The 226,158-nt window shown below is 71.1% G+C and carries 224 protein-coding genes and 1 pseudogene (2 of these 225 only partly in view); 120 read left to right on the forward strand and 105 right to left on the reverse strand.

Annotated elements, in window-relative coordinates; genetic code table 11:
• Positions 1-495 carry the 3' portion of a tryptophan--tRNA ligase gene (trpS, locus tag F4559_RS01985; protein WP_184665872.1) on the forward strand. 531 nt of this gene lie to the left of the window's left edge, so only the last 495 of its 1,026 coding nucleotides appear in the window; the start codon falls outside the window, past its left edge; the stop codon is at positions 493-495.
• A gap of 25 nt (positions 496-520) precedes the next feature.
• Complete coding sequence (yhjD, locus tag F4559_RS01990) at positions 521-1,534, forward strand: inner membrane protein YhjD (RefSeq protein WP_184665873.1); 1,014 nt, start codon at positions 521-523, stop codon at positions 1,532-1,534.
• 12 nt (positions 1,535-1,546) lie between these two features.
• On the opposite strand, the gene F4559_RS01995 is transcribed toward yhjD, so the two are convergent.
• Positions 1,547-1,891: a hypothetical protein gene (locus F4559_RS01995; protein ID WP_184665874.1), complete on the reverse strand. Its 345-nt coding sequence runs from the start codon at positions 1,889-1,891 to the stop codon at positions 1,547-1,549.
• A gap of 23 nt (positions 1,892-1,914) precedes the next feature.
• Positions 1,915-2,139 carry an SCO4848 family membrane protein gene (locus tag F4559_RS02000; protein WP_184665875.1) on the reverse strand — a complete coding sequence of 75 codons (225 nt, stop codon included), beginning with the start codon at positions 2,137-2,139 and terminating at the stop codon, positions 1,915-1,917.
• Positions 2,140-2,200: 61 nt separating this feature from the next.
• Between F4559_RS02000 and F4559_RS02005 the strand changes: the two genes are divergently transcribed.
• Positions 2,201-3,493 carry a D-alanyl-D-alanine carboxypeptidase family protein gene (locus F4559_RS02005; RefSeq protein WP_312865438.1) on the forward strand — a complete coding sequence of 431 codons (1,293 nt, stop codon included), beginning with the start codon at positions 2,201-2,203 and terminating at the stop codon, positions 3,491-3,493.
• A gap of 16 nt (positions 3,494-3,509) precedes the next feature.
• Here F4559_RS02005 and F4559_RS02010 read toward each other — a convergent pair whose 3' ends face one another.
• The 8 genes from F4559_RS02010 to F4559_RS02045 form a co-directional block, all read right to left on the reverse strand.
• Positions 3,510-4,964, reverse strand: a complete 1,455-nt coding sequence (locus F4559_RS02010) for a hypothetical protein (RefSeq protein WP_221447118.1) — start codon at positions 4,962-4,964, stop codon at positions 3,510-3,512.
• Entirely contained in the window at positions 4,964-6,262 is a 1,299-nt protein-coding gene (locus F4559_RS02015; protein WP_184665877.1) for a KGGVGR-motif variant AAA ATPase, read from the reverse strand. The genes F4559_RS02010 and F4559_RS02015 overlap by 1 nt, the downstream gene beginning before the upstream one ends.
• The gene (locus tag F4559_RS02020; protein WP_184665878.1) at positions 6,259-6,645 is read right to left on the reverse strand and encodes a hypothetical protein; all 387 of its coding nucleotides are present in this window, start codon (positions 6,643-6,645) and stop codon (positions 6,259-6,261) included. The genes F4559_RS02015 and F4559_RS02020 overlap by 4 nt, the downstream gene beginning before the upstream one ends.
• A 181-nt stretch (positions 6,646-6,826) precedes the next feature.
• Complete coding sequence (locus tag F4559_RS02025) at positions 6,827-7,609, reverse strand: succinate dehydrogenase iron-sulfur subunit (RefSeq protein ID WP_184665879.1); 783 nt, start codon at positions 7,607-7,609, stop codon at positions 6,827-6,829.
• Positions 7,609-9,360 (reverse strand): succinate dehydrogenase flavoprotein subunit, encoded by a 1,752-nt coding sequence (sdhA, locus tag F4559_RS02030; protein ID WP_184665880.1) that lies wholly within the window; start codon positions 9,358-9,360, stop codon positions 7,609-7,611. The genes F4559_RS02025 and sdhA overlap by 1 nt, the downstream gene beginning before the upstream one ends.
• Positions 9,361-9,382: 22 nt before the next feature.
• A complete protein-coding gene (locus tag F4559_RS02035) occupies positions 9,383-9,790 on the reverse strand; it encodes a succinate dehydrogenase hydrophobic membrane anchor subunit (protein WP_184665881.1) in 408 nt (135 codons plus the stop codon).
• Positions 9,791-9,792: 2 nt separating this feature from the next.
• Positions 9,793-10,215, reverse strand: coding sequence for a succinate dehydrogenase, cytochrome b556 subunit (gene sdhC / locus F4559_RS02040; RefSeq protein ID WP_184665882.1), 423 nt, complete (start codon positions 10,213-10,215; stop codon positions 9,793-9,795).
• A gap of 222 nt (positions 10,216-10,437) precedes the next feature.
• On the reverse strand, positions 10,438-21,939 hold the full coding sequence (locus F4559_RS02045) for a hypothetical protein (RefSeq protein WP_184665883.1): 11,502 nt from the start codon (positions 21,937-21,939) through the stop codon (positions 10,438-10,440).
• On the opposite strand from F4559_RS02045, the gene F4559_RS02050 reads away from it, so the two are divergent.
• Positions 21,923-22,111 carry a hypothetical protein gene (locus tag F4559_RS02050; RefSeq protein ID WP_184665884.1) on the forward strand — a complete coding sequence of 63 codons (189 nt, stop codon included), beginning with the start codon at positions 21,923-21,925 and terminating at the stop codon, positions 22,109-22,111. The genes F4559_RS02045 and F4559_RS02050 overlap by 17 nt on opposite strands.
• On the opposite strand, the gene F4559_RS02055 is transcribed toward F4559_RS02050, so the two are convergent.
• Complete coding sequence (locus F4559_RS02055; RefSeq protein WP_184665885.1) at positions 22,108-23,763, reverse strand: hypothetical protein; 1,656 nt, start codon at positions 23,761-23,763, stop codon at positions 22,108-22,110. The genes F4559_RS02050 and F4559_RS02055 overlap by 4 nt on opposite strands.
• Positions 23,764-23,778: 15 nt before the next feature.
• A complete protein-coding gene (locus F4559_RS02060) occupies positions 23,779-24,270 on the reverse strand; it encodes a YbaB/EbfC family nucleoid-associated protein (protein ID WP_184665886.1) in 492 nt (163 codons plus the stop codon).
• 386 nt (positions 24,271-24,656) lie between these two features.
• On the opposite strand from F4559_RS02060, the gene F4559_RS02065 reads away from it, so the two are divergent.
• The 7 genes from F4559_RS02065 to F4559_RS02095 all read left to right on the forward strand — a co-directional run bounded on the left by F4559_RS02065 (position 24,657) and on the right by F4559_RS02095 (position 33,011).
• Positions 24,657-25,796, forward strand: coding sequence for a BMP family lipoprotein (locus tag F4559_RS02065; RefSeq protein ID WP_184675369.1), 1,140 nt, complete (start codon positions 24,657-24,659; stop codon positions 25,794-25,796).
• A gap of 68 nt (positions 25,797-25,864) precedes the next feature.
• Complete coding sequence (locus tag F4559_RS02070) at positions 25,865-27,622, forward strand: ABC transporter ATP-binding protein (RefSeq protein WP_184665887.1); 1,758 nt, start codon at positions 25,865-25,867, stop codon at positions 27,620-27,622.
• On the forward strand, positions 27,622-28,692 hold the full coding sequence (locus F4559_RS02075; protein ID WP_184665888.1) for an ABC transporter permease: 1,071 nt from the start codon (positions 27,622-27,624) through the stop codon (positions 28,690-28,692). The genes F4559_RS02070 and F4559_RS02075 overlap by 1 nt, the downstream gene beginning before the upstream one ends.
• Positions 28,689-29,954, forward strand: coding sequence for an ABC transporter permease (locus F4559_RS02080; RefSeq protein ID WP_184665889.1), 1,266 nt, complete (start codon positions 28,689-28,691; stop codon positions 29,952-29,954). Before F4559_RS02075 ends, F4559_RS02080 begins: the two co-directional genes overlap by 4 nt.
• Entirely contained in the window at positions 29,947-30,330 is a 384-nt protein-coding gene (locus F4559_RS02085; protein WP_184665890.1) for a cytidine deaminase, read from the forward strand. The genes F4559_RS02080 and F4559_RS02085 overlap by 8 nt, the downstream gene beginning before the upstream one ends.
• Positions 30,327-31,601, forward strand: coding sequence for a thymidine phosphorylase (locus F4559_RS02090; RefSeq protein ID WP_184665891.1), 1,275 nt, complete (start codon positions 30,327-30,329; stop codon positions 31,599-31,601). The genes F4559_RS02085 and F4559_RS02090 overlap by 4 nt, the downstream gene beginning before the upstream one ends.
• 66 nt (positions 31,602-31,667) lie before the next feature.
• Positions 31,668-33,011 carry an alpha/beta hydrolase family protein gene (locus F4559_RS02095; RefSeq protein ID WP_184665892.1) on the forward strand — a complete coding sequence of 448 codons (1,344 nt, stop codon included), beginning with the start codon at positions 31,668-31,670 and terminating at the stop codon, positions 33,009-33,011.
• Between the two features lie 140 nt (positions 33,012-33,151).
• Here the strand turns inward: F4559_RS02095 and F4559_RS02100 are convergent, their stop codons facing one another.
• Positions 33,152-34,327, reverse strand: a complete 1,176-nt coding sequence (locus F4559_RS02100) for an apolipoprotein A1/A4/E family protein (protein WP_246445044.1) — start codon at positions 34,325-34,327, stop codon at positions 33,152-33,154.
• Positions 34,328-34,691: 364 nt separating this feature from the next.
• On the opposite strand from F4559_RS02100, the gene F4559_RS02105 reads away from it, so the two are divergent.
• Complete coding sequence (locus tag F4559_RS02105; protein ID WP_184665894.1) at positions 34,692-35,753, forward strand: adenosine deaminase; 1,062 nt, start codon at positions 34,692-34,694, stop codon at positions 35,751-35,753.
• Positions 35,754-35,802: 49 nt separating this feature from the next.
• Here the strand turns inward: F4559_RS02105 and F4559_RS02110 are convergent, their stop codons facing one another.
• The 5 genes from F4559_RS02110 to F4559_RS02130 form a co-directional block, all read right to left on the reverse strand.
• A complete protein-coding gene (locus tag F4559_RS02110; RefSeq protein ID WP_184665895.1) occupies positions 35,803-37,017 on the reverse strand; it encodes a SatS C-terminal domain-containing protein in 1,215 nt (404 codons plus the stop codon).
• Between the two features lie 62 nt (positions 37,018-37,079).
• Positions 37,080-37,565, reverse strand: coding sequence for a YbaB/EbfC family nucleoid-associated protein (locus tag F4559_RS02115; protein ID WP_184665896.1), 486 nt, complete (start codon positions 37,563-37,565; stop codon positions 37,080-37,082).
• The gene (locus tag F4559_RS02120; RefSeq protein ID WP_184665897.1) at positions 37,562-37,936 is read right to left on the reverse strand and encodes a hypothetical protein; all 375 of its coding nucleotides are present in this window, start codon (positions 37,934-37,936) and stop codon (positions 37,562-37,564) included. Before F4559_RS02120 ends, F4559_RS02115 begins: the two co-directional genes overlap by 4 nt.
• A 4-nt stretch (positions 37,937-37,940) precedes the next feature.
• Positions 37,941-39,119: a bifunctional WXG100 family type VII secretion target/C40 family peptidase gene (locus F4559_RS02125; RefSeq protein ID WP_184665898.1), complete on the reverse strand. Its 1,179-nt coding sequence runs from the start codon at positions 39,117-39,119 to the stop codon at positions 37,941-37,943.
• A complete protein-coding gene (locus F4559_RS02130) occupies positions 39,119-39,442 on the reverse strand; it encodes a type VII secretion target (RefSeq protein ID WP_184665899.1) in 324 nt (107 codons plus the stop codon). Before F4559_RS02130 ends, F4559_RS02125 begins: the two co-directional genes overlap by 1 nt.
• 121 nt (positions 39,443-39,563) lie before the next feature.
• Here F4559_RS02130 and F4559_RS02135 point away from each other — a divergent pair, with 121 nt between their 5' ends.
• Both F4559_RS02135 and F4559_RS02140 read left to right on the forward strand, forming a co-directional pair.
• Positions 39,564-40,154 (forward strand): type II toxin-antitoxin system antitoxin SocA domain-containing protein, encoded by a 591-nt coding sequence (locus tag F4559_RS02135; protein WP_184665900.1) that lies wholly within the window; start codon positions 39,564-39,566, stop codon positions 40,152-40,154.
• The gene (locus tag F4559_RS02140) at positions 40,151-40,729 is read left to right on the forward strand and encodes a Fic/DOC family protein (RefSeq protein WP_184665901.1); all 579 of its coding nucleotides are present in this window, start codon (positions 40,151-40,153) and stop codon (positions 40,727-40,729) included. The genes F4559_RS02135 and F4559_RS02140 overlap by 4 nt, the downstream gene beginning before the upstream one ends.
• Here the strand turns inward: F4559_RS02140 and F4559_RS02145 are convergent.
• The 9 genes from F4559_RS02145 to F4559_RS02185 all read right to left on the reverse strand — a co-directional run bounded on the left by F4559_RS02145 (position 40,682) and on the right by F4559_RS02185 (position 50,610).
• On the reverse strand, positions 40,682-41,683 hold the full coding sequence (locus F4559_RS02145) for a DUF6461 domain-containing protein (protein WP_184665902.1): 1,002 nt from the start codon (positions 41,681-41,683) through the stop codon (positions 40,682-40,684). The genes F4559_RS02140 and F4559_RS02145 overlap by 48 nt on opposite strands.
• A 353-nt stretch (positions 41,684-42,036) precedes the next feature.
• Positions 42,037-42,969: a DUF6461 domain-containing protein gene (locus tag F4559_RS02150; RefSeq protein WP_184665903.1), complete on the reverse strand. Its 933-nt coding sequence runs from the start codon at positions 42,967-42,969 to the stop codon at positions 42,037-42,039.
• 57 nt (positions 42,970-43,026) lie between these two features.
• Positions 43,027-43,986: a DUF6461 domain-containing protein gene (locus F4559_RS02155; RefSeq protein ID WP_184665904.1), complete on the reverse strand. Its 960-nt coding sequence runs from the start codon at positions 43,984-43,986 to the stop codon at positions 43,027-43,029.
• 29 nt (positions 43,987-44,015) lie between these two features.
• Positions 44,016-44,876: an aldehyde dehydrogenase family protein gene (locus tag F4559_RS02160; RefSeq protein WP_184665905.1), complete on the reverse strand. Its 861-nt coding sequence runs from the start codon at positions 44,874-44,876 to the stop codon at positions 44,016-44,018.
• Positions 44,869-46,296, reverse strand: a complete 1,428-nt coding sequence (locus F4559_RS02165) for an aldehyde dehydrogenase family protein (protein ID WP_184665906.1) — start codon at positions 46,294-46,296, stop codon at positions 44,869-44,871. The genes F4559_RS02160 and F4559_RS02165 overlap by 8 nt, the downstream gene beginning before the upstream one ends.
• A 3-nt stretch (positions 46,297-46,299) precedes the next feature.
• Positions 46,300-47,253 (reverse strand): deoxyribose-phosphate aldolase, encoded by a 954-nt coding sequence (deoC, locus tag F4559_RS02170; protein ID WP_184665907.1) that lies wholly within the window; start codon positions 47,251-47,253, stop codon positions 46,300-46,302.
• Positions 47,254-47,287: 34 nt separating this feature from the next.
• The gene (locus F4559_RS02175; RefSeq protein WP_221447119.1) at positions 47,288-48,037 is read right to left on the reverse strand and encodes a hypothetical protein; all 750 of its coding nucleotides are present in this window, start codon (positions 48,035-48,037) and stop codon (positions 47,288-47,290) included.
• Positions 48,038-48,221: 184 nt separating this feature from the next.
• Entirely contained in the window at positions 48,222-48,863 is a 642-nt protein-coding gene (locus tag F4559_RS02180) for a DUF1707 SHOCT-like domain-containing protein (protein ID WP_312865439.1), read from the reverse strand.
• Between the two features lie 10 nt (positions 48,864-48,873).
• Positions 48,874-50,610, reverse strand: a complete 1,737-nt coding sequence (locus F4559_RS02185; protein WP_184665908.1) for a caspase family protein — start codon at positions 50,608-50,610, stop codon at positions 48,874-48,876.
• Between the two features lie 20 nt (positions 50,611-50,630).
• On the opposite strand from F4559_RS02185, the gene F4559_RS02190 reads away from it, so the two are divergent.
• A complete protein-coding gene (locus F4559_RS02190; RefSeq protein WP_184665909.1) occupies positions 50,631-50,981 on the forward strand; it encodes a hypothetical protein in 351 nt (116 codons plus the stop codon).
• On the opposite strand, the gene F4559_RS02195 is transcribed toward F4559_RS02190, so the two are convergent.
• Together F4559_RS02195 and F4559_RS02200 are read right to left on the reverse strand one after the other, a co-directional pair.
• Entirely contained in the window at positions 50,962-51,219 is a 258-nt protein-coding gene (locus F4559_RS02195; RefSeq protein ID WP_184665910.1) for a DUF397 domain-containing protein, read from the reverse strand. The two genes, F4559_RS02190 and F4559_RS02195, sit on opposite strands and share 20 nt — an antisense overlap.
• Positions 51,220-51,227: 8 nt before the next feature.
• Positions 51,228-52,070: a helix-turn-helix domain-containing protein gene (locus F4559_RS02200; protein ID WP_184665911.1), complete on the reverse strand. Its 843-nt coding sequence runs from the start codon at positions 52,068-52,070 to the stop codon at positions 51,228-51,230.
• Between the two features lie 97 nt (positions 52,071-52,167).
• On the opposite strand from F4559_RS02200, the gene F4559_RS02205 reads away from it, so the two are divergent.
• The 3 genes from F4559_RS02205 to upp are packed head-to-tail and all read left to right on the forward strand — an operon-like array spanning position 52,168 to position 53,460.
• Complete coding sequence (locus F4559_RS02205; protein WP_184665912.1) at positions 52,168-52,359, forward strand: hypothetical protein; 192 nt, start codon at positions 52,168-52,170, stop codon at positions 52,357-52,359.
• Between the two features lie 13 nt (positions 52,360-52,372).
• The gene (locus F4559_RS02210; protein WP_184665913.1) at positions 52,373-52,786 is read left to right on the forward strand and encodes an Imm1 family immunity protein; all 414 of its coding nucleotides are present in this window, start codon (positions 52,373-52,375) and stop codon (positions 52,784-52,786) included.
• Positions 52,787-52,836: 50 nt separating this feature from the next.
• Positions 52,837-53,460, forward strand: a complete 624-nt coding sequence (gene upp, locus F4559_RS02215) for a uracil phosphoribosyltransferase (protein ID WP_184665914.1) — start codon at positions 52,837-52,839, stop codon at positions 53,458-53,460.
• On the opposite strand, the gene F4559_RS02220 is transcribed toward upp, so the two are convergent.
• Positions 53,445-54,287, reverse strand: coding sequence for an SDR family oxidoreductase (locus tag F4559_RS02220; protein ID WP_184665915.1), 843 nt, complete (start codon positions 54,285-54,287; stop codon positions 53,445-53,447). The two genes, upp and F4559_RS02220, sit on opposite strands and share 16 nt — an antisense overlap.
• 270 nt (positions 54,288-54,557) lie before the next feature.
• Between F4559_RS02220 and F4559_RS02225 the strand changes: the two genes are divergently transcribed.
• Complete coding sequence (locus tag F4559_RS02225; protein WP_246445049.1) at positions 54,558-55,796, forward strand: glycoside hydrolase family 18 protein; 1,239 nt, start codon at positions 54,558-54,560, stop codon at positions 55,794-55,796.
• A 146-nt stretch (positions 55,797-55,942) separates the two neighbouring features.
• Here F4559_RS02225 and F4559_RS02230 read toward each other — a convergent pair whose 3' ends face one another.
• Positions 55,943-56,533 (reverse strand): TetR/AcrR family transcriptional regulator, encoded by a 591-nt coding sequence (locus F4559_RS02230; RefSeq protein ID WP_184665917.1) that lies wholly within the window; start codon positions 56,531-56,533, stop codon positions 55,943-55,945.
• Between the two features lie 75 nt (positions 56,534-56,608).
• On the opposite strand from F4559_RS02230, the gene F4559_RS02235 reads away from it, so the two are divergent.
• The 4 genes from F4559_RS02235 to F4559_RS02250 all read left to right on the forward strand — a co-directional run bounded on the left by F4559_RS02235 (position 56,609) and on the right by F4559_RS02250 (position 59,452).
• On the forward strand, positions 56,609-56,815 hold the full coding sequence (locus F4559_RS02235) for a type II toxin-antitoxin system VapB family antitoxin (protein WP_184665918.1): 207 nt from the start codon (positions 56,609-56,611) through the stop codon (positions 56,813-56,815).
• 298 nt (positions 56,816-57,113) lie between these two features.
• Positions 57,114-57,497 carry a type II toxin-antitoxin system death-on-curing family toxin gene (locus F4559_RS02240; RefSeq protein ID WP_184665919.1) on the forward strand — a complete coding sequence of 128 codons (384 nt, stop codon included), beginning with the start codon at positions 57,114-57,116 and terminating at the stop codon, positions 57,495-57,497.
• Positions 57,498-58,112: 615 nt separating this feature from the next.
• On the forward strand, positions 58,113-58,499 hold the full coding sequence (locus F4559_RS02245; RefSeq protein ID WP_184665920.1) for a MerR family transcriptional regulator: 387 nt from the start codon (positions 58,113-58,115) through the stop codon (positions 58,497-58,499).
• 44 nt (positions 58,500-58,543) lie between these two features.
• Complete coding sequence (locus tag F4559_RS02250; RefSeq protein ID WP_184675375.1) at positions 58,544-59,452, forward strand: aldo/keto reductase; 909 nt, start codon at positions 58,544-58,546, stop codon at positions 59,450-59,452.
• Positions 59,453-59,489: 37 nt separating this feature from the next.
• Here the strand turns inward: F4559_RS02250 and F4559_RS02255 are convergent, their stop codons facing one another.
• Entirely contained in the window at positions 59,490-59,927 is a 438-nt protein-coding gene (locus tag F4559_RS02255) for a hypothetical protein (RefSeq protein WP_184665921.1), read from the reverse strand.
• 200 nt (positions 59,928-60,127) lie between these two features.
• Between F4559_RS02255 and F4559_RS02260 the strand changes: the two genes are divergently transcribed.
• A complete protein-coding gene (locus F4559_RS02260; RefSeq protein WP_184665922.1) occupies positions 60,128-60,451 on the forward strand; it encodes a hypothetical protein in 324 nt (107 codons plus the stop codon).
• Here F4559_RS02260 and F4559_RS02265 read toward each other — a convergent pair.
• The 3 genes from F4559_RS02265 to F4559_RS02275 all read right to left on the reverse strand — a co-directional run bounded on the left by F4559_RS02265 (position 60,435) and on the right by F4559_RS02275 (position 64,658).
• Positions 60,435-62,048: a phospho-sugar mutase gene (locus tag F4559_RS02265; RefSeq protein ID WP_184665923.1), complete on the reverse strand. Its 1,614-nt coding sequence runs from the start codon at positions 62,046-62,048 to the stop codon at positions 60,435-60,437. The genes F4559_RS02260 and F4559_RS02265 overlap by 17 nt on opposite strands.
• A complete protein-coding gene (locus tag F4559_RS02270; RefSeq protein WP_312865440.1) occupies positions 62,045-62,842 on the reverse strand; it encodes a purine-nucleoside phosphorylase in 798 nt (265 codons plus the stop codon). The genes F4559_RS02265 and F4559_RS02270 overlap by 4 nt, the downstream gene beginning before the upstream one ends.
• Positions 62,843-63,026: 184 nt before the next feature.
• Positions 63,027-64,658, reverse strand: a complete 1,632-nt coding sequence (locus tag F4559_RS02275) for a serine/threonine-protein kinase (RefSeq protein ID WP_184665924.1) — start codon at positions 64,656-64,658, stop codon at positions 63,027-63,029.
• Between the two features lie 95 nt (positions 64,659-64,753).
• Between F4559_RS02275 and F4559_RS02280 the strand changes: the two genes are divergently transcribed.
• The 6 genes from F4559_RS02280 (at position 64,754) to F4559_RS02305 (ending at position 72,576) form a co-directional block, all read left to right on the forward strand.
• Entirely contained in the window at positions 64,754-66,505 is a 1,752-nt protein-coding gene (locus F4559_RS02280; RefSeq protein WP_184675379.1) for a methylmalonyl-CoA mutase subunit beta, read from the forward strand.
• The gene (scpA, locus tag F4559_RS02285; RefSeq protein ID WP_184665925.1) at positions 66,502-68,637 is read left to right on the forward strand and encodes a methylmalonyl-CoA mutase; all 2,136 of its coding nucleotides are present in this window, start codon (positions 66,502-66,504) and stop codon (positions 68,635-68,637) included. The genes F4559_RS02280 and scpA overlap by 4 nt, the downstream gene beginning before the upstream one ends.
• On the forward strand, positions 68,630-69,625 hold the full coding sequence (gene meaB / locus F4559_RS02290) for a methylmalonyl Co-A mutase-associated GTPase MeaB (protein WP_184665926.1): 996 nt from the start codon (positions 68,630-68,632) through the stop codon (positions 69,623-69,625). Before scpA ends, meaB begins: the two co-directional genes overlap by 8 nt.
• A 70-nt stretch (positions 69,626-69,695) precedes the next feature.
• Positions 69,696-69,959, forward strand: a complete 264-nt coding sequence (locus F4559_RS02295) for a hypothetical protein (RefSeq protein WP_184665927.1) — start codon at positions 69,696-69,698, stop codon at positions 69,957-69,959.
• A 179-nt stretch (positions 69,960-70,138) separates the two neighbouring features.
• The gene (locus F4559_RS02300) at positions 70,139-71,305 is read left to right on the forward strand and encodes a M20 family metallopeptidase (RefSeq protein ID WP_184665928.1); all 1,167 of its coding nucleotides are present in this window, start codon (positions 70,139-70,141) and stop codon (positions 71,303-71,305) included.
• Positions 71,302-72,576: an amidohydrolase gene (locus tag F4559_RS02305; protein WP_184665929.1), complete on the forward strand. Its 1,275-nt coding sequence runs from the start codon at positions 71,302-71,304 to the stop codon at positions 72,574-72,576. The genes F4559_RS02300 and F4559_RS02305 overlap by 4 nt, the downstream gene beginning before the upstream one ends.
• Before the next feature lie 120 nt (positions 72,577-72,696).
• On the opposite strand, the gene F4559_RS02310 is transcribed toward F4559_RS02305, so the two are convergent.
• Positions 72,697-74,427 (reverse strand): glycerol-3-phosphate dehydrogenase/oxidase, encoded by a 1,731-nt coding sequence (locus F4559_RS02310; protein WP_184665930.1) that lies wholly within the window; start codon positions 74,425-74,427, stop codon positions 72,697-72,699.
• 105 nt (positions 74,428-74,532) lie between these two features.
• Between F4559_RS02310 and glpK the strand changes: the two genes are divergently transcribed.
• Positions 74,533-75,996, forward strand: a complete 1,464-nt coding sequence (gene glpK, locus F4559_RS02315) for a glycerol kinase GlpK (protein WP_184665931.1) — start codon at positions 74,533-74,535, stop codon at positions 75,994-75,996.
• Here glpK and F4559_RS02320 read toward each other — a convergent pair.
• Positions 75,993-77,396 carry an NAD(P)H-quinone dehydrogenase gene (locus F4559_RS02320; RefSeq protein WP_184665932.1) on the reverse strand — a complete coding sequence of 468 codons (1,404 nt, stop codon included), beginning with the start codon at positions 77,394-77,396 and terminating at the stop codon, positions 75,993-75,995. The two genes, glpK and F4559_RS02320, sit on opposite strands and share 4 nt — an antisense overlap.
• Positions 77,397-77,512: 116 nt before the next feature.
• On the opposite strand from F4559_RS02320, the gene F4559_RS02325 reads away from it, so the two are divergent.
• Positions 77,513-77,962 (forward strand): gamma-glutamylcyclotransferase family protein, encoded by a 450-nt coding sequence (locus tag F4559_RS02325; protein WP_184665933.1) that lies wholly within the window; start codon positions 77,513-77,515, stop codon positions 77,960-77,962.
• 99 nt (positions 77,963-78,061) lie between these two features.
• Positions 78,062-78,970, forward strand: coding sequence for an endonuclease domain-containing protein (locus F4559_RS02330; protein ID WP_184665934.1), 909 nt, complete (start codon positions 78,062-78,064; stop codon positions 78,968-78,970).
• 17 nt (positions 78,971-78,987) lie between these two features.
• Here F4559_RS02330 and F4559_RS02335 read toward each other — a convergent pair whose 3' ends face one another.
• From F4559_RS02335 to F4559_RS02375, 9 genes are all read right to left on the reverse strand, one after another.
• A complete protein-coding gene (locus F4559_RS02335; protein WP_184665935.1) occupies positions 78,988-79,779 on the reverse strand; it encodes an ESX secretion-associated protein EspG in 792 nt (263 codons plus the stop codon).
• Entirely contained in the window at positions 79,776-81,125 is a 1,350-nt protein-coding gene (locus tag F4559_RS02340) for a PPE domain-containing protein (RefSeq protein ID WP_184665936.1), read from the reverse strand. The genes F4559_RS02335 and F4559_RS02340 overlap by 4 nt, the downstream gene beginning before the upstream one ends.
• Positions 81,126-81,156: 31 nt before the next feature.
• Entirely contained in the window at positions 81,157-81,516 is a 360-nt protein-coding gene (locus F4559_RS02345; RefSeq protein WP_184665937.1) for a transcriptional regulator, read from the reverse strand.
• Positions 81,517-81,615: 99 nt separating this feature from the next.
• Complete coding sequence (locus F4559_RS02350; protein WP_246445052.1) at positions 81,616-82,200, reverse strand: DUF3558 domain-containing protein; 585 nt, start codon at positions 82,198-82,200, stop codon at positions 81,616-81,618.
• A gap of 6 nt (positions 82,201-82,206) precedes the next feature.
• A complete protein-coding gene (locus tag F4559_RS02355; RefSeq protein ID WP_184665938.1) occupies positions 82,207-82,647 on the reverse strand; it encodes a GNAT family N-acetyltransferase in 441 nt (146 codons plus the stop codon).
• A gap of 11 nt (positions 82,648-82,658) precedes the next feature.
• Positions 82,659-83,189: a GNAT family N-acetyltransferase gene (locus F4559_RS02360; protein WP_184665939.1), complete on the reverse strand. Its 531-nt coding sequence runs from the start codon at positions 83,187-83,189 to the stop codon at positions 82,659-82,661.
• Entirely contained in the window at positions 83,189-84,016 is an 828-nt protein-coding gene (locus F4559_RS34710; protein ID WP_184665940.1) for an HAD-IA family hydrolase, read from the reverse strand. The genes F4559_RS02360 and F4559_RS34710 overlap by 1 nt, the downstream gene beginning before the upstream one ends.
• A complete protein-coding gene (locus tag F4559_RS02370) occupies positions 84,013-84,402 on the reverse strand; it encodes a DUF1707 SHOCT-like domain-containing protein (RefSeq protein WP_184665941.1) in 390 nt (129 codons plus the stop codon). Before F4559_RS02370 ends, F4559_RS34710 begins: the two co-directional genes overlap by 4 nt.
• 9 nt (positions 84,403-84,411) lie before the next feature.
• Positions 84,412-86,169 carry an acetyl/propionyl/methylcrotonyl-CoA carboxylase subunit alpha gene (locus F4559_RS02375; RefSeq protein ID WP_184665942.1) on the reverse strand — a complete coding sequence of 586 codons (1,758 nt, stop codon included), beginning with the start codon at positions 86,167-86,169 and terminating at the stop codon, positions 84,412-84,414.
• A 112-nt stretch (positions 86,170-86,281) separates the two neighbouring features.
• Here F4559_RS02375 and F4559_RS02380 point away from each other — a divergent pair, with 112 nt between their 5' ends.
• Positions 86,282-86,965, forward strand: a complete 684-nt coding sequence (locus tag F4559_RS02380; RefSeq protein WP_184665943.1) for a hypothetical protein — start codon at positions 86,282-86,284, stop codon at positions 86,963-86,965.
• A gap of 33 nt (positions 86,966-86,998) precedes the next feature.
• Here the strand turns inward: F4559_RS02380 and F4559_RS02385 are convergent, their stop codons facing one another.
• Positions 86,999-88,303 carry a dicarboxylate/amino acid:cation symporter gene (locus tag F4559_RS02385; RefSeq protein WP_184665944.1) on the reverse strand — a complete coding sequence of 435 codons (1,305 nt, stop codon included), beginning with the start codon at positions 88,301-88,303 and terminating at the stop codon, positions 86,999-87,001.
• A 174-nt stretch (positions 88,304-88,477) separates the two neighbouring features.
• Complete coding sequence (locus tag F4559_RS02390; RefSeq protein ID WP_184665945.1) at positions 88,478-89,074, reverse strand: Maf family protein; 597 nt, start codon at positions 89,072-89,074, stop codon at positions 88,478-88,480.
• A gap of 69 nt (positions 89,075-89,143) precedes the next feature.
• Between F4559_RS02390 and F4559_RS02395 the strand changes: the two genes are divergently transcribed.
• Entirely contained in the window at positions 89,144-89,554 is a 411-nt protein-coding gene (locus tag F4559_RS02395; protein WP_184665946.1) for a hypothetical protein, read from the forward strand.
• A gap of 83 nt (positions 89,555-89,637) precedes the next feature.
• Here the strand turns inward: F4559_RS02395 and F4559_RS02400 are convergent, their stop codons facing one another.
• Positions 89,638-89,838, reverse strand: a complete 201-nt coding sequence (locus F4559_RS02400; RefSeq protein ID WP_184665947.1) for an acyl-CoA carboxylase subunit epsilon — start codon at positions 89,836-89,838, stop codon at positions 89,638-89,640.
• Entirely contained in the window at positions 89,835-91,436 is a 1,602-nt protein-coding gene (locus F4559_RS02405; protein WP_184665948.1) for an acyl-CoA carboxylase subunit beta, read from the reverse strand. The genes F4559_RS02400 and F4559_RS02405 overlap by 4 nt, the downstream gene beginning before the upstream one ends.
• Positions 91,437-91,560: 124 nt before the next feature.
• Between F4559_RS02405 and F4559_RS02410 the strand changes: the two genes are divergently transcribed.
• From F4559_RS02410 to F4559_RS02435, 6 genes are all read left to right on the forward strand, one after another.
• Positions 91,561-92,322 (forward strand): biotin--[acetyl-CoA-carboxylase] ligase, encoded by a 762-nt coding sequence (locus F4559_RS02410; RefSeq protein WP_312865441.1) that lies wholly within the window; start codon positions 91,561-91,563, stop codon positions 92,320-92,322.
• A 165-nt stretch (positions 92,323-92,487) separates the two neighbouring features.
• The gene (locus tag F4559_RS02415; protein WP_184665950.1) at positions 92,488-93,417 is read left to right on the forward strand and encodes a hydroxymethylglutaryl-CoA lyase; all 930 of its coding nucleotides are present in this window, start codon (positions 92,488-92,490) and stop codon (positions 93,415-93,417) included.
• Positions 93,418-93,597: 180 nt separating this feature from the next.
• Entirely contained in the window at positions 93,598-94,059 is a 462-nt protein-coding gene (locus F4559_RS02420) for a YbaB/EbfC family nucleoid-associated protein (protein ID WP_184665951.1), read from the forward strand.
• Positions 94,056-94,364, forward strand: coding sequence for a WXG100 family type VII secretion target (locus F4559_RS02425; protein WP_184665952.1), 309 nt, complete (start codon positions 94,056-94,058; stop codon positions 94,362-94,364). The genes F4559_RS02420 and F4559_RS02425 overlap by 4 nt, the downstream gene beginning before the upstream one ends.
• Positions 94,365-94,375: 11 nt before the next feature.
• Positions 94,376-96,883: a TNT domain-containing protein gene (locus tag F4559_RS02430; RefSeq protein WP_184665953.1), complete on the forward strand. Its 2,508-nt coding sequence runs from the start codon at positions 94,376-94,378 to the stop codon at positions 96,881-96,883.
• The gene (locus F4559_RS02435; RefSeq protein ID WP_184665954.1) at positions 96,880-97,149 is read left to right on the forward strand and encodes a hypothetical protein; all 270 of its coding nucleotides are present in this window, start codon (positions 96,880-96,882) and stop codon (positions 97,147-97,149) included. Before F4559_RS02430 ends, F4559_RS02435 begins: the two co-directional genes overlap by 4 nt.
• Positions 97,150-97,238: 89 nt before the next feature.
• Here the strand turns inward: F4559_RS02435 and F4559_RS02440 are convergent, their stop codons facing one another.
• Both F4559_RS02440 and F4559_RS02445 read right to left on the reverse strand, forming a co-directional pair.
• Positions 97,239-98,507: an ATP-binding protein gene (locus tag F4559_RS02440; protein ID WP_184665955.1), complete on the reverse strand. Its 1,269-nt coding sequence runs from the start codon at positions 98,505-98,507 to the stop codon at positions 97,239-97,241.
• Positions 98,507-99,172, reverse strand: coding sequence for a response regulator transcription factor (locus F4559_RS02445; protein WP_184675383.1), 666 nt, complete (start codon positions 99,170-99,172; stop codon positions 98,507-98,509). Before F4559_RS02445 ends, F4559_RS02440 begins: the two co-directional genes overlap by 1 nt.
• A 189-nt stretch (positions 99,173-99,361) precedes the next feature.
• Here F4559_RS02445 and hisN point away from each other — a divergent pair, with 189 nt between their 5' ends.
• Positions 99,362-100,132, forward strand: coding sequence for a histidinol-phosphatase (hisN, locus tag F4559_RS02450; protein ID WP_184665956.1), 771 nt, complete (start codon positions 99,362-99,364; stop codon positions 100,130-100,132).
• Positions 100,133-100,161: 29 nt separating this feature from the next.
• Positions 100,162-100,860 (forward strand): hypothetical protein, encoded by a 699-nt coding sequence (locus tag F4559_RS02455; protein ID WP_184665957.1) that lies wholly within the window; start codon positions 100,162-100,164, stop codon positions 100,858-100,860.
• On the opposite strand, the gene F4559_RS02460 is transcribed toward F4559_RS02455, so the two are convergent.
• From F4559_RS02460 to F4559_RS35745, 3 genes are read right to left on the reverse strand one after another with little or no spacing between them, the layout of a single operon-like run.
• Positions 100,830-101,381 carry a GtrA family protein gene (locus tag F4559_RS02460; protein ID WP_184665958.1) on the reverse strand — a complete coding sequence of 184 codons (552 nt, stop codon included), beginning with the start codon at positions 101,379-101,381 and terminating at the stop codon, positions 100,830-100,832. The two genes, F4559_RS02455 and F4559_RS02460, sit on opposite strands and share 31 nt — an antisense overlap.
• Positions 101,382-101,416: 35 nt before the next feature.
• Positions 101,417-101,938, reverse strand: a complete 522-nt coding sequence (locus F4559_RS02465; protein WP_184675385.1) for a GtrA family protein — start codon at positions 101,936-101,938, stop codon at positions 101,417-101,419.
• Positions 101,939-101,963: 25 nt separating this feature from the next.
• Positions 101,964-104,762 carry a sigma-70 family RNA polymerase sigma factor gene (locus F4559_RS35745; RefSeq protein ID WP_312865442.1) on the reverse strand — a complete coding sequence of 933 codons (2,799 nt, stop codon included), beginning with the start codon at positions 104,760-104,762 and terminating at the stop codon, positions 101,964-101,966.
• 150 nt (positions 104,763-104,912) lie between these two features.
• Here F4559_RS35745 and F4559_RS02475 point away from each other — a divergent pair, with 150 nt between their 5' ends.
• The 9 genes from F4559_RS02475 (at position 104,913) to F4559_RS02515 (ending at position 113,295) form a co-directional block, all read left to right on the forward strand.
• Positions 104,913-105,698, forward strand: coding sequence for a GGDEF domain-containing protein (locus F4559_RS02475; RefSeq protein WP_184665959.1), 786 nt, complete (start codon positions 104,913-104,915; stop codon positions 105,696-105,698).
• Between the two features lie 63 nt (positions 105,699-105,761).
• Complete coding sequence (locus tag F4559_RS02480) at positions 105,762-106,145, forward strand: GntR family transcriptional regulator (RefSeq protein WP_184665960.1); 384 nt, start codon at positions 105,762-105,764, stop codon at positions 106,143-106,145.
• Positions 106,145-107,002 carry an ABC transporter ATP-binding protein gene (locus F4559_RS02485; protein WP_184675387.1) on the forward strand — a complete coding sequence of 286 codons (858 nt, stop codon included), beginning with the start codon at positions 106,145-106,147 and terminating at the stop codon, positions 107,000-107,002. The genes F4559_RS02480 and F4559_RS02485 overlap by 1 nt, the downstream gene beginning before the upstream one ends.
• A complete protein-coding gene (locus F4559_RS02490) occupies positions 106,999-107,988 on the forward strand; it encodes an ABC-2 membrane transporter-related protein (protein ID WP_184665961.1) in 990 nt (329 codons plus the stop codon). Before F4559_RS02485 ends, F4559_RS02490 begins: the two co-directional genes overlap by 4 nt.
• A gap of 79 nt (positions 107,989-108,067) precedes the next feature.
• Positions 108,068-109,255: a 5-(carboxyamino)imidazole ribonucleotide synthase gene (locus F4559_RS02495; protein WP_184665962.1), complete on the forward strand. Its 1,188-nt coding sequence runs from the start codon at positions 108,068-108,070 to the stop codon at positions 109,253-109,255.
• Complete coding sequence (purE, locus tag F4559_RS02500; RefSeq protein WP_312865443.1) at positions 109,252-109,746, forward strand: 5-(carboxyamino)imidazole ribonucleotide mutase; 495 nt, start codon at positions 109,252-109,254, stop codon at positions 109,744-109,746. The genes F4559_RS02495 and purE overlap by 4 nt, the downstream gene beginning before the upstream one ends.
• A gap of 47 nt (positions 109,747-109,793) precedes the next feature.
• A complete protein-coding gene (locus tag F4559_RS02505) occupies positions 109,794-110,957 on the forward strand; it encodes an acyl-CoA dehydrogenase (RefSeq protein ID WP_184665963.1) in 1,164 nt (387 codons plus the stop codon).
• 140 nt (positions 110,958-111,097) lie between these two features.
• Complete coding sequence (locus F4559_RS02510; RefSeq protein WP_184665964.1) at positions 111,098-112,828, forward strand: ATP-binding protein; 1,731 nt, start codon at positions 111,098-111,100, stop codon at positions 112,826-112,828.
• A gap of 41 nt (positions 112,829-112,869) precedes the next feature.
• The gene (locus F4559_RS02515; protein WP_184665965.1) at positions 112,870-113,295 is read left to right on the forward strand and encodes a hypothetical protein; all 426 of its coding nucleotides are present in this window, start codon (positions 112,870-112,872) and stop codon (positions 113,293-113,295) included.
• On the opposite strand, the gene F4559_RS02520 is transcribed toward F4559_RS02515, so the two are convergent.
• A complete protein-coding gene (locus F4559_RS02520; RefSeq protein ID WP_184665966.1) occupies positions 113,292-113,756 on the reverse strand; it encodes an SRPBCC domain-containing protein in 465 nt (154 codons plus the stop codon). The two genes, F4559_RS02515 and F4559_RS02520, sit on opposite strands and share 4 nt — an antisense overlap.
• Before the next feature lie 167 nt (positions 113,757-113,923).
• On the opposite strand from F4559_RS02520, the gene F4559_RS02525 reads away from it, so the two are divergent.
• On the forward strand, positions 113,924-114,337 hold the full coding sequence (locus F4559_RS02525; RefSeq protein ID WP_184665967.1) for a DoxX family protein: 414 nt from the start codon (positions 113,924-113,926) through the stop codon (positions 114,335-114,337).
• Here the strand turns inward: F4559_RS02525 and F4559_RS02530 are convergent, their stop codons facing one another.
• The 3 genes from F4559_RS02530 to F4559_RS02540 are packed head-to-tail and all read right to left on the reverse strand — an operon-like array spanning position 114,338 to position 117,667.
• Positions 114,338-115,030, reverse strand: a complete 693-nt coding sequence (locus F4559_RS02530; RefSeq protein WP_184665968.1) for a TIGR03089 family protein — start codon at positions 115,028-115,030, stop codon at positions 114,338-114,340.
• 21 nt (positions 115,031-115,051) lie between these two features.
• A complete protein-coding gene (locus F4559_RS02535) occupies positions 115,052-116,200 on the reverse strand; it encodes an LCP family protein (RefSeq protein WP_184665969.1) in 1,149 nt (382 codons plus the stop codon).
• A gap of 33 nt (positions 116,201-116,233) precedes the next feature.
• Positions 116,234-117,667: an LCP family protein gene (locus F4559_RS02540; protein ID WP_312865444.1), complete on the reverse strand. Its 1,434-nt coding sequence runs from the start codon at positions 117,665-117,667 to the stop codon at positions 116,234-116,236.
• A gap of 244 nt (positions 117,668-117,911) precedes the next feature.
• On the opposite strand from F4559_RS02540, the gene rfbB reads away from it, so the two are divergent.
• On the forward strand, positions 117,912-118,898 hold the full coding sequence (rfbB, locus tag F4559_RS02545) for a dTDP-glucose 4,6-dehydratase (protein ID WP_184665971.1): 987 nt from the start codon (positions 117,912-117,914) through the stop codon (positions 118,896-118,898).
• On the forward strand, positions 118,895-119,788 hold the full coding sequence (rfbD, locus tag F4559_RS02550; protein ID WP_184665972.1) for a dTDP-4-dehydrorhamnose reductase: 894 nt from the start codon (positions 118,895-118,897) through the stop codon (positions 119,786-119,788). The genes rfbB and rfbD overlap by 4 nt, the downstream gene beginning before the upstream one ends.
• Here the strand turns inward: rfbD and F4559_RS02555 are convergent, their stop codons facing one another.
• Positions 119,789-120,229 carry an Imm1 family immunity protein gene (locus tag F4559_RS02555; protein ID WP_184665973.1) on the reverse strand — a complete coding sequence of 147 codons (441 nt, stop codon included), beginning with the start codon at positions 120,227-120,229 and terminating at the stop codon, positions 119,789-119,791.
• A 120-nt stretch (positions 120,230-120,349) separates the two neighbouring features.
• On the opposite strand from F4559_RS02555, the gene F4559_RS02560 reads away from it, so the two are divergent.
• Complete coding sequence (locus F4559_RS02560) at positions 120,350-120,505, forward strand: hypothetical protein (RefSeq protein WP_184665974.1); 156 nt, start codon at positions 120,350-120,352, stop codon at positions 120,503-120,505.
• A gap of 97 nt (positions 120,506-120,602) precedes the next feature.
• On the opposite strand, the gene F4559_RS02565 is transcribed toward F4559_RS02560, so the two are convergent.
• From F4559_RS02565 to F4559_RS02630, 14 genes are all read right to left on the reverse strand, one after another.
• Positions 120,603-120,716 carry an Imm1 family immunity protein gene (locus F4559_RS02565; protein ID WP_184665975.1) on the reverse strand — a complete coding sequence of 38 codons (114 nt, stop codon included), beginning with the start codon at positions 120,714-120,716 and terminating at the stop codon, positions 120,603-120,605.
• A gap of 69 nt (positions 120,717-120,785) precedes the next feature.
• A complete protein-coding gene (locus tag F4559_RS02570; RefSeq protein ID WP_184665976.1) occupies positions 120,786-121,028 on the reverse strand; it encodes a hypothetical protein in 243 nt (80 codons plus the stop codon).
• Positions 121,025-121,657 (reverse strand): DddA-like double-stranded DNA deaminase toxin, encoded by a 633-nt coding sequence (locus F4559_RS02575; protein ID WP_312865975.1) that lies wholly within the window; start codon positions 121,655-121,657, stop codon positions 121,025-121,027. Before F4559_RS02575 ends, F4559_RS02570 begins: the two co-directional genes overlap by 4 nt.
• A 135-nt stretch (positions 121,658-121,792) precedes the next feature.
• Complete coding sequence (locus F4559_RS02580; protein ID WP_184665977.1) at positions 121,793-122,224, reverse strand: Imm1 family immunity protein; 432 nt, start codon at positions 122,222-122,224, stop codon at positions 121,793-121,795.
• 47 nt (positions 122,225-122,271) lie between these two features.
• Positions 122,272-122,697, reverse strand: coding sequence for an Imm1 family immunity protein (locus tag F4559_RS02585; RefSeq protein ID WP_184665978.1), 426 nt, complete (start codon positions 122,695-122,697; stop codon positions 122,272-122,274).
• The gene (locus F4559_RS02590) at positions 122,694-123,398 is read right to left on the reverse strand and encodes a DddA-like double-stranded DNA deaminase toxin (RefSeq protein WP_184665979.1); all 705 of its coding nucleotides are present in this window, start codon (positions 123,396-123,398) and stop codon (positions 122,694-122,696) included. Before F4559_RS02590 ends, F4559_RS02585 begins: the two co-directional genes overlap by 4 nt.
• Positions 123,399-123,477: 79 nt before the next feature.
• Positions 123,478-123,903 (reverse strand): Imm1 family immunity protein, encoded by a 426-nt coding sequence (locus F4559_RS35750; RefSeq protein WP_184665980.1) that lies wholly within the window; start codon positions 123,901-123,903, stop codon positions 123,478-123,480.
• Positions 123,900-124,541 carry a DddA-like double-stranded DNA deaminase toxin gene (locus F4559_RS02600; protein ID WP_184665981.1) on the reverse strand — a complete coding sequence of 214 codons (642 nt, stop codon included), beginning with the start codon at positions 124,539-124,541 and terminating at the stop codon, positions 123,900-123,902. Before F4559_RS02600 ends, F4559_RS35750 begins: the two co-directional genes overlap by 4 nt.
• A gap of 79 nt (positions 124,542-124,620) precedes the next feature.
• Complete coding sequence (locus F4559_RS02605; RefSeq protein WP_184665982.1) at positions 124,621-125,052, reverse strand: Imm1 family immunity protein; 432 nt, start codon at positions 125,050-125,052, stop codon at positions 124,621-124,623.
• The gene (locus F4559_RS02610) at positions 125,049-125,732 is read right to left on the reverse strand and encodes a DddA-like double-stranded DNA deaminase toxin (RefSeq protein WP_184665983.1); all 684 of its coding nucleotides are present in this window, start codon (positions 125,730-125,732) and stop codon (positions 125,049-125,051) included. Before F4559_RS02610 ends, F4559_RS02605 begins: the two co-directional genes overlap by 4 nt.
• Before the next feature lie 16 nt (positions 125,733-125,748).
• The gene (locus tag F4559_RS02615) at positions 125,749-126,831 is read right to left on the reverse strand and encodes a glycosyltransferase family 4 protein (protein WP_312865445.1); all 1,083 of its coding nucleotides are present in this window, start codon (positions 126,829-126,831) and stop codon (positions 125,749-125,751) included.
• The gene (locus F4559_RS02620; RefSeq protein WP_312865446.1) at positions 126,824-129,313 is read right to left on the reverse strand and encodes a glycosyltransferase; all 2,490 of its coding nucleotides are present in this window, start codon (positions 129,311-129,313) and stop codon (positions 126,824-126,826) included. Before F4559_RS02620 ends, F4559_RS02615 begins: the two co-directional genes overlap by 8 nt.
• Positions 129,314-129,416: 103 nt before the next feature.
• Positions 129,417-131,327, reverse strand: a complete 1,911-nt coding sequence (locus F4559_RS02625; RefSeq protein ID WP_184665984.1) for a WD40 repeat domain-containing protein — start codon at positions 131,325-131,327, stop codon at positions 129,417-129,419.
• The gene (locus F4559_RS02630) at positions 131,324-132,232 is read right to left on the reverse strand and encodes a glycosyltransferase family 2 protein (protein WP_312865447.1); all 909 of its coding nucleotides are present in this window, start codon (positions 132,230-132,232) and stop codon (positions 131,324-131,326) included. The genes F4559_RS02625 and F4559_RS02630 overlap by 4 nt, the downstream gene beginning before the upstream one ends.
• Before the next feature lie 20 nt (positions 132,233-132,252).
• Between F4559_RS02630 and F4559_RS02635 the strand changes: the two genes are divergently transcribed.
• The 4 genes from F4559_RS02635 (at position 132,253) to F4559_RS02650 (ending at position 135,990) form a co-directional block, all read left to right on the forward strand.
• Entirely contained in the window at positions 132,253-133,287 is a 1,035-nt protein-coding gene (locus F4559_RS02635) for a glycosyltransferase family 4 protein (RefSeq protein WP_184665985.1), read from the forward strand.
• Positions 133,288-133,366: 79 nt separating this feature from the next.
• Positions 133,367-134,482, forward strand: a complete 1,116-nt coding sequence (locus F4559_RS02640; RefSeq protein ID WP_184675399.1) for a glycosyltransferase family 4 protein — start codon at positions 133,367-133,369, stop codon at positions 134,480-134,482.
• Between the two features lie 199 nt (positions 134,483-134,681).
• Complete coding sequence (locus F4559_RS02645) at positions 134,682-135,125, forward strand: DUF4396 domain-containing protein (protein ID WP_184665986.1); 444 nt, start codon at positions 134,682-134,684, stop codon at positions 135,123-135,125.
• Positions 135,126-135,135: 10 nt separating this feature from the next.
• Positions 135,136-135,990 (forward strand): glycosyltransferase family 2 protein, encoded by an 855-nt coding sequence (locus F4559_RS02650; RefSeq protein WP_184665987.1) that lies wholly within the window; start codon positions 135,136-135,138, stop codon positions 135,988-135,990.
• Between the two features lie 4 nt (positions 135,991-135,994).
• Here the strand turns inward: F4559_RS02650 and F4559_RS02655 are convergent, their stop codons facing one another.
• The gene (locus F4559_RS02655) at positions 135,995-136,372 is read right to left on the reverse strand and encodes a hypothetical protein (RefSeq protein ID WP_184665988.1); all 378 of its coding nucleotides are present in this window, start codon (positions 136,370-136,372) and stop codon (positions 135,995-135,997) included.
• A gap of 149 nt (positions 136,373-136,521) precedes the next feature.
• Here F4559_RS02655 and manB point away from each other — a divergent pair, with 149 nt between their 5' ends.
• Positions 136,522-137,598, forward strand: a complete 1,077-nt coding sequence (manB, locus tag F4559_RS02660; RefSeq protein WP_184665989.1) for a mannose-1-phosphate guanylyltransferase — start codon at positions 136,522-136,524, stop codon at positions 137,596-137,598.
• On the forward strand, positions 137,591-138,478 hold the full coding sequence (locus F4559_RS02665) for a DNA-3-methyladenine glycosylase family protein (protein WP_184665990.1): 888 nt from the start codon (positions 137,591-137,593) through the stop codon (positions 138,476-138,478). The genes manB and F4559_RS02665 overlap by 8 nt, the downstream gene beginning before the upstream one ends.
• Before the next feature lie 160 nt (positions 138,479-138,638).
• On the opposite strand, the gene F4559_RS02670 is transcribed toward F4559_RS02665, so the two are convergent.
• Genes F4559_RS02670 through F4559_RS02685 form a run of 4 tightly spaced genes read right to left on the reverse strand, consistent with a single transcriptional unit; the run spans position 138,639 to position 142,261 of the window.
• Positions 138,639-139,187, reverse strand: coding sequence for an NUDIX hydrolase (locus F4559_RS02670; RefSeq protein WP_184665991.1), 549 nt, complete (start codon positions 139,185-139,187; stop codon positions 138,639-138,641).
• Positions 139,184-140,587, reverse strand: coding sequence for a coenzyme F420-0:L-glutamate ligase (locus tag F4559_RS02675; RefSeq protein WP_184665992.1), 1,404 nt, complete (start codon positions 140,585-140,587; stop codon positions 139,184-139,186). The genes F4559_RS02670 and F4559_RS02675 overlap by 4 nt, the downstream gene beginning before the upstream one ends.
• On the reverse strand, positions 140,523-141,488 hold the full coding sequence (gene cofD, locus F4559_RS02680) for a 2-phospho-L-lactate transferase (RefSeq protein ID WP_184665993.1): 966 nt from the start codon (positions 141,486-141,488) through the stop codon (positions 140,523-140,525). The genes F4559_RS02675 and cofD overlap by 65 nt, the downstream gene beginning before the upstream one ends.
• Before the next feature lie 23 nt (positions 141,489-141,511).
• Positions 141,512-142,261 (reverse strand): site-2 protease family protein, encoded by a 750-nt coding sequence (locus F4559_RS02685; protein WP_184665994.1) that lies wholly within the window; start codon positions 142,259-142,261, stop codon positions 141,512-141,514.
• 319 nt (positions 142,262-142,580) lie between these two features.
• Here F4559_RS02685 and F4559_RS35755 point away from each other — a divergent pair, with 319 nt between their 5' ends.
• Together F4559_RS35755 and F4559_RS02695 are read left to right on the forward strand one after the other, a co-directional pair.
• On the forward strand, positions 142,581-142,832 hold the full coding sequence (locus F4559_RS35755) for a WhiB family transcriptional regulator (RefSeq protein ID WP_376774701.1): 252 nt from the start codon (positions 142,581-142,583) through the stop codon (positions 142,830-142,832).
• A 40-nt stretch (positions 142,833-142,872) separates the two neighbouring features.
• The gene (locus tag F4559_RS02695; RefSeq protein ID WP_312865448.1) at positions 142,873-145,932 is read left to right on the forward strand and encodes a glycosyltransferase; all 3,060 of its coding nucleotides are present in this window, start codon (positions 142,873-142,875) and stop codon (positions 145,930-145,932) included.
• A 191-nt stretch (positions 145,933-146,123) separates the two neighbouring features.
• Here F4559_RS02695 and F4559_RS02700 read toward each other — a convergent pair whose 3' ends face one another.
• Positions 146,124-146,564 (reverse strand): metallopeptidase family protein, encoded by a 441-nt coding sequence (locus F4559_RS02700; RefSeq protein ID WP_184675405.1) that lies wholly within the window; start codon positions 146,562-146,564, stop codon positions 146,124-146,126.
• Positions 146,565-146,737: 173 nt separating this feature from the next.
• On the opposite strand from F4559_RS02700, the gene F4559_RS02705 reads away from it, so the two are divergent.
• From F4559_RS02705 to F4559_RS02730, 6 genes are all read left to right on the forward strand, one after another.
• On the forward strand, positions 146,738-147,097 hold the full coding sequence (locus tag F4559_RS02705; protein ID WP_184665995.1) for a DUF3499 domain-containing protein: 360 nt from the start codon (positions 146,738-146,740) through the stop codon (positions 147,095-147,097).
• A 77-nt stretch (positions 147,098-147,174) separates the two neighbouring features.
• Complete coding sequence (locus tag F4559_RS02710) at positions 147,175-148,530, forward strand: phosphomannomutase/phosphoglucomutase (protein WP_184675406.1); 1,356 nt, start codon at positions 147,175-147,177, stop codon at positions 148,528-148,530.
• A 3-nt stretch (positions 148,531-148,533) separates the two neighbouring features.
• Positions 148,534-148,731, forward strand: a complete 198-nt coding sequence (locus tag F4559_RS02715) for a Trm112 family protein (protein ID WP_184665996.1) — start codon at positions 148,534-148,536, stop codon at positions 148,729-148,731.
• Positions 148,732-148,737: 6 nt separating this feature from the next.
• Positions 148,738-149,814, forward strand: coding sequence for an SIS domain-containing protein (locus tag F4559_RS02720; RefSeq protein ID WP_184665997.1), 1,077 nt, complete (start codon positions 148,738-148,740; stop codon positions 149,812-149,814).
• 16 nt (positions 149,815-149,830) lie between these two features.
• Complete coding sequence (manA, locus tag F4559_RS02725) at positions 149,831-151,045, forward strand: mannose-6-phosphate isomerase, class I (protein WP_184675408.1); 1,215 nt, start codon at positions 149,831-149,833, stop codon at positions 151,043-151,045.
• 49 nt (positions 151,046-151,094) lie between these two features.
• The gene (locus tag F4559_RS02730) at positions 151,095-152,036 is read left to right on the forward strand and encodes a cation diffusion facilitator family transporter (RefSeq protein WP_184665998.1); all 942 of its coding nucleotides are present in this window, start codon (positions 151,095-151,097) and stop codon (positions 152,034-152,036) included.
• A 44-nt stretch (positions 152,037-152,080) separates the two neighbouring features.
• Here the strand turns inward: F4559_RS02730 and F4559_RS02735 are convergent, their stop codons facing one another.
• Positions 152,081-153,571: an amino acid permease gene (locus F4559_RS02735; protein ID WP_184665999.1), complete on the reverse strand. Its 1,491-nt coding sequence runs from the start codon at positions 153,569-153,571 to the stop codon at positions 152,081-152,083.
• A 54-nt stretch (positions 153,572-153,625) separates the two neighbouring features.
• Here F4559_RS02735 and F4559_RS02740 point away from each other — a divergent pair, with 54 nt between their 5' ends.
• On the forward strand, positions 153,626-154,870 hold the full coding sequence (locus tag F4559_RS02740) for a glutamate mutase L (RefSeq protein ID WP_184666000.1): 1,245 nt from the start codon (positions 153,626-153,628) through the stop codon (positions 154,868-154,870).
• A gap of 309 nt (positions 154,871-155,179) precedes the next feature.
• Here F4559_RS02740 and F4559_RS02745 read toward each other — a convergent pair whose 3' ends face one another.
• Complete coding sequence (locus tag F4559_RS02745; protein ID WP_184666001.1) at positions 155,180-157,555, reverse strand: hypothetical protein; 2,376 nt, start codon at positions 157,553-157,555, stop codon at positions 155,180-155,182.
• Positions 157,556-157,694: 139 nt separating this feature from the next.
• Here F4559_RS02745 and ahcY point away from each other — a divergent pair, with 139 nt between their 5' ends.
• Positions 157,695-159,158: an adenosylhomocysteinase gene (ahcY, locus tag F4559_RS02750; protein WP_184666002.1), complete on the forward strand. Its 1,464-nt coding sequence runs from the start codon at positions 157,695-157,697 to the stop codon at positions 159,156-159,158.
• Positions 159,159-159,195: 37 nt separating this feature from the next.
• Here ahcY and F4559_RS02755 read toward each other — a convergent pair whose 3' ends face one another.
• Positions 159,196-160,134 carry a hypothetical protein gene (locus F4559_RS02755; protein ID WP_184666003.1) on the reverse strand — a complete coding sequence of 313 codons (939 nt, stop codon included), beginning with the start codon at positions 160,132-160,134 and terminating at the stop codon, positions 159,196-159,198.
• A gap of 136 nt (positions 160,135-160,270) precedes the next feature.
• On the opposite strand from F4559_RS02755, the gene F4559_RS02760 reads away from it, so the two are divergent.
• The 7 genes from F4559_RS02760 (at position 160,271) to secA (ending at position 171,336) form a co-directional block, all read left to right on the forward strand.
• On the forward strand, positions 160,271-160,912 hold the full coding sequence (locus tag F4559_RS02760) for a dTMP kinase (RefSeq protein WP_184666004.1): 642 nt from the start codon (positions 160,271-160,273) through the stop codon (positions 160,910-160,912).
• Between the two features lie 186 nt (positions 160,913-161,098).
• Positions 161,099-161,776, forward strand: a complete 678-nt coding sequence (gene mtrA, locus F4559_RS02765) for an MtrAB system response regulator MtrA (RefSeq protein ID WP_121009184.1) — start codon at positions 161,099-161,101, stop codon at positions 161,774-161,776.
• Between the two features lie 16 nt (positions 161,777-161,792).
• Positions 161,793-163,511: an MtrAB system histidine kinase MtrB gene (gene mtrB, locus F4559_RS02770; RefSeq protein WP_184666005.1), complete on the forward strand. Its 1,719-nt coding sequence runs from the start codon at positions 161,793-161,795 to the stop codon at positions 163,509-163,511.
• Positions 163,469-165,238, forward strand: a complete 1,770-nt coding sequence (locus tag F4559_RS02775; RefSeq protein ID WP_312865449.1) for an LpqB family beta-propeller domain-containing protein — start codon at positions 163,469-163,471, stop codon at positions 165,236-165,238. The genes mtrB and F4559_RS02775 overlap by 43 nt, the downstream gene beginning before the upstream one ends.
• Positions 165,239-165,381: 143 nt before the next feature.
• Positions 165,382-166,014, forward strand: coding sequence for a ComF family protein (locus tag F4559_RS02780; RefSeq protein ID WP_184666006.1), 633 nt, complete (start codon positions 165,382-165,384; stop codon positions 166,012-166,014).
• A 433-nt stretch (positions 166,015-166,447) separates the two neighbouring features.
• Positions 166,448-167,137, forward strand: a complete 690-nt coding sequence (gene hpf, locus F4559_RS02785) for a ribosome hibernation-promoting factor, HPF/YfiA family (protein ID WP_184666007.1) — start codon at positions 166,448-166,450, stop codon at positions 167,135-167,137.
• A gap of 1,331 nt (positions 167,138-168,468) precedes the next feature.
• The gene (gene secA, locus F4559_RS02790) at positions 168,469-171,336 is read left to right on the forward strand and encodes a preprotein translocase subunit SecA (RefSeq protein ID WP_184666008.1); all 2,868 of its coding nucleotides are present in this window, start codon (positions 168,469-168,471) and stop codon (positions 171,334-171,336) included.
• Between the two features lie 249 nt (positions 171,337-171,585).
• On the opposite strand, the gene F4559_RS02795 is transcribed toward secA, so the two are convergent.
• A complete protein-coding gene (locus F4559_RS02795; RefSeq protein WP_184666009.1) occupies positions 171,586-171,930 on the reverse strand; it encodes an Rv3235 family protein in 345 nt (114 codons plus the stop codon).
• 57 nt (positions 171,931-171,987) lie between these two features.
• Between F4559_RS02795 and F4559_RS02800 the strand changes: the two genes are divergently transcribed.
• Positions 171,988-172,392, forward strand: coding sequence for an HAD-IA family hydrolase (locus tag F4559_RS02800; RefSeq protein WP_184666010.1), 405 nt, complete (start codon positions 171,988-171,990; stop codon positions 172,390-172,392).
• Here F4559_RS02800 and F4559_RS02805 read toward each other — a convergent pair.
• Positions 172,389-173,132: a TrmH family RNA methyltransferase gene (locus tag F4559_RS02805; RefSeq protein WP_312865450.1), complete on the reverse strand. Its 744-nt coding sequence runs from the start codon at positions 173,130-173,132 to the stop codon at positions 172,389-172,391. The two genes, F4559_RS02800 and F4559_RS02805, sit on opposite strands and share 4 nt — an antisense overlap.
• A gap of 84 nt (positions 173,133-173,216) precedes the next feature.
• Here F4559_RS02805 and F4559_RS02810 point away from each other — a divergent pair, with 84 nt between their 5' ends.
• From F4559_RS02810 to F4559_RS02820, 3 genes are read left to right on the forward strand one after another with little or no spacing between them, the layout of a single operon-like run.
• On the forward strand, positions 173,217-173,870 hold the full coding sequence (locus tag F4559_RS02810) for a phosphotransferase (protein ID WP_184666012.1): 654 nt from the start codon (positions 173,217-173,219) through the stop codon (positions 173,868-173,870).
• Between the two features lie 10 nt (positions 173,871-173,880).
• Positions 173,881-175,251 (forward strand): WS/DGAT/MGAT family O-acyltransferase, encoded by a 1,371-nt coding sequence (locus F4559_RS02815; protein WP_184666013.1) that lies wholly within the window; start codon positions 173,881-173,883, stop codon positions 175,249-175,251.
• Positions 175,248-175,736 carry a DUF6912 family protein gene (locus F4559_RS02820; RefSeq protein WP_184666014.1) on the forward strand — a complete coding sequence of 163 codons (489 nt, stop codon included), beginning with the start codon at positions 175,248-175,250 and terminating at the stop codon, positions 175,734-175,736. Before F4559_RS02815 ends, F4559_RS02820 begins: the two co-directional genes overlap by 4 nt.
• Positions 175,737-175,807: 71 nt before the next feature.
• Here the strand turns inward: F4559_RS02820 and F4559_RS02825 are convergent, their stop codons facing one another.
• From F4559_RS02825 to aroA, 3 genes are all read right to left on the reverse strand, one after another.
• Positions 175,808-176,176: a VOC family protein gene (locus tag F4559_RS02825; protein WP_184666015.1), complete on the reverse strand. Its 369-nt coding sequence runs from the start codon at positions 176,174-176,176 to the stop codon at positions 175,808-175,810.
• Positions 176,177-176,252: 76 nt separating this feature from the next.
• Positions 176,253-177,263, reverse strand: a complete 1,011-nt coding sequence (gene rsgA / locus F4559_RS02830; protein ID WP_184666016.1) for a ribosome small subunit-dependent GTPase A — start codon at positions 177,261-177,263, stop codon at positions 176,253-176,255.
• Position 177,264: 1 nt separating this feature from the next.
• Positions 177,265-178,527 (reverse strand): 3-phosphoshikimate 1-carboxyvinyltransferase, encoded by a 1,263-nt coding sequence (gene aroA, locus F4559_RS02835; protein WP_184666017.1) that lies wholly within the window; start codon positions 178,525-178,527, stop codon positions 177,265-177,267.
• 86 nt (positions 178,528-178,613) lie between these two features.
• On the opposite strand from aroA, the gene F4559_RS02840 reads away from it, so the two are divergent.
• Complete coding sequence (locus F4559_RS02840) at positions 178,614-179,372, forward strand: SOS response-associated peptidase (RefSeq protein WP_184666018.1); 759 nt, start codon at positions 178,614-178,616, stop codon at positions 179,370-179,372.
• Positions 179,369-179,980 (forward strand): alpha/beta hydrolase family protein, encoded by a 612-nt coding sequence (locus F4559_RS02845; RefSeq protein ID WP_184666019.1) that lies wholly within the window; start codon positions 179,369-179,371, stop codon positions 179,978-179,980. Before F4559_RS02840 ends, F4559_RS02845 begins: the two co-directional genes overlap by 4 nt.
• Before the next feature lie 5 nt (positions 179,981-179,985).
• Here F4559_RS02845 and ybaK read toward each other — a convergent pair whose 3' ends face one another.
• Complete coding sequence (gene ybaK, locus F4559_RS02850) at positions 179,986-180,462, reverse strand: Cys-tRNA(Pro) deacylase (RefSeq protein ID WP_184666020.1); 477 nt, start codon at positions 180,460-180,462, stop codon at positions 179,986-179,988.
• A 237-nt stretch (positions 180,463-180,699) separates the two neighbouring features.
• On the opposite strand from ybaK, the gene F4559_RS02855 reads away from it, so the two are divergent.
• Both F4559_RS02855 and rsrA read left to right on the forward strand, forming a co-directional pair.
• A complete protein-coding gene (locus tag F4559_RS02855; protein ID WP_184666021.1) occupies positions 180,700-181,326 on the forward strand; it encodes a sigma-70 family RNA polymerase sigma factor in 627 nt (208 codons plus the stop codon).
• Entirely contained in the window at positions 181,323-181,598 is a 276-nt protein-coding gene (gene rsrA / locus F4559_RS02860; protein WP_184666022.1) for a mycothiol system anti-sigma-R factor, read from the forward strand. The genes F4559_RS02855 and rsrA overlap by 4 nt, the downstream gene beginning before the upstream one ends.
• Positions 181,599-181,797: 199 nt before the next feature.
• On the opposite strand, the gene F4559_RS36655 is transcribed toward rsrA, so the two are convergent.
• Complete coding sequence (locus F4559_RS36655) at positions 181,798-181,872, reverse strand: 50S ribosomal protein bL37 (protein ID WP_096498094.1); 75 nt, start codon at positions 181,870-181,872, stop codon at positions 181,798-181,800.
• Positions 181,873-181,992: 120 nt separating this feature from the next.
• On the opposite strand from F4559_RS36655, the gene F4559_RS02865 reads away from it, so the two are divergent.
• Complete coding sequence (locus tag F4559_RS02865; RefSeq protein ID WP_184675413.1) at positions 181,993-183,471, forward strand: sensor histidine kinase; 1,479 nt, start codon at positions 181,993-181,995, stop codon at positions 183,469-183,471.
• 129 nt (positions 183,472-183,600) lie between these two features.
• On the opposite strand, the gene F4559_RS02870 is transcribed toward F4559_RS02865, so the two are convergent.
• Complete coding sequence (locus F4559_RS02870; RefSeq protein ID WP_053719541.1) at positions 183,601-183,855, reverse strand: WhiB family transcriptional regulator; 255 nt, start codon at positions 183,853-183,855, stop codon at positions 183,601-183,603.
• 224 nt (positions 183,856-184,079) lie between these two features.
• The gene (locus F4559_RS02875) at positions 184,080-185,024 is read right to left on the reverse strand and encodes a diacylglycerol/lipid kinase family protein (RefSeq protein WP_184666023.1); all 945 of its coding nucleotides are present in this window, start codon (positions 185,022-185,024) and stop codon (positions 184,080-184,082) included.
• A 267-nt stretch (positions 185,025-185,291) separates the two neighbouring features.
• Here F4559_RS02875 and F4559_RS02880 point away from each other — a divergent pair, with 267 nt between their 5' ends.
• From F4559_RS02880 to F4559_RS02890, 3 genes are all read left to right on the forward strand, one after another.
• On the forward strand, positions 185,292-185,690 hold the full coding sequence (locus tag F4559_RS02880) for a hypothetical protein (protein ID WP_221447125.1): 399 nt from the start codon (positions 185,292-185,294) through the stop codon (positions 185,688-185,690).
• 129 nt (positions 185,691-185,819) lie between these two features.
• A complete protein-coding gene (locus tag F4559_RS02885) occupies positions 185,820-186,548 on the forward strand; it encodes a S1 family peptidase (RefSeq protein ID WP_184666025.1) in 729 nt (242 codons plus the stop codon).
• A 205-nt stretch (positions 186,549-186,753) separates the two neighbouring features.
• A complete protein-coding gene (locus F4559_RS02890) occupies positions 186,754-187,551 on the forward strand; it encodes an SAM-dependent methyltransferase (protein WP_312865452.1) in 798 nt (265 codons plus the stop codon).
• On the opposite strand, the gene F4559_RS02895 is transcribed toward F4559_RS02890, so the two are convergent.
• Positions 187,548-188,141, reverse strand: a complete 594-nt coding sequence (locus F4559_RS02895; RefSeq protein ID WP_184666027.1) for a histidine phosphatase family protein — start codon at positions 188,139-188,141, stop codon at positions 187,548-187,550. The two genes, F4559_RS02890 and F4559_RS02895, sit on opposite strands and share 4 nt — an antisense overlap.
• A gap of 389 nt (positions 188,142-188,530) precedes the next feature.
• Between F4559_RS02895 and F4559_RS02900 the strand changes: the two genes are divergently transcribed.
• Positions 188,531-188,776 (forward strand): three-helix bundle dimerization domain-containing protein, encoded by a 246-nt coding sequence (locus F4559_RS02900; protein ID WP_184666028.1) that lies wholly within the window; start codon positions 188,531-188,533, stop codon positions 188,774-188,776.
• Positions 188,777-188,881: 105 nt separating this feature from the next.
• Here F4559_RS02900 and F4559_RS02905 read toward each other — a convergent pair whose 3' ends face one another.
• The 3 genes from F4559_RS02905 to F4559_RS34725 all read right to left on the reverse strand — a co-directional run bounded on the left by F4559_RS02905 (position 188,882) and on the right by F4559_RS34725 (position 190,665).
• Positions 188,882-189,157 carry a hypothetical protein gene (locus F4559_RS02905; protein ID WP_184666029.1) on the reverse strand — a complete coding sequence of 92 codons (276 nt, stop codon included), beginning with the start codon at positions 189,155-189,157 and terminating at the stop codon, positions 188,882-188,884.
• Positions 189,158-189,286: 129 nt separating this feature from the next.
• Positions 189,287-190,309: a hypothetical protein gene (locus F4559_RS36175; protein WP_312865453.1), complete on the reverse strand. Its 1,023-nt coding sequence runs from the start codon at positions 190,307-190,309 to the stop codon at positions 189,287-189,289.
• Positions 190,300-190,665: a hypothetical protein gene (locus F4559_RS34725; RefSeq protein ID WP_246445060.1), complete on the reverse strand. Its 366-nt coding sequence runs from the start codon at positions 190,663-190,665 to the stop codon at positions 190,300-190,302. Before F4559_RS34725 ends, F4559_RS36175 begins: the two co-directional genes overlap by 10 nt.
• Positions 190,666-190,921: 256 nt before the next feature.
• On the opposite strand from F4559_RS34725, the pseudogene F4559_RS34730 reads away from it, so the two are divergent.
• A pseudogene (locus F4559_RS34730) lies at positions 190,922-191,056 on the forward strand (helix-turn-helix transcriptional regulator); the annotation flags it as partial.
• Between the two features lie 57 nt (positions 191,057-191,113).
• Here the strand turns inward: F4559_RS34730 and F4559_RS34735 are convergent.
• Positions 191,114-191,278, reverse strand: coding sequence for a hypothetical protein (locus tag F4559_RS34735; RefSeq protein WP_246446774.1), 165 nt, complete (start codon positions 191,276-191,278; stop codon positions 191,114-191,116).
• Between the two features lie 59 nt (positions 191,279-191,337).
• On the opposite strand from F4559_RS34735, the gene F4559_RS34740 reads away from it, so the two are divergent.
• The 3 genes from F4559_RS34740 (at position 191,338) to F4559_RS02930 (ending at position 194,188) form a co-directional block, all read left to right on the forward strand.
• On the forward strand, positions 191,338-192,075 hold the full coding sequence (locus F4559_RS34740) for an NsdA family TPR-like regulatory protein (RefSeq protein WP_486374936.1): 738 nt from the start codon (positions 191,338-191,340) through the stop codon (positions 192,073-192,075).
• A gap of 18 nt (positions 192,076-192,093) precedes the next feature.
• A complete protein-coding gene (locus F4559_RS02925) occupies positions 192,094-192,816 on the forward strand; it encodes a 5-formyltetrahydrofolate cyclo-ligase (protein ID WP_184666030.1) in 723 nt (240 codons plus the stop codon).
• A gap of 67 nt (positions 192,817-192,883) precedes the next feature.
• Entirely contained in the window at positions 192,884-194,188 is a 1,305-nt protein-coding gene (locus F4559_RS02930; protein WP_184666031.1) for a helix-turn-helix domain-containing protein, read from the forward strand.
• 6 nt (positions 194,189-194,194) lie between these two features.
• On the opposite strand, the gene F4559_RS02935 is transcribed toward F4559_RS02930, so the two are convergent.
• Complete coding sequence (locus F4559_RS02935; protein WP_184666032.1) at positions 194,195-194,839, reverse strand: HAD family hydrolase; 645 nt, start codon at positions 194,837-194,839, stop codon at positions 194,195-194,197.
• A 314-nt stretch (positions 194,840-195,153) separates the two neighbouring features.
• Entirely contained in the window at positions 195,154-195,573 is a 420-nt protein-coding gene (gene sodN / locus F4559_RS02940; RefSeq protein ID WP_184666033.1) for a superoxide dismutase, Ni, read from the reverse strand.
• Between the two features lie 79 nt (positions 195,574-195,652).
• Here sodN and F4559_RS02945 point away from each other — a divergent pair, with 79 nt between their 5' ends.
• The gene (locus F4559_RS02945) at positions 195,653-195,970 is read left to right on the forward strand and encodes a S24/S26 family peptidase (RefSeq protein ID WP_281386263.1); all 318 of its coding nucleotides are present in this window, start codon (positions 195,653-195,655) and stop codon (positions 195,968-195,970) included.
• Here the strand turns inward: F4559_RS02945 and F4559_RS02950 are convergent.
• Positions 195,950-196,549 (reverse strand): dTDP-4-dehydrorhamnose 3,5-epimerase family protein, encoded by a 600-nt coding sequence (locus F4559_RS02950; protein WP_184666034.1) that lies wholly within the window; start codon positions 196,547-196,549, stop codon positions 195,950-195,952. The genes F4559_RS02945 and F4559_RS02950 overlap by 21 nt on opposite strands.
• Before the next feature lie 324 nt (positions 196,550-196,873).
• Here F4559_RS02950 and F4559_RS02955 point away from each other — a divergent pair, with 324 nt between their 5' ends.
• The 8 genes from F4559_RS02955 to F4559_RS02990 all read left to right on the forward strand — a co-directional run bounded on the left by F4559_RS02955 (position 196,874) and on the right by F4559_RS02990 (position 205,237).
• Positions 196,874-198,034 carry an NAD(P)-dependent malic enzyme gene (locus F4559_RS02955; protein WP_184675417.1) on the forward strand — a complete coding sequence of 387 codons (1,161 nt, stop codon included), beginning with the start codon at positions 196,874-196,876 and terminating at the stop codon, positions 198,032-198,034.
• A gap of 222 nt (positions 198,035-198,256) precedes the next feature.
• Positions 198,257-201,460: a bifunctional diguanylate cyclase/phosphodiesterase gene (locus F4559_RS02960; protein WP_184666035.1), complete on the forward strand. Its 3,204-nt coding sequence runs from the start codon at positions 198,257-198,259 to the stop codon at positions 201,458-201,460.
• 53 nt (positions 201,461-201,513) lie between these two features.
• Entirely contained in the window at positions 201,514-202,011 is a 498-nt protein-coding gene (locus F4559_RS02965) for a YbaB/EbfC family nucleoid-associated protein (RefSeq protein WP_184666036.1), read from the forward strand.
• Entirely contained in the window at positions 202,008-202,310 is a 303-nt protein-coding gene (locus F4559_RS02970) for a type VII secretion target (protein ID WP_184666037.1), read from the forward strand. The genes F4559_RS02965 and F4559_RS02970 overlap by 4 nt, the downstream gene beginning before the upstream one ends.
• Entirely contained in the window at positions 202,310-203,545 is a 1,236-nt protein-coding gene (locus F4559_RS02975; protein ID WP_184666038.1) for a hypothetical protein, read from the forward strand. Before F4559_RS02970 ends, F4559_RS02975 begins: the two co-directional genes overlap by 1 nt.
• Positions 203,542-204,102: a hypothetical protein gene (locus tag F4559_RS02980; protein WP_184666039.1), complete on the forward strand. Its 561-nt coding sequence runs from the start codon at positions 203,542-203,544 to the stop codon at positions 204,100-204,102. The genes F4559_RS02975 and F4559_RS02980 overlap by 4 nt, the downstream gene beginning before the upstream one ends.
• The gene (locus F4559_RS02985) at positions 204,099-204,665 is read left to right on the forward strand and encodes a hypothetical protein (protein ID WP_184666040.1); all 567 of its coding nucleotides are present in this window, start codon (positions 204,099-204,101) and stop codon (positions 204,663-204,665) included. Before F4559_RS02980 ends, F4559_RS02985 begins: the two co-directional genes overlap by 4 nt.
• Positions 204,662-205,237 carry a hypothetical protein gene (locus tag F4559_RS02990; protein ID WP_184666041.1) on the forward strand — a complete coding sequence of 192 codons (576 nt, stop codon included), beginning with the start codon at positions 204,662-204,664 and terminating at the stop codon, positions 205,235-205,237. Before F4559_RS02985 ends, F4559_RS02990 begins: the two co-directional genes overlap by 4 nt.
• Here the strand turns inward: F4559_RS02990 and F4559_RS02995 are convergent.
• The gene (locus tag F4559_RS02995) at positions 205,188-206,723 is read right to left on the reverse strand and encodes a bis-aminopropyl spermidine synthase family protein (protein ID WP_312865455.1); all 1,536 of its coding nucleotides are present in this window, start codon (positions 206,721-206,723) and stop codon (positions 205,188-205,190) included. The genes F4559_RS02990 and F4559_RS02995 overlap by 50 nt on opposite strands.
• Before the next feature lie 104 nt (positions 206,724-206,827).
• Here F4559_RS02995 and F4559_RS03000 point away from each other — a divergent pair, with 104 nt between their 5' ends.
• Genes F4559_RS03000 through F4559_RS03020 form a run of 5 tightly spaced genes read left to right on the forward strand, consistent with a single transcriptional unit; the run spans position 206,828 to position 211,284 of the window.
• Entirely contained in the window at positions 206,828-207,850 is a 1,023-nt protein-coding gene (locus F4559_RS03000) for an ABC transporter ATP-binding protein (protein WP_184666042.1), read from the forward strand.
• Complete coding sequence (locus tag F4559_RS03005; RefSeq protein ID WP_312865456.1) at positions 207,843-208,502, forward strand: ABC transporter permease; 660 nt, start codon at positions 207,843-207,845, stop codon at positions 208,500-208,502. The genes F4559_RS03000 and F4559_RS03005 overlap by 8 nt, the downstream gene beginning before the upstream one ends.
• On the forward strand, positions 208,502-209,218 hold the full coding sequence (locus tag F4559_RS03010) for an ABC transporter permease (protein WP_376774702.1): 717 nt from the start codon (positions 208,502-208,504) through the stop codon (positions 209,216-209,218). Before F4559_RS03005 ends, F4559_RS03010 begins: the two co-directional genes overlap by 1 nt.
• Positions 209,215-210,099: an ABC transporter substrate-binding protein gene (locus F4559_RS03015; RefSeq protein WP_184666044.1), complete on the forward strand. Its 885-nt coding sequence runs from the start codon at positions 209,215-209,217 to the stop codon at positions 210,097-210,099. The genes F4559_RS03010 and F4559_RS03015 overlap by 4 nt, the downstream gene beginning before the upstream one ends.
• Before the next feature lie 60 nt (positions 210,100-210,159).
• Complete coding sequence (locus F4559_RS03020; protein WP_184666045.1) at positions 210,160-211,284, forward strand: ArsB/NhaD family transporter; 1,125 nt, start codon at positions 210,160-210,162, stop codon at positions 211,282-211,284.
• 55 nt (positions 211,285-211,339) lie between these two features.
• Here the strand turns inward: F4559_RS03020 and F4559_RS03025 are convergent, their stop codons facing one another.
• Entirely contained in the window at positions 211,340-212,119 is a 780-nt protein-coding gene (locus tag F4559_RS03025; RefSeq protein ID WP_184666046.1) for an IclR family transcriptional regulator, read from the reverse strand.
• Positions 212,120-212,163: 44 nt separating this feature from the next.
• Here F4559_RS03025 and F4559_RS03030 point away from each other — a divergent pair, with 44 nt between their 5' ends.
• The 9 genes from F4559_RS03030 to F4559_RS03070 all read left to right on the forward strand — a co-directional run bounded on the left by F4559_RS03030 (position 212,164) and on the right by F4559_RS03070 (position 222,243).
• The gene (locus F4559_RS03030) at positions 212,164-212,634 is read left to right on the forward strand and encodes a SigE family RNA polymerase sigma factor (RefSeq protein WP_184666047.1); all 471 of its coding nucleotides are present in this window, start codon (positions 212,164-212,166) and stop codon (positions 212,632-212,634) included.
• Entirely contained in the window at positions 212,631-213,485 is an 855-nt protein-coding gene (locus tag F4559_RS03035) for a hypothetical protein (RefSeq protein WP_184666048.1), read from the forward strand. Before F4559_RS03030 ends, F4559_RS03035 begins: the two co-directional genes overlap by 4 nt.
• Positions 213,486-213,783: 298 nt before the next feature.
• Entirely contained in the window at positions 213,784-215,289 is a 1,506-nt protein-coding gene (gene hutH, locus F4559_RS03040) for a histidine ammonia-lyase (RefSeq protein ID WP_184666049.1), read from the forward strand.
• Positions 215,289-216,929, forward strand: a complete 1,641-nt coding sequence (gene hutU, locus F4559_RS03045) for a urocanate hydratase (RefSeq protein WP_184666050.1) — start codon at positions 215,289-215,291, stop codon at positions 216,927-216,929. The genes hutH and hutU overlap by 1 nt, the downstream gene beginning before the upstream one ends.
• Entirely contained in the window at positions 216,926-218,101 is a 1,176-nt protein-coding gene (locus tag F4559_RS03050) for an allantoate amidohydrolase (RefSeq protein ID WP_184666051.1), read from the forward strand. Before hutU ends, F4559_RS03050 begins: the two co-directional genes overlap by 4 nt.
• The gene (locus F4559_RS03055; protein ID WP_184666052.1) at positions 218,098-219,372 is read left to right on the forward strand and encodes a formimidoylglutamate deiminase; all 1,275 of its coding nucleotides are present in this window, start codon (positions 218,098-218,100) and stop codon (positions 219,370-219,372) included. The genes F4559_RS03050 and F4559_RS03055 overlap by 4 nt, the downstream gene beginning before the upstream one ends.
• The gene (gene hutI, locus F4559_RS03060) at positions 219,369-220,529 is read left to right on the forward strand and encodes an imidazolonepropionase (RefSeq protein ID WP_184666053.1); all 1,161 of its coding nucleotides are present in this window, start codon (positions 219,369-219,371) and stop codon (positions 220,527-220,529) included. The genes F4559_RS03055 and hutI overlap by 4 nt, the downstream gene beginning before the upstream one ends.
• 69 nt (positions 220,530-220,598) lie before the next feature.
• The gene (locus F4559_RS03065; RefSeq protein ID WP_184666054.1) at positions 220,599-221,300 is read left to right on the forward strand and encodes a hypothetical protein; all 702 of its coding nucleotides are present in this window, start codon (positions 220,599-220,601) and stop codon (positions 221,298-221,300) included.
• Positions 221,293-222,243: a helix-turn-helix domain-containing protein gene (locus tag F4559_RS03070; RefSeq protein WP_184666055.1), complete on the forward strand. Its 951-nt coding sequence runs from the start codon at positions 221,293-221,295 to the stop codon at positions 222,241-222,243. The genes F4559_RS03065 and F4559_RS03070 overlap by 8 nt, the downstream gene beginning before the upstream one ends.
• Here F4559_RS03070 and F4559_RS03075 read toward each other — a convergent pair.
• Complete coding sequence (locus F4559_RS03075; RefSeq protein WP_184666056.1) at positions 222,240-223,046, reverse strand: helix-turn-helix domain-containing protein; 807 nt, start codon at positions 223,044-223,046, stop codon at positions 222,240-222,242. The genes F4559_RS03070 and F4559_RS03075 overlap by 4 nt on opposite strands.
• Positions 223,047-223,183: 137 nt before the next feature.
• Here F4559_RS03075 and F4559_RS03080 point away from each other — a divergent pair, with 137 nt between their 5' ends.
• Positions 223,184-223,378: a hypothetical protein gene (locus tag F4559_RS03080; protein ID WP_184666057.1), complete on the forward strand. Its 195-nt coding sequence runs from the start codon at positions 223,184-223,186 to the stop codon at positions 223,376-223,378.
• Positions 223,379-223,418: 40 nt separating this feature from the next.
• Here the strand turns inward: F4559_RS03080 and F4559_RS03085 are convergent, their stop codons facing one another.
• Both F4559_RS03085 and F4559_RS03090 read right to left on the reverse strand, forming a co-directional pair.
• Positions 223,419-223,598 carry a DUF6104 family protein gene (locus tag F4559_RS03085; protein WP_184666058.1) on the reverse strand — a complete coding sequence of 60 codons (180 nt, stop codon included), beginning with the start codon at positions 223,596-223,598 and terminating at the stop codon, positions 223,419-223,421.
• Between the two features lie 3 nt (positions 223,599-223,601).
• Positions 223,602-226,158, reverse strand: the 3' portion of a protein-coding gene (locus F4559_RS03090; protein WP_184666059.1) for a multifunctional oxoglutarate decarboxylase/oxoglutarate dehydrogenase thiamine pyrophosphate-binding subunit/dihydrolipoyllysine-residue succinyltransferase subunit. It continues 1,127 nt past the right edge of the window; 2,557 of the gene's 3,684 nt are visible here — the last part of the coding sequence; its start codon lies off the right edge, out of view — the gene reads right to left on this strand; its stop codon occupies positions 223,602-223,604.

Genomic DNA, 226,158 nt, shown 5'->3' on the forward strand with positions numbered 1-226,158 from the left:
TACGGCAAGACCTTCCGGCTGCCCGAGCCGTACATCGTCAAGGACACGGCCAAGATCTTCGACCTCCAGGACCCGACGTCGAAGATGTCGAAGTCCGTCCCGGCGGGTGTCGTCGAACTGCTCGAGGACCCGAAGCGTTCGGCCAAGAAGATCCGGTCGGCGGTCACGGACACCGGCCGCGAGATCGTCTACGACCCGGCGGACAAGGCCGGCGTCAGCAACCTGCTGGTCATCTACTCGGCGCTCACCGGCCGCACGGTGGACGCGCTGGTCGAGGACTACGCCGGCAAGGGCTACGGCGACCTGAAGAAGGACCTCGGCGAGGTGTTCACCGAGTTCGTCACGCCCGTCCAGGAGTCCGTCGCGGCCTACCTCGCCGACCCGGCCGAGCTGGACAAGATCCTCGCCCGGTCGGCGGAACGGGCACGCGAGGTCGCCGGGAAGACGCTCGCCCGCGCCTACGACAAGATGGGCTTCCTGCCGACTGGCGGTTGATCACCGCGCGCCTTAGCGTAATCGCGTGGCGGAGTCGAAGCCCGAGTCGAAGATCGACAGGTTGCGTCGGGAACGGCCGTGGCTCGACCACCTGGTCCGCGCGGCGCAGCGGTTCAGCGAGCGCTACGGCACGCACTACGCGGCGGCCGTGACGTACTTCAGCGTCCTGTCGCTCGTGCCCATGCTCATGATCGCGTTCGCCGTCGCCGGCATCGTGCTGTCCAACCAGCCCGGCCTGCTCCGGGAACTCCAGTCGAGCATCACCGAGGCGGTGCCCGGCGCGCTCGGCGACACGATCAACGACATCGTCGGCGAGGCCATCGAGTCCAAGGGCACGGTCGGCGTCTTCGGCCTGCTCGGCGCCGCCTACTCGGGCCTGGGCTGGATGAGCAACCTGCGGGACGCGCTCACCGCGCAGTGGGGGCACGCCAAGGAGGACCTGCCGCTGCTGAAGACGGCGCTGAAGGACTTCGTCGCGCTGCTCAGCCTGGCCCTGGCCCTGGTCGTCTCGTTCGGGCTCACGGCCGCCGGCACGGGGTTCGCCGAGCTGGTCCTGGAGAAGGTCGGTCTGACCGGCGTCGGCTGGGCCGAGGCCGGGCTGAAGGCCGGCTCGATCGTGCTGTCCCTGTTGGCGAACTGGCTGGTGTTCGTCTGGGTGCTGGCCAAGCTGCCGCGCCGCCCGGTCGGTTGGCGGTCGGCGGTGAAGGGCGCGTTGGCCGCGTCGTTCGGGTTCGAACTGCTCAAGCAGGCGGGCACGATCTACCTGACGATCGTCACGTCGTCGCCCGCCGGTGCCGCGTTCGGCCCGGTCATCGGCGTCCTGGTGTTCGCCAACCTCGTGGCCCAGTACCTGCTGTTCATCACGGCGTGGACGGCGACGGCCCGGGAGAACCTGCTCCGCGACCCGCCCAAGCCGCCACCGCCCGCCGTGATCCGGCCGGTCGTCGAGGTCCGGTCGAAGCCGAACGCGCGCACTGCCGCCGGGCTGGTCGGCGTCGGCTTCGTGCTCGGCGCGTTGCTGCTGCGCCGCCGGAAGTGACTCCGGAAGTGACTACTGCCAGAACACCGCCACGCCCACGTTGACGACGACCAGACCGGCCAGTGCCGGGGTCAGCCACGAGGCGGGCTTCTTGTTCAGGTTCGTCGCGACGAGTCCGGCGATCACGACCAGGACCAGGAGCTTCACGCCGATCTTGAAGTGGTCGTAGTCCTTGTCGGTCAACGGCGCGAGCCCGACCAGCGCCACGCCGGTCAGCAGCTGGAGCGCGGCGCCGTGCAGCCAGCCCTTGTTCAGCGGGGCGTCCGCGCCCGCGCGCTTTTGGACGAAGAACATCGCGACCAGCATGCCCATGCCGAGCAGGTGCAGGAACACCAGCAACAGGCGCACGAACTCCACGGCGGAACCTCCAGTGTGGTGGGTTACTTGCGTAGCGCACGCAGGCCGCGTACGCCCAGCACGCCGATGACCGTGCCGAACGTCAACGAGGCGACCACGAGCGCCAGGTGCACGGTGAAGAACGCGGTCGGTCCGGCGTCCCACGAACGCGGGTCCTTCCAGATGTTGCGCAGGAAGGTCGGCCAGATCACCCACGACCACACCCCGAAGGCGACGAGGAACAGCGCCATGCCACGGGAGAGCTTCACGGCGACCAGTATCCGACGTGGCGGGTGCGCGTCACTCGACCGGGGTGGATAGCCTGGGGTCGTGCGTTCCTCCGCGTCCCGCCGGCCCCTGGCCGCCCTGGTGTCGGCCGCCTGCGCGCTGATGGCGTCCATCGTGTTGGTGGCGCCGCCGGCGGGCGCCCAGCCCTCGTGCGAGAACAAGGTGTCGCCGCCGCCCGCGGTGGACACGTCGGAGCAGGTCCCGCCCGGTCAGTCGCCGCCGCGCGCGCTGCCCGTGCCGGAGAACCCGGTCGGCGGCGAGCGGATGGGCGAGTGCGGCCTCGTGCTGCCCGCGAACGCCCCGAAGCTGCCGGACAACATCAGCGCGAAGAGCTGGCTGGTGGCGGACATGGACAGTGGTGCCGTGCTGGCCACGTTCGACCCGCACGGCCGGCAGCGGCCCGCGTCGGTGATCAAGGTGCTGCTGGCGACCGTGGTGGCCAAGGAGCTGCCGATGGACGCCACCGTGACGGCGACCGCCGAGGACCTGGCGCAGGAGTGCACGTGCGTCGGCCTGCGCGAAGGCGGCGAGTACACCGTCGAGCAGCTGCTGAACGCGCTGGTCATGGCGTCGGGCAACGACGTGGCGCACCTGCTGGCCCGGCGGCTGGGCGGCCTGCCCAGCGCCATCCGCAAGATGAACGCGATGGCCGCCGAGCTGGGCGCGCTGGACACGCGGGCCATCACGCCGTCCGGTTTGGACGCTCCGGGGACGAGCACGTCCGCCTACGACGTGGCGTTGATCTTCCGCAAGGCGATGGAGTACCCGGACTTCCGCAAGGCCGTGCTGACCGAGCGGATCGACTTCCCGGCCGCGAACGGCAACGGGACCGCGGTCGTGGTGAACGACAACCGGCTGCTCGGCGCGTACGCGGGTGCGTTGGGCGGCAAGTCCGGGTTCACCGACGACGCGCAGCACACGTACGTGGGCGGGGCCGAGCGCAACGGGCGGCGGCTCGTGGTCGTGTTGCTGCGCGGGCAGCAGCAGCCCGTGCGGATGACCGACCAGGCGGCCAAGCTGCTGGACTACGGCTTCGCGATGCCGCAGGCGGCGGTGGACGAGCCGGTCGGCAAGCTGGTGAAGGGCGCGCCGCAGGCGGAGAAGAAGACCACGACCGTGAAGCCGACGGAGGCGGGGACGCCGGAGGGCGGGTCGACGCAGGCGCCGGTCGTGGACAACAGCGCCATGCACAAGGCTTTCGGCACCGTGGGTGGTCCGGTGACCGCGGTGGCCGGGTTGGGGTTGGTGCTCGCGTTCGTCATGTTCCTGCGGAACAAGCGAGCGAAGGCGGCACGGGCGGCTCGCGCGCGTGCGCAGGCCCAGCAGCAGTCCTGAGTAGAGCCGTCGTCGACTACTGGCGCACCCGGGGCACGCCACCCTTGCGTCCGAGGTCGAACGCGATCCGGTACACGTCCGGCAGGTCGAGTTTTCCGTTGGCGCGTCGACTCATCACACCCAGTTCGACGAGTTCCCCGATGAGCTTCGGGTAATCGGTCGTGAGTGGACCGGTCGGTGCGGGAGCGCCGCCGTCGGCGGACGGGGTGGCTTCGGAGAGTCTGATCAGTTCGCCCTTGAGATCACGTTCCTCCCAACGCTGGATCACGTCCTGCGTCTCGATGGGAACCTGGAGTCCGCCGAGCGGGACGATCGCGGTGCTGACCCACGGAATGTCTTCGCGTACCTCCACGACCCGGATTCCCGACGCGGTCTGCACCCCCTGTCGGATGCCGTCCCAATGCAGCGCGTACTCGTGACCGAAAAACCTTTCGCCGGTCACGTCGGTCGCTTTGCGCAGGGCACTCAGGAAGCTGCGCGGGCTGACCTGGCCCAAGCCGTCGGTCAAGTGGTTGGGCAGCCAGGTGTAGACGATGCCCTTGCGGTGGTCCCTGCCCATGTAGGGCCCGGCCATCCGTTCGAATACCTTCCGCTGCTGCTCGTGATCGCTCGTCAGCCAGTGCGGCGGTGCCTTGCGGAATTCGGTGGAATTCCACCCGCCGGTCTCGGCGATGAAGTCGTCGGACAACGCGTGGTCCGCGTTTCCCATCTGGTGGAAGAGCAGGCCGTAGAGGCTCGGTGGTGACCAGGTGAGGTCGGCGGCATTCGCGGTCAGCTTGGACGCGTCCGGGAAGGTGAGGCGGATGCCGTCGAACATGTCGTGGCGGATGAACACCTTGGCCCGCAGGTTCCGGGTCCGGGTACGCAGGTCCAATGCGACGCGCAGGATGCCTTCGACCAGCCGGTCGGTGATATCGCGGCGGCTGTGCAGTCGGTCGAGCGCGTCGAACAGGAAGAGCGGTGTGGTACCGGTCGAGGCGGCCTCCTGGTCGGCATGGGCCAACGCCCGTTCGGCTGCCTCGGGGTGGGCGAGCAGCCACCGCACCCGGTCCGCCCAGTTGTCGATCGCGTTGATGTCCGGCGCTCCCACGGCGTGCAGCACGACGGTCAGCCAGATGTCAGCCGCGTCGGCGAACTCGGTCGTCAGCGCGTCGAGCGTCCGTTGGCTCGGGTAGCGGTCGGGCAGCAGTGCCGTGCCGTAGCCTGGTAGTGCGCGGATCGTGGTCAGCCTCGGCAGGCGGTACTCCGCGGCTGCGAGCCGACGGAGCTCCTCATCCTGGAGCGATTTGAACCATACCGTCTTGCCGACGCCTCTCCCGCCTTTGACCACGGTCGCGTCCGGGTCGAGCGCGCGACGGTGGCTGTCGGGTGTGAAAAGGGTGCGCACGTGCGGCTCGAACGTGTCGGCGTCGAAGGCGGACGGCAGGGTGGCCGACAGGAGTTCGCGGTACTGGTGGGGGTCCAGCGGCATCATCGGCTCCCGACGAGCAGTGTCGCGGCTTCTTCGAGGAAAGGCCGGTAGGCGGCGGCGATCAACGGCTGGGTGTGCCAGCCGTCCCGACGTACGGGGTCGAAGCTGATCAGGTCCGAATTGAACAGGATCGGCAGCGGGGAATGTGGAGCCGTCCGGTCGTCGGACGCGAAGTTGAAAGCTTCGAAATCATCAGGGTGTGCGTCGTCGTAGAGTGTCTCCGCGAAACATTGCTGTGCATGGTCGCGGAAGAGATCGAGGTAGTTCGACGCATTATTGGGTGGAACCATCGATGCGACCATGCGCAAGCGCCTGCGGATGTGGTCGAGCGCCTCTGGTGGGAGATGTCTCTGCCACTGCTTGAAGAGGATTCCGTAGCCGTTCCAGGTCTGCGGGTTGTCGGCCGCGAAAAGCAGGCTTGTATCGCTCAGCTGCGTGATCGCGGCGGCCGCGATGTCGTGGATTCCGGCCCGGCTGTCGAGCAGTACCACGCTGGGGCGGCGGCTTTGCTTCGTGACCTGTTCCTCGCACGCGACGATTGCGGCTTCCAAACGGTCTCCGAAGCGGCGTGGTGTCCCGTCGTCCGTCGGAGGGAGATCGGTGTACACCCGGTTGAGCTTTCCCAGGTAGTCGTCGTCCGGTGACACCCGTCCGGCCGCCGGGGCGATCCACACCTCGCCGTTGCCGTGATTGCCCAGCAGGGTGCTCCGGGAAACCAGGTCGAGATCGGCTTCGTTGTCGACCGCCGCCTCGACGAGATGGTCGATCACGCCGTGTTCGGGCAGGCCGTCCTCGTTCTGGAGGAGTGCGCCGACGCCAGGTGATTCCAGGTCCAGATCCACCACCAGGACGCACTCGCCGAGGTTCGCGAGGTGGTCGGCGAGCATGGCGGTCGCGGTGGAGCGACCCACACCGCCCTTGAACCCGTAGAGCGTCGTTCGGTTGCGTCCGGGAGTGTCGGTATGCGGTCGTGACCAGTCGGCGCCGACGAGGCTGCGATCCAGGGTCGCGAGTCGGCCGACTCCGTCGGACCGCTCCGCGCGGACGTGGAGGTCGGGCGAATCGAGTACCACGCCAGGTTCGAAAAGATCCGCCATGTACAGGACGGGATTCGGAGACGAAAAAGCGCCTACTCGTCCGGTGAAGGCAGCCGGCAGGTCTTCGTCCGGTTCACCGCCCACGATCAGGGACAGCCGTCCGACGACATCGCGAACCAGAATGACGTCCCGGTCGGCACGCCTGACCTCGTCGGCGAATTCGTACGCGACAGACCAAGCCTCGCTGAACCGGACAGTCATGACAGCACTCCATCAATCTTGGCTCGCTCGTAGAGCGCGATGATATTTCGAGCGGCGGCCAGGTGTTCGGCCGACCGCTGGTCGCTTATGTGCGTACCGTCGCTGTACCGCTCGGCGACGTCCCAACTTGCGAATGGATTGGGCGCTGAGATGAGTTCGGCGAACTGTGCCGCGTTCCTGCCCGTGGCCACTGCCGAGAGTTGGCTCCACAGGCCGGGAAGGTGTCCGGCTTCTTTCTTGCCGGACATCTGTGGGTGCTCCAGCAGGCCGCGCTGATTCGGTGTCGCGCCGAGGAATTCGTGTAGGATTCCTTTGAGTGCGCACTCTGCGGCGATTCCGGCGAAGTGGTCGGCGTTGGCATGTCGACCGGCGGTGTCGAGCATTGTCGCGTCGGCGTGGTGCCGCTTCGCGGCTGTCCCGAATGCTGTCCACGATCCACCTGGCACCGCGACAGCGTACTTCAGTTTGTAGCCGTCGGTAGGCAGACGGTAGGCGGGTCCGAACGCCGAACGGGGTGCGCGCCGACCCGTGATCGGCGCGCACCCCGTTCGGGCAAGTCGGTTGTCAGACGCGCTTGAAGAGCAGGGCGCGCTTGACTTCCTGGATGGCCTTCGTGACCTGGATGCCGCGGGGGCACGCGTCGGTGCAGTTGAAGGTCGTCCGGCAACGCCAGACGCCGTCCACGTCGTTCAGGATGTCCAGCCGCTCCTCGGCGCCCTCGTCGCGGCTGTCGAAGATGAAGCGGTGGGCGTTGACGATCGCGGCCGGGCCGAAGTAGCTGCCCTCGGTCCAGTACACGGGGCACGAGGTCGTGCAGCACGCGCACAGGATGCACTTCGTCGTGTCGTCGAAGCGCTCGCGGTCGGCGACCGACTGGACCCGCTCACGGGTCGGCTCGTTGCCGTAGGTGATCAGGTACGGCTTGACCGCGCGGAACGCCTCGAAGAACGGCTCCATGTTCACCAGCAGGTCCTTGTTGACCGGCAGGCCCTTGATGGGCTCGATGGTGATCGTGGTGGGCTTGCCGTTCGCGGCCAGCAGGTCCTTGAGCAGCACCTTGCACGCCAGGCGGTTGACGCCGTTGATGCGCATCGCGTCCGAGCCGCAGATGCCGTGCGCGCACGACCGGCGGAACGTCAGCGTGCCGTCGAGGTACCACTTCACGTAGTGCAGCAGGTTCAGCACGCGGTCCGAGGCCAGCGCGGGGATCTCGAACGAGTCCCAGCGGGGCTCGTCGTCGAACTCCGGGTTGAACCGGCGGATCTTCAGCGTGACGGTGATCGCGCCGTCCGGCACCGGAGGCTGGGAGCCGCGCGAACCGGCGGGTGCTTCAGCGGTAGCGGTCATCAGTACTTGCGCTCCATCGGCTGGTACCGGGTGAACGTCACGGGCTTGTAGTCCATGCGGATGTCCGCGGACAGGCCGTCACCCTGCTTGTAGTACATGCTGTGGCGCATGAAGTTCGTGTCGTCGCGGTTGGGGTAGTCCTCGCGGGCGTGGCCGCCGCGCGACTCCTTGCGCGCCAGCGCGCCGTGCACGAGCACCTCGGCGAGTTCGAGCAGGAAGCCCAGCTCGATCGCCTCCAGCAGGTCGGTGTTGAACCGCTTGCCCTTGTCCTGCACGGTGATCCGCTGGTAGCGCTCCTTCAGCGCCTGCACGTCGTGCAGCGCCTGCTTGAGCGTGTCCTCGGTGCGGTACACCGACGCGTTCGCGTCCATCGTGGCCTGGAGTTCGGTGCGGATGTCCGCGACGCGCTCGTGGCCGTGCTCGGACAGGACCAGCGCCACCTGGGCCTCGACCTGGGTCGCCGGGTTCTCCGGCAGGTCGACGTGCTCGTGGGCGTTCGCGTACTCGGCGGCGGCGATGCCCGCGCGCCGGCCGAAGACGTTGATGTCCAGCAACGAGTTCGTGCCCAGCCGGTTCGCGCCGTGCACGGACACGCACGCGCACTCGCCCGCCGCGTAGAGGCCCGGGACGATGTTGTCGTTGTCCCGCAACACCTCGCCGTGGACGTTGGTCGGGATGCCGCCCATCGCGTAGTGCGCGGTCGGGTACACCGGGACCGGCTCGGTCACCGGGTCGACCGCGAGGTAGGTGCGGGCGAACTCGGTGATGTCGGGCAGCTTGGTCTCCAGGACCTCGGCGCCCAGGTGCGTGCAGTCCAGCAGCACGTAGTCCTTGTTCGGACCGGCGCCACGACCCTCGATGACCTCCAGGGCCATGGAGCGCGCGACGATGTCACGCGGCGCCAGGTCCTTGATGGTCGGCGCGTAGCGCTCCATGAAGCGCTCGCCGGACGCGTTGCGCAGGATCGCGCCTTCGCCGCGCGCGCCCTCCGTGAGCAGGATGCCCAGGCCCGCGAGACCGGTCGGGTGGAACTGGTAGAACTCCATGTCCTCCAGGGGCAGGCCCTTGCGGAAGACGATGCCCATGCCGTCGCCGGTGAGCGTGTGGGCGTTCGACGTGGTCTTGAAGACCTTGCCGAAACCGCCGGTCGCGAACACCACGGACTTGGCGTGGAAGACGTGGATCTCGCCCGTCGCCAGCTCGTACGCCACGGCGCCGGTGCAGACCGGGCCGTCCTCGGTCTCGGTGAGGCAGATGTCGAGGACGTAGAACTCGTTGAAGAACTCGATGCCGTGCTTGACGCAGTTCTGGTACAGCGTCTGGAGGATCATGTGGCCGGTGCGGTCGGCCGCGTAGCACGCGCGCCGCACGGCGGCTTCACCGTGGTTGCGGGTGTGACCGCCGAACCGGCGCTGGTCGATGCGACCCTCGGGCGTCCGGTTGAACGGCAGGCCCATCTTCTCCAGGTCGAGGACCGCGTCGATGGCCTCCTTCGCCATGATCTCGGCGGCGTCCTGGTCGACCAGGTAGTCGCCGCCCTTGATCGTGTCGAAGGTGTGCCACTCCCAGTTGTCCTCCTCCACGTTCGCCAGCGCGGCGCACATGCCGCCTTGCGCGGCGCCCGTGTGGGAACGCGTGGGGTAGAGCTTCGTGAGCACGGCGGTGCGGGCCCGCTGGCCCGACTCGATCGCCGCGCGCATCCCGGCGCCACCCGCGCCGATGATCACGACGTCGTACTTGTGGAACTGCATGTCGAAGGCTCCCCGCGGCGGGTCAGGAGGTGATGTCCGGGTCGAAGGTGAAGATCACGTACGAGCCGAGGGCGATGATCAGCACCATCGACACGTAGAGCAGCACCTTGAGCCAGAACCGGGTGGCGTCCTTGCGGGCGTAGTCGTTGATGACCGTGCGCAGCCCGTTGCCGCCGTGGATCTGGGCCAGCCACAGCATGGACAGGTCCCAGAACTGCCAGAACGGCGAGGCCCAGCGGCCGGCGACGAAACCGAAGTTGATGCGGTGCACGCCGCCGTCGAGGATGTTCATGATGAACAGGTGGCCGAGCACCAGCACGAGCAGCGCCACGCCGGAGATCCGCATGAACAGCCAGCTGTAGAGCTCCAGGTTGGAGCGGCGGGCGGCCGGGCGGCGGGGGGACCGGGGCTTGTCGAGGGTCAGGCTCATCGTCAGCTACCCCCGAACAGGTCGGTCACGGTGCGCACCATCATGAAGTACGTGCCCGGGATCATGACCGCGACCCAGATCGCGAGGATCACCCAGAGCATCGGACGCTGGTACTTCGGGCCCTTCGACCAGAAGTCGACGAGCATCACGCGGATGCCGTTGAGCGCGTGGTAGAGCACGGCGCCGACGAGGCCGACCTCGAACAGGTTGACGACCGGGTTCTTGTAGGTCTCGATGACCTTGTCGTACGCGTCCGGGCTGACCCGCACGAGCGCGGTGTCCAGGACGTGTGCGAACAGGAAGAAGAACGTCAACACACCGGTGATGCGGTGGGCGACCCAGGACCACATGCCCAGGTCGCCGCGGTAGAGCGTTCCGCCTCCTCGGGAGGTGCCCGCCCGCTCAGTAGCGGTGGTGCCGGCCATGCGCAACGGCCTCCAGCGTCAGTGGTGGACTGGTACCCGCGTCTGCGCGGGACCTTGACCCCCGGATGCTAGACCCGCCCGCCGTGGCCGACCCAATGGCCGGGACCCGTCTGTGAGCGACGAGACAGGGCGTGCCACCTTGACCGTTCCACATCGGGTGACGGTCCGCGACGTGGGTCACTCGGGCGAGTGGCCCACGCCGTCCCGGCCGGATCGTCGGCGTCAGCGGGGGACGACCATCTCGGCGACGACCCGCCGGCGGTCTGCCCCGGGGTCCGTCGAGTCGGGCGGTACCGCCCGACCGTGGGACAGCGTCACGACGGTGATGTCCGCGGGGGTGAGCGGGCGTTCGCCGTCCGGGAGGTCCTTCTGGAGTTCTTCCAGCAGGCGGGCGATTTCCACGTCGACCCACGCCTTGGCGACGTCCGCCCGTGCCTGCCCGGTCTTCGTGGCGTGCAGGTGCGAGTTGCCGTAGGCGTGCACGTGGATCTCCGGCAGCGGCATGCCGTTGCGGTGTCGCCAGAGCGCGGCCTTCACGGTGGACCACGCCACGTCGGTCAGCGCACTGTTGCCGTACTCCGGCAGCTGCCGGCCACCGGCCGCCACCTCCGCCGGGTCGAGCCGCTTGGCGTCGTCGGCGAGCGTGACCTTGGCGACGTACTTCTCCAGGTGCGAGCTGGTGACGGCCACCAGCGGGTTCGCCGAGGTGTGCCGGTCCAGCGGCTCGTCCAGGTGGGCCCAGCGGTCGAAGAACGACTCGCCCTCGGCTTTGCTGTACATGCCGAGGAACCACATCTGGCCGGGGGCCGGCAGCCGATCCGGCCCGGCGAGGACTGTGATCATCTGGCGTGCCCGCAGCTGCGCGTTCTGGAGTTCGACCTCCGCGCTCTGCCGGTCGCTGCCCCGCACCGCCGGGTCGCGGAGCAGGTCGCGCAGGGACTGGATCCGCACCAGGTCCTCGGCCAGCCGGCGCTGGTCGGGCGTGCTGTACACGTCGGCGACCACCTGGTCCCGGATCGCCGGCAGGTGGCGTCCGTACGCGGTCAGGTTGGCTTCGATCGCCTCGTCCAACGCGTACTTGCGTACTCCGCCCTGGCGCACGGACTCGACGGTCAGCTGGGTCGCGTCGTCCATGCTGGTCACCGCGACCGACCCGAGGTGGTAACCCCACACGGCGCCGAGTTGGGCGCCGTCGTGCGCGGTGAAGTCCTGGCCGAAGTCCGGTGCCTTGGGATCGTTCGCGTCGGGGACGGCGATCGACTGCAACAGGTACGCCTCACCGGGCCGGGCCCAGGCGAACTGGTTGACGCCCAGCCTCTCCGCCGCGTGGTTCAGCCGGGCGTGCGCGAGTGTCCCGGGTCGCAGCGCCGTGCCGTACTCCCGGCCCGGCCGGGGCGGCGCGATGGACTTGCGCTCCAGGTGCTCGGCGATCGACCGCGCCGAGATGTCGCCCGGTGCGTCGGTCGACCACGCGTGCCTGGCCAGGGCGTCGGCCAGTTCGTGGGTGCCCAGGAACTCGTGCGAGCCGCCGGGCGCGATCGAGCCGAGCACCGGTGTGGTCCCGTCGTCGGTGCGCATCACGACCTGCCGGTGCGTGCCGCCGATGACGGCCTGGGAGAACTCGCTGCACACGCTCGGCGGCGTCTTGTCGAACTTCGGGGTGACCATGACCAGGGAACGGGCGCCCGATCCGTTGTCGACGGTCACGGTGTTCCCGGGCGCGACGACCAGGGTGACCTTGCTCCCGACCTCCCGCAGCCGCGCGTTGGCGGACTCGACCAGGTCGGGCGTGGCGTAGAACTCCTTGAACCGCGTGCCCGGAGGCGCCTGCGGGAGGCCGAGCGTGGCGTCGTGCGAGAAGACGATCGGGGGGTTGGTCGCCGCCTGCCCCCGATCGACCACGGGGATCGTGGCGGGGAAGCGCCTCGGGTCGGTGTCGAGGGTGACGTTCTCGTTGTGCAGCACGAACTGCGGTTCCACGCCGTCGCTCGCGAAGGTGTAGTCGAGGACGGTCGACCGGCCCGGCCGCGCGTAGTCGTCCACGACCGAGGCGAGGTGTTCCGCGTTGGCCGCGCGGGCCGCGTCCGCCCGCTGTCGGTCGAACTCCTGTCGCTTCCGGTCCTGCTGCGCCGCGTAGCGCGCCGGGCCGCTGTCCGGGATCGGGTCGGCCGCGGGACGCGGTGCCGGCCGGGGTGCGGTCGTCGGCGCCGCGGTGCCGATCAGGGCCCGTGCCAGCGCGCTCGCGGTACCCCGATCGCTGGTGTGCAGGGTCAGGGCGATCTGGGCCAGGTCGTCGTCGCGCACGCGGCCGACGGGGTCGGCCGCGTGCGCGATCGACAGGGCGTCGGTCAGCAGGGCGTCCAGCTCGCGTTGCGGCAGGCGCAGCGACAGCAGGGCGTTGCCGGTGGCCGTCGCGGCGAGGCGCGGGTCGGGTGGCGTGCGGCCGATGTCCCCGGCGCGGTGCTGCGCGGCGGCCATGCCGCGGTGGTGGAGTTCCCAGGCCACGGCGGCGATGGCCGGGCCGTCGATCGCGTGCGGGTTGGCGGCGAACTGCAGGCTGATGCGGTCGGCGTGGTTCAACAGCGGGTCCAGCCCGCCGACCGGGAGGTTGAGGTTCGCCAGTGCCACGCCGGCCGGCCCGCCGTGGCCGCGGAGCCAGTCGATCGCCGCCGCGTGGCGTTGTGCCTGGGTCTGCGGCCGCGTGGGGGCGTGCGGTGCCTGGACGGTGTGGTCCGGGGCTGCCTCGACCGTCGGTTCCACCGACGATTCCAGTGCCCGCATGCGGTTTTCGATGAGCCAGGCGTTGCGGGGTTTGAGGCTCGTGTCGGTGGCGTCGATGCCCTGGGTCATGGGTGCGTTGTCGGCCATGACCCGGCCCTTGCCGTCCTGGTGCTGGAAGATCGGCTTGACGTCGGAGGTCTCGTGGTACTCGTCCTGGAGGCCGATGAAGTGGCCGACCTCGTGGGCGAGGCGTCGGGGGTCGGTGTCGACGGGCCAGTTGAGCTGGTTGGCGCGGCCGTCGGGGTCGGTGAGGGTGACGGTGCTGTGGGCGTCGGCGGGGTTGTCGACGAACTCGACGGTGACGTGGAGTTGTTCGCCGGAGGGGAGGCGGTGGCCCTGGTTGAACAGTTCGTCGACGCCGGCCCTGGTGCGGGCTTCGACGTCAGCGCGGGCGTCGGTGTTCCCGTCGAGGTGGATCTTGACGGTGAGGTCCTTGACCTTGGCGCCGCCGATGTCCAACGTCCGCACGTCGTAGGCGATCGGACCGCGCCACGCCCGTAGGTCGATCCCGTTCGGGCCGACGGTCGAGGTGTTCAGGACGCCGCCGTCCTCGCCGCGCACCCACGAGGTGGGCGGGGTGTTCGCGCGGGCGTGGGCGATGTCGTTCGCGGAGACGGGCGCCGGGTTGGCGAACCACTCGGCGGTGGACGCGGTGCTGTGCCGCCAGGTCCCGTCGTCCAGGACCGACCGCGACGGCAGCTCGGTGGACGTGATGACGACCGGCTGTGCCATCGGCGTCGACTTGGGCGCGACGGGCGGGACGTAGCCCTCCGGCCGCTTGAGGTCCCAGTCGACGTGCACGTCCGCGCCGTCCGGACGGCCACCCGGCCGCACCACCGCGTCGATGCCCCTGGCGAGCAGTTCCGCGCGCATCGACTGCGCGTGCGCGCCGGAGACCTCGACCACGGGCGGCAGGTAGCCGAGGCGGTCGCGCTTGGCGTTGGCCTCGACCAGATCGGTGGCGAGTTCGTCGAGCTGCGCGGTCTGCGTGTCGGACAGGGCGGTGTCGTTCGGCGCGAAGGCGAACGACCGTTCGGGCCGGGCGGTGCGCGGGGTGGCGTCCGGGCTCCCGACGGGGTGGACCGGCGTGACGGTGCGGGGGGTGCTCGTGTTCGTCGAGGTCGGTGGCGCGGGAGGGGTGATGGTGATGGCGGGGATCGAGGTGTTGCCGGTGGTGTTCGTCGAAGTGGAGCCGACCGCGGGGGCGTTGTTCTGCTGCGTGCTCGAACCGGCCGGCGGGGTGACCGGGGTGGCGTTGAAGGTGTCGATGCCGGCGTCGAGGGTGGTCTTGGCGTCCCACCACGCCTGCTGCTTGACGTCCGACCGGGCCCGGCGGTCGGCCAGCTCGACCAGGGTGGCGGCGTGGTCGGACTGGACCGTGTCCAGGGCCGCCTGCCGCCGGGCGCGTTCGTCGATCGCCGCGTCGAGGGCGTCCCGCGTGGGCTTGCCCTGGGCGATCGCGTCGGTCAGGTCGGTGTTCGCCTTGTCGAGCGACTGCTCCAGGGTGGACAGCTCGGCCTGTGCGTCGGCGAGGTTCTTGCGCGCGGTGGGGATCTCGGTCCCCGCCTGATCGAGCATCTGCCTGGCGTAGGACACCCGGGCCTTCGCCCCGGCCTGCGCCTCCGTCGCGTTGACGAGCGCGGCGTCCAACTTTGCCGTCGGCCTGCCGTCCAGCTTCGCCTGGTCGATGGCCGCCGTCAGGTCGGTGACCCGGGTGTCGAACGCGTGCGAGATCGTCCGCGCGTCCCGCAGCATCTCCACGCGGTCGTCGTAGCTCGGAGTCAGCCGCTCGCCGCGGGCCTGTGCCTCGGCCAGCTCGCCGGACAGACGGTCGACCTCGGTCCGCTTCGCGGCGGTCCGGGCGTCGAGGTCCGCGACGGCCTGGTCCAGCCCGTCGATCTTCGTGGCGTGCGGCGCGTGGTCGCCGGTCCTGGTGACGATGTCCGCGTCGGCGTCGGCGAGGTTCCCGGCGGCCTTGGCGATGTCGGCGTCCAGGCCGTCGGCCCGGTGCAGGCTCGCCTCGACCTCGACCTCGGCGGTGCGCCACTCGGCGGCGGTGTCCTTGACCCTCTTCTGGGCGCCGTCCAACGGCGCCAACGGCTTGTTCCCCAGCAACTTCTCGACCTCGGGTGCCGGCATGCGCAGCTGCGCCGAGCCCGGGATCGTCAGGTCGACCACCCGGATGTTGCCGTTGCCGAGATCGGCGACGATCCGGTACTCCATGTCCACGTCGACCAGGCCGGACCGCCCGCCCGCCTTGGGGTTCTGGCCCCTGTTGGCGGTCTGGCCGGCCGGGGTCGTGTCGATGGCGTCGGAGCCGTGCTTGGTGTCGACGCCGGGCGTGGTGAAGGCGAGGTCCGGCGACTGCTTCGAGGTCACGTTGGTCGCGCCGATGCCGAACGTGAGGTCGCCGCTCTCGCCGTGCCTGGCGTCGCTCGCCGTGGACGACGTCGTCGACGTCGGGTTCTCCAGGTTGATCGTGTCACTGAGACCGGCCAGCCGGGGGTTCACCATCCGGCCGTGGATCTCCAACTTCACGTGCTGCCCCGGGCCGAGCGTCTTCTGGTGCTGGCCCGGCACGACCAGCGGCGACGAGGTCATCCCGAGCAGCACCGACTGGAGGGTCTCGGAGCTGAGCGTGGACTCCAGCGCGTTGCGCGAACCCGTGCCCTTCGCCGTGAGGCCGTCGGACGCGCCCGCGAGCGTCATCGTGCGGACCGACGTCGCCCGCAGGTCGGCCGCGCCGCGGAAGCTCTCGACCGAGGTGTTGGTGGTCGGCACGACCACCGCCCGGGGGTCCTGCCGCCAGGCGGCGATGCGGTTCGGCCGGCCCTCCGCGGCGGGTCGGACGACGGAGGTCTTGGTGAACGGCTGCGCCGCGGGCCGGTTCGCGTTCTCGACCTTGAGGTTGTCCGCGAGCAGTCGGACCGTCATGTCCTGCGCCGACTTCGTGTCGACCCGGCCGACCTCGACCGAGCCGCGTTCCACGACCAGTTCGAACTTGACCTTCACGGTGAAGTGCGCCTGCGGCCCACCCGCCTGCCTGAGGTTGCCCGCCTGTCGGGTGGACGTGGTCGAGGTGGAGTTCGAGTGCGTCTGGCCGATCGAGCCGGTGCCGACCGCGCCGACCGCCACCGACAGGTTGGAGTTGCCGGTCTGGGGCAGGCCGCTGCCCTGCAGGCGGATGCCGGTGTTCCAGGACTTGCCCTTGCCCTGCAGATCGGTGTCCTTCGTCGAACCGGTGGCCGCGTGCTCCATGTCCGAGCCGTCGTGCGTCGCCTTGAGGAACACTGGCGGGCCCTCGACCTTGGCCCGGAGCGTGACCTGGTAGCTGTTGTTGCCGAACGTGCCCGGCTTGTGGACCAGCAGCGGTACGCCGCCGTCCAGCGCGCTGTCCACCAGCGCTTTCACGCTGGACTCGGACGTGAGGTCCACCATGCGCTGGAAGTTGTTCATCGAGTCGTCGAGCACCGACGGCGGCATGAGTTCGGTGCCCAGCCGACCGAGTTCGGCGCGCAGCTCCGGCACGAGCGGGGACAGGTCGGGGACCGTCTCGATGTGGCTCAGACCGAGGTTGACCGGTGCGACGGCGTTCGGGGCGGTGTTCGTGGCCGGGGCCGGGCTGAACAGCTTCGGCGGCTGCATCCTCGCCGTGACGGCGGACGTGTGCGGCGGCACGGCCGGGATCAGGCCCATCTGGCGCGCGGTCGCCTCGTCGACCCGGACGAACACGCTGCCCGGCAGGTCCACAGTGGACCCGGCGCGGTTCGGCGTGCCCTTGACCAGCACGTTGCCCGTCCGCGACTCCGCGACCAGGTTGACCTTCGCGTCGAGCTGCACGTAGTAGGTCCGCTGCGCCTGACTGCGCTTGTTGCGGAACACCTCGCCGCCGACCTCGTGGCTCTTGCCGCCGAACTTCGCCCACGGCGTCCACTTGGCGTTCGGTCCGATGCCGACCGCCGCGGTCGCGTCCTTCTCGGGCTTGATCGGCACGTTCACGGCCGCGGTCAGGTCGACGGACTGGTTCTTCGTCGTGCTGTCACCGGTCTTGAAACCGCCGGTGAGCGCGTTCTCGGTGGGGGTGCCGTCGGACATCGACAGCAGCTTCGGGTTGCTCAGCTCGAAGTTGCTGCCGAACGCGCCGGTGCGGTTGGAGATCCGGCGGCTGTACAGCATGCCGCCCTCCTGGACACCGGTCTTGGACGAGATCGGCAGTTGCGCCTTGATGTTCTCGGCGCTGAACATCTTGTCGATCTGGTTGCGCGCCTGGGTGCCCAGACTGGTCAGCGACCCGTCGGCCCGCGCGGCCCGGTTGAGCACGTTGAGCGCCTCGGCGTGGATCGCGCCCGTGTTGGCGACCGCGTCGACGTGCAGCAGGTTGTACTTGTTCCGGGTGTTCGGCTGGGGCTGTGCGGTGGTGTTCGGAGCCGTGTTCGGGGCCGCGCTCGGGGCGGGGGAGTTCCACTTGCCGCTGACCAGGTCGGCGATCGTCGGCGGGGCGGTCATCGGCCGCGCGGTCGGCGTGCCGATCGGGTTCGCGTTCGGCGGGCTGGTGAACGTGGCGCCGTCGGGCACCCAGAGGTTGACCTTGCCGTTGATCGGCGGGATCGCCTTGGCGTCGGCCGCGACCGGGACGCCGTTCGCCGACGACGCCGGGTTCGGGGTGGTGGCGTCGGCCTTGGTCATCGCCACGACCTGGGGCGCGGGGATCTTCATCTTCGGTGCGCCCGGCGTCAGCCGCTTCACCCACGCCCGGTGCGCGCTGAACTTCGTCACCTCGACGGTGATGTCCACGTCGTGCTGGAAGACCTGTGCCCTGGAACCGCCGGTGCTGAGCGTCGTCGTGGTCGCGGTGGCGCCCGACGAGGTCTTGTACGCGGTGGAACTGTTGTACTTGGCGCCGATGTTCGGCGCCGGGGACACCGAGTTGCCGCCGGTCACCGTCGGGATCACCACGCGGCCTTCGAGGCCCGCGTTCCACCCCTTCTGCACGGTCGTCGAGGCGTCCAGCCTGGGTGCCACCGACGCGGAGCCGCGCACCGCGTGGCCCTCGACCTGGCCGAGGTGCGTGGGATTGCGCAGCGTGGCCTTGACCGTCACGTTCACGTAGTCGTTGGACCACAGGCCGCGCCGCTTGAGCTGGACGGTCACGCCGGGGCCGAGCAGGGTGTCCATCTTCGCGGTCAGCGCGGCCCGGCTCAGCTCGGTGTCGAGCTTGCGCTGGTTGGCCGTCGCGTCGACGACGTCGGCGAAGTTGCGGCCGGACTGGCGCGGGTCCGCGGTGGTGTTCCACTTCGGCAGGAAGCCGTCGAAGCCGGGGATGCCCTTGATCGCGGTCTCGACCTTGCCCTTGACCTCGTTGCCCGGTGCGAACTCGCCCACCTTCGCGCCGCCGCTCGCGACCTGGGAGGCGAGGTAGGGCGGCGCGTGGCGGGTGTTCGGCGTGCCGGCGGTGAAACCGGTCGCGGTGTTGACGGGCAGGCCGTGCGCGTTGGCCTCGAAGGTGCCCAGGCGCAGGTAGACGGTCGTCGGGACGACGACGTTCTGCCCGGTCGTCGTCTTGATCTCCAGGTCCGCGGTCACCTTGTACAGGCCCGTCTCGGACTTGATCTCGATGCCGGACTTGTTGCCCGCGACCGTGCCGGACGACGAGGTCTCGGTGTTCTTCGACGAGAAACCGCCCACGAGGCCCACCGTGCCGCCGACGGTCTTGGGCACCATCGCACCGCCGCCGACCGCCAGGTTGACGTCGAAGCCGCTCTTGGTCGACGACGACACCGCGCTGCCGCTGGTCGCGGACTCGTGGATGCGCAGTTGGGTGTCGTTGGTGACGCCGACCAGCTCCGCGGTCCGCGGCGTCAATCGCATCTGCACCACGCTCGCGTGCGCACTGTTGCGGCTCACCAGGTCGGGCGAGGTGATCCAGTCGTTCATCATCGCGCCCGCGTTGTCGCGGATGTTGGTCGCGCTGAGGAAGTCGCGCAGCTCGGTGCGGCCCGGCGCGCCCATCTGCGTGACCGACGGCGGCAGTTTGGCCGCGACCCGGTCGAACGCCTGGTCGGGCGTGACGTTGCCGTCGAACGTGACCGCCTCGGGCGCCGGGTGCTCGATCTTCCCGCCCCACCCGTCGGCGGGCGTCGCGATCCGGCCCGGGGTGACCGGCGGGGTGAGGGTGGTGATCTCGTCCGGGATCTTGAGCGTGATGCCGACGGGATCGGTGGCGGTCGAGGTGACCGTGCCGGTGTTCACGACGTTGTTCTGCGCGTCGACCACGGTCAGCGTGTACGTGACCGGCACGTCCGCGTTGGTCGAGTTCTTGCCCGACCGGATCTGCCGGTTGTCCACAGTGGACGTCTGTGTGGTGTTCGCCTGGGCGGGGCGGGCGAACTGCGCCTTGGCGCCGACCGAGCCGTACGGGCCGACGGTGGTGGTGAACAGCGCGCTGGTGCCGATGTCGCCCGAAGTGGAGATCTGGGTCGTGGACCCGGTCGTCGAGCCGCTGTTGGTCGCCATGTCGACCTTGGTCGTGCTCGCGGGCGGTGCGACGGCGGTGCTCGGCGGCGAGTGGAGGGTGGCGACGACCTTGACCTCGAAGTGCTGGTTGCCCACCTGGACCGGGAACTTGCGGCCGTTGCCGAGCAATGTCTCGAAGTTGCCGTCGATCGCCGCCTCGATGCGCCCGATGCCCTGCGGCGTGGCGCCGTCGACCCGGGGGAGCAGGGTGGTGACGGTGCTCAAGACGCGCGGCACGCCTGTGGGGTTGGCGGTCGCGACGGCACCGAGTGCCCGCCCGCTGTTCACGAACTCGGGGAGGTTCTTGGACGACAGCAGGGGGGTCGAGCCACCGGGGTTGGGCGGCGTGTTGCCGGGTGCGTTGTTGCCGGTGTTCGTGTTGCCCGTGTTGGTGTTGCCCGGGGTCGTGTTGGTGTTGCCGGGCGTGGTGTTCGTGTTTCCGGCGGCCGGCGTGATGGTGCCCGGCGTGATGGTGCCCGGGGGGATGGTGCCCGGCGGCGTGGCGCCGGTGGCCGTGGGGTTCGGGCGGTTGATGGTGCCGTTCCGGCTGCCGCTGGTGCCCGCGTTCGGGTTGGCGGGGGTGTTCGGCTGAGTCGTGCTCTTACTGCCGAACCACTTCCGCACGGTCTCGCGCATCGGCGCGTTGGGCAGCATCGGCGCGGGAGCGACGACGGGGGTGTCCAGGCTGCCGGTGGTGTCGCCGTTCCGCACGGGCGGGTTCTGCCGGGGGGTCTTCGCGGGGGACGGGGTGTCGCTCTCCGGCAGCACCGCGGACTTCGAACCGGTGCCGGTCGGCGACTGGTTCGGCCGCGACGTCGGGTCGACCGGGGGGATGCCGCTCGTGCTGCCGGGCTTCGGGGCGTTCTGGTTCTGCGTGTTCGGGGTTTGGGTGCCCGGGGTGTTCGCGGGGGTCTGGAGCGGCGGTGTCGTGCCGGGCCTGGTCGTGGGGGTGTCGACCGCCGGCGCGGGCTTGGCCGTGGCGGGGGTGGCGTTGCCCGGGGTCGGGGTGGTCGTCGTGCCCGGCTTGGTCGGGATGCCGACGGCCGGGGTGGGGGAGACGGCCGGGGTCGGCTTGGGCGCGGGCTGCGGGGTCGACGGGGAGTTCGGCGGCGCCGTGGAGATCGTGCCGTTGCCGATCGGAGGCTTGGCGCCCTCGAAGAGGCCGCGGTTCGGGGTCGCGGTGGGCCGGCCCGTGCGGTCGGTCCCGGTGTTCGTCGGGGTCGTTCCGGGGGTCGTCGGCGGCACGGCGGTCGGCGTCGTCGTGGTCTTCGGCGGCGCGGAGGGCGGCACCGTGGACGACGTCTTCGGCGGGGTGCTGATCGTGCCGGTGGACCCGACCGTCGGCTTGGGCGAGTCGAACAGGTTCTTGCCGGACCCGGCCGTGTATTTGCTGGTCCGCTCGGTCGCCGTCGCGCCGCCCGGCGCGGCGCCACCGGCCGGCGGTGCCCCGCCCGCGAGCGGGCTCGCGGCCGGTGCGGCGGCCGACCGGCCGTCCGGACCCCGGGTGATCGGGCTGCCGGCGGGCGTGGTGGGCGTGACGACCGCCGACTTGCTCCCGGCGGTCGGGCTGTTCGGCGAGCCGCCGACCGCGGACCCGCCGGTCCCCTTGGGGGTGGTGACGGGACTGGCCGGCGAGCCGCCGGTCAGGGGGGAACCCTTGCCCGTCGTCGACCCGCCCGTTCCGCCGGGGGTGGCGACCGGGCTGACCGGGGAACCGCCGGTCAGGGGCGAACCCTTGCCGGACGTCGACCCGCCGGTCCCCTTGGGGTTGGCGGTCGGGTTGACCGGGGATCCGCCGGGCAGGGTGGTGTTCTTGCCGGTCGACCCGCCCGTCCCCTTGGGGTTGGTGACGGGGCCGATCGGCGAGCCGCCGGGCGTGGTGGTGCCCTTGCCGGACGTGGACCCGCCCGTCCCCTTCGGGTTGGTGATCGGGTTGAGCGGGGACCCTCCAGGCGCCGAGGTGCCCTTGGTGAGGCCGCCGTTCGTGCCCTTCGGGGTGGTGACCGGGCCGACCTGCTTCCCGCCGGTGTTCCCTGGGCCGGCGGTCGTGCCCGTGGTGCCCTTGGGCGGTGGCGGCGCGGTGTAGGAGTTGCCGTTCGTGTTCGTGGGACCGGCCGTGGTGCCGGTCGTGCCCGGCGGCCTCAGGGCGTTCGAGTTCGGGATGATCTTGTCGAACTGGCCGCTGCTGTGCGTGTCCGTGTTGAGGTGCGTCTGGTGCGTCGCCTTGATGTTCGCCTGTACGTTGCCGAACGTCGTCGACGCGCGCTCGGCCTGCTGGGCCGACGAGTCCTTCGACATGTTCAGGGCGGGCACCATGAACGCGCCGATCGGACCGAACGCGTTGGGCGAGAGGCGGATCTCGTTCAGGCCCTTGGCGGTGCTCAGCATCCGCTCCTGGAAGGAACCGGCCTGGTTGGCCAACCTGTCCATCGTCGAACCGTTCACCGAGAACCCGGAACCGCCCGTCGGTCCGCCGACTCCCGTCCTGGGGGGCGGCGGCGGGTTGTTCGTGTTCGTGTTGGTGTTCGTGTTCGAGTTGGAATTCGTGTTGGTGTTCTTGGCCATGACCGGTTCTCTCCGACTCCGGAAGGACTGCGACTAGGTGGTGACCTTCGGCGCCGACGTGCTGGTGTTCGTCTTGTTGACGTAGGTCTTCTGGTAGTTCTCGTAGCTGTTCTTGGCGGCCTCGCCGGTGGCCCTGGCCTCGTTCGCCGCCCGCTCCGCCCGCGTGCCCGCGTCCTGGGCCGCCTTGGACGCCTGCTCCGCCGCCTTGATGTCGGCTTCGCTGCCGGTGCGGAACGCCTTCGCGTTGGCCTCGGCCGCCTTCGCGTTGGCCTCGGTGAAGTCGACGTTCGCCTGCTCGTAGCGGGCGTTCGCGTCCTTGGCGGCGGTGGACTTGGCGGTCAGGTCGGATTCCGCCGCGGTACGGCCCGGGTCGGGCGTGCCCTCGTTCGGGTGCTTGTCCTTGTAGTCCTGGAACGCCTTCTGCGCCGCGTCGTCGTACGGCTTCGTCGCGTCCAGCGCGGCCTTGCTCGCCTTGGCCTCGTCGGCGAGCTTGCGTGCCTTCGTCGCCGAGTCCTGCGCGGCGTCTGCGGCGGCGGCACGGGCCAGATCGGCCTCGTACTTGGCCGCCTCGTACTTGGCCTTCGCCGCGTCGTACCGCGCCTGGTCGCCGGACGCGGCGGCGGCGTTCAGCTCGTCGGCTGCGGCGTTGGCCTTGTCGTTGGCGGCCGACGCCTTGGTGGACAGGTCGTTCAGCTTCTCGTTGGCCGCCTTCAGCTCGTCGGCGGCCTTCGACTCGTTCTCCTTGGCCTGGGAGTACTTGTCGTTGGCCTCTTCGAGCTTGTCGTTCGCCTGGTCGACGACGTCCTGGTCGTCGTCCTCGCCCTGGGCCTTCGCGATGTCCTTGTCGATGCCGTGCGCGATCTTCCAGCCTTCCCAGGTGACCTCGCCGGCGTCCGCCAGGTTGTCGAACCGGTCCCAGCCCTTGCCGATCTTCTTCATGATGTCCTGAAGATCGTCGGCCCGCTTCATGTTGCGACCCAGCGCCGCGACGACGCGGGCGATCCGGGCCGAGATGTTCGCGGCCAGCGCGACCGCCTTGCCCACCGCGAAGCCGATGAAGACGGCGATCGACCCGCCGAGCGTGAACACCGCCGCTGCCGCCGCCGCGATGGCTCCCGCCAGCAGCGAGCCGAGCAGCTGCGCGATCATGTCGCGGATGATGTCCCGCGCGACCTGGACGATCATGCCGCAGATCGCGCCGATCTTGGTCCAGGTCTCGATCGCGTGCGCGAGGCTGTCGAGTTCCTTGCCGAGCTGCTCCATGCTGGCGCTGTAGCGCTCGGCCGCGGTGCCGGTCCAGCCGTCGGGCTTGATCATGCCCTGCCGGTGGTCGTCGGCCAGCACGCGCAGCTCGATGGTCCGCTTCTTGGCGGCCTCGACGACCGCCTGGATCTCCTCGGGGTCACCCAGGAGCAGGTCGAGCCCCTCTTTGAGGAACGAGACGTGTTCCAGCAGCCAGCCGATGCCCGCGCCGAGGAGCGTGCCGAACGGGTCGGCGACGAACATGGCGGTCGACGCCACCGCGCCGATCGCGTTGAACGTGATGTCCACGGCCCGGACCGTCTCGTTCTCGGCCTCGCCGCTGATCGAGTCGATCAGCCCGTCGTAGGCCTCGAAGATCAACGTGCCTTTGAACTTGTTCTCTTCGGTGACGTTGACGAACGGCGTCGGGGCGTTGGTGTCCGGCATGCGGGCCTTCCTGGCTCACCAGGGCCGGTTGTCGTCGTCGACGTCGTCGGCCGCGGCGGGGCGGCGGACGGGTCGCGACGGTGCCGGCGCGGGCTGGGGGACGGGCGGGCGCACCGGTTCGGGTTCGGGCTCGGCGTACGCGTCGTAGTCCCCGTGAGCGTCCTCGTCCCCGTCGGTCGGGATCGAGTCCACGATCAGGCGCATCGCCTCCGTGCCGCCGCCGAACGGCTCGAACGCCGCGACCACGTTGGCCGCCGCCTGCCGCTGGGCCTGCCGCACGGTCTCCATGATCAACGTGGTGAGCCGGGCCGGGCCCAGGTCGCACGCGCGGTGCCCGAGCTGGAGGTTCTGGAGGCCGCCGTTGGGGTTGACGGTGACCGTCACCGAACCGTCCTTGCTCTCCACCCGCGCGCCGGCGTTGGCGACGTTCTCCTGGAGTTCCACGGACTTCTTGCGGATCTCCTCGATGCGGCCCGCGTAGTCTTCCAGCCAGTGTCGGGGGTCCAAGGCCGCCTCCAGGTAGGGGTACCGGTGCGGCAATGAGTTGACCGACTGTCGCCAACGCGAGGCCAACGTCCCACCAACGGAGTATCACGAGAAAGGGAGGCCGGAACCCCGCCGTAGGTTCCGACCTCCACCCAGGGCATACGCACCGCGACCGGGCTCGGTTCAGGGGTCGACGCTGCGTGATCACGAACCACCCGAGGGGCGTAGTGGATCACCCCGAGTGGCGGGATCGGGAGGGGCCACCAACGATTAGGTCACGTGCGAGCCGGTCCTCGGGCGGCGCGGGTTACCACGGGGTACGGTTCGCCACTCGGAGCCCCCGACGACGGCGTCGGGTCAACGACTGCTCTGCCGAGCAGGGAGGGAGACGAGCCGTGCGTCGTCCAATTCGCGGCCTCGCGGTGGCCGCGATCGCGCTGACCAGCATCGTGTCCATGGCAGCGTGCGCCAAGGACAGCGGTGGCACCAGCGGAGGCAGTTCGACCACCAGTGCCTCCGGTGGTTGCAAGTTCGCGGAGAAGCCGCCGGCCGCGGCAGCCGCCACGTCGTCCGGCACAGCGGCGGGCGAGAAGGTCGACGGCAAGGCGCTCAAGGTCGGCCTGGCCTACGACATCGGCGGTCGCGGCGACGCGTCGTTCAACGACTCCGCGGCTGCGGGCCTGGACAAGGCCAAGGCGGACTTCGGCATCACCGACGTCAAGGAGCTGACCGCCGCCCCCAACGAGGCCGAGGACGCCAAGCAGACGCGGCTGCGCCAGCTCGCGAGCGAGGGCTACAACCCGATCGTCGGCGTCGGTTTCGCGTACGCCGAGTCGCTCAAGGTCGTCGCGCCGCAGTTCCCGAACGTCAAGTTCGCGATCGTGGACGGCGCGGTCGAGGGCGCGGCCAACGTCACCCCGCTGACCTTCGCCGAGGAGCAGGGTTCCTTCCTGGCCGGCGTCATCGCCGCGTACCAGTCGAAGAACTGCCACGTCGGCTTCATCGGCGGCGTGAAGATCCCGCTGATCCAGAAGTTCGACGCCGGGTTCGAGCAGGGCGCCAAGAAGGCCGCGCCGGACATCAAGATCGAGAAGAAGTACCTGACGCCGGCCGGCGACTTCACCGGTTTCCAGGACCCGACCAAGGGCCAGGAAGCGGCCAAGGGCCAGATCGAGGCCGGTTCGGATGTGCTCTACCACGCGGCCGGCGCGTCCGGCAAGGGCGTGTTCTCGGCGGCCAAGACGGCGAACGTGAAGGCCATCGGCGTCGACTCCGACCAGTACAACCAGGCCACCGTCGCCGAGTCCAAGGACGTCATCGTGTCGTCCATGCTCAAGCGCGTCGACGTCGCCGTGTACGACTTCGTCAAGGCCGTGGCCAAGAACGACCTCGCGAGCCTGCCCAAGGTCTTCGACCTCAAGGTGGACGGCGTCGGCTACGCGACCTCCGGCGGCAAGATCGACAACGACCTGAAGGCGGTCCTGGAGGGCTACAAGGCCCAGATCATCTCGGGTCAGATCGTGGTGTCGGACAAGCCGAGCAGCTGATCCCTGCGGTACTGCACCTGGCCTCGCGAGATCGGCTCGCGGGGCCTTGTGCGTGGTTGGAGGAGCTTTTGAGCACCCCTGCGGTCGTCCTGTCGGGCATCACCAAGCGCTTTCCCGGCGTCGTCGCCAACAGCGACGTGCACCTGTCCGTCGCGGTGGGCGAGGTGCACGCGCTGTGCGGCGAGAACGGCGCCGGCAAGTCCACCCTGATGAAGATCCTCTACGGGATGCAGCAGCCCGACGAGGGCACGATCGAGATCGGCGGCACCCGGGTCCGCTTCCGGACGCCGGCCGACGCGATCAAGGCGGGCATCGGCATGGTGCACCAGCACTTCATGCTCGCCGACAACCTGACCGTGCTGGAGAACGTCGTCCTCGGCGCCGAATCCCTGCACGGCATCGGTGCCAAGGCACGGGCGCGCATCCGCGAGCTGGCCGGCTCCACCGGGCTCGACGTCGACCCCGGCGTGCTGGTCGAACGCCTCGGCGTCGCCGACCGGCAGCGCGTGGAGATCCTCAAGGTGCTCTACCGGGGCGCCAAGGTGATCATCCTCGACGAGCCGACGGCCGTGCTCGTCCCGCAGGAGGTCGACGAGCTGTTCGCCACCCTGCGCGGCATGAAGGAGCGCGGCTTCACGTTCCTGTTCATCTCGCACAAGCTCGACGAGGTCCGTGCGATCGCCGACTCGGTCACCGTGATCCGGCGCGGCACCACGGTCGGCACGGCCGACCCGAAGACCGTGTCGTCGCGGCAGCTCGCCGAGATGATGGTCGGCTCGGAGCTGCCCAGCCCGGAGACCCGCGAGTCCACGGTCACCGACCGGGTCGTGCTGGAGGTCGCCGACCTGGGCCTGGTCGCCGAGGAGGGCACGCGGCCCGTGCTCGACGGCATCGGGCTGACGGTGCACGCCGGTGAGATCGTCGGCATCGCGGGCGTCGAGGGCAACGGCCAGACCGAACTCGTCGAGACGATCATGGGCATCCGGTCCGCCTCGCACGGCCGGGTCTCGTTGTCCGGCAAGGACATCACGAAGCTGGGCACGCTCGCCCGGCGCGAGGCGGGCATCGGCTACATCCCCGAGGACCGCCACCGCCAGGGCCTGCTGCTCACGCAGCCGTTGTGGTTCAACCGGATCCTCGGCCACCAGACCCGCAAGCCGGTGTCGAACGGCCGATGGCTGGACCTGGCCGGTGCGAAGAAGGACACGCGGCGGATCGTGCACGAGTTCGACGTGCGCACGCCCGGCGTGGACGTGCCGGCGGCGGCGTTGTCCGGCGGCAACCAGCAGAAGTTCGTGGTCGGCCGGGAACTCTCGGGCGATCCCGTGCTGCTGATCGCCGCGCACCCGACGCGCGGTGTCGACGTGGGCGCGCAGGCGTTGATCTGGGACGAGATCAAGCGGGCGCGGCGCGGCGGGCTGGCGGTGCTGTTGATCTCCGCCGACCTGGACGAGCTGATCGGCCTGTCCGACACCATCAAGGTCATGCTGCGCGGCCGGTTGGTCGCCGACGCCGACCCGTCCTCGGTCACGCCGGAGGACCTGGGCAGTGCCATGACGGGCGCGACGACCGGCCCCGAGGTGGTGGGCACCGACCCGGCCGCCCCGAGCGCGAGTGGCCCCGACCCGGCCGGTTCGGGGGCGGGTGGTGCCGACCCGGGCGCGACCGGTGCCGATCCGGCCGACTCCGACTCGGCACCCACCGGCGCCGATCCGGCCCCCGACGACCCGGACCGGTCGAACCCGTCCGGTCGACACCGGGCCGACCTCGGCGCCCCGGACGCCGGCGGCACCGGCGCGACCGCTCCCGACCCGGAAGGGCAGTGATGGGAATCCTGCGCGGCAAACTCCTGCCGCCCGCCCTGGCGATCCTGTTCTCCGCGCTGCTGTGCGGCATCGCGCTCGTGGTCTCGGGCGCGAACCCGCTCAAGGCGTTCGGCGCGATGGTGTCGCAGGTCGGCGAGGGCACGACCGCCGTCGACATCGTCAACAGCACGGGCACGTACTACATCGCGGCCCTGGCGGTCGCGATCGGCTTCCAGATGAACCTGTTCAACATCGGCGTCGAGGGCCAGTACCGCGTCGCGGCCGTGGTGGCGGCGGTCTTCGGCGGGTCGTTCGCCCTCCCGGCCGGGTTGCACGCGTTGGCGATCATCGTGGTGGCCGCGCTGGTCGGCGCCCTGTGGGCGGCGATTCCGGCGGTGCTCAAGGTGACCCGGGGCGTCAACGAGGTCATCTCCACGATCATGATGAACGGCCTCGCGCTGGGCCTTGCCGCGTACCTCATCCGCGAGGACGTGTTCGGCGAGTTGCGCGGCAACAACATCCGCACGCCCGAGATCGCGGAGAGCGGCCGGGTGCCCGGCATCCCGTTGGGCGACAACGGCACCGTGTTCGGCCTGGTCTTCCTGGCCGCCGCGCTCGGCATCGGCTACTGGGTGCTGATGAACCGCACCCGGTTCGGGTTCGAGCTGCGGGCGTCGGGCGAGTCGACCACGGCCGCGGCGGCGGGCGGCGTGAGCGCCAAGAAGATGGTGCTGATCGCGATGCTGCTCTCCGGCGGCATCGCGGGCCTGGTGTCGATGCCCGAGATCCTGGGCCGCGACCACACGTACAACCTGAACTTCCCGGCGGGCATCGGGTTCTCCGGCATCGCGATCGCGTTGCTCGGACGAAACCACCCGGGCGGCATCGCGTTCGGCGCGCTGCTGTGGGCGTTCCTCGACAAGTCGGGCCTGGCGCTGGACAACGTGGGCGTGCCGCGCGAGATCGTGACCATCATGCAGGGCTCCATCGTGCTGTCCGTGGTCGTCGCGTACGAGGTCGTGCGGCGGTTCGAGTTGGCCGCGCGGCAACGGCAGGTCGGCAAGCAGCTGGGAACGGTGGGTGCGGCATGAGCACGTCGTTGATGAACCCGTCCGAGGCACCGACGACCGTCCCGCCGCCGCGCAAGAAGCGCGTACCCGGCTGGCTGGTCGGCGTGCTCGGGGTCGCGGGCGCGGTCGTGCTGCTGTCCACGACGTCGTACCTGACCGACGTTCCGCAGCTCACGTCCAGCGGCACCACGCAGACCGCCGTGCGCCTGGCGTTGCCGATCCTGCTCGCCGGGCTCGGCGGCCTGTGGGCCGAACGCGCGGGCGTGGTCAACATTGGCCTCGAAGGCATGATGATCATGGGCACGTGGGGTGCCGCGTGGGCGGGCTACCAGTGGGGTCCGTGGGCCGCGCTGCTGTCGGCCGCCGCGTTCGGCGCGCTGGGCGGCCTGCTGCACGCCATCGCCACGGTCACGTTCGGCGTCAACCACATCGTGTCCGGCGTGGCGATCAACCTGCTCGGCGCGGGCCTGACGAAGTACCTGTCCACGCTGATCTTCTTCCCGATCTCGCACAACCCGCGCGAGTCGCCGGCCGTGCCCAAGTTCGACACGTACTCGGCGTCGTCGAGCCTGTCGGACTGGCTGGCCGAGCTGGAGAACGCCCAGCGCGTCGGCATCTCCGACGTCGCGGGCATCCTGCGCGGCCTGGTCACGGGCGTGTCGCCGTTGACGATCCTGGCCGTCCTGCTCGTCGTGTTCACCTACTACTTCCTGTGGCGCACGCGGTTCGGCCTGCGGCTGCGGTCGTGCGGCGAGAACCCGGTCGCGGCCGAGTCGCTGGGCGTGGACGTCTACCGGTACAAGTACTTCGCGGTGCTGGCGTCCGGCGCGCTGGCCGGCATCGGCGGCGCGGCCCTGGTGCTCAACCCCGGCCAGCCCGGCTACCTCGAAGGCCAGACCAACGGGCGCGGCTTCATCGGCCTCGCCGCGATGATCTTCGGCAACTGGCGGCCCGGCGGCCTGCTCGGCGGCGCGGCCCTGTTCGGCTACGCCGACGGCCTCCAGTTGCGCAGCGGCGGCAAGACGTTCCTGGCGCTGATCTACGGCGCGGTGCTGCTGCTCGGCGTCATCGTGATCTGGCAGCTCGTCCGGCGGCGCTGGTTCGCGGCGGCCTTCGGGATCGTGGCCGCCGTCGCCCTGTACGCCGTGTACTACAGCGTCGACGAGGTGCCCAGCGAGCTGACCACGTACGCGCCGCACCTGGTGACGCTGGTCGTGCTGGCCGTGGCGTCCCAACGACTACGCATGCCCGCCGCCGACGGGGTGGTGTACCGCCGTGGCTGACTGGGACCACCTGAGGCGTAAGGCGCAGGAAGCGGCCTCCCTGGCGTACGCGCCGTACTCGGGCCTCCACGTCGGCGCGGCGGCGCTGTGCTCGGACGGCCGCGTGGTCACCGGGTGCAACGTCGAGAACGCCTCGTACGGCCTGGGGTTGTGCGCGGAGTGCACGATGGCCGGCCAGCTCCGGCTGACCGGCGGCGGCCGGTTCGTCGCCGTGGCGTGCCGCTCCGGCGACGGCGAGCTGCTCATGCCGTGCGGACGCTGCCGCCAGCTCCTGTACGAACTCGGCGGCCCCGAGTGCCTCGTGGACACGCCGCACGGCATCAGGCCCATGACCGAAGTCCTGCCCGACGCGTTCGGACCGGAGGATCTGCCATGACGCACACCGCTGTCGACGTGATCAGGGCCAAGCGGGACCGGCACGAGCTGGACGACGACCAGATCGACTGGGTCGTGGACGCCTACACCAGGGGCGTCGTCGCGGACGAGCAGATGTCCGCCCTGGCCATGGCCGTGTTCCTCAACGGCATGACCGCCCGCGAGACCGCCCGCTGGACCCAGGCGATGATCAAATCCGGTACGACCTTGAGGCTCGACGTCGGCCGGCCCACCGTGGACAAGCACTCGACCGGCGGCGTCGGCGACAAGATCACGTTGCCGCTGGCGCCCCTGGTCGCGGCGTGTGGCGCGGCTGTGCCGCAGCTGTCCGGACGCGGGCTCGGGCACACCGGCGGGACGTTGGACAAGCTGGAGTCCGTGCCCGGCTGGCGGGCCGCGCTGTCCGAGGCCGAGATCGAGGCGCAGTTGCGGTCGGTCGGCGCCGTGGTGTGCGCGGCGACCTCGGGGTTGGCCCCGGCCGACAAGAAGCTCTACGCGTTGCGCGACGTCACGGGCACGGTCGAGTCCATTCCGCTGATCGCCGCGTCGATCATGTCCAAGAAGATCGCCGAGGGCGCCGACGCGCTGGTGCTGGACGTGAAGGTCGGCTCCGGCGCGTTCATGAAGACCGAGGCGGACGCCCGTGCGCTGGCCGCCGCGCTGGTCGGCATCGGCGTGGACCACGGCGTGCGCACCACGGCTTTGCTGACGGACATGTCCGTGCCGCTGGGGCGTGCGGTCGGCAACGCGGTCGAGGTCGCCGAGTCCGTCGAGGTGCTGCGCGGCGGCGGACCGGCCGATGTCGTGGAGCTGACCGTGGCGTTGGCCCGCGAGATGCTCGCATCGGCCGGGATCGACCGCGACCCGGCGGCCGTGCTCGCGTCCGGCGAGGCGTACGAGGTGTGGGCGCGGATGATCCGGGCGCAGGGCGGCGACCCCGACGCGCCGTTGCCGGTCGGCACGCACACGCACGTCGTGGAGGCGTCGGAAGACGGGTACCTGACCACGTTGGACGCGTACGCGGTCGGCGTCGGCGCGTGGCGGCTGGGTGCCGGGCGTGCGCGCAAGGAGGACCCCGTGCAGTTCGGCGCCGGAATCCTGTGCCACGCCAAGCCGGGCGACCGGGTCGTGAAGGGACAGCCGGTGCTGGAGCTGCGCACCGACACCCCGGACGCGATCCCGGTGGTGTTGGCAGGTCTGGCGGACGCGTGGTCGGTGGGCGCTGGGCCGCCCGCGGCACGTCCGCTGGTGCTCGACACGATCCGGGGTTGATGTCCGGCATCGGGGGCTTGTCGTCAGTTTTCGAGGGGTTCGACGAACGTCGATTAGACAGACGTCATGAGACGACTGGGCATCCTGGTCCTGACGATCGTGGCGATGACGACGACGGTCTTACCCGCGCGAGCGGACACCGTCACGCGGTACGAGGGCGAGATCGACGGCGCGAAGTACCGCGTGATGGTGCCGTCCTCGTGGAACGGCACGTTGGTCCTGTGGAGCCACGGCGCGTACGGCGTGGAACCGCCGACGATCGCGCTGACCGATCAGCCCGCGACCGAGGAGTACCTGCTGTCACGCGGGTACGCGTTGGCCGCGTCGAAGTTCCGGCAGCCGGTCGGCTGGTCCGTCGAGGACGGGCCGCGCGACCAGCTCGCGCTCCTGGACTGGTTCCGCCGCACCGTCGGGCCGCCGAGGCGCACGATCTCGGCGGGCGAGTCGGCCGGTGGTGCCACGGCGACCGTGCTCGCGGAGCGAAACGCCCACCGGTTCTCCGGGGTGCTGACCCTGTGCGGTGCCATGGCGGGCAGCGGGGCGTACTGGAACTCGGGCCTCGACGTGATGTTCGCGGTGAAGACGTTGCTGGGCGCGGACTTCGCACTGGTCAAGGCCATCGACCCGGCCGCGAACGAGCAGGCCGCCTACGACGCGGTCGACCGGGCCGTCGACCCGGCGGGCGCGGCACGGGTGGCGTTGGCGGCGGCGTTGGGCGACGTCCCCGCGGCCTTCGACCCGACCGTGCCGGCGCCGACAGAGTTGGCCGATCGGCTGTACTGGGCACGGGTGTGGGTGCAGTACTTCCGCACGGCGGCCGTGGGCACGGCCCGTGCCGATCTCGAACGCCGGGCCGGTGGCAACCCGAGCGGCAACCTGCTCGTCGACTACCGCCGCGTGCTCGACCGGTCCGGTGCGAAAGGGTTGGTGGTCGAGGCTTATCGGACCGCGGGGCTCGATCTGGACGCCGATCTCGACCGGCTGGCGGCGGCACCGCGCGTCACCCCGGATCTTCGGGCGGTGGCGTACCTGGGCGTTCCGCTCGGCTTCGACCCGTGGCCGGTCGTGACCGTGCACAACCGGTACGACGGCGTGCTGCCGCTGTCCAACGAGACGGTCTACGCCCGGCGTGCGCTTCGGCCGGACAACCTGCGCCAGTACGCCGTCGACCGGGCGGGGCACTGCCGGTTCACGGCGTCGGAGGAGATCACCGCGTTCGAGTCGCTGTTCCACCGGCTCGACACCGGGACGTGGCGTGCGGACGACCCGGCGACGCAGAACACGCGGGCGGCGGCCCATGGTCCCGAACGGCAGACCATTCGCAACCCTTTGACGGGGCAGACCGTGGTGGTGGGTCCGGCGTTCACCACCGTGCCGCGGACGCCTTACCCGCGTGAGTTCCCGTTCTAGATCGTGAGTGCACGACTCGTGGTGCCCGAGTGCATGACTGGGGGTGTCCCAACGCATAACTCGCGGTGTCTGAACGTATAACTCGCGTGGAAAGCACAAAGGCACCCCCGACGGGGGTGCCTTTGTGGGGTCTGAGTGGATCAGGCGCCTTCGGCGGTCAGGTCGTCGTCGTCCACCCGGGCGTCCTTGGGGCCCTTGCGGGTCCGGCGCTGCGGCCGGGGGAGCGCGGTGGGCGGCGGGGGCGGCGTGGCCGGACCGCCGCCGAGGATCAGCTCGGCGAACGTGGCCATGGCCTCGTCCAGCTGCCCGCCGATCCGCAGCTCCGACTCCTGGTTGCTCTTGCGGACCATGGCCGCCAGCGAGTCCGAGTCCGGACGCGCGGACAGCGTGCCCTCGACCGCGGAGATGCCCGAGGACACCACGCCCGACAGCTCGGCGATCCGGCTCGCGAAGTCGTCCTCCACCGAGTCCAACCGGGACGTCATCGTGTCCAGTCGCGACGTGACCTGCTCCAACCGCTGGGCCAGGGCCTCCAGGCGGTCGGTCGCGTCGACCTGGTCGCGGGTCTCGTCGAGCGCCGCGCGCAGGCTCTCGCGGGTCTCGTCCAGGCGCCCGTGCACCGAGTCCCGGCTGTCGCGCACGGCCGACGTCAGCGAGTCCTGTGCGGACGACACCGCACCGCTCACCGCGTCACGCGCCGCGACCACGGTCTCGGACAGCGACGTCGACGCGTCGGCCACGGACCGGGCCAGGGCCTCGCGCGTGCCGTCGAGGTGCTCGTGCACGCCCTCGTCCACCTCGTCGAGCCGACCGCGCAGCGCCGCCTCCAGCGCTTCGATCCGCTCGCGCAGCGGCGCCGTCACCAGGCTCGGCACGGCGTCGGTCTTGCCGTCCTGCTTGTCCAGGTGCAGGTCGAGGTCGTCGAGTCGCTTGTGGATGTGCGACAGCTTGTCCTCCAAGCCGTCCATCCGACCCGCGACGCCCTCGAACCGGCCGGCCACCCCGTCCAACCGCCCGTCGAGCTGCGCGAACGGCTTGGCGAGCTTGTCGACGAGCCCCTCCACCGCGCGGCCGATCTCCTGGACCGCCTGGTCCTGGGACTCCAGCCGGGACAGTGCCTCGTCGAGCCGCTCGGCGAGCACGCCGACCTCGGTGCGGTCGGGCAGCTCGGACAGCCGCTTGCGCACGGACCCGAGGGTCTCCAGCGGGGACATCCGGGCGTGGATCTCGTCCAGCGCGTCGAAGATCTGCTGCTGTTCGCTCTCACGGATCTCCGCGGCGCGCGTGAGCATGTTGCGCATCCGGTCGAAGGACATCGTGGAGTTGTTGTTATCGCTCACAGGCTCGCGTGCCTTCGTCCAGAGGTGGGGAGGGGAGACCTCCGGCAGCCTAACCAGTTTCGGCCCTGGAACGAACCACCCCCCGCTGCGTAATCCCCTTACTGCCCTTGTGGGTACTCCGTTGGAGTGACAAGAGCGGTCCGTACCAGAGGGTAATGCGACGCCCGCTCACAGCGTCGGGTCGGCGCATTGGGCCGCCCGAGTGAGGGAAACGCCTGTCCGATCGCGGAAAGTTCTCCGTCACGAGTCGACAACGGCGTCATATCGACAAGATCGAGTGGTTCTGGACACATGAAGGTGATCAAGCACCTGAATCGTTCGGGGGTCTACCGTTGCGGGCATGGCTTCGCTGACCCCGGAGGTTCTCCGCGCCGCGCCGAAGGTCCTGCTGCACGACCACCTCGACGGCGGTCTGCGCCCGTCGACGGTGATCGAACTCGCCGAGGAGAGCGGGCACCAGGGTCTGCCGACCACGGACCCCGAGGCGCTGGGCGACTGGTTCCGCGACAACGCCGACTCGGGTTCGCTGGTCCGCTACCTGGAGGGGTTCGCGCACACCTGCGGCGTCATGCAGGACGAGGCCGCGCTGGTCCGCGTGGCGAGCGAGGCCGCCCAGGACCTGGCCGACGACGGCGTGGTCTACGCCGAGATCCGCTACGCCCCGGAGCTGTTCACGGACAAGGGCCTGAGCCTGGCGCAGGCCGTCGAGGCCGTGCAGGAGGGCTTCCGCCAGGGCGAGGCGGCGTCGGGCAACCGGATCCGGGTCGGCACACTGCTGTGCGCGATGCGCCAGAACGACGACTGGCAGCGCATCGCCGACCTGGTCGTCCGCTACCGGGACGCGGGCGTGGTCGGGTTCGACATCGCCGGCCCGGAGCTGGGCTTCCCGCCCACCCGCGAGCTGTCCGCGTTCGAGTACCTGCGCCGGGAGAACGCCCACTTCACGATCCACGCGGGCGAGGCCGACGGCCCGGAGTCGATCCACCAGGCCGTGCAGTACGCGGGCGCCGAGCGCCTGGGCCACGGCGTGCGCCTGATCGAGGACGTGCGCGGCGACGAGGTCGGCCACCTGGCCGCGTACGTGCGCGACCGGCGGATCGCGCTGGAGATGTGCCCGACGTCCAACGTGCACACCGGCGCCGTGGCGAGCCTGGCCGAGCACCCGATCAAGCGCCTGGACGAGCTGGGCTTCCGGGTCACGGTCAACACCGACAACCGGTTGATGAGCCGCGTGTCGCTGTCCGGGGAGTTCGGCGTGCTGGTCGACCGGTTCGGCTTCGGCCTGGACGACCTGCGCCGGTTCACCGTCAACGCGGCCAAGGCGGCGTTCCTGCCGCTGGACGACCGCCGCTCGATCATCCAGGACATCGTGGAACCGGGCTACGCCGCACTGTCGCGCTGACACGGACAAGGCCCCGCCGGACCTCCGGCGGGGCCTTGTCCGGTTGTGACTAGTGGACCTTCAGCCGGTCCTCGAAGGACGCGACCAGCGTGCGCCACGCGGTGACCTCGGCGTCGAACGGCGCCGACGGCGCGAGCCGCGTGGGGTCGGGCTTGAGCACGTAGGACACCAGCCAGCCCAGCGACTCGGACTGGTTGAGCGCCACCTTCACGGTGTCGTCGCCGGCCCAGTCGCCCGCGTCCTCCAGCAGTTCGACCACGAGGTCGAGCTGGGTCGGGTCGACCGCGTCGGGGCCGTCGGCGATGTCCTCGTCGAGCCCGGTCAGCACGTAGACGTTGTCCGGGTCGATCTCCACGTCGAGGTCGCCGCCGGTCGCCTTGACGACCAGCTCGCCCCAGGTGGACACCTCGGACAGGTCGTTGTCGTCGGCCTCGACGATGAACCGCGACAGCGCGCGGGGCGAGGTGAACGCGTCGATCCGGCCCTTGCGGCCCAGGAAGACGGGTTCCTCGTCCAGGTAGCAGCGCAGCGTGTAGTACTCGCCCGCGCCACTGATGATCTTGATCGGGTCGATGCCGACCTCGGCCCAGAAGCCGGTGGGCTCGCCGTCCTCGTCCTCGTCGTCCTCGTCGTCGGACGTGGCGGCAGCGGCGGCGTTGGCCTCCTCGAACGCGGCCAGTTCCTCCTGGGCGCGTTCGAGTTCGGCCTCGTCGACGTCGGGCTGGGCCACGACCTCGTCGAGCGCGTCGAGCACGTCGTCCCACTTCTCCGCGACGACCTCGGAGATCTCCGTCCACAGCGCCGCGCCGTCGCGGCCGGTGAACGGCAGCGTGCCCTGCGGCAGCAGCGCGAAGCCCTCGGCCGAGTCGAGGATCTCGTGCACCTTCTCCAGCTCGCACACGTCCGCGAGCGAGCGCACGATCGACACCACGTCGGCGAGTTCGCCGATCACCCAGGTGTCGGGCTCCTCCGCGACCAGCTCCGGCACGCCGACCAGGTCGAACTGGTGGTTGTCGTCGGGCGACAGCTCGCCCACCGACAGGCCGGGGATCGCGTGCCACGCCGGGTGGTCGGTGAGGTCGTGCTCCTCGGTCTTGCGGACGAACGCCGCGAGGTGCGCGGCGTCGGGGAACACGTACAGGTTCTCCTCATGACCGAGGAAGGCTTCCCACTCCTCGCCCTCTTCCCGCCAGCGGGGAGCCCACAGGGTGACGACATCACCCTGCGTGAGCCCCAGCTCGATCGGGACGATGTCCTGAGCCATCCGACCTCCCGGTCACGCCATACCCCATAGCCGTGCGTTGGCAAGCGTACGGGGTCGATCGCTCAGGACCGCCGTTGACCACGGAAAGGGTCCGCGAAGTAGGCGTCCTCGTCCTCTTCGGCCGGTGGCCGGGGCCGCTGCGCGCGGGCCGGCGGGCCGGTGACCGGCGGTGTTGGCGCAGGTGCGAAGGGTGTGGAAGTACTTTCGGGTTCGGCCACGGAACGTTCCGCCTCGACGCGGAACGGCGGCGCCCCCACGAACGCCTCCACCGCGATGGCCACGCCGTCGCCGAGCGCCTTGGCGAGTTCGTTGAAGGAAGTCTGCACGGCCGCGTCGGTGGCCAGCCGTGCCGTCTCGACCACGGTCCGGCCGACCGCGTCGGGGCCCTGGGCGAGCAGGGCGGGGTGCAGTTGGAGGTCGCGCAGTTCGCCGTTGGCCGTGGCGGTCACGCGCGCGAGCCCGCTGGGGTGCTCGGCCCGGCCCACGGTCCGGGCGAGGACCTCGGTCAATCGGTCGGCCGCGAACCGCGACGCCTCGAGCCTGCTCATCGCGGTCCCCTCAGGTAGCCGCCGGTGAAGTCGTCCTCGACCTCGCCCGGCGCGAAGCCCATCTCGGTCAGGGCCCGGGACGTGGCCGGGTCGACCACGCGGTCCAGGCTTCGGTGCAGGCGGGCGGCGGCGTCCCGTGATGCCTTCGCGGCCACGCGCACGATCTCCGCGGCCAACGCCTGCGGCCCCATGTTCAGCGCGGCGGCCGTGACGCGGATGTCGGTCGGCGGCGTGCCAGGCGGGGTCGTCACGGTCACGGCGCCGTCCGGCGAGGACGCGCGGCCGAGCACCGGCCCGGTGCGGTCCAGGTGCTCGGCGATGCGCTGTCCGGTGTGCGCGGCCTGTTCGGCGGCGCGGGTGGTGTCGTCCACGTCCTCAGCCCGTCGGTCGGTAGAAGCCCAGGAAACCCATGCCGATGTTGTCCGTGCGGATGGGGTTGACCTGCACGGGGTCGCCGGCCTCGACCATCTGGCCGTTGCCGATCACCATCGCCACGTGCCCGTCCCACACGACGAGGTCGCCGGGCAGGAGCTGGTTCGGCGGCACGGACGCGCCCATCGCCTGCGAGGACGCCGGACGCGGGATGTCGAACCCGGCGTTCTTGTACGCCCACTGGGTCAACCCCGAGCAGTCCGTGCCCTGCGGCGGGTTGGCGCCTCCCCAGACGTAAGGCGTGCCCAACGCGGACAAGGCGTTGCGCACCGCCCGTGCGGCCGTCTCGTTGGGTGCCTCGGCCGAACTGCCGTCGGGCAGGTTGACGCCCACGCCCGTGCCCGGCTGCGGCGGGATCGCGACCGGCAGGCGTGGCCCGGAGGCACCGCCGCCGCCTCCACCGCCCCCGCCGCCTCCACCACCGCCGCCGCCACCGCCGCCGCCACCGGACCCGGAGGACGAACCGGAGGAGGACCCGACCGACCCCGGCTGCTGCGGGTCGCGGCCGGGCGTCTCGATCGACGACGACGCGGTCGTGGTGCCGCCGCCCTCGACGCCCAACGGGTCGCCCACCCCGGCGAAGTTCGCGGGCTGGAGCCCTTGGAGCTGCGTGACGACGTTGGTCAGCTCGGTGCGGACGCGTTCCAGCTCCTGCGCCGACCGCGCCTCGTAGTCCCGGGCGACCGACGTGATCACGGCGGCCATGGCCAACGCCGGACCCAGCCCGCCGAACAGCGTGGCCCCGATCGCCGCCGCCAGCCGGGGCTGCGCCCAGCCGACGAACTCGTCGATGAGTCCCTGGATCGTGGCCCGCCCGGTGCCGACCGCCTGGGCGGCGGCCGTCGCGCCGTTCTGGATCGTGGTCGCGTTGCGCGCCAACGTCCGCACCCCGCCGGAGAACGTCGACACGCGCGCCTGGAACGCGTTCGCCTTCTCGCCGTACCAGGTGCCGAGCGCCGCGTTGGCGGCACCGGTGTGCCGCCCGTCGATCTCGGTCAACGCCGACGACGCCTTGCCGAACGACTCGGCCGCGCGGGTGGCGCCGCCGATGTCGCCGTCGAGCTTGGCCAGGTGGTCCTTCATGGGCTGGACCAGACCGGCGAGGAATCCACCGACGTCCATCAGACTTTGTACGCCCTGTTCAGGTCGGCGCTGTTCTGCTGCTCCTGCGCGTCGTACGCCTGGCCGGTCTTCGTGACCTCCGACGCGAACGCCGACAGCCCCTGCGCCCCGGCCGCGACCCCGTCCACCTGGGCCTGTGCCGCCCGCTGGAACGCCGCGCCGAGCCCGACCTCGTCGCCGAGGGCGCCGAAACTGCCCGCCGCGAGCGACGTCGTGCCGCTCAGCGTCGACGTGCCGACGGTGCCGACCTCGCCGGCCAGCCCGCCGGCGGTCGAGCCGTACTGGGCGAGCGCCGCCGTGTCGACGCGGAAACCCGATTCCACTTCACCAACCCCCTACGCGTTCCGGTCGATCCTGCCGCATCCGCGGGTGTCGTGTGGTCCCTTTGACGCAGCTCACCGACTGGTAGAATGGGCAGGTCACACGGCCTGTGGGAGGCGGGGCATGGCGAACGTGCACGACGTCGCGGCGGCGGTGCTCGCGGCCACCGGCCCCGAGTCGCCGATGAAGCTGCAGAAGCTGCTCTACTACGCCCAGGGCTGGCACCTGGCGACCGAGCACACCCCGTTGTTCGAGGCCCGCATCGAGGCGTGGAAGCGCGGACCCGTCGTGCCCGAGGTCTACTACCGGCACGAGGGGCGCAGCGAGGTCTGTTCGTGGCACGAGGGCGACCCGTCCCGGTTGGCCGCGCGGGAACGCGACGTCGTGGCGTCCGTCGTGGAGCGCTACGGCCACTTCTCCCGGCACGAGCTGAGCGAGATGGCGCACGGCGAGGAGCCGTGGCGTGACGCCCGGGGCGACCTGCCCGAGTCCGAGCCGAGCAGTGCCGAGGTCTCCCGTGAGGTGATGGCCCGCTACTTCCGGCGGCTGTTCCGACCCGCGCCGCAAGCGTTTGCCGACGCGTTGGCCAGCGTGTCCCTTGAAGGACTCACGGTCGGCGAGGACACCGTCGCGACCATGCGCGAGGTGGCGGCCGGCCGCCTGGACATCGAGGACGCCATCGCGCGCGAGATCGAGGCGCTCCGCTCCCGGTGACCTTCGCGGACCCCTACCGAGACCCCGGGACCGGCGTTCTGCTCAACAACTTCGACATCTCCGACCCGCGCGTGTGCGAGGCCGCGGAGGCGCGGTTGAGCGCGTTGCGGATCGCGGAACTCGAACTCACGCCCCTGCCCGGCCTCTACGACCTGCCCCACCTGTGCCGCTTTCACCGACACATCTTCGGCGACCTCTACCCGTGGGCGGGCAAGGTCCGGCGGGTCGACATCGCGCGCACGGCGCCGTTCGCCTCGTGGCGGCAGATCGAGCCTTACGCGTCCGGCCTGTTCGAGGAGCTGCGCAAGGAGCAGTACCTGCGTGGCCTGGCGCGGGCCGAGCTGCTGGACCGGCTGGCCCACTACTACGTCGAGGTGAACGCGCTGCACCCGTTCCGCGAAGGCAACGGACGGGCGCAGCGCGCGTTCTTCGCCCAGCTCCTGCTGGAGGCCGGTTGGCGGCTGGACCTCACGGCTCTGGACCGCGAGGCGTTCGTGGCCGCCTGCCGGCTCGGCATGAGCGGACCGTCAGAGCCCCTGCGGTCCCTGTTCGAGGACGTCCTGGTGCCGGCGTAGCCGCTCGCGCAGCTCGGGCCACCGGGTCTGGTCGACCTGGCACGCGTTCTGCACCACGGTCGTGATGTCGCCGTCCCGCAACGCTTCCACCGCGCGGACGGCGTGCGCCTTGGCGAGCAGGCGCCGTTCGACGGCGGCGTCCGCGCCGGGTCGGCGAAGCCGCCGGACCCGGTCGGTCTCGACGGGCAGGCAGCGGTCCCAGCGCGCCTCCAGCGCCTGCCGGTGCAGTTCCCGCACGGCCGGCAGGTCGGCGTCCGGCGAGATCCCGGCGATCGCGCACGCCCACTCGACGGCCGCGCGCCCGACGTCCGCGCCGATCAGCTCGGGCGCGTTGTTCTCCAGGAACCGCGCGGAGTTCGCGAACACCCACGGGTCGGCGATGACCGACGCGGGGTGCGGCGAGGTCGCCCACTCCTCGGTGATCCGGACGCCGCTCACCCGTTCGACGAACGCCAAAGCCATGGCGCACGAGCGTTCCACGTCCGCGAAGTCGAGCCCGTCGAGGAACGTCGTGAGCGCGGGGTCGACGGTTTCCTTGTCCGCCACGAAATCCAGGTCGTGCACGCGACCGTCGACGGCGAGCGCGAGCGTGCTGTCGAAGTTCACGTTCCAGTAGGCGCCGGCCACGACCGTGCCCGCCGAGAGCACCCGCAGGACCCGCTCGGACGCGGCCCACCAGCCGTTGTCCTCGATCAGCAGCACCCACCCGTCGACCTCGTCGGCCACCACCAGCGGCAGCTCGTCGGGGAACGCGTCGAACGCGGCCCGCCCCGCGTCGGCGACCGTCGACCGGCGCGCGGACCGGAATCCGTCGATCCGCCGCAACGCCTCGTCGAGGCTCAGCCCGCGCACCGCCGCGACGCACACCGCGTCCCTGGGCAGCACGTCCCGTTCGAGCAGGTCGTGGTAGTGGTCGACCGCGTCGTCGGCGACGTGCGGTTCGGGAAACGCCATCGGGGGACCTTCCTCGCTGCGGTGGGAACGGTCCGTCCGACTGCGCGCGCCGGACGGACCGTCGTCGTCGGGGTGCACGAGGCACCCGTCCGCCGGACGCGAGGTCTCGGTGGCACAGGAGGAACCCATTGGTAGCCCACGGCGCGCACACACTCCACTCCCTCGCCTCCGACAGGAATGCGCGCATAAGGGAGCGGTGAAAGATCTAAGACGGTGACGCCTCGAATCCCCCCGAATGCGAGTCACCCCGGGTCATGTGATTCCCCCTGACCCGGAGTGCTCCCAACCTCGCACGAACCCATGGGGTCGTCAAGGAAACTTTGCCCGCCGATACGAGTTCGTACGGTCTGGAATCAGTTTCTGAGAGACTCCCGCAGCCCTTCCCACCCGCCGGGGTCGGCACAACAGGCGTTGAAGAGCGCGGAATCCAGGTCGCCCGCGTCCAGCGCTTCCCTTGCGGCGGCGGCATGAGCGAGCGCCGACAGCCGTTGCTCCGGCCCGCGGTCGGCATCGCGCTGCCGCACGTGGGCTTGGAGCCGAGCCACCCGGTCCCCGTCCGGATCGACGGGCAGACACCGCGCCCACAGGGTCTCCAGGGCCTGCCGGTGCCACTCCACCCGCGACCCTTCGCCCGCGACCCGGGCCGCGATCCCCGGCCCGATGTCGAGACCGACCAGCTCAGGGGCGTTCGCCTCGATCCATCCCGCCGAGGCCACGAACCGGTGCGCCGACGCGACAACCGACACGGGATGCGGCGCGCGGACCCACTCGTCGGTCACCCGCACCCCGCTGACCCGCTCGACGAATGCCAACGAGGCCGCGCACATCCGTTCGGCATCGTCGAACGGCAGTCCGGCCAGGAAGGGGGCGAGCGCGGGATCGTCCGACTCGTGCTCGCTGATGAAGTCGCACTCGTGCACCCGGCCGTCGATCGCGAGGGTCAGCGAACTGTCGAAGTCGACGTTCCAGTAAGCACTCGCCGCCACTGTTCCTTTCGACAGCCGGGCCAACATCTCCGCCGAGGAGCCATGCCACCCGTTGTCCTCCGCCAGCAGGACCCATCCGTCGACCTCGTCCGCCACGACGAGCGGGAGCAGGTCCGGGAACGCGTCGACCGAGGTGCGTCCCGCGTCCGCCAGGGTTTCCGTTCGCGCGGACGGGAACCCGTCGAATCGCCTCAATGCCTCGTCCACGGAAAACCCGCGCACGGCCGTGAGGCACAACGCCTCGTCGGGCAGGGGACCGTTGTCGAGCAGGTCCGCGTAATGGTCGGTCGCGTCGTCCATGGCACCTTCCCCCGGTCGCAGGATTCCACTCTGCCCGGGATTCGCTGTCGGTGCGGCTCACCGACCGAGCAGCGCCCGCAACTCCGGCCATCGCGCCGGGTCGACCTGGCACGCGTTGTACAGGACCCGGTCGACGTTTCCGGCCCGAAGCCCTTCGATCGCGCTCACCGCGTGCGCCCGCGCGAACAGCGCCCGTTCGATGCTCTTGTCCGCGTTGCGTCGTCGCACCTGATCCTGAAGTCTCCGGACCTTCGGCGCATCGGGATCGGCCGGCAGACATCGCGCCCACTGTGCCTCCAACGCCCGCAGGTAGAGGTCGACCACCGGCGGGTGGTCGTCGTCGACGCGGATGCCGGCCGCCTGACAGGCCCAGTCGACGGCCGCGTCGACCGGCCTGCCGACCAGTTCCGGAGCGGCGGTGCTCGTCCAACCGGTCGGACCTGTGAAACACAGGTCGTCCGCGACCGCCGAGACCGGATGCGGCGCCCGGATCCACTCGTCGGTCAGACGAACGCCGCTTACCCGCTCGACGAAGGCCAACGAGGCCGCGCACATGCGTTCGGCGTCCTCGAAATCCAGGCCGTCGAGGTACGGGCCGAGCACCGGGTCGTCGGTGGACTCCCCGACGATGAACTCGAAGGCGTGCACGCGCCCGTCGACCGCGACCGCGAGCGAACTGTCGAAGTCCACGTTCCAGTACGCGACAGCCGCCGTCGTCCCCGTCGACAGCCGCGCGAGCACCTCTGTCGAGGCACCCTCCCAACCGTTGTCGTGGGCCAACAGCACCCATCCGTCGACTTCGTCGGCGACCACCAGGGACAACTCGTCGGGGTAGGCGTCGAGCGAGTACCGGCCCGCGTCGCGCAGTGTTTCCGTGCGTGCGGACCGGAATCCGCCATAGCGCCTTAACGCCTCGTCCACGGAAAGTCCGCGCACGGCCGTGAGGCACAACGCCTCGTCGGGCAGGGGGCCGTTGTCGAGCAGGTCCGCGTAATGGTCGGTCGCGTCGTCGGACACGGGGTACCTCCGTCTCGGAAGACGGCCAGTCATACCCCCACGGGATGCCACACGGTCTTGGTTTCGACGAAAGTGCGCAGCCGCACCAGATCCGGCGTCTGGGTGAAGTCCTCGTCACGGTGCCGCAACACGCGTTTCACGGTGCCCGCCGCCGACCGTTCCAGATCCGCCCGCGACGATTCGGGCGCACCGGTCAGGTCCAACGCGTTCACATCACCGTGCGAAGCCAACCAGGGCGCGATCTCCCCGGTCAGCCCGGTCAGCACGTTCACCACCCCGCCCGGCACGTCCGAGGTCGCGAGCACCTCCGACAACGTCACCGCCGGCAACGGCCGGTCCTGCGAAGCCACCACCACGGCCGTGTTGCCGGAAGCGATCACCGGCGCCACGGCGCTGACCAGCCCCAACAACGACGACTGCTGAGGCGCCAACACCCCGACGACCCCGGTCGGCTCGGGCACGGAGAACGAGAAGTACGGCCCGGCAACGGGATTCGCCCCGCCCAGCACCGCCGCGATCTTGTCCGTCCACCCGGCGTACCAGACCACCCGGTCGATCGACGCGTCGACCAGCCCCTGGGCCTTCTTCGCGGGCACCCCTTCGGCCGAGGCGACCTCGGACACGAACTGTTCCCGCCGCCCCTCCAACACCTCGGCGACGCGGAACAGCACCTGCCCCCGGTTGTAGGCCGTGGCCCCCGACCACCCCGGGAAAGCCTTGCGGGCGAAGGAAACCGCGTCCCGGGCGTCCTTGCGCGACGCCTGCGCGGCGTTGGCCAGGAACGTCCCGCGCGGGTCGGACACCGGGTAGCTGCGCCCCGATTCCGACCGTGGGAACGCCCCGCCCAGGTACAGCTTGTACGTCTTGGCCACCGCGACCCGCTCAGACATCGAGATACGCCTCCAAGCCCGTGCGACCGCCCTCGCGGCCGAAGCCCGACTCCTGGTACCCGCCGAACGGCGCGGTCGGGTCGAAGCGGTTGAACGTGTTGGCCCACACGACCCCGGCACGCAGCTTCTGCGCGGCCCAAAGGATGCGGGATCCCTTCTCGGTCCAGATACCGGCCGACAGGCCGTAAGGCGTGTTGTTCGCCTTGGCCACGGCTTCGTCCGGCGTGCGGAACGTCAGCACGGACAGCACCGGGCCGAAGATCTCCTCACGGGCGATGCGCATCGCCTGCGACACGTTGGAGAACACCGTCGGCGCGAAGTAGAAGCCCTTGTCGGGCAAGGGACACGACGACGTCCACCGCGTGGCGCCCTCGGCGTCGCCCACCTCGCTCAGCTCCCGGATCTTGGCGAGCTGCTCACGCGAGTTGATCGCACCCACGTCGGTGTTCTTGTCCAACGGGTTGCCCACGCGCAACGTCGAGATCCGCGTCCGCAGCTTCTCCAGCAGCTCCTCGGCCACGGATTCCTGCACCAGCAGGCGTGATCCGGCGCAGCAGACGTGCCCCTGGTTGAAGAAGATGCCGTTGACGATCCCCTCGACGGCTTGGTCCAGCGGCGCGTCGTCGAACACGATGTTCGCCGCCTTGCCGCCCAGTTCCAGCGTCAGCTTGCGGCCGGTGCCGGCGAGCTGCCGCTGGATGATCTTGCCGACCTCGGTCGACCCGGTGAACGCGACCTTGTCCACGTCGTGGTGCGCGACCAGCGTGGCGCCGACGTCACCCGCGCCCGGCAGGATGTTCACCACACCCGGCGGCAGGTCGGCCTGCTGGAAGATCTCCGCGAGCACCAGCGCGCTCAACGGCGTGGTCTCGGCGGGCTTGAGCACGACGGTGTTCCCGCACGCCAGCGCGGGCGCGATCTTCCACGCCGCCATCAGCAGCGGGAAGTTCCACGGGATCACCTGACCGGCCACGCCCAACGGCCGAGGGTCGGGCCCGAACCCGGCGTAGGAGAGCTTGTCCGCCCATCCCGCGTGGTAGAAGAAGTGCGCGGCGGCGGTCGGGACGTCGACGTCCCGCGACTCCTTGATGGGCTTGCCGTTGTCGAGCGACTCCAGCACGGCCAGTTCACGGCCGCGTTCCTGGATCAGCCGCGCGATCCGGAACAGGTACTTGGCCCGTTCGGAGCCGGGCATCCGGCCCCAGACCCGGTCGTACGCCTTGCGCGCCGCCTTCACCGCGCGGTCGACGTCGGCCTCGGACGCGGTCGACACCTCGGCGAGCACCTCTTCGGTGCCGGGGTCGATCGACTTGAGGGGTTCGCCCGAGCCTTCGACGAACTCGCCGTCGAGGAACATCCGGTAGGCGGGCTTGAGGTTCGCGATCTCCCGCGACTCGGGCGCGGGCGCGTAGTCCCACATGTGTCAGTCCACCGTCACGTAATCGGGGCCGCTGTAGTGGCCGTCCAACTGGGTGCGCCTTTGCATGAGCAGGTCGTTGAGCAACGTCGAGGCGCCGAACCGGAACAACGCGGGCGTCAGCCACTCGGGACCGGCCACCTCGTTGACGGCGACCAGGTACTTGATCGCGTCCTTGGTGGTGCGGATGCCGCCGGCGGGTTTGACGCCGCGCAGTTGCCCGGTCCGCGCGTGCCAGTCGCGCACGGCCTGGAGCATCACGTGCGTGACCGGCAACGTCGCCGCGGGGGAGACCTTGCCGGTCGAGGTCTTGATGAAGTCGCCGCCGGCCAGCAGTGCGAGCCACGACGCTCTGCGCACGTTGTCGTAGGTGGCCAGCTCGCCGGTCTCCAGGATGACTTTGAGGTGCGCGTCGCCGCACGCGTGTTTGACCTGCACGATCTCGTCGAACACCTGCCCGTAGCGGCCGGACAGGAACGCGCCGCGGTCGATCACCATGTCGATCTCGGTCGCACCGGCGGCCACGGCGTAGGTCGTGTCCTCCAGCTTGACCTTCAACGTCGACCGCCCGGACGGGAAGGCCGTGGCCACGCTGGCGACCCCGATCCCGGTGCCGGCGAGTTCCTCGACGGCCACGGCCGCCATGTCCGGGTACACGCAGACCGCCGCGACCTGCGGCACGTCCGGTCGCTCCGGGTCGGGTCGACGGGCCTTGGCCGCGAGCGACCGCACCTTGCCGGGCGTGTCCGCGCCTTCCAACGTGGTCAGGTCGACCATGGAGATCGCGGTGTCGATCGCCCAGAGCTTCGCGGCCTTCTTGATGCTGCGGGTGGCGAGTCCGGCGGCCCGCTGTTCGACGCCGACCTGGTCGACGCCGGGCAGGCCGTGCAGGAAGCGCCGCAGCGAGTCTTCGTCGCGCACGGCGTCCGCGAAATCCGAGGTTGTCGTGGGTGCGGCCATGCGGCCGAGTCTAGGCGGGGGCACCCGCCCTCGCTCACCCCTCGTCTTCGGTTCCGAACCCCCGTCGGATGGGCATCGCGCCGTTCGCCGAGGCATTGCCGAGCAGGCGGTACCGCAGGTAGTGGCGCGCGAGCACGGCCCGGTGGACGACTCCGGGCCCGGGGGAGTCCACGGCCCAGAACGTCCACAGCCCGGCCAGATAGCAGGCGAACGCGGTCACGGTCTCGTCGTCGGCCTCGGCGAACGACGGCAGCGCGGACCGTGCCCAGCGTTCGGCATCGGCCGCGTCGTGTCCGGCCTCGATCAGCCGAAGCACGATCATGGTGGGGTCGACCCACCGTGCGCCCGATGCGGGCAGTCCCCAGTCGACGACGCGCACCGCGCCGTCGTCACCGAGGAGCACTTGGTTTCCGTGCAGATCGGTGTGCACGAGGGAATCCCCCGCGACCAGTCCGGGAATCCGTGCCGAGAGTCGGGTCGCCGCGTCGACGTCCCAGCCGTCGACCACCTCGGGTCGGGTGCCTGAGAGTCGGGACCACCAGTCGGTGTCGGACCACCTGTCTGCCAGCGAGCGCAACCCGCCGGCCTCGACCTCGCCGATCCGGTTGACGACGTCCGCCACCGCCGGCAGGTCGGGAGAACCCGGCGCGAGATCGGCCGGCCGCCCATCGAAGTGCTCGAACCCGACGACGAACCAGTCGCCGATGTCGGCGTGGAAGGTCACGGCCGGCGAGATGCCCTTGGCGACCCGTCCCGCGACGACCTCGTTGCGCAGCCACCGCATCCGCCTGCTGCGCCCACGAACCGCTTTGACGAACACCCGGCCGTTCGACGTTCGCAAACCGACTGCGAGGTCACTGTTCCGCCCGACTGTGACGTCCCGTGCGTCGACGACCGGGCCGACTTCCCACACCACCTGGTCGCGCACCGCGTCGGGCAGGTCGGACCAGGCCGTGTGCACTGGAGTCTCAGGACTCCAGTTCGGGGTTCTTGCGGCCCTTCAGTTTCTTCTTCTTGGGGCGCTTCACCTCGACGCCCGCCATCACGGCCAGGCCGGTGATCCGGACGGACGGACCGCCGGGCACGGTCGGCGTCTTGTACGTGCTGTCGTCGAACGCGCCCATGATGCCGGACCCGTCGACGCGCACGGTGACGTCTTCCGGCACGTAGATCTCCACGCCGCCCCAGAAGGCGAGGATGTTGATCACTGTCTCCTGCTGGGCGAAGCGCGCCTTGGACAGGTCCAGCACCACCCCGCCCATGATCGCGACGGCGGTGTGCGTGGCGGGCACGACCCACTCGCCCTTGCGCTCGACCCCGGAGAAGATCGCCACGGACGACGCCGAACCGGGCGTGCCGCCGACCCGCTGCGACGGGTGGTTGCCGCCGATCGGCGCGGGCACGGGCAGGCCGGGGCCGCCGAGGTCGGCGGTCAGCGGCACGAGTTCGCCGTACGTCTTCGCCGCGTACGCCGCGGCCAGCCGTTCGTCCAGCTCCACCAGGTCGAGTCGGCCGTCGCCGTGCGCGCGCTGGAGCAGCTCGGCGACCTTCTGGCGGTCGGCGTCGGAGGCACGCATCTGACTGGGTTCGGGCACCAGCTCGTCGCTCACCCGAACGAGTCTAAGTCCTCACCGCGAGCAGCAAGAAGAACGTGACCAGACCCAGCGCGACCGCCACCGCGATCGTCACCACCAGCGGCAACGAGAACGTCACGCCCAGCAGAGCCCCGACCCCGGCCGCCAGGGGACCGACGACCCACGGCGCGATCGAACGCGACTCCGCGGCCGAGGCGGGCGAGGTCGGCGAGAAGGGGAGCGGGTGCAGATCCGCGGTCGACCGCGCCCACAACCGGGTCCCGGACGCGTTCGACGCCGCGATCAGCCGCCCGTCCGGGCTGATCGCCACCGGTCCGTGCCCGCCCGGCCGTGCCAGTAGGTGCAGTTCCCGGCCGGATGCCACGTCCAGCAGCCGCACCCGGTCCGGTTCGCTGATCGCCAACGTGTCCCAACTGAGCGCGGCGGCCCGGCCCGTGAAGGAGATCAGCGGTTGCCGGCGGGAATCGAACACCTGTCCGCTCCCCGCGACGAGCCCGCCACCGGCCACCACGGGCTCGACGAGCTGACCAAGCAGGTCGTCGCCGCTCCACACCTCGGTCCCGGACGCCAGTCGGTGGAGCGTCAGTTCGCCCGCGAACGTCGTGGACTCCGGTACGTACTGGAGTGCATTCGACTCCTGCCACCTCCCCGACTCCCGCCACCACAACGTCGCATCCGGCGCGAGCAGCTTGTCCGGCGTGGAGAAGCTGAGATCACCCGAAGGCTTCGCCGAGTACGGCAGGATCTCGGCCGCACGCCAAGAACCCACGTCGACCAGCTCCACGCCATGCGAGGTCGGCACGCCCAACACCCGCCCGTCCGGGCTGAACGCCGGCGACGAGATCACCTCGAACGCCGCCACCCGCCGCCAGTCCCCGGTGTCCCACACCCACCTGCCGCACACGAACCACCGGCCGTCGGGGCTGAACACCGGCACTCCGGTCACATCCAGCTTCGCGGTCCACGTCCACGACTCGAAGGACAAGGACGGCGCGGGACGGACGAACACCGGTGCCACCGGTGCCCGTCCCGCGTACGCCACCAACAGACGCCCGCTGACCTGGTCGTTCCCCGTCGGGGTCTGGGCCGGGTTCACCGAGCGGACCTGCTCGTACACGTACTCGTACAGCTCGCGCGAGGTGATCAGACCGTCCTGGTCAAGGTCGGCCGCGCCCGTGCGCAGGCCGGTGACGATCGCCTCGGTGAAGATCGACCGGGTCGGCGTGCCGGTCACCGAGCCGGACGGTTCGTACGCCCACTGGACGTGGGTCGACGCGGTCATCACGGCGCAGCCCCGACCGTCGTCGAGCTGCGCCAAGACGTCCACGCCACCGGCGGCCTTGGGCACGGCACCGGGCGGGAAGGCGCCGCCGTAGCAGCAGTCCAGCCACACCAGCACTTTCCGCGCACGACCGGAGTCGATCAGGTCGCGGACGAACTCGGCCGAGACGCCACTCGCGGCGAGTCGGTCGGCCCGCGTGTCGGACGCGACGAAGTGCAGCCGCCCGCGCATGTCCTTGATCCCGTGCCCGGACAGGTAGAGCAGGAGGACGTCCTCCCGGTCCGCTTCGCCGAAGAACTCGTCGAGCGCCAGGCGCAGGTCGTGTGCCGACCGATTGACCAGGACAGACGCGGTGAACGCCCCGATCGTGGGCGCGGTGAGCACGTCGGCGAGGGCGACGGCGTCGTGGCGGGGGGCGCGGAGTGCGTCGTACGCGGGATCGTCGTACGTGTCGGTCGCTATCAGCAATGCCTTGCGCACGACTCACTATCGTCGCCCCTATGGCGAGCATTTCCCACCGGGTGACCATCGAGGTCCTGGGCGACGACCCGGCCGAGGTCGACGCGGAGGCACGGAGACTGCTCGCCGAGCTGGAGGCCCTGGACTACGACCCGGAGTTCGCGAAGGGCCCGCCCCCACCTCCGGACACCAAGGGCTGGGACCCGGTTTCGGTGACCACCGTCGTGGTGACGGTGACCGGCCCGCAGGCCTTCTTGTTGCTAGGACGCACCCTGCACGCCTGGGCATCCCGCGACCGCCACCGCCGCCTCCGGGTTGACGACGGAGGCGAGCCGGTGGAGGTCAGCGGCGAAGATCCGATGCGGAGGTTCTTCAGCCGCGAGGCCGGATGAACCCACGCCAGTCCACGGCGGGGACGGTCAGGACCGGCCCATCGGGGTTCTTCGAGTCCCGAATGGACACCCGGTCCGCTGAGCGGGCAACCTCGACACAGTTTTCCGGTTCACTGTGGCTGCTCTTCTGCCACATGACCTCGACGCAGTTCGCCTGGCTGGTGCTGTGGCTGCTCTTCTGCCACATGACCTCGACGCAGTTCGCCTGGTCGGTGCTGTAGCTGCTCTTGCGCCACATGGATGCTCCTAGGGTTCGGACATCTCGCCCGCGATCTTGGCAATCAGCCCGACTGACTGCTCGGGTGACAGCGCCAAGTCACGCAGCTTGTGCCAGGCAAGCCTAGCGTGCTCCAGATGGACCTCTTCCTCCAGAAAGGCGCTGGTTCCTCGCCCCTCTACATAGACCAAACCCGGCTGATCATTGAATTCCAGTCTCACAAATGCTCCCGACAGCCCTGGGTGTGCGATTGAGTCGAACGGCACGATCAGAATCTCCATGTTCGGCCGACTGGTCAGCGCCATGAGGTGTCGGAGTTGAGCGTGCATCATCTGCCTGTCGCCGAGTGGTCGCCGGAGTGCGATCTCGTCGATGATCAGGTGGACGTGTGCCCGACCCAGGACGAACTGCCTGCCCATTCGGGTCGCGACCAGGTTGTCCAGTTCGCCCACGGTCAGGTTGTAGGTTCCTCCCGCGATGATCGCGCGGGCGTAGTCCGGGGTCTGGGTCAACCCTGGCATGACCATCGGTTCGAAGTTGTAGAGGGCGCTCGCCTCGGCTTCGATCGTGATCAGATCTTTCCAGTGTCCGGGCAGCTTGCCGTGGACGGCGTGCCAGTTTCGGCCTTCTCCGTCCCTGACCAGCGCGACCAGTTCGTGCCGCAATGCGGCCGGAGCTTGGAGGTAGCCGAGGATGGCGGCGACCTCATCGACCTGTAGGCCGCGTTGCCCAGTCTCCATTCGGCTTATCTTGCTCTCCGAACAGCCGATCGCCTTCGCCACTTCCGCGCAGCTCAGACCCCTTGCGCGGCGAAGTGCCCGCAATTCGGTCGATACTCTGCGCTGGCGGAAGGATGCCCCCTTGCTCGTCATGCGCCTCACCTTCCAGCCTTGCCACCATGGCACGAAAGTCCTGTCACCCCATGGGGCCTCTTGCGAGACACCACGGCAAGGAATCACCTTATTCACCATGCAGAAGAGCTGGAAGATCGCCGGTGTCCACGCCGATTGGACTTTGACCGTCGACATCGTCCCACCCGAGACGGACGGTGACGAACCCCTCGGCAAGCTCACCCGAAACCCCGACTTCAACAATCTCGTCGGCCACTTCCGGACCATCGTCGAGATGAACGAGGCACTCCAGGACCTTCAGATCACCTGAAAGGCGAGTGATCATGATGGAGTTCCTTGCCTGGTACGACCCGGAGGTGGACGTCCCCGTGGTCGTGCGTTCGGCATCGGACCTGGACCGGGTGATCGACGTCGTCAAGTACGACGACGGCCCCACGCTGATCCAGCTCAACGCCCTCGACCCGCGCGACGGGCTCCTCGTCATCGGCGTGTTCGCCTCCAAGAACCGGGGCACGCTGCTCTACCGGGGTCCTCAGGGCATGTGGTTCAGCAAGGGCATCGCTCCATACCCCGGCGAAACTCTCCTCTACCGCTACCTGGACGCCGAGGTCGACTACCCCTCCGACGCCGAGATCCCGCTCCACCAGGTCGTGAAAGCCGCTCACGACTACCTGGTGGACGCCCGCCTCCCCGCCGGCCCCACCTGGCAACCCCCGCCGACCTGGTACCCCGCGTAACCCCCGAGCCAGTCCTCGCGACCGGGACGTCCGGACCGTACTGTGCCCGCATGGACGTCCTGGTCGTAGATCACCCGCTGGCCCGCGCTCGCCTCACGACCATGCGCGACGCCCGCACGGACAACGCGACGTTCCGCGCCGCGCTGCACGAACTGACCGTCATGCTCGTCTACGAGGCCACGCGCGACGCCGCCGTGGCGACCGACCGCGTCCACACCCCGGTGGCCCGCACCACCGGTTACCGGCTGGCGAACCCGCCTTTGCTCGTCCCCGTGCTCCGCGCGGGACTGGGCATGGCCGACGAAGCCCACAAGCTCATCCCCGACGCCCAGATGGGCTTCGTCGGCCTGGCCCGGGACGAGGAAACGCTCAAACCCCGCCCCTACATGGAATCCCTGCCCGCGGACCTGGCGAACCGCCCGGTGTTCGTGCTCGACCCGATGCTCGCCACGGGCGGTTCGCTGGTCTACGCGATCACCCTGCTGACCAAGCGCGGCGCGTCCGACGTGACCGCGATCTGCGCCCTGGCCGCCCCCGAGGGCCTCAAGCGCCTGGAGGAATCCGGCCTGCCGGTCCGCGTGGTGACGGCCAGCGTCGACGAACGCCTGAACGACTCGGGCTTCATCGTCCCCGGCCTCGGCGACGCCGGCGACCGTCTCTACGGCGCCGTCTGAGCCAACTCCCCGGCGTGGTCGGCGGCCCAGTCGGCCAGAGTCCGTCCCTTCCGCCCCGTGATCCGCTCGAAGTCGTCGGTCAGCGGCGGCGGTTCTTCGTTGTGCTGGGCGAAATACCCCATCAGGTACTCCGCGACGTCGTACGGCAGGCCGACGTCGCGGATCAGGGTCTCCCGCTGCTGCCGGTAGGTCAGGGCCTCGAAGCCGATCGTTCTCCCCAACCCCCTCCCGATCGCCTCGGCCTGCTGCCGGTGCGTGAGCAGTTCCGGTCCGGACAGCCGGTACGCCTGCCCGTGGTGGCCGTCCTCCGTCAACGCGTGCACCGCGACCTCCGCGATGTCGCCTTCGTGCACGGGCGCACCCAACGCGTCCGGGTAGGCCGCGCGGACGACGTCCTCCTCTTTGATCGTCCGCGCCCACACCAGCTTGTTCGACATGAACTCGCCGGGGCGCACGTGCGTCCACTGTGGACTGATCTCCTCGATCGCCCGCTCCACCGCCTCGTGGGTCTCGCAACTTCCTGCCCGCTGCGCGGCGACGGCGTCCGATGACAGGAACACCACCCGTTCCACTCCGGACGCCCGCGTCAGCAGGTCCCGGACGAGTGCGGCCGGGTCCGGCTCCTCGATCGCCGCCACCAGGAACAACGCCGTCACACCGTCCAGCGGCACGCTTTCCGGTCGCACCAGGTCGCCCCGCACCGCGTCCGCCCCCGGGATCTCCACGTCCCGTCGCGACAGTGCACGCGGCCTGACCCCGCGCCGCCCGAGCTGCCGCACGACTTCGCCGCCCACGGTTCCGGTCGCGCCGGTCACCAGGATCGTCATGTCCCCTCCTATTCAAACTTGAGCAAGGCGACGCTAGCGCGATCGCGGTCCTGTGCGCACATGCAAACTTTTGCGTTGTCTGTGAATAAGTCATCCGGCGCGAATCACCCAGGATGCGCGGATTCGTCCGTTCGGCCGTAGTGGTGGTCTAGACCTCATCACTACCGTGGTCCAGACCACAGCCGGCAACGCCGCCGCCAGGTTCACACGAGGAGAAGCATGAAGAGCAGGAGATGGGTGGTCCCCGCCCTTCTGGTTTCCGCTCTGGGCATGACGCTTGCGCCCGCGGCGCAGGCGCACGGCAACGATCACGACCGCGACAAGCCGCGCACCGTCGGGTACTACACCGCGTGGAGTGGCTACGACCGCAACTTCCTCGTCAACGACCTGGTCAAGAACGGAACCGCGGCCCGCCTGACGCACCTGAACTACGCGTTCGGCTTCCTGGACGCGGAGGGCAAGTGCTACAGCCCCGACCCGGACGCCGACTTCAAGCGGCAGTTCACGGCGGCGCAGAGCGTGAGCGGCAAGGCGGACGTCGCCGGGCAGCCGCTGGCGGGCAACCTCAACCAGCTCAAGCAGCTGAAGAAGAAGTTCCCGAAGCTGAAGGTCTACATCTCGCTCGGTGGCTGGAGCGGCTCGAAGTACTTCTCCGACGCGGCGTTGACGCCCGAGTCCCGGGCCGCGCACGTGAAGTCGTGCGTCGACCTGTGGCTCAAGGGCAACGTCCCGGGCCTGAAGCCCGGTGCCGCCGCCGGCATCTTCGACGGCATCGACCTGGACTGGGAGTGGCCGTCGAGCCCGGCCAACGACGGCAACGTCATCCGGGTCGAGGACAAGGTCAACTTCACCGCGCTGCTGCGTGAGTACCGCAAGCAGTTCGCCCCGTTGTCTTGGCGCAACGGCAAGAAGTACGACCTGACCGCGTTCCTGCCCGCCAACCCGGGCATGCTCGACCGCGGCTTCGAGGTTCCGAAGGTGTTCTCCCTGTTGACCTTCGGCACGGTTCAGGGGTACGACTACCACGGTGGTTGGGACTCGACGACGAACCAGCAGTCCGCGCTGCGGACGCCGGCGGGCGACCCGACCAACTCGAACTTCAGCACCCAGGTGGTCGTGGACCACTACCTGAAGTCGGGTGCGCCGCGCTCGAAGATCGTGTTCGGCGTCCCGTTCTTCAGCCGCGGCTGGACCGGGGTGAAGAACGAGAACAACGGCCTGTTCCAGCCCGTCTCCGGGCCGGCGCCGGCCACGTACGAAGCGGGCCAGGAGGACTACAAGACCCTCAAGGCGCAGCTCTCGAAGTTCAAGGTGTACCGGGACGAGAAGGCCGGGCACGCCTGGCTGTTCGACGGGACGACCTTCTGGACGTGGGACGACCCGACCGAGCTGAAGCGCAAGGGTCGGTACATCTCCGATCGCAAGCTTGGCGGCGCGATGATCTGGTCACTCGACAGCGACACCGCTGACGGCGAGTTGATCAGGGCGCTGCAGAGCGGACTGTCCTGATAGGGGCAGTCTGAACGGGGCCCGGGGGATTTCGCGGCGGCCGTCCCCCGGGCCCTGCCTTACTTCTTTCCTCGAAACCCCGTCCGGCCTGGTGCCGGACGGGGTTTTCGTCTACAAGCGTAGACTTTCCCGCTGCCTGTCGTCGGCTACCGTCGCCAGCCGTTGACGTTCGCCCGCACGGCCCGCTCGTACATCTCGCCGATCGTCAGCTCGGCGGGCAGGTTTCCGTTGAGTTCCAGGCTGACCAGGCCGTGGACCATGCCCCACACCGCGATGCCGATGTGCTCCTCCGGCGCGGCCACGAAGATCTCCAGCTCGATGGCGCGGCGGACGTTGTCGAGCACCGGCTGGAACGTGCGCAGCGCGGCCGAACCGGTCTCCTCGGAGGGTTCGAAGTTGGGCACGACCTTGCTGAACATCACGAGGTAGAACTGCGGGTCGGCCAGGGCGCTGCGGCGGTAGGCCAGCCCGATCCGGACGATGTTCTCCACGGGGTCGTCGCTGAGCGGTACGGCCGCGACCCGTTCGCCGAAACGGCGGAACGCCTCTTCGTACAACGCGTCCAGCAACGCCGGCTTGCCGCCGAACAGCGAATACACCGCTGTGGTCGAGGTGTTGACATCGGCGGCGAGCCTGCGCAAGCTCAGGGCGTTCGGTCCTTCCGATGACAACAATTCACCCGCGCGGTCGAGCAGGCGGGCACGCAGCGCGTCGTCGTGGGTCTTCGGTCTCGGCACCGGGCCATCTTATCGCAACAGTGTTACAAAACACGGTCTGGTCTCCGTGGTATCAACTTGGTACCGTCTTTTTCCATGGCGATGACCCTGCGTCTGAGCGATGAGGAAAACCGGCGTCTCGACGAGTTGGCGGCCGTCGAGGGGCGCTCCAAGCAGGAGGTCGTGCGGCTCGCGCTGGCCGACCGGTGGTCGCGTCTGCAGAAGGAGGAGCAGCTCTCCGAGGTCCTCGGACGCGTACTCCCGAAGTACCGGGGTCTCCTCGAACGCATGGGACCGGCCTGACCGCACACTTTCGAGCGATCCCCGGGTGGTTTCGACTGTCCCTCGAACACGTGTTCGATAACCTGACCCCATGCCCTCGACCGACCCGACACACCTCCACAGGTGTGAACGTGCACCCGGCCCCGGCGCGCACCGGTATGGTGCGCCGTTGAAGATCGGGTCGTGTTCGGTGTGCGCGGGGGCGCACGACGCGACCGACACCATCCTCTTCGCGGGGGCGAAGAGACGATTCGGACCCGGGGCGTTGGACGAGCTGGTGAACTCGACGCTGCCCTGGCGACAGGGAGCGCGTCAAGCTGTGGTGAATTACCTCGACGCCGGCGACTTGCTGGTGCTGGCGACCGCCGTGACCGGTGGCGACCTGGTCGTGCGCGACCTCGGCCTGCTCGACTCGGCGGCACACCGTCCCCGTGCCACGGTGTTGGGCGTCGAGGCCTACGACACGTTATGGCTCAAGGCGTCGGCACTGCTGGACTCGATCGTCCGCACCCGCCCCTTGGGTGAGGGCAACTGGCGCCTGGGCTGGGTGGCCGCCGTGACCTTGTGCGACATCAACGGCTGGTGGATAGACGCCGAGGAGGACGAGGCCCTGGACCTGGTCCGCGCCCTCGGCCGAGACCAGATCGACGTCCCCGGCTTAGCCGCCCACCTGGAAGCCTGGTCCCTCCCCAAAACCCCGTGACCTCCGCTTCCGACTCGGGCCGCCGCCCACCCACCCCTCTCCAGCCCAGGAGACCCGCGCCCAGCCAAAGCGCGAGTTATGCACTCGGACACCGCGAGTCGTGCATTCAAGCACCGCGAGTCGTGCATTCAGGCACCCATCCGGACCGCCAGTCCGCAAATCTGACGGCTGCCACGCGAGTCACGCGTCCGAACACCGCGAAGTCCGCACGCCCCAAGCCAGAACTCCCGGCATCGCAAGCCGAGTCCAGCAGCCCCCAACCGCACCCAACCCCCTCACCTCCACCAACACGCGAGTCCTCCGCTCAGACACCCCGAAATACGCACTCGGACACCCTGAAATACGCACTCGGACACCTCGAACCACGCACTCGGCACCCCGGCGCGTTCAGGCACTCTGAGCGGACCGCCCTGGCCGTCAGGCCGGCAAGGTCCGGTGTGCGGGTGGCCGGATCGGGCCGTGCCCGTGCGGATCGGGTGGGCGGCGAGCCAAGATCGGCACCGCCTGCCCCGAGCGGGCCAAGATCGGCGTCGTCCGTCCCAGCGGGCAAGCTGAGATCGGTATTACCCCGTCCGGGTTGACCTGGAGTGCGCTCCAGCTCCTACGGTCGAAGGCGTGACCTACTCGATCGCTCAAGCGGCCGAGCGCAGCGGGCTCTCGATCGACACGCTGCGCTACTACGAACGGATCGGGCTGGTGGAACCGCCGGCCCGGACCACGGGCGGGCGGCGCAGCTACACCGACGAGGACCTCAACTGGCTCGCGTTCCTGACCCGGATGCGCACCACGGGCATGCCCATCCGGATGCTGAGCGAGTACGCGCAGCTCCGAAACCGCGGCCCCGCCGCCGCGGGTCGCCGGATGCAGATCCTGTGCGAGCACCGGGCCTCCGTGCGGGAGCGGATCGCCGAGTTGCAGGTGTCACTCAGCGTGCTCGATTACAAGATCGCGCACTACGAACAGATCGAGCAGTCGCTCGTCCAGGAAGGAATCACCGCGTGACACTCCTCGGCACCCTCGAAGTCGGCCCACAGGGTCTGGGCTGCATGGGCATGAGCCAGGCCTACGGCACGGGCGACGAGCAGGAGTCCATCCGCACCGTCCACCGCGCCCTCGAACTCGGCGTCACGCTGCTCGACACGGCCGACGCGTACGGCGACGGCGCCAACGAGGAACTCGTCGGCCGCGCCATCGCCGACCGCCGCGACCAGGTCGTGCTGGCCACGAAGTTCGCCTTGGCCGACACCGAACGCCGCCCGCGTGGCGACGCACCGTACGTGAAGCGCGCCCTCGAGGCGTCCCTCAAGCGGCTGAACGTCGACCACATCGACCTCTACTACCAACACCGCGTCGACCGGACCGTCCCGATCGAGGAGACGGTCGGTGCGATGGCGGAACTCGTCGAAGCGGGCAAGGTGCGGCACCTCGGGTTGTCCGAGGCCTCGGCCGCCACGATCCGGCGCGCGCACGCCGTCCACCCGATCACCGCGTTGCAAAGCGAGTGGTCGCTGTGGACCCGCGACATCGAGCACGAGATCGTCCCCACGTGCGCCGAACTGGGCATCGGCATCGTGCCGTTCTCGCCGCTGGGCCGCGGTTTCCTCACCGGCCGGATCGCGTCGACCGACCAGCTCGAAGCCGACGACATGCGCCACCGGCTGCCCCGCTTCAGCGACGAGAACTTCGACCGCAACGCGGCGATCGTGGCCGCGTTGACCGCGTTGGCCGCCGAGAAGGGCGTCACGCCCGGTCAGTTGGCGTTGGCCTGGGTCCAGCACCAGGGTGACCACGTCGTGCCGATCCCGGGCACGAAGCGTGTCCGCTACCTGGAGGAGAACGTCGCCGCCACGCGGCTGACCCTCACCGGGCAGGACCTGGCGACCATCGAGGAAGTCGCCGGTCAGGCGGCCGGCGGTCGGTACACGCCGGCGATGGAACAGTTGTCCGACAAGTGATCGCGCGGGACGGTGGCCCGGCCACCGTCCCCCGATCTCAGTACACGACGATCCCGTTGCGCATGTTGTACTCCTTGGCGCCCTGCGCGGCGAGGACCGTGGACACCACCACGCCGATGATCCACAACGGGAACGCGATGAACCACCCGAGCACGGTCACCGCGAGCAGCCACAACGGGAAGTTGGCCAGCAGCAGGCCGATCCCCAACCCGGTCTGGTTCACGTAGAGGTTCCCCGCGCCGAGCCACAGGATCGACAGCAGGACGGCGATCCCGGACGACTTCGGCGTCACGACCCGCATCGGCACGCCGTACCCGAACCCCGGCGCCACGGGCACGGGCTGGGCGAACGTCGGCTGCCCGTAGTTGGGCGGCGGCGGTGCCTGCGGCGGCGGCGGTGTCGGCCACGCGGCCGTGCCACAGACCTGACAGGTGGTGTTCGGCGGTTGCAGCGATGCGCCGCAAGAGCCACACATGGGCGGCGGGAACATGATCGACCTCCGGTGGTCCGTCACGCTGTGCGTCGAACTGTGGCATCAGGGCGTTACGCGTCGGGTCACCCGTACCGGGTGACCACCACTACCGGTGGTTCGGGGACAATCGGTGACGGGGAGTGTGCGACCCGGGAACCGATCCGGGTGCTGCGCGTCCCTGTAGTAGTGACCGGGAGGGAGTCATGGACACTCGCAGCATCGAGACCATCCAGCGCAATCGACGGATCACCTGGGGTGGTGGCCTTTCGATCGGGATCGGGCTGATCGGGCTGCCGCTGGTGTTGTTCGGGGTGTGGCCGGGACTCGACCACAGCCCATGGAACGCGAACACGCTGGTTCTCGCACTCGGCGTGGCGCTGTGCACCGTCAGCTACATCCTGGGGCGTATCTCCGTCGCCGCAGTGACCCACAACCGGGTGGCACCGCCCACCCGCCGACCGTTCGTGGTGGCGGGTGTCGCGTTCGCCGTCGCGGTGCTCTGCCTGTTGATCACTCTGGCGTCGTGAGCAGTCCCGACACCACCGCGCGCAACTCCGCGAGCCGCGCCTGAGCCCGGGACCGGGCCGGAGCGAGGTCGTCGGCCACCGGTTCGACGACCTCCAGGTACGCCTTCAGCTTCGGTTCGGTCCCCGACGGGCGGACGATCACGCGCACGCCATCGGCACGCAAGCGCACCACGTCCGCCTCCGGCAACAAGTCCTCGAACGAAAAGCCTTCGGGCGGATTGGCCCGCAGCCGGGACATCAATGCCCCGATCCGGCTCAAGTCGTCGAATCTCAACGACACCTGATCGGTCAGGTGCACGCCGTGCTCCACGGCCAACTGGTCGAGGGCGTCGAGCAGCGTCCGCCCGGACGACTTCAGCCCCGCCGCCAGGTCGCACGCCAGCACCGCCGCCGAGATGCCGTCCTTGTCGTTCACGGCCGCCGGGTCGACGCACAACCCGAGCGCCTCCTCGTACGCGAACACCAGCCCCTCGCCGGCGCGGACCAGCCACTTGAAGCCCGTCAACGTCTCCGCGTACCGCGCGCCGGCCTTGTCCGCCACGGACTTGAGCAGTGACGACGACACGATCGTGGTAGCCACCAACGGGTCCGGCTGGGTGGTCGTCGACAGCACCAACGACCCCAGCAGCACGCCCGTCTCGTCGCCACGCAGCATCCGCCACGACCCGTCGCGCTCCCGCACGCCCAACGCGCATCGGTCCGCGTCCGGGTCCAGGGCGATCGCCAGGTCGGCGCCCGACGACGCCGCCAACTCCAGCAGCAGGTCGGCCGCGCCGGGTTCCTCGGGGTTCGGGAACGCCACCGTCGGGAACTCGGCGTCGGGCACGGCCTGCTCACGCACCACGCGCACGTCCGTGAACCCGGCCCGCTGCAACGCCGCCACGGCCGTGGCACCACCGACGCCGTGCATGGGCGTCAACACGACGCGCAGGTCACGGCTGGTGCCTGTCGGCAGCGAGGCCACCCGGTCGAGATACTCCTCGACCACCGAATCGGGCAAAGTCGTGTAGCTGTCCGACGTAGGCACCGAGACCGCCGACGGCACCGCGGCGATCGCCGCCTCGATCTCCCGGTCGGCCGGCGGCACGATCTGGCCGCCGCCGTCCAGGTAGAGCTTGTAGCCGTTGTCCGCCGGCGGGTTGTGCGACGCGGTGATCTGCACGCCCGCGAGCGCGTCGTTCCGCCGGACGAGGTACGCCAACACCGGCGTCGGCAACGGGCCGGGCAGCACGCGCACGTCGAAACCCGCGGCGGCCAGCACCGAGGCCGCCGCCGCGCAGAACTCCTCCGACCCGTGCCGCGCGTCCCGTCCCACGAACACGGTCCCCCGCGAGCGCAACCACGCCGCCAACCCCGCCGTGGTCCGCACGACCACCGCCCGGTTCATCCCGTTCGGCCCGGCCCGCACCGGACCGCGCAGGCCGGCCGTGCCGAACGTCAGCGGTCCGGACATCCGGTCGGCCAGTTCCTCGAGTGCCGCCGCGTCCCCGACCATGGCCGACGCCACCAGGTTCTGCAGCGCGGTCCGGTCCTCGGGCGACGGGTCGTCGGCGATCCAACGGAACGCGGCGTCGCGCAACGCGGGGGACAGGCTCACGCCCGCTCCACCAGCGCGCGCAGGAACGTGCCCATGCGGCTCGCGGACGCGCGCCCGGCCTCCAGGACCTCCTCGTGGTTCAGCGGTTCGCCGGTGATGCCGGCCGCGAGGTTGGTGACCAGCGACAGGCCGAAGACCTCGACACCCTCGGCGCGGGCCGCGATCGCCTCCAGCACGGTCGACATGCCGACCAGGTCGGCGCCCATCGTGCGCAGCATCCGGATCTCGGCCGGGGTCTCGAAGTGCGGACCGGGCAGGCCCGCGTAGACGCCCTCTTCGAGCGTCGGGTCGATCTCGCGGCTCAACGCGCGCAACCGGGGCGAGTACAGGTCGGTCAGGTCGACGAACCGCGCGCCGACCAGCGGCGAGGACGCGGTCAGGTTGAGGTGGTCGCTGATCAGGACGGGCTGGCCGACCGTCATGCCCTGGCGCAGGCCGCCGGCCGCGTTCGTCAGGACCACGGTCTTGACGCCCGCCGCCGCCGCGGTGCGGACGTTGTGGACGACCTTCTCGATGCCCTTGCCCTCGTAACCGTGCGTGCGGCCGAGCATGACCAGGACGTTCTTGCCCGCCACCGGAACCGAGCGGATCGTGCCGCCGTGGCCGAACGCGGTCGGCGCGGCGAAGCCGGGCAGGTCGGCCATCGCCACCTCGGACGCCGGGTCGCCGACCAGGTCGGCGGCGGGCCGCCAGCCGGAACCCAGGATCACGGCGATGTCGTGGCTGTCCACGCCGGTCCGTTCACGCAGGCGGGCGGCGGCCAGTGCTTCGGGCGTGGTGTTCTCTGCGGTCACGGCCGCGAGCCTAATCCGGTCCGGGGCCCGCCGGCCGCCCGAACCGCCCCCGTTCCCGATCTTCGGACACCCCGCGAGTCCTCCACTCGGACACCCTGAGACACGCGTTCGGGCACCTCCCTTCGGGTGATTCCCGAACGCACAACTCGCGGTGCCTGAACGCATAACTCGCGCGTGGAGCCGGTCAGCCCACCGTGAACGAGTTCGCGATCGGTCCGAACAACCGCGTCCGACCGGCCTCCTCCTGGTCGGTGGGGAACGAGACCTCCACGACCCACAGGCTCGGCCCGGCCGGCACCAACCGCGAGTACCGGCTGCGCCGAAGATCCGGCTCGGCCCCCCGGCCGGGACCGGTGGACGTGGTCTGCTCGACCGTGCGGTACGAGAACAGGATCCCGCCCGTGGACGGCGTCACGGCCTGACCGAAGATCCGGTCCGGTCCCCAACGCTCCGCCACCGCTTTCACGTAGTCCTCGTCGGTCAACTTCGGGTAGAAGACCGTGAACTTCTGCACGGTCACCTCGTACACCCCGTCCGGCGACACGAAGTGCACGACCGTGCTCGGCGGCAGGATCTGGTGCAGGCGCTGTTCCACGAACTGTGTCCAGTCCACGCCGACCGACAGCCCGAACTCCGTGTCCCGCTCGCCGTTGGCCGCCGCCGCCGACGCGCGCACCGGCTGCAACGGCAGGTCGTCGGGAAGCGGCGACACGGTCGGCCGCGCGCCCGTGGCCGGTGGCAACGGCGACGTCCCCGCGAGCGTCCGCGTCGCCGCGAAGCCCCCGACGCTTGCCACCACGAACAGCACCAACGCCAGCAGGACCACCGGTTTGGACACCGGACGCCGGCGTTCGGGCGTGAGAGTGAACGGCAGCGGGCCGGGGTCGGAGGCCAGCGGCGTGTCCGGGGCGATCACCGGCTTGGCCGGCGGCCGGCGGACGACCTCGACCACCGGCCGGGTCGGGCCGTCGGACGGGAACACGTTCGCGCCCGGCTCCGGCAGCGTGTCGACGAGCAGTCGGCGCACCTCGGCCAACGGGATCCGCGCCTGCGGGTCCTTCACCATCAGGCCCGCGATCACCGGTTCCAACCCGCCGGTCACGCCGAGGTCCGGCACGTCGGCGTGGATCACCTGGTTGACCGTCTGCATGACGTTCGCGCCCTCGTAAGGGTCCTGCCCGGTCATCGCCGCGTAGAGCGTGGCGCCCAACGACCACAGGTCCGCGGCCGGCGACACGTCCCCGCCCGCCGCCACCTCGGGCGCGATGAACGCGGGCGTGCCCAGCGTGATGCCCCGGCTGGTCAACGTCGCCTCGGCCACGTTGCGGGCGATGCCGAAGTCGGTGAGCTTCACCCGCCCGTCGTCCGCGACCAGCACGTTGCCCGGCTTGACGTCCCGGTGCGTGATGCCCGCGCGGTGCGCCGCCTCCAACCCCGCCGCCACGGCGTCCGCCACGACGGCGCCCTGCTCGTCGGTCAGCGGCCCGCGTTCGCGGACCACTTCCGCCAGCGACGCCGACGGCACCAGCTCCATCACCACGAACGGCTCGCCGTCGTGCCGGACCACGTCGTACAGGGTGACCAGGTTCGGGTGGGCCAGGGCGGCGGCCGACCGGGCTTCGCGCAGCGTGCGCTCCCGCAGGACCTCGGCCTCCGGCTCGGGGGTGCCCGGCGGGTGCAGCATCTCCTTCACGGCCACGGCGCGGCGCAGCACCTCGTCGTGCGCGGCCCAGACCGTGCCCATCGAGCCCCGGCCGAGTACGTGCCGCAGGCGGTATCGGCCGCCGATCAGGCGCTCGGTGTCCACGCGGATCATTCTCGCCCAGCGTGGAAGACTGGCCGGTCGAACGGGTCAAGGCGACCGACGTCACACGGTCGCCGGACTGTCGACAGGTGACACTGCGGAGCGTGATGGACCCGATCGGTGAACTGCCGCTCGCCGCCGACTTCGCCACGCCGGACCGCGAGCAGTGGCGCGAGCTGGTACTGGGCGTGCTCGCCAAGAGCGGCGCGGACTACTCGACGCTGGAAAGCACGACGTACGACGGCATCCGCGTACACCCGCTCTACACGGCGGCGGACACCGCCCCGGACGGCGGTCTCCCCGGCACGACCCCGTTCACCAGGGGCGGAAGGACACAGGGCGGCTGGGACGTCCGCCAGCTCCACCGCGTCCCCGACCGCGAGGCGGTCCTGGCGGACCTGGAGAACGGCGCGACGTCGCTGTGGCTCAAGATCCCGGCCGAGTCGCTGGCCCCGGTGCTCGCCGAGGTGTACCTGGACCTCGCGCCCGTGGTGGTCGACGGAGGTTCGGACTTCCTCGCGACCGGCCGCGAGATTCTCGGCATCTGGGAATCCGCGCCCGGCGAGGTGCACGGCAACGTCGGCGCCGACCCGCTCGGCGTGTTCGTCCGCACCCGGCGGGAACCGGACTTCGCCGCCCTCACCGACCTGGTCCGCCGCGCCGAGCGGTTCCCGGCGGTGCGGGTCGCGGTCGTGGACGGGCTGCCGTTCCACGAGGCCGGCGGCTCCGACGCCGAGGAGCTCGGCGCGAGCCTCGCGGTGGCCGTGGCCTACCTGCGGCACCTGGTCGACGCGGGCGTGCCGGCCGGGAAAGCCGTGCGGCTGCTGGAGTTCCGCTACGCGGCGACCGCCGACCAGTTCCTCACCATCGCCAAGTTCCGCGCGGCCCGTCGGCTGTGGGCCCGGGTGACCGGGGTCGTCGACGCGCCCGCACCGCAGGTCCAGCACGCCGTCACGTCACCCGCGATGACGACCCGGCGCGACCCGTGGGTGAACATGCTGCGCACCACCGTGGCCTGCTTCGGCGCGGGCCTCGGCGGCGCCGACTCGGTGACCGTGCTGCCGTTCGACCACGCGATCGGCCTGCCCGACGACTTCTCCCGCCGGATCGCGCGCAACACCCAGTCGCTGCTGATCGAGGAGTCGCGGCTGGGCGGCGTCGTCGACCCGGCGGGCGGTTCCTGGTACGTCGAGCGGCTGACCGACGACCTCGCGCACGCCGCATGGGCGTGGTTCCGCGAGATCGAGGCGGCGGGCGGCCTGCCCCAGGCGTTCGACCTGGTCGAGGAGCGGATCGCGGCCACATGGGCACGGCGTGCGGCCAACCTCGCCGACCGCACGGACGCGATCACCGGAGTGAGCGAGTTCCCGAACCCGACCGAGACTCCCGTGGTGCGCACGCCCGCGCCCGAGGAGCCCGGCGGCGGCCTGCCGCGGGTGCGCTACGCCCAGGCGTTCGAGGCGTTGCGCGACGCCGCCGAGGTGAGCCCGACCCGGCCCGCGGTCTTCCTGGCCACGCTCGGCCCGGTCGCCGCGCACACCGCGCGCGCCGGTTTCGCCGCCAACCTGTTCCAGGCCGGCGGGATCGACACGCCGACCGCGGGCGCGACGACCGGCGTGGACGACGTGGTGGCGCGGTTCCGGGAAAGCGGCGCGCGGATCGCGTGCCTGTGCGGCAGCGAGAAGAGCTACGCGGAACTGGCCGAGCCGGTCGCCGACGCGTTGCGCGCGGCCGGCGCCGAACGCGTCCTGCTCGCCGGCAAGGAGTCCACCGCCCGCGTGGACGGGTACGTGTTCACCGGCTGCCCGGCGCTGGACGTGCTGGAACAGACCTTCGACGCCCTCGGAGTGGCCCGATGATCCCCGACTTCGCCGACATCGACCTGGGCGAGCCCGAGGTCGGTCCCGCCGACGAGCGGCCGTCGGGGGCGTGGGAGACACCTGAGGGCATCGACGTCAAACCCTTCTACACGGCCGCGGACCTCGAAGGCCTGGACTTCCTGGGCACCTACCCGGGCATCGCGCCGTTCCTGCGCGGCCCCTACCCGACGATGTACGTCAACCAGCCGTGGACCATCCGCCAGTACGCGGGCTTCTCCACGGCCGAGGAGTCGAACGCGTTCTACCGGCGCAACCTCGCCGCCGGGCAGAAGGGCCTGTCCGTGGCGTTCGACCTGGCCACGCACCGGGGCTACGACTCCGACCACCCGCGCGTGGCGGGCGACGTGGGCATGGCCGGCGTGGCGATCGACTCGATCCTGGACATGCGGCAGCTCTTCGAGGGCATCCCGCTGGACCGGATGAGCGTGTCCATGACCATGAACGGTGCGGTGCTGCCCGTGCTCGCGCTGTACGTGGTCGCGGCCGAGGAGCAGGGGGTGGCGCCGGAACTCCTCGCGGGGACGATCCAGAACGACATCCTCAAGGAGTTCATGGTCCGCAACACCTACATCTACCCGCCCGGACCGTCGATGCGGATCATCTCCGACATCTTCGCGTTCACGTCGCGGCGGATGCCGAAGTTCAACTCGATCTCCATTTCCGGCTACCACATGCAGGAGGCCGGTGCGACGGCCGATCTCGAACTGGCCTACACGCTCGCGGACGGCGTCGAGTACCTGCGGGCCGGACGGGACGCCGGCCTGGACATCGACGCGTTCGCGCCACGTCTTTCGTTCTTCTGGGCCATCGGCATGAACTTCTTCATGGAAGTGGCCAAGATGCGTGCGGCCCGGCTGCTCTGGGCGAAGCTGGTCAGGCAGTTCGGTCCCCGGTCGCCCAAGTCGCTGTCGTTGCGTACGCACTGCCAGACCTCGGGCTGGTCGCTCACCGCGCAGGACGTGTTCAACAACGTGCCGCGCACGTGCGTCGAGGCGATGGCGGCCACGCAGGGGCACACGCAGTCGTTGCACACCAACGCGTTGGACGAGGCGTTGGCGCTGCCTACGGACTTCTCGGCGCGCATCGCCCGTAACACCCAGCTCCTGCTGCAACAGGAATCCGGCACCACGCGTGTGATCGACCCTTGGGGTGGCAGCGCGTTCGTCGAACGCCTTACGCACGACCTCGCCCACCGTGCGTGGGCGCACATCACCGAGGTCGAGGCGGCCGGTGGCATGGCCAAGGCCATCGACGCGGGCATCCCCAAGCTGCGCATCGAGGAGGCCGCCGCGCGCACCCAGGCGCGCATCGACTCCGGGCGGCAGCCGGTGATCGGCGTGAACAAGTACCGCGTGGCCGTCGACGAGCGGATCGAGGTCCTGAAGGTCGACAACGCGGGCGTGCGGGCGCGGCAGCTCGCCAAGCTCGACCGGCTGCGCGCCGAACGCTCCCAGGACGAGGTCGACCGCGCGCTGGACGCCGTGACCAGGGCGGCGTCGTCGGACGCGAACCTGCTGGAGGCGGCGATCGACGCGGCCCGCGCGAAGGCCACCGTCGGCGAGATCTCCGAGGCGCTCGGCCGGGTCTGGGGCCGGCACTCGGCGCAGATCAGGACCATCACGGGCGTGTACCGCGAGGAGGTCGGCTCGGTGTCCACAGTGGACGCGACGCGGGAACTGGTCGACCGGTTCGCGCACGAGGAGGGGCGCCGACCGCGCATCCTCGTCGCGAAGATGGGCCAGGACGGGCACGACCGGGGGCAGAAGGTGATCGCGACCGCGTTCGCCGACCTCGGCTTCGACGTGGACGTCGGTCCGCTGTTCCAGACGCCCGACGAGGTCGCGCGCCAGGCCGTGGAGGCGGACGTGCACATCGTCGGCGTGTCGTCGCTGGCGGCCGGGCACCTGACGTTGGTGCCCGCGTTGCGCGCGGCGTTGGCGGAGCAGGGGCGCGCGGACATCATGATCGTGGTGGGTGGCGTGATCCCGCCGCAGGATTTCGACGCGTTGCGCGAAGCGGGCGCGGCGGCGATCTTCCCGCCCGGCACCGTGATCTCGGAGGCGGCGTCCGACCTGGTCCGGGACCTGTCGGCACGGCTGGGTCATGGCTAGGCCGGTCGACGTCGAGGCGCTGGCGGCGGGCGTGCGTGCGGGCAACAGGGGTGTGCTGGCCCGCGCGATCACGCTCGTCGAGTCGACCCGGGACGACCACCGCGCGGCGGCGCAGCGCCTGCTGGTCGAGCTGCTGCCGGACGCCGGTCGTGCGCACCGGATCGGGATCACCGGGGTGCCGGGGGTTGGAAAGTCCACGTTTGTAGACGCATTCGGCTCGATGCTCACCGCCGCCGGCCACCGGGTCGCCGTGCTCGCGGTCGACCCGTCGTCCACGCGGACCGGCGGGTCGATCCTGGGCGACAAGACGCGGATGGCCCGGCTGGCGGTCGACCCGGCGGCGTTCATCCGGCCGTCGCCGACGTCGGGCACGCTCGGCGGCGTCACGCGGGCCACGCGCGAGACGATCGTGCTCGTCGAGGCCGCCGGGTACGACGTGGTGCTCGTGGAGACCGTCGGCGTCGGGCAGTCCGAGGTCGCCGTGGCGAACATGACGGATTGTTCGCTTTTTCTGACGCTCGCGCGCACCGGCGACCAGCTCCAGGGGATCAAGAAGGGCGTCCTGGAACTGGCGGACGTGATCGCGGTGAACAAAGCCGACGGCCCGCACGAGCTGGAAGCGCGTAAGGCCGCACGGGAACTTGCGGGTGCGCTGCGGTTGTTGCGCTCGTCGGATGACGCGTGGACGCCGCCCGTGCTCACGTGCAGCGCCCTCGAAGGTGTGGGGCTCGACGAGGTGTGGCGGCGGATCCAGGCGCACCGGGACGCTGTCGCCGTCGACGAACGGCGCCGCCGCCAGCAGGTCGACTGGACCTGGGCGATGGTGGAGGACGGGCTGCTCAACCGCCTGCGGACGACCGTGCGCGATCTTGTCGCGGACGTCGAACGGCAGGTGGCGGGCGGTGAGCTGACCCCTGCCCTGGCCGCCGAACGGCTGCTGGACGCCTTCACGAGCCGCACTCGCATCGCCAGTTTGGGTGACCACTGAGAGTGGTATCCGGGACCGGTGCTAGCTAGGCTTGGTAGTCATGTGGCGATCTGTGCTCGCGGTGTGCCTGTTGGTCCTGGCCGGTGCCTTCACCGTGGCCGGGACAGCGACCGCCACCGCTTCGGAGCACGCGTATGTCGCCGCGCAGCCCACGGACACCGTGACACCGTCCGTGACCGGTCCGGACATCGACGCGCCTCAGCAGACCGATCCGACCGTGGCGTCCGAGACGAAGAAAAAGTTGTGGATCGGCGGTATCGCGTTGGTCCTCTTCGCCCTCGTATACCTACGTAACCGGAAGCGTTGGACCAACTGGCGCAAGTCTCGCAAGTGACCTTCACCCGCTCGGCGGGATGAACGGCCCGACACGAGCGTTTCTCCAGTGACTCCTGCGCAGACTTGATCGGTCTGACCGAAACTCCGATCACCGCTGGGCGCATCCGCGCGACCGGCCGGCGGTCGATCATCCGCTGTGCCGCGGCGCGTGCGGACGGTAATGCAGGATGGAAGCATATGGGTACCGACTTCAAGCACAGCACTCGCTCGGCCGTCGAGCGGTACTCGGATGCGCTGGTCGGACTTTCGCGCAGCATCCACGCCGAGCCGGAACTGGCGTTCGCCGAGCACCGCAGCGCCGCCAAGGTCGCGGACCTGCTCGAAGCCGAGGGGTTCGAGGTCGAACGCGGCGTCGCGGACCTGGAGACGGCGTTCACAGCGTCTTACGGTTCCGGCGACCTGGTGTTGGGGCTGTGCGCGGAGTACGACGCGCTGCCCGAGGTCGGGCACGCCTGCGGGCACAACGTCATCGCCGCCGCGTCGACCGGCGCGGGCCTCGCCCTGCGCGACGTCGCGGACGCCCTCGGCCTCACCGTGCGGGTGATCGGCACACCCGCCGAGGAGGTCGGCGGCGGCAAGGTGCTGATGCTGGAACGCGGCGTGTTCGACGACGTGGCGTTCTCGATGATGGTGCACCCCGCGCCCTACGAGGCGGTCGCCGCCCGCTCGTTGGCGATCACCGACGTCGAGGTGCACTACACCGGAAAGCCGTCCCACGCCGCCGCCGCGCCACACCTGGGGGTCAACGCGGCGGACGCGATCACGGTCGCGCAGGTGGCCATCGGCCTGGCCAGGCAACACCTGGAACCGGGCCAGATGGTCAGCGGCATCGTCACCCGGGGCGGCACGGTGCCCAACGTCGTGCCCGCGCACACCTCGGCCATGTTCGACCTGCGTGCCGAGGACCTGGAGTCGTTGCGCTCCCTCGAAGCGCGGATCTTCCGATGTTTCGAGGCGGGCGCGCTCGCCACCGGCTGCACGCACGAGATCGTGAAGGTCTCGCCCGTGTACGCCGAACTCACCCCCGACCCGTGGCTCGCGGACGCCTACCGGACGGCCGCGACCGCGCTCGGACGCACACCGCTGGGCCCCGCCGAAGAGGCCCGGCACAAGATCGGCAGCACCGACATGGGCAACGTGACCCGTGCGCTGCCGGCCATCCACCCGACCATCGCCATCGACTGCGGAGACGCGGTGAACCACCAAATCGAGTTCGCGACCGCCTGCGCTTCGGCATCAGCCGACCGCGCCGTCCTCGACGGAGCACTTGCCCTCGCCTGGACAGCGGTCAGCGCCGCCACGGACGACCATCAACGCACCCGGCTTCGGGCAGGTGCGGCATGACCGTCGTCGATTCCCGTCCATCACTGTCGGGAGAGGAGGAGGGTCCCGAGGTGCTGTTGACCGAACGTGGGGTCAGCATTGCCCCTGTGGATGATCCCGGCACGGGCCGCGGCCCGTCGTGGCTGGACGACTGGCTGTCGGCCAACTCGTCCGAGGTCGTCGCCTGGCGACGGCACATCCACCAGAATCCGGAACTGTCCAGGAACGAGGTAGCCACCACCGAGATGATCGCCGACGTGCTGCGGTCCGTGGGTCTCAAGCCCCGGATCCTGCCCGGCGGCACAGGTCTGTTCTGCGACGTCGGCACAGGTCAGCGTTGCGTCGCACTGCGCGGCGACATCGACGCGTTGCCGCTCACGGAGAAGTCCGGCGCGCCGTACGCGTCCAAGAACCCGGGCGTGATGCACGCGTGCGGGCACGACGCGCACGCCACCGTGGTGCTCGGCGCCGCGTTGGCGCTGGCGTCCGCCACGGAACTGCCCGGCCGGATCAGGCTGATCTTCCAACCCGCCGAGGAGGTCATGCCCGGTGGCGCGCTCGACGTGCTCGCCGCGGGCGGGCTCGACGGCGTGGAGCGGATCTTCGGCCTGCACTGCGACCCACGCCTGCCCGTGGGCCGCATCGGCACCCGCATCGGCGCGATCACGTCCGCGTCGGACCTGATCGAACTGCGCCTGACCTCGCCCGGTGGGCACACGTCCCGTCCGCACCTGACCGCCGACCTGGTCAACGCGCTGGGGACCGTGATCACCGGGTTGCCCGCGCTGCTGTCGCGGCGCGTGGACCCGCGTTCGGGCACCGTCATGGTGTGGGGCGCGGTGCACGCGGGCGAGGCGGCCAACGCCGTGCCGCAGGACGGCGTGCTGCGCGGGACGTTGCGCACGGGCAACCGTGAGATCTGGGCCGAACTGGAACCCCTGGTCAAGGAGTTCGTCGGCGCGCTGCTGGCGCCGACCGGGGTCGGGTTCGACCTGCTGCACCGCCGCGGCGTGCCGCCCGTGGTGAACGACCGCGAGAGCACGATGTTGCTGCGCGCGGGGATCGAGGCGGCCTTGGGGGAGGACGCCCTGGCGGGGACCGAGCAGTCTTCTGGGGGAGAGGACTTCGGCTGGTACCTGGAGCACGTGCCCGGCTCGTTCGCACGCCTGGGGGTCTGGGACGGCGTCGGCAAGCAGCGTGATCTCCACCAGCCCGACTTCAACCTGGACGAGCGCGCCCTGATGGTCGGGGTCCGCGTCCTGGTGCACGCGGCCTTGGCTTCCTTGGCCTAGCTCCGACGGCCCGCGAGCCCCTGCCTCGCGGGCCGCCCCCGCGCGAGTTATGCGTTCGGACACCGCGAGTCGAACGTTCGGACACCACGAAATGTGCGTTCAGGCACCAGGAGTCCCGCGTCAGGTGTTCGGCCTGGTCGTCACCGAGCGGGCCTCGGGCGCGGTCGCCCGCAGCGCGGCGGCGGACTCGTCGTCGGCCACCTCCTGGGCCTTGCGTTCGGCCTCGACCCGTGCCGCGTAGACGGCCACCTCACGGGCGATGCGGGTCTCGTCCCAGCCGTGGACCCCGGCGATCAACTCCGCGACCGTCCGCGCGCAGTCCACGCCCCGGTGCGGGTACTCGATCGAGATCCGGGTCCGGCGCGTCAGGACGTCCTCCAGGTGCAGCGCGCCCTCGTGCGACGCCGCGTAGACCGCCTCCACCCGCAGGTAGTCCGGGGCACCCGCGATCGGCTTCAGCAGTTCCGGGGTGGCCGAGTCGAGCACCTCGTGCACCAACGATCCGTAGCGGTCCAGGAGGTGCCTCACCCGGTAGGGATGCAGGCCGTACCGGGTCGCCAGGTGGTCGGCCTGGTTCACCAACGCGTGGTAGCCGTCCGCGCCCAGCAGGGGGACCTTGTCGGTGATCGACGGTTGGATCCGTCCGGGCAGGTCGACGGCCGCCGCGTCCACGGCGTCCGCCGCCATCACGCGGTACGTCGTGTACTTGCCGCCGGCGATCGCGACCAGGCCCGGCGCGACCCGTGCCACGGCGTGCTCGCGGGACAGCTTGCTGGTCGACTCGTTCTCGCCCGCCAGCAGCGGGCGCAGTCCCGCGTAGACGCCCTCGATGTCCTCGTGGGTCAACGGGGTCACCAGGACCTTGTTCACGTGGTCGAGCAGGTAGTCGATGTCCGCCCGCGTGGCCGCCGGGTGCGCCAGGTCGAGGTACCAGTCCGTGTCCGTCGTGCCCACGATCCAGTGATTGCGCCACGGAATGACGAACAGGACCGACTTCTCCGTACGCAGGATCAGGCCGCTTTCGGCGACGATCCGGTCGCGCGGCACGACGATGTGCACACCCTTGCTCGCCCGCACGCGGAACCTGCCCCGGCTGCCGGACAGGCGTTGGATCTCGTCGGTCCATACGCCTGTCGCGTTGACCACGGCGTGCGCGCGGACCTCGACCTCGGCGCCGTTCCCGACATCGCGCACCCGCACGCCCGACACCCGGTCCGCCTCCCGCAGGAAGTCGACGACCTGCGTGGACGTCCGCACGACCGCACCGTAGTGGGCCGCGGTCCGGGCCAACATCGCGGTGTGGCGGGCGTCGTCGGCCTGGGCGTCGTAGTACCTGATGCCGCCGACAAGGGCGTTGCGGCGCAATGCGGGAACCATGCGCAACGCGCCCGCACGGGTCAGGTGTCGTTGCCCGGGAACGGATCGCGCGCCGCCCATCGTGTCGTACAGCAGCAGCCCGGCCGCCGTGTACGGACGCTCCCACAGGCGGTGTGACAGCGGGTAGAGAAAGCTGACCGGCTTCACCAGGTGGGGTGCCAGCCGGGTGAGCATGAGTTCGCGTTCCCGGAGGGCTTCGCGGACCAGGCCGAATTCGAGCTGTTCCAGGTAGCGCAGGCCGCCGTGGAAGAGCTTCGACGAGCGGCTCGACGTGCCCGACGCCAGGTCACGGGCCTCGACCAGTGCCACGCGCAGGCCGCGCGTCGCGGCGTCCAGCGCGACACCGGCGCCGACCACGCCACCGCCGATCACGACCAGGTCGAACGTCCGCGACCCCAGCGATTCCCAGGCCGACCCGCGCTCCGCCGGACCGAGTCGACCGCCGGTCGTCGGACGTTCCTCGCGCGTGGCCACGGGCAACGCCTCCTCACCGGGTGGGGGCCATCCCTGACTCGACCACGTTACCCGCTGGTACGCCACCGTGGACAACGCCGCGGACCGCGAACTAGCGTCGGATCCGTGGACGCCACCCGGTACGTCGCCGCACTGGACCAGGGCACGACCTCGACTCGCTGCATCGTGTTCGACCACGCCGGCCGCGTGGTGTCCGTGGACCAGCGCGAACACGAACAGATCATGCCCAGGGCGGGGTGGGTCGAGCACGACCCGACGGAGATCCTCCGCAACGCCCGTGCGGTCGTCGAAGGTGCGGTCGCCAAAGCCGGTCTCGAAGCAAAAGACTTTGCCGCGTTGGGCATTACGAACCAACGCGAGACGGCCGTCGTGTGGGATCGCGCGAGCGGCGAACCCGTGTACAACGCGATCGTGTGGCAGGACACCCGAACGGACAAGATCTGCGCCGCGCTGGGTGATCACGACACGTTCCGCGCGAAGACCGGTCTGCCGCCCGCCACCTACTTCTCCGGACCCAAGATCAAGTGGATCCTGGACCACGTCGGACGCGACCGCGACGTCCTGGTCGGCACGATCGATACGTGGCTGCTGTGGAACCTCGCCGGCGTCCACGCGACCGACCCGACCAACGCGTCCCGCACGCTGCTCATGGACCTCGACACCCTCGCGTGGGACCCGGACCTCGCCGCCGCGCTCGACGTGCCGCTGTCCGTGCTGCCCGAGATCCGTTCCTCGTCGGAGGTGTTCGGCCACCTGCGTGACGGCGTGCTCGCGGGCGTGCCGATCGCGGGCATGCTCGGCGACCAGCAGGCGGCCACGTTCGGGCAAGCCTGCCTGTCACCGGGGGAAGCCAAGAACACGTACGGCACCGGGAACTTCGTCCTGCTCAACACCGGCACCGAGAAGGTCGTCAGCCACAACGGGCTGCTCACCACGGTCTGCTACCAGCTCGGCGGCCAAGACCCGGTCTACGCGCTCGAAGGCTCGATCGCCGTGACGGGCTCGCTCGTGCAGTGGCTGCGCGACAACCTCGGGATCATCTCGTCGGCCGCCGAGATCGAAGAGCACGCACGGACCGTGGAGGACAACGGCGGCGTGTACTTCGTGCCCGCCTTCTCCGGCCTGTTCGCGCCTTACTGGCGTTCGGATGCGCGTGGCGTGATCGTCGGACTAACGCGTTTCGTCAACCGGGGGCACCTCGCGCGGGCCGTGCTGGAGTCGACCGCCTACCAGACCCGTGAGGTGATCGACGCGATGAACGCCGACTCGGGCGTGGGCCTGACGTCGTTGAAGGTCGACGGCGGCATGGTCGTGAACGAGCTGCTCATGCAGTTCCAGGCGGACATCCTGGGCGTGCCCACGATTCGCCCGGTCGTGAACGAGACCACCGCGTTGGGTGCCGCGTACGCCGCCGGGCTCGCTGTCGGCCACTGGGAATCCGAGGACGACGTCCGCGCCAACTGGGCGCAGGACAAGCGGTGGGACCCGATGTTGGACCCCACCGCCCGCGAAAGCCTGTACCGGACGTGGAAGAAGGCCGTGACGCGGACCTTCGACTGGGTCGACTAGTCCAGGTCGTCGTGCCGCATGAGCTGGCGCGCGGCCTCGGTGATCGACCCGGTCAGCGACGGGTACACCGAGAACGTCGTGGCCAGGTCCTCCACGGTGAGCTGGTTCTGCACGGACAGCGCGATCGGCAGGATCAGCTCGCTGGCGTTCGGCGCGACCACGACGCCGCCGATCACCACGCCTGTCGCGGGGCGGCAGAACAGCTTCACGAAACCGCGCCGGACCGCCTGCATCTTGGCGCGCGGGTTGGTGTTCAGCGGCAGCATGATCGTGCGCGCCGGCACCTCGCCCGCGTCGATCGCCTGCTGGCTGATGCCGACCGTGGCGATCTCCGGGTTGGTGAACACGTTCGCGGCCACGGTCTTGAGCTTGATCGGGCTCACGCCCTCGCCCAGCGCGTGCCACATCGCGATCCGGCCCTGCATCGCCGCGACGCTGGCCAGCAGCAGCACGCCCGTGCAGTCGCCGGCCGCGTAGACGCCCGACACGTTCGTCCGCGACACCCGGTCCACCGGGAGGTAGCCGCCGCGCCCGAGTTCGACGCCGATCTTGTCCAGACCGAGGTCGGCGGTGTTCGGGATCGAGCCGACGGTCATCAGAGCGTGACTGGCCTCGATGGTGCGACCGTCTTCCAGGTGGATCACGACTCCGTCGCCGACATTGTCGACGCGCTCGGCGCGGGCGTGCTTCGTGACCGCCGTGCCGCGTTCGGCGAAGACCTCCTCCAACACGGCCGCGGCGTCCGCGTCCTCGTGCGGGAGCACCCGGTCGCGTGACGACACGAGCGTGACCTTGACGCCGAGTTCCGTGTAGGCGGAAGCGAACTCCACACCGGTGACACCCGATCCGACGACGGCCAGGTGCTCGGGCAGCTCCGGCAGGTCGTAGATGTCGCGCCACGTCAGCACCCGCTTGCCGTCGGGCTCGGCACCAGGGAGAACACGGGGAGTAGCGCCCGTGGCGATCAGCACGACGTCCGCGGGCAGCACCTCCGTAGTGCCCTCGACGGTCTCCGCGACCACCTGGTGCTGGGCCAGACCGCGCTCGCTGTCGCAGAACTTGGCGGTGCCGTTGACGATCCGCACACCCTCCCGCTGCAGGCGTGCCCGCACGTCGGCGGACTGGGCCAGCGCGAGGCCCTTGACCCGGCCGTGCACGACCGGAAGCTCGACCGCGGCCTCGGTGTCGTTGGTGCGAATGCCCAGGTCACCGGCATTGCGGAAGTTGCTGCGACCCCCGGCGGACGCGATGAAGGTCTTGGACGGAACGCAGTCGTACAGCACGCACGCCCCGCCGAGTCCCTCGCGTTCGACGATCGTCACTTCGGCACCGTGCTGGGCCGCGACGAGGGCCGCTTCGTAGCCGGCCGGGCCACCGCCCATGATGACGATGCGGGTCACGACCAGTCCTTTCGTCGGCTTGTGGCAGCGTTACAACCGTACGCGGTCGGGTGTCGGTGCGTGTCGTCCGGTCTTCTGGTTCCTCCGGGTGATCGCTGTGTCGCTAGGCTGTCGGCGTGCCGCTCTATGCCGCGTACGGGTCCAACATGGATCCGAACCAGATGATGGAGCGAGCCCCGTACTCCCCGATGGCCGGGACCGGGTGGCTCGCCGGTTGGCGTCTGACGTTCGGTGGCGAGGACCTCGGCTGGGAGGGCGCGCTGGCCACCATCGTCGAGGACCCCGACGCACAGACGTTCGTGGTGCTCTACGACGTGAGTCCGCGCGACGAATCCCAGCTCGACCGCTGGGAGGGGGCGCTCGGTCTCTACAAGAAGATCAGGCTCCGAGTCCAGACCCTCGAGGGGTCGGTCGTGGCGTGGTTGTACGTGCTCGACGCCTACGAGGGCGGCCTGCCGTCGGCCCGCTACATCGGTGTCGTCGCCGACGCGGCCGAGGCCGCCGGCGCGCCCGACGACTACGTCGCCGACCTCCGCACCCGCCCCTGCACCGGCATAGGCCCCTAACCCGCGAGTTATACGTTCAGACACCGCGAAATGTGCATTCAGGCACCCTCGATCGGGTGAACCAGGTCCGTAAACGGCTCGACGGGCCCTCGGTTTCGCATGATCCGAATCCCGCAGGGCCTGCACGGTGCGCATCTTCGCGACCGACTGCTCGACCACCTGGGCCGCGCCGGGCTGCGCGACGCGCTTCGTGAAGGACGACTGGTCTCCTACTCGCGCGCGGTCGTCGTCCAACGCGAACTGGTCACCGACCCGCACACCCGTGCGGCGGCGGCGCTCCTGAGCGCCGGCCCGCCCGCGCTGCTGACCGGCCGGACCTCGGCGTGGCTGCACGGCTGCACGGCCGCGAGCACCGACGACGTGCACCTGCTTCTCGGCTACGACCACCAGTACCGCCCACGACAGGGCGAGGTCAGGCACCACGCCAACTACGACGCGTCGGCGGTCGTGGTCATCGACGGCCTGCGCTGCCACGCGATCGTGCCCACGTTGGGCGACATGCTGTGCCGTGACGACCGGGCCATGGCTTTCACGTGCACGAACGAGGTGCTCGCCGCGCTGGACCCGAAGGACCGGGCGGGGTTCATCGCCGACGTCGACGTGCACATCGCCCGACGTCCTGACTCGCGAGGACGGCGCCGCGGCGGGTTCCTGCTCGACCTCGCCACCGGCGAGCCCGAGTCCCCGGCCGAGAGCCGGACGTTGCTCCTGCTCGTCGACGAGGGGTTTCCGGTGCCCCGCATGCAGTACCCGGTGTGCGATCTCGACGGCCGCGTGCTGTGGCGGCTCGACTTCGCGTGGCCGGACCGGCGACTGGCGTTGGAGTACGACGGCTACGCGGCGCACGTCGACCGCGTGGAGGCCGATCGTGCGCGGGACGAGGACCTACGACGGCGTGGCTGGCGGGTCGTGCACGCGGACGCGTCGGACCTGCGCCGTCCGGCTCGGTTGATCGAGTGCCTGAGTGCATATTTCGCGGTGTCTGAACGCACAACTCGCGGTGTCTGAACGTATAACTCGCGGAGTCAGGGGAGGAGGGGGGTCAGGTGGGAGAGGAGGCGGCGGTGGTCGGTGGGGGAGATGGTGGACCACGGGGGGTGGCCGGGGGTGGCGCGGCGCTGTTGGAGGTAGCGGCCGTGCGGGGTGTCGAAGAAGCCGATCACGTGGTCCGGGCGGTGGCGTTTGCCCCACTTGTCGCGGTGGGCGGCGCCGAACTGGCCGCGGTGGTCGGCGTCGGCGAACATCGTCGCCAGGGTTTTCGCGTCGTCGGCGCGCAGGCCGCGTGACGTCAGCGCCGCCACCAGCGTGTCGGGCGTGGTCGCGGCGGCGGCAGCGGCGTCGAGGTCGGCGCTGGGCAGCGTGATCGAGTGGCCGGGACCGGCGGGCAACGGCGGCAACGCGGACAGGGCCTCGCGCGGCAGCCCCTCGGCCGAGGCCGGACGCAACGTCAACCGGCCGTCCGCCAGGACCGCCAGCACCCCCGAACCGCCCTTCGCCGCCGCCAGCACGCGCACCGAACGCCCCAGCCACAACCGCCCGTCCACCTCGCGCTCCGGCCGGTTCAGCAGGTGCAGCAGGTCCTCCAGCAACGGGTCCACCCCGGCCGGACTGCCCAACCCGCGACCGTCCAGACCTGACCACGCCTCGCGCTCCAACCGGGAGCGCTCCGAAGTGGTCTTGCCGGGCGATGGCACCTTCAGCACCAACGGCATCGACTCCAGCCGCAGGTGCTCCCACAGCACGTCGAACTCCAGCACCGAGACCGACACGGGTTCGCGCACGTCGTCGAGCCCGAGGTCCACACCGAACGTCGTCATCGGCGCGTCGGGCTCTCCCCGATCACCGCCGGCGAGATCATCCCGCCGACGCCGTACACGTCGTCGGTCTCCCGCAGGTAGTCGGCGGCCTCGTGGACCTCGTCCTCCTCGTCCTCGGCGGCCTGCGGACCCACGCCGAACGGGTCGAACGCGGGCTGCGCGGGCGCGGGCGTCGACCGCTTGTGCACGGTGTCGCCGCCGCCCTGGGCGCCGGTCGCGCCGAGCATCGACCCCGACGCGCTGCCGGGGCCCAACGTGGACTGCTGCGCGTTGGCCGCCGCGAAAGCGCCGAACTCGGCCGAGCTGGCGGTCGTCGTGCCGCTGGGCAACGGCAGGCCGGCGCCGGCCGCGGCGGCGCCACCCGCGCCGGAGCCGAAGCCGCCCGAACCCGAGCCGCCCGAACCGGAGCCGGAGCCGCCCGAACCGGAGCCGGAGGAAGTGCCGGAGGACACGGTGTCGTTGTGTCCTGTGGTGACGGTCGACGAGCGCTTGTCGCGATCACGGTCCTGGTCGTCGCCACGCCGGGTCGTGCCGCCGCCGATCACCGCACCCGGACCGCCCGTCGGGCCGTGGTGGGGCACCAGCGGCCCGGTCGCCGGACGGGTCGTCGCGCCACCGGACGGCGGGGTCCACGACGGCCGCGTGTCGCCGCCGGTCCACGTCGGAACGGGCCGACGAGTCCACCCGGAACCCTGCCGGGACCCGGGCCGGCCGCCACGCCACCCGCCGTTCCAGCCACCGCGCGGGCCACCCCAGCCCCACCCGTGGTGGAACACGTGCTGGTTCTCGTTGCGCACGACGGCGGGCGCCTGCACGGACATCTGCGGCGGCTGGTGGAACGTGCCCAGGGTCGCGGTGTTGCCGGACGTGCTCGACGCGTAGGTCGCCATGACCTCGCGGGCGCGTTCCTCGGCGGCGTCGCGCGCCTTCTCCTGGATCTCGTTGTCGGTCTGACCGCCGATGAGGTGCGTCAGGAAGGTCTCCAACCCGCCGGCCTCCGGCGCGGTCACCTTGACCGGCGCGGGCATCTCGGCGCGGGCCTTGGCGATGTAGTCGGCCTGGAGTTCGGCGGACAGCTTCATCGTGTCCGCGCCCTCGCGCGCGTTGCCCGCCCACGACGCGAGCGGGTTCATGGTGTGCCGGGCCTGGTCGGCGGCCGTGCCCTCCCAGTGCGCGCCCGACCGCAGGATGCCCTCGTGCAGGTCCGCGTCGATGTCGGTCAACGCGTCCGCGATGCCCGCCCAGCGCTCGATCGAGGCGAACGAGGCCTGCGGCCCCGGCCCCGCGTGGATCTTCTCGTAGAGCTCCTGATGGCTGTACCCGCTCCAGCGGTGGCCCTCGGGCATCTCTGGATTCCCCTTGCCTGGCTGTGGCGGGTCAGCAACCACCCTGCTGCATCAACCCGGTGTTGTCGGACTCGATCGTCTGGTACTGCCGCTCCACGAGGATCAGGGCGTCCATCGCGGACTTGAGCTGCCGCTGGTAGCCGAGCAGCGCGGCGAGGCCCGAGTCGCCGGACTCCAGCGACCGCTCGTTGAACTTCTCGGCGGCTTCGGAGCTGACCGGGTCGCCCGCCCACGGGCGCACGCGCACCTCGGTGACGGCCAGTTCGATCTGCTGGTCCAACCGCGCCAGCGCGCCCGCGAACGCGCTCTTGAGGCTGGGGATGGCGGTGGGGTCCACGTTCAGGGTGTGCGCCATCGCCGGCACGCCTCGACCGTGGTCTTCCGACGGCATGGACGACCTCCCCGTGATCCGTTTCCGTCAGCGCACCGTCACTGTAGCCACCCGGTACGACACTCAGGGAGAGGAATGCGTCAAGCTCCCCCGCGCGGGTCAGCGCTTGCGCAGCAGGGCGGCCATGGCCGCCTCGGCGGCCCGTTCGGCGCCCAGGCACAGCGTGTCCTGCGGCAATGCGGTGGTGTTGCCGCCGTCGCGGAACATCACGTCGAGGAACTGGCCTTTCGCCACGTCCACCTCCACCGTGCACAGGTGTTCGAGGCCGGGTGTGCGCACGGTGAGCGCCGGGTAGCCGGCCACGCTGATCACCTGCGCCTCCACCTGCGCGTTCTCGTCGAGCCACACGTCGACGCCCTGCTCGGTCACCAGTGCCAGGCGCAGCACGTTCCCGCTGATCGTGCTGCGGATCGTGCACGCCTTCGCGTTGCCGAAGGCCGGCTCCACGTAGGCCGTCGGCGGGTTGTCCAGGCTCAGCCGCAGGCGTTCGTCCTGGGACAACACGCCGCACGGGTCGACGTCGTCGAGCCGGACCTCGGCCGGTCGCGCGGGCAGGACGAGCGGGGTGGTGGTGATCGCGGGCAGCGGGTCGTCGAGGTGGGACGGCCGGTCCTGGGCCGAGGGTGTGCACGCGAGCACGACCAGCGCCGGCAATGCCGTCGCGATCATGCGCGTGATCCTCATGCGCACCTACCGTAGTCGCGTCCACACTCCGCGTGAAATATCCGGTTCGAACCCGCACGCGTGCGCCAACCGTAGCCCCGCGTCGTCGTGCGGGACAGCGTCGATCCGGGGCAGGTCGAGGAACCCGAAGCCGAAGCCGACCACGGCGGACACCGCGTGCCGGGCGATGCCCTCACGCCGCCGTGCGGGCGTGGTCCAGCAGGTCAGGCCGCCCTCGGCGGTCAACGCGACCTCGCCGACGGCCGTGCCGGTCAACTGGTCGCAGACCGCCCACGAGCACACCGAATCGTCGTCCCACCGCCGCGTGCGGTCCGCGACGAATTCGCCCGCCGTTCCCCGATCGGCGCACCGACCGGCCGCGACGAGCGCCTCGCGGTCGTCGATGCGGTCGTCCGCACGCCACTGTCGCAAGTAGAACTCGCCCGCGTTGATCTCGACCGGCTCCATGGCGGCAGACGCTAGTCGGTGGCCAGGACCGACCACTGGCACAGGTCGTGCGGCCGGCCGTCGATCCACTCGGCTCCGCGCAACGTCCCCTCGGGCCGGAAGCCGCACTTCTCCGCGACCCGCCGGGACGCCGTGTTGGCCACGGCGTGCCGGTATCCGACGCGGTGCAACCCGGCGACGCCGAACCCGAACGCCACGGCCGCGGACACTGCCGTCGCCGCGACACCCCTGCCCCGGAACGCCGCCGCCGTCCAGCACGCCACCTCGGCCGAACGGTCGTGCGCGGACAGGTCGCGCAGCCCCACCTCGCCGGCGAGCGCGCCGTCCGCGGCGAACACGGCCCACGAGTAGCGCTCGTCCTTGAGCCACTGCCACGCCCGGTGCCCGGCGAACGCGCGGGCCGCCGCCTCGTCGGCCACCTGGTAGGCCCACAGCCAGCGTCGGATCTCCGGGTCGTCCAGGGCGGCCACGAGCGCCGGTGCGTCGTCGGGTCGCACCACCCGCAACAGCCAGGCGCCGGTACGGAGTTCGACCGGGTCCACTAGTCCGTCACGAACCCGTCGACGCGGTCGGCGACCGTCTCCAGCAGGTCGCGGTGCCGGTGCGCGGACCGGCCGTCCGGCCCGGTGGCCAGCTCCACGACCCAGTCCGCGTCCTCGACGTCGTCCTCGCCCGCGAGAAGGTCCTTGTGCACCAAGGCGGGTGCCCAGCCCCCGTCGGCCAGCTCGCGCGCGGCGGCCACGGCCTCGTCGCGGTCGTGCAGCACGAGCAGCAACGGGCCGAGCAGGCCGCGGTCGGCGACCGCCGCCTCCAACGCCGGGTAGTCGGGGGTGTGGACGCCGTCGATGCCGACCGCACGCGCGCCCGCCGCGTTCTCTGCCTTGTCGTCGCAGAACACGACGTCGGCGGCCTCGACGCCGAGCAGGTCGAGGGCACGCAGGTAGGCCTCGGGCGCCGGTTTCACCGCGCCGATCACGGCCGACGACACCACGGCGTCCACCTCGCGGTCCAGGCCGAGCCGGGCCAGGTCGACGGGGAGCCGGTCGGTCGCGTTGGTCAGCACCGCGACCCGGCAGCGCACCCGGCGCACCAGCGCGATCGCCTCGGGCACGAGTTCGCCGACCCGCGACCACGCCGCCACGGCCGACCGCGCCACGTCCGCCGACAGCCCGTCCGCGACCAGCCGTCCGCGCACGAGTGCGCGCCACGCCGCGTCGGTGTCCGCGCCGACCAGCGCCGGACCGGCCAGTCCGAACGCGACCTCGGCGAGCCGGCCGCGCGGCAGGCCGTGCGCGTCCTCGATCGCGTCGTCCGAACCGAACCGGCGCAGCACGCCGTCGAGGTCGAGCAGCAGGACCTTCGGCGTCACGGACGCCTGCCGCGCGCGTGCAGGATCAGCATCACGACCGGGATCAGCAGGAACACCGCCGGGCTGCGGAACGCGAAGAACAACGCCACGCACCCGAGGACCACCGCCGGCACGTACGACCGGTCGAACCGCGGCCTGGCCGGGAACGACGGCGGCACGAACGCCGGGGGCATCGGGGGCACGGCCGGTCGCGGCTCGAACTGGGGCTTGGGCGCGGGCAGGTCGGCGAACAGCGCCAGCAGTTCGCCGCGCGTGCGCGCCGTCGTGACCTGCGCCGACCGGTCGCCGTACTCGGTGATGGTCAGCCGACCGTCACCGAGGTGTACGCCGAGCAGCTCCAACGCCTTCTCACGCTCGGCGTCACCGATCCGGATCTCCTGGCCCACGTACCGAGCTTAGGCCTTGATTTCGCAGAGGACGGCGCCCTGGGTCACGGTCCCGCCCTGTTCGGCCGAGAGACCGGTCACCACGCCCGCGCGGTGCGCGGTCACCGGGTTCTCCATCTTCATGGCCTCCAGCACGACGACCAGGTCCCCGGCCTCGATGTGCTGGCCGTCCTCGACCGCGATCTTGACGATCGTGCCCTGCATGGGCGCGGTCACCGCGTCGCCGGACGCCGCCGCGCCGTTGGCGCCGCCCGCGCGCCGCCGCGGCTTCTTCGCCGACTTCGCGGCCGGCGCGACGCCGCCCAGGTCACCGGGCAGCGACACCTCCAGCCGCCGGCCGCCGACCTCCACGACCACGGACCGGCGCGGCTCGTCCTCCTCGGCCTCGGTGCCGCCGGTGAACGGCTCTACCGTGTTGTCCCACTCGGTCTCGATCCACCGCGTGTGCACGGTGAACCCGTCCTCGTCGCCCACGTACGCCGGGTCGCGCACGATCAGCCGGTGGAACGGCACCACGGTCGCCATGCCCTCGACGACCAGCTCGTCGAGCGCGCGCCGGGCCCGTTCCAACGCCTGCGCCCGGTCTTCACCGGTCACGATCAGCTTGGCCAGCAACGAGTCGAACTGCCCGCCGATGACCGTGCCGCTCTCCACGCCCGCGTCCACGCGCACGCCCGGACCCGACGGCGCGACGAACCGCGTCACGGTGCCGGGCGCGGGCAGGAAGCCCCGACCGGCGTCCTCGCCGTTGATCCGGAACTCGATGGAGTGGCCGCGCGGCGTCGGGTCCTCGGTGAACCGCAGCTCCTCGCCCGCCGCGATCCGGAACTGCTCGCGCACCAGGTCGACGCCCGCGGTCTCCTCGCTGACCGGGTGCTCGACCTGGAGCCGCGTGTTGACCTCCAGGAACGAGATCGTGCCGTCGGTCGCGACCAGGTACTCGACCGTGCCCGCGCCGTGGTAGCCGGCCTCGCGGCAGATCGCCTTGGCCGAGGCGTGGATGGACGCGCGCTGCTCGTCGGTCAGGAACGGCGCGGGCGCCTCCTCCACCAGCTTCTGGTGGCGGCGCTGGAGCGAGCAGTCACGCGTGCCCACGACGACCACGTTGCCGTGCTGGTCGGCGAGCACCTGCGCCTCGACGTGCCGCGGCTTGTCCAGGTAGCGCTCGACGAAGCACTCGCCGCGACCGAACGCCGTGACGGCCTCGCGCACCGCGCTGTCGAACAGCTCGGGGATCTCCTCCAGCGTGCGGGCCACCTTCAGCCCGCGCCCGCCGCCGCCGAACGCCGCCTTGATCGCGACCGGCAGGCCGTGCTCGCGGGCGAACGCCACCACCTCGTCCGGACCGGACACCGGGTCCTTCGTGCCGGGCACCAGCGGCGCGCCCGCCCGCGTGGCGATGTGCCGTGCGGTCACCTTGTCGCCGAGGTCGCGGATCGCCTTCGGGGTCGGCCCGATCCAGGTCAGGCCCGCGTCCAGCACGGCCTGCGCGAAGTCGGCGTTCTCGGACAGGAAGCCGTAGCCGGGGTGCACGGCGTCGGCGCCGGCGCGCTTGGCCACGTCGAGCAGCTTGTCGATCGACAGGTAGGACTCGCCGGGGGTGGAGCCGCCCAACGCGAACGCCTCGTCGGCCAGGCGCACGTGCGGCGCGTCCCGGTCCGGGTCGGCGTACACGGCGACGCTGGCCAGGCCCGCGTCCCGACAGGCGCGGACGACCCGGACGGCGATCTCACCGCGGTTGGCGACGAGGACCCTGTGCAGTGACACGACGTCCTACCTCCTGGCAGCGATGGGCAGCGGCTGCCGAGTTTAGTGACGGCGGGCTCACTGCCGGGTCTGTGCGCGGTATGCCCCTACCCGGGCGGCCCGGGGTGGAACAATGCCGATCGTGACCCGCCCGCCGCTCGCCGCGCTGTTCGTCGCGTGCGTGGCCGTCGCGGTGACCGCCGCGGGCATGGCCTACGCGTTCTCGTTGCGCCCGCCCGCCACGTCGACCACGCAGGTCACCACCACGACGCCCAAGGACGACCTCAGGTGCGGCAAGGCGCCGTGCACGCCGCTCACGTCCCGCGAGGTCGGCACGGACACCGTCGAGCTGCTCGCGGGCGGCGACGTCGGCCGCATCCGGATCAGCGGACCGGCCGGACGGGACATCTTCGAGTCGATCAGCGCGCAGCAGGGCGCCAAGCTGTCGACCGACTCGCTCCAGTGCGTGGTCGGCGAGGTGGCGTTGTGCCTGGTGCGCGGCACGGCCCCCGGTGCGGTCGTGGGGGAGGTGCTGCTGCGTCGCGCGGGTGCCTGGACCCGGGCCGAGGTGCCGTACCTGGCGTCCGGTGACTACCTGGGGCTGCACGACGTGAACGGCGACGGCGTGGCGGACGTGGTGGCCGTGCAGTCGGCGTGCGGGCAGGCGCCGTGCCCCCGGCGGTTCACGCAGGTGTTCTCCGTGGTGGGCGAGTCCGACCTGGGCTGCTCGGCGGTCGTCGACCAGCCGCAGGACCTGCCCGGCTGGCCGACCGTGACGCCGGACCCGGCGTCGTTGCGGAGCGAGTGCGCGTACTGACGTGCCTGGGCGGCACGCCAGTACGCGCGGGGGTCAGGCCGTGACCGCGCGGCGCGGGACCGGCGGCGGCTGCGGTGCGGTGGTCTCCCCGAGCAGGCCCTCCGACCGGGCGACCAGGACCGGGACCGTGATCTGACCGGCCACGTTGGTCGCCGTGCGGATCATGTCCAGGATCGGGTCGATGGCGTAGACGACCGCGACGCCCAGGGCGATGGCCTCGGTGGGCAGGCCGACGGCGGCCAGCGTGAGGGTCAGCATCGTGAACCAGCCCGTGGTGCCGGCCGTGGCCAGCGCGCCGAACACGGCGACCGCGACGATCGCCACGTACTGCCACACGCCGAGCCGGACGTCGACCAGGTTCGCGATGAACACCGTGGCCACGGCCGGGTACACGGCCGCGCACCCGTCCATCTTCGTGGTCGTGCCCAGCGGCACGGCGAAGGCCGCGTAGTCGCGGTCCACGCCCAGGTCCTCGGCGGCCCGCTTGCTCAGCGGCAGCGTGGCGCCCGAGCTGCGGGAGACGAAGGCGAACTGGATCGCGTTCCACGCCTTGGCGAAGAAGGTCAGCGGGTCGACCCGGCCCACGAACCGCAGCAGCACCGGGTACACGACGAGCAGCACGATCAGCGAGCCGACGTACACCGACACGATCAGCGAGAACAGCGGGCCCACGAACGAGTTGCCATAGGTGGCGAACGCCGTGCCGATCAGGCCGAACACGCCGATGGGCGCGAGCAGCACGATCCAGCCGACGATCTTCTGGACGAGGTCGAACGCCGCGCGCGTGAAGTCGACGAACGGGGCCGCACGCTCCCCGAGCGCGAACGCGGCGAACCCGACCAGCAGCGCGATGAAGACGACCTGGAGCACCGCGCCCTCGGTGAACGCGGAGAACAGGTTGGACGGGATGAGCGACTCGACGAGTGTCGTCCACGAGCCGGGTTCGCGGCTCGCGAGCCGCTTGACGGCGGCGTCGGTGGGCGTGACGTCCACGCCCGTGCCGGGCTTGACCAGCAGCGCGACCGCGAGGCCGATCAGTACGGCGATCAGGGACGTGATCGCGAACCAGAGCACGGTCTTGCCGCCCAGGCGCGCGGCCCGGGTCCGGCCCAGCCGGTTCAGGCTCGTGATGCCGACGACGATGGCCGTGAACACGAGCGGGATCACGGTGAGCTGGAGCAGGCTGGTGAACACGTCGCCGAGGTGGCCGAGCGTGGTGACGAGCCACTCCTGGTCGTTCGTCTTGGCCAGCCACCCGACGAGGGCGCCGAGGACCAGGGCGACGAGCACGGCGATGCCGAAGACCTTCGGCTTACGGTATGTATGGATGAACGACAACTGCGGGCTCCTGCCTACTCGGGTGGGTGACCGGTACGCGGTACCGGCGACAACCCGTGTTGGTGCGGCGCCCGTAGTCGATATGCCTCCGACGGGTGAGCAGTAGGTTCATCGTCTCCCCAAACGATTACTCGCTGTGGGGAGCTTCCCGAATCGGGTGAAGTGTGACTAGCCCTACCAAAGATCTGAGAGCGTGATTCCCACACTGTGGAGCAGGCGGCGGGTGAGCGGCAGGCTGATGCCGATCACGCTCGTGTGATCGCCGTCGATACCGTCGACGAACCAGCCGCCCCGGCCGTCGAGCGTGAACGCGCCCGCGACCTCCAGCGGCTCACCCGAGTCGAGGTACGCCTGGAGCTCGGCCTCGGTCGGCGTGCCGAACCGGACCAGCGTCGCCTCGTGGGCCACGGCCGTGCGCACGCCGTCCGCGTCCTTGCGGATCACCGCGTGTCCCGTGAGCAGGGTCGCCGTCGTGCCCGCCTGCTCACGCCAACGACGTTCGGCGACCTCACGGGTCTTGGGCTTGCCGTGCACCCGGCCGTCGGCCGTGAGCAGCATCGAGTCGCACCCCACGACCACGCCCTCGACCACGTCGACCGCTTCGGCCTTGGCCCTGGCCAGGACCTCGACGATCCGCTGCGGGGTCGGGTCGACCAACGACGCGACCAGGGCGTCCTCGTCGACACCGGAGACCAGGACGTCGGGACTGATCCCGGCGGCCTTGAGGACGGCGAGGCGGGCGGGTGACTGGGAGGCCAGGACGAAGCGCACGGACGGAGGGTAGATGTTGCGTAGTACTACCGATGCGCGCCGGTCCCGCCTTCGGGGACCGTCGGTGGTATGCAGCGCCGGGCTCTGGTGGTCCGCCGGGCCGAGGGCTCCCGGTGGCGATGTCGAATGGTCGTCGGAGCCGTGGTGCTCGCCCTGGTGGGCGTCGCGTCACGCGTGATAGCCACCGACCCGGTCGGCTACGGCTTCGCCTTCTGGCCGTTCGCGAACCACGCGGACCTGGTCGAGCACCAGGTCATGGACACGGTCTCCGAGGTGGCCCGCTCGCGGGTCGCGCCACAGCAGGTGCCGGCCGCCGTCGTGGCCGACGGTGTCGAGGTCGTGCGCGCCCACGTGGGCGACCCGGCGAACAGCGTGTGGATGACGTTGAGGATCGAACTCCCCGACGGAGACCGCTGCCGCGAGGTCGTGGTGCTGGGCGAACACGGCGTAGAGATCAACAGCCGCAGGGTGTCCTGCTGACGCCCCGCTCCCCGCGAATCCCGAACGCACATTTCGCGGTGTCTGAACGCATGACTCGCGGTGTCTGAACGTATAACTCGCGGTCAGGAGGGAAGGCCGGAGGTGCGCCAAGCGCCGGGCCCGGGGTGGAGGGGGCGCCTGACCAGTGTGGCTCGATTGCCCCACGGGGAACGGCCCGCCGGAGGAGAACCCACCGAAGAAGAAGGCACGGCGGCAAGCAAAGCGACGGTGAGCGCGGCCAGTTCCTCGCTTGTCGGATTACCGCGCGTGATCTCGAGATTCACAGTGGGATGTTCCCGTGCTTCTTGGGGGGCAAGGATTCACGCTTCTCACGCAGCAACACCAAAGCACGAGCGACCTGCACCCGAGTCTGGGACGGCGCGATGACGGCATCCACGTAACCACGTTCCGCCGCCACGTACGGGTTGCACAACGCATCCTCGTACTCCTGCTGCAACCGCCCCCGCAACGCGTCCACGTCCTCCCCGCTCTCGGCCGCAGCCGCGAGCGTCTTGCGGTGCACGATGTTCGCCGCCCCCTGGGCGCCCATGACCGCGATCTGCGCCGTGGGCCACGCGAGGTTCACATCCGCACCAAGGTGCTTCGACCCCATCACGTCGTACGCACCGCCATACGCCTTACGCGTGATCACGGTGACCAGCGGAACGGTCGCCTCGGCGTAGGCGTAGATCAACTTGGCGCCGCGCCGGATGATGCCGTTCCACTCCTGGTCGGTTCCGGGCAGGAAACCGGGCACGTCCACGAACGTCAACACCGGCACGTTGAACGCGTCGCAGGTGCGCACGAACCGCGCCGCCTTCTCGGACGCGTCGATGTCCAGGCAGCCCGCGAACTGTGTCGGCTGGTTGGCGACCACGCCCACCGAATGCCCGTCGACCCGGCCGAAACCGACCAGGATGTTGGGCGCGAACAGCGACTGGATCTCCAGGAACTCGCCGTCGTCCAGCACGCGGGTGATCACCTCGTGCATGTCGTACGGCCGGTTCGCCGAGTCCGGCACCAGCGTGTCCAGCTCCAGGTCGACGTCGGTGACCTCGTCGGCATACCCCGCCGAGTCGAACACCGGCGGTTCGGACAGGTTGTTGGCGGGCAGGTGCGCGAGCAGGTCCTTGACGTAGAGGATCGCCTCCTCCTCGTCCGCCGCCAGGTGGTGCGCGTTGCCCGACCGGGTGTTGTGCGTCCGACCGCCGCCCAGCTCCTCGAAGCCCACGTCCTCGCCCGTGACGGTCTTGATCACGTCCGGGCCGGTGATGAACATGTGCGACGTCCGGTCGACCATGACCACGAAGTCGGTCAGGGCCGGCGAGTACACGTGACCGCCCGCGTTGGCGCCCATGATCAACGAGATCTGCGGGACGACCCCGGACGCGGCCACGTTGCGGCGGAAGATCTCGCCGTAGAGGCCGAGCGAGACCACGCCCTCCTGGATCCGCGCGCCGCCGCCCTCGTTGATGCCCACGATCGGCCGGCCGGTCTTCACGGCCAGGTCCATGACCTTGACGATCTTCTCGCCGTACACCTCGCCGAGGCTGCCGCCGAAGACCGTGACGTCCTGGCTGAACACGCACACCGGGCGGCCGTCGACCGTCCCGTACCCGGTGACCACGCCGTCGCCGTACGGGCGGTTGCGGTCCTGGCCGAAGTTGGTCGAGCGGTGCCGGGCCAACGCGTCGAGTTCGACGAACGAACCCGGGTCGAGCAGCAGGTCGATGCGTTCGCGCGCGGTCAGCTTGCCCTTGGCGTGCTGCTTCTCGACCATCCGCGCGGAGCCCGCGTGCACGGCCTCCTCGTCGCGGCGCCGGAGATCGGTCAGCTTCCCGGCCGTGGTGTGCACGTCGGGCACCGTGCCGTCGTCGGTCATGTCGCGAGCTTAACCTTGACCTCCATCGCGGTAGAGGTTGCAGGCTGGTGGGCGGTGGCCCGGCCCGCGGTCCACACCACGCTCCGACAAGCGATGCGGGCCGGGCCGCTCCTAGTCTGTCGTGGTGGACTCCGAACTGCTCCAAGCCCGGCTCGGACGGCGCTACCCGTCGATCACGGTCGTCGACCGGACCGGGTCGACCAACGCGGACCTCGCGGCCCTCGACGCCCCCGACCGGACGGTGTTGATCGCGCGCGAGCAGACCGCCGGTCAGGGCCGGCGTGGGCGGGACTGGTCGTCACCCGGCGGTGGGCTGTACCTGAGCGTCCTGTACCGGCCCGGGATCTCTCCCGATCGGGTGCCCTGGTTGACGTTGCTGGCCGGGGTGGCTTTGGTGCGCACCGCTGCTTCGTTCGGTGTCGAAGCCCGGGTGAAGTGGCCTAACGACCTGTTGATCGGGGGTGCCAAGGCCGCGGGGGTGTTGGCCGAGGCCAGCGCGCCGGGAGTGGTCGTGTTGGGGATCGGGTTGAACGTGGGGCCGTTGCCGGAGTCCGTTCGCCCCGGGCCCGGGGGGTTGCCGCCGACGAGTCTGGGGGTCGATGTTCCGGTGCTCGATGTCGCGGTCACGTTGTTGACCGAGTTGGACGCGCTCGAGTCGGCTTGGCGGGGGGATTCGGGTGATCCCTATCCGTCGGGGTTGTTGGCGGAGTACCGGTCCTGCTGCGCGACTTTGGGGCAGGAGGTCCGGGTCGAGTTGACCGATGGTGTTCTTGTGGGGACGGCTGTGCGGTTGGATCAGGACGGCACTCTGGTGGTTCGGGACGGGTCGGGGCGGGAGCACACCGTTTCCGCGGGGGATGTGGTGCATCTCCGTCCTTCCGAATAAAGCTCCACCACTCGGATACACACTCAGGCAACGCGCGAGTTGTGCGTTCAGACACCGCGAAATGTGCGTTGGGGTATCCGTTCCGCGGGTCGGTGGCCGCCGGGGTCGGGTCGGTGGCGGCGTACGGTGCGGGTGGACGCGGGTCGTGGTGCGGAAGGCGGGGCGATGGGTGCGCGTGAGGTCGGGCTTCCCGACGTCGTCGGTGGTGTCGGTCTGCCTGATCAGGTGACCATCTGGGAGGTCGGTCCTCGGGACGGGCTCCAGAACGAGTCCGTGTCGGTTCCCGTCGACGTGAAACTCGAGTTCCTCGACCGGCTCGCCGACGCCGGGGTCTCGGTGGTCGAGGCGACCAGCTTCGTGCACCCGAAGTGGGTTCCGCAGCTCGCCGACGCCGAGGAGTTGCTCGCCCGCCTCGACCGTCGGGACGGGGTCGACTACCCGGTTCTCGTGCCCAACGAACGGGGTCTCGACCGGGCCTTGGCGGCCAGGGTCGGGCATGTCGCCATCTTCGCCAGTGCCACCGACTCCTTTGCCCGGCGCAATCTCAACCGGGCGCTCGACGAGCAGTTCGCGATGTTCGAACCGGTCGTCGCGCGGGCCAAGGCCGAAGGGTTGAAGGTGCGCGGCTACGTGTCCATGTGCTTCGGCGACCCCTGGGAAGGTTCCGTTTCCCGCGGCCAGGTCGCGGCGGTCGGCAAGCGGCTCCTGGACATGGGGTGCGACCAGCTCTCCCTCGGCGACACCATCGGCGTGGCCACGCCGGGGCAGGTGACCGCGTTGCTCGGCGAGTTCGGGTCCGTCGAGCGGATCGCCGTGCACTTCCACGACACCTACGGCCAGGCGTTGGCCAACACGTACGCGGCGTTGGTGGCGGGTGTGCGCACGGTCGACTCGTCGGCCGGTGGACTGGGTGGGTGTCCGTACGCCGAGTCGGCCACCGGCAACCTCGCCACCGAGGACCTCGTGTGGATGCTCGACGGGTTGGGCATCGCGCACGGCGTCGACCTCGACAAGCTGTGCGACACCAGTGCGTGGATGGCCGGGCGGCTCGGGCGGCCCAGTCCGTCGCGGGTGCTCAACGCGTTGCGCGGGTGACCGGTCCGCCGAACGGGCCTGTGCGGTCCTGCCGAAGGCCGCGTCCCGGGTTCGGGCGGACGGTCCACGCGCCCTCCTCGCCGGAATCCGACAAAAGCGGGCGGGAACCGGCTGTGACGTCGTAACGTCCAACGCCCGACCGACGACCATGCCCGGCGACGGCGAAGACCGGAGGTGGCCGTGACGACCGATCACCGCGCGCAGGTGGACGAGCTGCTCGCCGACTATCGGCGCAGCCGTGACCGACTCGCGACGGTGCAGCGCGACCTGGCGACGATCGTCGAGACCGCGACGAGCCCGGACGGCTCCGTGCGCGCGACGGTGGGTGCGCAGGGCACGTTGACAGACCTCGAACTCGACGACCACGCCTACCGGATGCCACCGCGGCAGCTGGCGCAGGTCGTCCTGCGGACCGTGCAGGAAGCCGCCGGACGCGCGGCCGAACGCACGTTCCGCACCCTCGGCACCGTGCTGCCCGCGGCCACCGACCCCGAGGCGCTCGTCCACGGCCGCGCGGACCTCAGGCCCGAGGAGATCGCGCCGCCGGCACCCGTCCGTTCCCGCCGGGACGACGACGAAGACTTCGAACAGCGCGACTGGCTCAACGTCGAGGCCGCACCCGCCCCGAGGAGGACGCGATGACCGGGTTCCGCACCGACCTCGACCGGCTGGAGCGCGGCGCCGCCGACTTCGGCGAGTACGCCGAACGGGCCGCGAAGATCGGCTCCACGCTCGGTGGCGTGCTCGACTCGCTGGGTGCCTGCTGGGGCGACGACGCCGTCGGCCAGAGCTTCGCGTCGAGCCACGTCACGCCCGCGTCCGGCACGGTGACCGGACTCGGCGACATCGGCACCGGCTTCTCCGGTGTCGGCGAGCGCTTCGCCGACACCGCGCGCACGTACCGCACCGCCGAGCAGGGCAACAGCACCTCGTTCGGCGAGATCTAGGGGGAACTCGGATGGGGATCGAGCTGCCGCCGGAACTGGCCGACGTCGCGGCGCGCACGGGCGTCGCCTGGCCGCGGGCCGACGAGGACAAGATGCGGGCCGCCGCGACCGCGTGGCGCGAGGCGGGCACGAAGCTCACCGCGCTGGCCGGCGAGTCGGACGGCTCGGCCACCACCGCGTTGCGCGGTCTGACCGGCGAGACGGGCGACGCCGCACGTCGGCACTGGAACACCTTCGTCGCACCCGACGGCAGCCTCACCCGGACCGCCCGGGGCTGCACGGCCGCCGCCGACCGCCTCGACCACGCCGCCCGCCAGATCGGTGCCGCGAAGGTCGAGATCGTCCGCGAGCTGGTCAACCTGGCCAAGAACACCGAGGCCGCCAACCAGGCCGCGAACGCCGGCCACCCGACCGCGGGTCTGGGCCTGGACACGTTGCTCAGCGGCGCGAAGGCGAACGTCGCGAACCTGACGAACACGCTGACGTCGGCCGTGCGCCTGGACAGCGGCATCGACATCGGGAACATCACGCACCCGGTCAACCCGAACCCGGGCGTCCACCAGCCCGGTGGACATTCCGGCGGCGGCACGGGAACGCCGGTGCTCGGCGGCATCGTGCCCGGTGGCAACACGTCCGGTGGGATCGTGCCCGGCATCGTGCCGCCGCTCACCGACACCGTGGGCGCCGTCGTGACGCCGGTGGTGGACGGTGTGGCCACGCCGGTGACCGGCGTCGTCACCCCCGTGGTCGACCCGCTGACCGGTGGTGTCGTGAACCCCGTCGTGGGAGGCGTGGTCGATCCTCTCGTCGGCGGTGTGGTCACGCCCGTGGTCGGCGAGGCGACTCCGATCGTCGGCGACCTGGTGGACGGCGCCGGTCAGGTCACGGCGCCCGTCAGCGAGGTCGTGACCCCGATCGTCCAGCCCGTGGTGGACGGCCTCGTGGCTCCCGTCACCGGCGGTGTGGCCGACACGGTCGGCACCGTGACGAACCCGGTCCTGGACAAGGCGGCCGAGGCCGTCGGCCCGGTGGCCGAGCCGATCGTGCGCGAGGTCCGAGAGGTCACGGCACCGGTCGAGAACGTCACGCGCGACACGACCCAGCCCGTGGCCGACACCCCGCCCGGCGACCGCCCGCCGGTCTTCCAGGCCCAGCCCCAACCCCACCCCGCCGGACCCGTGGCGACGCCCGAGCAGCCGGTCAACCTCGTGGACAGGCTCACCGGCCAGGCACCGCCGCCGCCCGCCGACACCACGTCGGCCTCGTCGGCCGCCGCCGTCCTCGACCGTCCGGTACCGCACGCCGAGCCCGCGCACGCCGCGCAGCCCACGACGTCCACGCCCAACCAGCAGACCCCACCGCCGGCCGCGCCGGCCGCTCCAGCGGCCCCCACGACCCCGTCGACCCCGGCCGCCCCGACCACGCGCGGCCCCGAACCGGTCGGCCCACGCGGCGGGGCACCGGCACCGTCCGCCCCCGCCGCCTTTTCCTCGACTTCGTCGGCCCAGTCCGGCCCCGCCCAGTCCGGCTCCACGCAATCGTCCTCCGGTTCGGGCAACCAGCCCGGCCAGTCGAAGGACCCGCAGGCCAAGGACATCCAGGCCAAAGAGGCCCAGGCCAAAGAGGCCCAGGCCAAAGAGGCCCAGGCCAAAGAGGCCCAGGCCAAGGAATCCGGCAAGGAGCCCAAGGAGAACAAGAACCGCGACAGCTTCTTCGGCTTCGCGGTCCTCCCGATCCCGGCGTCCGGCCGCGACCGCCTGGTCAAGGGCACATCGCTCCCGGGCGAGGCCACGTTCGCGCCCCCGGCCACCGCGCCGGACGCCCCCGAGGTCCCGGAACAGCCGCCGTACGAACCGGTCCCGGTCGGCCGCGATGCCGAACCCGCCGACGAGAACACCGCCGCGTTCCTGCCGCACATGTTCCCCGGCGGCCTGCTGCCGCGTCCGTCGGAGAAGCCGCACCTGCAACTCCCGCCCCCGTCGGCGGACGAGGCGTTCGCCGCCGGACTCAGGTTCGGCCCCCAGGGTCACCCGGAAGGCGACCTGGTCGACGACACGGCCCGCGTGCGCCGCCGCGTCCACCACGGTCCGGGCCACGACCCGTCCGCACTGCTGACCGGCTACGACCCCCAGGCGGGCATGCACGAACGCGACTGGGACCGCCGCTTCCTGGTCCGCGCGACGCCGCCCGAGTACGCGTACCCGCCGGGCGAACTGTTCCCGGAGGGCGGTTACGAGGCCGGGCAGGCGGGTGTTCTCGGTGTGGGCACGGAGGTGGACCGCTTCGGCGGCCCCGAAGGCCGCGTCCTGGCCGAGACGGGAACCCCCTTCACCGCCCGCTCCCTGCCACCCGCTGTGGCGAAGGCCCCCTACCACCGCTACCGCGTGACCCGCGACGTGCCGGTCTGGTTCACGTTGTCGGCGGAGTGGTTCGGCCAGCGCGGCGGCGGCGTCCGCTACCGCACCACGTACCCGGTCGCCGACCTGGTCGCGTTGGGCTACCTGGAGGAGATCCGATGAACGCCGAGTCGGTGCAGGGTTGGCTGCTCGCGGTGGGCGTGCCGACGGACGTGGTGTCCATCGGCGCCGAGGCGGACAACCGCTGGTGCCTGGTCGCAGACAGCGAGGGCGTCGAGGTCTTCTGGCGAGAACAGGGCAATCGCTACGACTGGGCCCGGTTCACCAGCGAGGACGTCGCCTGTCACTACCTCTTCGGCCGCTTGGTGTGGGCCCAGGTCGTGCGGGGCACGGTAGGAGTCCTTCCCGCAGCGGCAGGGCAGAAGTAGCTCCCCAAGGGTCCGGTTCGGTGCCTGAGTGCACATTTCGCGGTGCCTGAACGCACAACTCGCGGTGTTCGAACGTATAACTCGCGCGATCAGCGGGGCGTGGGCTCGGCCTTCCAGGTCACCCCGACCACGTCCTCCGCCTTGGGAATCGGCAAGAACACCGCGAAGGTCGCCGGCCGAGCGGCCGACAACTCCAACCGACCACCGTCCGCGTCCACCAGCGCCCGGGCCAAGGCCAACCCCACCCCGGTCGACCCACCCCCCGAAACCCCGCGCTCGAAGATGTGCCCCGCCAACTCGTCGGGCACCCCGGACCCCGCGTCGGCCACCTCCACCACCACGGTCCCCTCATCCCTTCGCGCGGACACGACGACCTGCCCCTCCCCGTGCCGCAAAGCGTTGTCCAGCAACACCCCGATCGCTTCACGCAACCTCGCCGGCGTCGCCCGCGCCAACAACCCCTCCGGCACCCGGACGCGCAACGACCGCCCGACCCGCCGCAACGGCTCCCGCCACTCCTCGGCGATCGCGGTCAACTCCCCTTGCAGGTCAAGGGGTTCCGCGTCGACGGCCCGCGCGGCCCGCGCGGCGGCCAGCATCTCGTCGAGCACCTCGGCCAACCGCTCGGCCTGCTCCAACGCCGCCTGCGCCTCGGACGCGGTCTCCGGGTGCTCGGCCAACTCCTCCAACCGCAACTGCAACGCCGTCAACCGACTGCGCAGTTGGTGCGACACGTCGCCCACGAGATCACGTTCACGCTGCACCAGTTGGGCCAACGCCACGGCCGACCGGTCCAGCGCCTCGGCGACGAGGTCGAGTTCGGGCACCCCGTGCCGCCGCAGGTCGTCCCGGAAGTCGCCGGCGCCCAGCCGGGCCGCCCGCGCCGCCACGTGGCGCAACGGCCGGGCCAGTTTCCGCGCCGTCACGGTCGCCACGACGGTCCCCGTGCCGACCGAGAACCCGATCAGCAGCACGACCAGGGCCGCGACCTTGTACTGGTCGGTGCGCATCGGCGTGGACGGCTGCTCCAGCCGCACGGTTCCCTGCTGCACCAACGGCATCTCCACGGACAACGCGTCCAACCCCGGCGACCGCCCGATCTCGTGCCGTCCGGCGGGCGTGGTGACGACCAGGTGTCCGCCTTCGGGCACGCCGATCGCGGCGGGGGTCAGGTCGATCGCCCGGCCGTTGGCGATCTGGTCGTCGAGCAGTGCCGCGATGCGTTGCGTCCGCGTGGTCAGCTCGTTGTGCGCGTTGTCCTCGACCAGCCGCAACGCCGCGTACCCCAGCGGTATGCCGAGCGCGAACCCGGTGACCGCGACCGCGAGCAGGATCGCCCGCAGGATGCGGGACCGCATCAGTCGGCGGTGTTGAAGCGGAAACCGACACCGCGCACCGTCGCGATGCGGCGTTCGACGGAACGCACATCGCCCAGCTTCCGCCGCAGCCAGGACATGTGCATGTCCAACGTCTTGCTGCTCTTCAACTCGGGGTCGTTCCAGACCTCGGAGAGGATCTCGTCCCGGTTCACGACCTGGCCCGCCCGCTGGATCAGCACGCGCAGCAGCTCGAACTCCTTGTTCGCGAGCTGCACCTCCTGCCCGTCGACCGTGACGCGCCGGGCCGCGAGGTCCATGCGCACCCCGTTGACCTCCAGCGTGCCGGGCGCACGACGCCGCAGCAGGGCCCTGATCCGGGCCATCAGCTCGGCCAACCGGAACGGTTTGGCCACGTAGTCGTCCGCGCCCGCGTCGAGGCCGACGACGAAGTCCACCTCGTCGGACCGCGCGGTCAGCATCAGCACCGGGATGCCGCGCCCGCCGGCGCGCAACCGCCGGCACACCTCCAGCCCGTCCATGCCGGGCAGGCCGAGGTCGAGCACCAGCAGGTCGATGCCGCCGTGCGCGGTCGCGTCGAGGGCACCGGGGCCGTCGCCGACGACCTGCACCTGGTAGCCCTCCCGTTGCAGCGCACGGGACAGCGGCTCCGCTATGGCCGGGTCGTCCTCGGCCAACAAGACCACGCTCACGGTGTCCAGCGTAGGCGTGGCGGGATCCCCGCGTACCCAAGGACCTGACCCGGGCCTCGGCGGGCCGACGACGCCGCTTCCCGCGATCTCCGTGCCAAGGGCGGGGCGTGCCGGATCCCCGCACGCCCGAGCACCGGACGTCCTCGCCGGGCGCACCGCCGCCGCGCGGCTACGATCCCCCGCGTGCCCGACGACCTGACCCTGGCGCTTCGGCTGGCCGACGCCGCCGACGCCATCACCACGACCCGTTTCCGCGCGCGCGACCTCGTGGTCGAGCGCAAACCGGACCGCACGCCGGTGACGGACGCGGACACGGCGGTCGAGGACGCCATCCGGGTCATCCTCGCGGCGGAGGCCCCCGACGACGCGGTGGCGGGCGAGGAGCGCGGCGGGTCGTTCGACACGGGCCGGGCCTGGGTGGTCGACCCGATCGACGGCACGAAGAACTTCCTGCGCGGCGTCCCGGTGTGGGCGACGCTCATCGCCCTGGTCGAGGACGGCCGGCCGGCCGTGGGCGTGGTGAGCGCCCCGGCGTTGGGCCGGCGTTGGTGGGCGGCGGCCGGCGCGGGCGCGTTCACGCTCGACGCGGCCGGGGAACGACGCCTCTCGGTGTCGGGCGTCCAGGACATCGGCGATGCCTACCTGTCGACCACACACCTCAGCTCTTGGGTCGAGTACCACTCGCGTGAGGCGTACCTGCGGCTCGCGGACGCCGTGTGGGAGAACCGGGCGTTCGGCGACTTCTGGCAGCACTGCCTGGTCGCCGAGGGCGCGATCGACATCGCGGCCGAGGCGATCGTGAACCCCTGGGACGTGGCGCCGTTCGAGGTCCTGGTCACGGAGGCCGGCGGTCGGTTCTCCGCGGTCACCGGCGAGCCGGGCTTCGCGCTGGGCAGCGCGTTGTCGACCAACGGGCACCTGCACGACACGGCCGTGGAGTTGTTGCGCCGATAAGGATTTGCCACGTCCGGGAGAATCGGGGCATGCGCCTGCGGCTGACCGCCCACCCGGTCGTCGGGCACGGCACGCTGCACCGCGTCCTCGTGCCCAGGTTCGAGCTGCGCAACCTGTGGGTGCGGTCGCCGGCGTACGGCTACGGCATGCTCATCGGCTCACGCGCGGACCTGCTGCGGTTGGGCGCGTTGGCCCGGCTGGCGGCGATCAGTCCGCACAGCGCCGTGCACGTCCCGTTGCGGCACGTGCCGTTGGACGACGCCATGCTCCGTGCGTCGTTCCGCGACGGGCCGCAGTGCGATCTGCTGTTCGTGCGCCAGGAGACGGGCATGCCCGCCTCCGCGTGGCCGGAGATCCGCACCGGGATGCGCCGTCGCCGTTCGTCGGCCCGGCCGCTCACCGCCCGCCTGTCCGACGAGTGGGACGACTCCGTGCGGCGCGAGTGGCATCCCAGGCCGCGGTGGAGCGAGCACGCCGACACGATGATCTTCACCGGGGACGCCGGCGGGCTGCACGCGCTGGCCCGGTGCGTCACGGAGGCGGGCGACCTGCTGGCCGACGACCGGTCGATCCACCGCTTCGGCCTGAGCGCGCTGCTGGGGCTGACCGGCCTGTTCGGCGGCGACGACCACGAGTTCGACGTCTACGGCCGGGACCCGATCTTCCACAAGAGCCGCTGGGCCAGGCTGCGCAACGCTCAGGAGTGTCCGAGCGCCTCGTCGTCCTGAGGCTCGTCGTACGAACGCGCGACCTTGCGCGGCCGGGCGTCGGCCTGCGGGAACACCCATTTCTTGTAGCCGTACCAGCGGAAGACCATGGCCACGAGCGTGCCGACGATCTGGGCGCTGACGAAGTCGGCGATCTCCTCGCCCCACCGGCTGATGTGTGGCTCCTGGAGGTGCAGCAGGTAGCGCGACACCCACAGCGGCACCGAGTTGAGCACGATGCCGATGCCGTTGACGAGGAAGAACAGCGCGGCCTCGTGGTGCTTCTCCCGACCGCCCCTGGTCTTGAACGACCACTCGCGGTTGAGCACGTACGAGACGATCGTGGCCACCAGCGTCGCGATGATCTTCGCGGTGACCGGCTTGTCCGCCAGCACGGTCGTCTTCAGCACGAAGAAGATCACCGTGTCGATCACGAAGCAGATGCCGCCGACCACGGCGAACTTGAGCAGTTCCCGGTGCTTGAGGGCCAGGGAGCGCAGCGGTTCGGGCAGCCTGCGGACGACGTTTTCGACTACGGACACCGTCGCAGTGTACGGAGCCGTCGTGAAATGCCTGTTCAGGCCACGTCGCGCTGCTTGGTGACCAGCGGGACGACCTTGGTGCGGGTGTCGGGCCGGGCGTCGGCCTGGGGGAAGACGAACCTGCGCATGGCCCAGAACTTGAAGGCGGTGGCGAGCAGCATGCCGATCACCGAGCCGCTGACGAAGTCCGCGATCTCGGCATGCAGGTCCAGCACGTGCCGCGAGACCACCAGCGGCAGCAGGTTGACGCCGATGCCCAGGCCGCTGACCAGGAAGAACAGGGCGGCCTCGTGATGGCGCTCACGTCCGCCCCTGGTGTGGAACGACCACTCGCGGCTGAGCACGTACGACGCGATCACGGCGACCAGCACGGCGATGAACTTCGCCGTGACCACCTTGTCCTGCAGGATCGTGAGCTTGAGCGCGTACCAGACGCCGTTGTCGATCACGAACGTCGTGCCGCCGACCACGGCGAACCGGATCAGCTCGCGGTGCTTGCGGACCAGGAACCGGAGCGGCTCGGGAAGCAGGCCCAGGAGCCGGCGCGCGACGGACAGCACGGCGGCAGCTTAGCCAGGAAGATCACGAGGGCGTGGGGCAGGGGTCCTCCCCGAACAGGCCGTCGAGGATGTCGTCGAGCAGCCCGCCGCCGGTGTCGCACCGGGGCTCCTGCGGCGGGGTGGTCGGCTGTGGCGACGACGGTACCGACGTGGTCGGCGGGGGTGTCGTCGTCGGTTTGTCGGTCGGCACGGTGGGCTTCGTCGGCTCGACCGTGGCCGTCGGATCCGGGAAGGTCGGCTCCGGGGTCAGGGTCCGCGTGGGCGGTTTGGTCGGTTCCGTCCGGGTCGGCGTCGGGGTGCCCGGTGGCGTCCTCGGGTCGGTCGGTTCGGGGTCCCGAGGCTCCTCGGGCGTCGGCCGTTCCAGGACGACCTCCACCGTCCTGCTCGCGGTGCCCAGGACGGCCGAGACGAGGACGACCGCGTTCGGGCGTTCCCGCGGCACCGCCCACACGGCCGTCCGGTAGCTGGAACCGGGTTCCAGGTCGGCCTGGCAGGTGATGGCGCCTTCCCCCTTGTCGCAGCCCGGGGTGAGGGTCAGGAGCAGGGCGTCGCCGGACTGGATCGTCAGGTGCAGGGGGCCGGTGCGTCCGCCGGTGTTGGTGACCACGATGTCCAGGCGTCGCTCGCGGTCTTCCGGGCGGGGGTCGCTGACCTGGAGTTCCACGTCGAACTCCGCGTCCGAGACCTCGATCCCGACCGAGATCGCCACCGGCGTGGCACCGCCGGCCTCGACCGAACCCGTGATCACGTCGGACTGCCGGGCACCTTCTCCGGCCGCGAGCAGGAAGTGGAACGTGGCGCTGTCACCCGGTGCGATGCCGTTGTAGGACGTGCAGGAAACGGTGTTTTCCGCGTTGGCGGGACAGGAGACCCACTCGTCGGCCGCCGCCAGGTCGGGGATGGCGTGCGCGGAGACGCCGGGTGGCAGGACGAGGGCGGCGGTGGCCGGGACCGAAGTCGTCTCGCCGACGTTGCGGACCGTGATCTCGAAGCCGGTGGGCTGGGCGTACCGGTAGAGCGTGAACCCACTGGGCACCGTGGTCACGAACTCGGCCGGCTTGGGCGGCGGGGTGGTGGTCGGCGGCGGTGTCGTGGTGGTCGGAGGGGACGTGGTGGTCGGCTGCTGGGTAGTGGTCGACGTGGGCTCGGTCCGGCTGGTCTCGGTGGGCAGAGGCCCCGTGGTCCCGGTGGGCACGGGGTCGGTGGTCCCGGTGGGTCGAGGCTGGTTTTGAGTGGGTTGCGGCTGCGTCGTGGTCGGACCGCCGGGAGGTGCGCCTTGGGCCGTCGGCGCCGGTGTGGTGGTGGGCGCCGGTGTGGTGCTCGACGGCGAGGACTCGGTGACCGCCGGCGGCATCGTTTCGCGCGCACCGCCGGTCGGACCGGAACCCGTCGGGGAGACCGGCTGCGTCTGGGCGGCCGGGATCTGCCCGCCGTCACCGCCCGCCGCGAGACCGATCGTGACCGCGACGACCAGGACGACCACGGATGCCGCTGTGACGAGCAACTGGCGGGGTACGGACGTGACGACGTTCAGCACGCCACCGGACCCGCCACCTCCACCGGCACCGGCGGCCGGACCCGCGCCGACCGCGCTCAACGACCCGGTGGTCTCGGCGGCAGCCGCCCCCGAACCGCCCGCCGCTCCGGCACCGGTTCCGGCGCCGCCTGCCGCACCGCCCGCGCCTGCCGATCCCGCGCCTCCGGCGGACCCGGAAGTTCCCATGCTGCCGAACGATCCGGACCCGGCCGACCCCGTGCCCGCCGATCCCGAACCGACCGAACCCGCGGACCCGGCCGAGCCGGCGGTCCCCGCCGATCCTGAACCCGCGGACCCGGCAGACCCCGAGCCCGCGGACCCGGCCGAGCCGCTGCCCGCCGACCCGGACCCCGCCGACCCGGACCCGGAGCCCGCCGATCCCGAACCGCCCGTGCCCGAACCACCCGAACCCCAGCCGGTCCCGCTCGAACCGGCCGTCCCGGCGGCGGTCGTCCCCGCCGCCACGGCAGCCGCCTTCGCACTGCCCGCCGCGGCGGCCATGTACGCGGCGGCACCCGCACCGAGCACCAGCGGCGCGATGACGGCCCGCAACGCACCGTTCACGTCGGCCAGCTCGGCGGCCAGCGCACGGCAGCGCACGCACTCGTCCAAGTGCGCCTCGACCTGCGTGGTCTCGCGCTTCGACAGGCCGCCCCGCGTCCACGCGCCCAGCCGGGCGGTGGTGGCGCGGCACCGTTCGGCGCCCGCCTCGGCGAGGTGGACCTGGAGGTACTCCTGCTTGAGCCCTTCGCGCGCGCGGTAGGCCAACGCCGACACCGCGTTCGCGGTCAACCCCAGCAGCGGGGCGATCTCGGCGGGCGACTGCCCCTCGATCTCGGTGTGCCACAGCACCGCCTGCCAACGTTCGGGCAGCCGCTGGAAAGCCCGTGCGGCCAGGGACTTGTCCAGGTCGGCGATGGCCGTGTCCTTGAACGGCACGCTGGTCGCCTCGGGCGCGGTCTCGGCGACGTCCTCGGACAGTTCGACCTTCCGGTCGCGGCGGGCCTTGTCGTAGGCGTTGTTGCGCAACGTCGTCAGCAGGTACGCGCGGAACGCGGATTCCGGCCCGCGACCGGTGCGCAACGCGTCGAGCACCTTGGCGAACGCCTCGGACACGAGGTCGTCGGACTCGGCCTTGGACCGGGCGAGTTGTCGGGCGAGGTTGTGGGCCGAGCCGACGTGCCGTTCGTAGAGCTGCCCGTAGGCGTCGATCGCCCCGCCGCGTACGGACTCGATGAGTTCCGCGTCACTCGGTCCCGGGACGTCGGCAGGAACGGTCGCCACGTGGTCTTCCCTCCTCAGCGGCTGCCCAGTCTGGCGCAACCGCGTCACCCCAGTCACGTGCGGTGGCTCAACGGATGCACAGGTTCCACGTCATGGACCAACGCCGGCCGCGTCCCGTTGGGGAAACCCCAGTGTGAGGAGGGCATCCGGGTGGGTGTGCGGGAAGCGGTGGCACGGCGTTCCGGCGCCGACCGGGCGCGGGCGCTGAGGACGAAATGGCGCGCGGCGTCGCTGGCGGCGGGCTGGGTGTACCCGGCCGACTGGCACCTGGAGGAGGTGGACGAGGTCTGCGCGGCGGTGCTGGCCGACGGCGACCCCGGCGGTGCGCTGTACCGGTTGGGCGGCGCACGGGCCGAGGCGGGTGCGGGACTGGCCGAGACGTTGCTGGACCTGGCCGCGTTGCAGGGCGTGCTGGCCGACGGCGAGTCGGACGTGGACGCGGTGCCCGCGCGGCTGCTGCACGCGACCGCGCTGGGCTGGGGCGACGTGCTGAGCAGACAGGCCGCGGACCGGTCGAGCGACAACCCGCTGACCGGTCTGGCGACCGGGGCCTACCTGCGGACCCGGCTGCGCGAGGTGTACGCGGAGGCCCGCGCGGGCGGGTCGCTCGACCACGTGCTCGTGTTGGTGGGGCTGGACCTGACGCGCACGTCGGGCTGGTCGCGGGTGGTGGCGATGACGTTGCTGGCGGACGCGTTGCGGACGGTGTTCGACAGCGGCGAGACGATCGCGACCGTCAACCGCTCGCTGGCCGCCGTGCTGCTGCGCCGGGACGTCCACCTGGCCCGCCGGCTGGCGAACCTCAAGGTCGTGATCGAGAGCCGGCTCAAGGTCGATCCGCACGTGGCGCCGACGGGTCCCGCGCAGGTGTGGCTGGAGTCGTTGCCGGACACGTGGGAGGAGGCCACGGAACTGCTCGACGGTTTCACGGCTTGACACCCGACCCGGCGTTCCGGTCAACTAGTGTCTTAGTTGACTAGAACAATCTGGAGGCGTCGGGTGGAGTTCCGCATCGACCGGTCCAGTGGTCTCCCCGCGTACCTGCAGCTCGTGCGGCAGGTGCGCGAGGCGTTGCGGCTGGGGTGGATCGGTCCGGGTGACCGGCTGCCGACCGTGCGCGAAGTGGTGGCGAGCAGCGGTGTCAACGCGAACACGGTGCTCAAGGCGTACCGCGAGCTGGAGTTGTCCGGGCTCGTGGAGGCGCGTCAGGGCTCGGGGACGTTCGTGAAGGCCACGCTGGGGTCGACCGACCCCGCCGTGCTCGCGGAGCTGCGCGGCCGGTTCGCCGCCTGGGTCCGGGAGGCCCGCGATGCCGGACTGGACAACGAGGACGTGGACGCGCTGGTGCGCTCCGTCCTGTCGGACGAAGGGGAAGTCGGATGATGGCCGTGGTCGACACCGCGTCGGCGGTGCGCGCGCGGGACCTTGGCAAGCGCTACCGCGCCAAGTGGGCGTTGCGCGAGTGCACGTTCGACCTGCCCAAGGGGCGGGTCGCGGCGCTCGTCGGCGCCAACGGCGCGGGCAAGACGACGTTGATGAGCGTGCTGTCGGACCTGCTGGTGGCGGACGAGGGCAGCGCTCTGGTCGACGGCCGGGTGGCGTTCGTGGCCCAGGAGAAGCCGGTGTACCGGCACTTCAGCGCGGCCGACATGCTGCGATTGGGCGCGCACCTGAACACGGTGTGGGACCAGGAGCGCGCCGAGCGGTGGCTGGAGCGGTTCGAGATCCCGCTGGACAAGGCGTGCGGGAAGCTCTCCGGCGGTCAGCAGGCGCAGGTGGCGTTCGCGCTGGCGATCGGGTCCCGGCCGGCCGTGCTCATGCTGGACGAACCGCTGGCGAACCTGGACCCGTTGGCCCGCCGCGAGGTCACCGCCGAACTTCTGTCCGAAGTGGACGAAACCGGGATGACCGTGCTGCTGTCCACGCACGTCGTCTCCGAACTCGGCGGCGTCGCGGACTACCTGCTGCTGCTCGCGCACGGCCGCTTGCTCGCCGGCGGCGACGTCGACGACCTGCTCACCGGGCACGCCACGTTCGTCGGCCCGAGGTCGGACGCGCCGCCCGTGCCCGGCACGGTCGTGGAGGCCCGGCACAACGGCGGCCAGTCGACGTTCCTGATGTCCCTGCCCGAGGACGGCCCGCGCCCGCGGGCGGGAGCCGGCTGGGTCGAACACCCGGTGAACCTGGAGGAGTACGTGCTCGCCCACCTCGGCGCGAACCGGAAGGGGATCGGGGCATGACCACCGCCACCGCGTCGACTTCCACCACTCGATCCCGCGTGGGCTGGGGCGACCTGCTCTGGCTGACCTGGCGCCAACACCGCTGGGTCGTCTCCGTGACGACCGCGCTCCTCGTGCTGGGCTGCGCGATCACGCTGTACCTGGCGACGACCGTCGAAGCGCCGGCCATCGACGCCGAGCTGTTCGGCATGGGGTATCACGGCCTCGCCCAGTTCGCGGCCGGGTCGCACTGGCTGGTCGGCGTGCTCGTCGCCGTGTTCTGGGCCGCGCCCGTGGTGTCCCGCGAGTTCGAGCAGCGCACCCACCTCGTGGTGTGGGGCCAGAACCTCACGCCGGGTCGCTGGGCGCTCGGCAAGATCGTCCTGCTCGGGGCGCCGGCGGTGCTGCTGGTCGCCGCGTACACGCAGTGCCTGCGGACGTTGTTGATCTCGCTCAACGAGGTCGCCGCCGCCGACCGGACGCACGTCATGTACAACCTGTTCGACCAGGCGTACGAGATCTCGCCGCTGGTCCAGGCCGGCTACACGGCGTTCGGGTTCGCCCTGGGGTTCGCGGTCAGCGCCCTGAGCCGCAACACCATCGTGTCCATGGCCGTCACGCTCATCGGGTATGGCGTGGTGCGCATGCTCGTCACGTTGCTGTGGCGGCCGAACTTCGCGACCCCGCTGCGCCACTCCCAGCCGAGGGGCGAAATCGGTCCCTACGACCAGGGAATCGAGGGGCACGTGATGTACGTCGGCGGCGGCTGGGCCGACACCAAGGGCAACGAGGTCGACTTCCCCCACGCCTGTTCCAGGTCCTTCGACACCAAGGAGGCCATGGACAAGTGCCTGGCCGACAACGGGGTCGCGGGCTACTTCACCGACTACCACCCGGCCGACCGGCGGATCCCGTTCCAGCTCTTCGAGACCGGGATATACGTGGTGCTCACGGCCGCCCTGCTGCTGCTCGCCTACCGCCTGGTCAAGCGGTCCCACCGGCTCTGAGACCACTCCACCGGGCGTGGTCCCGCACACTCGGGGGTGTGCGGGACCACGCCGTTTTCCCAGGTAGACTCCTTCGACCGTGGACTCCCGAACTCGCCTGCCCGTCGTCGGCATGATCGGCGGCGGCCAGCTCGCCCGCATGACGCACCAGGCCGCCATCCCGCTCGGCCAGTCGCTGCGAGTCCTCGCCGAGACCGACTCCGACCCGGCCGCGCTCGTGGCCCGCGACGTCGAGTACGGCAAGCACACGGACCTCGACGCGTTGCGCGCGTTCGCCAAGTCGTGCGACGTGATCACGTTCGACCACGAGCACGTGCCGCAGGAACACCTGCGCGAACTGGTGGCCGGCGGCGTGAAGGTCCACCCCGGCCCCGACGCGCTCGTGCACGCGCAGGACAAGCTCGTGATGCGGGTCCGGCTCGCGGAACTCGGGCTGCCCGTGCCGCCGTTCGCCGAGGTGAAGTCGGAGGCGGACGCGGTCGCGTTCGGTGCCGAGCACGGCTGGCCGTGCGTGCTCAAGGCCATCCGGGGCGGGTACGACGGGCGTGGCGTGTGGATGCTGAACACGCCGCAGAGCGCACATCGGGTCGTGGCCGAACTGCTCGAGGCCGGTACGCCGCTGATGGTCGAGCAGTGCGTGCCCATGCGCCGTGAGCTGGCCGCCCTGGTGGCGCGGTCGCCGTTCGGCCAGGGCGCCGCGTGGCCGGTCGTGCAGACCGTGCAGCAGGACGGGATCTGCGTGGAGGTGCTCGCGCCCGCGCCGGACGTGGACGGCGAGGAGGCGCAGGAACTCGCGCTGCGGATCGCGCACGAGCTGGGCGTCGTCGGCCTGCTCGCGGTCGAGCTGTTCGAGACCGACGGCGGGCTCGTGATCAACGAGCTGGCCATGCGCCCGCACAACTCGGGCCACTGGACCATCGAGGGCGCGCGCACGTCGCAGTTCGAGCAGCACGTCCGCGCGGTCCTGGACTACCCGCTGGGCTCCACGGACCTGGCCGCGCCCGCCGTCGTGATGGCCAACGTCCTGGGCGCCGCCGAGCCGCCCGCGATGGGGCCCGACGAGCGGCTGCACCACCTGTTCGCCCGGTTCCCCGACGTCCACGTGCACCTGTACGGGAAGGCGGAGCGGCCGGGGCGCAAGATCGGCCACGTGACGATGCTCGGCGAGCGGCCGGCCGACGTGCGCGAACGGGCGAGGCTCGCCGCGCACTGGCTGTCGACGGGCGTGTGGCAGGACGGGTACGACATCCACGGAGGACAGCGGTGACACAGGTCGGCGTGATCATGGGCAGCGACTCGGACTGGCCGGTGATGAAGGCCGCGGCCGAGGCGTTGGCCGAGTTCGACGTCGCCTGCGAGGTGGGCGTGTACTCCGCGCACCGGACGCCGCAGCGGATGCTGGACTACGCGACGTCGGCGGCCGACCGCGGGCTGAAGGTGATCATCGCGGGCGCGGGCGGCGCGGCGCACCTGCCGGGCATGGTGGCGTCGGCGACCGTGCTGCCGGTGATCGGCGTGCCGGTGCCGTTGAAGTACCTCGACGGCCTGGACTCGCTGCTGTCGATCGTGCAGATGCCGGCGGGCGTGCCCGTGGCGACGGTGTCGGTGGGCGGTGCGCGCAACGCGGGGCTGCTGGCCGTGCGGATGCTCGCCGCGTCCGACGAGGGGCTGCGCAAGCGGATGGCCGAGTTCCAGGCGTCGCTCGAGGAGTTGGTCCTGGCGAAGGACGAGGCGCTTCGGCTGCGGACAACGGAGTGAACGCGCGCTAACATCCTGGTAGTACGCCCTACCGGGAGGTAACTTTCGTGGACCCCAACTTCGGTACCTACCAGCTCGCCGAAGAGCACGAGGCGCTCCGCGAGGCCGTCCGAGCCCTCGCGGACAAGGAGATCGCGCCGCACGCGGCCGACGTCGACGAGCGTGAGCGGTTCCCGACGGAGGCGCTGAACGCGCTGGTCAAGTCGGGTTTCGCGGCGGTCCACGTGCCCGCGGAGTACGACGGCCAGGGCGCGGACTCGGTCGCCACCTGCATCGTGATCGAGGAGGTGGCGCGCGTCTGCGCGTCGTCGTCGCTGATCCCGGCCGTGAACAAGCTGGGCACGATGCCGATCCTGCTGGCGGCGTCGGAGGACCTCAAGCGCCAGGTGCTCCCGTCGATCGCGTCCGGCGAGGCGATGGCGTCCTACGCGTTGTCCGAACGTGAGGCGGGCTCCGACACGGCGTCCATGCGCGCGCGTGCGCGGCTGGACGGCGACCACTGGGTGCTCAACGGGACGAAGTGCTGGATCACCAACGCGGGCGAGTCGGCCTGGTACACGGTGATGGCCGTGACCGACCCGGACGCCCCGAAGAAGTCGCAGGGCATCTCGGCGTTCGTGGTGCACAAGGACGACCCGGGCTTCGTCGTGGGGTCCAAGGAGCGCAAGCTGGGCATCAAGGGCTCGCCCACGCGGGAGATCCACTTCGAGAACTGCACGATCCCCGAGGACCGCATCATCGGCGAGCCGGGCACGGGCCTGAAGACCGCGTTGCGCACCCTGGACCACACCCGTCCCACCATCGGCGCCCAGGCCGTCGGCATCGCGCAGGGCGCGCTGGAAGCCGCGGTCGCCTACGTCAAGGACCGCAAGCAGTTCGGCACCGCGATCTCCGACTTCCAGGGCGTCCAGTTCATGCTGGCCGACATGGCGATGAAGGTGGAGGCGGCCCGGCACATGGTCTACGTGGCGGCGGCGAAGGCCGAGCGCGGCGAGCCGAACATCGGCTTCATCACGGCCGCCGCCAAGTGCTTCGCGTCGGATGTCGCCATGTCCGTCACGACGGACGCCGTGCAGCTCTTCGGCGGCGCGGGCTACACCCGTGACTTCCCGGTGGAGCGCATGATGCGCGACGCGAAGATCACCCAGATCTACGAGGGCACGAACCAGATCCAGCGCGTGGTCATGTCGCGCGCGCTGCTCCGGGGCTGAGTCCGCGCGTTTCGGCCCGGGCGCGTTCGTCCTCGGCGACCGAGGGCGTCCGGGTCGGTACGTCGCCATGTCATCTTCATGTCAATCATCATGCTAACTTGTCATGCTAAGAGTCACTCTTAGCATGATGGGTCGGTCCCATGACGGACGAGGAACTCGCGGAGATCGTCGGGAACCTTCGCGCTTTGGGCAGTGACGTCGCGGAGGTCGAGGCCAAGCGCGCCCAGACCGGTCTGCCGCGCAGTGTCCGCGAGACACTCTCGTCGTTCGCCAACACCGCGGGTGGCGTGCTGATCCTCGGTCTGGACGAGAGCAGGGGCTTCTTCGCGTCGGGCGTGGCCGATGCCGCCAAGACCACGGCGGATCTGGGCGCCATGTGCTCGACGGAGATGGAGCCGCCGGTCCGGCCGCTGATCCGGGCGCACCTGTTCGAAGGCGTGACCCTTGTCGTCGCGGAGATCCCTGAGGCGGACCCGTCGCTCAAGCCCTGCTACTACAAGGGCGCGGGCGCGACCAAGGGCAGCTACGTGCGGGTCGGCGACGGTGACCGGCAGTTGTCCGCCTACGAAGTCCAGATGTTGATTTCCTCGCGTGGTCAACCGCGTGAGGACGAGCAGGCCGTCGTGGGCAGTTCGATCGATTCCCTCGACCCGGATGCGGTCCGGGCGCTCGCCGCCAGATTGCGGCAGACCCGCCCCTACGCCTTCGGAGACCAGTCCGACGAGCAGGTTCTTCGCGACATTCGGGCCCTCGTCGTCGACGCGAGCGGTGCGGAACGGGCTTCCCTCGCCGGACTGCTCACTCTCGGGCGGTATCCGCAGGGCTCCTTTCCCCAGCTCATGCTCACCTTCGTGCACTATCCGACCGAAGGGGGCGCGGACGACGCCACCGGCGAGCGCTTCGTCGACAACGTCATGGTCGAAGGTCCGATCCCGGTGATGGTGCGCGAGACCATGGCGGTGATCCGGCGGAACATGTCGCGTCGAGCCGTCGTGACGGGACACGGCCGCAGCGACGTCTGGGAGTACCCCGAGACCGCCTTGCGCGAAGCGGTGGTCAACGCCTTGGCGCACCGGGACCTCTCGGCTCCGTCACTGGGCACCCAGGTCCAGGTCGAAATGTACCCGGACCGGATTTCCATCCGGAACCCCGGCGGGCTGTTCGGCCCCGTCACCCTGGACACGTTGGGCGCCGAAGGGATCTCGTCCTCGCGCAACGCCACTTTGCTCAAGATCCTCGAAGACGTCACCGTGCCCGGCGAGTCCCGGACCGTGTGCGAGAACCGGGGCTCGGGAATCCGGTCCATGATGGCGGCGTTGCGGGCGGCGGGGATGAGCGCGCCCAGGTTCGTGGACCGCATCTCGTCCTTCACCGTCGAGTTCCCCAGCCACTGCCTGCTCGGCGCCGACGCGGTCGAGTGGATCGCCGGCCTGGGCGAGCAAGGGTTGACCGACAGCCAGTGCATGGCCTTGGCACTGCTGCGTTCGGGGCAGGTGCTGGACAACGGCGCGTACCGGGCCGCGACCGGTCTCGATTCGCGGGTGGCGACGGTCGAACTCCAGGATCTGGTCACCCGAGGCCTGGTCGAGCAGACCGGGACCCGGAGGTGGGCGCGGTACCGGTCGGCGGCGACGCCCGCGGACCGGACCTCCGTCGACCGGCCTTCCGCGTGGGGTGACCGGCGCGGTCGGATCCTGGACGCTCTCGGCGGGAAGACGTTGTCGCGCGCCGAGCTGTCCTCCGCGACGGGTCTGTCCGACCAGACCGTCCTGCACTGGCTGAGAATCCTGCGTGGCGAGGGCGTCGTCGAGATCGTCGGTCCACCGCGCAGCAGGAACGCGAGGTACCGCCGGACGGGCCGCCGGGTCTGAACGGCCACGCCGGCGGGCCGTCGTCGGCTACCTTGCGGGGTGTGGATCTTGATGGGCAGGCGGAGAACGTCAAGCACCTGGAGTTCATCCAGGGGGTCATCACGCGGGTGGCGAACAGTTCCTTCCTGATCAAGGGCTGGACACTTACCGTCACCGCGGCGCTGCTCGGGTTCGCCGCGCAGGGTTCGAGTCGGCGGCTCACCCTCATCGGGTTGGTCGCCGTCGTCGGCTTCTGGGTGCTCGACGCCTTCTACCTGCGTCAGGAGCGCCTCTACCGCAAGCTCTACGACGACGTCCGGCGCGACCTCGACTTCGAGCGGTTCAGCATGGACGTGAGGCCGTACCGCAAGGCCGTCCCGCTGTGGAGGGTGTTGTTCTCGCGCACGCTCCTGGTCTTCTACGGCGCGCTCGTCCTCGTCACGCTCGCCATCCTGATTTTCGCACCGATCGTGCAGAAGATCCGCTAGAGCGTCTTCAGGTACGCCTCCAGGCGGTCGTAGCTCGCGGTCGCGCCGTCGTCCATCCCGGCGCCCAGGGCACGATCGCGCGCCTCGCGCGACGGGAACCACATCGTCCGCACGACGGTCGTGCGCGACGCCCCGTCCGCGACGAACTCGGTCGTGTTCACCGTCCGCGCCCAGTCGCCGCCCCACGACTCGGTCTGCTGCGTCCGCGAGCACGGCGTCACCTCCAGGTACTCGCCGTCGGTCGACAACTCCGATCCGTCCGCCCGCCGCCACTCCATGTGCCACCGGCCGCCCTGCCGCAGGTCGATCTCGCACACCGGCATGGTCCAGCCCTCCGGTCCGAGCAGCCAGTTCACGACGCGCGCCGGATCGGTGAACGCGGCGAACACCAGTTCCTGCGGCGCGTCGAAAGACCTGGTCAGCGCCAGCTCCACCGGGGACGGTGTCGTCCACGTGCTCATTGCTCCTCCTTCGGCCGGGCTCGTCCCAGAAGTGTCGGCAGCCGTCGGCCGGTCCGCTCACCGAGCGACGCGAGTACCTGTCGACTGCCTGTCAACCTCGGCTCGGAAGTTGAACCTTCCACTAACGTCGGCCGGGCGAAGAGGACCTCTAGAGGGGAGTTCGAGGAATGCTCAAGGACGTTGCCGCCCTGCTCGGCCGTCTGGGTCTCGGCGTGGTGTTCATCGCCCACGGCTCGCAGAAGCTGTTCGAGTACGGCCCCGCGGCCACCGCCGCGTCGTTCGACCAGATGGGGATCCCGCTGCCCACGCTGTCCGCGTGGTTCACCACCGCCGTCGAACTCGGTGGCGGGATCCTGTTCATCCTGGGCGTCGCCCTGCCTGTGGTGAGCGCGCTGCTCGCGTTCACGATGTTCGGCGCGCTCTTCCTGGTGCACCTGTCCGGCGGCCTGATCGGTCCGCAGGGCTTCGAGTACGTGCTGGTGCTCGCGGTGGCCGCGCTCGCGATCGGCTTCAACGGCGGTTCGCTCGTGCTGTCCCGGTTCTTCAAGAACAGCACGAGTCGCGAACCCGTCGCGGGCTAGCTAGCCCACGAGATCGAGCGTCGTGCGCTCGCTGGTGCGCCGGGCGGCCTGCCGCCCGGGGTCGGCGTTGCCGACCTGCACCAGCGAGCCACCGCCCGCCAGCACGGCCAGGAACCCGTTCAGCACGCCGTCCGGGAAGGCCCACTCCACAGTGGACAGCACGCGCGAGGCGGACGTGATGCCCAACGTCGTGGCCCGCTGGCCGGCCTCCGCGACCACTTCGTCCACAGTGGACGAACCGAGCGCGAGCGCCGTGCCGGGGATCGCCGCGTAGGGCGTGAAGTGGTCGCCGTGCAGGCGCACGTCGTCCAGGTAGTCCACGGGGTTGCCGCCGCCGAGTCCCATGGGGTGCAACGACGCCACGGCCGTCACGTCCGCGCCCGGCGCCGCGATCCCCGGCCCCACGACGGCCACCTTCACGTCGCGCGGCACGTCGGTCACCACGGCACCCGCCCACCAGGCGCCCAGCAGCACGCCCGCCGTCTGCCAGTGCGCGGGCATCAGCACGGCCACCGGGTCGCCCGGCTCGACGTCGTGCTCGTCGCGCAGCCAGTTCGCCGTCTTGGCCGCCCAGTTCGCCAGCGTCGCGACGGACAGCTCGACCCGGCTGCCGACCGCGTCGTCGTAGTGCGTGATCACGGGCCGGCCGGGATCGGACAGCAGCGGCAGGAACAGGCGCTCGGTGACGGTCACGCGACCACGCTACCGGTGCGGCTAGTCCACGCAGGGCGGCCCCTGGAGCGCGACACGACGTGGTCCGCCGTCCAACGACAGCCCCAACCCGCCGGTCAGCTTCCGCGCGGTCGGCGTCGGGTCCTTGGGGCCCAGGAGCTGCGCCACGAACGCCTTCACGGCCGCGGGGTCGACGGTCACCACGCTCTGCCCCCGGTCGTTGCGCGCGCCGACACCGGTCACCGGGATCGTGGCGAACCCGACGTTGCCGCCCGCCAGGCCCTGCGCCTGGCCCGCGAGCGTGGCCAGGTCGAAGCCCTCGTCCACGACGATCGACTTGCGCACGGCGTCCAGCAGCCCGGACAGCTTCGCCGGGTCGGTCAGCGTGCCCGCCGAGAGCAGCCGGGACACCGCCGCCGACATGAACACCTGCTGCCGCGCGATGCGGCCGAGGTCGCCGCCGGGCAGGTTCTTGCGCTGGCGCACGAACGCCAGCGCGTCGCCGCCGGCGATGTTCTGCACGCCCGCGCGGAAGTTCGCGCCGGAGTCCGGGTCGCTGGTGGCGTTGTTCAGGCACACCTCGACGCCGCCGATCACCTGGGTGAGCAGGTAGAAGCCGTAGAGGTTGATCTCCGCGTAGTGGTCGACGCGCACGCCGGTCAGGTCCTGCACGACCTGCACGAGCGCGAGCCGGCCCGCCTGGTCACCGCGTTGCGACCGTTCGTCGAGGTCGTGCACGCCCTCCTGCTGGAGTCGCTCCATCGTGTGGAACTTGGTCAACCCGTACGCCGAGTTGATCTTCTCCTCGCGCAGGCCCGGGATCGGCACGTACGTGTCGCGCGGGATCGAGACGGCGTGCGCCCGGCTCCCGTCGCGCGGTACCCGCAGCACGATGATCGTGTCGGTGTTGAGCGTGTCCGTCGCCTCGGTGCGCAACTGCCGCAGCACGTCGGCGGGCAGCGGCCGGCCCTGCGCGTCGGTGCGGCTGTCGCTGCCCACGAGCAGGATGTCCAACGCGCCGTCGTCGGCCGGCGGCGAGTTCGGCACCTCGGAGAGCTTGGCGATCACGTCCGTGGTGTTGACGCTGTCCTGCACGCGCCGCAACGTCGACCAGGTGTAGCCCGACACGGCGAGGACGGCCGCCGACAGCAGCACGACGAGTGCCCGTCCGACGACCAGCGCGGCCTTCACTGTTCCTCCTCGCGCCGGGACGGGCCCGTCGGTCTAGTTCACGCAGACCACGCCTTCGGCGGTGATCGGGGGAGCGGCGTCCGTCGTCGGGAGCCCGACTCCGGTGCCCGCGACGGGCGCGGGGTCGGCGGGGCTGTGGTCACCGCCCAGGACGACCCGCACCTGCCCCCTAGGCACGGAGTCGTCCTCCCGTGCTTCGGTGTTACCGCCCAAGGCCGAGATCACCTTGTCGGCGTTCGCCCGTTCGCCCGGTGGGTAACGCACGGCACTCGTGGCCAGTTGCGGGCCGCTCCGCGCGCCGCCGTCCCGGAACCCCTGGGACACGAGCGCGGAGAGCACGGTCGCCGCGGCGCCGGGCATGCCCGCCGAGTTCACCACCTCGACCGTGATGGTCGAGTTGTCCGGACCGGCCGCGGTCGTGGTCGGCCCCGCCGCGGTGGTCTTGGGCGGGTCGACCGCCAGGTTGCGCACCATGTTCTTGACCTGGGCCGGGTCGACGGGGAGCACGTTGCCGTCCTCCCACACGTCGTACGGGTCGCCGGTCGGGATCGTGCGGAACTGGATGTTGCCCGACACCAGGCCGGACATCTGCTCGGCGAACTCGGTGATGTTCCACCGGTCGCTGAGCACGACGGACTTCTTGACCGCGGACACCAGGTCGTCCAGCTTGCCCAGGTCGGTGAGCGTGCCGGTGGACAGCACCTTGCTCGCCAGCGCGCCGATGAACACCTGCTGCCGCACGATCCGGTCGAGGTCGCCGCCGGGCAGGTTGTTGCGCTGGCGCACGAACGACAACGCGCTCCGGCCCTCGATCGTCTGCCGCCCGGCCGGGAAGTCCGCGCCCGAGTCGGAGTCCTGCGTGGCCTCCTTCAGACACACCTCGACGCCGCCGACGGCCTTGGTGACCTCGTAGAAGCTGGCCAGGTTCACCTCGGCGTACCGGTCGATCACGATCAGCCCGCCGGTCAGCTCCTCGATGGTCTTGATCAGGGTCTTGCGGCCCGCCTGGAGCGACTCGCGGTCGATCCGCGCCTGGTCGGTCACGCCCTCCTCGCGCAACCGGGTCGCGGTGTCGGTGCGTTGACGCACCATCGCGGAGTTCAGCTTGTGCTTGCCGAAACCGTCCGCGATCTCCACGTACGAGTCACGCGGGAACGAGATCGCCACCGCGCGCGTGCCGTCCTGGGGGATGTGCACCAGGATCATCGTGTCGGTGTTGAGCGTGCCGTCGGCCTTGCCGCCGTTGAGCAGCGCCAGCACCTCCTCGGACAGCGGGTTGCCCTGCGCGTCCGTGCGGCTGTCGACGCCGACGAGGAGGATGTCGATGGCGCCGTCGAGCGGCTTGCGCGTGTGGCCCTGCTGCTCCTCGGCCTGGGCCACGATCACGTCCGTCGTGGTGATGCCCTCGTCGAGTTGACCGATGTAGCGCCAGCCGTAGCCCGTGACGACGAGCACCGCGACGGACACGAGGGTCAGGAGTGACCGCCCCGTCACCACGAGTACACGCGCCGCGGCGGATCTGGGCGGACTGCCGTCCACTGGTGGTGCCTCCCCCGTCAGGTACTGCCTACGACCAAGGTTAACGGCGGGCGGGCGAACCTCGCTCGACATTCCTCTTATACGGGAGAGGTTGTAACAACGGAGTGGGTTGTGCGGTTAAACCCCGTGACACACTGCGATGGAACCGACAGGCATCGGAAGGGCTTGGAGCATGCGCGTACTGGTGACGGGTGGAGCCGGGTTCATCGGCTCGCACTACGTACGGGAGTTGGTGCGCGGCGCGTACCCCGCCTACGCGGACGCGGAGGTGGTCGTGCTCGACAAGCTCACCTACGCGGGCAACGAGGCCAATCTCGCGCCCGTGGCGGACGACCCCCGGTTCAGTTTCGTCCGGGGCGACATCTGCGACCGTGAGCTGGTCAGCGGCCTGATGCGGGGCACGGACGTGGTCGTGCACTTCGCCGCCGAGTCCCATGTGGACCGTTCGATCGACGGCTCGGCCGACTTCGTGCTGACCAACGTCCTGGGCACGCAGGTGCTGCTCCAGGGCGCGTTGGAGGCGGGCGTGGCGAAGTTCGTCCACGTGTCGACGGACGAGGTCTACGGCTCGATCGACGAGGGTTCCTGGACCGAGGACCACATCCTCGAACCCAACTCTCCGTATTCGGCGTCGAAGGCGTCCTCGGACCTGTTGGCGCGTTCGTTCTTCCGCACGCACGGGCTGCCCGTGAGTATCACCCGGTGTTCGAACAATTACGGGCCGTATCAGTTCCCGGAGAAGGTCATCCCGTTGTTCGTCACGAACCTCGTGGATGGTCGTAACGTTCCGTTGTACGGGGACGGGCTCAACGTCCGCGACTGGCTGCACGTGGACGACCACTGCCGGGGCATCCAGCTCGTGCTGGAGGGCGGCCGGGCGGGTGAGATCTACAACATCGGCGGCGGCACCGAGCTGACCAACCGCGAGCTGACCGAACGCCTGGTGGCCGCGACCGGCCGGGACTGGTCGGCCGTCGAGCCGGTCCAGGACCGCAAGGGCCACGACCGGCGCTACTCGGTCGACATCACCAAGATCTCGACCGAACTGGGCTACGCGCCCAAGGTCGACTTCGCCACCGGGCTGGCGGACACGGTCGAGTGGTACCGTTCGAACCGGTCGTGGTGGGAACCCCTCAAGCAGCGCGCGGCCCTGGCATGAGCCTGGCGTTGTTGGTGCCCGGTGGCCGCGGCCAGCTCGGGCACGACCTGGTGGGCGCGGCGCCCGCCGACGGCCTGGTGCACGCGCCGTCGTCGGCGGAGCTGGACCTGACGGACGCGGCGGCGGTTGTGGACGCGGTGGCGTCCTTCGCCGCCACCGCGCGCGACGGCGGGCTGCGGCCCGTGGTCGTGAACGCCGCCGCCTACACGGCCGTGGACGCGGCCGAGACCGACGAGGAACGGGCGTTCGCGGTCAACGCCGTGGGACCGGGGTCGTTGGCTGCGGCGTGCGCGGCGCACAACGTGCCCTTGTTGCACGTGTCGACCGACTACGTCTTCCCCGGCGACGGGACCGAGCCTTACGCGGCCGACGCGCCGACCGGGCCGCGGTCCGCCTACGGGCGGACGAAGCTGGCCGGCGAGCGGCGCGTGCTGGAGGCGTGGGAGCGGTCCTGGGTCGTCCGCACGGCGTGGGTGTACGGGGCGAACGGGGCGAACTTCGTCAAGACCATCGCCCGGTTGGCGGGCGAGCGGGAGACCCTTTCGGTGGTCGACGACCAGCGCGGGTCGCCGACGTGGTCGCTCGACCTCGCGCGCGGGCTGGTGGAGCTGGCGTCGCTCGTCGTGCGGACGGACGTGCCCGGCCGGGTGCTGCACGCGACCGGCGGCGGCGAGACCACGTGGTGTGGGTTCGCGCGGGCGGTGTTCGAGGAACTGGGCCTTGACCCCGCGCGGGTCCGGCCGTGCGGGACCGAGGACTTCCCGCGCCCGGCGCCCCGGCCCGCCTACTCGGTGCTGTCCGGCGCCGAGTGGGCGGCGGCGGGCCTGACTCCGTTGCGACCGTGGCGCGACGCGTTGCACGAGGCGGTCACGTCCGGCCTCGTGCCGTGATCACAGGGCGGTCCAGCGGACGTTCTCCGGCCGCTGGGCCGTCGTCAGGAAATCCTTGAGCGCACTGCCGAGCGTCTCGATTGGTACGCCCGATCCGGCGGGGTAATCGACGTACTCGCTGCGGTATTCGGGTGACGCGGCGTCACCGTGCAACGTGGAGTAGTCGTTGTCGGGGTCGGCGTAGGTGAGGTAGCCGAAGCCGTCACCGACCGCCACGGCCATGTCGTGGTCCGGGAGCTTCGTCGCGCCCGGTTCTCCCAGCAGGCCTTCGGTGTCGTCGAGGAGTTCGCGATCCTGGTGCTCGATCACGGCCGGGCCGGCGCCGGGTTCGGCGAGCCTGGTCAGGAGGGTGTCGACGTCCTCCGGGGCGGTGACGGTGAGTTCGTCGGCGGCCTCGGTGTCGTGCGGGTCGGTGATCGGCCAGACTGCGGTGAAACTCATGACGGGCATTGTTCCAGCGACCGCGCACAGTGACCAATTCACTGATGACATTGGGCCGTTGGAGTGGACTAACCTTGACGCACTGGTTTTGCGCACAACTCGTGCGAGAACCTTTCCGCCATGTCCGAACCCGGGCGTCCCTTCGAAGCCGCGTCTCGCCAGGACGGCGAGCGCCAGCGCTTCCTGCGCCGTGTCTGTGCCGTGACCCAGTCCCGGCAGATCTCGTGGACCACCCTCACCGACCAGTCCGCGAAGAGCAAGGCCAAGACCCCGTAGCAGTCCCCGGCGGGTCGGGACGCCCCTCCGCCTACAGCGTCCCGACCTTCTTCACCCTCGTGCACGTGCATCGGCACGCGAGGAGTCCTCTGCGGGCTCAGTGCGCGTCCTGCCACTCGACGCACGTGGGGCGATGCCCCGTGACCAGGAACTCCTTGAGTGCGGTCGCGAGGACCTCGACGGCGACGCCGCTTCCCGCGTCCCAGTCCATCGGCTCGGAGTTGTGGGCCGGCGAGTCCGGTTCGCCACGAAGGACGCACCAGGCGTCGTCGAACTCGGGTTACCCGTAGGAGAGGTAGCCGTAGCCGTCGTGGACGGCGGTGAGCACGTCATGGTCGACGAGTTGTCCACCGGTGCCCTCGTCGATGACCGTCAGGCGCCCCCGGTGCACGAGAGTGGCGCTGCCCGAGTCCTTGTCGGCGAGGCGGGTGAGAAGGAGGTCGACATCCTCCGGTCGCTCGATCCGCATCGAGTCCGCGGTCCGCAGTTCCGGGTAGAGGGGCCAGTGCGCCTCGATGGTCATCGGTCGGGTGCTCCTCGGTAGGTGACCTGGCGACCGTCGGGTTCGACGACCGTCAGGGTGGCGTTCGGAGGCAGGAACCACTTCAGGTAGTTGTGGCAGGTGAACGGCTTTCCGGCGTCCTCGGGCAACTGGCCGCAGACAGGTCGGTCCATCACCAGGGTCTCCGCCACGCGGTTCTCGACCCGCATCCGCATCGCCGGTTTCACTTCGACGTGCCTGGCAAGCCGGACCGCACGGTTGTGCGGTGCCTTGAAGCTCTTGGCACGGTCCACGGCCGCAGCATGCCATTGGTCACCCGGCCCGCTGGTCATCGGCGTCTCCTCACCCTCCGGCCCCAACCAGACTCCTTGGGCCGCGCTGCCCTTCGGCCTGGGCGGCAGCGATCGCCCGATTCTGTCGACACGTGCCGGTGGCGGGCCGGTCGTGTCGGGTGCGAGGCGGTCGGCGAGGGTGTTGATGTGGGTGTGGAGTGCTTGTGCGGTCTGGAGCAGTTCGGCGGATCGGCGGTAGGCCTCGGCGAAGGTGTCGGTGGTGGCGATGATCTCGGGGTCCGAGGTGCCGATGGTGGTGTGGGCGAGGAGGGTGGCGGCGGCTTCGGTCGCGTCGACCGCGTCGGTGAGGAGGGTCAGGGGAGGGTGTCCGCTGCGGTGCGGAGGGTGCGTGCGACGTCCGACAGGGAGGCCATCGGGTGTCTCCCGGAGGGTTGTCGCAGGAGTGGATGTCGGTGTGAGGTGGTCGACCTTGGGCTTGGTCGACTTCGGGCGTCATGGGGAGGCGGGTGTCCAGTCGACGCAGGTCGGGCGTTGTGCCGTGGCCAGGAACTCCTTGAGGGCCGATGTGAGGGTTTCCACGGGGATGCCGCTGCCGGCGTCGAACTCCTCGGAGTCCGAGTGGTAGACCGGCGAGGCCGGGTCGCCGACGGGATGGTGGAAGTCGTGGTCGGGGTCCAGGTAGCCCAGGTAGCCGTAGCCGTACGCGATGCCGGCGTTGAGGATGTGGTCGGGACCCGGTTCGCCGGTGAACGGGGCGGGGATGAGCGGGCGGTCCGCGTGGTGGATCCACGCGACCTCCGAGGCGTCCTTGCCCAGTTCGACCACCAGCGCGTCGACGTCGGCGGCTGTGGCGATCGTCCGGACCTCGCCGCCGTCACGGTGGCTGTCGGGGAGGTGGACGGTCCAACCGGCGGTGAAACGCATCCTTCTCCTTCGTGGACGACCCGGTCACCGTTGCGCTCGACCACGGGTCATGGGTAGGCGGGCGTCCAGTCGACGCAGGTGGGGCGTTGTCCGGTGGCCAGGAACTCCTTGAGGGCCGTGGCGAGGGTCTCGACGGGGATGCCGCTGCCGGCGGGAAATTCCTCGGAGTCCGAGTGGTAGACCGGCGAGGCCGGATCGCCGACCGGGTGGCCGAAGTCGTGGTCCGGGTCGAGGTGGCCGAGGTAGCCGTAGGCCCGGTGGACACCCGCGTGGACGATGTGGTCGGGTCCCGGTTCGCCGGTGAACGGAACCGGCATCGTGGGACGGCCCTCGTGGTGTATCCGGGCGAAGCCGGAAATCTCCTTGGTCAACTCCGTGACCAGGGCGTCGACCTCGGCATCCGTGGTGATCGTCCGGATCTCGCCGTTGTCGATGCTGCCATCGTGAATACCCCAGTAGGCGGTGAAACTCATCCCTCTCCTTCGTAGACGACCCGGGTCCCATCGCGTTCCACCACGGTCAAACGCGCGCCGCGCGGCAGGAAGTGCTTGAGGAACTTGTCGCAGGTGTACTGAGCCTGTCGATCTGTCGGCCGTCGGCCGCACACGGTTCGATCGATCACCACCGTCTCCTCGGTCAGGCGCCCGTGGCGCATCCGCATCGCGAGTTTGACCTCGACGTGGACGGCGAGTCGGCTCGCTGGGTGCTTCGAGGTCCCGGTCATCCGTCGTACGAAGTCCAGCGCGTGATCGTGCCACTCGTCATCCGGCCCACTTCGGACGACCACGGTGTCACCGTTCGAACGCAGCCATCGTCCCTGCGTTTCGGTGCCCTCGGGTCGGACAGGCAGGGACCGGCGGTTCTGTTCGATCCGGCCCGGTTCGACATGAGCGGGTGGCGGGGGCGGGGTGGTGTCGGGTGCCAGGCGGTCGGCGAGGGTGTTGATGTGGGTGTGGAGTGCCTGTGCGGTCTGGAGCAGTTCGGTGCAGCGGCGGTAGGCCTCGGCGAAGGTGTCGGTGGTGGCGATGATCTCGGGGTCCGACGTGCCGACGGTGGTGTGGGCGAGGAGGGTGGCTGCGGCTTGGGCCGCGTCGGCGGCTTCGGCGAGGAGGGTCAGGGGGAGGGCGTCGGCCGCGGTGCGCAGGGTGCGCGCGACATCAGACAGGGAGGCCATTGGGTGCCTCCCGGAGGGTTGTCGGAGAAGTGGATGTCGGTGCGAGGTGGTCGACCGTGCGCCTGGTCGACTTCGTGCGTCATGGGTAGGCGGGCGTCCAGTCGACGCAGGTGGGGCGTTGTCCGGTGGCCAGGAACTCCTTGAGGGCCGTGGCGAGGGTCTCGACGGGGATGCCGCTGCCGGCGGGAAACTCCTCGGAGTCCGAGTGGTAGACCGGCGAGGCCGGGTCCCCGACGGGATGGCCGGGATCGTGGTCGGGATCCACGTGGTACAGGTAGCAGAAATCGTCGCCCACACAGGCCATGACCAGGTGGTCCGCCGCCGGTTCGCCGGTGAACGGGTGGGGTCGGTGCGGGCGGGTGTCGTGTTCGATGCGGGCCACGCCCGACGTGCCCCGGCTCAGGGCCACGACGAGGGAATCCACGTCCGCCGGGGTGTCGGCGACCCTGGTCTCGCCGGAGCCCGGCCTGCCGTCGTAGACCTGCCACGCCGCGGTGATGCTCACTGGACTCCTCGGTAGGTCACTGGGGTTCCGTCGTGCTCGATCACGGTCAACGTCGCGCCCGGAGGCAGGACGTACTTCAGGATCTTGTCGCAGGTCGCCTGGAACCTCCGGTTGTGGGGCTCGCGTCCGCACACCATGCGGTCGATGACCAGGGTCTCCCGGCGCCGTCCTTCCGTGCGCATCCGTACCGCCAGTTTGATCTCCATGTGCTTGGCGAGTTCGAGTTCCGGTGCCCGCCGGCCGAAAGCCGCGGCGAGGAATTCGAACGCCGGCCGGTGCCACTCGTCCGCCGAACCGCTCCGCAACACCGTCGAGTCGGTTCCGGGGCCGAGCCACCGACCCTGGGCCCGGGCACCTCGCACGCCGGCCGGGATCTCCTGGCGGATGCGGTCGACGTCCCGGCCCGGAGGTTTCGAGGGCAGGGGTGCGAGATGGTCGGCGAGGGTGTTGATGTGGGTGTGCAGTGCCTGTGCGGTCTGGAGCAGTTCGGTGCAGCGGCGGTAGGCCTCGGCGAAGGTGTCGGTGGTGGCGATGACCTCGGGGTCCGAGGTGCCGGTCGTGGTGTGGGCGAGGAGGGCGACGGGGAGGGTGTCGGCCGCGGTGCGGAGGGTGTGTGCCACGTCCGACAGGGAGGCCATCGGGTGTCTCCCGGAGGGTTGTCGCAGGAGTGGATGTCGGTGTGAGGTGGTCGACCTTGGGCTTGGGCGACTTCGGGCGTCATGGGGAGGCGGGTGTCCAGTCGACGCAGGTCGGCCGTTGTGCCGTGGCCAGGAACTCCTTGAGGGCCGATGTGAGGGTTTCCACGGGGATGCCGCTGCCGGCGTCGAACTCCTCGGAGTCCGAGTGGTAGACCGGCGAGGCCGGGTCGCCGACCGGGTGGCCGAAGTCGTGGTCCGGGTCGAGGTAGCCGAGGTAGCCGTAGCCGGCGTGGACGGCTGCGGTGAGGACGTGGTCGGCACCCGGTTTGCCGGTGAACGGCGCGGGGACGAGGGGGCGATCCGCGTGGTGGATCCGTGCGGTCTCGGCCACGTCGTCGCTCAGGAGGCCGACGAGGTCGTCGACTTCGGCATCCGTGGTGACGGTCCTGATCGCGCCCTTGTCGGGGCCGCCGTCGACGTCGCGGATGGACCAGCGGGCGGTGAAACTCATCCTTCTCCTTCGTAGACGACTCGGGTGCCGGTGCGCTCGACCACCGTCAGGCGGGTTCCGCGCGGGAGGAAGTACTTGAGGTAACGGTCGCAGGTGTAGTCGTCGTCCCGATCTTCCGGCCGCCGGCCGCACACCTCCCGGTCGATCACCATCGTCTCGTCGGTCAGGCGTTCGTGGCGCATTCGCATCGCGAGTTTGACCTCGACGTGCGTGGCGAGTCGGCTCACCGGGTGCTTCACCGTTCCGGTCGTGGCCCGGATGAAATCCAGTGCGCGATCGTGCCACTCGTCCCGCTTCCCGCTGCGCAGGACGACCGTGTCGCCGTCGGCGCGGACCCAGCGGCCCTGGGCTTCTGTTCCGCGTGGTCGTCGGGGGAGTGCCTGGCTGGTCTTCTCGATCCGGGGCGCCGATGGGGTGGTGTCGGGTGCGAGATGGTCGGCGAGGGTGTTGATGTGGGTGTGGAGTGCCTGTGCGGTCTGGAGCAGTTCGGTGCAGCGGCGGTAGGCCTCGGCGAAGGTGTCGGTGGTGGCGATGATCTCGGGGTCCGACGTGCCGACGGTGGTGTGGGCGAGGAGGGTGGCGGCGGCTTCGGCCGCGTCGGCCGCGTCGGCGAGGAGGGCGATGGGGAGGGTGTCGGCCGCGGTGCGGAGGGTGTGTGCCACGTCCGACAGGGAGGTCATGGCGAACCTCCCGGAGTCAGCGTGAAGCGGCCCGACGATAAGCCTCGACGGTCTTCTCCGCCGTCCGGCGCCACGTGAACTCGGCCGCGTGTGCCCGCCGTGCCGCCTGCGCCACCGGGTCGGGGGTGGTTTCCACGGCGACCGTCAACGCGTCCGCCAAACCCTCGGTGTCGCCGAACGGCACGTGGGTGGCGTGGCCGCCCGCCACCTCGCGCAACGCCGGCACGTCCGAGCACACCACGGGCACGTGGCACGCCAACGCCTCCAGCACCGGCAGGCCGAAGCCCTCGTCGCGGGACGGCAGCACCAGCGCCGCGGCACCCGCCACGATCGCGCGCAGGTCCGGCTCGCCCAGGTAACCGGTCCGCAGGACGCGACCGTCCACACCGGACCGATGCGGGCCGGCCAGGACCAGCGGGGGCAGTTCGGGGCGCGAGGCGTGCGCGGTCAGCAACGGCTCCAGGCCCTTGCGCGGTCCGCCCGCGCCCACGAACAGCAGGTACTCGCGCGGCAGGTGCAGCCTCGACCGCAACGCCTCCGACGGCGGCTGCGCGGCGAACCACGCCGGGTCCACGCCCAGCGGCGTCACGACGATCTTGTCCGGCGCCACGCCCAGCCGCTCGGCCACGGTGGCCGCGACCGCGTGCGTCGGCGTGCACACCACGGCCGCCCGGTGGGCCGACTGCCGGACCAGTTCCGGCAGCCGCCGGTCCGACGGGGGCAGGTCGCCGGGCGCGTCGAGGAACGCCAGGTCGTGGATCGTGGTCACGCCACCCGCGCGCAACGACGGCGGCAGCACGAAGTTCGTCGCGTGCATGACGTCGGACGGCCCCGCCAGCAACTCCACCGGCGGGAACGGGAACCGCAGCCACGCCTGCCGCAACAGCCGCGCCGACACCGGCAGACCGCGCGCCACGACCTCGTGCGGCAACACCGTCCGCAGCCCGCGCCACCCGCGCAGCGTGAACGCCACCGCGCGCACGTCCACGTCGTCGGTCGACGCCAGTTCCTCGGCCAACGCGGCCGTGTACCGGCCGATCCCCGTGCGGTGCCCCAGCAACGGCGTGCCGTCGATGAGCACCTTCAACGGCCTAGCCACGGCGCAGCTTCTTGAGCACCCGGCCGGTCGCGCGGCGGGCCACCTCGCCGGCACCGCCCGCGTCCAGGTACTCCTTGACCAGCTTCACGTCGCGCTGGAGCTTCTCGCCCAACGCCAACGGCCGGTTGCGCACCAGCGTCGCCGAACCGGGCAGCCGGTCGGTGGCCGGGCGCGGGTCGCGGCAGAACTCGACCAGCGGCGCCAGCGCCACCTCCCATGTGAACCGCTCCCGCACGGCCGCGATCCGCTCGGCGCACGCGTCGGCGAACTCCTTGTCGTACAACGCCTTCTCCAGGGCGTCGGCCAGCGCGTCCGGGTCCTCCGAGCCGACCACGACGCCCAGGCCCTCGCGCCGGACCAGGTCGGCGAACGAGTCGCCGTCGGTGGTCACGATCGGCAGTCCCGACCAGAGGTAGTCGAGCACGCGTGTGCGGAACGCGAACGTGGTCTCGACGTGCTCGTAGTGCGTGGTGACGCCGCAGTCCGCGTCGAGCAGCCAGTTCTGCCGGTCCTGGTAGGGCACCCACGTCTCGTTGAAGAACACGTGCGTTCCGGTCAGCTCCAGCCGCTTGGCCAACGCCCGGGTCCGCCCGGCGATGTCCATGTCCGGCACCTCGGGGTTGGGGTGCTTCATCCCGAGGAACACCAGTCGGACGTCGGGTCGCCGGGCCCGCAGCGTGTCGATCGCGGCGACCAGGGTCAGCGGGTCGAACCAGCTGTAGACGCCGCCGGCCCACAGCACGACCTTGTCCGACTCGGCGAGGCCGAGCGTGGCCCGCAGTCCTGGCCCGGTGCGCTGCGGCGGCTTGCCGGAGAGCCCGAACGGCGCGATCGCCAGCAGCGACCGCACCGTGGGGTCGTTGTCGTACAGCGACGGGGTCAGCCGGCCCAGTGCCGCCAGGTGCCCGAGCCAGAAGTGCCGCTGCCGTTCGGACGCGCACAGGAAGAAGTCGCCGCGGCGGAGCTGGTTGTTGAGCACCTTCGTCACGCCGAGCAGGTCCTTCTCCCGCTGCTCGTCCGTGTCGTCCTTGCCCTGCTCCAGCAGTTCCAGGTGCATCGGGTCGTACATGTCGCAGACCACGATCTTGGTGTTCGCGGCGTCCTTCAACGACGGCACGTACTCCATCGCGTGACCCTGCAACACGACGACGTCCGCCCACGCCACCTGCTCGCCGACATCCCCGGTCCGCACCCGCAGTACGGGGAACGGCGCGTCGGGCGGCGTGCACAGCGGGTTCACCGTGACCAGGCGGACCTCGTGCTCGCCGGACAGCACGTCGGCCATGTTCCAGGCCCGGATCGCGGGGCCGGCCATCTTCTCCGAGATCGCGTCGCCGGTCAGCACGAGCACGCGCCGCGGCCGGCCGAAGACCTCGTCCAGGCCGAACAGGTCGACGAGGATCTCGTGCGCGGCCAGGTAGCGCGGCAGCGGGTAGGCGGGCTCCATCGCCTTGCGCATCAACGGGACCAGGTCCGCGTCCGTGCGGCGGCGGGCCGCCTGCTCCTTCTTGCGCGACTCGGCCAGCGACGGCATCAGCTCGACGAACTGGTCGATCGCCAGGAACCCGGCGAGCGCCTGGCGGGGGACGGGCACGGGTGCCGCGTCGTCGGCCGGGTCGGCCGGGCGGCGGGTGATCTCGAGCTGCCGGGGGTCGATGTCGCCGCGCGCGGTGGCCCGGCGGACGACCAGGGCGAGCGCGGCGGGCAGGACCTTCGCCAGGGTTTCGTCCGAGAGGTTCTTGTAGAGCGCGGCCAACGCGTTGCGCTCCAACAGGTACAGCTCGCGACTGATGTCCACTGTGGACATCGAAGCGTGGTGCCGGTGGTAGGTCAGGGACGCCGGTTCGTAGCGGACCCGCCAGCCGCGAAGGTTCATCCGCCAGCCGAGGTCGACGTCCTCGTAGAACATGAAGAACCGCTCGTCGAACCCGTTGAGGCTCTTGAACACCGACGTCCGCACCACCAGCGCGGAGCCGGTGCCGAACAGCACGTCGCGGGGCACGTCGTGGGAGCCGTCGTCGGGCTGCCCGGCGTGCCGCTTGTAGCCCATGCCGAACCAGGTCAGGCCGCCGTCGACGAAGTCGATCGTCCGGCCCTCCCAGTCCAGGACCTTGCTCGCGACCGCGCCGACGCCGGGCTCCCGGCGCAGCACGCGGACGGCCTCGGTGAGCCAGTCGCGGTGCGGGCGGGCGTCGTTGTTGAGGAACGCCAGGACCGCTCCCGTGGCGTGCTCGACGCCGAGGTTGCAGCCGCCCGCGAAACCCTGGTTGGTGGGCGAGTCCACCACCGTCACGTCGGGGAACGCCGCGCGGATGCGGTCCGCGCCGCCGTCACCGGATGCGTTGTCCACCACGACGACCTGGAGTTTGTCCGCCGGGTAGGCGAGGTCGTCGCGGAGCGCGCGCAGGCAGGTGATGGTGTCCTCCGCGCCGCGGTAGTTGACCACGACCACGGACACTTCGGGCAGGATCGCTCGCTCCACGCGTCAAGCCTGCCTCATCACGCTCCGCAGTGTGACGTGAAGGTGGTCTATGCCTCCGAAGAGGGGGCTCGCCCGAGTCGCGCTGTGCGTTCGGGAACGCGGATCAGCAGACCTCGTCGGCGAACGCGCCGGCGGGCAGGTCGTGCGGTCGGTCCGCCAGCCCGCTGCGGTGGACCACCCCGCACAGGGCGTCGTGCCAGACGGCCGGGTCCGCGGACTCGACGCCGACGCCCTCCACGGCGTAGCCCGGAACGGCCGGACCGGGGACGTCCTCCAGGCTCTCCGTGCCGCGGCCGATCAACGCGGGCAGGCCCCACAGGACGTTCCAGCGCCAGCTCACGTCGAGCGTGCCGTCGAGGGTGATGGTCACCTCGTCGTCGGCCGACACCAGGCCGGAGACGACGGTGTCGTCGGGCAGCGTGGTGCGGCGTTCCTGTTCGCCCGTGCGCAGGTCGTGGATGCGGACCGTGTGGTCGTCGGCCACGGCCAGGGTGCCGTCCGCGAGCGCGACGGCGGTGGTCCGGCCGACCTCGAACCCGGCGCCGCCGCTGCCGTCGCCGATCTTGAAGGTGCGCGCGGAACCCGCCGCCGTGACGAGGACGAGGTCGTCGCCGTCCGCCGCGGCATAGGGTGCGGTCGCGTGGATCGGCGGCCCCAGGCGGGTTCCGCGCTCCCAGACCGTGGTGTCCTCGCCGCTGACGACCAGGCGCGTGTCGTCCAGGAACGCCGGGGTGCCGACGGCGTCGACGGTCGTGGGCGCCAGGCCGGGGAGGGTCCACAGCCCGACGTGGTCCACGGTGCGGGCGGCGAGTGCGCGGGAGTCCGGCGACAGGGCGAACTCCACGCGGTCGCCCGCCGGGAAGCGGGTCGTGGTGGCGTTGAGGCGGCGTCGGGTGCCCCGGTCCCACACCTCGATCCGGCCGTCGCGCCAGAGCAGGACGACGAGCGCGCCGTCCGGCGTGACGGCGGCGCGGTGGGCGTCGGCGAACGCGCGGTCGAGGCCGTCCGGCGGCGGGATGCGCAGGACGAGCGCGGTGCCGTGGTCGTCGAGCACCACGCGGTGGCCGCCCGGTTCGGGTTCGACGCTGATCAGCCCGGCCTGGTCGGGGATCTCGACGCGGCGGGTCACGGTGCCGGTCGCGGTGTCGCCGAGGGCGAGTGCGGTGCCTTCGACCGTCGCCCACTCGGTGCCGTCCTCGGTGAACGCGCCGGTCGTGCACGGCTGCCCGGGGACCGAGCCCAGGCGCGCACCGGTCGTGGTGTCGAAGCGGGTCAGGCCGCTGTGGTCGCACTTCGTGATCGTGGGACGGGAACGCGTCGGGTCCACCGGCAGATCGTCGGGAAGATCTCTCGTCCCGGTGGTGGACATGGCGAACTTGTCCGTCCGGTCGGCGAGGATCGCTTCGCCGGACGGGAGCACGCCGAGCAGCGTGGCCGTCGTGGGCAGCGTGACGTCGGAGCCGTCGAGGCCGATCACCCGGGGTCGCCCGGCCGGTGTCGTGAAGGCGAGGAACCGGCCCGACCAGTCGCCCACCAGCGTGTCGGGGTCGGCCACGGCCTCGCGCAGGAGTTGACCGGCCTGGTCGTGGACGAGCACGCGGCCGTCCCGCACCGTGGCGATCCGGTCGTCGCCGAGCCAGGCGGCGTGGCGCCCGCCCCGGAGCGGGAGTTCGATCGCGCCGGGTCCGCCGACGTCCACGATCCCGGACAGGTTCCCGTCCTCGTCGTGGTGGGCGATGCGCGTGCCGGACGGGTTGGTGGTCGCGTGATCGGGGACGAAGCGGTCGGCGAAGCGCAGCTCCCTGGCAAGTCCGCGCAGGTCCGAGCGCGTGTCCAGGCGGTCGCGCGTGCGGTACGCGCGCAGGGTGTCGAGCAGGCGGTCCTCGATCGTCGTCGCGGACCGGGCGCGGTCGAGGAGGTGCCGGGCCGGGTCGCCGCCGGTGTCGGGCACCAGCGTCGCCGCGAGGACCAGGGCCGTCACGGCTCCGGCGATCAACGCGGCCTTCCGGTTCACCTCTGCTCCAGACGTCCCGTCCACACGGCGTGCCTCGACACCGTCGACCTCCTGCCTATCGCCCCGCGCTGGGCCAGCACCACCGGCATCCGGAGGAAGACTTCGCCGACGACCTGCACGCGCAGCCCGAAGCGGAAGTTCCACGCGGCCGGCACGCGGCGTCGGAGCGGGAGGACGAGGGTCAGCGCGACGAACCGGGCCAGTTGGGCCGCCGCGATCCCGGCGGGGGCGCAGCGCAGGAGCATGAGCAGGCGGTTGCGCTCGTTCCAGCGGTGGAACAGGCGCGAGCCGGGCCGGGTGCTGGCGCCGTGGCGGTGCCGCACGCGGGCGGGCGAGGTGATCACCCGGTGGCCGGCCAGGCGCAGGCGCCAGGAGGTGTCCGTGTCCTCGTAGTAGCAGAAGAATTCCTTCGGGACGCCACCCGCCCGCTTCAGCGCCGCCGTCCTGACGAGCGCGGCACCGCCGTTGAACCCGAAGACGTCCCCCTCGCCGGTGTGGTCCGCACCGTGGCCGTCCTCGGTGAGCTTGACGCCGACGGACTGCGTCCGGCCGTCGTGGAGCACGATCGTCGACGAGACGGCGGCGGCGCCCGGGTCGTCGTCCAGGGCCTGTTCGAGGGTGGCCAACCAGTCGGGCGCGGGCTCGGCGTCGTCGTTGAGCCAGGCGACGAACTCGGTGTCGATCCGGTCGAGGGCCGCCGCCAGTGCGCCCGCGTAGCCCACGTTCGCGGGCAGCCGGACGGCGGTCTCCGGGCGGGCGGCCAGGACGTCGGCGGTGCCGTCGTCGGACGCGTTGTCGACGACGATCGTCCTATGTGGACGTTGGTGTTGAAGGGCGTCCAGGCACGGGCCCACGTGGTCGCGGCCCCGCCAGGTCACGACGACCACCGTGCTGCGGATCGACACGGCGTGAGACGGTACGCGACGTGCCGAACCTCGTCGTGCTCACCGAGCAGTTGCTGGCCCCGGTGCCCGGGGGCACCGGGCGGTACACCCGTGAGCTGGCGCGCGCGCTGGCCGCGACCGCACCGGCCGGCTGGACCGTGACCGGGGTGGTCGGTCGGCACGCGGACGTCGAAGCCGCCCGCATCCCCGGTGTCCTGGGGCCGCGGGTGCTGCCGTTGCCCCGACGGGCGCTGGTCGCGGCCTGGGAACGCGGTGTGCCGCTGTGGCCCGGCGGGGACGCGGTGCACGCGCCTACCCCGCTGGCGCCGCCGCGTGGACGGGTTGTCGTGACCGTGCACGACACCGTGCCGTGGACGCACCCCGAGACCTTGACGCCGCGCGGCGCGGCGTGGCACCGGAAGGTGATCGAGAGGGCCGCCGCGCGGGCGTCCGCGCTCGTGGTGCCGACCCGGGCCGTCGCGGACGAACTGCGCTCGTTCGTGTCGCTCCGGGCCCCGGTGCACGTCGTCGGCAACGGCGTGACGGACCTCGGCGAGGCCGTCCCGGTGGACGTGCCGGAGCGGTACGTGCTGGCCGTGGGCACGATCGAACCCCGGAAAGGTCTGGTGGACCTGTCCCGCGCCTGTGCCGAGATCGGGGTGCCGTTGGTCGTCGTCGGGCCCCAAGGGTGGGGCGGGGTCGACCTGCGGGCGCCGCACGTGCGGTTGTTGGGCCGGTTGAGCGACGCCCGACTGGCCTACGTGCTCCGTCGTGCGTCGGTGCTCGCCGCGCCGAGCCTGGCCGAGGGCTTCGGGCTGCCCCTCGTGGAGGCGATGGCGGCCGGTGTGCCGGTCGTGCACTCGGACGCGCCGGCATTGGTCGAGGTCGCCGGCGGGGCCGGGGTCGCGTTCCCGCGCGGCTCGGTGCCCGGACTCGTCGCCGCGCTCAGGTCCGTTTTGTTCGATGAGGCGCTTTCGGGACTTTTGGTCGCGGACGGTCGGCAGCGTGCCGAGGCGTTCACCTGGGAGAATGCCGCCAGGGCCGTTTGGGCGATCCACCAGGCCGGCGGCCGGTGACGCAACGTTTGGGCAAATCGTCGGCGACGCTCCTGAACGCCGCCGTACGCTTCACCGCGTGTCACCCGTCGAACCCAGCGTGCTGATCGACGCCACCGCCGTGCCCGCGGACCGCGGTGGCGTCGGTCGGTACGTCGATTCGCTCGTCGCCGCGCTCGACGCCGACGGTGCCCGGCTGAGCGTCGTGTGCCAGACGCGCGACGCCGACCTGTACACGCGCCTGGCCCCGCACTCGCGGGTCGTGCCCGCCGCCGAGGCCGTCGCCGCCCGGACCGCGCGGCTGACCTGGGAGCAGGCGTCGCTGCCCCGACTGGCCGCCCGGCTCGGCGTGGACGTGGTGCACTCGCCGCACTACACGATGCCGTTGGCGGGCCGCGTCCCGTCCGTGGTGACCTTGCACGACGCCACGTTCTTCACCGACGCCGTGCTGCACTCCTCGGTGAAGGCCCGCTTCTTCCGGGCCTGGACGCGCGCCTCGTTGAAGCGCGCCGCGCTGTGCATCGTGCCGTCGCGGGCCACCGCCGACGAGCTGACGCGCGTGGCCGGTGCGGACCGGCGGCTGCTGCACGTGGCGCAGCACGGCGTGGACACCGACCGCTTCCACCCGCCGACGCCTGTCGAGACGGCCACCGTGCGGCGGCTCCTGAGCCTGGGCACCGCGCCTTACGTGGCTTTCCTCGGGGCGTTGGAACCGCGCAAGAACGTGCCGGCGTTGATCCGGGGGTTCGCGCAGGCCGTGCGCGACCTGTCCCGCCCGCCGGCGCTGGTGCTGGCCGGCCAGCCGGGGTGGGACGGCCAGGTGGAACGCGCGCTCGACGCCGTGCCGCACCGGATCCGCGTGATCAGGGCGGGCTACCTGCCGTTCGAGCACCTGTCGGGTTTCCTGGGCGGTGCGGAACTCGTGGCCTACCCGTCGTTGGGCGAGGGGTTCGGCCTGCCGGTGCTGGAGGCCATGGCCAGCGGTGCCTGCGTGCTGACCACCCGCCGGCTGTCCCTGCCGGAGGTGGGCGGCGACGCCGTCGCGTACTGCGGCGTGGGTGCCGGGGACATCGCCTCGGCGTTGCGCGACCTCCTGGCCGACCCGACCCGCCGTGACGTCCTGTCGTCCGCCGCGCAGGTCCGGGCCAAGTCCTTCTCGTGGTCCACTTCGGCCACCCTGCACCGCATGGCCTACGCCACCGCCACTCGCCCCTGACCCGCGAGTCATACGTTCAGACACCGCGAGTTGTGCGTTCGAGCACCGCGAATCCTCCACTCGGACACCCCGAAATACGCACTCGGGCTGCCCGAGTGCACATTTCGCGGTGTCCCAATGCACATTTCGTGGTGTCCCAACGCATGACTCGCGGGATCGCGTGGTTGTGGTGCATACCCCTAGGGGGTATGTTGGCAGCATGGGTACAGGATGGAAGGTGGCGACGTCCGCCACACTGCACTGCCTCACCGGGTGTGCCATCGGCGAGGTGCTGGGCATGGTCCTCGGCACCGCGATCGGGCTGCCGGCCTGGGGCACGGTCGCGTTGTCGGTCGCCCTGGCGTTCTTCTTCGGGTACGCGCTCACGTTGCGCGGCGTCCTCAAGGCCGGCATCGGGTTCGGCGCGGCGGTCAAGCTCGCGCTCGCGGCCGACACCGTGTCGATCCTCGTCATGGAGATCGTGGACAACGCCGTGATGGTCGTCGTCCCCGGTGCCATGGACGCGGGCCTCGGCAGCGTCCTCTTCTGGGGCGCGCTGGCGTTCTCGCTGGTCGTGGCATTCGTGCTGACGGTGCCGGTCAACCGGTGGCTGATCGCACGCGGCAAGGGACACGCCGTGGTCCACCACGTGCACCACCACTAGGGTGTCGCGGGTGACGCGCTACGGAGACGACCTGGCGGTGGTGACCGTCACCTACTCGCCCGGCGGGACGCTCGACCGCTTCCTGGAGACGCTCGCCGACGCCACCACCCGGCCGGTCCGCGTGGTGCTCGCCGACAACGGCTCCGCGGACGGTGTCCCCGAACGGGCCGCCGAGGCGCACGACCACGTGACGTTCCTGCCCACCGGCGGCAATCTCGGCTACGGGGCGGCGGCCAACCACGGCGTCGCCTCGCTGCCGGACGACGTCGGCTGGGTCGTCGTGGCCAACCCGGACCTCGAATGGGGCGCGGGCAGCCTCGACGCCCTGCTGGCGGCCACCAAGCGCTGGCCGCGCGGCGGCGCGTTCGGCCCGCTGATCCGCGAACCCGACGGCGAGGTCTACCCGTCGGCCCGCCTGCTGCCCTCGATCGGCCGGGGCGTCGGGCACGCCGCGTTCGGCAAGATCTGGCCGGGCAACCCGTGGACCCGCGAGTACCGCCAGGAGCAGGCCGCCGTCCGCGAGCGCACCGCCGGGTGGCTGTCCGGGTCGTGCCTGCTGCTGCGACGCGAGGCGTTCGACTCGGTGGACGGGTTCGACCCGCGCTACTTCATGTACTTCGAGGACGTCGACCTCGGCGACCGCCTGGTCAAGGCCGGGTGGCTCAACGTGTACGCGCCCGAGGCGCAGGTCGTGCACATCGGCGGCGTGTCGACGGCCAAGTCGTCACAACGGATGCTCGCCGCCCACCACAGCAGCGCCTACCGCTACCTGGCCGACCGCCACCGCGGTCTGGTCCACGCGCCGCTGCTGCTCGCCGTGCGCGCCGGTCTGGCCCTGCGCCTGAAGCTGGTGTCCCGGCGCTGACGGGTCACTCGCCGCCGAGGCGGCCCGCCAGTCCCGGGGGCCGCTGCTGGTCGGGCCCGCCGGACAGCCGTTGCGACAGGCTCGGCCGGCTCGCCACCTGCTGGACAGTCGGGATCGGACCCGGCGCGACGCGTTGTTCCGGCTCCACCCTGGGCAGGGGGGTGGTCTGGTCGGGGAACTGCCCCGCCGCGGTGCGTGCCGACAGGACCATCGTGGTCTCCGGGTCGGCGGTGCGCGGGTCGACGGCCTCGACCACCGTGCGCGGGATCTGCTGGGTGGCCGACGAATCCATCGGCGACGTCATGTTGTCCGGCGTCACGACGTGGCCGCCGCGGGCACGGGCACGGGCGAGCGCGGCGTCGGCCCGAGCGCGGGGGTCCATGCGGATCTCTCCTGCGTTGCCTGGGCCGGCGGGGCGCCGGCGGGGGGTGGGCGGGTGGCGCGACACCGGACCACCGCCCGTGTCGCCGAAGTGCTTCTGCCAGAGTATTCGCATCTACCGGTAGAAGTAAGCCGAGGAGGAAAAACGGCATGTCGCCGCTGATCGGCGCGGAGGCGGTGGTCCTGGTCGGTGGCAAGGGCACCCGGCTCCGTCCACTGACGCTGTCCGCTCCCAAGCCCATGCTGCCGACCGCCGGGGTGCCGTTCCTGACCCACCTGCTGTCCCGCATCCGGGAAGTCGGCATCACGCACGTCGTCCTCGGCACGTCGTACAAGGCCGAGGTCTTCCAGGAGTACTTCGGCGACGGCGCGGCCCTCGGCCTCGAACTGGAGTACGTGGTGGAGGAGGTGCCGCTGGACACCGCCGGCGCCATCCGCAACGTCGCGCACAGGCTGCGCGAGCCCGACGTGCTGGTGTTCAACGGCGACATCCTGTCCGGCGTCGACCTGCGCGGCGTCGTCGAGACGCACCGGTCGACGCAGGCCGACGTCACGTTGCACCTGGTCAAGGTGGACGACCCGCGTCGGTTCGGCTGCGTGCCGACCGACGCCGAGGGTCGCGTGACGGCGTTCCTGGAGAAGACGGAGAACCCACCGACCGACCAGATCAACGCGGGTTGCTACGTGTTCCGCCGTGAGGTGATCGACGCCATCCCGGTCGGGCGGCCGGTGTCGGTGGAGCGGGAGACGTTCCCGGGTCTGCTCGAAGCGGGTGCACGTGTGCAAGGACACGTGGACACGTCCTACTGGCTCGACCTCGGCACGCCCGCCGCCTTCGTCAAGGGCTCGGCCGACCTGGTGCGCGGCATCGCGCCGTCGGCCGCCGTGGAATCCCCCGGTGAAGCCGTCGTGCTGGCCGGTGCCCGGGTCGACCCGGGCGCCGTGCTGACCGGCGGCACGACCGTCGGCGCCGGTTGCACCGTCGCGGCCGGCGCGGTGCTGGACGGTGCCGTCCTGTTCGACGGTGCCGTGGTCGGCGAGAACGCGAAGGTCAGCCGCTCGGTGCTCGGCGCGGGCGCGCTGGTGCAGACCGAGGCCGTGGTGCGCGACGCGGTCATCGGCGACCAGGCGGTCGTCGGCGCCCGCTGCGAACTGCTGGACGGCGTGCGGGTGTGGCCGGGCGTCGCACTGCCCGAGGGTGGGGTGCGGTTCTCGGCCGATGCCTGAGTCGCGCAGGACGTGGGCGCCGACGTTCCCCTTGGACGTCGGCGCCCTCCTGCGTCCGCTGCGGCGTGGTCCCGGCGACCCGTCGTTCAGCGCGGTCGACGGCGTGCGGCTCGCGGCGAACACGCCGACCGGGCCGGGCACCCTGCGGCTGACCAGGGCGGACGTCGTCACGGCGCAGGCGTGGGGCGACGGCGCCGAGTGGCTGCTCGACCGGGTGCCCGCGTTGCTGGGCGCGGACGACGACGACTCCGGGTTCGTCGGGCACCACCCGTTGATCACCGAGACCCGGCGCCGCCTGCCCGGCCTCCGGCTCGGCGCGACGGGCCGGGTGTGGGACGCGCTGCTGCCGGCCGTGCTGGAGCAGAAGGTCACCGGCACCGAGGCGCACCGGTCGTACGCGGCGTTGTGCCGCCGGTTCGGTGCGCCCGCGCCCGGCACGCCGGGCATGTTCGTGCCGCCGACCCCGCGTGCCCTGCTCGCCGTCACCGACTGGGAGTGGCACGCGGCGGGGGTCGACGGCGCCCGACGTCGGACGCTCATCGCCGCCGCTCAGGTGGCGCACCGCCTGGAGACGGATCTTCGTGGCGAAGAGGGCCGCACGTTGCTGCGCAAGGTGCCCGGCATCGGCGTGTGGACGGCCGCGGAAGTCGCCCAACGCGCCTGGGGCGACCCGGACGCGGTCAGCTTCGGCGACTACCACCTGGCCAACCTGGTCGGTGAAGCCCTGCTGGGCCAACGGATCGACGACGACGAGATGGCCGTGGTGCTCGCGCCTTACGCACCCCAACGCCAGCGTGCCGTCCGCTATATCGAGTCCTCGGGCTTCCGGCGCGAACGCCGGGCCCCACGCTTCTCCCCGCGCGACTACCGCACCCACTGACCCGCGAGTCCTCCGCTCAGGCACTCCGAAATACGCGTCCAGACACCCTGAAATACGCACCCGGACAGTGGGAGCGGGTGCCTGAACGCACGACTCGCGGTGCCTGAACGCATAACTCGCGGTGTCCGAACGCACGACTCGGGGTGTCCGAGTGCGTATTTCAGGGTGTCCGAGTGGAGGACTCGCGGGCCGAGGCGAAGAGGGGGACCAGGTCGGGGGAGTCGGGCGGGGGCGCGGACAGCGGCCACCAGGCCAGGTCGGTGGACTCGGCGCTGCGCACCGGCGGCGCGTCGGTCAAGGACCGCACCAGGAAACGGACGTCGAAGTGCCGCGTCGGCACGCCGAGCGAACACGTGATCGGGTGCACGTCCAGGTGGATCGGCGTCGGCGAGATCACCAGGTCGGCGATCCCCGACTCCTCCCGCGCCTCGCGCAACGCCGCGTCCTCCAGGCTCGCGTCGCCCGGCTCGCAGTGCCCGCCCAACTGCACCCAACGCCCGATGCGCGGGTGCAAGGTCAGCAACGCCCGCGTGCCCGTGGCGTCGAGCACCAACGACGACGCGGTCAGGTGGCCGGGCGCGCACGACCGCGCGCACGCGTCCTCACGAGCGGCCAAGAAGCCCAGATAGGCGTGGCGCAAGGCTTCCTGTGCGGCGGACGGCGCCACCCACTCCGACAACGTCGACACCGCCGACGAGTGCAGGCTCACCGGACCAGGAACCCCTCGCCCGACCCGCGCGGCGTCCGGGGCTCCAACCGCTCCACCGGACGACCCACGGCCACCGCGCCCAACGGCTCCCACGACGAGGGCAGTTCCAGCGCGGACCGCACCACGTCCGGGCAGAACATCGTCGACGACACCCAGCACGACCCGAGCCCCTCGGCCGCCAACGCGACCAGGAACCCCTGCACCGCCGCGCCGCCCGCGATCGTGAACATCGTCCGTTCGGCCCGCGACCGCCGCTCGTCCGGATAGGCGTGCGCACCGGCGCGCACCAGGAACGGCACCACGATCTCCGGCGCGTCACGCAGGAAGTCGCCCCGCGCGACCCGACGCGCCACGGCTTGCGCCGACATCCCATCCCCAAGCAGGTCTTCTTCCCACTGCGCACGCATGGCGTCGATCAACGCCTTACGCATCGCACGCACGTGAACGAACCGCACAGGCTGCGTGTGGTGCGGCGCGGGCGCGGTCAACGCCACGCCCGCCGCATGCCGGATCGCCTCGGCGTCGACCGGCTCGGCGGTGAACGCCCGCACGGACCGCCGCAGCAGCACCGCCTCGCGACGCCCCTGCGCGATCGACTCGGCCGTGCCGAGCCGGAACAGGTCCTCCTCGACCGGACGTGCCAGGTCGCGCGCCGTGGACCCGTCGTCGACCGGCGCCAGCCCGCGCACCACGGCCACGGGCACGGCGCCGAGCTTGCCCTTCACCAGGTCCGCCGCCGCCGCGATCTCGTCGGCGACCGCGACCTCGGTCACGACCAGCGCGTTGCCCTGCCGGTCGACGGACCCCGCGTACCGGTGCAGCACGGTCAGGCCCGCCGCGCCGATCGCCGCGTCGGTCTGCCCGACCCGCCAGGCCCGGCCCATCGTGTCCGTCACGACGACGGCCACGTCCACACCCAGCAGCCCGCGCAGCGCCGACCGCAGCGCCGCCGCCGACCCGTCCGGGTCGACCGGCAGCAGGGCGATCTCGTCGCCGTTGACGTTCGACGCGTCGATGCCCGACGCCGCCTGCACGATCCCGAGCTTGTTCTCCGTGATGAGCGTCCGGCCGACCTGGGCGACCACGCGCACGGCCTCGGCGCGCACCCACTCGCGCCGCACCGAGTCCCGTTCGTCGGGGTCGGTCGGCACGGCGACCAGTCGTCCCTCCACTTTGGACATCACCTTGCTGGTGACCACGACCACGTCGCCGTCGCGCAGCCACGGCGCGGCCGACGCGATCGCACCCGCCAGGTCGTCGCCGGGCCGGAACTCCGGCAAACCGTTGACCGGCAACAGGGTCACGGACCCGGCGGCGTGGTCCCGTGCGGAAAGATCAGTCAAGACCGACTCCGGCCAGCTCCAGCGCGGCCCGCGCCATCGCGGCCGTCGCGTCCACATCGGACATCAGCAGCGGCACCGCGCGCACCGCGACACCGGGCACGTCGGACCGGTCGCCCGTGTGCACGAGCCACCCGTCCAGGATGCCCGTCCCGGTGGTGCGCCGCGACCCGTAATGCCGGCCGACGGCCTCGGCGGAGGTCTCCACGCCGATCGCCTCCAGGCACGCGTCCGCCATGCCCCGCAACGGCTTCCCGCCCACGATGGGCGACAGGCCGACGACCCCGGCCTCGGTCTTGCGCAACGCCGCGCGCACGCCGGGCACGTTCAGGATCGTGCCGACGCTCACCACCGGGTTCGACGGCGCGATCAGCACCGCGTCGGCGGTGAGCAACGCCTCCTCCACGCCCGGTGCGGGCTTGGCGGTCTCGGCACCCACCGACACGAACGACTTCGCCTTCGGCTCGGCCCGGTACCGCACCCACCACTCCTGGAAGTGGATGGCCTTGGACTCGCCGTCCAGGTCGACCACGACGTGGGTCTCGACCCGGTCGTCCGACATCGGCAGCAACCGCACGCCCGGCTGCCAGCGATGGCACAGCGCCTCGACGACCTCGGACAGCGGGTAGCCCGCGCGCAGCATCCGCGTGCGCACGAGGTGCGTGGCGATGTCCCGGTCGCCCAGGCCGAACCACGAGGGCTCGGCGCCGTAGGCGGCCAGCTCCTCCTTGACGGTCCACGTCTCGCCGGCGCGTCCCCACCCGCGCCCGACGTCGCTGCCGCCCCCCAGGGTGTACATGCAGGAGTCCAGGTCGGGTGTGATCCGCAACCCGTGCATCCACACGTCGTCACCCGTGTTCACGACCGCGGTGATCTCGTGCTCACGGCCTCCCAGCAGGGCTTTGAGCCCTTCCAGGAACCGTGCTCCCCCGACACCGCCCACCAGTACGACGACCTTCACGTCCCCCATGTTGCCATCGGGGCTCAGCGCCAGAACATGAAGGTCCGTTGGCCGTCGCCCGCCGCCCACTGGTCGCCGCCGACCAGCTCGAACACGGTGTCGGCCAGGTCGAAGAACAGCCGTGCGATGCCCGGCAGCCCGATCAGCACGGCGAAGAGCACGAACGGCGCCCACTGCCGGGCCTTCGCGCCGAACTGCCGGGCCGAGTACGACATGTACGGCTCGAACACGCCCCAGCCGTCCAGGCCCGGGATCGGCAGGATGTTCAGCACGAACGCCAGGATCTGGAGCAGCGCGAGGTACGACAGCGCGCCGGCCAGGCCCGCCGGCGGGTCGAACACGGCCACGGACACCGTCAGCAGCGTGCCGAGGGCGAGATTGCTCAGCGGACCGGCCAGCGACACCATCGACTCGACGCGCTTCGAGCGCAGCGCGTGGTGGTTGATCCACACCGCGCCACCGGGCAGCGGAATTCCGCCGATCGCCAAGAGCACCAGCGGCATGACGATGCTCAACACCGGATCCGTGTAGTGCCGGATGTCCAGCGTCAGGTATCCCTTGGCCCGGACCGCGTAATCGCCGCCGCGATAGGCCGTCAGGGCGTGCCCGAATTCGTGCAGGCACAGCGAAACCGCCCACCCGGCCAGCACGAACAGCACCGTGCCCCCGGTGCGCGCGGCCGTCGAGTCGGGCAGGGTCAGCAGGGCTCCGGCCACCGTCGCCGCGAGCAGGCCGAGGAACAGTGGACTGGGTCGCACCGCGGATCGCTTCACCCCTCCAGTGTGGCCTGTTCCCGGCGTTGTCACATAGACCGACCGGGAACGGCGGCCGTGGCATCGGGCACGCGGGCAATCACCGTGTGTGCTGCGCGTCAAGGCTTTTGCCGCCGACCGCGCGAATATCCCCCGTCCTGTGGACTCGGCTTGACCGGCTGTTGTGACGCGGGTGTAATCACATCGGTGTCATTCGTCGTTGTGGGGACGGCGAGTGGTGTCCGCCAACCGGGGAGAGCGGAAGGCGAGGAGGCGGACTGTGCGGGAATTCGACGGGGGTCGCATCGTGGACGGGGTGGACGTCCCGGCTCCGGAGCCGGTGGTGTTCACCGGCTTGTTCGACGCGACCGAAGAGCAGGATTGGCAGGAACGTGCGCTGTGCGCGCAGACCGACCCGGAGGCGTTCTTCCCCGAGAAGGGCGGGTCGACCCGGGAGGCGAAGCGGATCTGCCTCGGTTGCGAGGTGCGGTCCGAGTGCCTGGAGTACGCGTTGCAGCAGGACGAGCGCTTCGGTATCTGGGGCGGTTTGTCCGAACGGGAGCGGAGGAAGCTCAAGAAGCGCGCGGTGTGACCGGTCCCGGGCCGGCTAGCCGTACGGCCGGGTCCGACACGTGACCGCGCCGGTGCTCGCCGTCGTGGTCTGCCACGACGGCGAACAGTGGCTGGGTACGGCGTTGTCCGCCTTGCGCCGCCAGCGGACCGCACCCCGGTACGTGGTGGCGGTCGACACGGGCTCCGTCGACGGGACCGCGATGCTGCTGTCCCGCGCGACGGACGGCCTGGTCGACCGGGTGCTGACGCTGCCGCGCGGCACCGGGTTCGCGGAGGCCGTGCACGCCGCGCTGGACGCGGCACCCGGACCGGTCGAGTGGCTGTGGGTCCTGCACGACGACTGCGCGCCCGAGCCAGAGTGCCTGACCGGCCTGCTGGCCGTGGCCTCGGCGGTACCGCGCGCGGCCGTGCTCGGCCCGTTGAGCCTGGACTGGGCCGATCCCGAACTCGTCGTGGAAGCCGGGGTGTCGACCGACGCCTCCGGGCACCGGCAGACCGGGCTGGGCGGTGCCGAGCCCGTCGCCGCGTTCGAGCGGATCACCGAAGCGCTGGCCGTGCCGTCGGCCGGGTCGCTGATCCTGCGTTCAGCGTGGGACCGGGTGGGCGGCTACGACCGCCGGCTGCCCTTGCTGCGCGAGGACGTGGATTTCGGCTGGCGGGTCAACCGGGACGGCGGCCTGGTGCTGTGCGTGCCGACGGCGCGGATGCGGCACGCCCGTGCGGCGACGCGCGGTGTGCGGCGGCTCGACGCCGTCGCGGCCCGTCCGGGCCCCTCGCCGCGCGGGGTGGACCGGGCGCACGGACTGCGGACGTTCCTGGTGAACTGCGGGACCGCGTCCTTTGTGCTGGGAATTCCCCGGGTGTTCCTCCTGGTTCTCCTGCGGGCACTGGGATTTCTTGCGTTACGCCGATTCGGGGACGCGCACGCCGAAGTCGGGGCGTTGCGCTATCTGGCGTCCGGACGGGCGGGCCTGGTCGCCGCACGGGCGTGCCGGCCCGCCAAAGGCGTGGTACCCGGGCTGTTCACGAGCCGTTTCACCAGGCTTCGCAATGCTTTCCGAGGCTTCGTCGGCTATCTCGTCCGGCGTCGGGTCGAGGCCGACGCGGCGCTGGGCCGACTGCCGCCGGCCACCCGCCCGGTGTGGACACTTCCGTCCGAAGTGGAGGGTCCGCCGGTCCGGCTGCCGGGCGGGTTGCGGCACGTGGCCGCGACCGTGCGGGTGGACCGGCCGTCGCCCGTGCCGCGCTTCGTCGGCGTCGACCGGTGGCGGGTGCTGCGGTCGGTGGTGTTCGGACCGCCCTGCGCGCTGGTGGTCGGGTTGGTGGCGTTCGCGCTGGTGGCGCATGCCGGGCGGTTCGGGCTCGACCTCGCGGGCGGCCGGGTGCTGCCCGTGCCCGACGGGTTGTGGGAGCAGTACCTGGCGACGTGGCACCCGGTGTCGGGCGGGACGATGGCACCGGCTCCCGCCGCGTCCGCCGTGCTCGCGGCGGCGGGCGTGCTGACGGGCGGACCGGCGGCGTTGGTGTCGCTGCTGTTCCTGTTCGACGCCCCGTTGGCCGGGCTCGCGGCGTACGCGGCCACCCGGCGGGCACCCGTGCGGCGTCCGGTCCGGGCGCTGGTGGCGGCTGCCTACGCGGTGCTGCCGGGTGCCGTCGTGGCCGTGGCCGAAGGACGGCTGGACGTCGTGGTCGTGCACCTGTCGGTCCCGGTGGTGTTCGCCGGGCTCGCGGCCGTGCTGCGCGGCGGTTCCTCGTGGTTGCCGGTGGCGTCGGGGACGTCGTTGGTCCTTGCCTGCCTCGGCGCGTTCGCACCGTTGCTGCACGCCTTCGCGGTGGTGGCGGCGTTGGTCGGGTTTGTCGTGGTGCCGGGACCCGGGAACGGGGTCCGGCGTCGGGTGGTCGGGCTGTTCATGGTCGTGCTGCTGCCCGTGGCGTTGCTGCTGCCGTGGCCCGCGGCAGTGGTCGGCAACCCGTCGATCCTGCTGCACGGCGTGGGCGCGGTGGTGCCCACACCGGCGCCGTCGGTGGGGGAGTTGGCCGTGCTCTCACCCGGCGGTGGGTCGGTGGTCGGGGTGTTGGTCGTGGTGTTCGCGCTGGTCCTGGCATTGGTGCGGCCGTCGGTGGCGATGGTGCCGGGCGTGGTGGTCGCGGTCGTGGCCGTCGGTGCGGTGTGGCTGGTGCGGACGGTGGCCGTCGTGCCGCCGGCCGGCGGGCCGGCGTTCGCCGGGTTCGTGGGCGGGCCGTTGCTCGTCGTCGGGTGGGGCCTGCTCGGGGTGGTCCTGGCGGCTTTCCGGCAGGACGCCCGGCCGGTGCCGGCGGTGCGCGTGGTCGCGGTGGCCGGTGCGTTGTCGGTGCTCGGGCTGGCCGGGTCGGGCGTCGCGGGGCTGGCCGCCTCGGTGCTGACGTCCACGACCGTGCCGGAGTTCGCGACCGGGCGGTCGGTGCTGGTGCTGGGCACGCCGACCCGGCAGGTGGTCGGCCGGCTGCCCGCGTTCGGCGACGACGACCTGGTGCCCACGCTGTCGTCGCCGGGCCGGTTGGCGCGGTGGCACCGGGCGTTGACGGAGGGGTCGGTGCCCGAGGCGCGGTCGGCGTTGGCCGCCGCGTCGGCCGCCGGGGTGGGGTACGTGGTCGTGGCGGACCGGGCGGTCGAGCGGCGGGTGCGCGAGCGGGTCGGTGAACTGGTCGCGCCGTCGGGGCTGTTGCCGGACGGGCGTCCGGTGCTGCGCGTGCAGTTGGCCGGGGGGACGGCCGTGGTGTTGTCGCCGGACCTGGCACGTCAGGCGCGGACGGGTGCCTCGCCGCCGGCGTCGTTGGACGTGGCCGGGCTCACGCCCGTGGAGGCCGCCGCGCCTTACGCCGCCGTGCGCGTGTCCGAGGGTGCGCCCGGTCGGCTGGTGGTGATCGCGGCCGAGGAGGAACCGGGCTGGCGGGTGACCGTGGACGGCCGGGTCGTCGCGCCGACCCGCGCGTGGGGGCACCTGGTGGCCGTGCCCGTGCCGCCGGCCGGTGCCGAGGTCCGGGTCGAGGCGTCGCCCACCCTGCGTTCCTGGCTGCTGCTGGTCCAGGCCGCCGCCACCCTGTTCACCCTGGCGACCGCCCTCCCCACCCGCCCCTGAGCGCGCGAGTTATGCGTTCAGGCACCGCGAGTTGTGCGTTCAGGCACCGCGAAATGTGCATTCAGGGTCGCCCGAACGGGTGGATGCGAGAGCGCAACGCGTGGTGTCCGCGAGCACCCCAGCCGGTCGGATGTCCGGTTCGTGGTACCTGAATGCACATTTCACGGTGTCCGGACGTATAACTCGCGAGGTCAGTCGCCGTCGATCACGTCCGGGTCCAGGCCCAGGTAGTTGGCGACCTGCTCGACGAGTACGTCGTGCACCAGGTCCGAGAGGTCGGCACCGTCCTTGGCGCGGGCCTCCAGGGGACGGCGGTACAGCACGATGCGGGCGCGGCGGTCCGAGCCCGCCGGGAGCAGCCGGGCCAGCGGCACGTTGCCGTCCTCGACCACGTCGCCGTCGTCGGTCGACGCCACGTCGGGCACGTCGTCGACCGCCACGTCGAGCTGCGTCAGCTCGGCACGCCACCGCGCCTCGATCGGTTCGAGGGCCTCCAGCACGAGAGCGTCGAAGCGCTCGGCACGGCTGCGCGCGGCCGGCAGCGTCGCCGGGTAGAGCGGTCCGCGCAACCCGCGCCCGTGCCGGTCGCGGCGCCGCCTCGGCGCACCGGGTCGTCGCGATCCCCTGGCCATCACCACCCCGCCAGCCTAGTTGGCGGGCCCTCGGGCCCTGTCCGGGCGGTCGGTCGGGCAGCGGGTTCCAGACCCTCGGGAAGAGGTGTCCGGGAGCTGGTACGCCCACTCCCGAAGCGGCTCGCCGGAGGTAATCCAACACAGGTCAGCCGGGACGCGATATCGTCCCCGCCGTGCGGAGCGTGAGACGGTGCTCGCGAACCGGGTGCGCGAACCCGGCAGTCGCCACGCTCACGTACGCCTACGCGGACTCCACGGCGGTCGTCGGACCCCTCGCCACGTACTCCGAACCGCACAGCTACGACCTCTGCGAGCAGCACGCCCTGCGCCTCACCGCGCCCAAGGGGTGGGAGGTCGTCCGACACCAGGGCCAGTTCGTCGCTCCCGAACCCACCGTCGACGACCTGACCGCGCTGGCGGAGGCCGTCCGCGAGGCCGGCCGGGCCGACCGCCCGGTCGAGGCGCACGACCTGCCGACGGGCACGATCCGACGCGGCCACCTGCGCGTTCTGCCCGATCCGCACGAAGACTGAACGACCGCACGCACCCCGCGCACCTGCGCCGGTAGGCTTCCCCCGGCAGTGTCAAGAGCCAAACTGGGAGAGTGGCCGTGCGCGATCTGTCCGGCATCGTCAAGGCTTACGACATCCGCGGTGTCGTCGGCGAGCAGCTCGACGCCGAGGTGGTCCGCGCCTTCGGGGCGGCGTTCGCCCGGCTCGTCGGCTCGTCGGCCGTGGTGATCGGCTACGACATGCGCGACTCGTCACCGGGCCTGGCCGCCGCGTTCGCCGAGGGCGTCACCGCCCAGGGCGTCGACGTGGTCGACATCGGACTGGCCAGCACCGACCTGCTCTACTTCGCCTCCGGCCGGCTCGACCTGCCCGGCGCGATGTTCACCGCCAGCCACAACCCGGCGCGGTACAACGGCATCAAGCTCTGCCGTGCCGGCGCCGCCCCGATCGGCCAGGACACCGGCCTCGGGCAGATCCGCTCCGACGCCGAGAACGGCACGCCGGACGCCCAGGGCGTCACCCCCGGCACCGTCACCAAGCAGGACCTGCTCGACGACTACGCCGTCTACCTGCGCGAACTCGTCGACCTCAAGGCCATCCGCCCGCTCAAGATCGTGGTCGACGCGGGCAACGGCATGGGCGGCCACACCGTGCCCCGCGTGTTCGACGGCCTGCCGGTCGAGATCGTCCCGATGTACTTCGACCTCGACGGCAGCTTCCCCAACCACGAGGCCAACCCGCTCGACCCGAAGAACATCGTCGACCTCCAGAAGCGCGTCCGCGAGGAGGGCGACGCCGACGCGGGCCTGGCCTTCGACGGCGACGCCGACCGCTGCTTCGTCGTCGACGAGCGCGGCGAGCCGGTCTCCCCGAGCGCGATCACGGCCCTGGTCGCCGTGCGCGAGCTGGCCAAGAGCCCCGGCGACACGATCATCCACAACCTGATCACGTCGCACGCCGTGCCCGAGATCGTCCGCGAACACGGCGGCACGCCCGTGCGCACGCGCGTCGGCCACTCGTTCATCAAGGAGGAGATGGCCCGTACCGGTGCCATCTTCGGCGGCGAGCACTCGGCCCACTACTACTTCCGCGACTTCTGGCGTGCCGACACCGGCATGCTCGCCGCGCTGCACGTGCTCGCCGCGCTCGGCGGCCAGGACGGCCCGCTGTCCGCGTTGACCAGCGACTACGAACGCTACTCGGCTTCCGGAGAGGTCAACTCGACGGTCGCCGACCAGGCCGGCAGGCTGGCTGCCATCAAGGCGGAGTTCGGCGGCCGGGACGGCGTCGAGCTCGACGAGCTGGACGGCCTCACGGTCGTCCTGCCCGACGGCTCGTGGTTCAACCTGCGCGCGTCGAACACCGAGCCGCTGCTGCGGCTCAACGTCGAGGCCGCCGACCCGGCCTCCGTCGCGGCGTTGCGCGACGAGGTCCTGTCGATCGTGAGGGGGTAGCCGATGGCCGTCCGACTCGACGACCGGCTGCTGGAGATCCTGGTGTGCCCGTGTCCCGACCGCGCGCCGCTGACGGCGGGCACGCCCGCCGATCCGCAGGCCGACTTCCTCACGTGCACGTCGTGCGGCCGGTCGTACCCGGTGGTGGACGACATCCCGGTCCTGCTGCTCGACGAGGCTGTCGAGCCGACGGCCGGGTGAGCGGGCGTGCTCGACGACAGCCTGCTGGACGACCAGTCCAGGCTCACCGACGCCGACCACGGCGGCCTGCTGCGGGCCGCCGCGCGGGCGGGCGCCCAGGTCAGGGCGACGACCGAGGCCGCTGACGAGCTGGGCGTCCCCCGCGTGTTCCGGGAGCGGCCGAGGGCGTTGGTGCTCGTCACGCGGCCCGGTGTGGCGCCGGGCGTCGCGGGTCTGGTGTCCGCGCTGCTGGGCCCGGACTGCCCGGTGCCGGTCGTGGTGACCGATGACGTGCCGACGTGGGTCGGCGCGCTCGACGTGGTGCTCGCGCACACCGAGGACCCCGGCGACCACGTGCTGGCCGAGGCCGTCGACCGGGCGGCCCGCCGGGGCGCCCGCGTCCTGCTGACCGCCGAGCCCGACGGCCCGGTGGCCGCGTCCGCCGCGCGGCACGCCCTGCTGATCCCGCCCCGCGTGCCCGTGCCGCAGGGCTTCGGCTTCGCCCGCGCGTTCACCGCGTGGGCGGTCGTGCTCAAGGCGCTGCGGCTGCTCGACGTGGACCTGGGTCTCCTGGCCGACGAACTCGACCGCGAGGCCGAACGCGCCCACCCGATGCACGAGTCGTTCGTGAACCCGGCCAAGACGCTCGCGCTGCGCGTGGCCGAGCGGACGCCGGTGTTCTGGGGCCTGGACACGGTCGCCACGGCCGTCGCCGGCCACGGCGCACATGTGCTGGCCACGTACGCGGGTGTGGTGAGCGACGTCGTGGGCTACCCCCAGGCGTCGACGCGGTCCGTGCTGCACCGCCGGGCGGTGGGCGCGACGTCCGGCGCGGACATCTTCGCCGACCCGGACGACGAGGTGGACCAGCCGTTGCGCGTGGTGCTGCTGGCCGTGCGCAAGGGGCGGCAGGCGGAGTACGCGCGCCGGGTCGCCGCGGACGCGCTGGCAGGCGCCGACGTGCTGGAACCGGCGGAAGAGGTCACGGGCGACGACGCGGTCTGCGCCGCGGTGCTCGCGCTGCGGTTCGAACTGGCCGCGCTGTACCTGGGCCTGGCCGCCGGGACGCTCGGCGGTCCCGGCCGGTACGCGCCAGCGGTCTGAGGGAGTGAGCGTCAGAGTGGAGTTGCTGCACAACGCGGTCCGGCCGTACGCGTGGGGGTCGCGCACGGCCATCGCCGAGTTGCTGGGCAGGCCGGTGCCGACGCCGCACCCGGAGGCCGAGCTGTGGATGGGTGCCCACCCGGGCGACCCGTCCCACGTGGTCTGTCCGGACGGCGGGCGCCGGTCGTTGCTCGACGTGCTCGCGGGTGATCCGGACGGCCAGCTCGGCGCGGCGTGCGCGCAGCGGTGGGGCAGCCGGCTGCCGTTCCTGCTCAAGATCCTCGCGGCCGAGGAGGCGTTGAGCCTCCAGGCCCACCCGTCGGCCGAGCAGGCGGCGAGCGGGTTCGCGGCCGAGGACCGGGCGGGCGTGCCGATCGACTCGCCGATCCGCAACTACAAGGACCCGTCGGCCAAGCCCGAGCTGATCTGCGCGCTGACCGAGTTCCACGCCCTGGCCGGGTTCCGCGATCCGCACCGGACGGCCACGCTGCTGACCTCGCTGGAGGCGCCGGACTTCGCGCCGTACGCGCGGCTGCTCGCGGCCCAGCCGGACGCCGACGGCCTGCGTGCCCTGTTCACCACGTTGATCACGTTGCCGCAGACGGCGCTGGACGTGCTGCTGCCGCAGGTCCTGGACGCGTGCGTGCTGCACGTGAAGGAGCACGGCGAGTTCGACGCCGAGTGCCGCACGGTCCTGGAGCTGGGCGAGGCGTACCCAGGCGACGCCGGGGTGCTGGCCGCGCTGCTGCTCAACCGACTGGTGCTGCGGCCCGGCGAGGCGATCTACCTGCCCGCCGGCAACCTGCACGCGTACCTGCACGGCACGGGCGTGGAGATCCTGGCGAACTCGGACAACGTGCTGCGCTGCGGTCTCACGCCCAAGCACGTGGACGTGCCCGAGCTGATGCGCGTGCTGGACTTCCGGTGCGGCGACATGGAGGTCCTGACCGGCGAGGAGTCCGCGCCGGGCCTGTGGACCTACCGCACGCCGTGCCCCGAGTTCGAGCTGTCCCGCGTCGAACTGGAGTCCGGCCTGGAGGTCAGGGTCGACCACGGCGGTCCGCAGATCATGATCTGCACGGAGGGGCGCGCGACCCTGACGACGGTGCGCGGCGACCGCCTGGTGCTGGGTCGGGGCGAGTCGGTGTGGCTGGCCGCGCACGAACCGGCGGTGCTGGTCCACGCGGACGAGCGGACCCGCCTTTTCCGTGCGACGGCGGGTACGGATTAGGGTCTGCGCTCGAACGGGCGAGAACAAACCGGACAGCTAGGGAGCAACCGTGTCAGCAGGGGGCGGAACCAAGGCGATCATCGCCGCGCTGGTGGCCAACGCCGGTATCGCACTGGCGAAGTTCGTCGGCTTCCTGGTCACCGGGTCGTCGTCGATGCTCGCCGAGGCGGTCCACTCCGTGGCCGACACCTCGAACCAGGCCCTGCTGCTGCTGGGCCAGAAGACCTCGAAGCGGGAGGCGACGCGCAACCACCCGTTCGGCTTCGGCCGCGACCGGTACTTCTACTCCTTCGTCGTCGCCCTGCTGCTGTTCAGCCTGGGCTCGGTGTTCGCGCTCTACGAGGGCATACACAAGCTCGAGGCGCACGAGCCGCTGTCGTCGCCGCTGGTCGCCGTGATCATCCTGGTGGTGGCGATCGGCCTGGAGTCCTACAGCTTCAAGACCGCGATCGCCGAGTCGCGCGAGCTGAAGGGCGACGCGACCTGGTGGCAGTTCATCCGCCAGAGCAAGGTGCCCGAGCTGCCGGTGGTGCTGCTGGAGGACGCGGGCGCGCTGTTCGGCCTGGTGCTGGCCCTGTTCGGCGTGGGCTTGTCGACGCTCACCGGCGACCCGGTGTGGGACGCGATCGGCACGATCTGCATCGGCGCGCTGCTCGGCGTGATCGCGATCATCCTGATCGTGGAGATGAAGTCGCTGCTGATCGGCGAGGGCGCCTCGCCCGTCGAGCTGGACACGATCGTGGACGAGCTGGCGGCGGGCAAGGTCCAGCGCGTGATCCACATCCGCACCCAGTACATCGGGCCGGACGAGCTGCTGGTCGCGGCCAAGATCGCGCTGAACCCCGGGCTGCCGGCCGCGGACGTGGCGCAGGCCATCGACGACGCGGAGCAGCGCGTGCGCAACAAGGTGCCGGCCGCCCGGCTGATCTACCTCGAACCGGACCTCGACCGGTCGCTCCCGGAGAACAAGGTCGCCGGGAAGAAGAGCTGAACGGACGGGGGTGGGCCGCGACGGTCCACCCCCGTTCCGCGTCCTCAGACCTTCTCGTCCTTCCGGTGCAGCAGCGAGTGGCGTCGGCTGTAGGCGAAGTACACGACCACGCCCGCCGCCATCCACACCGCGAACCGGACCCACGTGAGCGTGGTCAGGTTCACCATCAGCCACAGACACGCGATGATCGCCAGGATCGGCACCAGCGGCACGAGCGGCACCCGGAACCCGCGCGGCAGGTCCGGCCGGGTCTTGCGCAGCACGATCACGCCGGCCGAGACGAGCACGAACGCGAACAGCGTGCCCACGTTCACCATCTCCTCCAGCTTGCCCGCCGGGAAGAAGCCCGCGCCGATCGCGACCAGCACGCCCGTGATGTAGGTGATGCGCGCGGGCGTGCCGTGCTTGCCGGTCCTGGCCAGCGAGCGCGGCAGCAGACCGTCACGCGACATGGCGAACGTGACCCGGGTCTGGCCGAGCATCATGACCATGACGACCGTGGTCAGGCCGGCGAGCGCGCCCACCGAGATGACCACCGCGGCCCAGTCCAGGCCGTTGGCCGCGAACGCCGTGGCGAGCGTGGCCCGGCTGCCGTCCGCCTGCGTCTTCAGGGCCGTGTAGGGCACCATGCCGGTCACGACCAGCGCGACCGCCACGTACAGCACGGTCACGATCGCCAGCGAGCCCAGGATGCCGCGCGGCACCGCGCGCTTGGGGTTGCGCGTCTCCTCGGCGGTGGTGGCCACCACGTCGAAGCCGATGAACGCGAAGAACACCAGCGACGCCGCCGCGAGCACGCCCAGCACGCCGTACGTGCTGCCCGAGTACCCGGTGACCAACGAGAACAGCGACTGCTCCAGACCGGCCCCCGCGTCCGGACCTTCGGCAGCGGGCGGGATGTAAGGCGAGTAGTTCGCCAGCTTGATGTAGCCCACGCCGAGCACGATCACCAGCAGGACCACGGCCACCTTGATGCCCGTGATCACCAGGCTCACGCGCGACGACAGCTTGGTGCCGACGGCCAGCAGCACGGTGAGCACCGCGACCAGCAGCAGCGAACCCCAGTCCACGTCGATGCCGGCGATCGTCGCCGTCGTCTTGATGTCGAGGCCCATGTGCTTCAGCACGGTCTGGAGGTACAGCGACCAGCCCTTGGACACGGCGGACGCGGCCAGCGCGAACTCCAGGAACAGGTCCCAGCCGATGATCCACGCGGCGAACTCGCCGAACGTCGCGTAGGAGAACGTGTACGCGCTGCCCGCGACCGGCACGGTCGACGCGAACTCCGCGTAGCACAGGGCGGCCAGGCCGCACGCGATCGCCGCGATGACGAACGCCAGCGACACGCCCGGACCCGCCACGTTGCCCGCCGTACTCGCGGTCAACGTGAAGATGCCCGCGCCGATCACGACCGCGACGCCGAAGACCGTGAGGTCCCACGCGGTCAGGTCCTTGCGCAGTTTCGTGTCCGGCTCGTCGGTTTCCGCGATGGACTGCTCCACCGATTTCGTGCGCCACAACCCGTTACCCGGCATGGCTTCTCCTCCCTCGAAATCGAAACCCCCGGCGGCCTGGAGTAGCTTGCCGGCATGACGGTGCTGTGCCTCGACGTCGGGTCGACGTGGACCAAGGGAACCCTGGTGTCGCACGACGGCGAACTGCTCGGCACCGCACAACACCCGACCACAACGCCGGAGGTCATGCACGGCATATCCGAAGTCTTGTCGGGTCTGCCGGCCGCCGAACGGGTAGTCGCGTGCTCGTCGGCGGGCGGCGGTCTGCGCCTCGCCGTGGTGGGCCACGAACGTCTGGTCAGCGCGGAAGCCGGCTACCGGGTCGCGCTGTCGGCCGGCGCGCGCGTCGTGCACGTGTCGTCCGGAAAGCTTCGTGGTGTCAAGGAATTGCGTGCCACCAGGCCCGATCTGGTGCTGCTGGTCGGCGGCACGGACGGCGGCGACGAGGACGTGCTGCTGCACAACGCGCGCCGGCTCGCGGTGGCGCGGATCGCCTGTCCCGTCGTGCTCGCGGGCAACGCGGACGCCCGCGCGGAGGCGGAATCCCTGCTGTCGGGCCGAATCGTGGTGTCAACTGGCAACGTCCTCCCCGACGTCGGCGTGCTGGACCCCGAGCCCGCGCGGCGCGCGATCCGGGACCTGTTCCTGCGTCACGTCATCGGCGGCAAGGGTTTGTCGCGTGGCAACAGGTTCCGCCGGATGGTCCGCGCGGTGACGCCGGATGCGGTCCTGAGCGGTGTGTCCCATTTGGCCGCACTTCAAACCGACGGTGCGGTGCTCGTGGTCGACGTGGGCGGCGCGACGACCGACGTGTACTCGGCGGTCCGCGCTTCGGACGGAGCCGAACGGACCGTGGCGCTGCCGCCGGATCGTCGTACGGTGGAAGGGGATCTGGGTCTGCGGCGGTCCGCGCCGGGCGTGGTCGAGGCGGCGCTCGCGGACCGGCTCCTCACGCCGGAGGAGGCGGAGTTCCTGGCGCGGGAAGCGGAGTTCCGCGCCGCGCACCCGTCCTGGTTGCCCGAGGATCCCGAGGTGGACCGGCGGTTGGCGGCGTTGGCGATCGTGGTGGCGGTGCGGCGGCACCTCGCGTACGTGGGGTCGCTCGGTCCGCACGGTGCGCGGCTGGTCGTGTTGTCCGGTGGTGTTTTCCGGCACGCGCCGTCCACAGAGGTGTTCGAGGACGCGTTGCGCGAGGACCCGGCGCTGCGGCCGGTGGTGCGCGCGGCGACCGTGGTGGTGGACCGGCACCACGTGCTGGCACCCGCCGGGCTGTTGGCCGGCCCGGTGGCCGCCGGGCTGCTCGGGAGTCTCGTGCGGTAGGTCGGCGCCGGCCACGTGCCGGCGCCTGGCTGTGGTGGGGCCGCGTGTCCGGACCCGCCGGGCAGCTGGTCGCGTCGGGGCCCCGGTCCCGGGCGGGGTCGTGTGGCCCGTGCCCGCCCGGCCGCGGTGGTCGTGGATCGGGACCGCGTGTTCGCGCCTGCCCGGCACCGGGCTTCGGCCCGGGACACGTGCCGGTGGGTTCGGTCCGCCGGGTTTCCGCCCGTCCGCGCGGGCCACCCGGTCGAGCGGGCACACGTGCCCGATCCCGGGCGGCCACGCGTTCTCGCCGCCCGGGATCGTCCGGCAGCCCTACTCGCCGACCGTCTCGTTGCGCGGCACCGACGCCTTGCGCGCGGCCGGCAGCACGGGCCCCGGCGCGGGTTCGGTCGCGTCGGCCAGGCCCGCCGCGGCGGCGACCGCGCGATCCCACTCGGGGTCGGAGACGTAGTCCCGGTGCTTGTTCACGCCCGCCGCCCACCGCCGTCCCGTGAACGGGCCGCGTTGCGGGTCCGGCAGCCAGTGGTCGCCGCCGAGCACCAGCGCACCCGTCGGCCCGCGCGTGGCGGCGGGCAGGGCGCCGGTGGTGCCGTCCGCGCGGAAGCCCACGCCCAGCAGCACGCCGTCGAACACCTGCCGGTCCCAGGTGGTCACCGCGCCGCCCAACGGGTCCGTGCCCCGGCACAGCGCCCGCCACCGGCCCTGGAGCCCACCGGCCAGCTTCGCCAGCGACTCGTGCGGCACGACGGCCGGGAACGCGCGCGGGTACGCCCACTGCAACTGCGACCCGGCGGTCACCAGCCCCACCCGTTCGGCCTGGTCCGGCGGCAGCACCTCCAGCAGCCGGGCGACCGCCACGGCCGCGAGCAGGCTGCCCTGGCTGTGCCCGGCGAGCACCACCCGCGTCGACGGCTCGGCGAGGTGTTCACGCACCCGGGACACCAGTTCCGGCACGACCTTCAACGCGTAGCACGGCGGCACCACGGGATGAGCCTCGCGCGGCCAGAACGCGGCCAGGTCCGCGAGCACCCCCACCTGCCGGGCGGTGTCCGGCCGCCGGGCCGCCAGCCACACCGCGCGCAACAACGACAACGCCAGCAACGCCAGCACCACGACGCCGAACGTGGCGAACGGCCGTGCCCAGCCGAACAGGTCGACCCCGCGCAGGCGCAGCACGGCCGCGGGCACGGCACCGCCCGCGAGGACGAACGCGCACACCAGCAGCACGCGGTGGCCGTGCCGCTGTTCCCACCGTGCCCACCACCACGCCTTGGCCGCGCGTTTGGCGTCCCGGGCCCGGCCCGTGTGCAGCAGCGCGGCCTCGCGCGCCCACTCCTTGTCGCGGCGCAGCGAACTCCACCGCATCATGCCGGTGAACGCCCCCATGCCCAGCGCGATGAGCAACGCGAGCGTGCCGCCCACGCCCCACAGGAACGTGATGTAGTCGTACCCGCGCGGCAGCACGCCGTGGCCCAGCAGCGACCGCAGCGCCAGCGCGACCCCGGCGCCGAACCCGCCGCCGAGCAGCGCGGCCATGGCCGCGACCGGCGCGGCCATCCACCCGCCCGCCCACGGCCGCAGGTCGCGCGGCAGGTCCGACCAGGTGCGCCGGGCCAGCAGGGCGGCGGGCACGAGGAACAGGCCCAGCAGCCCGCACACCCCGGCCGTCGTGCCGGCGACGACCTGCACGGCCAGGTCCGTGCCCGGCAACTGTGAAGGCAGGTGCGGCAGGCGGACCACCGTCAACGCCAAGAGGATCCAGGCGGCCGAGAGCAGCACCCGGCGCGGCCGTCGGCCCAGCGCGGCCCGCAACCACCGGCCGCCTCGGTGCGGCGCGCCGCCCGTCGGGTCGTCGATGAGCAACGTGGCCAGGGCACTGGTGCACACCAGCACCGCACCCGCCCACCACAGTCCGACGTGGTCGCGTGCCGCGGAGTCGGGGCCCAGCGGTCCGCCGAGCGCCACCACCACGGCCGTGCCCAGCCCGGCCACGAGGTGCAGCACGCGCAACGACGGTGTGTCCGGGTCGGTGGCCACGTGCGCGCCGGGCAGCCCCGACATGCCGTCCTCGGACACCGGCAGGTCCTTGCGCTCGATCCGCCAGTCCACACTGGACACCCGGTGCAGCACGAGGATGCCCAGCGCGATCGGCGCCACGCCGACGAGCGTGCGCGCCCAGGGGCGTTCGGAGATCCACAGTGGACCCCACAGGCAGGTCGAACCCGGCGCGAGGCATTGCGCGGCCACGAGGTCCAGGCTGATCACCGCGAGCTGGGCCACCAGCATCACGGTCAGCAGCAGCGCGGCCAGCCGCAGCAGACCGCGCAACACGCCGCCGAGCACGCGCGCGGTCCGCGAACCGCGCGGCACCGGCGGCAGCATCCAGTGCGCGACGTTGGCCAGGGAGAACGGGAACAGCAGCGCCCACGTCGCCTTCGCCCAGCCGCCCGAGGTCATCCGACCCCACACGTAGCCCTCGACGACGCGGGGCACCGGGCGACCGCCGGCCTGGAGCACCGGACCCGGCGCGGGTCTGCGCAGCCGGTCCGCCGGCCGCACGACGCGGCCGAGCCCGTCGCCCGCGACGTCGACCGCCTCCACGGCGTCCACCAGCGACCGCGGCGTCGTCCCCTGCACACCGTGCACCCGCAGTTCGACGACCCGGGTGTCGGGACCGGGTATCAGCACGACTGCCTCCCCCGAAACGTGGCCTCCCCGAAACGTGACCGAAGGTCATAGTGGTCCATCCAGGCCCAGTTGGGCGCGACCGGTCGCGCCCGGCGTGGCGGGCGGTAGGGTCGGCTTACCCGAGATGGAGGAACCCGCGATGACCGCCGAGAGGCTCCAGACCCGCAACGGCATCGACTTCGCCGTGGCGGACCTCTCCCTGGCCGAGTTCGGCCGCAAGGAGATCAGGCTCGCCGAGCACGAGATGCCCGGCCTGATGGCGCTGCGGCGCGAGTACTCGGAGGCGTACCCGCTGAAGGGCGCGCGGGTCTCCGGTTCGCTGCACATGACCGTGCAGACGGCCGTGCTCATCGAGACGCTCGTGTCGCTGGGCGCCGAGGTGCGTTGGGCGTCGTGCAACATCTTCTCGACCCAGGACCACGCGGCGGCGGCCGTCGTCGTCGGTCCGCACGGCACGGTCGAGGAGCCCAAGGGTGTGCCGGTGTTCGCCTGGAAGGGTGAGACGCTGGAGGAGTACTGGTGGACCGCCGAGTCCATGCTCACCTGGCCCGACGGCGGCGGCCCGAACATGATCCTGGACGACGGCGGCGACGCGACGCTGCTGGTGCACAAGGGCGCCCAGTACGAGAAGGCCGGCGTCGTGCCGCAGGCCGAGGAGGACGACCCCGAGGAGTGGAAGCTCATCCTCGACACGTTGCGCCGATCGCTGGCCGCGGACGCGGGCAAGTGGTCCAAGATCGCCGAGGGCATCCGCGGCGTCACCGAGGAGACCACGACCGGCGTCATGCGCCTGTACCAGCTCGCCGCCCAGGGTGAGCTGCTGTTCCCGGCGATCAACGTCAACGACGCGGTGACGAAGTCCAAGTTCGACAACCGCTACGGCATCCGGCACTCCCTGATCGACGGCATCAACCGCGGCACGGACGTGCTGATGGGCGGCAAGGTCGCGGTCATCTGCGGCTACGGCGACGTGGGCAAGGGCGCGGCCGAGTCGCTGCGCGGCCAGGGCGCGCGCATCGTGGTGACCGAGATCGACCCGATCTGCGCGCTCCAGGCGGCGATGGACGGCTACGACGTCCAGGTGCTGGAGGACGTGCTGCCCAAGGCCGACATCGTGATCACGACGACGGGCAACAAGGACGTCGTGCGCATCGAGCACATGGCGGCCATGAAGCACCAGGCGATCGTGGGCAACATCGGCCACTTCGACAACGAGATCGACATGGCCGGTCTCCAGCGCTACCCGGGCATCCGGCGGATCAACATCAAGCCGCAGGTCGACGAGTGGGTGTTCCCGGACGGCCACTCGATCCTGGTGCTGTCGGAGGGCCGCCTGCTCAACCTGGGCAACGCGACCGGCCACCCGAGCTTCGTGATGTCCAACAGCTTCAGCAACCAGGTCATCGCGCAGATCGAGCTGTTCACGAAGTACCAGGAGTACGACAAGGAGGTCTACCGCCTCCCCAAGAAGCTCGACGAGAAGGTCGCGCGCATCCACCTCGACGCCCTGGGCGGCAAGCTCACCAAGCTGACCAAGGACCAGGCCGAGTACATCGACGTGGACGTGGAAGGGCCGTACAAGCCCGAGCACTACCGCTACTGAGCGCCCGAGGGGCCGGGGCCTTCGGGTCCCGGCCTTGCTACGTCCACTCCACGGAGATCCCGGCCATGCCCGGCCCGATCTCGCCGAAGTAGGCGCTGGCGACCCCGCCCAGGCCGCAGATCAGTTCGTCGACCTCCAGCGCGGGCGACTGCGCGGAGTCGCGGATCTGCTTGGTGCACCGGGCGGGTAACGCCCGGCGGTTGAACGCCAACTGCAGCAGGTAACCGCGGCACGCGCGGCGGAACGTCCGGTGGTGGCCGGGCGTGGGGCCGCCGGTGTCGTCGAGGACGGTGAACGAGAAGACGTGCTCCTCGCCCTCGGCCAGCCGCCGGTCGAAGAGCAGTTCGAACGCCAGGCCGCGCGACGAGCTCTGCCGCCGCACCCGGCCCTGCCGGCAGCCCTCGCCGGCGCGCACGATCGCGTTGTCGATGACGCAGCCCTCGTCGCCCTGGTGCACCGCCACGTACCGGTCCGGTCCGCCGTGCAGCGCGCGGACCACGAGCCGGGTGGTGATCGAGCGCTGCTCGCCCTGCGTGCCGACGAGCACGGAGTCGTGGACGAGCAGGACCTCCAGGTCGGCGTTGGCCGAGTCGAACTCGCCCAGCAGCGGGCGGGTGCGCACCCAGGTGCCCGCCATCTCGGCGAACGCCGGGCGCGGCGGGCGTGGCTGCGGACGTTGGCCGACCAGGGCCACGAGCGATTCGGCGGGCAGGCGCAGCACGGTCTCCAGCGCGCGCACGGTGCCGATGGCCCGGGGCACCTCGGGGTGTCGCAGGCCGCGCTGCCAGTAGCTCAGCGTCGACTGGCCGACCTGGACGCCCAGGCTCTCCAGGTGCGCGCGCAGCCGGGCCAGCGACAGGCCGCGGTGCGCGATCGCGTCGTGGAGCGCGCGGTGGAACGGCCCGTACCGCAGCGTCTCGGCCAGCGCGCCGGGCAGACCTGGCTGCTCGGCGGAGTGCCCGGAATCCGCGGTCACCGCGGCACCACCCTCTCCCGCACGGAATTGGCCTCACCGTAGTCACTCACAAGAGTGACCGAAAGGATCTCTACTGACCCGATTGGGTGACCTATGCGCCCGATCGAGAGCAGGCCCCGCCCCTTAGGGTGGCCACGTGGGAAAACTCGTCGTGATCGAGGGCCTCGACGGTGCCGGCAAACGCACCCTGACCGGAAAACTGACCGCCGCGCTGGCCGAAGCCGGCCTCACCGCGGTGACGGGCGCGTTCCCGCGTTACGACCAGGACATCCACGCCGAACTCGTGCGCGACGCGCTGCACGGCCGGCTCGGCGACCTCACCGACTCCGTGTACGGGATGGCCGTCCTCTACGCGCTCGACCGCCGCGCCGCCGCGCCCGACCTGCGCGCGTGGACCGCCGAGTACGACGTCGTGCTGCTCGACCGCTACCTCGCGTCCAACGCCGCGTACGGTGCCGCCCGGCTGCGGCAGGACGTCGACGGCGGGTTCGTCGAGTGGCTGCGCGCGCTCGAGGTCGACCGCTTCGACCTGCCCGTGCCCGACCTCCAGCTCCTGCTGCGCGTGCCGACCGAGGTCGCGGGCGACCGGGCCGCGCGGCGCGAGGCCCAGGACGCGCGCGAGCGGGACGTGTACGAGTCGGACGCCGACCTCCAGACCCGGTGCTCGATCGTGTACGACCGGCTGGCCCAGACCCACTGGCTGTCGCCCTGGGCGGTCCTCGACGGGACCGAAGCGCTCCAGGTGGACGACCTCGTCCAAGAACACTTCGCTGTTTAGCGGATTTACGTAACGAAACGTGACCGTTGATCCGATGATTCGCTGAACGAACCGCGCGCGACGAGGCGAGGTGGGCTCGTGGATCGGCGACCGAGACTGATCACAGACCGGACGCATGTGACGACCAGCGGCGATGAGCCCTGGGCGGTGCGTGGGCGTCCGGCCGGCAATGGGACGATATCGCCTATGAAGGCACGCGTGCTCGTCGTGGACGACGACCCCGCCCTGGCGGAAATGCTGACGATCGTGCTGCGGGGCGAGGGTTTCGACACCGCGGTCGTCGCCGACGGCGCACGCGCGTTGCCCGCGCTGCGCGAGCTCAAGCCCGACCTGGTGCTGCTCGACCTGATGCTGCCCGGCATGAACGGCATCGACGTGTGCAAGGCCATCCGGTCCGAGTCCGGCGTCCCGATCGTGATGCTCACCGCGAAGAGCGACACGGTCGACGTCGTCCTGGGCCTGGAGTCCGGCGCCGACGACTACGTCGTCAAGCCGTTCAAGCCGAAGGAACTGGTCGCCCGCATCCGGGCGCGGCTGCGGCGCACCGAGGCCGAGCCCGCCGAGGTGCTCCAGATCGGCGACCTCACCATCGACGTGCCCGGCCACGAGGTGCTGCGCGAAGGCCGGCCCATCCAGCTCACCCCGCTGGAGTTCGACCTGCTCGTGGCGCTGGCCCGCAAGCCGCGCCAGGTCTTCACCCGCGAGGTCCTGCTGGAGCAGGTCTGGGGCTACCGGCACGCCGCCGACACGCGCCTGGTCAACGTCCACGTGCAGCGCCTGCGGTCCAAGGTCGAGCGCGACCCCGAGCACCCCGAGGTCGTGCTGACCGTCCGGGGTGTCGGGTACAAGGCCGGCCCTCCGTGATCGGAGCCCTCCCGGCATGACCCCGCGCCTGCTCGAACCCGCGGCGCGGCAGGCACGCCGGATCGCCGAGTCGGGACGGCGCCGCGCCGCGCGGTTCGGCGAGCTGTGGCGGCGGTCGTTGCAGGTGCGGGTCGTCGTGAGCACGCTCGCCCTGTCGTCGGCCGTCGTGTTCGTGCTGGGCATGGTCCTCCAGGTCCAGATCACCGGCCGGCTGCTGGACACCAAGATCACGGCCGCGATCAGGCAGGCCGAGGTCAGCGCGGCGGCGATCCAGCCGGACCTGTCCGGGCTCAACCCCGGCCCGGACAACGTGCGCAGCCGGTTCACCAGCGCGTTGAACAAGATCAGTTCGGCGGCCGGGACCGACACCACGATCTCCGGCGCGGGCGCGTTCGAACCCGTGCTCTACGACCCGGTCGGGCGCGGCTCGGACGGCCAGCCGATCGCGGTCGGCGCGTGGCGCGACGTGCCCGACGGGCTCGTGCGCATGCTGGAGGCGGGCGGCGCCGGCTACCAGATCACCACGGTCGAGCACGACGGCGTGCCCACGACGCTGCTGGTCGTCGGCAAGCCGGTGAACAGCTCGGCCCGCCCCATGCACCTGTACCTGCTCTTCCCGCTCGCGGGCGAGCGGGCGACCGCCGAGGTCGTGCAGTCCACGCTGGTCGTGGGCGGACTCGTGCTGCTCGGACTGCTGGCCGTGATCGCCAACCTGGTCACGCGGCAGGTCGTGCGCCCGGTCCGGCAGGCCGCCGAGATCGCCGAGCGGTTCGCCGACGGCAGCCTGGACGAGCGCATGCCCGTGATCGGCGAGGACGACGTGGCACGGTTGGCCGAGTCGTACAACGAGATGGCCGCGAGCATCCAACGCCAGTTCCACCAGCTCGAGGAGTTCGGCCAGCTCCAGCGCCGGTTCACCTCGGACGTGTCGCACGAGCTGCGCACGCCGTTGACCACCGTGCGGATGGCCGCGGACGTGCTGCACGCCTCGCGCGAGCAGTTCCCGGCGGGCCTGGCCCGCTCGACCGAGCTGCTCGTGGACGAGCTGGACCGGTTCGAGTCGCTGCTCGGCGACCTGCTGGAGATCAGCCGGCTGGACGCGGGCGTCGAGGAGCTGGCGGCCGAACTGGTCGACGTCCGCGTGCTCGCCCGGCGCGCGCACGACGCCGTGCGGGCCATCGCCGACAGCAGCGGGACCAAGCTCGTCCTGGACATGCCCGACCACGAGGTCACCGCCGAGGTCGACGCCCGGCGGGTCGAGCGCATCCTGCGCAACCTGCTGGCCAACGCCATCGACCACGGCGAGGGGCTGCCGGTCGGGCTGACCCTGCGCGCCGACGGCGACGCGCTGGCGGTCGCCGTCCGCGACCACGGCGTCGGCCTGCGCCCCGGCGAGGCCGAGCTGGTGTTCAACCGGTTCTGGCGGGCCGACCCGTCCCGCAACCGGCGCACCGGCGGCACGGGCCTGGGCCTGTCGATCAGCCTGGAGGACGCGCGGCTGCACGGCGGCTGGCTGGAGGCGTGGGGCGAACGCGGGCACGGTGCCGTCTTCCGGCTGACCCTGCCCGTGCGGCGAGGGCACGAGATCGTCGAGAGCCCGTTGCCGCTGGAACCCCCGGACCTGCCGCCGCCCGTCGCCGTGCCGGAACCGGAACCCGTCGAAGAGGTCGAGCTGACCGAGGAGGAGATCACGTGGCAGCCCGCGCAACCCGTGACCGCCGATCCGGAGGGGTGATCGCGCTCCTGCTCGCGCTCCTGTCCGCGAGCGGCTGCGCCGCGATCCCGACCAGCACCTCGCCGATCCCGGTGAACCCGTCGGCGGGCCCGGCCACGGCCGCGGCCGTGCCGGAGCCGTCCGCCGAACTGGATCCGTTGAGCCTGGTCCGCGGGTTTGTGAACGCCTCCGCGAGCCCCGAGGGCGACTACGCCGCGGCCAAGGCGTACCTGACCCCGGACGCGGCGAAGACGTGGGACACCAAGAGCCCGCCGACGATCGTCGAGTCCACGTTCAACACCGTGCCCGGCCAGTCCGAGGATCAGCCCGCCGACGGCAAGCGGCGCGAAGTGCTGTTGCAGGGCAAGAACTTCGGGCGGCTGGAGGCCGACAACTCGTTCGCCCAGCAGATCGGCGATTTCGACATCCCGGTCGAGGTGCAGCAGGACGACAAGGGGCAGTGGCGGATCTCGAAGCCGCCGTCCGGCGTATACATGCCGTTGAGCGGCTTCAACCAGAACTACCGGCGCGTGACGCTGTTCTTCTACACGCCCGACTTCGGCGTGCTCGTGCCCGATCCGCGGTACGTGGTCGTGCCCCCGTCCACGTCGATCCCGTTGCGCGTGGTGGAACTGCTGCTCAAGGGGCCGGCGTCGGCGATGCGCGGCGCGTTGGCGACGGCCGTGCCCAACGGTGCCGTGCAGCGCAAGGACGCGCAGGAAGCCGACGACGGCGCGTTGGAAGTCGACCTGACCCGCGTCGGCGACCTGACCGCGCAGGTGCGCAAGCAGATCGTGGCGCAGGTGGTGAAATCGCTGGCCGGCGTGACGTCGAGCCGGGTCCGGGTGCTGGTCGAGGGCGCGCAGATCTCGCCGGAGCAGAACGAGTGGCGGCCCGCGGACATCCAGAGCGGCGACGCCCTGATCACGCCCGACGCCGGGCAGAGCGGACTGCTCGTCGGCGGCGGGCAGGTCCGCCAGCTGGGCAACGGCGCCCAGGTCAAGGGACCGGCCGGCGCCGGGGACTACCGGGCGGTCAGCGCGGCACAGTCGTTGGACGGCACGGAGTTGGCCGTGGTCGGCCGGCTCGACGACGGCTCGGTGCGCCTGCGCGTGGGGCTGACCGAGGGCGACCTGGCCGCGGTCGACCTGCCCGCGAACACCATGACGCGGCCGACGTGGCTCTACAGCGGACGGGTCGGCGAGCCGGCCACCGAGGTGTGGACCGTGGTGAACGGGGCCAACGTCGTCCGCGTGAACAAGGGCGACGGCGGGTGGAAGGCGAACGCCGTGAACGCCTCCGACGTGGCGTTCCTCGGCGACATCACCGAGTTGCGGCTGTCCCGGGACGGGACGCGGGTCGTGGCCGTGGTGGGCGGGAAGCTCGTGCTGGCGGCCGTGGTCCGGGGGCAGGACTCGTCGGTGGCGTTGCGCGCCCCCCGGTTGTTGCAGGTGGGCGTGCTGGGGGCGGCCGTACAGTCGGCGGACTGGCTGGCGCAGGACGTCGTCGTGGCCGGCACGTCGATCAACGCCTACCCGATCGCCAAGGTGAACATCGACGGGTTGCGGATCGAGCGCTTCAACACGTCGAACCTGACCGCGCCGGTCACCTCGGTGGCCGCCGCGCCGGGGCGCAACGTGGTGGCCGTGGACCAGAGCGGGATCTGGAGCGCGGGCGACATCGGCGACGTGTGGCGCGCGGGCACGATCACCACCGCGCTTCCCTCGTCCGTCTTCTACCCCGGCTGACGCGCGAGTCGTGCGTCCGGACACCGCGAGTCGTGCGTTCGGGCACCGCGAAATGTGCATTCCGGTACTTCACCCGATCGTGAATCTTCACCCGCCCCGCCGAAGCCCCCGAATTGTCGGACCCCCTGAGCACAGTGGGGTCCATGGTCCTGACATTGCTGTTCCCGATCCGCTGCGCGGGGTGCGGAGCCGAGGGTGTGCGTTCCTGTGCGCGTTGTCTGGGTGCTTTCGGGCCGCCGCGTCGGGTGCCTTTCCCGGGGTCGCCGGTATTCACGCTCGCCGACTACGCCGGCGCCGCGCGTGAACTCGTCCTCGCCTTGAAGGAACGGGGTCGGCGTGATCTCGCGGCGGTGTTCGGCGCGTTGATCGCCGCCGCGCTGCCGGTACTTCCCGGCATGTTCCCGGACGAGTCCGGGAACCGGTGGCTGGTGCCCGCGCCATCACGCCGTGCCGCGATCCGACGCCGGGGCGGTTCCCACTTGGTGGGAGTGGCGAGGGCTTCCGGCGCGCGGGTCGCGCCCGCGCTGGCGTACGCACGCGGCGTGCGGGATTCGGTCGGCCTCGACGCGTCCGCGCGCCGGGCCAACCTGGGTGGTCGGGTGCGGCTCGTGCCGGCCGGTCTGCCGCCGCCCGGCACGTCCGTGGTGTTGCTGGACGACGTGGTCACGACGGGTGCGACGGCCGCCGCGTGCACTTCGATGTTGCTATCGGCGGGGTTGCGGGTATCCGCCGTCATGACGTTGACCGCCGTGCGCCGCGGCGACACGCCCGGGTGACCGGATGCGGGAACCACGAGCAGTGCTCGACCGTTGGCCTGACATGACGCCCATGCCAAGGCCGTTCGGTCTCGCGGGTGCCGCGCCACAGGGGCGAGCGCCGGTGCGTCGAACGGGTGAGCGCGCGGTCGCGGGCCGATCGTGGCCGTCCGCGTGGCGTCGGCGTGGAACCCGTTGCTTCGTCGCTCTCAGTCATCGCCGGAAAAACTTGGACTTCCCCCGCGTCGGGGGCTGTCGCGGCGGCGAATACCGGGCTAACGTGCACCGCTATCAGCGTTCCCGGCACGCGGGGAGGAGGCGAACAGCCCATGACCCTGGCTCCGGTTGAGTGCTGAGGGGAGACTCTCGGCGACGCTGACGCGAAAGACGATCGCGAAACCGGTGCCGCAGCCATCCCAAGCCACAGCTCGCCGCAACGCGAGGGAGGTCGTGTATGGACATCGTCGTAAAGGGCCGTAACGTCGAGGTGCCCGATCACTACCGGGTGCACGTCGCCGAGAAACTGGCCAGGCTCGAACGTTACGACCGCAAGGTCATCCGCTTCGACGTGGAACTCTTCCACGAACCGAACCGCCGCCAGGCGAAGAACTGCCAGCGCGTCGAGATCACCGGCAAGGGCCGGGGTCCGGTGATCCGGGCGGAGGCGTGCGCGGGCGACTTCTACGCGGCGCTCGACGCCGCGGTCGCGAAGATCGAGAACCGCCTCCGCCGCGCCCACGACCGTCGTCGTGTGCACCACAGCCGGCGCGGTCTGACGTCGGTCGCCGAGGCGACCAGCGGACTCGGCGGGATGCCGTCCTCCCCGGCCGACCGCGACGGCGAAGTACAGCGCGCCTGGCAGGGCCACACCGCCGTGCTCGAAGCCGCCGAGCCGGAGGCCGCCTACGGCAGCTTGGCCGAGGTGCCCGCGCAGCAGCGCTGGGAGGACGTCGAGGACAACCTGCCCGGCCAGGTCGTGCGCGAGAAGGAGCACACGGCCAAGCCGATGACCGTCGACCAGGCCCTCTACGAGATGGAACTGGTCGGCCACGACTTCTACCTGTTCGCGGACGCCGACTGCGGACGCCCGAGCGTCGTCTACCGCCGAAAGGGCTTCGACTACGGCGTGATCAGGCTCGCCTGACCACCGGCCCGCCGCCGCAGCCGGCGGGCACCCAAAGCAAACGGGACCATCCGACCAACCCGACCGACGACCCCCGGCGCCCCACGCCGGGGGTCGCTCCCATGCCACCAGCCCGCCTGAGCCTCGCCGCACCCGCACCTCCCGGCTCCCGATGCCGCCGCGCCCGTGTCCTCGCCGCCACCGGATGCCACCGGTCCGCCGCTGCCTCCGGTCCACCCGATGTCCCCGGTCGGAAGCTCCGGCGCACCGGTGCTTTCCGGCTCCCGAGGTCGTCGGTCTACCGTGCCGTTCCGCTGCCAGGGCCGCTGCCTCCGGTCAACGCGTTCCCATCACCGCCGGGCTCATGATGTCGCCGGTCTGTCCGTGAGCCGGGTTGCCCGCGCCGCCGCCGGTCCGCCTGATGTCTCCTTCCGCACGGCTCCCGGCGGACTCTTGCCAAGGTGGGGTGATCCGGCACGACTCCGATCGCTCGCGCGCCAAGGTGGGACGCCCGGACGGGCGTCAGCGAATCCCCGACTCGGTCATCCGTCAAACGTTCGCAGCCTCGCGCCGCCTCGGTCCGCGCTGCCCTGACCCGCGCTGCCAACGCGCACCGGTGCCGAACCCGGGTGCCGAAAGCCGCGGCACCCTCTGCCCAGTGCGGTGTTCCGCTCGCCGGACCACCCCCGAGGCACTCACCCATCCCGGCGTTCTTGCCCCTGGCCGGACGCCTCGCACCCGCACCCGAGTTCGCGTCCCGCCCGACCCGCACTCCTGGCCGGCCACCTTCGGCTTCGGTGGTTCACGGCCGTTCGATCGCCATGGTCGTCGAACCATCCCGTCGGCATCGCCCACCCATGTGAGGCCCGCGCCCGTCGATGCCGGGGCGGTCGAGCACTGCGGAAACACGGCCGGCGGTACCCGTCGTCCGACCGCGCAATTCAGGGTGTCCGAGTGGAGGACTCGCGTGTCGACCTGGGCCGCGACCACCCGAACAAGGTGCCCGAGTGCATATTTCGCGGTGTCCGAACGCATAACTCGCGGGTGTCGAAGGACAAACCCTCCTGGGTGGCCGGCCCGGCGGCGGGTGACCGCTGGAAAGGGCGATTCGGGCGACGGCCCCCTTGAACAGGCGGCGGCCGACCGCTGCGGGGACCCGTCCGAACAGCGAAGAGTCGATCAAGGAAGTCGACCGTTACGGGACGTCCCGCACCCCTTCCTACCTGTGTCTGTGCACACACCTTCGCGTCTTGCCTACGATGGCAGATGGACAAGGCTTGTCACACGTGTGACCAGCCGTTGGAAGGCGCCCTCACAGGCGCGTGGCGATCAGGTGATGAGGTCGACCCAAGATGGTGCTGTCCCGACTGCTCCGCGCCGGCGAGGGCAAGATGCTCAAGCGCCTGCGCAACATCGCAGCGCACATCAACCACCTCGAAGACGAGGTCGTCGACCTCTCCGACACGGAGCTGCGGGCCAAAACCGAGGAGTTCAAGAAGCGCTACGCCGAGGGCGAGTCGCTGGACGAACTCCTCCCCGAGGCGTTCGCCGTCGTCCGTGAAGGCGCCAAGCGCACCCTCGGCCAGCGGCCGTTCGACGTCCAGCTCATGGGCGGCGCGGCACTGCACCTCGGCCAGATCGCCGAGATGCGCACCGGTGAGGGCAAGACGCTGACGTCGGTCCTCCCGACCTACCTCAACGCGATCGCCGGCCAGGGCGTCCACGTCATCACGACCAACGACTACCTCGCCAAGCGCGACGCCGAGTGGATGGGCCGCATCCACCGCTTCCTGGGCCTGACCGTGGGCGCGATCCTCTCCGAGATGACGCCGGAGCAGCGCCGGGTCGCCTACCAGGCCGACATCACCTACGGCACGAACAACGAGTTCGGCTTCGACTACCTGCGCGACAACATGGCGTGGAGCCTCGACGAGTGCGTCCAGCGCGGCCACTTCTTCGGCCTGGTCGACGAGGTCGACTCCATCCTGATCGACGAGGCCCGGACGCCGCTGATCATCTCCGGCCCGGCCGACCAGTCCAGCCGCTGGTACCTCGAGTTCGCCCGGATGGCGCCGCGCCTGAAGAAGGACACCCACTACGAGGTCGACGAGCGCAAGCGCACCGTCGGCGTGACGGAGGCGGGCGTCGCCTACATCGAGGACCAGCTCGGCATCGACAACCTGTACGAGGCGGCCAACACCCCGCTCGTCGGCTACCTGAACAACGCCCTCAAGGCCAAGGAGCTGTTCACCCGCGACAAGGACTACATCGTCCGCAACGGCGAGGTGATGATCGTCGACGAGTTCACCGGCCGCGTGCTCGCCGGCCGGCGCTACAACGAGGGCATGCACCAGGCCATCGAGGCCAAGGAGGGGGTGGAGATCAAGGCCGAGAACCAGACGCTCGCCACGATCACCCTCCAGAACTACTTCCGCCTCTACAAGAAGCTCGGCGGCATGACCGGTACCGCCGAGACCGAGGCCGCGGAGTTCCACCAGACCTACAAGCTCGGCGTGGTCCCCATCCCGACCAACCGGCCGATGCAGCGCAAGGACGAGTCCGACCTGGTCTACAAGACCGAGGAGGCGAAGTTCGACGCCGTCGCCGAGGACATCGCCGAACGCCACGAGAAGGGCCAGCCGGTCCTGATCGGCACGACCAGCGTCGAGCGCTCCGAGTACCTGTCGAAACTGCTGGTCCGCAAGGGCATCCCGCACGAGGTCCTCAACGCCAAGCACCACGACCGCGAGGCGTTGATCATCGCGAAGGCGGGCCGCAAGGGCGCCGTCACGGTCGCCACGAACATGGCCGGCCGCGGTACCGACATCGTGCTGGGCGGCAACCCGGACATCATCGCCGACCACGAACTGCGCGAGCGCGGCCTCGACCCGGTGGAGTCGCCGGAGGAGTACGAGCAGGCGTGGTCGAAGGTCATCGAGGACATCACCGCCGAGGTCAAGGCCGAGGCGGAAGAGGTCCGCGAGGCCGGCGGCCTGTACGTGCTGGGCACCGAACGCCACGAGTCGCGCCGGATCGACAACCAGCTCCGCGGTCGTTCCGGCCGTCAGGGCGACCCGGGCGAGTCGCGGTTCTACCTGTCGCTCAAGGACGAGCTGATGCGCCGCTTCAACGCGGCCATGGTCGAGACCGTGATGACGCGGCTCAAGGTGCCGGACGAGGTGCCGATCGAGCACAAGATGGTCACCCGGGCCATCCGCAGCGCGCAGACCCAGGTCGAGCAGCAGAACTTCGAGATCCGCAAGAACGTCCTCAAGTACGACGAGGTCATGAACGAGCAGCGCAAGGTGATCTACGCCGAGCGCCACCGCGTGCTCGACGGCGAGGACCTGCGCGAGCAGGTCGAGCACATGATCACCAGCGTGGTCTCCGACTACGTCGACGGCGCGACCGCCGACGGCTACGCCGAGGACTGGGACTTCGACAAGCTGTGGACGGCGCTCAAGACGCTGTACCCGGTGTCGTTGGACTACGAGGCGCTGCTGGAGTCGGACGACGACGTCACCAAGGAGTTCCTGAAGGAGAAGCTCCAGGAAGATGCGATGAACGCGTACGCGGCGCGGGAGGCCGACATCGACGGCCGTGTCGGGCCCGGTGCGATCCGCGAGCTGGAGCGGCGGGTGCTGCTGTCCGTGCTGGACCGCAAGTGGCGCGAGCACCTCTACGAGATGGACTACCTCAAGGAGGGCATCGGCCTGCGGGCGATGGCCCAGCGCGACCCGTTGATCGAGTACCAGCGCGAGGGCTTCGAGATGTTCAACGCGATGCTGGACGCGTTGCGCGAGGAGACCGTCGGGTTCCTGTTCAACCTCCAGGTCGAGGCCGCCGAGCCGGAGCCGGCTCCCGAGCCGCCGGTCCAGGTGTCGATCGCGAACGGCGCGGGGCCGTTGACCGGCAGCCGGGCGCGGGCTCGGGCGGCTGCGGCCGCCCAGCAGGAGGAACGTGGTCGTGATCAGGCTCCGGCCGGGCCTGCCATGGCCCAGTTGGAGGGCAACGCCATTCCGCCGGCTCTGCGCGGGAAGGGGTTGGGGAACCAGGGCGGGCAGCAGCGGCTGAGCTACTCCGGGCCTTCGGAGAGCGGGGACGCGGAGACGTCGTCGGACAAGCCTGCCGGTGGGCAGGGTGGCCAGGGCGGTACGCGGAAGGAGCGGCGGGCGCAGGCTCGTGCGCAGGCCAAGGGGAATCGCAAGCCTCGCGGGTGATCTTCTCGATCTTCCGGGGCGGGTCCGGTGTGGACCCGCCCCGTTGTGTCGGTGCACTCGCCAACGCGCGAGTTATACGTTCAGACACCGCGAGTTGTGCGTTCAGGCACCGTGAAATGTGCACCCAGGCACCCTGCGGTGTGTGTTCCGGCATCGCTGTCGGGCCGCGCCCGTCTCCGCTGGGAGACGGGCGCGGGGGTCTGGTGTTGCGGCGGTCGTGGGGTGGGCGATTTTGTCCTTCTTGTCTGGTCAGGGGAGTAGGCGGAAGCGGGTGCAGATCCAGCCTGTCGGGGTCAGTTCCGCGCGTAGGAGCATGGCGCGTAGGCGGCCGTTGTCGACGACTGTGCCGGTTGCCTCGCAGATCGTGGGTGACACGGGGCGCAGGTGTACGCGCGTCGCGCGGATCGGGCCGGTGTCGAGGTTTTCCCGGATGGTGTCCCGCGCGGTGCGGGTGGTGTGGTCCGCCAGCCGGGTCAGGGGGCGGTGGCCGGAGAGGACTTCGACCATGATCTTCACCAGGGCCTGTGCGCCCGCGACGTGATCGTGGTCCGGTGTGGTCCACGTGTCGGGCAGTGGGCGGATTCGCGGTGGCATGCTGAACCGAGGGCGGTGGGCGGCCGGTGCGGACGAAGATCACCCGATGGAGGAACGGTGCGTGGACTGGTACTGGACTTCGGCGGGGTGCTCACCGACCACGGTGACGATGTCGACGTGGCCGAGCCGCCCCTGTTGACCGCGTCACGTGTCGCGCACAAGCACGGCATCCGCACGGCGATCCTGTCGAACGCCGACGGGTTGTGGGCTCCGCCTGCCAGTTGGCACGACGTGTTCGACACGGTCGTCACCTCGGGCGAGGTCGGTATCGCCAAGCCCGATCGGCGCATCTACTCGTTGGTCGCCGGGCGGTTGGGGCTCGAACTGGGCGAGTGCGTGTTCGTCGACGACGTCCCGATGAACGTGTGGGCCGCCGTCGACGCGGGCATGGTCGGTGTCCACCACCGGCGGGTGCGTGACACGCTCGCCGAGCTGGAAGTGCTGCTCGACCTGGAGTTCTAGCCCTTCCGCCGGACCACCTCGAAGCAGAGCACGGCTGCCGCGCTCGCCACGTTCAGCGACTCCACGCCGGCCGCCATCGGGATCGACAGCCACCCGGTCACGTGGGCGCGTACCTCGTCGGAGATGCCGGACGTCTCGCCGCCGAGCACGTAAGCGGCCCGTTCGGGCAGGTCGGCGGTGTGCACGGTGTCCGACGAGCGGGCGTCCAACGCGAACAGGGGGTACCCGGCGGCACGCAGTTCCGCCGCCGCCTCGCCCGCCGTGGCGCACCGGATCACGGGCGCGCGGAACGCCACCCCGGCCGACGCCTTCACCACGAGCGGGTCCAGCGACGCCACGCCACGCCTGGGCACGACGATCCCGTCGAAGCCGGCGGCGGTGGCCGTGCGCAGGATCATGCCCACGTTCGCGGGCGTCGTGATGCCGTCGAGCAGCAGCACGCCGCGTGGCCGGTCGCGCAGTGCGTGTGCCAGCGGGCGCATGCGGGGCGCGATCACGTCGGCGAGCACGCCCTGGTCCTGCTTGCCGTTGCCGGCGAGGACCTTCACGCGCTGCGCGGTCGCCCGCACCACGGGCACGCCCCGGCGGGCCGCCGCGTCCAGGATCTCCCGGGCCGCCTGACCCCGGGCGACGTCGGCGAGCATCACCTTGTCGACCTCCAGCGCGGGGTCGTCGAGGGCTTCCAGCACGGGCTTGCGGCCGTACACGGTGACGAAGCGGTCCTTCGGGGAGACGTCCACGCGCAGATGTTCCCACCCCCGAAATCGGCGGAATCGCACCCGTTCGGGTCTTGTGCCCAGCGTCATATGCATGATGATCGTCACATGACCTTGCGCGACGTGGCGCAGCCGATCGCCCGCGGCCGGGAGTCGGACGTGTTCCTGCGTCCCGACGGGCTCCTGGTCAAGCGTGCCCGCACGGGCCGTGACCTGGTGCCCGAGGCCGAGCTGATGCGGCACCTGCACGCGCACGGCATCCCGGTGCCCCGCGTGCACGACGCCTCCGAGCGCGACCTGGTCATGGAGTACGTCCCCGGCCCGCGCATGTCGCAGGAGGTCGACGCCCGGCCGTGGCGTGCCGCCGCCCTCGGTCGGCAGCTCGCGGACCTGCACCGACGCCTCGACACCGCGCCCGTGCCGGACTTCCTGCCCGGCTCCGGCGCCCTGCTGCACCTGGACCTGCACCCCGGCAACGTGGTGCTCGGGCCGGACGGTCCCGTCGTGGTCGACTGGGCCAGCGCGGCACGCGGCGACCGGATGGTCGACGTGGCGCTGAGCTGGCTGGCGATCGCGGTGACGGAGCTGCGCGCGTTCAAGCGGGTCGTGCGCGGACGGCTCGTCCAGGCGTTCCTGGCCGGTGTCGACGACACGGTCCGGCACGCGATGCCCGAGGCCGCCGAGATCCGGCTGTCCCGGTACCGGCGCGACGCCGCGGAGGTGGCGGCCGTGAACAGGCTGGTGGCCGGCTGCGCGGGCTAGCCTGGTGGCCATGCCCGACCGCCTGTCCGCGTTGGACGCCTCGTTCCTGTACCTGGAGGATTCCACGACGCCGATGCACGTCGGCGGGGTCGCGGTGTTCCGCCGGCCGCGTTCGGGCTTCGACTACGACCGGCTCGTCCACCTGATCGAACGCCGCCTGTCGTTCGTGCCCCGCTACCGGCGCAAGGTCGTGCACGTGCCGGGTCGGTTGGCCCGGCCGGTGTGGGTGGACGACCAGGACTTCGACGTGACCTACCACGTACGGCGGTCCGCGTTGCCCAAGCCGGGCACCGACCGGCAGTTGCACGACCTGGTCGCGCGGCTGATGTCCCGCCCGCTCGACCACGCCCGCCCGCTGTGGGAGGTCTACCTGGTCGAGGGCCTGGCCCGGAACCGGACGGCCGTGATCACCAAGACCCACCAGGCGATGGTCGACGGTCTCGCCGCGCCCGAGATCGGGCAGGTGATGCTGGACGTGTCGCCCACGCCGCGCGAACCGGCCGAGTCGCTGTGGATGCCCGAGCCCGCGCCCAGTCCCGCGCAGCTCGTCGTCGACGCGCTGGCCGAGGTCGTGCAGCGGCCCGGCGAACTCGTGGAGAACGTGCGGTCGGCGACGCTGGACACGGTCGCGACCGTGCGGAAGGTCGGCAACGCCGTGGGCGGGCTCGCCTCGGCCGTGTGGTCGGCGGCCACGCCCGCGCCGGGCAGCCCGCTCAACGTGCGCATCTCGCCGCAGCGCCGGTTCGCCGTGGCGCGCACGCGCCTGGACGACTTCCGCGCGATCCGGGGCGCGCACGGCGGCAGCGTGAACGACGGCGTGCTCGCCGTGCTGTCAGGTGCCCTGCGCGACTGGCTGCTGTCACGCGGCGAGGTCGTCGGGTCGCGCACCACGATCCGGGCCATGGCGCCGATGTCGGTGCGCGGCGACGAGGTGGCGGCGTACCTGGTGGACCTGCCCGTCGGCGAGCCCAACCCGGTCGTGCGGCTGCACCACGTGAGCCACGCGATGCGCGCGCACCGGGAGTCCGGGCAGTCGGTGGCCGCGCAGACCCTGGTGCGGTTCTCCGGGTTCGCGCCGCCGACGTTGCACGCGTTGGGCGCGCGTGCCGCGAGTTCGTTCTCCAAGCGCCTGTTCAACGTCGTGGTGACGAACGTCCCGGGGCCGCAGGTGCCGCTGTACGCGGCGGGGGCGAGAATGATCGAGATGTTCCCGGTGGTGCCGTTGGCGAAGAACCAGGCGCTGTCGATCGGGGTCACGTCCTACGACGGCGACGTGTACTTCGGGCTGAACGCGGACCGGGACGCCATGCCGGACGTCGACGTCCTGGCCGCCATGGTCGAGGAGTCGGTGGAGGAACTGATGGGAACGGTGTCGTCATGAGGGTCTACCTCCCCGCGACCGTCGCGCTGCTGCGCGACCTGGTCGACCGGAACGAGTTCGCCCCCGTGGGCGGAACGGGATTCGCCCTCACGCCCGCGTTGCGCGAGTCGTACGCGACCGGCGACACGGAGGAGCTGGAGTACTCGGCGATGCTGGACGCGGCGCGTGCCTCGTTGCGGCTGATCGCGGCCGAGGACAAGCCGTTCTACCGGCGGGTGGTGGTGTCGGTGGACGTGGACGCGACCGTGCGCCCGGACCTGGACTTCTCCGTGGTGAAGGTGTCCGGTCCCGTGCCGCTGTCGTCGATCGCGGCCGTGCACGTGGACACGGGCGAGGCCGAGGACGCCGTGCGCGAGGCCGCCGAGGTGATCGACGCGGCCGACCTGGGCGACCCCGACGCCGAGTTCGTGCTGGGCACGGCCGAGGACCACGAGCTGGCGTGGTACGTCCCCCAGGAGATCCCGTTCCTCCTGGAACTCATGTAACCCGCGCGAGTCCTCCACTCGGACACCCTGAACTGCGCACTCGGACACCCTGAAACACGCACTCGGGCAGGTCACATGCCCGGTGCGGGCTGCCACAGCTCGATGCGGTTGCCCTCCGGGTCCACGCACCAGCCGAAGCGGCCGAACTCGGAGTCCTCCGTCTGCGGCAACACCTCCACGCCCTGGGCGCGCAGTTGTTCCAGCAGGGTGGCCAGGTCGTCCACGCGCAGGTTCAGCATCGTGCGCTGGCCGGGCTCGCCGAAGTACTCGGTGTCGTGCGCGAACAACGCCAACGTCGTCGTCTCGGTCTCCGCCCAGTGGAACGTCACGGCACCGTGCGTGCTCATCGGCACGCCCAACCGGTCGCGGTACCAGACCGCCAGCCGTGAAGGGTCGCGTGCGCGCAGGAACACCCCGCCGATGCCGGTCACTCTCGCCACGGCTGCGCACGCTACCGCCGACCCGCGTGCCGAACGGAACGCGAACCGCCGCGACGCACCCGTTCGGACGCAGGGACTACTCGTACTCTTCGAGCTTGCCTCGCGACTCCAGCAACCGGCGCAACGAGGACAACCGCCCGGCTGACGCCTCGCCCGACTCCACCAACGAGTCGAGCGTGCAGTCGGGGTCCTCGGGCACGCCCAGGTGACCGCAGCCCGACGGGCACTCCTCGGCCATCGCCTTCATGTCCGGGAACGCGGCCACGATGTCGTCCGGCGTGATGTGCGCCAGCCCGAACGACCGGATGCCCGGCGTGTCCACGGCCCACCCGCCTTCGGGCAGCGCCAACGCGACGGCCTGGGTCGACGTGTGCCGCCCCTTGCCCACGCCCGACACCACGCCGACCGCCCGGTTGGCGTCCGGCACCAGCCGGTTCACCAGGGTCGACTTGCCGACGCCCGAGTGCCCGATCAACGCCGACACCCGGTTGGCGAGGCGTTCGCGCAACGGCGCCGGGTCGACGTCCGACCGCGTCACGACCACCGGCAGGTCCAGTTCGGCGTACGCGGCGACGAGCGGCTCGGCCGGCGCCAGGTCCGATTTCGTCAAGCACAGCAACGGTTCCAGCCCGCCCGCGTACGCCGCCACGAGGCACCGGTCGATGAAGCCCCGGCGCGGCTGGGGGTCCGCCAGCGCGGACACGATCACCAGCAGTTCGGCGTTGGCCACGACGACGCGTTCGAACGGGTCGGTGTCGTCGGCCGTGCGCCGCAACACACTGCTGCGGTCGGCCACGCGCACGATCCGCGCCAGCGTGTCCGGTCGACCCGACGTGTCGCCGACGAGCCCGATCCGGTCGCCGACGACGACGGGCGTGCGCCCGAGTTCGCGGGCGCGCATCGCGGTGACCAGCTGTCCGGGGTCGGAGTCGACGGCGCACGTCCACCGCCCCCGGTCGACGCCGACGACCATGGCGGGCACGGCGTCCGCGTGTTCCGGCCGGAGCTTGCTGCGCGGCCGGGTGCCCTTGCCCGGCCGTACCCGCACGTCGGACTCGTCGAGCCGGCGCCAGTCACCGCGAGCCACGTCAGCGCGCCCCGAGCATCGCCGACCACATGCCCGGGAAGTCCGGGATCGTCTTTCCGGTCGACGCGATGTCGTCCACGGTCACCCCCGGCACCACCAGTCCGATGATCGCGCCCGCGGTCGCCATCCGGTGGTCCGCGTACGCCTGCCACTGCCCACCGCGCAACGGCCGCGGGTCGATCGTCAGCCCGTCCGCGGTCTCCGCGGCGGCACCGCCGAGCCGGTTGACCTCGGCGACGAGTGCGGCGATCCGGTCGGTCTCGTGGCCCCGGATGTGCGCCACGCCCCGGATGCGCGACGGCCCGTCGGCCAGTGCCGCCAGCGCGACCACGGTCGGCGTCAGCTCGCTCTCGTCGCGCAGGTCCACGTCGATGCCGGTCAGCCGCTCCGGGCCGCGCACGGTCAGGCCGCGTTCGTCGGTGACGACCTCGCAGCCCAGCCGCGTGAACAGGTCGCGGGCCGCGCCGCCGGGCTGCGTCGTCTCCGCGGGCCAGCCGGGGATGGTCACGCTCCCGCCGGTCACGGCCGCCGCGGCGAGGAACGGCGTCGCGTTCGACAGGTCCGGCTCCACGTCCCACACCCGACCGGCGATCGGGCCGGGCTCGACGCGCCACACGTTCTCGCCGACCGTGACCGTCACGCCCGCCGCGCGCAGCGTCGCCACGGTCATCTCGATGTGCGGCAGGGACGGCACGGGCGGTCCGACGTGCCGCACGGTCACGCCGCCCTCGTACCGGGCGCCGGACAGCAGCAGTCCGGAGACGAACTGCGACGACGCCGACGCGTCGATCGTGACCTCGCCGCCGGGCACGCCGCCCTTGCCGCGCAGGGTGAACGGCAGCGCGTCGCCCTCGACGTCCACGCCCAGCCCGCGCAGGCCGTCGAGGATCGTGCCCATCGGCCGCACGCGGGCGTGCTCGTCGCCGTCGAACCGGACGTCGCCGGCCGCGAGCGCGGCGGCGGGCGGCAGGAAGCGCATGACCGTGCCGGCCAGGCCGCAGTCGACGTCGACCGGGCCGCGCAGCGGTGCGGGCGTGACGGACCAGGACCCGTCGGGTCCGTCCTCGACGCCGACGCCGAGCGAGCGCAGCGCGGCGGCCATCAGCAGTGTGTCGCGACTGCGCAGGGGAGCGTTGAGGGTGGAGGGGCCGGCGGCGATCGCGGCCAGCACGAGGGCTCGGTTGGTGATCGACTTGGAACCGGGTACGGGTACCGTCGCGTGGACGGGCCCGTCGGCGGTGGGTGCGGACCACTGCTGAGTCATGGCTTCGATGATTCCGCATGGGGTGGTCGACGGCTCGCACCGGCTGTGCCGACGTGCGACGATGGCCGCCTTGGAGGTGATCGGTTGTGTGCGGCAGGTACGCCTCCACCAAGAACCCGGCCCTGCTGGCCGCCGAGTTCGACGCGGTGGACGCAACCGACGGCGACGCACCCGCGCCGGACTACAACGTCGCGCCGACGAAGTCCGTGCTCGCGGTCGTGGAACGCCACCCGCGCGACGACGACGGCAACGTCGACGAGAGCACGACCGAACGCACCGTCCGCGTCATGCGCTGGGGCCTCGTGCCGCACTGGGCCAAGGACCTCTCCGGCGGCGCCAAGATGATCAACGCGCGGGCCGAGAGCGTGCGCGAGAAGCCCGCCTACCGGGACGCGGCGGCCAAGCGCCGGTGCGTCGTGCCGGCCGCCGGCTGGTACGAGTGGCAGCCGGGCGAGGGTCGCAAGCAGCCGTACTTCATCACGCCCGAGGACGGGTCGAGCCTGGCCATGGCGGGCATCTGGTCGGTGTGGTGGCAGCAGGACGGCGACGAGCGCCGACCGGTCATCACCTGCGCCGTGCTCACCACCGACGCCGTCGGGGAGATGCGCGACGTGCACCATCGGATGCCGCTGTTGCTCACGCCCGACCGCGTCGGCGCGTGGCTCGACCCGGACCGCGCCGACCCGGCCGATCTGCTCCAGCCCGTGCCCGACCTGGTGTCGGGCCTCGAACTCCGGCCGGTGTCGATGCGCGTCAACAGCATCAGGAACAACGACCCCACGCTCATGGACGCGGTCCGGCTCGGCGAAGCCGAGAAGCCCGAGCCGACGTTGTTCGAGCTATGACCGCGCGCGTCCTCGACACGCCCCATGGCCCCGCGCGGGCCGAGCTGCACTGCGCGCCCGAAGGCCGCGCCGGGCTGTTGCTCGGGCACGGCGCAGGCGGCGGGATCGACGCGGCGGACCTGGTGGTGGCGACGCGCGCGGCGGTGGACGTCGGCGTGCACGTGGCGTTGGTCGAGCAGCCCTACCGGGTCGCGGGCCGGCGGGCACCGGCGCCGGCCAAGCAGTTGGACGCGGCGTGGCTGGCCGTGGCCGAGGACCTCGGCTCGACCTGGTTCGCGGACCTGCCGCTGGTGTTCGGCGGCCGGTCGTCGGGCGCGCGGGTGGCGTGCCGGACGGCGTCGGTCGGGCAGGCGGTGGCGGTGCTGTGCCTGGCGTTCCCCGTGCACCCGCCCGGCAAGCCGGAGAAGTCGCGGATGCCGGAGCTGGACGCGGTGGAGGTGGCGACGTTGGTGGTGCAGGGCGAGAACGACCCGTTCGGGCGCCCGGAGACGGCCCACCACCGCGAGCTGGTCGTGCTGTCGGGCGACCACAACCTGAAGGCCGACCTGGACGGCCTGGGACGCGCGGTCGGCGAGTGGCTCGACCGCGTGCTGCGTCCGCTGGGCTGAGCGGCTCAGCCCGAGATCGGGGCGACCACGGCCTGGGCGAGCCGGACCAGGTCCGCCGGTGCGAGTTCGACCTCGAGACCCCGGCGGCCGGCCGAGCAGTAGATCGTTTCGTGGTCCTGGGCGGACGCGTCGAGCACGAGCGGCAGGCGCTTCTTCTGGCCCAGCGGCGAGATGCCGCCCGCGACGTAGCCCGTGGCGCGTTCGGCGGCGGCGACGTCGGCCATCTTCGCCTTCTTGCCCTTGAGCGCGGCGGCCAGCGCCTTGAGGTCGAGCTGGCCGGTGACCGGGACGACGCCGACCGCGAGCTTCCCGTCCACTTCGGCGACGAGCGTCTTGAACACGCGCTCGGGCGTGATACCGAGCGCCTCGGCGGCTTCGAGCCCGTACGACTCGTGCCTCGGATCGTGCTCGTACGCGTGCAGTTCGTACGCCACCCGCTGCTTGTCCAGCAGCGCCGTGGCGGGGGTCCCACGTCCGGCCATGATCGCGGAGCCTAGTCCAGCAGGTGGACGCACCCGGTCCGGGGAATGATCCGCCGGGGCGGCGCGTTGAGGCTGGACGTGGCATCCGAGGTGATGGAACAGCAGGTCAACCGCGTCGCGAAAGCGCGCCCGCCGCGGTGCTCGGCTCCCTGCCGACCGGGCGAGCGCCGCGTATCCTCGAACCCGTCCCAGACAGGCTCGTCCGCCGGGTCGCCAGGCCGGTGGGAAGGGAGCGCGGTGCCAGCCACGCGAACGCAGGACACGTCGGCCGACGAGACGACGGCAGAGCGCGCGCGCCGGTTCGAACGTGACGCCATGCCGATGCTCGACCAGCTCTACTCGGCGGCCCTGCGGATGACCCGCAACCCGGCCGACGCCGAGGACCTGGTGCAGGAGACGTACCTCAAGGCGTACGCGGCGTTCGCGTCGTTCTCCGAGGGCACGAACCTCAAGGCGTGGCTGTACCGCATCCTGACCAACACCTACATCAACGGCTACCGCAAGAAGCAGCGCCAGCCGTTGCAGCAGCCGACGGACGAGATCACGGACTGGCAGTTGGCCCAGGCCGAGAGCCACACCTCGACGGGCCTGCGCTCGGCCGAGGTCGAGGCCATGGACCGGCTGCCCGACACCGACGTCAAGGAAGCCCTGCAACGCCTCCCCGAGGAGTTCCGCATCGCCGTGTACCTGGCGGACGTGGAGGGCTTCGCGTACAAGGAGATCGCAGACATCATGGGCACCCCCATCGGCACCGTGATGTCCCGGTTGCACCGGGGCCGCCGGCAGCTTCGCGAGCAGTTGGCGGACGTGGCCCGGGACCGGGGTTTCCTGCGCGCGGGTCGGCAGGCGGTGACCGGCAAATGAGCTGCGGGAACCACGAGACGGACTGCTCGGAAGTGCTGTCCGAGGTCTGGCTCTTCCTCGACCACGAGTGCGACGAGAAGCGCAAGAACCTGCTCGCCACGCACCTGGAGGAGTGCCACCCGTGCCTTGAGCAGTACGGCATCGAGGAGCACCTGAAGGCGCTGCTGGCGAAGAAGTGCGGTGGCGAGCACGCCCCGGAGGAGCTCAAGCAGCGCCTGCGCGACAAGATCCGGCAGAGCCAGGCCGCCGCCCCCCAGCCCACCCCCGAGTAGCCGCGCGAGTCATACGTTCGGACACCGCGAGTTGTGCGTTCGGACACCACGAACTATGCGTTCAGGCACCCCGCCGAGCCCCCGGCTGCGGGTGCCTGAACGCACAACTCGCGGTGCCTGAGTGCATAACTCGCGAAGCTTGGCCGCTTGACCTGCGGACATGGAAAAGCCCCGGCATGGCCGGGGCTCCGCAACCAGGTCAGGCGTTGGGACGCTTCCCGTGGTTGGCGCCGCCCTTCTTGCGGTCACGGCGCTTGCGGGCACGCTTCGACATCGCGTTCTCCTTGAACTCAAGACTGCTTCACCCCAGTGTGTCACGCCCGTACCGGCCCGGCGCACGGACCCGTGATTGGATGGGCCCGGCACCCGGACGACGAGCAAGGCGGTGGCGCACCTGTCCACGTTGACCGACCTCCTCGCCGAGCACACCGGACTGTCCGGTCGAGGCGTCGACCACCTCCAGCTCCTCGTGGCCGAGTGGCAGCTCCTCGGCGACCTGAGCTTCGCGGACTTCCTGCTGTGGGTGCCGCTGGACGACACGACGTTCCTCTGCGTCGCCCAGGCCCGGCCGACGACCGCGCCCACCGCACACCCCGAGGACGTCGTCGGCAGCATGGTCGTCGTCGACGAGCACCCGCAGCTGCGCCGGGCCGTCGCCGAACGGCGGATCTGCCGCGAGGAGGACCCGCGCTGGCACCTGGGCGTCCCGGTCCGCCGCGAGGCCATCCCGGTCACGCACGACGGCGACGTGATCGCGGTGCTCAGCCGCAACACCAACCTGGCCGTGCCGCGGGTGCCGAGCCCGTTGGAGATCTCCTACCTCGGCAGCGCGGCCGACCTGTGCCAGATGATCGCCGACGGCACGTTCCCGACCACCGAACCGAGTCCGGACGTGCACACCAGCCCGCGGGTCGGCGACGGGCTGATCCGGCTCGACGCGTCCGGCGCGGTCGTGTTCGCCAGCCCCAACGCGCTCAGCGCGTACCACCGCATGGGCCACGCGAGCGATCTCATCGGCGTGCACCTGGCCCCGCTGACCCGGTCGCTGATCGGCGACCCGTTCGACGCGACCGAGGTGGCGCAACGCATCCGGCAGGCGCTCGACGGTCAGCCGAGCATGCGCATCGAGGCCGAGTCACGTCGGGGCGCGGCCGTGCTGTTCCGCGCGCTGCCGTTGCGTCCACGCGGCAGTGCCGCCGGTGCGCTGGTGCTCTGCCGCGACGTCACCGAGGTCCGCCGCCGCGACCGCGCGTTGATGTCCAAGGACGCCACGATCCGCGAGATCCACCACCGCGTGAAGAACAACCTCCAGACCGTGGCCGCGCTGCTGCGCCTCCAGTCCCGCCGCACCAGCAGCGAGGAGGCGCGCGAGGCGCTGGCCGAGAGCGTCCGCCGCGTCACGTCGATCGCCCTGGTGCACGAGACGTTGTCGATGTCGGTGGACGAACGGGTCGACCTGGACGACGTGGTCGACAAGGTCATCCCGATGATGTCCGATGTCGCCGCCGCCGACTCGCAGGTGAGCGTGCGGCGCGAGGGACCGTTCGGCATCGTGCCCGCGGAACTGGCGACGCCGCTGGTGATGGTCCTCACCGAACTCGTGCAGAACGCGTTCGAGCACGCGTACTCGCCGGGCCAGCGCGGCGAGGTCGTGGTGTTCGCGGAACGGTCGGCCAAGTGGCTCGACGTCGTGATCTCGGACGACGGCCGCGGCCTGCCGCCGGGGTTCTCGCTGGAGCGCACGGACCGGTTGGGGCTCCAGATCGTGCGGACGCTCGTGGAATCCGAACTCAGGGGGTCGCTGAGCTTGCGGCGCCGGCCCGAAGGCGGTACTGAGGCGGTCCTGCGCGTGCCCCTCAGGGCCCGGCGTTAGACTGCTCGGCGTGCACACGTGACGACCTACCTCAGCGGAGTCACGTGGTCATGCGGGAGGGTGTGCATTAACGGCGAAAGGCCCGACACCTGGCACGGTGTCGGGCCTTTCGTTCGCTTCAGGTGCTGCTCAGGCGTTGCTGCGGGCCCTGGTCCGGGCGTTGCGACGCTTGAGGGCACGACGCTCGTCCTCGCTCATCCCGCCCCACACGCCGGCGTCCTGGCCGCTCTCCAGTGCCCACGAGAGGCAGTCGGAGACGACGGGACAACGACGGCAGACGGTCTTCGCCTCGGCGATCTGGAGGAGCGCGGGACCGCTGTTCCCTACGGGGAAGAACAGCTCGGGGTCCTCGTCGCGGCAGATCGCGCGGTGGCGCCAGTCCATCGGAACTACTCCTCAGCTAGGCGTGCCAGAGCACGCCGGTCGTCAGCGGTTGGTTTTGGGGTGCTTGTGAATGCTTTCACGAACGGCGCGGATGTCAAGGGTTTAGCACTGACCCGGTGAGTGAACTCACCCGAAAGATCGACTGAGTTCACCTGCGGTTTCACGGCGCGCATCGGTTGCCCGCGACAATGTCGCGGTCGGGTAGCGACCCGATCACGCGCGGGTCACACCGCCACGGTGAGTGCCGCCGGTACGGACGTGAACTCCACCTCGGTGCATTCGCCGAGCAGGTCCCCGTCCACCTGGAGGTTGACCGGTTCCGCGCAGGTCACCCGCACGAATTCCACGTCGTCCCGCCTCAGCAGGTTACCGCCCTTGGGGTTCCCGTCGGTGGCGAGAAGATGCGCGACGTACCGGGCGATCGTGGGCAGACCCAGTCCGAGCAGGGCGAACAGGCCCAGGCCGCCGTCGAACGAGGTGCTCGGGTTGAGGCGGATCGCCTTGTCCCCCAAGTAGGTCCACGGGTCCGTGTTCGACACGAACGCCAGTCGCACACCCTCTATCGGCGGCTCTCCGGGGATGTTCACTGTCAAAGATTGGCGGCGCCTTCTTTGTGCCACATAACTCGCGAACGCGGTTCGCGCGTAAAGAGCGGGTGAAGCCTCACGGCCTTTCGCGCGTTGTGCTTCCACTCCGGCCACGACGTCCGCGTCCCAGCCGACACCGGCGTTGAACGTGAACCAACGGTCGTGCCCGCCGTCGTCGCCGGCCGAGGCGACCCGGCCGAGTCCGACCTTGCGGCTGGTGCCGTGCTCGATCGCCTGGAGCAGTCGGTAGGTGGCCTCGACGGGATCGCGCGGCAGGCCGAGCGCGCCCGCGAACACGTTGGCCGACCCGCCGGGCACGACGCCGAGCATCGGCAGTCCCGGGCGGGTGCCGCCGCGCAGCACGCCGTTCACGACCTCGTTGACGGTGCCGTCGCCACCGTGCGCCACCACGAGGTCGTAGCCGTCCCCCACGGCGCCCGCGGCGGCGTCCGCCGCGTGGCCGCGGTAGGCCGTCTCGACGATGTCGAGCTTCACGTCACTGGCCAGTGCGTGCGCGAGCACGTCCCGGCCGGCAGGCGTAGTCGCCGTCGCCTGCGGGTTGACCACCAGAAGTGCGCGCACTACCGCAGAGTAGGACAGCGCGTGAGCCCAGGCAGGCTACGCGTCACCCGGTAGGCAGAGTGAGCGCCCTCGAAAGTGGTCGAGATCTCCCTCCCGCGTAGTCCCGTTGTCCTGCTTGTCGGAACCGTCCTGCGACAAGTGCACCCCGACCCGACCGCCGGCTCGCCGAAGACCCATTGATCTTCGCTCGCGGGACGGTCGAACGGGACTCGCCAACCGGGTGGCCTACGATGCGTGACGAGTACGCACCGTGAGGAAAGGCCCAGCGTGTCCGAGTCGAAGCAGGTTCCGGTCGCGGTCCGGGTAGCGGGCGTGTTCACCGCCGTCGAGGGACTTCTCGGTCTCGGTTTCGCCGTCGCCCTGGTGGTCCGCGCGTTCGCGGTCGACGAACCCGGCAAGGTCCTCGGCGAGGCGGCGTACTTCGTGGTCCTGTGCGCGGGCGTGCTGGCCTGCGGAATCGGGCTCGTGCTCGGCCGCCGGTGGGCGCGGTCGCCCGCGATCGTCGTGCAGCTGCTGCTGCTCGGCGTCGCCTGGTACATGTACGGGCCGTCCGCCCGGCAGCTGTGGGGCGCGCTCCTTGCGCTGTACGTCGTCCTGGTGATCGGATCGCTGTTCACCAACCCGGTGCGCCGATGGGCGCTCGGCGTGGACGAAGAGGACGAATAGGTCCATTCGGGCGCCCGACCAACGTCTGGCGCGCGCGCGACGATCGGCGGGTGTCGTCAGGTCGCTCCCAAGCGTGACGCTGAGAGTGGTGATTTCACCACTCCCTGCGTTCGTAGAGGTGAGCATCCGATGCGTTTCACTCGCACTGTCCAAGCGGTGGTGGGCACGACCGCCGCGTTCCTGTCCGCGATCGCCCTGACCACGATCGCGCCCTCCGCGTCCGCCGCCGAAGGCGGTGTCACGCCGTACATCATCGGCGGCGGCACCGCGTCGAACGCCCCGTGGGCGGCCCGGTTGTTCGCCAACGGCCAGCAGACCTGTACGGCGACGATCATCGCGCCGACGTGGATCCTGACCGCGCAGCACTGCGTGGCCGGCGGCGGCACGATGACGTTCCGCGTGGGCAGCCTCGACCAGCAGAGCGGCGGCACGATGGCCACCGCGAAGCGGGTCATCCAGCACCCGTCGGTCGACCTGGCGCTGGCCGAGCTGACCACGTCCGTCCAGGCCACTTACGCGCCGCTGGGCACGACGGCCAGCACGCGCAACGGCCAGACCGTGCAGATCTACGGCTGGGGCGCCACGTCGCGCTGCGGCTCGGAGATCAACTGCCAGTCGCGCTACCTGAAGGTCGCCGACACCCGCGTCACCAACACCAACGGCCGTGACTACCGGGGCGGCGTCGCGATCACCGTGACGCGCGGCAACGGCATCGCGGCCGGCGGTGACTCGGGCGGCCCGATGTTCGCCTCGGGCGTCCAGGTCGGCGTGGCCTCGACGAGCGACCGCCAGTCGACGTCGAACTACACCTCCGTCGGTACGTACCGCAGCTGGATCAAGCAGTACGCGGGCGTCTGACGCGCCACCCGGCCGGCGGGCCGCGGCCCCCCTTCCCCGCGGGTCCCCGTCGGCCGGGTACCACCTCGTTTGGAAAACGGGCACCTCACCAGTCATAATCACCGTGCGTGTTCAGTCGTGGGCTGATGGACACGAACGGAGTAACCGGATACGGTTCGACAGCATGGTCGCGCCACTCCGGGAGCCGGCAGGGGTGAGGTGTACGGTGCAGAACTCCCCGAAGTGGGTGGCCGCAAGGGACGAACTCGAACGCCCGAACGCGGCCCGGCTGTACGACTACTACCTCGGCGGTGCGCACAACTTCGCCGTCGACCGCGAGTTCGCCGCCGGTTCGCCGGCGCTGATCCCGACCGCCGAGATGATCCAGCACTCCCGCGCCTTCCTGCGCCGGGCCGTGCGCGCGTGCGTGGCCAACGGCATCCGGCAGTTCCTCGACCTCGGGTCGGGCATCCCCACGGCGGGCAACGTGCACGAGGTCGCGCACCAGGACGACCCGACGTGCCGTGTCGTGTACGTGGACAACGACTGCGCCACCGTCGCGCACGGGCGGACCATGCTGCGCGACGTGGCGAACGTGGCGTTCGCCGAAGCCGACATCCGCGACGCCAAGGCCGTGCTGACCAGCGCCGAGGTGACGTCGCTGCTCGACCTGTCGCAGCCGGTCGCGGTGCTGATGGTCGCGATCCTGCCGTACGTGTTCGACGACGACTCGCCGGTCGACGTCGTGGCGGCCTACCGGGACGGGATCGTGCCCGGGAGCCACCTCGTGCTCAGCCACCTCACCGCGGACAACCGCCCGGAGCTGGTCGAGGAGCTGGTGCGGGTGTCGACGCAGCGGATGGCGCGGATCACCGCGCGGTCCAAGGCCGAGGTCGAACCGCTGCTGGAGGGTTTCGACCTGCTGGAGCCGGGGCTGGTGCTGGTGTCGACGTGGCGGGGCGACGGGGTGCCGGAGACCGACGCGGAGACCGTGAGCTACGGCGCGGTGGGCGTGAAGCGCTAGAACTCCCAGGCGGGGACGTTCGAGCGGTGCACCTGAGGGTCGCCGCGCTCGTCGCCGAGGACCGTGATGCCGGCCGGGTCGAGGCCGAAGTGCACGCCGTCGCGGGGCGGCAGCCCGAGCCAGGCGGCGATCAGCACGCGGCTGAAGTGGCCGTGGCCGACCAGGACGACGTCGCCGGCGGGCAGGGCCGTGCGGACCGCGGCGAGGACCCGCTGCGCGCGTTCGTGGATCCGCTCGTGGGTCTCGCCTTCGGGGACCGGGTGGTCCCAGACTGTCCAGTCCTTTGTGGACTCACGGATCTGTGGGGTGGTCAGGCCTTCGTAGGCACCGTAGTCCCACTCGGCGAGGTCTTCGGTGTGGTCGGCGGCCAGGCCCGCGAGTTCGGCGGTGCGGCGGGCGCGTTCGCGTGGGCTCGACAGGACGAGGGCGGGCGGGAGGTCGGTGCCGCGCAGTCGGGCCAGTACGGCGCCCGCGCGTCGGGCCTGCTGGACCCCGGTGTCGGTGAGGGGCACGTCCGTGCGTCCGGTGTGCCGACCGGACTCGGACCACGTGGTTTGTCCGTGCCGGAGCAGGTAGACGTGAGCGCTCATGATCATCATGGTAGTCGGGTGGTCGTGAAATGGCCGCGCCGGGGCATTTCACCCGATTGGTTTCCGCATTTGTGCGGACCTGGTCACCGTTTCGGCAATTCGGTGGATAAAGTGTCCGGTGAACCGTCGTCGCAGGTGGATGCCGGTTCGATTGCGGAACGCGGTCGTACGGTCACGGGTGGTCGTCGAATTTCGAGGATCGGTCGTGAAGTGAATGGGTGCATGATCGGATAGGACGTGGAAAAAGTCCAGGGTGGATTTCCGTACTGTTCACGCGTACGGTTCCCGGTGGTCATAAAAGCTTCAACGAACGTTCGGCCGCGTTTCGCCGTTCCGCGCCCGGGGCAAGCCCGACGGGTGACGCCGCGACCCGTTCAGGAGGAGGACCCATGGTGGACAAGATCGAGGGCCACAACGTCCGCGACCCGCACGACCTCCACGGCAAGGTGGAGGTGCAACTCGACCAGGCCGCCGAGGAGTTGACCCGGCGCCTCGACGGCAACGTGGACTACCAGGTCGCGCGCACGGCGGTGTCCGCCGCGTACCGCCGCCTGGCCGACCAGGCCCGCGTGCACAACTTCCTGCCCATCCTCGCCGCCCGTGCCGCTTTCCAGTCCCTGACGCACGCAGCCTGATCCGGTGTCCCGTCGGCATGGGGATGGTCGACGGGAATCGTCCACAGTGGACGCTCGCGTGCGATGTGAGATCGCCCGGCCGCCGACCGCGGCCGGGCGCGGTCGTCAGGTCAGCAGGTCGAGTTCGCGGAACTCCACCGGCGCCGTGCCGCCGTTGTCGTAGAAACACTCGCCGTCCCAGCGCTCCTGGCTGCCGGTGGGCAGGTCGTAGCTGATGTAGTAGCTCGTGCCGGCCGTGAACTGCGCCTGTCTGCCCGGGTTGTTCTGGTCGCTGCACGCCAACGTGGTGCGGTTGTCGTCGATGTGGCCCTTCGGGAACACCTCCAGCAAAGTCCCCCAGTTCCCGTGCGCGTAAATGCGGACGTTGGTTACCGTGATCATCGTCCCCTCCTCATGATCGCAACACCCGCGCAGGTCAGAGGCCCTGCGGGGTGGCGTGCCGGAAGAATGGCACAGCGTTCCCGCGCCGGTTCGCGTGCGCTATTCATGATCCGAATAGGCGAGGATCGGTCAAGAGTGCGGGCGATGGCATGGGTGGCCAGTGGTCCCTGACGTACTTGCCGTGCGGCGTGGTCGTGCGTGGATGACGTTGAACAGGTCGTGGAACTCCATCGGTGCGAGGGCGATGAGGGCTCCGGCGATGAAGGCGGGGCCGGGGTTGAGGTGGCCGGTGCGGACGCGGGTGACGGTGCTGCGGTTGAGGCCCATGGTCTGGGACAGGGCGTAGTCGGACCGGTATCCGGCGAGGGTCATGGCCTTGGCGAACTCGACGGCCCGGAGTCGGATCGTGTGGGTCACGGCGGGTTCCCGGTCAGGAGTGCGACGGCGTCGGGGGGAGTAGAGGGATCGGCCGTAGTCGGTGGTGCCGTGGCGGGTGGCCGGGTCGCGGGCGTTGACCATGCCCCGGCCGGCCAGGTCGTGCAGCACGGTCCGGTGGTGCCGGGTCGGCGAGGGCAGGCGGCCCAGTAGCCGGGTGTGCAGGTGGTGGAGGTCGTCGAGCAGGGCGATCTCGGTGTGGCAGGTCTCGGCGATGCCGTCGGCCAGGAGCGCGATCGTGGCCGGGTCACTGCCGTCGAGGGCGTCGGGGTGGTCGACGAGCCAACCGGTGAACGGCAACCACGGCCCCGACAGCAGACCAGCCCGGGTCAGGGCCCACGGCAGCCGTCGTCGGTCGGTGGACACCAGCACCCGTTCCAGTGGTTCCGGCACGACCACCTTCGGCAACCCGGCGATGGCCTCTCGTGCGGCCCTCACGTGCGGAAACAGGCCCGCGTCCGCCTCGACCGCGTGCCCGCGTGGCAAGAGGTGGTGCAGCACCTCGACCAGCGTGGCGGGGACGCCGTCGAGTCGGGCCGCGTGCCACGCCTCCCGGATCAGCACGGTCCGCGCCCAGCACGAGGACCAGGGCGAGCGGCGGACGACGTGGTCGAGCCATCGCAACGCCTCACCGGCCCGACCCAACGACGCCAGGACCATCGGCCCGCTGCGGGAGACGCCCAAGCCGGGCACGTGGGCGGCGTCGGTCACCACCACGCCGTCTCCTCCTCCACGTCGTCCACCACGTCCACGGGTTCGGTCAAGCGGGTGTTGAACGCGGGCAGCCACACCACCGACGCCGACACGCCTTCCCGCGTGGCGAACACCGGCAGCGCCGAGTCCACGTCCTGCAAACGCATCCGGAGACCGCCCTCCACCGACACGACCTCCGCGTGATCCGGAAACGCCATCCCCCACGCCGCGACCCGACCGTCCACCCGGTCGCCGTACTCCTGCACCACCGCGAACAACCGGGGCGCGAAATCGACCACCATGCCCCGGACGACCTCGCCGAAACGAGCCTTCCACAGAAGCGAATCGGTCACGCCCGTTTCGACTGCCGAACTCTCCATCTTCCTACCTCCAGAAATGTTGCGTCGATGCAACTGGTACGCAATGCTTGTGGAACAACCCGATCCGAACCCGTCGTGCCCGGCAGCACCGAGGTGGATCGCGTGAAGATTCCGTGCTCGACCCCAGCTAATCCGGTACGCGTTCACGGAAACAGGGCGAGGGTTTCGCAGCGGCCGTGCACAATGGTCTCATTACTGCACTTGAACTGCGGAAACGCTCTCGCGGTCGACGGAAATCCGGCCAGGAGGTCACCCGATGGCGGCACGACGAACCAAATTGATCAAGGCTCGCAAGGCGGCGAGCTTCACTCAGGAATCATTCGCCGAAGCAACACGGGTCGATCGTTCGACCGTGGCACGGTGGGAGGCGGGAACCAACGAACCCCTGCCGCACCAACGCCCCCGACTGGCCCGCCTGCTGCACCTCTCGCTCGGCGAACTCGACGAACTACTCAGCGAAAGCCCTCAAGCCGAGGACCGCGTAATGCGATCTTTGCGGCATCCGAGCACGGTCGATCTCGTCGCCGTCGCCGAGCTGCAACAGCACGTCCGTGGACTCGACGAGCACTACGACCGCGTGCCGTCGGCGTCGCTGCTGGCCGAAACCGGCCAAGCGTTGGACGGATCACCTTCCTGTCCGCCCACGCCGAGATCCCTCACGTCAGACGGCAACTGGGCACGGTCGAAGCCGAATGCGCCACCCTCATGGGGCAACTCGTCTGGGACGCCTCCCAACGCCGCGACCACCGCTCGGCACACCAGTACTTCGACCAGGCCCACGCCGCCGCACGACGCGTCCACGACTCCACCGCCGCAGGACTGTCGCTGCTCCGCAAGAGCTACGTCGCCCTCTACGGCCAGAAGAACCCGAAAGCCGGTCTGGCACTCACCACCCAAGCCGCCGAGACCACCGCACGGACCAGTCACGTGATCAACGCATTGTCGACACTCCACGCCGCCGAAGCCCACGCCATGATGGGCGAACAGGCCGAGTGCGAACACGCGCTCGACCAAGCCGGTCAACGCTTCGAGCTGGTCAGCGACGACGACGTGGCATTGGACCTGTTCTCCCCGACCCAACACGGCCGTCTGGCCGGATCGTGCTACCTGTTCCTCGGCGAGGCAGGCAAGGCCGAAACGATCCTCGACACCACCGCCGGGCGACTGCGCGACCGCTCCAAGTCCGAAGCGATCGTCCTGGGCAACCTCACCCTGGCCCGCCTGCGACAGGGCAAGGTGGACGAAGCGGCTGCCACCCTGCACCGGGCCATGGACGTGATCGAACGGACCTGGGGAGGCGGCGGACTCACCATCATGTTCGACGCCTGCCGCGAGATGCGCCCCTGGCGCACCCGCACAGAAGTTCAGGACGTCCATGACCGGATGCTGTCGCTCATGGCGACGCGGTAAAGGGGAGAGACCACCGAGGTGACCACCGTCGACCAGGCAAAACAACAAGCCCGCAACCGCGTCTGGGACCTGCTCGAACGCGAACGCGCCGCCCCGCCCGGCGTCCACGGCCGCATCCCCGCCTTCCACGGCGCAGAGCAAGCCGCGGAAAGACTGGCCGGACTACCCCAATGGCGCGACGCCGAGGTCGTCAAAGCGGTCCCCGACACCGCCCAACAACCCGTCCGCGCCCAAGCCCTGCGTGACGGGAAACTCCTCTACATGGCCACCTCGAAACTGGCCCACCAGTACCCGTTCATCCTGCTCGACCCGGCCGCCCTCGACCCCGACGACGCCGCCGACCGCCACACCGCCACCCGCATCGGACGCCCGGTGGAAGTCGACACCATGCGACCGGTCGACCTGATCGTCTGCGGCAGCGTCGCCGTCAACCGCCACGGAACCCGCCTGGGCAAAGGCGCCGGCTACTCCGACATCGAAGTCGCCCTGCTCCAGGAAGCCGGACTGATCGGCCGCCACACCACCATCGCCACCACCGTCCACGACCTCCAAGTCGTGGACGACGACCTCCCCGAAACCCACCACGACTTCAGCGTCGACCTCATCGTCACCCCCACCACCGTCATCGCATGCCCCGACCCACGCCGCCCCCACGGCCTGCACTGGGACGACCTCCCACCCGACAAGATCGCCGCCATCCCCGCCCTGAACGCCCGCCACAACACCGACAAACACCACTGACCAACCGCGCCTCTGTTTCGCGGTAGTGACCGAGCGCTTTCGTCTATTTCGACAAGGAGGTCACCCGATGGCGGTACGACGAACCGGATTTGTCCGTGCCCGGAAGGCGGCCGGCTTCACTCAGGAGTCGTTTGCCGAGGCCATGAACGTCGATCGGTCGACAGCGGCACGGTGGGAAGCCGGCACCAACGAACCTCTGCCGTACCAGCGTTCGAAGCTCGCACGACTGCTGAAGGTCGGCCCAAGCGAACTCGACGCACTGCTCAATCCCGCCCCTGAAGTCTTGCCTCAACGGACTACCGTGGCGGCAAGCCCCGTCGAAGGAGGGGATGACGTGGAACGGAAGACGTTCTTGCGCGTTCTGGCCGGTTCAGTGGCCGGCCTGGCATTCTCCGACCCGATGCAGGAGTTCGCCGCCAGAGCTGCGAGCGCCGGTCGCGGAGCCAAGATCGGCCAAGCCGACGTGGATCATGTCCGACAGCTTTCCCGGCTGTTCGCCGGTCAAGATCACCAGTACGGCGGCAAGCTGTCGACCCGTGCGGTCATGACCCAACTGTCCGCCTCCGTCGAGCTGACCGAAGGTTCATTCGCTGACGATCACGTCCGTACGGGCTTTTTGTCGGCCGTGGCCGAACTCGCCGACACGACCGCCGGCATCTGCTTCGACGCCGGCCTGCATTCCCACGCCGAACGCGCCTTCCGGTTCGGTGTGGGCTGCGCGACGGAGTCCGGCGACTGGGCCATGCGCGCGAAATCCCTCTCCGGCCTGGCCAATCTTTCGGTTCACCGGCGCCACACCGACGACGCGTTGAGCTTCGCCGAAATGGCACTCGTCCGTGCCGACCGGCTCAGCCCCAAAGTCGGTTCGATGATGTACACACGCCATGCCCGTGCCCTCGGATTGGCCGGTGCATCCCGCAGCGGGGACTGCCGTGCCGCCGTCGGCAAGGCCGAAGACCTTTTCGCGCAGACCAGCACAGACGACGAGCCCGCCTGGATCTGCTACTACAACGCCGCCCACCTGGAACGTGACTCCGGCCGGGCGTTGTTGCAGGTGGCGTTGAACGGCGGCGGCCATCAAGAGGCACGCCGGCGACTTGAAACGGCCGTCGCGCGCTTCCCCGAGGGCCACTCACGCGGCAAGGCGCTCGCCAAGGCGAATCTGGCCTTGCTGATGATGACCTGTGACGACCCGCATGAAGCGGTACGGCTCGGCGACGACGCGCTTGCCTCGGTCGGTTCCGTGCGGTCCGACCGGGTGGACGACGCGCTCAGTCAGTTGAGCCAAGCAGCGCACCGACGTTCCGACATCGCCGAAGCACACGAACTGGGACAACGGATCAAGCAAAAGCTCGGGGTGGCGGCTTCGTAACCCGACCTACCCGCCCGCCAACAGCTCCGGCAGTTCGTGGATCGAGTCGATCACCCCATCGGCATCCCGCCGCACCAACGGATCATCAGCCCACAAATGCCCCCACGGCCCCCGCCGGATCAACACCGCCCGCAACCCCGCCGCCTTCGCCGCCACCACGTCGTTGTCCCGATGATCACCGACATGCACGACCTCCCCCGCCGCACACCCCGCCATCTCCACCACCCGGGCGAAGAACCCCGGATCGGGCTTGGGCACACCCCACTCACCCGACGTCGCCACCGCATCCACGGGCAACCCCAACCCCCGCAACAACTCCCCGGCCCGAGCCGTCTGATTCCCCGCCACCCCCACCCACAGGCCCGCGTCCCGCAACCGCCCCAGCCCCTCCCGCACGTCCGGGTAGAGGTCGCACTCCTCGATCGACTCCCCCACCCCGGCCTCCTCCCGCAACCGCCGCTCACGCCCGACGTCGAACCCGGCCCGGAAGAACCCCAACGCCTCCGCGTTGTCCAGCCCCGCCACTGTCACCGCACCCACCACCGCCGACAACGTGTGACACGGCACCCCCAACCAGTCGGCCCACCGCCCCCACTCCCGCGAGTCGTCCACCAACGTCTCACCTACGTCGAACACCACCGCACCAACCATGCGCCGACACCTACGCCACGACCCGACGCCGCGCGACGGTGGCGTCCATCGCGACCCACCAGCCGTTCGTGTCTGTTCAGGCTGTCGCGGACAGGCTCCGGCGGGGCTGATGACCCGCGATCAGTGTGCGGCGGGCGAGACGTGATCGCGGCGGGTCCGGCTGGACGGCGAGGGCGAGTCACATATTCGTCACTGGTGGACCTGGCTTGGCCGTCCTGGGGCCGTCGACGGGTGCTCGACGATGGCCGAAGACGGAAAACGGCGCCGACCGTGCGAGGGGTTCTCGCTGGTCGGCGCCGCTTCAACGCAGAACGTCAGGCCGCGGCCTTCGTCTCCCAGAAGATCTTGTCGATCTGGGCGATCAGGTCGAGGAGTTCCTGGCCCTTGGCGGGGTCCATGGAGCCCTTCGTGCCGGCCGCCCCGGCCGCCTTCGTCGCCCGGTTGAACAGGTCGTGCAGTTCCGGGTACTTCTCGAAGTGCGGGGGCTTGAAGTAGTCGGTCCACAGCACCCACAGGTGGTGCTTCACGAGTTCGCTGCGCTGTTCCTTGATCAGCACGGCGCGCTCGCGGAACTCCGGGTCCTCGTTCGCCTGGTACTTCTCCTGGACCGCTTTGATCGACTCCGCTTCGATCCGGGCCTGCGCCGGGTCGTACACACCGCACGGGAGGTCGCAGTGCGCGGTGGCCTCCAGGAGCGGGCGGCGGAGTTCTCGGATGCGCGACAGAAGTCGCATCTTTCCTCCCTGACAGTGGATGCTCCGACAGGGTGGAACCCTACTCCCGGCGATCGGGGCGGGCAGGTGGAGGTGATCGTTGGCACGGAACCCGTTGCCGCTGGTCCGCGTGGTGGGACCGTCGATGGCGCCCACGCTGCGGACCGGTGACCTGGTGATCGTCCGGTTCGGGGCGCCCCCCACGACCCAGGACGTCGTTCTCGTCCGGTGGGACGGCCGGCCCGGGCAGTTGTCCGTGAAGCGCGCCCTGCGCGAGACCGGCGGGGGGTGGCACGTGGAGGGCGACAACCCGTTCGCGTCCACTGATTCGCGGACGTTGGGCGCGGCGCACGTGCTCGGCGTCGTGCTCTTCCGGCTGTGGCCGCGCCCCGGCCGGCTACCCGCGCGCCCGCAGTGACGCGTACCAGTCGGTGCACGCCTCGTAGGTCGGCAGCAGCCCCTGCGCGAGCGCGTCCGCCAGGGTGGGCGCCGACGCGTCCTTCCCCGACAGCACCGGCTCGACGTCCGCGGGCCAGGGCAGGCCCAGCGACAACGGGTCGAGGCCGCGTTCGGCCACCGGGTTGAAGCCTTCCGAGCACAGGTACGACGTGACCGTGTCGTCCTCCAACGCCATCAGCGCGTGGCCCAAGCCCTCCGGCACGTAGACGGCGTTGAAGCGCGATGCCTCCAGCACGACCGCGTCCCACTCGCCGAACGTCGGCGACCCGACCCGGATGTCCACGACGACGTCGAGCAGGCGCCCGCGCGGGCAGTGCACGTACTTGGACTGGCCCGGTGGAGTGTCGGCGTAGTGCACGCCTCTGATCACGCCCCGACGGGACTGGCTGTGGTTGGTCTGCGCGACCCGCAGCGGGTGGCCCACCGCCTTGAGGAAGGCCGATTCCTGGAACGGGGCGACGAAGAACCCTCGGTCGTCGGGGAACACCGAAGGGGTGAACTCGAATGCGCCGGAAATTTTCAGCTCGCGTGCCTGCATGTCGCACACCCTAGAACGCGTCGGGTCTTGACCGATTCTGCCTGCGCAAACCGACCGATCGGTCCAGAAAAACGGACGTACGTTCTGTGATATGCCCTCTGACCTGCGGAAAAAGTGTGATCCCCGCCGCAGACAGCCCCAGTGGCCGCTGCCACACTGGCGCGCACCACCGCCGCAGGACTTCCGCTTCGGCCGCGATCCGGCCCACGTGAAAGTCCGAAGAACTTTCGCCACGCCTCGGCTGTCCGCACTCGCGCGGATACCGGTGCGCCGAGGAATCGCGCACCGCAGGAGGGACTTCCCTTGACCGCATTGAACGACCCGATGACCGCCGGGTTGACCGACGACGAAATCTTCCGCGCGCACGAAGGCGGCAAACTCGGCGTCGACGTCACCGCGTCGCTCGCCGACCCGCGTGCGCTCTCCATCGCGTACACGCCCGGCGTGGCCCGGGTCAGCCGCGCGATCGCCGACGACGCCTCCCTCGCCGCCAGGTACACGTGGGCGCACCGGCTGGTCGCCGTGGTCAGCGACGGCACCGCCGTGCTCGGCCTCGGCGACATCGGCGCCAGCGCCTCGCTCCCGGTCATGGAGGGCAAGGCCGCGCTGTTCAAGACCTTCGGCGGCCTCGACTCCATCCCGCTGGTCCTGGACACCACCGACGTCGACGAGATCGTCGAGACCCTGGTCCGGCTGCGCCCGTCGTTCGGCGCGGTCAACCTGGAGGACGTCGCCGCGCCGCGCTGCTTCGAACTCGAGGCCCGGCTGATCGAGGCGCTCGACGTGCCCGTCATGCACGACGACCAGCACGGCACGGCCGTCGTGGTGCTGGCCGCCCTGCGCGGCGCGAACACCGTGCTCGGCAAGAAGGCCGCCGACCAGCGCGTGGTCATCTCGGGCGCGGGTGCCGCGGGCGTGGCGTGCGCGAAGATCCTGCTCGCCGCGGGCGTCGGCGAGGTCACCGTGGTCGACTCGCGCGGCATCGTGCACGCCGGGCGCGACGGCCTCAACCCGGTCAAGGCACAGCTCGCCGAGGTCACCAACGGCAGCGGCCTGCGCGGCGGCATCGCCGAGGCGTTGCGCGGCGCGGACGTGTTCGTCGGCGTCAGCTCGGCCACCGTGCCCGAGGAGCTGATCGCGTCCATGGCCGACGACGCGATCGTGTTCGCGCTGTCCAACCCGGACCCCGAGGTTCACCCGGACGTGGCACGCAAGCACGCCGCGATCGTGGCCACCGGCCGGTCCGACTTCCCCAACCAGATCAACAACGTCCTCGCGTTCCCCGGCATCTTCCGCGGTGCGCTCGACGCCGGCGCCCGCCGGATCACCGAGGGCATGAAGCTCGCGGCGGCCGACGCCATCGCCGCCGTGGCCGCCGACGACCTCGCGGCCGACCGGATCGTGCCCAGCGCGCTGGACCCGCGCGTCGGACCCGAAGTCGCCGCCGCCGTGGCCTTGGCAGCACGGGAAGACGGAGTAGCCTGACCGCTGTCGGAGTCGGGAGAGCTCCGGCCGCATCTCGTCGCACCGCAGTCCCGGGAAACGGAACCACCTGCGTGGTCCCTCGTTACCCGGACAAAGGGGTGCGCGATGACGCCGGACTGCACACAGCCCCTCTCCTCGGGCCCCGGGCCCGCAGGAGGGGGTCTGTCGCATTCGCGGGCGTCCGGCCGGTCGTCCCTGCCGTTGACACGGGAAGGTGAGGCCGTGCCCAAGCGGGTTGGACGCGCTCCGGTTGTGCTCGACCCTGCGCGCCCACCGCAGGACACGGCGAAGGACCCCGCGAAGGACACGGTCGACCTCGACGGCGTCCGCCTGCCGGAAGGTCCCGCGTTCCTGTGCGACCACAAGGGCGTCGTCATGCGCGCCAACGACGCCGCGGTGGCGCTGGCGCTGGTCGGTTCCGCCGAGGTGCTGGTCGGACGTGCGCTGGGCGCGCTGCTCGCCGGTGATCCCGTCGACCTGCGGCTGCGCCGCGCGGACGGCACGATGCTGCCGGTCCGCGTGGCCCGCTACCCCGTGCCGGGCACGGGACTGCAGGCCGTGCTGCTGGTCGACGTCTCCGACCTGGCCACGGCCGCCGAGGAACTGCGCGACGAACAGCGCCGGCTGCGGGCCGTGCAGCGGGTCGCCCAGATCGGCTCGTGGGAGTACGACCCGATCACCGGCGTGACCGTCTGGTCCGAGTCGCACTACGAGATGATGGGCCTGCGCCGCGACGAGACCACGCCCGGCGCCCAGGCCGTGCTCGACGTCGTGCACCCCGACGACCGTGACATGGTCGCCGGCTACTGGGCCAACCGCGAACTCGACGGCCACCCGATCGACATCGTCTACCGGATCATCCTGCCCAACGGGGACCTGCGCTGGATCCGCGGCGTCGCCGAGGCCAAACTCCGCTCGGACGGCCGCACGCAGTTCATCACCGGCTACATCCGCGACATCACCGACCAGTGGCGGTCGGACCGCGCGCTGGCCACCGAGCGCGCCCGGCTGCTGGAAGCGCAGCGGATCGCGCGCATCGGGAGCTGGACCTACGAGGTCGTGACCGGTGCCGTGCACCGCAGTGACGTGCTGCTGGAGCTCTATGCCGAGCTGGGCATCCTGCCCGACGAGGACCTGCTGTGCGGCGTGTGCGAGGACGACCGGCCCAAGGTGGAGGACCTGCGCCGACGACTGCTGCGGGCCAAGGACGGAAGCACGGTCGAGACCGAGGTGCGCGGCGTGTTCGGCGACCGGGTCTACGTGTGCCGGGCGCGGCCCGAGTTCGAGGCCGGGCGCCTGAACCGGCTGCACGGCACCGTGCAGGACGTGACCGAGGCCCGGGCCATGGAACGCCAACTGCGCGACGACCGGCGCCGGCTGGCGGACGCGCAACGGGCCGCGCAGCTCGGCGTGTGGGAGTGGAACGTCCACACGGGCGCGGTCGTGTGGTCGGAGATGATGTCCGAGCTGTTCGCCGTCCCGGCCGACGAGCCGACCAGCTACGCCACCTACCTCGACCTCGTGCACCCCGACGACCGCACGTGGGTGGACGCGCAGTGGCAGCAGCTCGTGGTCGACCGGGTGCCGGTGCAGTGCGAACACCGGATCGTGCGGCGTGACGGGCGGGTGCGGATCTTCCGCTCGTACGGCGTCGTGGTGGTCGGGCCGGACGGCAAGCCGCTCGCGGTCGGCACCGCGCAGGACATCACCGAGCAGCGGGCCGCCGAGACCCGGATGAAGCGGTCCAGCCAGCGGTTCGCGGACCTGGTGTCCATGGCACCGGTCGGCATCGGGCTCTTCGACGAGGGCGAGCGGCTGGTCGACGCCAACGACGCGTTGTGCGACCTGCTCGGCATGGAGTTGGAGGAGCTGCGCGGCATGACGTCCGAGCAGCTCACGGATCCGGGCGACCACGCGGACCGGGCGGCGATGGCGGCGCGGATGACGGCGTTGGGCGCCGGGCACACCCACAAGGTGCCGCAACGCGTCCTGCTGCGGCCCGACGGCGTGCAGGTCTACTGCGAACTGCACATCACGTTGTCCGTGCAGGACGACGGCCGCCGGTTCTGGCTCATCGTGTTCCAGGACATCACCGAACGCCGGCGCACGGCCGAGGCGTTGCGGCACCAGGCCACGCACGACGAGCTGACCGGCCTGCCGAACCGCGCGCTGGTCAAGGAGTTGCTGGGCACGCTGCTGGAGTCGCCCGACCGGGCGAAGGTCGGCGTGCTGTTCTGCGACATCGACAACTTCAAGCGGGTCAACGACTCCCTGGGCCACGACGCGGGCGACGAGCTGCTGGTGGCGTTGGCCCGGCGGCTGGAGGGCGGCCTGCCGGACGGCTGCACGGCCGCGCGGCTGTCGGGCGACGAGTACGTGATCATCTGCGAGAACCTCGACCACGTCGGCGGCGTCGACGAGTTGGCCACGCGGGTGGCCGGGTTGTTGCGCACGGCGGTCCCGGTGCACGGGCAGTTGGTCCGGGTGTCGGCGTCGATCGGCGCGGCGGTGCCGAACGGGTCGCGGGTGACCGGCAACGACCTGCTGAGGTTCGCCGACGCGGCCATGTTCGAGGCGAAGCGGGCGGGTGCGGGGCGGGTGTCGCTGGCGTCGGCGGCGTTGATCGCGTCGGCCGACCGGCAGGTGCACCTGGAAGGGCAGTTGCGGGACGCGTTGGCCAGTGACGGGTTGGCGTTGCACTACCAGCCGGTGGTGGGTGCCGACGGGTCGGTGTACACGGCCGAGGCGTTGATCCGGTGGCCGCACCCGGACCGGGGGTTGCTGCCGCCGGACGTGTTCCTGCCCGTCGCCGAGCAGGGCGACCTGATGCGCGAGCTGGACCGGTGGGTGTTGCGCACGGCGTTGCGCGAGGCGGCGACGTGGCCGGAGCCGGGCGGTCGGCCGGTGTCGGTGGCCGTGAACCTGGCCGGGCTGGTGCCCGGCGATCCGGAGTTCGTCGACATCGTGGCGAACACGGTCGCCGAGGCGGGCATCCCGTGGGACCGGGTGGTGCTCGAACTGGTGGAGACGGCGTTGGTGGACCTGCCGTCGCGGGTGCGGCACTCGATGGGCGAACTCGTGTCGCGCGGCATCCGGTTCGCGGTGGACGACTTCGGCACGGGCTACTCGTCGTTGGCGCGGCTGAAGGACCTGCCGGCGCAGATCATCAAGGTGGACCGGCGGTTCGTGTCCGGTGTGGGCAGCGACTCGTCGGACTTCGCCGTGGCGCGTGCGGTGGTGGACCTGGCGCGGGCGATGGGACGCAAGTGCGTCGCCGAGGGTGTCGAGACGGCCACGCAGTTCCACGTGCTGCGCGGCATGGGCGTGGACGCGTATCAGGGGTGGCTTTTCTCACGTCCGGTCCCGCCCAAGGAGTTCCGCGCGGTCCTGGCACTTGGCCCATTGCACATCCCTCGGGCGGGCTGATCGGCGATACTCCTTTCCGGTGACATTTCGGACCGGAAGGGGTGGATTTCGTCGTGGAACCGGAGCGGATGATCGCCGACCTGGAGGCGAGGGCCCGGGACCTCGCGCAGCGGTCGCAGGAGATGCAGGAGCAGATCCGTCAGGTGACGGCCACGGTGCGCTCGCCCGACGGCGCGGTGACCGTGACCGTGGCGCCCAACGGCGCCGTGCAGGGGATCGACTTCTCGCCACGGGCGGTCGAGTTCTCGCATGTGCAGCTCGGCCAGGTCGTGATGGCGACGTTGCGGCGGGCGCAGGCGCAGGCCGCGCAGCAGGTGGCGGCGGTCGTCGAACCGCAGTTCGGCGGCACCGCGGCGATGGACTTCCTGACCAGCTTCATCCCGCAGGTCGAGGAGCCGCCGCCTGCCCAGGGCGACGACGGCTCGTTCCTGCGCTCGGACTCGTGGGACGCCCGGCCGCCGCAGCGGCCCACGCCCCCGCAGCGGCCCACGCCCCCGCGTCCGGGCCGGTCCGACGACGGTGACGACGACTTCGGGCCGGTGCTGCGATGAGCGGGTTCAAGGTCCAGGCGCAGCAGTTGCGCACGTTCGCGTCGGGGCAGGCCGAGCGTCAGGGACAGGTGGAGCAGGCCGCGTCCGACGTGGCCGGTGTCGACCTGGGTGGTGAGACGTTCGGCGTGCTGCTCCAGTTCTTCGCCGACGCGGCCCAGGACTTCGCGGCCCAGACCACCGAGGGCATCAAGCAGTTGGCGGCGGCATACGGGGACGCGTCGGCCGACACGGTGGCCACGGCGGTCGAGTACGAGCAGGTCGAGGACGGCAACCAGCAGACGTTCGACGGGGGTCGATGATGGGCGACGGGGTGATGACAGGGTTCAACTCCGACTGGCAGAACCCGGACAACTTCGCGGGCGCCGGGCCGGTCGAGACCTTCTTCCAGACCCTCGACGCGTTCTCGCGCGTCGACGAGGCCGACTTCGCCGAGCTGGGTATGAACGCGGCGGCCTTTGGTCTCGACCTGCTGGGCACGCTGATCGACCCGCTTGGTTCCCTCGCCACCGCCGGCATCGGCTGGCTGATCGAGCACCTGAGCTTCCTGCGTGAACCGCTGGACTGGCTGGCCGGCAACGGCGACAAGATCAAGGCCGCGGTCGGTCAGTGGAACAAGGCCGCTGCTGAACTCGACCGCGTCGCGCAGGCACAGCACGACGCGATCTCGACGCAGGTCGCCGGATGGGAACAGGGCGCGGCCGACAAGTTCCGGGCCAGCCAGGGCCAGTTGGTGGGCGAGACGCTCGGCATGAGTCGCACCTGTTTGGCGGTGGCCGAGAAAATCGCGACGGCGGGCACGGTCACGGCGGCTATCCGGGGCATGATCCGCGACCTCATCGCCATGTTCGTCTGGGAGGTCATCCGCAACGCGGTGATCGCGCTCGCTTCGTCGTGGATCACGTTGGGCGGTTCGCTGGCAGCGTTCGCCGCGTGGGCCGTAGGCCGTGGCGCCGTGGTGCTCGGCAAGGTCACTGCACAGATCGCCAAGCTCATGCGGTTCATCACCCGGTTGATGGGCAAGATCAAGGGGCTCTTCGGCTCGTTGGGTGACATGCTGCGCAACCTGACCCGGTTCGGAAAGGGTGCCCGGGGCACCACGCGTGCGGCGAACGCACCGTCGACGCCGCGCTTCCAAGGCATGGACGACGCTGCCAAGCGCATGGAGGATTGGGGCAACGCCAGGCCGACTCGCGCTGATGTCGGCACCGAGGTGAAGCAGGCGGGCCGCGAATTCGGCGACGCGTACAAGAACGCCGGCGAGACGTGGGCCAGGAAGACCGAGGGCGTCACCTACAGGCCGGCGCACCGGGGCTCGGACATCGCCGATGGCTACACACCATTCAAACCACCGACCCGCGCCGACGGGACCGCGGCACCGCACTCGGTGCCCAGCCTCGGAGACGGTGCCTTCGTCACGAAGCTGACCGCCGACCTGGCCCGTGAGGCATCCAAGCAGGACGAATTGCAGAACGAGGGCGTGCCCAAGGGCCAACAACCGACGTTCAAGCGCCAGACCGGTTACCTCGACGAATGAGCCGCCGCGCGGTGTACCTCGTGGTGTCGGTCGTTTGCGTGTTCGTGATGCTCGGGTCCGGGCTGTTCGTCAACGGTTCGAAGGCCGTCGTCGGCGTGGCGATCGTGCTCGGCATCGTCTACATCTTCGTGCAGGGAACGCTGCGGAAGAAGGCGTGGGTGCTGGCCGGCGGGCTTGTCGTGGTGGTCGGCGTGATGTACGCGTCGGTCATGTTCGCGATGCCGCTGTGGCTGTCGTTCACCGGCCGGACCGTGGACTGCGAAGTGGTGTCGAAGCAAGAGGTGCGGACCTCCAAGTACGGCCGCGAGACCCGGTCCGAGTTGCGGTGCGGTGATCGTGACCTGACCTTCACGCCTTATCGTGAACCTGTCGGTGCGGCCGTCGGCGGGCGGACCTCGGTGGTGGTCGACTCGGCCGGACTGGTCAGTGCGGTCCGTCCCGGAGAGGTACACCGCCTGGGACTGATCGGGTTGCCCGCGACAGCGGTCCTGGCGATCGGGTTCACACTGGTCGTCGGTCGCCGTCCACGCATCGCACAGGACGGGGAGACAGTGTGAAGCGCAAGGTGTTCGTCGTCCTGGCGTTCCTGGGCGTGGTGCTCGCCCCGGTCGGCGGGTTGTTCGGGAAGGCTGACCATGCCGGCTGGGTGGGCGCTGTCGGCATGGCGGTCGGAGGGATCGCGTTCCCGTTCGCGGTGACGTTGGTCAGTCGAAGGCTGTGGCCGTTGTTCGCTGGGCTTCTGGCGGGGTTGTTCGCGGTCTTGGCCGGGATGTTCTTCGCGCCGTCGTTGTGGCTCAAGGTCGATGCTGAAACGTTGACCGGCTGCGAAGTCGTGGACGAGCGCACGGTCACGTCCACGAAGAGCCCGAGCACTACCGTGTCGACGGTGGACTGTGCGGGGGAGCGGTTCGAGATCGTGCCGTTCACGTCCTCGTCGGAGTTCGTGGGCAAGGTCGGGTCCGAGACGACCTTGTTGGTGGACCGCACGGGTTTGCTCAAGCCTGTGCGGCCGTCCGACGTGGAGTCTGCGGCTGTGTGGGTCGTGCCGCTCGCGGTGTTGCTTCAGCTCGCGCTGGTCGTCGTCGTGCTCAGACTTCCGCCACCGAAGGAAGAGAAGTGAACCGCAAGGTCTACATCGGCCTGGCCTTGCTGGGTGTGGTGCTCGTTCCCGCTGCCGGGGTGTTGTCGAAGAGCGAGCACTTCGGGTGGTCGGGGCAGGTCGGGTTGGCTTACGGCGCGACCGTGTTCCCGGTCGCGCTCTTCATGATCAGTCGGCGGGTGTGGCCGGCCGTCGTCGGGTTCGTCGTCGGCATCGTGGTGGGGCAGGTCGGCCTGGCGTTCGGGCTTCCGCTGTGGTTGGACCTCAACGCCGGGACGGTGTCCGACTGTCGGGTCGTCGAGCAGCGCGCGCTCTCTCCCCGGGTGGGCGACGTCGTGACGACCGTCGACTGCGCGGGTGAGCGGTTCGAGATCGTCCCGTTCCGGGAGACGTCGGCGTACGCGGTTCAAGTCGGCTCGACCACCGACCTGGTGGTGGATCGCACGGGGTTGATCCAGCCTCTGCTGTCGTTCGACGTGCGGCCCGGAGAGGTGACCTGGCCCCTGCCGGTCGCGGCGGTTCTCCCGCTCGCTCTGGTGCTGCTCAGCCTTCGCCGGCGGCCGACCGTCGGACCACCGGCAGCAGTGCCGTGATCCGGTGCCTCGGCAGGTCGATCAGGCGCAGGTCGAGGTCGTCGTGGTCGCCGATCCGGTCCTTGGCCTCGCGACGGGTCAGGCCGGCGGCCGTGGTGAGGGCTTCCCGCCACACGTTGCCGAGCTTGCCGTGCGCGCGCATCAGCACCTCGCGCACGGTCAGGCCGCCGGGGTCGAGGCTGTTCGCGGGCACCTGGTCGGCGACCACGACGCACGTCTTGCCGTCGGGCGTGGAACGCAGGTACCGCAAGGAGAACCGGGTGTCCACGAGGTCGCGCAACGCCTGCTGACCGGCCGCCGACGCGACGTCCGGGTGGTTGTTCGGGACCAACGCGGCCATCCGGCCCGGCGAGCACGCGAGCAGCGTGCGCAACAGCCATGGACCCGGATCGCCGGACAGGTCCACGGCCAGGGACGCCGCGCCCTTGCCCACCGGGTCGGCCCAGCCCGCCGGGCGGGGCTTGGGCGGCGGTGACGACGCCGGGCGGGGCGCCAGGTCGACCAGGGCGGTCAACGCCTCGGCGGACGGGCCGGTGGACTCGACCGACTGCGGGCCGTGCGTGTAGATCGCCGACTTCGCCGGTGCCACCGCCCGGCGCGAGGTCGGCCGGCACACGTACAGGTCCGCCGCGCTGCCGATGGCCTGCGCGCCGTCGAACCGGTGGAACGCGGGCAGGATCGCCTCGAACACCAGGCCCTGCCGGATCAGCTCCTGCTGGACCTTCAGGCCCAGGGCCGGAGTCCGGTCGCTGAACCCGTACGCGAGCAGCACCCGGCCGTCGGCCGCCAGGCACTCCACGGCCCGCCCGGCGAACAGGCCCATGCCCTCGGGCGTGTACGGCGGGTCGCTGAACACCAGGTCGGCCGTCTCCAGCACGGCCGGCGGCAACCCGAAGCGGAAATCGGCGTGCAGCGTGCGCACCGGCCACGAGCGTTCCGCCGCGCGCGCCTCGACGTAGGACAGCAGCCGGTCGTCCACGTCGACCACGGTCACCTCGACGCGCGGGTTCACCGCGCACAGCGCCAACGACGTCAGATCGTGGTCGCCCAGGCACAGCACGTGCCGACCGTCCAGGTCGTACGCGGAGTCCAGCCACAGCGCGCGTTTCAACGCGGTCTCGGCGGTCGCCTGCACGTGGTCCAGCGCGCTCAGCGGCGCGGGCACGTCGGCGATGTCGGCCAGGATCGTGCGCAACGTCTCGGTGTGACGTGCGACCGCCGCGTCCAGCGGGTCGGCGGGGTCGGCGAAACCCAGGAACTCCGCGTAGTCGGCGCCTGGCACGAGGCGGAACCGGTCGCCTTTCGTGTCCAGGTCCTCGGACACGGCCGCGAGCACTTCCTGCACGGTTCGCCGTGGCACGGCGGGAATCCGCACCAGGTCGGCCAACGTGTGCCAGTCGGCCGCCAGCAGGGCCAGGACCCGGCGCACCGGGCGGGCGTGGGCGCCCCGGGAGGCGATCAGGGCGCGCACTTGTTCGGTTGCCACAAAGCCGACAGCCTAGCGACCGGATGGTGGAACGTCGTGTCCCGGTCCGCCGGACGGGCTAGGGTCGGGCGACGCGTCCGCGACCGGCAAGGGGAGGACCTCGGGTGATCGAGTTCCGCGACGTGACCAAGCGGTTCGACGACGGCACGACGGCGGTCGACGGCCTGGACCTCGTGGTGGAGGCGGGCACGATCACCGTCTTCGTCGGACCGTCCGGCTGCGGCAAGACGACCTCGCTGCGCATGGTCAACCGCATGATCGACCCGACCTCCGGCACGGTGCTCGTCGACGGCCGCGACGTGCTCGGCGTCGATCCGCCGAAGTTGCGGCGCGGCATCGGCTACGTGATCCAGCAGGCCGGGCTGTTCCCGCACCGCACCGTGCTCGACAACGTGGCGACCGTGCCGCTGCTGTCCGGGTGGGACAAGCGCAAGGCGCGGGCGCGTGCGGCGGAACTGCTCGAACTCGTCGGTCTGCCGGCGGAGTTCGGCAAGCGCTACCCCGTGCAGCTCTCGGGCGGTCAGCAGCAACGCGTCGGCGTGGCCCGCGCGTTGGCCGCCGACCCGCCGGTGCTGCTGATGGACGAACCGTTCAGCGCGGTCGACCCGGTGGTCCGCGAGGGGCTCCAGGACGAGTTGCTGCGCCTGCAGGCCGAACTCGACAAGACGATCGTGTTCGTGACGCACGACATCGACGAGGCCGTGCGCATCGGCGAGAAGGTGGCGGTGTTCCGCGAGGGCGGCGTGCTCGCCCAGTACGCGCCGCCCGCCGAGCTGCTCACGCACCCGGCGGACGACTTCGTGGCGAACTTCGTCGGCAAGGACCGCGGCTACCGGGGACTGTCCTTTGTGGAGTCCGATGGGGTCGAGGTCGCGCCGCCGCCCACGAGCGGCTGGCAGGTCGTCGTCGACGAGGCGAACCGGCCGCGCGGCTGGCGGGCGCCGGACGGCGTCGAGGTGTCCGGCGGGTCGCTGTACCGGCTGGGAGACCCGGTGCGCGGCGCGCTCGACGCGGCCCTGTCGTCGCCGTCCGGGCTCGGCGTCGTGGTCGACGCGGACGGTGCGCTCGCGGGCGTGGTGACCGCGCACCAGGTGGTCGAGGCGATCGAGCGGGGCCGCCGTGGGTGACATCGGCCGCTACCTGGGCGACGCGGCCAACCGCGCCGCCCTGCTCGACATGCTGCTCGAACATGTCTACCTGTCGCTGGTGCCGCTCGTGGTCGCCGTGCTGCTGGCGATCGTGCTGGGCCTGGTGTGCCACCGGTACCGCCGGGTGAACGGCGTGGTCGTCGCACTGTCCAATGTGGTCTACACGGTCCCGTCGCTGGCGCTGTTCGCGATCATCCCGGCGGTGATCGGCACGCAGGTACTCGACCCGCTCAACGTGATCGTCGCGCTCACGATCTACACCACCGCGCTGCTCGTGCGCCCGGTCGTCGACGCGCTCGACGCCGTGCCCGGCCACATCACGGCCGCCGCGACCGCCATGGGCTTCCGGCCGACGCGCCGGTTCCTCACGGTCGAGCTGCCGCTGGCCGTCCCGGTGCTCGCCGCCGGGGTCCGGGTCGGATCGGTGAGCAACATCAGCCTGGTCAGCGTCGGCGCGCTGATCGGCACCGGCGGGCTCGGCGTGCTGTTCACCGACGGGTTCCGGCAGCGCTACCTGGCGCCCATCCTGATCGGCATCGTGCTGACCCTGCTGTTGGCGCTGGTGGTCGACCTGCTGCTGGTCGGGGTGCGCCGGGCGCTCACCCCCTGGACGAGGGCGGGTCGCCCGTGATCTTCGCGGACGCGTTCGCGTGGCTGGTCGACCCGACCAACTGGTCGGGCTCGAAGTCGATCCCGGTGCGGGTGGGCATCCACCTGCTGTACTGCCTGGGCGGGGTGCTCGGCGCGGCCGTGATCGCCGTGCCGCTGGGCCTCTACGTGGGGCACACCGGGCGCGGTGGCGTGCTGCTGGTCGGCACCGGCAACGCGTTGCGCGCGCTGCCCACGCTGGGCCTGGTCACGTTCCTGTACCTGGTCCTGGGCGGCGGGACGGCCGGTGTGCTCGTCGGCCTGGTCGTGCTCGCGATCCCGCCCGTGCTGGCCGGCGCGTACGCGGGCGTGCAGGGCGTGGACCGGGGTGTGGTCGACGCCGCGCGCGGCATGGGCATGACCGGCGCGCAACGCCTGTGGAAGGTCGAGGTGCCCAACGCGTTGCCGCTGCTGATCGCCGGTCTGCGCAACGCCACGCTCCAGGTCGTCGCGACCGCGTCGGTCGCGGCGTTCATCGGCATCGAGACGCTGGGCCGCCCGCTGCTGGACGGCCTGCGCGTGCTGGACTACGGGCAGTTCGTGGGCGGCGCGATCCTGATCGCGGTGCTCGCGGTCGTCCTCGACGCGCTGCTCGCGCTGGTGGGCCGCTTCGTCGTGCCCAGGGGTCTGCGGCTGTCCGCACAGCCGAAGCGCCGCCGGAAGACGGCATCCGTCAAAGTAGGAGGAAGTACGGCATGAAGCGCACGATGGCCGTGATCGTCACGGCGGCGGCACTGCTGGTGTCCGCGTGCGGGTCCAAGGAGGACCTGAGCGGGGCGAGTCAGCAGACCGCGTCCGGTGGCGGTGAGGTCGTGGTCGGTTCGGCCGACTTCACCGAGAACAAGATCCTCGCCGAGATCTACGCGGGCGCGCTGCGGACGACCGGTGCCAACGTCACGGTCAAGTCCGGGATCGGCGCCCGCGAGCTGGTCGTGAAGGCGTTGCAGGACAAGTCGCTGGGCGTGGTGCCGGAGTACACCGGCAACCTGCTCAACTACTTCGACAAGGCCAACACCACGACCGAGTCGGCCGAGGTGTACACGGCGCTCAAGGCCAAGACCCCGGCGGGTCTGGAGGTCCTGGAGAAGGCCGAGGCCGAGGACAAGGACGCGTTGGTCGTCACCAAGGAGACGGCCGCCGGCGGCGTGAAGTCGATCGCCGACCTCGGCGACGGCAAGTACGTGCTGGGCGCGGCGGGCGAGTGGGCGCAGCGCTGGCAGACCAAGATCAAGGACGTCTACGGCGTCTCGTTCAAGGAGATCAAGACGACCGACGCCGGCGGCCCGGTGACCGTCGACGCGCTGAAGAACGGTTCGGCGCAGGTCGTCAACCTTTACACCACGTCCGCGGACATCGCGGCGAACGGCTTCGTGGCGCTGGAGGACCCGAAGAGCCTCTACCCGGCGCAGAACGTCGTGCCGCTGCTGCGGTCCGACGCCGTCGACGCCAAGGGCAAGGAGGCGTTGAACAAGGTGTCCAAGGGGCTCACCACGGCGAAGCTCGCCGACCTGGTCAAGAAGGTCGACGTGGACAAGGAGAGCGTGGCGAAGGTGGCCGCGTCGTTCCTCGCGAGCCTGTAGTCCGCTCGTTCCCGACGGGCCGGTCCTTCGCGGACCGGCCCGTCGTGTTTTCCTCACCGGGTGGACTTCCTCCGCTTCGGCCTCCTGGTCGCCGGTGTGGTGTGCGTGGCGACGGGTCTGCTGCCGGTCGACGAGGCCGGGGCGAGCCTGTCGCGCATCGCGCCGTTGCTGCTGTTCCTGACGGCCGTGATCGTGCTGGCGGAACTGGCCCGCGAGGCGCGGGTGTTCGACGTGGTGGCCGTCCGGCTGGCCGTGCTCGGCCGGGGGTTCACGTGGGCGTTGTTCCTGCTCTGCGTGGCGTTCGCGGCCACCACGACCGTCGTGCTGAATCTGGACACCACGGCGGTGCTGCTGACGCCGGTGTTCCTGGCGTTGTCCGTGCGGATCGGGATCTCCGCGCTGCCCTTGGCGATGACGACGCTGTGGTTGGCGAACACCGCGAGCCTGCTGCTGCCGGTGTCGAACCTGACCAACCTGCTGGCGGCCGAACGGGTCGCCGCCGACCCGTTCGCGTTCGCCGGGCGGATGTGGCTGCCGCAGGTGGTCGCGGTGGCGGTCACGACTGTGGTGCTGTGGGTGTGCCACTGGCGTCGGGAGTCCGTCCGGTACACGGTGCCGGCGCCCGTGGTCCTCGTCGGGCGTGAGCGGGCGTTGTTCCGGTGGAACGCGGGTGCGTGCGTGCTCTTCGTGGTCGCGATCCCGGTGTTGCGCTCGGAGGTCGAGTGGGCGGCGCTCGGCGCGGCCTCGGTCGCGGTCGGGGCGTTCCTCGTCCACGACCGGCGACGGCTGGGCTTCGGGTTGTTCCCGTGGCGGCTGTTGGTCTTCGTGAGCGGGTTGTTCCTGGTCGTGCCGACGGTGAGCCGGTACGGGTTGTCGGACGCCCTGGCCGTGATCGGCTCCGGGGACCCGCTGCGGACCGCCGCCGTGTCGGCCGGGCTGGCGAACCTGATCAACAACCTGCCCGCGTACGCGGCGGTCGAGGCCGTGGTGCCGGCGGCCGACCTGCCGGCCGTGCTGATCGGCACGAACGTGGGCGCGGTGGTCACGCCCTGGGCCTCGTTGGCGACGCTGCTGTGCCTGGAGTTCTGCCGTGCCCACGGCGTGCGGGTGCGCGTGTGGCGACTCGTGGGCGAGGGGTTGGTGCTCGCTTCGGTCGCGGTGACAGCGTGCGCACTGGTGCTTTAGGCCGTGCTTTCGGGTGTGGGGTACGCGCTAGCCGCGCCACACCCGAAAGCACGGCCTAGGTTGCCCGCCCGCCGATCCTGGCCGTCAACTCCTCGGCCGCCGCGCGCACCGGTGCCGCCAGCTCCGGCCAGGTCGCCGCGCACCCGTCGTCGCAGACGTGCCGGAACGTCACCGTGATCGCCGCGATGGGCCGTTCGCCGTGGTCGAAGACCGGCGCCGCGACCGAGGCGAACCCGGCGGTGACGTACCCGTCCTCGACCGCCCAGCCCTGGCGGCGTTCCCGCGTCAGCAGCCGGCGCAACGACGGCAGGTCGTGCGGCCCACGCCCGGTCCGATCGACGAACGCCGCCGTGCCCGGGAACAGCGCCCGGACCTGCGCGGCCGGCAGCCGGCCCAGCATCGCCCGACCGGACGCGGTCAGGTGTGCGGGCAGCCGGACGCCGACGTCGGAGACGATCGTGGTCGGCCGCTGCGGCTGCTCGCGCAGCAGGTAGAGGGCCTCGGCGCCGTGCAACACGCCCAGGTGCGCGGGCTGGTCGACGGTGTCCACGAGCCGCCGCAGCAACGGCCGCGCCAGCCGTTCCAGCGGGTCGTGCCGCAGGTAGGCCGACCCGAGTTCGAACGCGGCCACGCCCAGGCCGTACCGCCGCTCCTCGGGGAAGTGCGTGGCGAACCCGGCCTCGGTCAGCTCGGCCAGCAGGTGGTAGGTCGTCGACCGGGGCAGGCCCAGTTCCCGCGCCACGGCCGCCGCCGACAGCGGCCCCGGCCGCCCGGCCAGCAGGCGCAGCACCGCCAGGCCCCGGCGCAGAGCCGGTACGTCGCTGCTGCCGCCCATGAAGTCATTCTCAACAAACCGGGGTCCGCGTGCATTGGAGGGGTATGACCTTCGAGGAGTTCGCGGTACAGCAGGCGACACCGCTGCTCCGCTACGCCACGGTGTTGACCGGCGACCCGCATCTGGCACAGGACGTCGTGCAGGAGGTGCTGCTGCGCGCGCAGCAGCGGTGGGCGCGGATCTCGGCGGTGGACTCGCCCGGCGCTTACGTCAAGCGCATGGTCACCAACGAGTTCCTGTCGTGGCGTCGGCGGCGGCAGTTCCACCTGACCCTGGACGACGCGTCGCACGCGGCCGACCCGACCACGTCCCTCGACGACCGGGACGCGCTGTTGGGCCTGGTCGGGCGGTTGCCGCGCAAACAGCGGGCCGCGCTCGTCCTGCGCTACTTCGAGGACTGGGACGACGTCGAGATCGCCGCGGCCCTGGGCTGCTCCGAGGTCACGGTCCGCAGCCACATCTCCCGCGCGCTCGCCACGCTGCGCGCGGCCGACCTCGTGAAGGAGTCGACGTGAACGACCTGGAAGGGCGCCTGCGCGGCGCGTTCGAGCACCAGGCGGACCAGGCGCCGCCGGCACACACCGTGCTGGCCGCAGTCGGACGTGCACCGCGCAACACGACGCGGTGGCTCGCCGCCGCGGCGGTGGTCGCGGCCGTCGTGGTGGGGGCGACGGCCTTGGTGGACCGCCCGGAGTCGGTGCCGTTGGGCACCCAGCCGGAGGCGACCCGGGTGATCGATTCGGGCTACCGCCCGACCTGGGTGCCCGACGGCTACCGCGAGACCAAGCGGGTGATCGAGGACGGCGTGGTCACGCGCATCTGGTCGGCCGAGGGGTTGCCGCGCCCGACGATCAGCGTCACGACCACCCGCCACGAGCCCGGCTTCCCTCCCTTGCCGGACGGCATGACCCGCGGCGTCTACCTGATGGCGCCCGAGGCATGGGTGCTGGCGGAGGTCGAGAACGCGACCGACCAGGACACCGTCCTCCAGCGCGTGCGGACGTCGCTGCACCGCGACCCGACCCCGTTCCACGTGCCGGTCGAGGTGGTGGCGGGCGGGCCGGTGGTCGAACGCACGACCCTGTACGCGGGGCGCGACGGTCACTGGGCGGTCGAGGCCCGGGTCGGCGGACGGTTCCAGGTCGTCTACTCCGACGTGGAGGACCCGGCGGGCGTGGTGACCTGGCTGACGGTCAAGGACCCGTCCGGGTCGTGGGAGGCGACGTCGTACGTGGTCCGGCGCGGACCGGACCGGTGGGTGCGGGTGATCTCGGCGGGCACGCTGGCCGCGTCCGAGGAGGAACTGGCGGCGGTCGCGGACAAGCTGGTGCTCGACCCGGAGCCGGATTTCGGGTGGGCGCCCTGAGTCAGGCGACGTGCTGCGCCGGCGGGTCGATGCCTGATCCGGAGTCGGGCTTCGGGTAGGCCGTCTCCGGTCAGGTGGTGCGGTTCGTGCCCGGCGGCTGCCGCGGGCGGGTCGGTGCCGGCCGCGGGGCCGGGTGATTCCGGCGGGCACGCCGGTCGCGGCGCGGCGGTGGTGGTCGTGGGCAAGCCCGTGCGCGCTCCAGGACCGGACTTCGGGCGGGCGTACCGAGTCTGGTATCCCAGACGCGTTCGGCGCTTCCCGGGTCGTGCGGACGGGACGGTCGCGTTGTGATGTGCTCATGCAGCGACCCGTGCACCTGGGCACCGAGCCACCGAGCCGCAACGACGTCGTAGCCGTCGCGCGCGGCAGCGCGACCGTCGAACTCGCCGACTCGGCGCGCGGGGCGGTGTCCGCCGCCCGGGCGCACGTGGAACGCCTGGCCACCGCCGTCGAGCCCACCTACGGCGTGTCCACCGGCTTCGGCGCGCTCGCCGTCCGGCACATCCCGCCGGACCGGCGGGCCGCCCTCCAACAGTCCCTGGTCCGCTCGCACGCGGCCGGCGCCGGGGACGAGGTGGAACGCGAGGTCGTCCGGGCCCTGGTCTTCCTCCGGCTCAAGACCCTGGCCTCGGGCCACACGGGCGTGCGCCTGGAGACCGTCGAGGCCATGGCGGCGATGCTCAACGCGGGCATCACGCCGATCGTCCACGAGTACGGCTCGCTGGGCTGCTCGGGCGACCTCGCGCCGCTGTCCGCCGCCGCGCTGGCGCTGACCGGCGAAGGTCTCGTGCGGGACGCGGACAACGTGCTGCTCCCCGCCGCGCAAGCGCTTGCCGAGGCGGGCATCAAGCCCGTGGCCCTGGCCGAGAAGGAAGGGCTCGCGCTGATCAACGGCACGGACGGCATGCTCGGCATGCTCGTCCTGGCCCTGCGGGACCTGCGCGGCCTGCTCGACGTCGCCGACCTCACGGCCGCCATGAGCGTCGAGGCGCTGCTGGGCACCGACAAGGTCTTCGCGGCCGACCTGCACGCGTTGCGCCCGCACCCCGGGCAGGGACTGTCGGCCCAGCGCATGTTCGGGTTCCTGTCGGGCTCCGAGATCGTGGAGAGCCATCGGGGACCGCACTGCACGCGGGTCCAGGACGCGTACTCGCTGCGTTGCTCGCCCCAGGTCCACGGCGCGGCACGGGACACCGTCGCCTACGCCGAGACCGTGGCCGACCGTGAACTCGCCGCCGCCGTGGACAACCCGGTCGTGCTCGCGGACGGCCGGGTCGAGTCCAACGGCAACTTCCACGGCGCACCGATCGCCTACGTGCTGGACTTCCTCGCGATCCCGGTGGCGGACGTGGCCTCCATCGCCGAACGCCGCACCGACCGCATGCTCGACGTGAACCGCTCGCACGGGTTGCCGCCGTTCCTGGCCGACGACCCGGGCGTGGACTCCGGGCACATGATCGCCCAGTACACGCAGGCCGCGCTGGTCTCCGAACTCAAGCGCCTGGCGGTGCCCGCGTCCGTCGACTCGATCCCGTCGTCGGCGATGCAGGAGGACCACGTGTCCATGGGCTGGTCGGCGGCGCGCAAGCTGCGCAAGTCGGTCGACGCGCTGCGGACCGTGCTCGCGATCGAATTGCTCACGGCCGCCCGCGCGCTCGACCTGCGGGCACCGCTCAAGCCCGCGCCCGCGACCGCCGCCGCCGTCGCGAAACTCCGCGAGGTCGTGCCGGGTCCCGGTCCGGACCGGCACCTCGCGCCCGAGATCGCCGCCGCCGTCGACCTGATCCGAAGTGGAGCCCTGTGATGGTGAAAGCCGCTCGCGGTACCGAGTTGACCGCCCGCAGCTGGCAGACCGAGGCCGCGTTGCGGATGTTCCACAACAACCTGGACCCGGACGTGGCCGAACGCCCCGACGACCTGGTCGTCTACGGCGGCACGGGCAAGGCCGCGCGGGACTGGCCGTCGTTCGACGCCATCAGCCGCGAACTCGCCCGGCTCGCCGACGACGAGACGCTGCTCGTGCAGTCGGGCCGGCCGGTCGGCGTGATGCGCACCCACGAGTGGGCGCCGCGCGTGCTGATCGCCAACTCGAACCTGGTGCCGGACTGGGCGAACTGGCCCGAGTTCCGCCGCCTGGAGTCCGCCGGGCTGACCATGTACGGGCAGATGACGGCCGGGTCGTGGATCTACATCGGTACCCAGGGCATCCTCCAGGGCACGTACGAGACGTTCGCGGCCGTGGCGAACAAGCGGTTCGGCGGCACGTTGCGCGGCACGCTCACCGTCACGGCGGGCCTGGGCGGCATGGGCGGCGCGCAGCCGTTGGCCGTGACCATGAACGAGGGCGTGGCGCTCTGCATCGAGGTCGACCCCGACCGGGCACGGCGGCGCGTGGAGACCCGCTACCTCGACGAGGTCGCGGACGACCTGGACGACGCGATCGCCCGCGTGCTCAAGGCGAAGCAGGACGGCCGGGCGCTGTCCGTGGGCGTGATCGGCAACGCCGCCGAGATCCTGCCCGAGCTGCTGCGCCGCGAGGTGCCCGTGGACGTCGTCACCGACCAGACCTCCGCGCACGACCCGCTGGCGTACCTGCCCAAGGGCGTGGCGCTGGAGGACTGGGCCGACTACGCGGCCAAGAAGCCGGACGAGTTCACCGACCGGTCGCGCGAGTCGATGGCCGACCACGTCGAGGCCATGGTCGGCTTCCAGGACCGGGGCGCCGAGGTGTTCGACTACGGCAACTCGATCCGGGGCGAGGCCAAGCTCGCCGGGTACGTGCGGGCGTTCGACTTCCCCGGTTTCGTGCCCGCCTACATCCGGCCGTTGTTCTGCGCGGGCAAGGGCCCGTTCCGCTGGGCGGCGCTGTCCGGCGACCCGGCCGACATCGCGAAGACCGACCGGGCGATCCTGGAGCTGTTCCCGGAGAACGAGCAGCTCGCGCGGTGGATCCGGCTGGCCGGCGAACGCGTCGAGTTCCAGGGCCTGCCCGCGCGCATCTGCTGGCTGGGCTACGGCGAACGGCACCTCGCCGGGCTCAAGTTCAACGAGATGGTCGCGTCGGGCGAGCTGTCCGCGCCGATCGTCATCGGCCGCGACCACCTCGACTGCGGTTCGGTCGCCTCGCCCTACCGGGAGACCGAGGGCATGATCGACGGCTCCGACGCGATCGCGGACTGGCCGCTGCTCAACGCCCTGGTCAACACCGCGTCCGGCGCGACCTGGGTGTCGCTGCACCACGGCGGTGGCGTGGGCATCGGCCGGTCGATCCACGCCGGCCAGGTCACGGTCGCCGACGGGACGCCGTTGGCCGCCCAGAAGATCGAACGCGTCCTCACCAACGACCCGGCCATGGGCGTGATCCGGCACGTGGACGCCGGGTACCCCGAGGCCGTCGAGGTCGCCGCCGAGCGGAACGTGCCGATCCCGATGGCCGCCGAGTGACCGGCCTCGCGGACATCGCGGATGTCGGCCGCGACCCCCGCCGGGGTGGCTATTCGCGGCACGGCTTCGACCGCTCCGAGCTGGAGCTGCGGGCCTGGTTCACCGAGGAGGCCCAGCGGCGCGGCCTGGACGTGACGGTCGACCGCAACGGCAACCTGTGGGCGTGGTGGGGCACGCCCGGCCCGGACGCCGTGGTCACCGGCAGCCACCTCGACTCGGTGCCCGGCGGCGGCGCGTTCGACGGGCCGCTGGGCGTCGTCGCGTCGTTGCGGGCCGTGGACGTGTTGCGGGCCAAGGGTTTCGTGCCGCGACGGCCGTTCGCGGTCGTGGTCTTCGTCGAGGAGGAGGGCGGCCGGTTCGGCGTCGCGTGCCTCGGCTCCCGCCTGCTGACCGGCGCGATCGCGCCCGAGGCGGCGGCCCGCCTGACCGACCAGGACGGGGTGTCCTTCGGCGAGGCGGCGCTCGCGGCGGGCGTGGACCCGCTGCGGTTCGGTCGGGACGAGGAAGCGTTGCGGCACATCGGGGTTTTCGTCGAGCTGCACGTCGAACAGGGTCGCGGCCTGACCGTGCCGGTCGGGTTGGCGTCGTCGATCCTGGCCCACGGCCGGTGGCGGTTCACGTTCTCCGGCGAGGGCAACCACGCGGGCGCCACGCTCATGACCGACCGCCGCGACCCGATGGTGCCCGCCTCCCAGGTCGTGCTCGCGGCACGTCGGGCGGCCACGGACGGCGCCCGGGCCACGGTCGGCCGACTCGTGCCGAATCCCGGTGGCACCAACGTGATCCCGTCCTCGGTCGACCTGTGGCTGGACGCACGGGCCGCCGACGACGCGCGCACGCGTGCCGTGGTCGAGCGGATCTCCCAGGCGGCGAAGGATGCCGCCGAGGAGGAAGGCTGCGCCGTGCGGATCACCGAGGAGTCGTACGGCGACACGGTGCACTTCTCCCCGTCGTTGCGCGACGAGATCGCCGGCGTGCTCGGCGACGTGCCCGTGCTGCCCACCGGTGCCGGGCACGACGCGGGCATCCTGGCCGCGCACCGGCCGACCGCGATGCTGTTCGTGCGCAACCCCACCGGGGTGAGCCACGCGCCCGAGGAGTTCGCCTCCGACGAGGACTGCGCGGCGGGCGTCGTGGCGCTGGCGGCGACCCTGGAACGGTTGGCCGGATGAGGAACTTCTGGTGCGAGCGGGCGTGGCTGCCGGACGGCGTCGCGTCCCGCGTACTGGTCGAAGTGGACGGTGGCACGATCGTCAGCGTGTCCACAGTGGACACGATTCCCCTCGGTGCGGAACGGTTGTACGGCCTGGTCCTGCCGGGCTTCGCGAACACGCACTCGCACGCGTTCCACCGCGGCCTGCGCGGGCGCACGCACGCCGACGGCGGCACGTTCTGGACGTGGCGCGAGTCCATGTACGCGCTGGCCGGGAAGCTGACGCCGCGCACGTACTTCGAGCTGGCCCGTGCCGTGTACGCGGAGATGGCCGTCACCGGGGTCACGTCCGTGGGGGAGTTCCACTACCTGCACGACGGCGCCGACGACATGGCCGACGCCCTGCGCGCCGCAGCCGAGGAGGTCGGCCTCCGGCTCACGCTGCTGACCACGTGCTACCTGACCGGTGGCATCGGCCGGCCGCTGGAGGGCGTGCAACGGCGGTTCACGCACGGGACCGTCGAGAACTGGCAGGCGTCGATCGCCCGGCAGGCCGGCGGACCGCTGTTCCGGGCGGGCGGCGCGATCCACTCGGTGCGGGCCGTGCCGCGCGCGGCTGTCGCGGACATCGCCGCCGCGTTCCCGGACCGGCCGCTGCACGTCCACCTGTCCGAGCAGCCCGCCGAGAACGAGGACTGCCTGGCCGCGTACGGCCTGACGCCCACCGGCGTGCTCGCCGAGGCCGGCGCGCTGGGGCCGCGCACGACGGCCGTGCACGCTACGCATCTGACCGACGAGGACATCGCGCTGCTGGGCGGTTCGGGCACGACGATCAGCCTGTGCCCGACCACCGAGGCCGACCTCGCGGACGGCATCGGCCCGGCCCGCGCGCTGGCCGACGCGGGCAGCCCGCTCGCGCTGGGCAGCGACCAGCACGCCGTGATCGACCTGCTCCTGGAGGCCCGGAGCCTGGAGTACGGCGAACGGCTGCGCAGCGGTCGGCGGGGCAACTTCACCCCGGCCGAGCTGGTCGGCGCGTTGACCGACCACGCCGCGGTCGGCTGGCCGACCGCCGGCCGCATCGAGGTCGGCGCGGCGGCCGACTTCACCGCCGTGCGGCTGGACACCGCGCGGACCGCCGGCACCCGACCCGACCAGGTCGTGCTGACCGCGTCGGCACCGGACGTCTCGGTGGTCGTGGTGCACGGTCGCGTGATCGCGCGTGATGGCGTGCACGAGACCCTGGGCGACGTGCCACGCCTGCTCACCCGCGCGTTGGAGGCGCTGTGACCTCGACGGTGATCACCGGGATCGGCGAACTGACCACCCACTCGCCGCTCGGCCGGCTGTCCGACGCGGCCCTCGTGCTCGCCGAGGGACGGGTCGCGTGGGTCGGCCGGAGCGCCGACGCGCCGGACGCCGACGTACGCGTGGACGTCGGCGGCCGGGCCGTCCTGCCCGGTTGGGTCGACAGCCACACGCACCTGGTCTTCGCGGGCGACCGCACGGCCGAGTTCGAGGCGCGCATGGCCGGGCAGCCCTACACGGCGGGCGGGATCGCGACCACGGTCGCGGCCACCCGCGCGGCCGACGACGACGCCCTCGCCGCCAATCTCCGCCGCCTGGCCGACGAAGCCCTGGCCCAGGGCACGACGACGTTCGAGACCAAGACCGGCTACGGGCTGACCGTGGCCGACGAGCTGCGCGCGGCCCGGATCGCGGGCGTGTTCACCGACGAGGTCACGTTCCTGGGCGCGCACCTCGTGCCGCCCGGCACCGACGCGGACTCGTACGTCGCCCTTGTCGCGGGGGAGATGCTCGACGCGGTCGCGCCGCACGTGCGGTGGGCCGACGTGTTCTGCGAACGCGGCGCGTTCGACGAGGACCAGTCCAGGACCGTGCTCACGGCCGCCGCGCGCAAGGGCCTGGGCCTGCGCGTGCACGGCAACCAGCTCGGCGAGGGGCCGGGCGTGCGGCTGGCGGTCGAACTCGGTGCCGCGAGCGTCGACCACTGCACGTACCTGAGCGCCGCGGACGTCGACGCGCTCGCCTCGTCCGCCACGGTGGCCACGCTGCTGCCCGCGTGCGACCTGTCGACCCGCCAGTCCCTGCCGCCGGGCCGGGCGCTGCTGGACGCGGGCGCGACGGTCGCGTTGGCGGGCAACTGCAACCCGGGCAGCTCGTACACGACGTCCATGGCGTTCGGCGTGACCACGGCCGTGCTCCAGATGCGGCTGACCGTCGAGGAGGCCGTGTACGCGGCGACGAAGGCGGGCGCGATCGCGTTGCGCCGGGACGACGTCGGCCACCTCGACGTCGGCGCTCGGGCCGACCTCCAGGTGTTGGACGCCCCTTCGGTCACGCACCTCGCGTACCGACCGGGTGTCCCGCTGACGGTGGCCGTGTGGCAGCGGGGCGAACGGGTGGTGCGGCCGAGTCCGCTTTGATCGGTTGCCGTGATCAAGCGGGTGTGCCCGGCGGGGTGACACACTGCCCGGGAGCGGAAGGGGTGCGCAGTGGCTTACCAGCCGTCCTCGTGGGCCGTCTCCCAGTTCGGCGACCAGACCCACGCCGTCGTCCACAGCCTGGTGCGCGGCCTCAACCGGGCACAGCGCGCGCGGTGGCTGGTGCAGCGGGACGCGCACGCGCAGGGCGTGCTCACCAAACGGGCCTACGGCAGCCTCTGGGACACGCCCTACCACAGCGTGATCGAGGAACTCGGGCTGGAGAACCTCGACGGCTACCGGGTGCACCACCCCTACGGCGCGTCCTACGACCTGGCCATGGTCGGCGGTCGGGTCCTCGTGCCGTTCAAGCTGGGCTCGCGGATGCCGTTGTCGCCCAAGGTGGTGACGATCGCGACGCTGGTGCCGCAGCGCACCGGGCGGCGGTTCGGGGTCGAGCCGCCGGCCATGCTGTTCGACCTGCACGCGCCCGCGCGGCCCACCGTGGCCGACGCGGTCGCCGCCGCCGGCGAGGCCGACCTGACCGTGATCTACGTCGGGTTCGTCGCCAACGCCGACAGCGACCGCGTGCTCGGCGCGTGGTGGGGCGAACCGATCTCGCTCGCCGACGACGGCACGCTGACGTGGGAACCCGAGCGGCTGCCGCTCGACCTCGACCTCGAGGACGCGCCGCAGCTCCCGCTCACCGGCTTCGCCGAGGGCGACGAGCCCGAACTCGACGTGACGCGCCACCCCGACGCCCGCGATGCCTGACCTCGACCCGGCCCGCCTGGTCCAGGCCCGGGAGCTGGCCGGGCTGTCCCGGCGCGGGCTGGCCGAACTCGTCGGCGTCTCGGCGACGCAGCTCTGCCGCTACGAGGCCGGCGCTTCGCACCCCTCGCCGGACGTGGTGCGCGGCCTGGCCCGGACGCTCGACGTGCCGGCCGCGTTCTTCCGCCCCGGACGTCCGCACGTCCGCCTGCCCGTGTCGCGCAGGCCGGCCGCCGCCGCGTTCGCCGAGCAGGCGTGGGAGCTGGCGCACGCGCTCGAAGGCCACGTGCGGCTGCCCAAGGTCCGGCTGCCGCGCCCGGCCGTGGACACCGTGGTCGCGGCCCGTGCCGTGCGCTCGCTCTGGGGCCTGCTGCCGGGACCGGTCGCGCACCTGGTGCGGCGGTTGGAGTCCAACGGGGTCGTGGTGCTGTTCGGCGCGGAGCCGTTCGCCACCGCCGTCCCGGACCGGCCGGTCGTCGTCGTGCCGCGCGACCCGGATGTCTACGGCCACCGGTTCACCGTGGCCCGGGAACTCGGCCGCCTGCTGCACCCCGACCCGACCGAGCACGACCTGGACGTGTTCGCGGCCGAGTTCCTCACGCCGCGTGCCGCGATCACCCCCGAACTCCCCGACCGGGTCGACCTCGACCGGCTCGGCGAACTGCGCGCGGTGTGGGGCGTGCCGGTGCTCGCGCTGGTGCGGCGGGCGCGTGAACTCGGCGTGCTCTCCGACGCGGCGGGCACCCGCGGCCTGCGCCGGCTCAAGATCACGGAACTGTCGCCCGAACCGGTGACCGGCTACCCCGGCGAGCGGCCCGCCCTGCTCGGCCGCGCGTTCGGGATGTCCGGCCTGACCGCGCAGGCGCTCGCCGCGGAACTCGGCTGGCGGGTCTCCCACGTCCGTTCGATGCTCGGCATCGAACGGCCGCTGCTCAAACTCGTCTAAGCGCGCTCGCCGAGGAATTTCTCCACCGATTCCAGCGGTGCCCACAACTGTTCGTAGTAGAGGACGAAATACTTCTGGAACTTCTCGCTCTCCACGCGGAACCCGCTCAACCCCGCCTTCGACTGCCCGGAGAACGCGAGGAACGTGTGCGCGTCGTCGAACAGCATCAGGTTCACGCCGTCGGCGGGCGGTGACCACGGCAGTACGCGCACCTCGTAGTTCTCGATGTCCCGGGTTTCCGCGTGGTGCGCCACCAGCCAGTCGAGCATCGACGACTCGGGCCGTCCGCCGACGAACCGGACGCCGACGATCCGGCGCACGGTCCGCTCCCCGCGTTCCCTCGCCCAGTCCAGGATCGCGGTGAAATAGCGTTCCGCGGCGGTCGCCCGGTAGATCGTCGGCGGGTGTTGGTGCACGTAGGTGGTCCGGATCTGCGACGTCGTCCGCGCGATCCCGTCCGCGCCCGCCGCGTAGAACGCGGCGTGGTCGTCGAACCACTCCACCCCCACGGAATCCAGGCCGGGAAACGGCACCGGGACGGCCGGTTCGTCCTCGCCCATGTGCACGTCGAGCCACAGGTCGTGCAGCCGCGCCACCACGTCCGGAGTGGCCGCGCAGTACTCGGCGAACCTCTCCACGAATTCCCAGCGCGGCAGCCGGTGCCCGTTCAGCACGGCCGAAACCGTCTGCCTGCTGCACCTGATGTGACTCGCCAACGTCTCGATCGTCGGCTGCCCGGCACGCAGGCGCAGCGACTTCAACTCCCGGACGAGTCTCGCTAACGCGGGTGGGATTTCGGGCACCGTAACCTGCTTTCACGCCGACACACGCGGACGTCGCGATGATGGCACAGGACCGCACGAATCCGTCCGCTTCGGACCGGACCTGCCCGACCGCGACCGCACACTTCCCCGCGACCGCCGAAACCGGGGAGGACACCGTGAACCGCGAACACTGGCTGATCCGCGTCGCACCGCTCGTCGCCGCCTGGACCCTGATCACCGAGCGCTTCGGCCTCGACGACACCGTGCTCGTCGCCGGGGGCCTGTCGGGCGCCGTCATCGCGCTGGGCACGCACCGCGCGCTCGGGCTGCTGCGGGCCCGGCGCTGCTCCCGGTGCGACCACCACCGGTAAAAGCGGAAGGGGCGCCCCGCGCGGGGCGCCCCTTCGGCGGTCAGTCCTCGAAGTCCTCGTCGTCACGTGCCAGGTACGTGGCGAACCGCTCGATCGCCGTCTCGAACTCGGGGTTCGCGTCGACGAACGCCCGCAGCCGGTCGGCCACCCAGGCGAGGCTCACGTCCTCCTCGCCCCGGCGCCGCTCCAGTTCCTCGATGCCGCGGTCGGTGAAGTACACGGCCTACTCGAACGCCTTCGTGATGATCTCGCGCTGCTCGACCTCGTGCACCTTCGACGAGCCCGCCGACGGCGCCGCCATCGGCCGCCGCGAGATGCGCTTGAGCGAGTACCGCGAGGGCAGCAGGTCCGGCAGGTTCAGGCCGTAGAACGGCCATGCGCCCTGGTTGGCCGGCTCCTCCTGCACCCAGCGGACGTCGGCCGCGTTCGGGTAGCGCTCCAACGCCTCGGTCAGCTTGCGCACCGGCACCGGGTAGAGCTGCTCGACGCGCACGACCGCGGTGTCCGTCGCGCCGCGCTTCTCCTGCTCGGCGACCAGTTCGTAGTAGATCTTGCCGCTGCACAGCAGGACCTTCGTGACCGCGTCCGGCGACGTGATCGTCGGGTCGTCGATCACCGACTTGAAGCGCTCCTCGGTGAAGTCCTCGACCGGGCTCACCGCGGCCTTCAGACGCAGCATCGACTTGGGGGTGAAGACCACCAGCGGGCGGTTCACGCCGTCGAGCGCGTGGCGGCGCAGCAGGTGGAAGTAGTTCGCCGGCGTCGACGGCACGGCGATCGTCATCGAGCCCTCGGCGCACAGCTGCAGGAAGCGCTCGATGCGACCCGACGTGTGGTCCGGGCCCTGGCCCTCGTGACCGTGCGGCAGCAGCAGCACGACGTCGGAGACCTGGCCCCACTTGGCCTCGCCGGACGAGATGAACTCGTCGATGATCGACTGGGCGCCGTTGACGAAGTCGCCGAACTGCGCCTCCCACAGCACCAGCGCGTCCGGGTTGGCCACCGAGTAGCCGTACTCGAAGCCCAGCGCCGCGAACTCGGACAGCACCGAGTCGTAGACCATGAACTTGCCCTGGTCCTCGGCGAGGTTCTGCAACGGCGTGTACTCGTCGCCCTTCTTGCGGTCGACGAGCGTGGCGTGCCGCTGCACGAACGTGCCGCGCCGCGAGTCCTGGCCGGCCAGGCGGACCGTGCGGCCGTCGATGACCAGCGAGCCGAACGCGAGCAGCTCGGCGAACGCCCAGTCGATGCCGCCCTCGCGGGCCATCTTGGCCCGCCGCTCGAGCACCGGCTTGACGCGCGGGTGCGGCGTGAAGCCCTCGGGCAGGTCGACGTGCGAGTCGGCGATGTGCTCGATCACCGAACGCTCGATGCCCGTGGGCAGCTTGGCCGGGATCTGCTGCTCGGCCTCGATCGACGGCGAGGTCTTGATCGGGTGCTTCTCCAGCTCGCGCACCTCGTTGAAGACGTGCTCCAACTGCGAGGAGAAGTCCTGCAACGCCTTCTCGGCCTCCTCGACCGAGATGTCGCCGCGGCCGATCAGGGCCTCGGTGTAGGTCTTGCGGACCGAGCGCTTGGTGTCGATCACGTCGTACATCGCCGGCTGGGTCATCGAGGGGTCGTCGCCCTCGTTGTGACCGCGGCGGCGGTAGCACACCATGTCGATCACGACGTCCTTGTTGAACTTCTGCCGGTAGTCCACGGCCAGCTTGGCGACCCAGTAGCACGCCTCGGGGTCGTCGCCGTTCACGTGGAAGACCGGTGCGCCGATCATCTTCGCGACGTCGGTCGAGTACTTCGACGAGCGCGAGTTCTCCGGCGCCGTGGTGAAGCCGACCTGGTTGTTGACCACGACGTGCACCGTGCCGCCGGTGCGGTAACCGCGCACCAGGGCCAGGTTCAGCGTCTCGGCCACCACGCCCTGACCGGCGAACGCGGCGTCGCCGTGCAGCGCGACCGGCAGCACGGTGAAGCCCTCGCCGCCCTTGTCGAGCTGGTCCTGCTTGGCGCGGACGATGCCTTCCAGCACCGGGTCCACGGCTTCCAGGTGCGACGGGTTCGCGGTCAGCGACACCTTGGTCTCGCCGTCGCCGAACATCCGGAAGTACTTGCCCTCGGCGCCGAGGTGGTACTTCACGTCGCCGGAGCCGTGCGCCTGGCCCGGGTCGAGGTTGCCCTCGAACTCGCGGAAGATCTGCGAGATCGGCTTGCCGACGATGTTGGCCAGGACGTTGAGCCGGCCGCGGTGCGGCATGCCGATGACGACCTCGTCCAGCTCGTGCTCGGCGGCCTTGTCCAGCACGGCGTCGAGCAGCGGGATGACCGTCTCGCCGCCTTCGAGCGAGAACCGCTTCTGGCCGACGTACTTGGTCTGGAGGAACGTCTCGAACGCCTCGGCCGCGTTGAGCTTGGAGAGGATGTACTTCTGCACGGTGGCCGGGGGCTTCTCGTGCGGGACCTCGACGCGCTCCTGGATCCAGAGGCGCTCCTCCGGGTCGAGGATGTGCATGTACTCGACGCCGACCGTGCGGCAGTACGAGTTGCGCAGCACGCCCAGGATGTCGCGCAGGCGCATCCGCTCCTTGCCGCCGAAGCCGCCGACCGGGAACTCGCGGTCGAGGTCCCACAGCGTCAGGCCGTGGCTGAGCACGTCCAGGTCGCTGTGGCTGCGCTGGCGGTAGTTCAGCGGGTCCGTGTCGGCCATCAGGTGGCCGCGGGTGCGGAACGCGTCGATCAGCTCGATCACCCGGGCGGTCTTGTCGACCGCGCCCTCGGGGATG

Source organism: Saccharothrix violaceirubra (genome assembly GCF_014203755.1).
Classification (GTDB): domain Bacteria; phylum Actinomycetota; class Actinomycetes; order Mycobacteriales; family Pseudonocardiaceae; genus Actinosynnema; species Actinosynnema violaceirubrum.

What these genes read in the sequence shown, in the direction of transcription:
- F4559_RS02255 (WP_184665921.1), bottom strand. Translation starts at nt 59,927, where the DNA reads ATGTGTGGCTCTTGCGGCGCATCGCTGCAACCGCCGAACACCACCTGT.
- F4559_RS02425 (WP_184665952.1), top strand. Translation starts at nt 94,056, where the DNA reads ATGACCGGGTTCCGCACCGACCTCGACCGGCTGGAGCGCGGCGCCGCC.
- F4559_RS02955 (WP_184675417.1), top strand. Translation starts at nt 196,874, where the DNA reads ATGACCGCCGGGTTGACCGACGACGAAATCTTCCGCGCGCACGAAGGC.
- F4559_RS02205 (WP_184665912.1), top strand. Translation starts at nt 52,168, where the DNA reads ATGCAGAAGAGCTGGAAGATCGCCGGTGTCCACGCCGATTGGACTTTG.
- ahcY (WP_184666002.1), top strand. Translation starts at nt 157,695, where the DNA reads ATGACCGCCGAGAGGCTCCAGACCCGCAACGGCATCGACTTCGCCGTG.
- F4559_RS02300 (WP_184665928.1), top strand. Translation starts at nt 70,139, where the DNA reads ATGGGTACCGACTTCAAGCACAGCACTCGCTCGGCCGTCGAGCGGTAC.
- hpf (WP_184666007.1), top strand. Translation starts at nt 166,448, where the DNA reads ATGGACATCGTCGTAAAGGGCCGTAACGTCGAGGTGCCCGATCACTAC.
- F4559_RS02665 (WP_184665990.1), top strand. Translation starts at nt 137,591, where the DNA reads ATGCCTGAGTCGCGCAGGACGTGGGCGCCGACGTTCCCCTTGGACGTC.
- scpA (WP_184665925.1), top strand. Translation starts at nt 66,502, where the DNA reads ATGATCCCCGACTTCGCCGACATCGACCTGGGCGAGCCCGAGGTCGGT.
- F4559_RS02160 (WP_184665905.1), bottom strand. Translation starts at nt 44,876, where the DNA reads ATGTCTGAGCGGGTCGCGGTGGCCAAGACGTACAAGCTGTACCTGGGC.
- sodN (WP_184666033.1), bottom strand. Translation starts at nt 195,573, where the DNA reads ATGCGACTTCTGTCGCGCATCCGAGAACTCCGCCGCCCGCTCCTGGAG.
- F4559_RS02035 (WP_184665881.1), bottom strand. Translation starts at nt 9,790, where the DNA reads ATGAGCCTGACCCTCGACAAGCCCCGGTCCCCCCGCCGCCCGGCCGCC.
- F4559_RS02165 (WP_184665906.1), bottom strand. Translation starts at nt 46,296, where the DNA reads ATGTGGGACTACGCGCCCGCGCCCGAGTCGCGGGAGATCGCGAACCTC.
- F4559_RS02415 (WP_184665950.1), top strand. Translation starts at nt 92,488, where the DNA reads ATGGGTGCGCGTGAGGTCGGGCTTCCCGACGTCGTCGGTGGTGTCGGT.
- F4559_RS02220 (WP_184665915.1), bottom strand. Translation starts at nt 54,287, where the DNA reads ATGACGATCCTGGTGACCGGCGCGACCGGAACCGTGGGCGGCGAAGTC.
- F4559_RS02145 (WP_184665902.1), bottom strand. Translation starts at nt 41,683, where the DNA reads ATGGCGTTTCCCGAACCGCACGTCGCCGACGACGCGGTCGACCACTAC.
- F4559_RS02885 (WP_184666025.1), top strand. Translation starts at nt 185,820, where the DNA reads ATGCGTTTCACTCGCACTGTCCAAGCGGTGGTGGGCACGACCGCCGCG.
- F4559_RS02430 (WP_184665953.1), top strand. Translation starts at nt 94,376, where the DNA reads ATGGGGATCGAGCTGCCGCCGGAACTGGCCGACGTCGCGGCGCGCACG.
- F4559_RS02510 (WP_184665964.1), top strand. Translation starts at nt 111,098, where the DNA reads ATGACGGACGAGGAACTCGCGGAGATCGTCGGGAACCTTCGCGCTTTG.
- F4559_RS02610 (WP_184665983.1), bottom strand. Translation starts at nt 125,732, where the DNA reads ATGACCTCCCTGTCGGACGTGGCACACACCCTCCGCACCGCGGCCGAC.
- F4559_RS02525 (WP_184665967.1), top strand. Translation starts at nt 113,924, where the DNA reads ATGCTCAAGGACGTTGCCGCCCTGCTCGGCCGTCTGGGTCTCGGCGTG.
- F4559_RS03070 (WP_184666055.1), top strand. Translation starts at nt 221,293, where the DNA reads ATGCCTGACCTCGACCCGGCCCGCCTGGTCCAGGCCCGGGAGCTGGCC.
- aroA (WP_184666017.1), bottom strand. Translation starts at nt 178,527, where the DNA reads ATGACTCAGCAGTGGTCCGCACCCACCGCCGACGGGCCCGTCCACGCG.
- ybaK (WP_184666020.1), bottom strand. Translation starts at nt 180,462, where the DNA reads ATGGCCGGACGTGGGACCCCCGCCACGGCGCTGCTGGACAAGCAGCGG.
- F4559_RS02795 (WP_184666009.1), bottom strand. Translation starts at nt 171,930, where the DNA reads ATGCCACCGCGAATCCGCCCACTGCCCGACACGTGGACCACACCGGAC.
- F4559_RS02490 (WP_184665961.1), top strand. Translation starts at nt 106,999, where the DNA reads ATGACCACCGCCACCGCGTCGACTTCCACCACTCGATCCCGCGTGGGC.
- F4559_RS02655 (WP_184665988.1), bottom strand. Translation starts at nt 136,372, where the DNA reads ATGGACCCCCGCGCTCGGGCCGACGCCGCGCTCGCCCGTGCCCGTGCC.
- rsrA (WP_184666022.1), top strand. Translation starts at nt 181,323, where the DNA reads ATGAGCTGCGGGAACCACGAGACGGACTGCTCGGAAGTGCTGTCCGAG.
- F4559_RS02675 (WP_184665992.1), bottom strand. Translation starts at nt 140,587, where the DNA reads ATGTGGACGCGACGGCCGCGATGGCGCGGGCCGCGCTGGAGCTGGCCG.
- F4559_RS02260 (WP_184665922.1), top strand. Translation starts at nt 60,128, where the DNA reads ATGGACACTCGCAGCATCGAGACCATCCAGCGCAATCGACGGATCACC.
- F4559_RS02605 (WP_184665982.1), bottom strand. Translation starts at nt 125,052, where the DNA reads ATGAGTTTCACCGCCCGCTGGTCCATCCGCGACGTCGACGGCGGCCCC.
- F4559_RS02930 (WP_184666031.1), top strand. Translation starts at nt 192,884, where the DNA reads ATGGCGGTACGACGAACCGGATTTGTCCGTGCCCGGAAGGCGGCCGGC.
- F4559_RS02970 (WP_184666037.1), top strand. Translation starts at nt 202,008, where the DNA reads ATGAGCGGGTTCAAGGTCCAGGCGCAGCAGTTGCGCACGTTCGCGTCG.
- F4559_RS02015 (WP_184665877.1), bottom strand. Translation starts at nt 6,262, where the DNA reads ATGACTGTCCGGTTCAGCGAGGCTTGGTCTGTCGCGTACGAATTCGCC.
- F4559_RS03025 (WP_184666046.1), bottom strand. Translation starts at nt 212,119, where the DNA reads ATGGGCGGCAGCAGCGACGTACCGGCTCTGCGCCGGGGCCTGGCGGTG.
- F4559_RS02405 (WP_184665948.1), bottom strand. Translation starts at nt 91,436, where the DNA reads ATGACCGACGACGGCACGGTGCCCGACGTGCACACCACGGCCGGGAAG.
- meaB (WP_184665926.1), top strand. Translation starts at nt 68,630, where the DNA reads ATGGCTAGGCCGGTCGACGTCGAGGCGCTGGCGGCGGGCGTGCGTGCG.
- hutH (WP_184666049.1), top strand. Translation starts at nt 213,784, where the DNA reads ATGCAGCGACCCGTGCACCTGGGCACCGAGCCACCGAGCCGCAACGAC.
- F4559_RS02905 (WP_184666029.1), bottom strand. Translation starts at nt 189,157, where the DNA reads ATGATCACGGTAACCAACGTCCGCATTTACGCGCACGGGAACTGGGGG.
- F4559_RS02645 (WP_184665986.1), top strand. Translation starts at nt 134,682, where the DNA reads ATGGGTACAGGATGGAAGGTGGCGACGTCCGCCACACTGCACTGCCTC.
- F4559_RS02485 (WP_184675387.1), top strand. Translation starts at nt 106,145, where the DNA reads ATGGCCGTGGTCGACACCGCGTCGGCGGTGCGCGCGCGGGACCTTGGC.
- F4559_RS02895 (WP_184666027.1), bottom strand. Translation starts at nt 188,141, where the DNA reads ATGAGCGCTCACGTCTACCTGCTCCGGCACGGACAAACCACGTGGTCC.
- F4559_RS02520 (WP_184665966.1), bottom strand. Translation starts at nt 113,756, where the DNA reads ATGAGCACGTGGACGACACCGTCCCCGGTGGAGCTGGCGCTGACCAGG.
- mtrA (WP_121009184.1), top strand. Translation starts at nt 161,099, where the DNA reads ATGAAGGCACGCGTGCTCGTCGTGGACGACGACCCCGCCCTGGCGGAA.
- F4559_RS02330 (WP_184665934.1), top strand. Translation starts at nt 78,062, where the DNA reads ATGATCCGAATCCCGCAGGGCCTGCACGGTGCGCATCTTCGCGACCGA.
- F4559_RS02980 (WP_184666039.1), top strand. Translation starts at nt 203,542, where the DNA reads ATGAGCCGCCGCGCGGTGTACCTCGTGGTGTCGGTCGTTTGCGTGTTC.
- F4559_RS02280 (WP_184675379.1), top strand. Translation starts at nt 64,754, where the DNA reads ATGGACCCGATCGGTGAACTGCCGCTCGCCGCCGACTTCGCCACGCCG.
- F4559_RS02580 (WP_184665977.1), bottom strand. Translation starts at nt 122,224, where the DNA reads ATGCGTTTCACCGCCGGTTGGACCGTCCACCTCCCCGACAGCCACCGT.
- manB (WP_184665989.1), top strand. Translation starts at nt 136,522, where the DNA reads ATGTCGCCGCTGATCGGCGCGGAGGCGGTGGTCCTGGTCGGTGGCAAG.
- F4559_RS02080 (WP_184665889.1), top strand. Translation starts at nt 28,689, where the DNA reads ATGAGCACGTCGTTGATGAACCCGTCCGAGGCACCGACGACCGTCCCG.
- F4559_RS02020 (WP_184665878.1), bottom strand. Translation starts at nt 6,645, where the DNA reads ATGCTCGACACCGCCGGTCGACATGCCAACGCCGACCACTTCGCCGGA.
- F4559_RS02845 (WP_184666019.1), top strand. Translation starts at nt 179,369, where the DNA reads ATGACCGCGCGCGTCCTCGACACGCCCCATGGCCCCGCGCGGGCCGAG.
- F4559_RS02345 (WP_184665937.1), bottom strand. Translation starts at nt 81,516, where the DNA reads ATGCCGTCGGAAGACCACGGTCGAGGCGTGCCGGCGATGGCGCACACC.
- F4559_RS02560 (WP_184665974.1), top strand. Translation starts at nt 120,350, where the DNA reads ATGTCCGAACCCGGGCGTCCCTTCGAAGCCGCGTCTCGCCAGGACGGC.
- F4559_RS02590 (WP_184665979.1), bottom strand. Translation starts at nt 123,398, where the DNA reads ATGGCCTCCCTGTCTGATGTCGCGCGCACCCTGCGCACCGCGGCCGAC.
- F4559_RS02585 (WP_184665978.1), bottom strand. Translation starts at nt 122,697, where the DNA reads ATGAGTTTCACCGCCTACTGGGGTATTCACGATGGCAGCATCGACAAC.
- F4559_RS02115 (WP_184665896.1), bottom strand. Translation starts at nt 37,565, where the DNA reads ATGAGCAGGCTCGAGGCGTCGCGGTTCGCGGCCGACCGATTGACCGAG.
- F4559_RS02045 (WP_184665883.1), bottom strand. Translation starts at nt 21,939, where the DNA reads ATGGACAGGTTGGCCAACCAGGCCGGTTCCTTCCAGGAGCGGATGCTG.
- F4559_RS02235 (WP_184665918.1), top strand. Translation starts at nt 56,609, where the DNA reads ATGGCGATGACCCTGCGTCTGAGCGATGAGGAAAACCGGCGTCTCGAC.
- F4559_RS02435 (WP_184665954.1), top strand. Translation starts at nt 96,880, where the DNA reads ATGAACGCCGAGTCGGTGCAGGGTTGGCTGCTCGCGGTGGGCGTGCCG.
- F4559_RS02195 (WP_184665910.1), bottom strand. Translation starts at nt 51,219, where the DNA reads ATGTGGCGCAAGAGCAGCTACAGCACCGACCAGGCGAACTGCGTCGAG.
- F4559_RS02395 (WP_184665946.1), top strand. Translation starts at nt 89,144, where the DNA reads ATGCAGCGCCGGGCTCTGGTGGTCCGCCGGGCCGAGGGCTCCCGGTGG.
- F4559_RS02735 (WP_184665999.1), bottom strand. Translation starts at nt 153,571, where the DNA reads ATGCCGGGTAACGGGTTGTGGCGCACGAAATCGGTGGAGCAGTCCATC.
- F4559_RS02100 (WP_246445044.1), bottom strand. Translation starts at nt 34,327, where the DNA reads ATGTCCTTCGACCGGATGCGCAACATGCTCACGCGCGCCGCGGAGATC.
- F4559_RS02935 (WP_184666032.1), bottom strand. Translation starts at nt 194,839, where the DNA reads ATGGTTGGTGCGGTGGTGTTCGACGTAGGTGAGACGTTGGTGGACGAC.
- F4559_RS02090 (WP_184665891.1), top strand. Translation starts at nt 30,327, where the DNA reads ATGACGCACACCGCTGTCGACGTGATCAGGGCCAAGCGGGACCGGCAC.
- hutU (WP_184666050.1), top strand. Translation starts at nt 215,289, where the DNA reads ATGGTGAAAGCCGCTCGCGGTACCGAGTTGACCGCCCGCAGCTGGCAG.
- F4559_RS02250 (WP_184675375.1), top strand. Translation starts at nt 58,544, where the DNA reads ATGGGCATGAGCCAGGCCTACGGCACGGGCGACGAGCAGGAGTCCATC.
- F4559_RS02350 (WP_246445052.1), bottom strand. Translation starts at nt 82,200, where the DNA reads ATGAGGATCACGCGCATGATCGCGACGGCATTGCCGGCGCTGGTCGTG.
- F4559_RS02340 (WP_184665936.1), bottom strand. Translation starts at nt 81,125, where the DNA reads ATGCCCGAGGGCCACCGCTGGAGCGGGTACAGCCATCAGGAGCTCTAC.
- F4559_RS02225 (WP_246445049.1), top strand. Translation starts at nt 54,558, where the DNA reads ATGACGCTTGCGCCCGCGGCGCAGGCGCACGGCAACGATCACGACCGC.
- F4559_RS02010 (WP_221447118.1), bottom strand. Translation starts at nt 4,964, where the DNA reads ATGCCGCTGGACCCCCACCAGTACCGCGAACTCCTGTCGGCCACCCTG.
- F4559_RS02095 (WP_184665892.1), top strand. Translation starts at nt 31,668, where the DNA reads ATGAGACGACTGGGCATCCTGGTCCTGACGATCGTGGCGATGACGACG.
- sdhA (WP_184665880.1), bottom strand. Translation starts at nt 9,360, where the DNA reads ATGCAGTTCCACAAGTACGACGTCGTGATCATCGGCGCGGGTGGCGCC.
- F4559_RS34725 (WP_246445060.1), bottom strand. Translation starts at nt 190,665, where the DNA reads ATGGAGAGTTCGGCAGTCGAAACGGGCGTGACCGATTCGCTTCTGTGG.
- F4559_RS02210 (WP_184665913.1), top strand. Translation starts at nt 52,373, where the DNA reads ATGATGGAGTTCCTTGCCTGGTACGACCCGGAGGTGGACGTCCCCGTG.
- F4559_RS02175 (WP_221447119.1), bottom strand. Translation starts at nt 48,037, where the DNA reads ATGCGGTGGCTGCGCAACGAGGTCGTCGCGGGACGGGTCGCCAAGGGC.
- F4559_RS02355 (WP_184665938.1), bottom strand. Translation starts at nt 82,647, where the DNA reads ATGGAGCCGGTCGAGATCAACGCGGGCGAGTTCTACTTGCGACAGTGG.
- F4559_RS02740 (WP_184666000.1), top strand. Translation starts at nt 153,626, where the DNA reads ATGACGGTGCTGTGCCTCGACGTCGGGTCGACGTGGACCAAGGGAACC.
- F4559_RS02200 (WP_184665911.1), bottom strand. Translation starts at nt 52,070, where the DNA reads ATGACGAGCAAGGGGGCATCCTTCCGCCAGCGCAGAGTATCGACCGAA.
- F4559_RS02700 (WP_184675405.1), bottom strand. Translation starts at nt 146,564, where the DNA reads ATGGCCAGGGGATCGCGACGACCCGGTGCGCCGAGGCGGCGCCGCGAC.
- F4559_RS02150 (WP_184665903.1), bottom strand. Translation starts at nt 42,969, where the DNA reads ATGGACGACGCGACCGACCATTACGCGGACCTGCTCGACAACGGTCCC.
- F4559_RS02600 (WP_184665981.1), bottom strand. Translation starts at nt 124,541, where the DNA reads ATGGCCTCCCTGTCGGACGTGGCACACACCCTCCGCACCGCGGCCGAC.
- deoC (WP_184665907.1), bottom strand. Translation starts at nt 47,253, where the DNA reads ATGGCCGCACCCACGACAACCTCGGATTTCGCGGACGCCGTGCGCGAC.
- F4559_RS03015 (WP_184666044.1), top strand. Translation starts at nt 209,215, where the DNA reads ATGAAGCGCACGATGGCCGTGATCGTCACGGCGGCGGCACTGCTGGTG.
- F4559_RS02190 (WP_184665909.1), top strand. Translation starts at nt 50,631, where the DNA reads ATGGCGAGCATTTCCCACCGGGTGACCATCGAGGTCCTGGGCGACGAC.
- F4559_RS02870 (WP_053719541.1), bottom strand. Translation starts at nt 183,855, where the DNA reads ATGGACTGGCGCCACCGCGCGATCTGCCGCGACGAGGACCCCGAGCTG.
- rfbB (WP_184665971.1), top strand. Translation starts at nt 117,912, where the DNA reads ATGCGCGTACTGGTGACGGGTGGAGCCGGGTTCATCGGCTCGCACTAC.
- upp (WP_184665914.1), top strand. Translation starts at nt 52,837, where the DNA reads ATGGACGTCCTGGTCGTAGATCACCCGCTGGCCCGCGCTCGCCTCACG.
- F4559_RS02565 (WP_184665975.1), bottom strand. Translation starts at nt 120,716, where the DNA reads ATGGACTGGGACGCGGGAAGCGGCGTCGCCGTCGAGGTCCTCGCGACC.
- mtrB (WP_184666005.1), top strand. Translation starts at nt 161,793, where the DNA reads ATGACCCCGCGCCTGCTCGAACCCGCGGCGCGGCAGGCACGCCGGATC.
- F4559_RS02380 (WP_184665943.1), top strand. Translation starts at nt 86,282, where the DNA reads ATGCCGATCGTGACCCGCCCGCCGCTCGCCGCGCTGTTCGTCGCGTGC.
- rfbD (WP_184665972.1), top strand. Translation starts at nt 118,895, where the DNA reads ATGAGCCTGGCGTTGTTGGTGCCCGGTGGCCGCGGCCAGCTCGGGCAC.
- F4559_RS03055 (WP_184666052.1), top strand. Translation starts at nt 218,098, where the DNA reads ATGAGGAACTTCTGGTGCGAGCGGGCGTGGCTGCCGGACGGCGTCGCG.
- F4559_RS02305 (WP_184665929.1), top strand. Translation starts at nt 71,302, where the DNA reads ATGACCGTCGTCGATTCCCGTCCATCACTGTCGGGAGAGGAGGAGGGT.
- F4559_RS02780 (WP_184666006.1), top strand. Translation starts at nt 165,382, where the DNA reads ATGGTCCTGACATTGCTGTTCCCGATCCGCTGCGCGGGGTGCGGAGCC.
- secA (WP_184666008.1), top strand. Translation starts at nt 168,469, where the DNA reads ATGGTGCTGTCCCGACTGCTCCGCGCCGGCGAGGGCAAGATGCTCAAG.
- F4559_RS02125 (WP_184665898.1), bottom strand. Translation starts at nt 39,119, where the DNA reads ATGGACGTCGGTGGATTCCTCGCCGGTCTGGTCCAGCCCATGAAGGAC.
- F4559_RS02105 (WP_184665894.1), top strand. Translation starts at nt 34,692, where the DNA reads ATGGCTTCGCTGACCCCGGAGGTTCTCCGCGCCGCGCCGAAGGTCCTG.
- F4559_RS02715 (WP_184665996.1), top strand. Translation starts at nt 148,534, where the DNA reads ATGGCCGTCCGACTCGACGACCGGCTGCTGGAGATCCTGGTGTGCCCG.
- F4559_RS02440 (WP_184665955.1), bottom strand. Translation starts at nt 98,507, where the DNA reads ATGCGGTCCCGCATCCTGCGGGCGATCCTGCTCGCGGTCGCGGTCACC.
- F4559_RS02075 (WP_184665888.1), top strand. Translation starts at nt 27,622, where the DNA reads ATGGGAATCCTGCGCGGCAAACTCCTGCCGCCCGCCCTGGCGATCCTG.
- F4559_RS03030 (WP_184666047.1), top strand. Translation starts at nt 212,164, where the DNA reads ATGACCTTCGAGGAGTTCGCGGTACAGCAGGCGACACCGCTGCTCCGC.
- F4559_RS02335 (WP_184665935.1), bottom strand. Translation starts at nt 79,779, where the DNA reads ATGACGACGTTCGGTGTGGACCTCGGGCTCGACGACGTGCGCGAACCC.
- F4559_RS02900 (WP_184666028.1), top strand. Translation starts at nt 188,531, where the DNA reads ATGGTGGACAAGATCGAGGGCCACAACGTCCGCGACCCGCACGACCTC.
- F4559_RS02820 (WP_184666014.1), top strand. Translation starts at nt 175,248, where the DNA reads ATGAGGGTCTACCTCCCCGCGACCGTCGCGCTGCTGCGCGACCTGGTC.
- F4559_RS02570 (WP_184665976.1), bottom strand. Translation starts at nt 121,028, where the DNA reads ATGACCATCGAGGCGCACTGGCCCCTCTACCCGGAACTGCGGACCGCG.
- F4559_RS02025 (WP_184665879.1), bottom strand. Translation starts at nt 7,609, where the DNA reads ATGACCGCTACCGCTGAAGCACCCGCCGGTTCGCGCGGCTCCCAGCCT.
- F4559_RS02975 (WP_184666038.1), top strand. Translation starts at nt 202,310, where the DNA reads ATGGGCGACGGGGTGATGACAGGGTTCAACTCCGACTGGCAGAACCCG.
- F4559_RS02275 (WP_184665924.1), bottom strand. Translation starts at nt 64,658, where the DNA reads ATGATCCGCGTGGACACCGAGCGCCTGATCGGCGGCCGATACCGCCTG.
- F4559_RS02110 (WP_184665895.1), bottom strand. Translation starts at nt 37,017, where the DNA reads ATGGCTCAGGACATCGTCCCGATCGAGCTGGGGCTCACGCAGGGTGAT.
- F4559_RS02815 (WP_184666013.1), top strand. Translation starts at nt 173,881, where the DNA reads ATGCCCGACCGCCTGTCCGCGTTGGACGCCTCGTTCCTGTACCTGGAG.
- F4559_RS02555 (WP_184665973.1), bottom strand. Translation starts at nt 120,229, where the DNA reads ATGAGTTTCACCGCAGTCTGGCCGATCACCGACCCGCACGACACCGAG.
- F4559_RS02055 (WP_184665885.1), bottom strand. Translation starts at nt 23,763, where the DNA reads ATGCCGGACACCAACGCCCCGACGCCGTTCGTCAACGTCACCGAAGAG.
- F4559_RS02455 (WP_184665957.1), top strand. Translation starts at nt 100,162, where the DNA reads ATGCGCCTGCGGCTGACCGCCCACCCGGTCGTCGGGCACGGCACGCTG.
- F4559_RS02950 (WP_184666034.1), bottom strand. Translation starts at nt 196,549, where the DNA reads ATGCAGGCACGCGAGCTGAAAATTTCCGGCGCATTCGAGTTCACCCCT.
- sdhC (WP_184665882.1), bottom strand. Translation starts at nt 10,215, where the DNA reads ATGGCCGGCACCACCGCTACTGAGCGGGCGGGCACCTCCCGAGGAGGC.
- F4559_RS02810 (WP_184666012.1), top strand. Translation starts at nt 173,217, where the DNA reads ATGACCTTGCGCGACGTGGCGCAGCCGATCGCCCGCGGCCGGGAGTCG.
- F4559_RS02135 (WP_184665900.1), top strand. Translation starts at nt 39,564, where the DNA reads ATGGCGAACGTGCACGACGTCGCGGCGGCGGTGCTCGCGGCCACCGGC.